The sequence below is a fragment of the Krasilnikovia cinnamomea genome, assembly GCF_004217545.1.
GTDB classification, from domain to species: Bacteria; Actinomycetota; Actinomycetes; order Mycobacteriales; family Micromonosporaceae; genus Actinoplanes; species Actinoplanes cinnamomeus.
This window is the reverse complement of the sequence record NZ_SHKY01000001.1, coordinates 3,502,875-3,733,560: the sequence shown is the minus strand read 5'-3', so window position 1 is coordinate 3,733,560 and position 230,686 is coordinate 3,502,875. Positions and strand designations below refer to the sequence as shown.

202 protein-coding genes and 2 pseudogenes (2 of these 204 only partly in view) are annotated in these 230,686 nt (G+C 71.1%); 84 read left to right on the top strand and 120 right to left on the bottom strand.

Annotation, left to right across the window (positions count from 1 at the left end; genetic code table 11):
* Positions 1–815 carry the final stretch of a DEAD/DEAH box helicase gene (locus tag EV385_RS33955; RefSeq protein WP_242625303.1) on the top strand. 1,729 nt of this gene lie to the left of the window's left edge, so only the last 815 of its 2,544 coding nucleotides appear in the window; the start codon falls outside the window, past its left edge; its stop codon occupies positions 813–815.
* A gap of 83 nt (positions 816–898) precedes the next feature.
* On the opposite strand, the pseudogene EV385_RS35705 reads toward EV385_RS33955, so the two are convergent.
* The 7 genes and pseudogenes from EV385_RS35705 to ssd form a co-directional block, all read right to left on the bottom strand.
* Positions 899–1,318 (bottom strand): annotated as a pseudogene (locus EV385_RS35705) (Rv3654c family TadE-like protein); the annotation flags it as partial.
* Positions 1,315–1,683: a TadE family type IV pilus minor pilin gene (locus EV385_RS16865; protein ID WP_130510327.1), complete on the bottom strand. Its 369-nt coding sequence runs from the start codon at positions 1,681–1,683 to the stop codon at positions 1,315–1,317. The gene EV385_RS16865 and the pseudogene EV385_RS35705, both read right to left, overlap by 4 nt.
* Complete coding sequence (locus tag EV385_RS16860) at positions 1,680–1,847, bottom strand: DUF4244 domain-containing protein (protein WP_130510326.1); 168 nt, start codon at positions 1,845–1,847, stop codon at positions 1,680–1,682. Before EV385_RS16860 ends, EV385_RS16865 begins: the two co-directional genes overlap by 4 nt.
* Before the next feature lie 33 nt (positions 1,848–1,880).
* Entirely contained in the window at positions 1,881–2,588 is a 708-nt protein-coding gene (locus EV385_RS16855; RefSeq protein WP_242624919.1) for a type II secretion system F family protein, read from the bottom strand.
* Between the two features lie 31 nt (positions 2,589–2,619).
* Positions 2,620–3,567, bottom strand: coding sequence for a hypothetical protein (locus EV385_RS16850; protein ID WP_130510325.1), 948 nt, complete (start codon positions 3,565–3,567; stop codon positions 2,620–2,622).
* Complete coding sequence (locus EV385_RS16845; RefSeq protein ID WP_130510324.1) at positions 3,564–4,799, bottom strand: TadA family conjugal transfer-associated ATPase; 1,236 nt, start codon at positions 4,797–4,799, stop codon at positions 3,564–3,566. The genes EV385_RS16850 and EV385_RS16845 overlap by 4 nt, the downstream gene beginning before the upstream one ends.
* On the bottom strand, positions 4,796–5,842 hold the full coding sequence (ssd, locus tag EV385_RS16840) for a septum site-determining protein Ssd (protein WP_207230106.1): 1,047 nt from the start codon (positions 5,840–5,842) through the stop codon (positions 4,796–4,798). Before ssd ends, EV385_RS16845 begins: the two co-directional genes overlap by 4 nt.
* A gap of 499 nt (positions 5,843–6,341) precedes the next feature.
* Here ssd and EV385_RS16835 point away from each other — a divergent pair, with 499 nt between their 5' ends.
* The gene (locus EV385_RS16835) at positions 6,342–6,962 is read left to right on the top strand and encodes a response regulator transcription factor (RefSeq protein ID WP_130510322.1); all 621 of its coding nucleotides are present in this window, start codon (positions 6,342–6,344) and stop codon (positions 6,960–6,962) included.
* Between the two features lie 160 nt (positions 6,963–7,122).
* Here the strand turns inward: EV385_RS16835 and EV385_RS16830 are convergent, their stop codons facing one another.
* Positions 7,123–8,382, bottom strand: a complete 1,260-nt coding sequence (locus EV385_RS16830) for a COG1470 family protein (RefSeq protein WP_130510321.1) — start codon at positions 8,380–8,382, stop codon at positions 7,123–7,125.
* A 176-nt stretch (positions 8,383–8,558) separates the two neighbouring features.
* Between EV385_RS16830 and EV385_RS16825 the strand changes: the two genes are divergently transcribed.
* The 3 genes from EV385_RS16825 to EV385_RS16815 are packed head-to-tail and all read left to right on the top strand — an operon-like array spanning position 8,559 to position 12,055.
* The gene (locus tag EV385_RS16825; RefSeq protein WP_130510320.1) at positions 8,559–11,339 is read left to right on the top strand and encodes a choice-of-anchor D domain-containing protein; all 2,781 of its coding nucleotides are present in this window, start codon (positions 8,559–8,561) and stop codon (positions 11,337–11,339) included.
* 24 nt (positions 11,340–11,363) lie between these two features.
* The gene (locus EV385_RS16820; RefSeq protein WP_130510319.1) at positions 11,364–11,576 is read left to right on the top strand and encodes a hypothetical protein; all 213 of its coding nucleotides are present in this window, start codon (positions 11,364–11,366) and stop codon (positions 11,574–11,576) included.
* Positions 11,573–12,055, top strand: a complete 483-nt coding sequence (locus tag EV385_RS16815; RefSeq protein ID WP_130510318.1) for a hypothetical protein — start codon at positions 11,573–11,575, stop codon at positions 12,053–12,055. Before EV385_RS16820 ends, EV385_RS16815 begins: the two co-directional genes overlap by 4 nt.
* 68 nt (positions 12,056–12,123) lie before the next feature.
* Here EV385_RS16815 and EV385_RS35700 read toward each other — a convergent pair whose 3' ends face one another.
* From EV385_RS35700 to EV385_RS16750, 13 genes are all read right to left on the bottom strand, one after another.
* The gene (locus EV385_RS35700) at positions 12,124–13,905 is read right to left on the bottom strand and encodes a zinc ribbon domain-containing protein (RefSeq protein WP_165449515.1); all 1,782 of its coding nucleotides are present in this window, start codon (positions 13,903–13,905) and stop codon (positions 12,124–12,126) included.
* On the bottom strand, positions 13,902–14,456 hold the full coding sequence (locus tag EV385_RS16800; protein WP_130510316.1) for a phage tail protein: 555 nt from the start codon (positions 14,454–14,456) through the stop codon (positions 13,902–13,904). The genes EV385_RS35700 and EV385_RS16800 overlap by 4 nt, the downstream gene beginning before the upstream one ends.
* Positions 14,453–16,405 carry a putative baseplate assembly protein gene (locus tag EV385_RS16795; RefSeq protein WP_130510315.1) on the bottom strand — a complete coding sequence of 651 codons (1,953 nt, stop codon included), beginning with the start codon at positions 16,403–16,405 and terminating at the stop codon, positions 14,453–14,455. The genes EV385_RS16800 and EV385_RS16795 overlap by 4 nt, the downstream gene beginning before the upstream one ends.
* Positions 16,405–16,815, bottom strand: coding sequence for a GPW/gp25 family protein (locus EV385_RS16790; RefSeq protein ID WP_130510314.1), 411 nt, complete (start codon positions 16,813–16,815; stop codon positions 16,405–16,407). Before EV385_RS16790 ends, EV385_RS16795 begins: the two co-directional genes overlap by 1 nt.
* A 64-nt stretch (positions 16,816–16,879) precedes the next feature.
* Positions 16,880–18,778, bottom strand: coding sequence for a phage baseplate assembly protein V (locus tag EV385_RS16785; RefSeq protein ID WP_130510313.1), 1,899 nt, complete (start codon positions 18,776–18,778; stop codon positions 16,880–16,882).
* Positions 18,775–19,467 carry a LysM peptidoglycan-binding domain-containing protein gene (locus tag EV385_RS16780; protein ID WP_130510312.1) on the bottom strand — a complete coding sequence of 231 codons (693 nt, stop codon included), beginning with the start codon at positions 19,465–19,467 and terminating at the stop codon, positions 18,775–18,777. The genes EV385_RS16785 and EV385_RS16780 overlap by 4 nt, the downstream gene beginning before the upstream one ends.
* Positions 19,467–19,952 carry a phage tail protein gene (locus tag EV385_RS16775; protein WP_130510311.1) on the bottom strand — a complete coding sequence of 162 codons (486 nt, stop codon included), beginning with the start codon at positions 19,950–19,952 and terminating at the stop codon, positions 19,467–19,469. Before EV385_RS16775 ends, EV385_RS16780 begins: the two co-directional genes overlap by 1 nt.
* Positions 19,952–20,404, bottom strand: coding sequence for a phage tail protein (locus tag EV385_RS16770; protein ID WP_130510310.1), 453 nt, complete (start codon positions 20,402–20,404; stop codon positions 19,952–19,954). Before EV385_RS16770 ends, EV385_RS16775 begins: the two co-directional genes overlap by 1 nt.
* 11 nt (positions 20,405–20,415) lie before the next feature.
* Positions 20,416–22,938, bottom strand: a complete 2,523-nt coding sequence (locus EV385_RS16765) for an eCIS core domain-containing protein (protein WP_130510309.1) — start codon at positions 22,936–22,938, stop codon at positions 20,416–20,418.
* Positions 22,939–22,942: 4 nt separating this feature from the next.
* Complete coding sequence (locus EV385_RS36125) at positions 22,943–23,104, bottom strand: DUF6760 family protein (protein ID WP_423203120.1); 162 nt, start codon at positions 23,102–23,104, stop codon at positions 22,943–22,945.
* The gene (locus EV385_RS16760; protein ID WP_130510308.1) at positions 23,101–23,490 is read right to left on the bottom strand and encodes a phage tail assembly protein; all 390 of its coding nucleotides are present in this window, start codon (positions 23,488–23,490) and stop codon (positions 23,101–23,103) included. The genes EV385_RS36125 and EV385_RS16760 overlap by 4 nt, the downstream gene beginning before the upstream one ends.
* Positions 23,487–23,948: a phage tail protein gene (locus EV385_RS16755; protein WP_130510307.1), complete on the bottom strand. Its 462-nt coding sequence runs from the start codon at positions 23,946–23,948 to the stop codon at positions 23,487–23,489. The genes EV385_RS16760 and EV385_RS16755 overlap by 4 nt, the downstream gene beginning before the upstream one ends.
* Positions 23,949–23,964: 16 nt before the next feature.
* The gene (locus EV385_RS16750; RefSeq protein ID WP_130510306.1) at positions 23,965–25,497 is read right to left on the bottom strand and encodes a phage tail sheath family protein; all 1,533 of its coding nucleotides are present in this window, start codon (positions 25,495–25,497) and stop codon (positions 23,965–23,967) included.
* A gap of 199 nt (positions 25,498–25,696) precedes the next feature.
* Between EV385_RS16750 and EV385_RS16745 the strand changes: the two genes are divergently transcribed.
* The 3 genes from EV385_RS16745 to EV385_RS16735 all read left to right on the top strand — a co-directional run bounded on the left by EV385_RS16745 (position 25,697) and on the right by EV385_RS16735 (position 27,149).
* Positions 25,697–26,323, top strand: a complete 627-nt coding sequence (locus EV385_RS16745) for a Pvc16 family protein (protein ID WP_165449514.1) — start codon at positions 25,697–25,699, stop codon at positions 26,321–26,323.
* Between the two features lie 40 nt (positions 26,324–26,363).
* Positions 26,364–26,573, top strand: coding sequence for a hypothetical protein (locus EV385_RS16740; protein ID WP_130510304.1), 210 nt, complete (start codon positions 26,364–26,366; stop codon positions 26,571–26,573).
* Between the two features lie 273 nt (positions 26,574–26,846).
* Positions 26,847–27,149, top strand: a complete 303-nt coding sequence (locus tag EV385_RS16735; protein WP_130510303.1) for a hypothetical protein — start codon at positions 26,847–26,849, stop codon at positions 27,147–27,149.
* 44 nt (positions 27,150–27,193) lie between these two features.
* On the opposite strand, the gene EV385_RS34325 is transcribed toward EV385_RS16735, so the two are convergent.
* On the bottom strand, positions 27,194–27,397 hold the full coding sequence (locus EV385_RS34325) for a hypothetical protein (RefSeq protein ID WP_207229851.1): 204 nt from the start codon (positions 27,395–27,397) through the stop codon (positions 27,194–27,196).
* 323 nt (positions 27,398–27,720) lie between these two features.
* Between EV385_RS34325 and EV385_RS16725 the strand changes: the two genes are divergently transcribed.
* From EV385_RS16725 to EV385_RS16715, 3 genes are read left to right on the top strand one after another with little or no spacing between them, the layout of a single operon-like run.
* Positions 27,721–28,926, top strand: a complete 1,206-nt coding sequence (locus EV385_RS16725; protein ID WP_130510302.1) for a hypothetical protein — start codon at positions 27,721–27,723, stop codon at positions 28,924–28,926.
* Between the two features lie 19 nt (positions 28,927–28,945).
* Entirely contained in the window at positions 28,946–29,884 is a 939-nt protein-coding gene (locus EV385_RS16720; RefSeq protein ID WP_130510301.1) for an inositol monophosphatase family protein, read from the top strand.
* Positions 29,885–29,896: 12 nt separating this feature from the next.
* Positions 29,897–30,457 (top strand): HD domain-containing protein, encoded by a 561-nt coding sequence (locus tag EV385_RS16715; protein WP_130510300.1) that lies wholly within the window; start codon positions 29,897–29,899, stop codon positions 30,455–30,457.
* Here EV385_RS16715 and EV385_RS16710 read toward each other — a convergent pair.
* Complete coding sequence (locus EV385_RS16710) at positions 30,437–31,171, bottom strand: VOC family protein (protein WP_130510299.1); 735 nt, start codon at positions 31,169–31,171, stop codon at positions 30,437–30,439. The two genes, EV385_RS16715 and EV385_RS16710, sit on opposite strands and share 21 nt — an antisense overlap.
* 267 nt (positions 31,172–31,438) lie before the next feature.
* On the opposite strand from EV385_RS16710, the gene EV385_RS16705 reads away from it, so the two are divergent.
* Both EV385_RS16705 and EV385_RS16700 read left to right on the top strand, forming a co-directional pair.
* Positions 31,439–32,503 (top strand): helix-turn-helix domain-containing protein, encoded by a 1,065-nt coding sequence (locus EV385_RS16705; RefSeq protein WP_130510298.1) that lies wholly within the window; start codon positions 31,439–31,441, stop codon positions 32,501–32,503.
* A 24-nt stretch (positions 32,504–32,527) separates the two neighbouring features.
* A complete protein-coding gene (locus EV385_RS16700; protein ID WP_130510297.1) occupies positions 32,528–33,388 on the top strand; it encodes a hypothetical protein in 861 nt (286 codons plus the stop codon).
* Positions 33,389–33,431: 43 nt separating this feature from the next.
* Here EV385_RS16700 and EV385_RS16695 read toward each other — a convergent pair whose 3' ends face one another.
* Positions 33,432–36,437 (bottom strand): AfsR/SARP family transcriptional regulator, encoded by a 3,006-nt coding sequence (locus EV385_RS16695; protein WP_207229850.1) that lies wholly within the window; start codon positions 36,435–36,437, stop codon positions 33,432–33,434.
* A 388-nt stretch (positions 36,438–36,825) separates the two neighbouring features.
* Between EV385_RS16695 and EV385_RS16690 the strand changes: the two genes are divergently transcribed.
* Complete coding sequence (locus tag EV385_RS16690) at positions 36,826–38,463, top strand: methyl-accepting chemotaxis protein (protein WP_165449513.1); 1,638 nt, start codon at positions 36,826–36,828, stop codon at positions 38,461–38,463.
* Positions 38,464–38,500: 37 nt separating this feature from the next.
* Here the strand turns inward: EV385_RS16690 and EV385_RS16685 are convergent, their stop codons facing one another.
* On the bottom strand, positions 38,501–39,100 hold the full coding sequence (locus EV385_RS16685; RefSeq protein WP_130510294.1) for a GNAT family N-acetyltransferase: 600 nt from the start codon (positions 39,098–39,100) through the stop codon (positions 38,501–38,503).
* A gap of 192 nt (positions 39,101–39,292) precedes the next feature.
* Here EV385_RS16685 and EV385_RS16680 point away from each other — a divergent pair, with 192 nt between their 5' ends.
* The 3 genes from EV385_RS16680 (at position 39,293) to EV385_RS16670 (ending at position 42,128) form a co-directional block, all read left to right on the top strand.
* The gene (locus EV385_RS16680) at positions 39,293–39,802 is read left to right on the top strand and encodes a SigE family RNA polymerase sigma factor (RefSeq protein WP_130510293.1); all 510 of its coding nucleotides are present in this window, start codon (positions 39,293–39,295) and stop codon (positions 39,800–39,802) included.
* Positions 39,799–40,344: a hypothetical protein gene (locus tag EV385_RS16675; protein ID WP_130510292.1), complete on the top strand. Its 546-nt coding sequence runs from the start codon at positions 39,799–39,801 to the stop codon at positions 40,342–40,344. The genes EV385_RS16680 and EV385_RS16675 overlap by 4 nt, the downstream gene beginning before the upstream one ends.
* Positions 40,345–40,550: 206 nt before the next feature.
* The gene (locus tag EV385_RS16670) at positions 40,551–42,128 is read left to right on the top strand and encodes a DEAD/DEAH box helicase (protein WP_130510291.1); all 1,578 of its coding nucleotides are present in this window, start codon (positions 40,551–40,553) and stop codon (positions 42,126–42,128) included.
* Between the two features lie 117 nt (positions 42,129–42,245).
* On the opposite strand, the gene EV385_RS33945 is transcribed toward EV385_RS16670, so the two are convergent.
* A complete protein-coding gene (locus EV385_RS33945) occupies positions 42,246–43,220 on the bottom strand; it encodes a hypothetical protein (protein ID WP_165449512.1) in 975 nt (324 codons plus the stop codon).
* A gap of 497 nt (positions 43,221–43,717) precedes the next feature.
* On the opposite strand from EV385_RS33945, the gene EV385_RS16660 reads away from it, so the two are divergent.
* From EV385_RS16660 to EV385_RS16650, 3 genes are all read left to right on the top strand, one after another.
* Complete coding sequence (locus EV385_RS16660) at positions 43,718–44,584, top strand: hypothetical protein (protein WP_165449511.1); 867 nt, start codon at positions 43,718–43,720, stop codon at positions 44,582–44,584.
* A gap of 542 nt (positions 44,585–45,126) precedes the next feature.
* Positions 45,127–46,488 carry a hypothetical protein gene (locus EV385_RS16655; RefSeq protein ID WP_130510289.1) on the top strand — a complete coding sequence of 454 codons (1,362 nt, stop codon included), beginning with the start codon at positions 45,127–45,129 and terminating at the stop codon, positions 46,486–46,488.
* 431 nt (positions 46,489–46,919) lie between these two features.
* Positions 46,920–47,831, top strand: coding sequence for a phosphotransferase enzyme family protein (locus EV385_RS16650; protein ID WP_207229849.1), 912 nt, complete (start codon positions 46,920–46,922; stop codon positions 47,829–47,831).
* On the opposite strand, the gene EV385_RS16645 is transcribed toward EV385_RS16650, so the two are convergent.
* The gene (locus EV385_RS16645) at positions 47,828–49,171 is read right to left on the bottom strand and encodes a helix-turn-helix domain-containing protein (protein WP_130510288.1); all 1,344 of its coding nucleotides are present in this window, start codon (positions 49,169–49,171) and stop codon (positions 47,828–47,830) included. The two genes, EV385_RS16650 and EV385_RS16645, sit on opposite strands and share 4 nt — an antisense overlap.
* Positions 49,172–49,481: 310 nt before the next feature.
* Between EV385_RS16645 and EV385_RS16640 the strand changes: the two genes are divergently transcribed.
* The 7 genes from EV385_RS16640 (at position 49,482) to EV385_RS16610 (ending at position 56,776) form a co-directional block, all read left to right on the top strand.
* Positions 49,482–49,853, top strand: coding sequence for a hypothetical protein (locus EV385_RS16640; RefSeq protein ID WP_165449510.1), 372 nt, complete (start codon positions 49,482–49,484; stop codon positions 49,851–49,853).
* Positions 49,817–50,203, top strand: coding sequence for a hypothetical protein (locus EV385_RS16635; RefSeq protein ID WP_130510286.1), 387 nt, complete (start codon positions 49,817–49,819; stop codon positions 50,201–50,203). The genes EV385_RS16640 and EV385_RS16635 overlap by 37 nt, the downstream gene beginning before the upstream one ends.
* A 710-nt stretch (positions 50,204–50,913) precedes the next feature.
* Entirely contained in the window at positions 50,914–52,221 is a 1,308-nt protein-coding gene (locus EV385_RS16630) for an AAA family ATPase (RefSeq protein ID WP_242624918.1), read from the top strand.
* Positions 52,218–52,631: a hypothetical protein gene (locus EV385_RS16625; protein ID WP_130510285.1), complete on the top strand. Its 414-nt coding sequence runs from the start codon at positions 52,218–52,220 to the stop codon at positions 52,629–52,631. Before EV385_RS16630 ends, EV385_RS16625 begins: the two co-directional genes overlap by 4 nt.
* A 147-nt stretch (positions 52,632–52,778) precedes the next feature.
* A complete protein-coding gene (locus EV385_RS16620; protein ID WP_278044990.1) occupies positions 52,779–53,144 on the top strand; it encodes a helix-turn-helix domain-containing protein in 366 nt (121 codons plus the stop codon).
* Between the two features lie 1,319 nt (positions 53,145–54,463).
* Positions 54,464–55,624, top strand: a complete 1,161-nt coding sequence (locus EV385_RS16615) for a site-specific integrase (protein ID WP_130510283.1) — start codon at positions 54,464–54,466, stop codon at positions 55,622–55,624.
* A 348-nt stretch (positions 55,625–55,972) separates the two neighbouring features.
* Positions 55,973–56,776: an HAD family hydrolase gene (locus tag EV385_RS16610; protein ID WP_130510282.1), complete on the top strand. Its 804-nt coding sequence runs from the start codon at positions 55,973–55,975 to the stop codon at positions 56,774–56,776.
* Between the two features lie 372 nt (positions 56,777–57,148).
* Here the strand turns inward: EV385_RS16610 and EV385_RS16605 are convergent, their stop codons facing one another.
* The gene (locus tag EV385_RS16605) at positions 57,149–57,907 is read right to left on the bottom strand and encodes a Fic family protein (protein WP_130510281.1); all 759 of its coding nucleotides are present in this window, start codon (positions 57,905–57,907) and stop codon (positions 57,149–57,151) included.
* Positions 57,908–58,146: 239 nt separating this feature from the next.
* Here EV385_RS16605 and acs point away from each other — a divergent pair, with 239 nt between their 5' ends.
* From acs to EV385_RS16585, 4 genes are all read left to right on the top strand, one after another.
* On the top strand, positions 58,147–60,132 hold the full coding sequence (acs, locus tag EV385_RS16600) for an acetate--CoA ligase (RefSeq protein WP_130510280.1): 1,986 nt from the start codon (positions 58,147–58,149) through the stop codon (positions 60,130–60,132).
* A 272-nt stretch (positions 60,133–60,404) separates the two neighbouring features.
* The gene (locus EV385_RS16595) at positions 60,405–62,780 is read left to right on the top strand and encodes an immune inhibitor A domain-containing protein (RefSeq protein ID WP_130510279.1); all 2,376 of its coding nucleotides are present in this window, start codon (positions 60,405–60,407) and stop codon (positions 62,778–62,780) included.
* Positions 62,781–63,032: 252 nt separating this feature from the next.
* The gene (locus tag EV385_RS16590) at positions 63,033–65,408 is read left to right on the top strand and encodes an immune inhibitor A domain-containing protein (RefSeq protein WP_130510278.1); all 2,376 of its coding nucleotides are present in this window, start codon (positions 63,033–63,035) and stop codon (positions 65,406–65,408) included.
* A 229-nt stretch (positions 65,409–65,637) separates the two neighbouring features.
* Complete coding sequence (locus EV385_RS16585; RefSeq protein WP_130510277.1) at positions 65,638–66,561, top strand: alpha/beta fold hydrolase; 924 nt, start codon at positions 65,638–65,640, stop codon at positions 66,559–66,561.
* Positions 66,562–66,672: 111 nt separating this feature from the next.
* On the opposite strand, the gene EV385_RS16580 is transcribed toward EV385_RS16585, so the two are convergent.
* The 4 genes from EV385_RS16580 to EV385_RS16560 all read right to left on the bottom strand — a co-directional run bounded on the left by EV385_RS16580 (position 66,673) and on the right by EV385_RS16560 (position 71,045).
* Entirely contained in the window at positions 66,673–67,041 is a 369-nt protein-coding gene (locus EV385_RS16580) for a hypothetical protein (RefSeq protein WP_130510276.1), read from the bottom strand.
* Positions 67,038–70,127 carry an SseB family protein gene (locus EV385_RS35120; protein WP_423203119.1) on the bottom strand — a complete coding sequence of 1,030 codons (3,090 nt, stop codon included), beginning with the start codon at positions 70,125–70,127 and terminating at the stop codon, positions 67,038–67,040. Before EV385_RS35120 ends, EV385_RS16580 begins: the two co-directional genes overlap by 4 nt.
* Before the next feature lie 285 nt (positions 70,128–70,412).
* Entirely contained in the window at positions 70,413–70,706 is a 294-nt protein-coding gene (locus EV385_RS16565) for a WXG100 family type VII secretion target (RefSeq protein ID WP_130510275.1), read from the bottom strand.
* Between the two features lie 21 nt (positions 70,707–70,727).
* Complete coding sequence (locus tag EV385_RS16560) at positions 70,728–71,045, bottom strand: WXG100 family type VII secretion target (protein WP_130513360.1); 318 nt, start codon at positions 71,043–71,045, stop codon at positions 70,728–70,730.
* Between the two features lie 332 nt (positions 71,046–71,377).
* Between EV385_RS16560 and eccE the strand changes: the two genes are divergently transcribed.
* The 3 genes from eccE to rarD all read left to right on the top strand — a co-directional run bounded on the left by eccE (position 71,378) and on the right by rarD (position 75,144).
* The gene (gene eccE, locus EV385_RS16555; RefSeq protein WP_423203053.1) at positions 71,378–73,234 is read left to right on the top strand and encodes a type VII secretion protein EccE; all 1,857 of its coding nucleotides are present in this window, start codon (positions 71,378–71,380) and stop codon (positions 73,232–73,234) included.
* A 199-nt stretch (positions 73,235–73,433) separates the two neighbouring features.
* A complete protein-coding gene (locus EV385_RS16550; protein ID WP_130510273.1) occupies positions 73,434–73,814 on the top strand; it encodes a phage holin family protein in 381 nt (126 codons plus the stop codon).
* Positions 73,815–74,172: 358 nt separating this feature from the next.
* Positions 74,173–75,144, top strand: coding sequence for an EamA family transporter RarD (gene rarD / locus EV385_RS16545; protein ID WP_130510272.1), 972 nt, complete (start codon positions 74,173–74,175; stop codon positions 75,142–75,144).
* A 42-nt stretch (positions 75,145–75,186) separates the two neighbouring features.
* Here the strand turns inward: rarD and EV385_RS16540 are convergent, their stop codons facing one another.
* The 22 genes from EV385_RS16540 to mqnC form a co-directional block, all read right to left on the bottom strand.
* A complete protein-coding gene (locus EV385_RS16540; protein ID WP_130510271.1) occupies positions 75,187–75,894 on the bottom strand; it encodes an anti-sigma factor family protein in 708 nt (235 codons plus the stop codon).
* Positions 75,891–76,385: a sigma-70 family RNA polymerase sigma factor gene (locus EV385_RS16535; RefSeq protein WP_423203118.1), complete on the bottom strand. Its 495-nt coding sequence runs from the start codon at positions 76,383–76,385 to the stop codon at positions 75,891–75,893. The genes EV385_RS16540 and EV385_RS16535 overlap by 4 nt, the downstream gene beginning before the upstream one ends.
* Positions 76,386–76,504: 119 nt before the next feature.
* Positions 76,505–77,299 (bottom strand): IclR family transcriptional regulator, encoded by a 795-nt coding sequence (locus EV385_RS16530; protein ID WP_130510269.1) that lies wholly within the window; start codon positions 77,297–77,299, stop codon positions 76,505–76,507.
* A 223-nt stretch (positions 77,300–77,522) separates the two neighbouring features.
* Positions 77,523–78,518, bottom strand: a complete 996-nt coding sequence (locus tag EV385_RS16525; protein WP_242625301.1) for a polyprenyl synthetase family protein — start codon at positions 78,516–78,518, stop codon at positions 77,523–77,525.
* A 130-nt stretch (positions 78,519–78,648) separates the two neighbouring features.
* Positions 78,649–80,181 (bottom strand): NADH-quinone oxidoreductase subunit NuoN, encoded by a 1,533-nt coding sequence (gene nuoN / locus EV385_RS16520; RefSeq protein ID WP_130510268.1) that lies wholly within the window; start codon positions 80,179–80,181, stop codon positions 78,649–78,651.
* Between the two features lie 2 nt (positions 80,182–80,183).
* Positions 80,184–81,728, bottom strand: a complete 1,545-nt coding sequence (locus EV385_RS16515) for an NADH-quinone oxidoreductase subunit M (RefSeq protein ID WP_130510267.1) — start codon at positions 81,726–81,728, stop codon at positions 80,184–80,186.
* Positions 81,725–83,644, bottom strand: coding sequence for an NADH-quinone oxidoreductase subunit L (gene nuoL, locus EV385_RS16510; RefSeq protein ID WP_130510266.1), 1,920 nt, complete (start codon positions 83,642–83,644; stop codon positions 81,725–81,727). Before nuoL ends, EV385_RS16515 begins: the two co-directional genes overlap by 4 nt.
* An 11-nt stretch (positions 83,645–83,655) precedes the next feature.
* Positions 83,656–83,955 carry an NADH-quinone oxidoreductase subunit NuoK gene (gene nuoK, locus EV385_RS16505; protein WP_130510265.1) on the bottom strand — a complete coding sequence of 100 codons (300 nt, stop codon included), beginning with the start codon at positions 83,953–83,955 and terminating at the stop codon, positions 83,656–83,658.
* Positions 83,952–84,716 (bottom strand): NADH-quinone oxidoreductase subunit J, encoded by a 765-nt coding sequence (locus EV385_RS16500; RefSeq protein ID WP_130510264.1) that lies wholly within the window; start codon positions 84,714–84,716, stop codon positions 83,952–83,954. Before EV385_RS16500 ends, nuoK begins: the two co-directional genes overlap by 4 nt.
* Positions 84,716–85,285: an NADH-quinone oxidoreductase subunit NuoI gene (nuoI, locus tag EV385_RS16495; RefSeq protein WP_130510263.1), complete on the bottom strand. Its 570-nt coding sequence runs from the start codon at positions 85,283–85,285 to the stop codon at positions 84,716–84,718. The genes EV385_RS16500 and nuoI overlap by 1 nt, the downstream gene beginning before the upstream one ends.
* A 1-nt stretch (position 85,286) precedes the next feature.
* Complete coding sequence (gene nuoH, locus EV385_RS16490; protein WP_130513358.1) at positions 85,287–86,669, bottom strand: NADH-quinone oxidoreductase subunit NuoH; 1,383 nt, start codon at positions 86,667–86,669, stop codon at positions 85,287–85,289.
* Positions 86,669–89,209, bottom strand: a complete 2,541-nt coding sequence (locus tag EV385_RS16485; RefSeq protein ID WP_130510262.1) for an NADH-quinone oxidoreductase subunit G — start codon at positions 89,207–89,209, stop codon at positions 86,669–86,671. Before EV385_RS16485 ends, nuoH begins: the two co-directional genes overlap by 1 nt.
* Entirely contained in the window at positions 89,209–90,525 is a 1,317-nt protein-coding gene (gene nuoF / locus EV385_RS16480) for an NADH-quinone oxidoreductase subunit NuoF (protein WP_130510261.1), read from the bottom strand. The genes EV385_RS16485 and nuoF overlap by 1 nt, the downstream gene beginning before the upstream one ends.
* A complete protein-coding gene (gene nuoE, locus EV385_RS16475) occupies positions 90,522–91,574 on the bottom strand; it encodes an NADH-quinone oxidoreductase subunit NuoE (protein WP_130510260.1) in 1,053 nt (350 codons plus the stop codon). The genes nuoF and nuoE overlap by 4 nt, the downstream gene beginning before the upstream one ends.
* Positions 91,575–92,915, bottom strand: a complete 1,341-nt coding sequence (locus EV385_RS16470) for an NADH-quinone oxidoreductase subunit D (RefSeq protein WP_130510259.1) — start codon at positions 92,913–92,915, stop codon at positions 91,575–91,577.
* Positions 92,912–93,643, bottom strand: coding sequence for an NADH-quinone oxidoreductase subunit C (locus EV385_RS16465; RefSeq protein ID WP_130513357.1), 732 nt, complete (start codon positions 93,641–93,643; stop codon positions 92,912–92,914). The genes EV385_RS16470 and EV385_RS16465 overlap by 4 nt, the downstream gene beginning before the upstream one ends.
* Before the next feature lie 32 nt (positions 93,644–93,675).
* Positions 93,676–94,350 carry a NuoB/complex I 20 kDa subunit family protein gene (locus EV385_RS16460; RefSeq protein WP_130510258.1) on the bottom strand — a complete coding sequence of 225 codons (675 nt, stop codon included), beginning with the start codon at positions 94,348–94,350 and terminating at the stop codon, positions 93,676–93,678.
* 6 nt (positions 94,351–94,356) lie between these two features.
* Positions 94,357–94,722, bottom strand: a complete 366-nt coding sequence (locus tag EV385_RS16455) for an NADH-quinone oxidoreductase subunit A (RefSeq protein WP_130510257.1) — start codon at positions 94,720–94,722, stop codon at positions 94,357–94,359.
* Between the two features lie 84 nt (positions 94,723–94,806).
* Complete coding sequence (locus EV385_RS16450) at positions 94,807–96,105, bottom strand: geranylgeranyl reductase family protein (RefSeq protein ID WP_242624916.1); 1,299 nt, start codon at positions 96,103–96,105, stop codon at positions 94,807–94,809.
* Positions 96,106–96,205: 100 nt separating this feature from the next.
* Complete coding sequence (locus EV385_RS35115) at positions 96,206–96,661, bottom strand: hypothetical protein (RefSeq protein WP_242624915.1); 456 nt, start codon at positions 96,659–96,661, stop codon at positions 96,206–96,208.
* 104 nt (positions 96,662–96,765) lie between these two features.
* Entirely contained in the window at positions 96,766–97,461 is a 696-nt protein-coding gene (locus tag EV385_RS16440; protein WP_278044988.1) for a demethylmenaquinone methyltransferase, read from the bottom strand.
* Between the two features lie 293 nt (positions 97,462–97,754).
* Positions 97,755–98,993, bottom strand: a complete 1,239-nt coding sequence (gene mqnC, locus EV385_RS16435) for a cyclic dehypoxanthinyl futalosine synthase (RefSeq protein WP_130510255.1) — start codon at positions 98,991–98,993, stop codon at positions 97,755–97,757.
* A gap of 139 nt (positions 98,994–99,132) precedes the next feature.
* Here mqnC and EV385_RS16430 point away from each other — a divergent pair, with 139 nt between their 5' ends.
* Positions 99,133–102,207 carry a DEAD/DEAH box helicase gene (locus EV385_RS16430; protein WP_130510254.1) on the top strand — a complete coding sequence of 1,025 codons (3,075 nt, stop codon included), beginning with the start codon at positions 99,133–99,135 and terminating at the stop codon, positions 102,205–102,207.
* Between the two features lies 1 nt (position 102,208).
* Positions 102,209–103,129, top strand: coding sequence for an SWIM zinc finger family protein (locus EV385_RS35695; RefSeq protein ID WP_130510253.1), 921 nt, complete (start codon positions 102,209–102,211; stop codon positions 103,127–103,129).
* A 28-nt stretch (positions 103,130–103,157) separates the two neighbouring features.
* On the opposite strand, the gene EV385_RS16420 is transcribed toward EV385_RS35695, so the two are convergent.
* Entirely contained in the window at positions 103,158–104,378 is a 1,221-nt protein-coding gene (locus tag EV385_RS16420; RefSeq protein ID WP_207229848.1) for a beta-1,3-glucanase family protein, read from the bottom strand.
* Positions 104,379–104,538: 160 nt separating this feature from the next.
* Here EV385_RS16420 and EV385_RS16415 point away from each other — a divergent pair, with 160 nt between their 5' ends.
* From EV385_RS16415 to EV385_RS16405, 3 genes are all read left to right on the top strand, one after another.
* Positions 104,539–105,492, top strand: coding sequence for an aldo/keto reductase (locus EV385_RS16415; protein ID WP_242624914.1), 954 nt, complete (start codon positions 104,539–104,541; stop codon positions 105,490–105,492).
* Between the two features lie 348 nt (positions 105,493–105,840).
* Complete coding sequence (locus tag EV385_RS16410; protein ID WP_130510252.1) at positions 105,841–107,331, top strand: phospholipid carrier-dependent glycosyltransferase; 1,491 nt, start codon at positions 105,841–105,843, stop codon at positions 107,329–107,331.
* 1 nt (position 107,332) lies between these two features.
* Entirely contained in the window at positions 107,333–108,571 is a 1,239-nt protein-coding gene (locus tag EV385_RS16405; RefSeq protein WP_207229847.1) for a glycosyltransferase family 2 protein, read from the top strand.
* Between the two features lie 71 nt (positions 108,572–108,642).
* On the opposite strand, the gene EV385_RS16400 is transcribed toward EV385_RS16405, so the two are convergent.
* The 3 genes from EV385_RS16400 to EV385_RS16390 form a co-directional block, all read right to left on the bottom strand.
* Complete coding sequence (locus EV385_RS16400; RefSeq protein ID WP_130510251.1) at positions 108,643–109,488, bottom strand: menaquinone biosynthetic enzyme MqnA/MqnD family protein; 846 nt, start codon at positions 109,486–109,488, stop codon at positions 108,643–108,645.
* Between the two features lie 88 nt (positions 109,489–109,576).
* Positions 109,577–109,993, bottom strand: a complete 417-nt coding sequence (locus EV385_RS16395) for a type II toxin-antitoxin system VapC family toxin (RefSeq protein WP_130510250.1) — start codon at positions 109,991–109,993, stop codon at positions 109,577–109,579.
* Position 109,994: 1 nt separating this feature from the next.
* Complete coding sequence (locus EV385_RS16390) at positions 109,995–110,246, bottom strand: type II toxin-antitoxin system Phd/YefM family antitoxin (protein ID WP_130510249.1); 252 nt, start codon at positions 110,244–110,246, stop codon at positions 109,995–109,997.
* 343 nt (positions 110,247–110,589) lie between these two features.
* On the opposite strand from EV385_RS16390, the gene EV385_RS16385 reads away from it, so the two are divergent.
* Positions 110,590–112,608, top strand: a complete 2,019-nt coding sequence (locus EV385_RS16385) for a HelD family protein (protein ID WP_130510248.1) — start codon at positions 110,590–110,592, stop codon at positions 112,606–112,608.
* 332 nt (positions 112,609–112,940) lie between these two features.
* Positions 112,941–113,705, top strand: coding sequence for a VOC family protein (locus EV385_RS16380; RefSeq protein ID WP_130510247.1), 765 nt, complete (start codon positions 112,941–112,943; stop codon positions 113,703–113,705).
* Positions 113,706–113,774: 69 nt separating this feature from the next.
* Here EV385_RS16380 and EV385_RS16375 read toward each other — a convergent pair whose 3' ends face one another.
* From EV385_RS16375 to mqnE, 8 genes and pseudogenes are all read right to left on the bottom strand, one after another.
* Complete coding sequence (locus EV385_RS16375) at positions 113,775–114,185, bottom strand: hypothetical protein (RefSeq protein ID WP_130510246.1); 411 nt, start codon at positions 114,183–114,185, stop codon at positions 113,775–113,777.
* Positions 114,182–117,847: an ALF repeat-containing protein gene (locus EV385_RS16370; RefSeq protein WP_130510245.1), complete on the bottom strand. Its 3,666-nt coding sequence runs from the start codon at positions 117,845–117,847 to the stop codon at positions 114,182–114,184. The genes EV385_RS16375 and EV385_RS16370 overlap by 4 nt, the downstream gene beginning before the upstream one ends.
* A gap of 134 nt (positions 117,848–117,981) precedes the next feature.
* Positions 117,982–119,592, bottom strand: coding sequence for an RICIN domain-containing protein (locus tag EV385_RS16365; RefSeq protein ID WP_165449508.1), 1,611 nt, complete (start codon positions 119,590–119,592; stop codon positions 117,982–117,984).
* A gap of 106 nt (positions 119,593–119,698) precedes the next feature.
* Positions 119,699–120,043, bottom strand: a complete 345-nt coding sequence (locus EV385_RS16360; RefSeq protein ID WP_130510243.1) for a hypothetical protein — start codon at positions 120,041–120,043, stop codon at positions 119,699–119,701.
* A 388-nt stretch (positions 120,044–120,431) separates the two neighbouring features.
* A pseudogene (locus tag EV385_RS16355) lies at positions 120,432–121,745 on the bottom strand (M14 family metallopeptidase); the annotation flags it as partial.
* A gap of 153 nt (positions 121,746–121,898) precedes the next feature.
* Entirely contained in the window at positions 121,899–122,315 is a 417-nt protein-coding gene (locus EV385_RS16350; protein ID WP_130510241.1) for a DUF4229 domain-containing protein, read from the bottom strand.
* Positions 122,316–122,327: 12 nt separating this feature from the next.
* Positions 122,328–122,759, bottom strand: coding sequence for a hypothetical protein (locus tag EV385_RS16345; protein WP_165449507.1), 432 nt, complete (start codon positions 122,757–122,759; stop codon positions 122,328–122,330).
* Between the two features lie 24 nt (positions 122,760–122,783).
* Positions 122,784–123,953 (bottom strand): aminofutalosine synthase MqnE, encoded by a 1,170-nt coding sequence (gene mqnE, locus EV385_RS16340; RefSeq protein WP_130510240.1) that lies wholly within the window; start codon positions 123,951–123,953, stop codon positions 122,784–122,786.
* A 292-nt stretch (positions 123,954–124,245) separates the two neighbouring features.
* Here mqnE and EV385_RS35690 point away from each other — a divergent pair, with 292 nt between their 5' ends.
* From EV385_RS35690 to EV385_RS16320, 4 genes are all read left to right on the top strand, one after another.
* Positions 124,246–125,784, top strand: coding sequence for a C40 family peptidase (locus EV385_RS35690; RefSeq protein ID WP_278044987.1), 1,539 nt, complete (start codon positions 124,246–124,248; stop codon positions 125,782–125,784).
* Between the two features lie 130 nt (positions 125,785–125,914).
* Positions 125,915–127,123: a hypothetical protein gene (locus tag EV385_RS16330; protein WP_130510238.1), complete on the top strand. Its 1,209-nt coding sequence runs from the start codon at positions 125,915–125,917 to the stop codon at positions 127,121–127,123.
* Between the two features lie 241 nt (positions 127,124–127,364).
* Positions 127,365–129,329 (top strand): DEAD/DEAH box helicase, encoded by a 1,965-nt coding sequence (locus tag EV385_RS16325; protein WP_130510237.1) that lies wholly within the window; start codon positions 127,365–127,367, stop codon positions 129,327–129,329.
* A 131-nt stretch (positions 129,330–129,460) separates the two neighbouring features.
* The gene (locus tag EV385_RS16320) at positions 129,461–130,084 is read left to right on the top strand and encodes a putative glycolipid-binding domain-containing protein (protein WP_130510236.1); all 624 of its coding nucleotides are present in this window, start codon (positions 129,461–129,463) and stop codon (positions 130,082–130,084) included.
* A 64-nt stretch (positions 130,085–130,148) separates the two neighbouring features.
* On the opposite strand, the gene cds1 is transcribed toward EV385_RS16320, so the two are convergent.
* On the bottom strand, positions 130,149–131,240 hold the full coding sequence (cds1, locus tag EV385_RS16315; RefSeq protein ID WP_130510235.1) for an L-cysteine desulfhydrase Cds1: 1,092 nt from the start codon (positions 131,238–131,240) through the stop codon (positions 130,149–130,151).
* A 10-nt stretch (positions 131,241–131,250) separates the two neighbouring features.
* On the bottom strand, positions 131,251–131,700 hold the full coding sequence (locus EV385_RS16310) for an Lrp/AsnC family transcriptional regulator (RefSeq protein WP_130510234.1): 450 nt from the start codon (positions 131,698–131,700) through the stop codon (positions 131,251–131,253).
* A 280-nt stretch (positions 131,701–131,980) separates the two neighbouring features.
* Here EV385_RS16310 and EV385_RS16305 point away from each other — a divergent pair, with 280 nt between their 5' ends.
* Positions 131,981–132,253 carry a BldC family transcriptional regulator gene (locus EV385_RS16305; protein ID WP_130510233.1) on the top strand — a complete coding sequence of 91 codons (273 nt, stop codon included), beginning with the start codon at positions 131,981–131,983 and terminating at the stop codon, positions 132,251–132,253.
* 50 nt (positions 132,254–132,303) lie between these two features.
* Here EV385_RS16305 and EV385_RS16300 read toward each other — a convergent pair whose 3' ends face one another.
* From EV385_RS16300 to EV385_RS16290, 3 genes are all read right to left on the bottom strand, one after another.
* Positions 132,304–132,927, bottom strand: a complete 624-nt coding sequence (locus EV385_RS16300) for a UbiX family flavin prenyltransferase (protein ID WP_130510232.1) — start codon at positions 132,925–132,927, stop codon at positions 132,304–132,306.
* 147 nt (positions 132,928–133,074) lie between these two features.
* On the bottom strand, positions 133,075–134,046 hold the full coding sequence (gene mqnP / locus EV385_RS16295; RefSeq protein WP_130510231.1) for a menaquinone biosynthesis prenyltransferase MqnP: 972 nt from the start codon (positions 134,044–134,046) through the stop codon (positions 133,075–133,077).
* Complete coding sequence (locus EV385_RS16290) at positions 134,043–135,503, bottom strand: menaquinone biosynthesis decarboxylase (protein WP_130510230.1); 1,461 nt, start codon at positions 135,501–135,503, stop codon at positions 134,043–134,045. The genes mqnP and EV385_RS16290 overlap by 4 nt, the downstream gene beginning before the upstream one ends.
* Before the next feature lie 160 nt (positions 135,504–135,663).
* Here EV385_RS16290 and EV385_RS16285 point away from each other — a divergent pair, with 160 nt between their 5' ends.
* Positions 135,664–137,274, top strand: coding sequence for a methyl-accepting chemotaxis protein (locus EV385_RS16285; protein WP_130510229.1), 1,611 nt, complete (start codon positions 135,664–135,666; stop codon positions 137,272–137,274).
* Between the two features lie 6 nt (positions 137,275–137,280).
* On the opposite strand, the gene ccsB is transcribed toward EV385_RS16285, so the two are convergent.
* Genes ccsB through hemL form a run of 6 tightly spaced genes read right to left on the bottom strand, consistent with a single transcriptional unit; the run spans position 137,281 to position 143,406 of the window.
* Positions 137,281–138,252 (bottom strand): c-type cytochrome biogenesis protein CcsB, encoded by a 972-nt coding sequence (ccsB, locus tag EV385_RS16280; protein WP_130510228.1) that lies wholly within the window; start codon positions 138,250–138,252, stop codon positions 137,281–137,283.
* Positions 138,252–139,877, bottom strand: coding sequence for a cytochrome c biogenesis protein ResB (resB, locus tag EV385_RS16275; RefSeq protein ID WP_130510227.1), 1,626 nt, complete (start codon positions 139,875–139,877; stop codon positions 138,252–138,254). The genes ccsB and resB overlap by 1 nt, the downstream gene beginning before the upstream one ends.
* Positions 139,874–140,812 carry a cytochrome c biogenesis CcdA family protein gene (locus EV385_RS16270; protein WP_130510226.1) on the bottom strand — a complete coding sequence of 313 codons (939 nt, stop codon included), beginning with the start codon at positions 140,810–140,812 and terminating at the stop codon, positions 139,874–139,876. The genes resB and EV385_RS16270 overlap by 4 nt, the downstream gene beginning before the upstream one ends.
* Positions 140,812–141,369, bottom strand: coding sequence for a TlpA family protein disulfide reductase (locus tag EV385_RS16265; protein ID WP_130510225.1), 558 nt, complete (start codon positions 141,367–141,369; stop codon positions 140,812–140,814). Before EV385_RS16265 ends, EV385_RS16270 begins: the two co-directional genes overlap by 1 nt.
* A 1-nt stretch (position 141,370) precedes the next feature.
* Positions 141,371–142,042, bottom strand: coding sequence for a histidine phosphatase family protein (locus tag EV385_RS16260; protein ID WP_130513352.1), 672 nt, complete (start codon positions 142,040–142,042; stop codon positions 141,371–141,373).
* A gap of 26 nt (positions 142,043–142,068) precedes the next feature.
* Positions 142,069–143,406: a glutamate-1-semialdehyde 2,1-aminomutase gene (gene hemL / locus EV385_RS16255; protein ID WP_130510224.1), complete on the bottom strand. Its 1,338-nt coding sequence runs from the start codon at positions 143,404–143,406 to the stop codon at positions 142,069–142,071.
* 126 nt (positions 143,407–143,532) lie between these two features.
* On the opposite strand from hemL, the gene EV385_RS16250 reads away from it, so the two are divergent.
* Genes EV385_RS16250 through EV385_RS16240 form a run of 3 tightly spaced genes read left to right on the top strand, consistent with a single transcriptional unit; the run spans position 143,533 to position 144,628 of the window.
* Entirely contained in the window at positions 143,533–143,871 is a 339-nt protein-coding gene (locus tag EV385_RS16250) for an STAS domain-containing protein (protein WP_130510223.1), read from the top strand.
* Between the two features lie 47 nt (positions 143,872–143,918).
* Positions 143,919–144,299 (top strand): MerR family transcriptional regulator, encoded by a 381-nt coding sequence (locus EV385_RS16245; RefSeq protein ID WP_130510222.1) that lies wholly within the window; start codon positions 143,919–143,921, stop codon positions 144,297–144,299.
* Positions 144,281–144,628, top strand: a complete 348-nt coding sequence (locus EV385_RS16240; RefSeq protein ID WP_130510221.1) for a thioredoxin family protein — start codon at positions 144,281–144,283, stop codon at positions 144,626–144,628. Before EV385_RS16245 ends, EV385_RS16240 begins: the two co-directional genes overlap by 19 nt.
* 312 nt (positions 144,629–144,940) lie before the next feature.
* Here EV385_RS16240 and EV385_RS16230 read toward each other — a convergent pair whose 3' ends face one another.
* The 3 genes from EV385_RS16230 to EV385_RS16220 form a co-directional block, all read right to left on the bottom strand.
* The gene (locus EV385_RS16230; protein WP_130510220.1) at positions 144,941–146,251 is read right to left on the bottom strand and encodes a TolB family protein; all 1,311 of its coding nucleotides are present in this window, start codon (positions 146,249–146,251) and stop codon (positions 144,941–144,943) included.
* Between the two features lie 130 nt (positions 146,252–146,381).
* Positions 146,382–146,930 (bottom strand): response regulator, encoded by a 549-nt coding sequence (locus EV385_RS16225; RefSeq protein ID WP_130510219.1) that lies wholly within the window; start codon positions 146,928–146,930, stop codon positions 146,382–146,384.
* Complete coding sequence (locus EV385_RS16220; RefSeq protein WP_130510218.1) at positions 146,923–151,320, bottom strand: HAMP domain-containing protein; 4,398 nt, start codon at positions 151,318–151,320, stop codon at positions 146,923–146,925. Before EV385_RS16220 ends, EV385_RS16225 begins: the two co-directional genes overlap by 8 nt.
* Positions 151,321–151,434: 114 nt before the next feature.
* Between EV385_RS16220 and EV385_RS16215 the strand changes: the two genes are divergently transcribed.
* Positions 151,435–153,459 carry a SpoIIE family protein phosphatase gene (locus tag EV385_RS16215; RefSeq protein ID WP_242624913.1) on the top strand — a complete coding sequence of 675 codons (2,025 nt, stop codon included), beginning with the start codon at positions 151,435–151,437 and terminating at the stop codon, positions 153,457–153,459.
* Positions 153,460–153,500: 41 nt separating this feature from the next.
* Here EV385_RS16215 and EV385_RS16210 read toward each other — a convergent pair whose 3' ends face one another.
* Together EV385_RS16210 and EV385_RS16205 are read right to left on the bottom strand one after the other, a co-directional pair.
* On the bottom strand, positions 153,501–153,860 hold the full coding sequence (locus tag EV385_RS16210) for a SpoIIAA family protein (RefSeq protein WP_165449505.1): 360 nt from the start codon (positions 153,858–153,860) through the stop codon (positions 153,501–153,503).
* 91 nt (positions 153,861–153,951) lie between these two features.
* Positions 153,952–155,106, bottom strand: coding sequence for an FAD-binding oxidoreductase (locus EV385_RS16205; RefSeq protein ID WP_130510215.1), 1,155 nt, complete (start codon positions 155,104–155,106; stop codon positions 153,952–153,954).
* 231 nt (positions 155,107–155,337) lie between these two features.
* Between EV385_RS16205 and EV385_RS16200 the strand changes: the two genes are divergently transcribed.
* The 4 genes from EV385_RS16200 (at position 155,338) to EV385_RS16185 (ending at position 164,562) form a co-directional block, all read left to right on the top strand.
* Complete coding sequence (locus EV385_RS16200; RefSeq protein ID WP_130510214.1) at positions 155,338–157,425, top strand: S9 family peptidase; 2,088 nt, start codon at positions 155,338–155,340, stop codon at positions 157,423–157,425.
* A gap of 174 nt (positions 157,426–157,599) precedes the next feature.
* Entirely contained in the window at positions 157,600–159,810 is a 2,211-nt protein-coding gene (locus EV385_RS16195) for an ATP-binding protein (RefSeq protein WP_130510213.1), read from the top strand.
* 151 nt (positions 159,811–159,961) lie between these two features.
* Entirely contained in the window at positions 159,962–162,217 is a 2,256-nt protein-coding gene (locus EV385_RS16190) for an ATP-binding protein (RefSeq protein WP_130510212.1), read from the top strand.
* A 140-nt stretch (positions 162,218–162,357) separates the two neighbouring features.
* The gene (locus EV385_RS16185) at positions 162,358–164,562 is read left to right on the top strand and encodes a PAS domain-containing sensor histidine kinase (protein WP_130510211.1); all 2,205 of its coding nucleotides are present in this window, start codon (positions 162,358–162,360) and stop codon (positions 164,560–164,562) included.
* On the opposite strand, the gene EV385_RS16180 is transcribed toward EV385_RS16185, so the two are convergent.
* From EV385_RS16180 to EV385_RS16170, 3 genes are read right to left on the bottom strand one after another with little or no spacing between them, the layout of a single operon-like run.
* A complete protein-coding gene (locus EV385_RS16180) occupies positions 164,559–166,040 on the bottom strand; it encodes an FtsX-like permease family protein (protein WP_130510210.1) in 1,482 nt (493 codons plus the stop codon). The genes EV385_RS16185 and EV385_RS16180 overlap by 4 nt on opposite strands.
* Positions 166,037–166,726 carry an ABC transporter ATP-binding protein gene (locus tag EV385_RS16175; RefSeq protein ID WP_130510209.1) on the bottom strand — a complete coding sequence of 230 codons (690 nt, stop codon included), beginning with the start codon at positions 166,724–166,726 and terminating at the stop codon, positions 166,037–166,039. The genes EV385_RS16180 and EV385_RS16175 overlap by 4 nt, the downstream gene beginning before the upstream one ends.
* Entirely contained in the window at positions 166,723–167,256 is a 534-nt protein-coding gene (locus tag EV385_RS16170; RefSeq protein ID WP_130510208.1) for a helix-turn-helix transcriptional regulator, read from the bottom strand. Before EV385_RS16170 ends, EV385_RS16175 begins: the two co-directional genes overlap by 4 nt.
* Positions 167,257–167,387: 131 nt before the next feature.
* On the opposite strand from EV385_RS16170, the gene EV385_RS16165 reads away from it, so the two are divergent.
* The 3 genes from EV385_RS16165 to EV385_RS16155 all read left to right on the top strand — a co-directional run bounded on the left by EV385_RS16165 (position 167,388) and on the right by EV385_RS16155 (position 168,613).
* A complete protein-coding gene (locus EV385_RS16165) occupies positions 167,388–167,741 on the top strand; it encodes an STAS domain-containing protein (protein ID WP_130510207.1) in 354 nt (117 codons plus the stop codon).
* 115 nt (positions 167,742–167,856) lie between these two features.
* Positions 167,857–168,294, top strand: coding sequence for a large conductance mechanosensitive channel protein MscL (gene mscL / locus EV385_RS16160; RefSeq protein WP_130513351.1), 438 nt, complete (start codon positions 167,857–167,859; stop codon positions 168,292–168,294).
* Between the two features lie 94 nt (positions 168,295–168,388).
* Positions 168,389–168,613, top strand: a complete 225-nt coding sequence (locus EV385_RS16155) for a hypothetical protein (protein ID WP_130510206.1) — start codon at positions 168,389–168,391, stop codon at positions 168,611–168,613.
* 7 nt (positions 168,614–168,620) lie between these two features.
* Here EV385_RS16155 and EV385_RS16150 read toward each other — a convergent pair whose 3' ends face one another.
* Positions 168,621–169,388 (bottom strand): zf-HC2 domain-containing protein, encoded by a 768-nt coding sequence (locus EV385_RS16150; protein WP_130510205.1) that lies wholly within the window; start codon positions 169,386–169,388, stop codon positions 168,621–168,623.
* Positions 169,389–169,441: 53 nt separating this feature from the next.
* Entirely contained in the window at positions 169,442–170,062 is a 621-nt protein-coding gene (locus EV385_RS16145) for a CGNR zinc finger domain-containing protein (protein WP_130510204.1), read from the bottom strand.
* A 164-nt stretch (positions 170,063–170,226) separates the two neighbouring features.
* Here EV385_RS16145 and EV385_RS16140 point away from each other — a divergent pair, with 164 nt between their 5' ends.
* On the top strand, positions 170,227–171,024 hold the full coding sequence (locus tag EV385_RS16140) for a L,D-transpeptidase family protein (protein WP_130510203.1): 798 nt from the start codon (positions 170,227–170,229) through the stop codon (positions 171,022–171,024).
* Positions 171,025–171,126: 102 nt separating this feature from the next.
* Positions 171,127–171,741: a hypothetical protein gene (locus EV385_RS16135; RefSeq protein WP_130510202.1), complete on the top strand. Its 615-nt coding sequence runs from the start codon at positions 171,127–171,129 to the stop codon at positions 171,739–171,741.
* 12 nt (positions 171,742–171,753) lie between these two features.
* On the opposite strand, the gene EV385_RS16130 is transcribed toward EV385_RS16135, so the two are convergent.
* The 6 genes from EV385_RS16130 to EV385_RS16105 form a co-directional block, all read right to left on the bottom strand.
* Positions 171,754–172,365, bottom strand: a complete 612-nt coding sequence (locus EV385_RS16130) for a hypothetical protein (protein ID WP_130510201.1) — start codon at positions 172,363–172,365, stop codon at positions 171,754–171,756.
* Complete coding sequence (locus tag EV385_RS16125) at positions 172,362–173,036, bottom strand: hypothetical protein (protein ID WP_130510200.1); 675 nt, start codon at positions 173,034–173,036, stop codon at positions 172,362–172,364. The genes EV385_RS16130 and EV385_RS16125 overlap by 4 nt, the downstream gene beginning before the upstream one ends.
* A gap of 53 nt (positions 173,037–173,089) precedes the next feature.
* Positions 173,090–174,337, bottom strand: coding sequence for an EAL domain-containing protein (locus tag EV385_RS16120; protein ID WP_130510199.1), 1,248 nt, complete (start codon positions 174,335–174,337; stop codon positions 173,090–173,092).
* Between the two features lie 679 nt (positions 174,338–175,016).
* Positions 175,017–175,691 carry a 2'-5' RNA ligase family protein gene (locus tag EV385_RS16115; protein WP_130510198.1) on the bottom strand — a complete coding sequence of 225 codons (675 nt, stop codon included), beginning with the start codon at positions 175,689–175,691 and terminating at the stop codon, positions 175,017–175,019.
* Between the two features lie 27 nt (positions 175,692–175,718).
* On the bottom strand, positions 175,719–176,105 hold the full coding sequence (locus tag EV385_RS16110; protein ID WP_130510197.1) for a hypothetical protein: 387 nt from the start codon (positions 176,103–176,105) through the stop codon (positions 175,719–175,721).
* A 74-nt stretch (positions 176,106–176,179) separates the two neighbouring features.
* A complete protein-coding gene (locus EV385_RS16105; protein ID WP_130510196.1) occupies positions 176,180–176,881 on the bottom strand; it encodes a hypothetical protein in 702 nt (233 codons plus the stop codon).
* A gap of 125 nt (positions 176,882–177,006) precedes the next feature.
* Here EV385_RS16105 and bluB point away from each other — a divergent pair, with 125 nt between their 5' ends.
* Positions 177,007–177,633, top strand: coding sequence for a 5,6-dimethylbenzimidazole synthase (bluB, locus tag EV385_RS16100; protein ID WP_130510195.1), 627 nt, complete (start codon positions 177,007–177,009; stop codon positions 177,631–177,633).
* Positions 177,634–177,900: 267 nt separating this feature from the next.
* Here the strand turns inward: bluB and EV385_RS16095 are convergent, their stop codons facing one another.
* Positions 177,901–178,251: a histone-like nucleoid-structuring protein Lsr2 gene (locus EV385_RS16095; protein ID WP_130510194.1), complete on the bottom strand. Its 351-nt coding sequence runs from the start codon at positions 178,249–178,251 to the stop codon at positions 177,901–177,903.
* Between the two features lie 412 nt (positions 178,252–178,663).
* On the opposite strand from EV385_RS16095, the gene EV385_RS16090 reads away from it, so the two are divergent.
* The 3 genes from EV385_RS16090 (at position 178,664) to EV385_RS16080 (ending at position 182,479) form a co-directional block, all read left to right on the top strand.
* Entirely contained in the window at positions 178,664–179,845 is a 1,182-nt protein-coding gene (locus tag EV385_RS16090; protein WP_130510193.1) for a cytochrome P450 family protein, read from the top strand.
* Between the two features lie 260 nt (positions 179,846–180,105).
* The gene (locus EV385_RS16085) at positions 180,106–181,887 is read left to right on the top strand and encodes a substrate-binding domain-containing protein (RefSeq protein WP_130510192.1); all 1,782 of its coding nucleotides are present in this window, start codon (positions 180,106–180,108) and stop codon (positions 181,885–181,887) included.
* 40 nt (positions 181,888–181,927) lie between these two features.
* Positions 181,928–182,479 (top strand): nucleoside/nucleotide kinase family protein, encoded by a 552-nt coding sequence (locus EV385_RS16080; protein WP_130510191.1) that lies wholly within the window; start codon positions 181,928–181,930, stop codon positions 182,477–182,479.
* Here the strand turns inward: EV385_RS16080 and EV385_RS16075 are convergent.
* Together EV385_RS16075 and EV385_RS16070 are read right to left on the bottom strand one after the other, a co-directional pair.
* Positions 182,469–183,674 (bottom strand): globin domain-containing protein, encoded by a 1,206-nt coding sequence (locus EV385_RS16075; RefSeq protein ID WP_130510190.1) that lies wholly within the window; start codon positions 183,672–183,674, stop codon positions 182,469–182,471. The two genes, EV385_RS16080 and EV385_RS16075, sit on opposite strands and share 11 nt — an antisense overlap.
* A gap of 102 nt (positions 183,675–183,776) precedes the next feature.
* On the bottom strand, positions 183,777–184,217 hold the full coding sequence (locus EV385_RS16070; protein WP_130510189.1) for an Imm1 family immunity protein: 441 nt from the start codon (positions 184,215–184,217) through the stop codon (positions 183,777–183,779).
* Between the two features lie 303 nt (positions 184,218–184,520).
* Between EV385_RS16070 and EV385_RS16065 the strand changes: the two genes are divergently transcribed.
* The 4 genes from EV385_RS16065 to EV385_RS16050 all read left to right on the top strand — a co-directional run bounded on the left by EV385_RS16065 (position 184,521) and on the right by EV385_RS16050 (position 188,159).
* Positions 184,521–185,882, top strand: coding sequence for an NsdA family TPR-like regulatory protein (locus EV385_RS16065; protein ID WP_130510188.1), 1,362 nt, complete (start codon positions 184,521–184,523; stop codon positions 185,880–185,882).
* 7 nt (positions 185,883–185,889) lie between these two features.
* Complete coding sequence (locus EV385_RS16060) at positions 185,890–186,777, top strand: phosphotransferase (protein ID WP_130510187.1); 888 nt, start codon at positions 185,890–185,892, stop codon at positions 186,775–186,777.
* Positions 186,778–187,081: 304 nt separating this feature from the next.
* Positions 187,082–187,345 (top strand): hypothetical protein, encoded by a 264-nt coding sequence (locus tag EV385_RS16055; protein ID WP_130510186.1) that lies wholly within the window; start codon positions 187,082–187,084, stop codon positions 187,343–187,345.
* Positions 187,346–187,490: 145 nt separating this feature from the next.
* A complete protein-coding gene (locus EV385_RS16050; protein ID WP_130510185.1) occupies positions 187,491–188,159 on the top strand; it encodes a peptidoglycan-binding domain-containing protein in 669 nt (222 codons plus the stop codon).
* A 56-nt stretch (positions 188,160–188,215) separates the two neighbouring features.
* Here the strand turns inward: EV385_RS16050 and EV385_RS16045 are convergent, their stop codons facing one another.
* Together EV385_RS16045 and glpK (EV385_RS16040) are read right to left on the bottom strand one after the other, a co-directional pair.
* A complete protein-coding gene (locus tag EV385_RS16045; RefSeq protein ID WP_130510184.1) occupies positions 188,216–189,928 on the bottom strand; it encodes a glycerol-3-phosphate dehydrogenase/oxidase in 1,713 nt (570 codons plus the stop codon).
* 78 nt (positions 189,929–190,006) lie between these two features.
* The gene (gene glpK, locus EV385_RS16040) at positions 190,007–191,524 is read right to left on the bottom strand and encodes a glycerol kinase GlpK (RefSeq protein WP_130510183.1); all 1,518 of its coding nucleotides are present in this window, start codon (positions 191,522–191,524) and stop codon (positions 190,007–190,009) included.
* 134 nt (positions 191,525–191,658) lie between these two features.
* On the opposite strand from glpK (EV385_RS16040), the gene EV385_RS16035 reads away from it, so the two are divergent.
* Positions 191,659–192,426, top strand: a complete 768-nt coding sequence (locus EV385_RS16035; protein WP_130510182.1) for an IclR family transcriptional regulator — start codon at positions 191,659–191,661, stop codon at positions 192,424–192,426.
* Between the two features lie 19 nt (positions 192,427–192,445).
* Positions 192,446–193,966 (top strand): glycerol kinase GlpK, encoded by a 1,521-nt coding sequence (gene glpK, locus EV385_RS16030; protein ID WP_130510181.1) that lies wholly within the window; start codon positions 192,446–192,448, stop codon positions 193,964–193,966.
* 58 nt (positions 193,967–194,024) lie between these two features.
* On the opposite strand, the gene EV385_RS16025 is transcribed toward glpK (EV385_RS16030), so the two are convergent.
* Together EV385_RS16025 and EV385_RS16020 are read right to left on the bottom strand one after the other, a co-directional pair.
* Complete coding sequence (locus tag EV385_RS16025) at positions 194,025–195,605, bottom strand: RICIN domain-containing protein (RefSeq protein WP_165449504.1); 1,581 nt, start codon at positions 195,603–195,605, stop codon at positions 194,025–194,027.
* 221 nt (positions 195,606–195,826) lie between these two features.
* Positions 195,827–196,186, bottom strand: coding sequence for a helix-turn-helix domain-containing protein (locus EV385_RS16020; RefSeq protein ID WP_130510179.1), 360 nt, complete (start codon positions 196,184–196,186; stop codon positions 195,827–195,829).
* A 173-nt stretch (positions 196,187–196,359) separates the two neighbouring features.
* On the opposite strand from EV385_RS16020, the gene EV385_RS34320 reads away from it, so the two are divergent.
* Together EV385_RS34320 and EV385_RS16010 are read left to right on the top strand one after the other, a co-directional pair.
* Positions 196,360–196,989: a hypothetical protein gene (locus EV385_RS34320; protein WP_207229846.1), complete on the top strand. Its 630-nt coding sequence runs from the start codon at positions 196,360–196,362 to the stop codon at positions 196,987–196,989.
* A 302-nt stretch (positions 196,990–197,291) separates the two neighbouring features.
* Complete coding sequence (locus tag EV385_RS16010; RefSeq protein WP_130510178.1) at positions 197,292–199,253, top strand: S8 family serine peptidase; 1,962 nt, start codon at positions 197,292–197,294, stop codon at positions 199,251–199,253.
* A 76-nt stretch (positions 199,254–199,329) separates the two neighbouring features.
* Here the strand turns inward: EV385_RS16010 and EV385_RS16005 are convergent, their stop codons facing one another.
* On the bottom strand, positions 199,330–199,896 hold the full coding sequence (locus EV385_RS16005; protein WP_130510177.1) for a 3'-5' exonuclease family protein: 567 nt from the start codon (positions 199,894–199,896) through the stop codon (positions 199,330–199,332).
* Positions 199,897–200,031: 135 nt separating this feature from the next.
* Here EV385_RS16005 and EV385_RS16000 point away from each other — a divergent pair, with 135 nt between their 5' ends.
* The 3 genes from EV385_RS16000 to EV385_RS15990 all read left to right on the top strand — a co-directional run bounded on the left by EV385_RS16000 (position 200,032) and on the right by EV385_RS15990 (position 203,589).
* Positions 200,032–200,748, top strand: a complete 717-nt coding sequence (locus EV385_RS16000) for an HAD family hydrolase (RefSeq protein ID WP_130510176.1) — start codon at positions 200,032–200,034, stop codon at positions 200,746–200,748.
* A gap of 227 nt (positions 200,749–200,975) precedes the next feature.
* A complete protein-coding gene (locus tag EV385_RS15995; protein ID WP_130510175.1) occupies positions 200,976–202,172 on the top strand; it encodes a hypothetical protein in 1,197 nt (398 codons plus the stop codon).
* Positions 202,173–202,230: 58 nt separating this feature from the next.
* The gene (locus EV385_RS15990; RefSeq protein ID WP_130510174.1) at positions 202,231–203,589 is read left to right on the top strand and encodes an MFS transporter; all 1,359 of its coding nucleotides are present in this window, start codon (positions 202,231–202,233) and stop codon (positions 203,587–203,589) included.
* A gap of 43 nt (positions 203,590–203,632) precedes the next feature.
* Here EV385_RS15990 and EV385_RS15985 read toward each other — a convergent pair whose 3' ends face one another.
* Positions 203,633–204,730: an ROK family transcriptional regulator gene (locus tag EV385_RS15985; RefSeq protein ID WP_130510173.1), complete on the bottom strand. Its 1,098-nt coding sequence runs from the start codon at positions 204,728–204,730 to the stop codon at positions 203,633–203,635.
* Positions 204,731–204,786: 56 nt separating this feature from the next.
* On the opposite strand from EV385_RS15985, the gene EV385_RS15980 reads away from it, so the two are divergent.
* On the top strand, positions 204,787–205,860 hold the full coding sequence (locus EV385_RS15980) for a Gfo/Idh/MocA family oxidoreductase (protein WP_130510172.1): 1,074 nt from the start codon (positions 204,787–204,789) through the stop codon (positions 205,858–205,860).
* Between the two features lie 88 nt (positions 205,861–205,948).
* On the top strand, positions 205,949–206,269 hold the full coding sequence (locus tag EV385_RS15975; protein WP_130510171.1) for a hypothetical protein: 321 nt from the start codon (positions 205,949–205,951) through the stop codon (positions 206,267–206,269).
* A 24-nt stretch (positions 206,270–206,293) separates the two neighbouring features.
* On the opposite strand, the gene EV385_RS15970 is transcribed toward EV385_RS15975, so the two are convergent.
* Both EV385_RS15970 and EV385_RS15965 read right to left on the bottom strand, forming a co-directional pair.
* Positions 206,294–206,932 (bottom strand): flagellar brake protein, encoded by a 639-nt coding sequence (locus EV385_RS15970; RefSeq protein WP_165449503.1) that lies wholly within the window; start codon positions 206,930–206,932, stop codon positions 206,294–206,296.
* Positions 206,933–207,112: 180 nt separating this feature from the next.
* The gene (locus EV385_RS15965) at positions 207,113–208,747 is read right to left on the bottom strand and encodes an esterase-like activity of phytase family protein (protein WP_130510169.1); all 1,635 of its coding nucleotides are present in this window, start codon (positions 208,745–208,747) and stop codon (positions 207,113–207,115) included.
* 129 nt (positions 208,748–208,876) lie between these two features.
* Between EV385_RS15965 and EV385_RS15960 the strand changes: the two genes are divergently transcribed.
* The 6 genes from EV385_RS15960 (at position 208,877) to EV385_RS15935 (ending at position 213,430) form a co-directional block, all read left to right on the top strand.
* Positions 208,877–209,635 (top strand): SDR family NAD(P)-dependent oxidoreductase, encoded by a 759-nt coding sequence (locus tag EV385_RS15960; protein WP_130510168.1) that lies wholly within the window; start codon positions 208,877–208,879, stop codon positions 209,633–209,635.
* Positions 209,636–209,864: 229 nt separating this feature from the next.
* Entirely contained in the window at positions 209,865–210,203 is a 339-nt protein-coding gene (locus EV385_RS15955; RefSeq protein ID WP_165449502.1) for an STAS domain-containing protein, read from the top strand.
* Between the two features lie 40 nt (positions 210,204–210,243).
* Positions 210,244–210,564, top strand: coding sequence for an STAS domain-containing protein (locus EV385_RS15950; RefSeq protein ID WP_130510166.1), 321 nt, complete (start codon positions 210,244–210,246; stop codon positions 210,562–210,564).
* A 6-nt stretch (positions 210,565–210,570) separates the two neighbouring features.
* The gene (locus EV385_RS15945; RefSeq protein ID WP_130510165.1) at positions 210,571–211,002 is read left to right on the top strand and encodes an ATP-binding protein; all 432 of its coding nucleotides are present in this window, start codon (positions 210,571–210,573) and stop codon (positions 211,000–211,002) included.
* A 5-nt stretch (positions 211,003–211,007) separates the two neighbouring features.
* Positions 211,008–212,189, top strand: coding sequence for a PP2C family protein-serine/threonine phosphatase (locus tag EV385_RS15940; protein WP_130510164.1), 1,182 nt, complete (start codon positions 211,008–211,010; stop codon positions 212,187–212,189).
* The gene (locus EV385_RS15935) at positions 212,186–213,430 is read left to right on the top strand and encodes a glycosyltransferase family 4 protein (RefSeq protein ID WP_130510163.1); all 1,245 of its coding nucleotides are present in this window, start codon (positions 212,186–212,188) and stop codon (positions 213,428–213,430) included. Before EV385_RS15940 ends, EV385_RS15935 begins: the two co-directional genes overlap by 4 nt.
* Before the next feature lie 86 nt (positions 213,431–213,516).
* Here EV385_RS15935 and EV385_RS15930 read toward each other — a convergent pair whose 3' ends face one another.
* The 7 genes from EV385_RS15930 to EV385_RS15900 all read right to left on the bottom strand — a co-directional run bounded on the left by EV385_RS15930 (position 213,517) and on the right by EV385_RS15900 (position 221,464).
* A complete protein-coding gene (locus EV385_RS15930; RefSeq protein WP_130510162.1) occupies positions 213,517–213,819 on the bottom strand; it encodes an STAS domain-containing protein in 303 nt (100 codons plus the stop codon).
* Positions 213,820–213,895: 76 nt separating this feature from the next.
* On the bottom strand, positions 213,896–216,034 hold the full coding sequence (gene glgX / locus EV385_RS15925) for a glycogen debranching protein GlgX (protein ID WP_130510161.1): 2,139 nt from the start codon (positions 216,032–216,034) through the stop codon (positions 213,896–213,898).
* Positions 216,031–216,411 carry an STAS domain-containing protein gene (locus EV385_RS15920; protein WP_165449501.1) on the bottom strand — a complete coding sequence of 127 codons (381 nt, stop codon included), beginning with the start codon at positions 216,409–216,411 and terminating at the stop codon, positions 216,031–216,033. The genes glgX and EV385_RS15920 overlap by 4 nt, the downstream gene beginning before the upstream one ends.
* 97 nt (positions 216,412–216,508) lie before the next feature.
* The gene (locus EV385_RS15915; RefSeq protein ID WP_130510159.1) at positions 216,509–218,323 is read right to left on the bottom strand and encodes an AGE family epimerase/isomerase; all 1,815 of its coding nucleotides are present in this window, start codon (positions 218,321–218,323) and stop codon (positions 216,509–216,511) included.
* 471 nt (positions 218,324–218,794) lie between these two features.
* Positions 218,795–220,177, bottom strand: a complete 1,383-nt coding sequence (locus tag EV385_RS15910) for a peroxidase family protein (RefSeq protein ID WP_130510158.1) — start codon at positions 220,175–220,177, stop codon at positions 218,795–218,797.
* Positions 220,174–220,494, bottom strand: a complete 321-nt coding sequence (locus EV385_RS15905) for a UBP-type zinc finger domain-containing protein (protein WP_130510157.1) — start codon at positions 220,492–220,494, stop codon at positions 220,174–220,176. Before EV385_RS15905 ends, EV385_RS15910 begins: the two co-directional genes overlap by 4 nt.
* A gap of 25 nt (positions 220,495–220,519) precedes the next feature.
* On the bottom strand, positions 220,520–221,464 hold the full coding sequence (locus EV385_RS15900) for an NAD(P)/FAD-dependent oxidoreductase (RefSeq protein WP_165449500.1): 945 nt from the start codon (positions 221,462–221,464) through the stop codon (positions 220,520–220,522).
* An 810-nt stretch (positions 221,465–222,274) separates the two neighbouring features.
* On the opposite strand from EV385_RS15900, the gene EV385_RS15895 reads away from it, so the two are divergent.
* Positions 222,275–223,519, top strand: a complete 1,245-nt coding sequence (locus EV385_RS15895) for an IS701 family transposase (protein ID WP_165449499.1) — start codon at positions 222,275–222,277, stop codon at positions 223,517–223,519.
* Between the two features lie 367 nt (positions 223,520–223,886).
* On the opposite strand, the gene EV385_RS15890 is transcribed toward EV385_RS15895, so the two are convergent.
* From EV385_RS15890 to EV385_RS15850, 9 genes are all read right to left on the bottom strand, one after another.
* Positions 223,887–224,867, bottom strand: coding sequence for an aldo/keto reductase (locus EV385_RS15890; protein ID WP_242625298.1), 981 nt, complete (start codon positions 224,865–224,867; stop codon positions 223,887–223,889).
* Positions 224,868–224,976: 109 nt separating this feature from the next.
* Entirely contained in the window at positions 224,977–225,492 is a 516-nt protein-coding gene (locus EV385_RS15885) for a VOC family protein (protein WP_130510153.1), read from the bottom strand.
* Positions 225,489–226,094, bottom strand: coding sequence for a DJ-1/PfpI family protein (locus EV385_RS15880; protein WP_130510152.1), 606 nt, complete (start codon positions 226,092–226,094; stop codon positions 225,489–225,491). Before EV385_RS15880 ends, EV385_RS15885 begins: the two co-directional genes overlap by 4 nt.
* The gene (locus EV385_RS15875) at positions 226,087–227,637 is read right to left on the bottom strand and encodes a GMC family oxidoreductase (RefSeq protein WP_130510151.1); all 1,551 of its coding nucleotides are present in this window, start codon (positions 227,635–227,637) and stop codon (positions 226,087–226,089) included. The genes EV385_RS15880 and EV385_RS15875 overlap by 8 nt, the downstream gene beginning before the upstream one ends.
* Positions 227,634–228,017, bottom strand: coding sequence for a nuclear transport factor 2 family protein (locus tag EV385_RS15870; RefSeq protein WP_130510150.1), 384 nt, complete (start codon positions 228,015–228,017; stop codon positions 227,634–227,636). Before EV385_RS15870 ends, EV385_RS15875 begins: the two co-directional genes overlap by 4 nt.
* 32 nt (positions 228,018–228,049) lie before the next feature.
* The gene (locus tag EV385_RS15865) at positions 228,050–228,502 is read right to left on the bottom strand and encodes a nuclear transport factor 2 family protein (RefSeq protein ID WP_207229845.1); all 453 of its coding nucleotides are present in this window, start codon (positions 228,500–228,502) and stop codon (positions 228,050–228,052) included.
* On the bottom strand, positions 228,502–228,930 hold the full coding sequence (locus tag EV385_RS15860) for a nuclear transport factor 2 family protein (protein ID WP_130510149.1): 429 nt from the start codon (positions 228,928–228,930) through the stop codon (positions 228,502–228,504). The genes EV385_RS15865 and EV385_RS15860 overlap by 1 nt, the downstream gene beginning before the upstream one ends.
* 46 nt (positions 228,931–228,976) lie before the next feature.
* Positions 228,977–229,408 carry a nuclear transport factor 2 family protein gene (locus EV385_RS15855; protein ID WP_130510148.1) on the bottom strand — a complete coding sequence of 144 codons (432 nt, stop codon included), beginning with the start codon at positions 229,406–229,408 and terminating at the stop codon, positions 228,977–228,979.
* Between the two features lie 12 nt (positions 229,409–229,420).
* Positions 229,421–230,686: the 3' portion of a thiamine pyrophosphate-binding protein gene (locus EV385_RS15850; protein ID WP_207229844.1), read on the bottom strand. It continues 354 nt past the right edge of the window; the window shows 1,266 of its 1,620 coding nt (coding positions 355–1,620); its start codon lies beyond the right edge, outside the window; the stop codon is at positions 229,421–229,423.

Below are 230,686 nucleotides of genomic sequence, written 5' to 3'. Positions count from 1 at the left end.
CCGGACGCCTGCTCGGCACGGTGGACCCGGGCTCGGCGCATGTGCAGTTGCACACCGGGGCGGTGTACCTGCACCAGGGCGTGTCGTACCTGGTGGACCGGTTGGACCTGGATGACGCCGTGGCGCTGGTGCACGCCGCGGAACCGGACTTCTCCACGCATGCCCGCGATGTCACCAACCTGTCGGTGGCCGAGGTTCGGGAGTACGTCGACGCGGGGCCGGTCGGCTTGTTTCTCGGCGAGGTGGACGTGACCAGCCAGGTGGTGTCGTACCAGCGGCGGCGCCTCGGCACCGGCGAGGTGATCGACACCAGGCCACTGGACCTGCCCGTACGCGAGCTGCGGACCGTGGCCGTCTGGTTCACGATCTCGCCGCAGGCGCTGGACGCGGCGGGAGTGTCGGCGGCCGACGTACCGGGGGCGCTGCATGCGGCCGAGCATGCGGCGATCGGCCTGCTGCCCCTGATGGCGACGTGTGACCGCTGGGACATCGGCGGCCTGTCGACCGCCAACCACGCCGACACCGAGGCGCCGACGGTGTTCGTCTACGACGGACATCCGGGCGGGGCGGGCTTCGCCGAGCGGGCGTACGCCACGGCTGCCGCCTGGTTGCGCGCCACCCGCGCGGCGATCGCGTCGTGCGGGTGCGAGAGCGGGTGCCCGTCCTGCGTGCAGTCGCCGAAGTGCGGCAACGGCAACAGTCCGCTGGCCAAGGGAGCCGCGGTCGCCGTGCTGGACGCGGTCCTGGACGCCCTGCCCGATTCACCCGTGGAGAGCCTCACCCGGCGCCCGGCTTCCGCGCCGGCCAGCGCCTGACCGGCCGGTGGCGGTGCCCACACCGGCCCGGCCCGGGCCGCCGCCCAGGCTCGCCGGGTCAGCCCGGGCAAGGGGGTCACGCTCACCTCGGCGCGTACGACGATCTCCCATCCTTCGACGACGCACGAACTGAGCCGCGCCCCGTTCGCGGTCACGAAGCGCGCTGCCTCGGCACAGGCCACCGCCGGGCCTTCGGCGGTCCGCGCGGCCCCGGCGAGCGCGCCGAGGTCGGCGGCGGTCCGCGCCTGGTGGCGTCCGACCCGCGCCGCCCCGACCGCCGCCCCGGCGACCCCGGCGGCGACCAGCGTCAGCCCGATCGCCAGCACCAGCAGCGACGCCGCACCTCGGTCCCCGTGGTGCGGGACACGTCTTCGCCGACCCCTTCGCCGCAGGCATCGCCAAGTGGGTGGCGCGTGCCGCGACGCCGGACGCCGAAACTCCGGTACCGCGTCGGCGGCACCGCGGTGGACGGCGCTGGCCGGGGCGGTGCCTGATCGTGTCACGGGATCTCCGCCGGACCGCCGGGTTCACGCGCGGCGACCGCGCTTGCCCGCACCGTGAGGCCCGGCAGGCCGCCGCCCAGTAGGCGAACCCGCGCGACCACCGTCACGGTGACGGTGTCCTGGTCCAGGCGGGCGTCCACGATGGACCCGCCAGGTGCGACGCGAGCCGCGGCCTCCTCGCCGGGCTCGCCACGGGCGGCGGCGATGGCGCCCTCACGGACCGCGTCCACGCACTGGGCCCGGGTCGTCACCGCGTCGACCGCGGTGAGTCCCGCGAGTAGAAGCAGCATGAGCGCCGGCAGCCCGGCCGCGAGTTCGGCGGTGAAGGAGCCCCGGTCGCGGCCGGGCCACCGGCGCGCGGTCACTTCAGCGCCCGGTCGATCACCGCGGTCAGTGCCGCGTGTACGTTGCCGCTCGTCAGCACCTTGAGCAGGATGCCGGCGAACGCGACCGCGGCCAACGTCCCGACCGCGTACTCCGCCGTGTTCATCCCCGCGTCACCGCGGAGCCGGGCGATCAGTTTGCGCATGGTATCTCCTCCTTTCTTGGGTGTTCCCCTGTTTCACAGCACGTCGCCGAGGACGGCGACGACCACCGGCACGAGGCCGGCGAGCACGAAGGCCGGCAGGAAGCACAGCCCGAGCGGAAGGACGATGAGTACGCCCGCTCGCCGGGCCGCTGATTCGGCCGCGATCGCGCGGTCGGCGCGCAGGTCGTCGGCGAGCCGCACGAGCGCACCGGCGAGCGCGCCACCGCTGGCGCTGGAACGGATCGCCGCGGCGACCAGGCGCTGCGCGCCGTCCACGTCGGACAGGTGCGCCCAGGCCTCGGGTGGGTCGGCGCCGAGCCGCAGGGATCGTGCCGTACACGCCAGCCGCTGGCCGAGCGGGCCGTCGAGCGCATCCGCCACCGCACCGGCGGCCCGGTCGACGGGCGCACCGGCGCGCAACGCCGCCGCCAGCAGATCCGCGCACAGCGGCAAATCCGCCGTGGCACGCAGCCGGGCGGCGCGCACCGCCGCGGGCTGCCTGCGGCGCAGGAACCGATCCACCGCGATCCCAACGACACCGCCGATGGGCACACCCCACCACTGGCCGATCACGCCGGCGACCGCCAGCGCGGACGCTGCGGCGAGCAGGAGCCGCGGGTCGCGGGCGCGCCGGGGCGCGGCGGTATGGCGTAGCCGGGCCAGGCGGTGTCCGCTGACCCGGCGCCGACGCAGCATCGACACCGCGACTACCGCCCCAGCGGCGACCAGCAGGACCGTCACCCGGCCGCCCTCCTCGGCCCGCCGGAACGGGTCATCGCGTGGACCCTGCCGTCAGGCGGTCGGCCCAGAGCAGGCCGGCACATTGCAGCGCCGCGGCGCCGAGCGCACAGCCCATCCCGAGCGGGGTGTGTAGCAGCACGCGCAGGGGGTCGGTGCCGATCGCGTAGCCGAGTGCGATGCCGCCCAGGGGTAGGGCCGCCAGCAGCAGGGCGGTGGCCTGGGCGCCCGCGGACTGCGCGGCTGCCGAGGCGCGGGCCCGGACCCCGGCGCGGGCGTCGGCTTCGAGTCGTTCGACGAGGTCGGCGGCGGGGGCTCCGGTGCGCTCCGCGAGGCGCCACACCGCGTCGGTCAGCTCGGCGATGCGTCGCAGCCCTGGATCGGCGGGCAACGGCACACGTCGCTGCTCCGGATCGGCGGGTAACAGGGCACGTCGCTGCTCGGGATCGGCGGGTAACAGGGCAGCCGGACCACGGCCGCGCGGCTCGGCGGATGCGATAGCCGGTGATCCACCGGATGCCGGCAGGGGTGGCGGCATTCCGGCCCGCAGATCGGCGGCCAGCGCGCAGAGGTCGTCCAGTGCGCGGGCGTGGGCGGCGGCCGATCGCCGCCGGGCCACTCCGCGAGTCAGCGCCCGGCACCCGAGGCCCGCGTAGACCGCTGCGATCAGCCCGGCGACCAGCCCGGCCAGCAACCAGGCCGCGAGGGCCACCGCCCCGGCCGAGACGGCGACAGCACGGACCGGACGAACGGCAAGGGCTGTCACCCACGCCTGAGCGGCGGAACTCAGGGTCACCAGGAAGGGAACGGAACGGTGCCCGCCGTCGGCCGTCTCACGACGATTTCGGGTCCAGCGCGCTGGGTGGCCGGTCGCCCCCATGGACGGGTTGAGCCGGTGTCGGGTCGCACGCATGCTGGGCCACACCACGACCAGCGCACCGGCGACGAGGCAGGTGGCCAGCAGCAACCGGTTGAGGGTCATACCCGGCCCCGGCCGGACGGTGGTGCTCCGACGCCTGAACGCACCGGCGCCGGATCTGCCAGTACCGACGGGGCGGGCGTACCTCGCTCGGCCAGCAGCCGGGCGAGCACCGCTGCTCCCGACCCGGTGCCGTGCACGCGCCGCCACGCCGGTACGACGGTCGCCAGGTGGCGCTCGCCCGCCGGTCGCAGGACGCTGACCGATTCCAGCACGCGGCCGGAACCGGTGCGCCGGACGTGCAGGATCACCTGGAGCGCGGCCAGCACCTGGGCGTGCAGGGCGGCCCGGGACAGGCCGCCGAGCATGCCGAGGGCTTCGAGGCGCGCGGGCACATCGGCGGGGGTGTTGGCGTGCAGCGTGCCCGCCCCGCCGTCGTGCCCGGTGTTGAGTGCGCCGAGCAGATCCACCACCTCGGCACCCCGGCACTCGCCGACCACGAGGCGGTCGGGTCGCATGCGCAGCGCCTGGCGGACCAGATCGGTCAGGTCGACCGCTCCGGCACCCTCGACGTTGGAGGTGCGCGCCTGCAATCCGACGACGTGCGGGTGGACCGGGCGCAGTTCGGCCGCGTCCTCGACGAGCACGATGCGCTCGGTGGGCGGGACCAGCCCCAACAGGGTGCCGAGCAGGGTCGTCTTGCCGCTGCCCGTGCCGCCCACCACCAGATACGCGAGCCGGGCGGCCACCACGGCGCCCAGCAACGGCGCCACCACGGCCGGTACGGTGCCGTGCTCCACCAGTTCGGCAAGGGTGTACGGGCGGTGCCGGAAGGTACGTAGCGACAGGTACGGCCCGCCCGTGGCGACCGGCGGCAGGACGGCGTGCAGCCGTGTCCCGTCGGGCAGGCGGGCGTCGGCGTACGGCTGGCCGTCGTCGAGCCGCCGCCCGCAGGCGGCCGCGAGCCGCTGGGCGAGGCGGCGCACGTCATCCGGCCCGCCGACGTCCACGCGCACCCGGCGCAGACCCTGTCCGCGGTCCACCCACACCTCCCGGCCGTTGACGAGGACGTCGGTGACCTGGTCGTCGGCGAGCAGCGGGGCGAGCGGTCCGGCGCCGACCAGGTGGTCGCGTACCTGGTCGGCGAGGCGCAGAAGGGTCGTGTCGCCGAGGACCGCCGCCACGGGTTCGCCGCGTACCGCGGTGACGACCGCGGCGGGCGTCGCTTCGACTCCGGCGGCGGCGAACCTCCGGCGGACCTGTGCGGTGAGGGCGGGCCCGAGCGGCGCGCTCATGCCGCGGCCGTGGTGTGGGTGCCCGCCACGAGGTCGTCGATCAGCCGCCGGCACAGGTCGGCCAGGGGGCCGCGCCCGTCGGCGGCCGGTGCCTCGCCGCGTTCGAGGGCCTGGCAGAGGCGGGGCTCCGGGCGCAGCGTCCCGGCCAGGGGCAGACCCAGTGCGCTCGCCACCTCCCGGGCCTTGAGCCGCCCCGGCGCGGGGCCGCGGACCACCACCTCGAGGTGGTCGCAGTGCACGGCGGCCGCGGCGGCGACGCGGGCCGCGGCGGCGGTGGCCCGCAGCTCGGCGGGGACCACGATGAGGGCCCGGTCCGCGGCCTGCAGGGCCAGGGCCGCCGCGTCGTCCAGGTGCCGGGGCAGATCCGCCACGATCGCGTCCCGTCCCCGGCGGGCGGCGTCCAGAGTCGCCGCCATGGCCTCGCCGGGTACGGCGGGCGGTTCGTCGCGGGCGAACGAGAGCAGTACCAGGTCGCCGCGGTGCGGCAGGGCACGCAGAAGGGCGGGCGGGTCGACGCGGCCGCCCGTACCGGTCAGGGCGGGCCAGCGCAGGCCGTCGACCTGTTCCCAGCCCAGGACCAGGTCGATCCCGCCGCCGAGCGGGTCGGCGTCGACCAGCAGCGTGCGCAGGCCGGCGCTGACCGCGGTGACCGCGAGACCCCCGGCGAGGACGCTGGCACCGGCGCCGCCCCGGCCGCCGATGACGGCCAGCACCCGCCCGGGACTCGTGTCGTGGCGCTCGGCGAAGCGGTCGACGAGCCATGGTTCGGCCGTTGGCAGCACCGCCACGTGTTCGGCACCGAGTAGTTCGGCGACCTCCCACACGGGCTCGGCGACCTGGACGCGGCCGACGATGACGACCCGGGGGCGGCGGGGCAGGCGAGCGCGCAGACAGGACGCGGCCTGGTCGGCGCCGATGACCACGAGAGGTGCGGCGTTGTAGCGGGGGCGGGCGGCGGGCGGGTCGGCTGCCACCTCGACCTCGGTGCCTCCGGCCGCGGCCAGCCGTAACAGGTCGTCGAGGAGGTCCGGGTCGCCGGTGATCACGAGGGGCAGGCGGGATCCGGAGCGGACGGAGGTAGGGGCACGCATCACGGCCTCCAACGGCGGCGGGTGGTGGGTGCCCACACGCTCCCGGTCCGGCGGGGTGCGGCTCAACCGGTGGATGGCGGTCCTGTGGACGACGTCCGACTCTGTGGAGAACCCCTGCGTGCCCGTACGGATCTGCTATGGGGGCGGGGCCGGTCCGCCGAGGGCGGGCCACCCACCAGGACAGCTTCCGCATCGGCCGAACGGTTGATTTCCGCATCCCGGTAGCGCCCGTCGTCGATGTGACAGAGAGTGCGGCGGGCTTGTCCCCAAGCCCAACGGATGCGCAGGTCAGATGGCTTCACGACGTGAAGGAAGCGGGCCGGATCGCATCACGGAAAGCCATGGGACAACCGCGGAAAAGCCCCCGTTGAGTCCTCGTTGATCGGGCGGTGAGTGGGTCGCGGCACTCTTTGCGCGCCTTGCCGTGGGGGCGGGCATGGAAGGACTAGCCATGGAACGCATCACGACTTATATCCACGCTGACGACCCGATATCGCGGGCGGGGGTCGCCAGCCAGCTGAGGCCGCGTCCCGAGGTCCGGGTGCTCGACTCGGGCGACGTCGAGGACGCGACGGTGTCGCTCGTCGTCGCGGACCGGGTCGGCGAACCGGCGCTGCGGGCCATCCGTACCCTGCGGCAGCGCGGGACCAGCGTGGTCCTCGTCGTGGTTGAGCTGGACGACGCGGCGCTCGTCTCCGCGATCGAGGCCGGCGTGGCGGCGCTGGTGCGCCGCGCCGAGGCCACCCCCGACCGGCTGGTGTCAGTCATCCGGTCCGCAGCGGCCGGGGAGGCGGCCGTGCCGCCGGATCTGCTGAGCCGCCTGCTCAACCAGGTCGGGCAGCTCCAGCGGCAGGTGCTGGCGCCGCGCGGGTTGTCGTTCGCGGTGCTGGCGGACCGCGAGGTGGAGGTGCTGCGCCTGGTCGCGGACGGCCTCGACACCGCCGAGATCGCCCACCGGCTGTCGTACTCGCAGCGCACGATCAAGACCGTGCTGCACGACGTCACCACCCGGCTCCAGCTGCGCAACCGCTCGCATGCCGTGGCCTACGCGCTGCGCGAGGGCCTGATCTGACGCAACGCCGCAGGGCCTGACCTCAAGCAACGTCGCAGGGCCGGTCTGAAGCAACCTCGCAGGGCCCGGTCTGAAGCGACGTCGCAGGGGCCCGGTCTGCCGGATCTACAACAACAACGCGTCGCCCGGGGGTGTCCGGCACCCCCGGGCGACGCGTCACTCAGGCCGTCCTGCCGACCACGGTCACCGCGGCCGTGCAGGGCCGCTTCTCGGGTGCCGGGTTGGAGCACTTGATCGCCACGGTGACCTGCTGCCCCTTGGCATACCGCACCGGCGTCACGTACGCCTGCGGTAGGTCACGGAAGTTGTCCAGGCCGGAGGCGTAGATGATGTCGTCGCCCCGCCGGATCTCCAGGAACCCACTGTCCGAGGCCGGGTTCTGCAGCTGCAGGTCCGTAACGTCCAGCGGCTTGTTCTTCGGCTGGTCCGGGGAGACGAACGGCGAGAACTTGTTGCTCGGCTTCGCGTTGGTCTGAATCCGGAACGAGATGGGTGCCAGCAGCGGGTTGCCGGGTGACCCCGGCTCCGCCTTCTTCGGCGGCTTGGCCAGGGTCGAGGCCGACGGCGACGGCGTCACGTCCGAGGCCGTCCCGGACGAGGAACCGTTGCCGGTGTCCGAGGCCGAGACAGCGGCGGCCTTCGACGCCTCGGTGGCCGCAGCCTCGGTGGCCGCCGACTTCACCGCTGGCTTGACCAGGACGAACCACAGCCCGGCCAGCACCACGGCCAGCGCCAGCGCGGCGATCGCGGTCGCCGCCGCCCAGCGCGGCACGATGGGGTCCTGCTCGAACGTGCCCTCGACGGTGCTGGCCGGTCCCCGCTCGGGCTGCACCACCACCTGGAACGGCTTGACCTGCTGCTGGCCGGTCCAGAACTTGCTGCGCGGCACGGCGGTGAGCTTGGCCTGGGTCACCACCCCGGGCGAGGCCACCACGGCCGGGCGGGGCACGTCGAACGTCAGGGCGTCGTCCGGGTCCACGGCGCCGATCTGGGTACCGACCGCGACGTTGCCCAGGTTCGACACGTCGACCTTGTGCTTGCCCTTGCGGCTGCCCCGGGAGATCTGCGGTACGAGCCGGACCCGCAGCTCCGTGAACGGCGCGATCTCGACGACCCCCTCGGCGGTCGCCGACCCTCGCGGGTCCTCCAGCGACGTGGCCCGTACGCCGTAGCGCACCGGGCCCGCGCCGGGTTGGGAGGCGCGTGGCGGACGCAGATACACCCGCACCTCACCGACGTCACCGGGGTAGAGGTTGACCGTGGGCGGCTCGACCACCGACCACGCCGCCGCCGGTCCCACCACGTCCACGGTGACCTGGTCGATGACGGTGCCGGTGTTGCGCACGGTCACCGCGCACACCGCTTCCTCGCCCGGAACCACCTCGAGCGACTCGGCGCTCAATGACACTGACACTCCCATGGCGCTGAAGTGTGCGGCGGCCGCGGAGTCCACGGGACGCTCGCGGGGGTACCCGGCCGGGCGCACCGGGCGGCCCCAAAGGGCAGCCCGCGCTGCCCCGCTGGACGCCCCGCAGCACTGCGGTGCCCACATCGGATCTCCGTAGCGTCGAGTCACCCAGACTGCGAGGAGACGCCGTGCCCAGGCAGCGCACTCAGGTTCACCGGATGATGCTGGCCGGCGGGCTGGCGGCCGCCCTCGGCACGACAGCGGTGGTGGTGGGCCTGACGTTCGCGAACGACTCGGCCGCGGCCGAGACCGGTTCGGGTACGCAGCGCGTCTCGGTGGGCACATCGGGCGTGCAGGCCGCATTCGACAGCAGCGAGCCCGCGATCTCGGCGGACGGCCGGTACGTGGCGTTCACGACCGACGAGCCGTTCGACCCGGTGGACAAGCTCAGCACCTCGCAGAACAGCTCGGGCACCGTCCCGGAGCCGGGCCCGGACGCCGACGTGTACGTCCGCGACTCCCAGGTCGGCACGACCACGCTGATCTCCCACGGCCTGCGGCACGACAGCGACGACGAGCTCGGCGACAGCGTCGTGCCCGCCGACGGGAACAGCTACCAGCCGTCCATCTCGGACGACGGCCGCTTCGTGGCGTTCCGCACGAACGCGCGGAACATCGCTCCCGACGCCGGGCGGACGCACGCGATCGTCGTGTGCGACCGTGACCCGGACGGCGACGGCAAGTTCAGCTCGGCCTGCCGGTTCACCGTGGTCAGCGGCGACGACTTCGATCCGAGCAACCCGCACCTGTCCGGCGACGGCCGGCGGATCTCGTACGATGTGCCGCCGCATTCGCCGCCCGTGCCGGACACCCCGGTCCTGCTCCTGAAGGCCCACTCGACGCCGCTCACGGCCGCCAAGGCGCCCGCCGCGAAAGCAGCGGCCAAGAAGGCCAAAGCAGCGGCCAGAAAGGCCCGGAAGGCACCGGCCCCCGAAACACCGGACCCGCGGAGCGGCTGGGTCGAGGTGGTGGAGCTGCGCCGCGGTGACGACGGCCGGCTGCTCACCCCGCAGGACGACGACCGCGCGTACGTCACGTCCCCGGACCGTCTGGACGGCGACGACTCGTGGCGGCGGCTGCGGTGGCAGGGCGAGTCCACGATGAGCGCCCTCGGTACGCACGTCGCGTTCGTTGCCAGGTACTCGGACTTCGAGTCGCCCTCCGTGTACGTCGTGCAGAACTACGACGTCAACACCATGAAGCTGACCCGCCTCGACCTGGACGCCGACGGCAAGCCGATCGCCAAGGGCGGGCGCCGGTTCCGCTCGCCCGCACTGTCCGGCGACGGACGCCGCTACGCGTTCACCGACCGGCAGGACCTCGGACCCACCACTGTGCGGCTGTATGACCGGGACCCGGACGGCGACGGCACGTTCGGCCCGCCGTCGGTGGAGATCGCCTCCCGGAAAGCGGACGGCAGCGAGGCTGAGGGCACGCAGCCGGCGTTCTCGGCGGACGGTCGCTACCTGGCCTTCACCACCCCGACGCCGGGCATGCACAACGGCACGGACGCCGGGGGCCGCGACGGCGCCTGCCTCGGCAGCGGCGTGAACCTGTCGTTCTGCGACATCGTGGTCCGCGACCTGGTCCTCGACGCGGCCCGCGCGAAGGCCGGCGAGCCCCGGCTGCCCGCCGAGCTCGCCTCACCGTCGACCGGCTGCGCCACCAAACCCCAACCCTGCGAGGGTACGGGCGACAGCGGCCTGCTGACCCCCACGGGCGACGGGTCGCAGCGGCTCGACGGTGAGGAGTGGGTGGCCCTGTTCGGCGAGGACGGCTCGCCCGTGCTCAACGCCGACGGCTCCGTGGTGGCGTACGGTTCGGAGGCCGCCGACCTGGTCGGCGACGACAAGAACAAGCACCTCGACGTGTTCCGCCGCCGGTTCGCGCCCGCGCTGGCCGCCGACCCGCAGGACTTCGGGCAGGTGCCGCTCGGCTCGCAGGTGCTGCGCGACGTCCCGCTGACCCACGTGGGCGCTGGCCCGCTGCGGGTGCGTGAGGTCGCCGTGGACGGCGCCGACTTCGACGTCTTCCCGGGCGAGACCTGCACTGCGCAGGTGCTGCACGCGTCCGAGAAATGTGTCGTGTCGATCCGGTTCCGGCCCGGTGCGGCCGGGCCGCGCAGCGCGGTGCTGCGGGTCGGTTTCGACGGCAGCGACACCCCGCTGACCGTGTCGCTGACCGGCGCCGGGCTGGCGCCGTCCACGCCGCCGGACCCGGACCCGGACCCGGAACCGGAACCGGAACCGGAACCCGGTGTGTTCGCGGCGGCACCGGACCGCCTGGACTTCGGGGACCGCCCGGTGCTGCGCACCAGCCCGGCCAAGTCGGTGACCGTACGCAACACCGGCGCGGGCCCGCTGCGGCTGGGCGCGGTGGGGCTGAGCGCCTCGCTGCACGGGGTCGACTACCGCGTCACCGCGGACACCTGCGCGAACCGCAGCATCCCGGCCGCCGGCAGCTGCCGGGTGGACGTGACGCACCGGCCCACCGCGGTCGGGTCTCGCCCCGCCGTGCTGACGATCGCCTACGAGGGAGCCACCGGCACCACCCTCACCTTCCCGGTCAGCCTGACCGGCGCGGGCCTGGCGCCCACGCTGACGTCCAGCCCGACGGTCACCCCGGCGGGCCGGGTCATCCAGGTCCGCGGCACCGGCTTCCCGCCCAACAGCGTCTCGAAGCTCCACCTCACCGGCATGCCCGGCAGCACGACCGCCAAGGCACGCGGTGACGGAACGTTCTCCGTGCCGTTCGTCGTGTTCCCGAACACCTGGACCGGCAAGCACCCGCTGACCGCCGATGTGCTCCCGGCCTCCGCGCCGGGGCTCACTGCCCCGCTGAAGGCAACGCTCGAGTTCGTCATCGTGCCCGGCAGCCCCCTACCCCCGGACTTCGACATCCGGAGATGAAAGGACACGACGGAGAGGACGGCAATGACGCAGCACATCAGCGAAGACGGGGTGCCGCTGCGAGGTGACGGCACACCGTTCCCCAGCGACCCCAGCCAGTGGACGCCGGAGGAACGCGAATACCTCGAAACCTACTACTTCACCGCGGAGCCGCAGACCGGCATCGAGGAGGAGCAGGTCGCGATGGTCGACGTACCCGAGATGGACGGCAACTCCGACGGGAGCGCATACGCATGACCGACGTGGCCAACGTAGCCAGCGCCGCCTGGCACGTCATCGAGTCCGGCAAGCCATCGGCGAGCCTGGCCAGCAACACCTGCAACGCGGTGCCGGCCGGGGTCGCCGACCCGATCAGCTCGCTCACCGGCGCCCAGGGGCCGAACCGGCTCACCTGGCGCCTGCAGATGGAGAACGCGTTCGGGGTCGAGGTCGTCGACATCGCGTTCGATCTGCGCTGGGAGTACGGCGCCCGCCACCACGGCGGCGGCGCCTTCATCCCGAACTGCTATCTGTACGTGCCGCGCTGCAGCGTGCTGTGGGGCTTCGACGTCGACGTCCAGATCCACGTGCACAACCCCAGCAACGCGGGCACCGAGACGGCACCCATCGCCCGGCTGCCGCTGACCGTCAGCGGCTCGGTGAGCAGCCTCGTCAACTCGCACAGCCTCCAGTGGGACTTCCAGCTCTTCGGTGACGGCAACTATCACACCAGCTGAGCCACGGACCCAACGACTCGGCCCCCGTCCTTTGCAGGGCGGGGGCCGAGTCGTGTCCGGCGGGGCGCTCACTCCTCGGTGAACAGCTCCACCTCGCTGATGGTGACCTGCTTGCTCTCGGCGTTCGTGTACGTGTCCTGCACGTAGATCTCCACCGAGCTCACCTTGCCGTGGCTGTCCAGCTCGAACTCCTGCGGGTCGGTGTGGTCGACCATCTTCAGGTCCTGGCCCTTCCCGCTGGGATACACCAGGTGCAGGGTCCGGGGCCGCTGGCTGGCCCGGATGTCCCCGACGATGCCGCCCCGGATCAGTGCCTTGTGCAGTTCCACCGGCTGCTGGAAGGTCAGGGTCAGCCGCCGGGCCCCGGAGACCGGCGTGGACCAGTACGTGTTCCAGTGTCCGTCGACCGCGGCGTCCGCCGGATGCTTCTTGTTCACCGGCGTCGACGTGGCCTTCACCGCCCGCACGGGCACGGGCGCGCCGAGGATGAGCTTCTCGGCCCGCTGGCGCAGCGCCAGCACCTCGGCGTTGGTGCGCTCCCGCAGGGCGGGCACGAAAGCGTACGCGATGCCGAACAGCAGCAACACAACCGCGATGGTCTGGCGGATCGCCGGGAAGACGGACCTCTTGTGCTGGCGGCGTTCGCCGGTCTGGGCGACTCCGGTCTCCGGCTCGACGGTGCGGGCCTCGCGCGGCTTGCGCTTCGGCAGGATGCGCTTCCACCACGGGGCGCGGACGACCTCGGCGTCGTTCAGGTCGTTGCCGCACCGGCTGCAGAACCGGCGGGTCGGGAGGTTGGCCTCGCCGCACTCGCCGCACACCAGGTCGCCCGGCTGCAGTTGGCGGCTCGGTGCGCTGCGCGGCACGGACCGGCGGGCGCGGCCGCGTTCCTGGGGCGCCACCACATCCGGATCGGTCCCATGGGTACGGACCGGCATCGTGCTGACGCCGGGGCCGGGCAGCGGGTCCGGCGTGCTGGCCGGCACGTCGCCACCGCTGGGCAGGGGTGCGACGAGGGCACCCGCGCCGGGCGGAGGCGGCAGCGTGGGCCTCCCGCCGGGGGGCGGCGGGGGCGGCACGGCGCGCCCACCGGGCGGAGGTGGCAGCGTGGCCCCACCGCGCGGCGGTGGCGCACCGGCCCCACCGGGTGGAGGCGGAGCACCGGCCCCACCAGGCGGCGGGGGCACGGCGGCTCCACCGGGCGGAGGCGGCAAAGTCGGCTTCGGCGCGCCGCCGGGTGGCGGCGGGAGGCCGGGCTTTCCCGCGCCGGGCGGCGGCGGGAGGCCCGGCGTCGCCGCGCCCGGCGGCGGCGGAGGCGTGGGCCGCCCGCCCGGCGGCGGCGGAGGCGTGGGCCGCCCGCCCGGTGGCGGTGGAGGCGGCACCGGCCGGCCACCCGGCGGAGGCGGCAGACCGGGCTTCCCGCCCGGCGGGGGCGGTGGCGGCACCGCGGGCTTCCCACCGGGTGGCGGCGGGGGCGGCACCGGCCGGCCGCCCGGCGGGGGCGGTACGGCCGGCTTGGCGCCCGGCGGCTTCAGCCCCGGCCCGCTGCCCGGCGGCTTCAGCCCCGGCCCGCCGCCCAGCGAACCACCGGGTCCCCCGGCCGCACCCGGCATTCCGGGCCGGGTGGGTCGGGCGATCGGGTCGCGGTTCCCGACGTCGGCGTACAGCATGGACTGCACCCGGGACAGCAGGCCCCGCTTGGCGGGCTCCGGCTCGGCCTCGGGCTCGGGTCTGGGTGCGGGCTTCGGCGGCTCGACCCGCTCCCCGGTCCACTCCAGGAACGCGCCGCAGGAGCCGCAGAACGAGTCGGACCCGGCGTTGCGGTACCCGCAGTTCTTGCAGACGATCATCGGATGGTCACCTCCACGACGTGCTGAACGTGTGCGGGCTTGGCGGCCACGACGGCCGCCTCGACGGCCGCGTGCAGGGCGTCCGGCGACCAGCCCAGCTCGGCCGGGACGCGGACGTGGACCCGTACCCATGGGTGTGGGTCGCCGGGTGCGGCCGTGCCGGGGGTGTCCGACCAGGTGACGCCGCCGCTGTCGGTGATCTCGACGTCCCCGCCGGTCAGCAGTTCCAGGGCGGCGCGCAGCCCGGCGACCGTGCCGCGCAGCCGGTGCAGTTCGGCGGCCCGCGCGACCGTGGCCCGGTGCAGGGGCAGCGGCGCGTTGTCGTTGACCGTCACCCCGACCCAGCCGGCCAGCCAGGCGAGGAAGTCCTCCGGGGCCAGCAGCGGATCGACGTAGGCGTCGAGGTTGTCGAGCGTGGAGATCACCGGCGCGAGCACGTCGTCGAGCCCGCCGGTGAACCGGACGACGAACGGGTCCTCCTCCTGGTAGACCGCCGGCAGCAGGGTGTGCAGCGGGTACGGGGTGCCCAGCCCCGGCACGGTCCCCCTCACCGCGCCGTCACCCGGACCTGGTGCTCGTACGAGAAGACCAGGCTGTTGGCGGGCAGCTCGACCTTGCCCGCGGGCTGGCCGCGCTCCCCGGTGACCGGGTTGGCGCTGAACAGCCGCACGTCGTCGACCAGTTCGACCCCGTCGACGCGTTGCAGCACCCCGAACACCTCGCCCGCGTGGACGGCCCGGCCGAACGGCCATCCGGTGCCGTCCGGTCCGCCGGTCAGCGGGTTGAGGAACCGGTACAGCGCCTCGGCGGCCGCGGCCTGCACCTTCTCCGCCCGGGCGCGGGGTTTCGAGACCAGCTGCGCCACGACCGTGATGCCCCGGTACATCGGGGGTTCCACGACGACGCGGGTGCCGATGAGGCGTACCGCGTCGAGGCGCTCGGCGACCCGGCGCAGCGTGTCGTCGGAGGGCACCAGGTCGCCGAGGCGCAGGCGGCCGTTGTCGTCGGCGACGGTCGGCACGACCAGCACCTTCACCGAGCCCGGCTCCACGCCGTCGGCGCCCGCGGCCAGGCAGCGTACCCGCGCCACCTCGGGCGCGGCCTCGCAGCTGATGGTCTCGAAGTCCTCCACGGTCACGGCCCGGCTGCGTGAGCGCAGCAGAATGGGCCCGCGCGCCTTGGCCTGCTCGATGCTCTCCCCGTCGGCGCCGTGCTGAGCGCGGCGCAGGTTCTCCACCCCGGCGACGAACGGGATGGACGACTTGAGGGTGCGGATGGCGCCGGGGCCGACGTTGCCGCGGGCGCCGCCGCCGACGCAGTACCGGCGCATCCGGATCGCCGCCCCGGCCTCCGGGATCGCGCCGTACTGGCGGATGCCTCCGTCCTCGGTGCGCAGCGCCGGCCCGAACGCGACCGTGCCGGTCGCGCCGTCGAGCAGGAAGTGCCGGTCGTCCGGGCCGCTGTCGGCGAAGGTGTCCACCCGGGTCCAGGCCTGCCAGCCGTCGTCCGAGCTGACCTCCAGCTCCGCGTCCACCCCGGCCCGCAACACCGGGGTACGGGACACCGTGAAGCGCTGCCCGGCCACGCCTTCGGCCGTACCCAGACTCTCGTGCTGGATAAGGTCGGCGTGCAGGGCGGTCATGGTGCCGCCGATGGTGGCGGCGGTGAGGCCGTCCACGACCGGGGTCATCGTGTACGCGGGCTGGTCGGCCTCGCACTCGGTGACGCGGGCCCGCAGCCAGCCGCCGCGCAGACCGCCCACGACGGTCGGCTGGTGGTCGACGGGCAGGTGCAGGGTGATCGCGCCGGAGCGGTTGAGCCCGCCGGTCGCGTCGTCGCCGACCTGGCACGGCACCCATTCCCGCCCGTCGTACGCCTCCCAGGCCAGCGGCGGTTGCAGCGGGTCGACGCCCACGCCGTCGAGGTGGCCGCGGAAGTCGAGGCGGATCGCGCAGCGCGGCGCCGCGTCGGACAGCCCGAGGTACACGGCGTCGCCGGGCGCCGGGCGCTCGCCGAAGACGCCGAACGGCTGGCTCTGGGTCAGCGCCTCGGTGCAGTCGATGAACGCCTCCGCGCCCGCCCCGAGGGTCAGCACGTGAGTCAGCGCGACCGGGACGATGGGCAGGTCCTCGACCGTCGCGAAGGTGATGGACTCGCTGGTCTCGGTGCGCGGCGTGCCCGCCTGGGTGCCCGCGGCGATGGTCAGCGGGGCGGTGGCCGGGGCGGACAGCCAGAACGTCACCGGCGCCTCGGCGGGCACGGGCGGCACGAGTTGCAGCCCGATGAGGTCGAGGAACTTCAGGTACAGCCGGTCGGGCACCCGGTTGAGCCGGAACAGCAGCTGATCGGTCATGAACGCGAACGTCTCGATCAGCGTGACGCCCGGGTCGGAGACGTTGTGGTCCGTCCACTCCGGACAGCGCTGCATCACCATGCGTTTGGCGTCGTTGACCAGGTCCTGGAACCGGCGGTCGTCGAGGTCTGGGGTGGGCAGCGCCATCAGTAGTCGCTCTCGGGGTCGTCGGGGATCGTGTAGAACGGGAAGACCAGGTTCCGGTGGTCGTTGGTGTCCTTCGGTCGGTACGTGATCTCGATGTACAGCACGGACGGGTCGTCCTCGGAGGGCTTGACCTCCACGTTCACCACGTCGACCCGCGGCTCCCAGCGCAGCAGCGCCCGGCGCACCTCGGCGGTCAGCTCCGCGACGGTGTCGAGGGTGCCGGCGCGGAACACGAAGTCGCGCAGGCGGCAGCCGAAGTCGGGCCGCATCGGCCGCTCCCCCGGGTACGTGGACAGGATGAGCCGCATCGCCTGCACCAGCTCGGTGTCGCCGCGTACCAGCGCGATCCCGCCGGTCGCCGCGACCCCGGTGGGGAACGCCCACCCGGTCCCGATGAAGTCCGTGTTCATGCTGCGCCCTCCTTTGGCATGCCCTCCCGGCCCTCGCCGCGCTCGGTGCAGTCGGTCATGCCGGTCACCCGCCCAACTTGATCTGCTGGGCACTGACCTCGACCTGGGCGCCCGAGATCTTGACCGACTGCTGCGCCTTGAGTTCCAGCGCGTTGCCGCCGTCGATGGTGATCGACCCGCCCGCACCGGCCTTGATCGAGATGGTCCCCTGCGGGCCGCAGGTGATCTCCATGGCGCCGGTGGGCGAGGTCGGCTCGCACGTGATCTTCAGGGTGCCGGCCTTCTGGTCGACCGCGATGCCCATCTTGCGGTCCCCGGTCTCCAGCGCGAACTCGGACGCGATCGCCGGCCCGGCCGCGGGCGGCGGGGGCAGTTCGTCGTGGAAGACGAGCCGGTTGCCCGCACCGCTGACGAAGCCCCGGCGGACCACCTGCCCGGCCATCCCACTGACCTTCACCGCGTCGCCGCCGAGGTCGTACTCCGTGTTCGCGTTGCGCAGTCCACCCAGGACGTACGGGCGGCGCGGGTCGCCGAACTCGAAGCCGATCAGGACCTCGTCGCCCACCTCCGGGGGGAACAGCGCCCCGGTCTTCTTGCCCGCCCCGAACTGCGCCACCCGAGCCCAGTCCGACTCGTACGAGGGGGACAGCCACGGCAACGCCACCTTGACCCGGCCGCGGGTATCCGGGTCGTTGTTGTTCGTGACGATCCCGCACACCAGTCCCGGGATGCGGGTGGTCTCCCCCTGCGTGGCGCCCAGCGAGGCGAGCCCCAGCAGGGAACGCTCGTGACGGCCGCTGACGAAGAACCGGGTACGGTAACCGCCCTCGGACTCGTCGAACACGTGCCGGGCGTTGGTGATCGTCCAGGTGCCCGCGAACGCCTCCGGCACCCCCTCGATCTCCACCCGCGCGCCCGCCTGCAGCTCGGGATTGCCGACCGCGTACCCCTCGGCCTCGGCGAACGAGCTGCCCACGTGCTCGGCCAGGCCGTTGGCGAGTTCCTCGGCGGCCCGGTCCACGTTCGAGCCGGTCGCCACGGGACGGTCGACCACCGCGAACGCGGACGCGCTGGGTGCCACCCCGAGGCTCGGCAGGCCGGGAATCGCGGGAATCGGCACGCCCAGCGGATTGGCCAGGCCGAACGATCCGGCGAGCTGGTCCGGGGACTGGGACAGACTCGCCGTACTGGAGCGGACCTGCGTGGTCTTGGACACTGCCTCGGCCTGGTCCGGGTCCCAGAAGCGCACCTCGACGTCGGTGGTCAGGTTGGCCGCGGTGACCCGGGGCAGGAAGGTCAGCAGGTCGGTCTTGAAGGCGAGCCGTGGCCCGCCCAGCCCGACCATGCTGGCGGCCGCGTCGAGCAGGGAACCGGCCGACGGCATGCCGGGGGGACGGCGGAAGAAGAACTTCCCGTCCACCACCCCGGTCTCGAAGCCGACCTCGCGGGCCCGCTGCTTGATGAAGTCCCAGTCGGTCTGCGCCACCTGGGCGAGGTGGGTGTGGGTGGTGGCGGTGGAGTCGATCGTGCCGATCGAGACGCGCGCGTCCTGGACGACCCGGCGCACCGCCTCGGAGTCGGTCGAGTTCAAGAACGTCCGGGTACGCCGCGCGCGCTGCAGCCGGTGCGCCTGCTCGTATCCGCGCACCACGGTGTGGATGTGCATGTCGGCGCACACCGCCTCGATCGCGGTGACCTCGCCCGCGATGAGCTTGGTGGTGGACGTGCTGGTGGCCGCGCCGCCGGACACCTCGACCTTGGTGCCGATCGCGAGTCCGGCCAGCTCCAGCAGGTCACCGGCCTCGTCGAGGAAGGTCAGCTCGAACATGTCCGGCAGGTGCAGGTGGGTGTCCACCACGACGCGGAGCAGCTGACGCTCCGCGGCCGGGGACAACGGCATCCCGAGCGTGCCCACCTTCACGCCGGCCCGGACCACCGCCGCGCCGTCGGCGAGCGGGTTCACGTCAGCTCCTGCGGGTTGGGCAGGTACACGCGGTCACCGGGCCGGACCCGCAGCGGGTCGTCGATGCCGTTCGCCTCGGCGAGCTGCCGCCAGCGGCCGGGGCTGCCGTACTGGTCCGTGGCGATGCGGGCCAGGGAGTCCCCGGCGGTGACGGTGTGCGCCTTGCGGCCCGGCAGACCGGCCGAGGTGGGGTTCGTCGCGAGCAGGCTGAGCAGGCTGGGCTGCTGCTGCAGGCGGATGTCCACCTCGGCGCGCACGGGCGTGCCGTCCGGCCCGAACCGGGTGTACCGGGCGGTGACTCCGCTGATGTTGGCTTCGATCAGGAACGCGGGACCCCACTGGAAGATCACCTTGGGCGGCCGGGTGACCAGGTTGACGCCGGTGGCGGCGGACAGGGCCGCTCCGACCAGGGCGCCGAGCATGCCGCCGCCCGGGCTCATCCAGTTCATCAGCTGGTCGCAGCGGTCCTTGGTGTCCGGCCCGAAGAAGTGCACCTTGTTGAGTACGAGCTGCGGCGGGCTGGACTTCTTGAAAATGCTCGGAGACGAGCCCGCCGGGGTGCCGCTGTTGGAACTGCCCGTGCCGTACGACCCCATCGACGAGTGCCGGATCATGACGATCTGCTCCGGATTGAGGTCGAACGAGACCGAACCCGGAGGCATCTCACAGATGATCGTCGCCTTCGCCATCACAGGAACCCTTCGTGCACCAGCTCAAGCGTCTCGACGGCGACCCGGCTGCCGGTGGCGTCCAGGTCCGGGCCCACCCATCGGGCCGGGTACACGTTGCGCAGGGTCCACGACGCCACCACGAGCGGTCCGGGTCCGCTCTTCGGCGGGCCACCCGCGTCGAACAGCTCGATCTTCGCCGAACGGTGCCCGAAGTCGCGCGGGGAAGCGGCGTTGTACCAGCCGTTCACCACCCCGGTGAGCCACTGCTGCACCATCGCGGACTCCTGCAGCGACATGGCGCGGCGCAGCGTGATCGTCCGGTACTCCACGCGCTCCGGCAGGATCACGCTGTACTCGTAGTTGCCGCCCTCGGCCACCGCCTTGTTCTTGAAGTCGACGGAAAGGCCGGCGCAGCTGGCCCAGCTGCCCAGGTTGATGCCGTCGACGCTGACCCGGAAGCGCATCGACATGCCCAGGCGGGCATTGTCCGACAGCTGTTGCATCAGAACGTCTTCTCGTCCTTGAGGAAGCCCATGTGGTGCAGCTCCAGGGTCTCGGTGGCCACCCGGCTCGCGCCCGCTTCGAAGCCGCTGATGGACCAGCGCAGCGGCATGACGTGCTTGAGGTCCCAGGACGTGATCTCCGCACCGGTGGAGTCGCGCAGGGTGACCACGCCGGTCTGCGGCTCCCACGTGAACGACGTGGAGTCGAGCCAGTTGCGGACCTGCTGGCTCTCCGCGGACGCGGCCCGGGTCAGCTTCACCACGGAGTAGTGCGTGTTGGCGGGGAAGTACCACCGCTGGTTGCCGGCGTCCCCGGCCCGGTACTCGGCCAGGTCCCACTTGACGTCCAGGCCGTCCACCTGCGACCAGCTGCCGAGGTCGTACCCCCCGTTGTCGATCTTCACCGTGAACCGGTTGGCCATGCCGAGCATGGTGGTGTCGCTGAGCGCCATGCCGTTCCCCCTTATCGGAAGTCGCTGAGCAGGCCGGCCCGCTCACGGTCGAGCAGCAACTCCATCCGGAGCTTGCTGCGGATGCGGTCGTAGAGCCGGGTGGAGAGTTCGTCGAGGTCGAGGCGGTCGGTGTCGATCCTGGCCTCGTCGTCGCCCTGCTCCCCCGCGTGGCCGGCGGCCCCAGTCGTGGATCCCGCCGCCGCGGTTCCGGTGCCGGTGGCCGTACCCGGAGCGGACTCACCGCCGGGTGACGCTGCCGAGTCCTGCGACTGGCCCGCGCGGATAAGCTCCGCGCCGTCGATGCCGAACGTCGAGCCGACGATGTCCGCCATGTCGCCGCGCAGCGCGGTGCCGAAATCGTCCCAGCTGCGGATCGGCGGGGGTGGGCTGTGGTACCCGTAGCCCCCGGCACCGCCGCCCGCGTCCACCTGGGCCCAGATGCGAGCTTCCTCGTCCGGCGGCAGGGTGGCCAACGGGCTCTCACCGGCGGCGATGCGCTGCTCGTTCATCCGTTCCAGGGTGGACCCGGCCAGCTGGTTGAACCGCTCCTCGCGGCTGGCGCCGCCGGCCATGCCATGGCCCGCCACGCCACCTCCGGTCGCACCCAGGCCGGTCGCACCCAGGCCGGCCGCGCCGCTCCCGGCCGCACCGATGCCGGTAGCACCGATGCCGGCCGCGCCGAACCCACCTCCGCCGAACCCGCCGGTCCGCTGGCCGGGCTCGTGGCCGCGCTCCAGGCTCCACGAGGACAGCACCATGTCGCCGACGTCGTTGGCGAGAGCGTCGCCGAACGACGACCACGACGGGCGACCGGCTGACGCCGAGGAGGACGTGCTGGACGCGGATGCGGAAGGCGCTGACGGCGAGGCGGATCCGGAGGACGAGGGCGGGGGTGTCGCGGGCGGGGCGTCCGAAGCCGGCGCGGAGGTCGCGGAGGTCGCGGCAGGCTGGGCAACCGCCGCCCCGGCGCTGGGTGCCACCACGGGCCGGGCATGCGAGAGCGCCGTCTGCCGGCGCTGTACGCGGCCCGTGACCCGCTCCCGGGCGGGCGTGGAACCCGCGGCCGGGCCGAGGACGCCGATCGGCCGCCCCACGGTGCCCGACGGGCCGTCGGCCTGCCCCGGCACCGGCCCGGCGACGTTGGGCGCCGGTACAGGAGACACCCGGCTCGCCGAATCCATCGTGGACGGCCCGATCCCGGCGGCCCGGACGGCGTTCGGGCGTACCGGTTCCGAGGCTCGCGGTGGCTCCGTCACCGTTGGCCGTGGGTGCCGCAGGACGGGCAGCGGCCGGCCCGCCCGGACCGCCTCCTCGACCGCGACCGCCTCGGCCTCCAGTTCCGCACCGGCGGGGCTGCCCTCGTCGGGCAGGGACGAGCCGAGGCGGCGCTGTTGCGCCACGTGCACCAGCTCATGCGCGACGAGCGCCCGTGCCTCGGCAGCCGAGTCGGGACCCGCGGTCGAGGGCAGGTGTACGGCGTCGTCCACCGCGAACGCGGCGGCCCCAGCGTCGGCGGCGCGCCGGTCCACGTCGGGGCCACGGTGCACGAGCACGCCGTCCAGCTCCACCCCGGTCACGCCCGCCACGTCGCGGGCCAGGTCGGCTGGCACGGCGGCCACGGCCGCATCCCGCACCGGGCCGGTGACCGTCACCGGGCCGGTGGACGACACCGGTAGTGCCGGGATCCCGGCCGGCGCTACCGGCGCGCCCGGCGGCTCTGCCGGCACGACTGGTGCGCCGGTCAGTTCCGCGGGAACGGCTGCGGGGCCGGCCGGGACCCGCGGCAAGATGGCCGGCCGCCCGGTGGGGGCGGGCGGCGCGGCCGGCTCGGGGTCCGCGTCTGCGGAGTCGGCCTCCAGGGGAGCGCCCAGGCCGATCCGGCCCCGCGGGCGCAGCGGCCGCCGCGGCGCGGTCCCGGTACGCGGCGCCGCGACCGGCCGCGACGACGGTGCGGGGCGGGGTGCCGGGGCGGGCCGGGGCGCGGGGAGGGCCGGCACGATCCCGCCGAGCAGCGGGTCCATGACCGGTGCGGACGACAGCGCACGCAACCACGCCGGCGCGCGGTGGGGCTGGGCGGGTTCGCGCGCCTCGCCGACGTACGTGGAGGTTGCGGCCGTCAGCGGTGGCCGGTCGGACGGCCGGGCCACGGCACGCACCGGGCGCGGCGCGGGCGCGGGCGCCTCGGGCCGGGAGACATCCAGCGCGGGCAGGACGTCGGCCAGCCCGTCGACCCGGCCGACGGGACGGGTGGCGGGCGGTGGCGCCGGTGGCCGGTGCAGCATCGGCCGGGTTCCGCTCACCGGCGGGGTGCCCATGGTCAGGCTAGGCGCACCCACCACCGGTGCGAGCGGCGGGAGCGTCTGCCAGGCCCGCCGCCGGGCGCCGGCGCCGTGCGGGCGTTCCGGCCGCGCTGACGCCGCCGCGTCCGGGACGGGCGAGGCGGCCGGGACGGACTCGGCGGCCGGGTTCGCCTGGGCTGCCGGGTCCGGCTGGGCGGCCGACTTGGCGGCCCGGCGGCGAAAAGGCCATCGCATAGTCTCACCAGCCCTTCTCGTCCCGCTGCGTGTGGATCTTGCCGATCTCGGCGACGACCCGGTCCCGTACGGGGTGTTCCAGGTCGAGGATCTGGTCGAACGACCAGTGCAGGTAGTAGGCGACGTACGCGACCTGTTCCCAGAGGTGGTCGGTCGCGTACGTCAGGATCCCCCCGGTGCATCACCGGCCAGGTCGACGGCGAAGTCGTGCCCGCAGTTCGGGCAGGTGACCGCCGCCTCGGTGCGGCCTTCGGAGTTGATCCGCCGGTACAGGTCCTGCAGGAACGCGAGGTCCGAGGCGAACAGGTTCTCCACCACGAACGTGTCCACGGACGGCAGCGAGCCCAGCGAGGTGACCGTACGTTCCAGCAGCAGAATCGAGAGGTACGCGCTGTTCTGCCGTACCCGTGGATCGGTCTGCGGCATGATCTCGTCGCGGCCGGTGGCGAGGCGCATGACGCCCTCGCGGTGCACCCGCCCGTCCTCGTCCACGTAGCCGCGCGGCAGCACGAACGGGTACTCCGTGCGCAGCACCTCGGTGGGAGCGGTCATCCGGACACCCGCTGGATGTGCTCACACACGATCGTGACGGTCTCCATCAGCACCTCGCTGGCGCCCGCCTTCAGCGCGCTGATCTCCAGCTTGGACGGCCACGCGTTCTCCAGGTGATAGCGGGCCACCGGCGCACCGTCGTAGTTGTACATGATCAGCGAGCAGCTCTTGCGGGCCGCGACGATGTTGCCCTGCAGCACCGCCTCGTGCCACGCCCACAGCTCCATCGACTGGTTCTTGCCGCGGGACAGCTTGAGGGTGGGCGGCGACATCTTGCCGGGCAGCTTCTTGAAGATGACCTCCTTGTCGGTGGACTCGAGGAAGTCCACCGGCTGCACCTCCGTGGTGATGCCCTGCAGCTCGGAGAACGAGGCGATCTCGTACCCGTCGATGGTGATGGAGAAGCGCGCCGCGGTGAGCGCGTCGTTGGGCTGCGATGAACCAAGTCCACCTGGCATCTGAAGCTCCCCCTACCTACTCTTCGAGCCCGGCGCCGTCGGCGAACTGGGACAGACGGAAGATGACGAATTCGGCCGGCTTGACCGGCGCGACGCCGATCTCGACGGTCAACATGCCGGCGTCGCGGTTCTCCGGCGGGTTGTTCTCGGCGTCGCACTTGACGAAGAACGCCTGCGCCGGGGTCGAGCCGAACAGCGCACCGTCGCGCCACACCCGGCGCAGGAACATGGTGATGGTGCGCTTCACCGAGTCCCACAGCTTCGGGTCGTTGGGCTCGAAGACCACCCAGTTGGTGCCGTTCAGGATCGACTTCTCGATGTAGTTGAACAGCCGCCGCACGTTCAGGTAGCGCCACTCGGGGTCGCTGGAGAGCGTACGGGCGCCCCACACCCGGATGCCCTGCCCCGGGAACGACCGGATGCAGTTGATCCCGTCCGGGTTCAGCTGGTCGTGCTCCCCCTTGGTGAGGTTCAGCTCCAGCGCGATGGCGCCGCGCACGACCTCGTTGGCAGGAGCCTTGTGTACGCCACGGGTCGCGTCGTTGCGCGCCCAGATGCCCGCCATGTGCCCGCTCGGCGGCATGAACGCCGGTGCCCCGCTCAGCGGGTCCATCACCTTGATCCACGGCCAGTACAGGGCGGCGTACTTGGAGTCGTAGTTGGCCTCGGCCCGCCACGCCTTGACCTGCTGGGCGTTGAGGCTGGGCGGGGTGTCCAGGATCGCCACGCGGTCGCGCATCAGCTCGCAGTGGGTGATCATCGCGTCCTGCACGGCCCGGACGCCCTCGTCGTCGAGCAGCCCCCGGTCGCGGGCCGCCATCAGGTCGGGCACGGACAGCATGGTGATCTCGTCGATCGCCTCCAGGCCCGCGAAACCGGTGCGGTCGGCCGAGTTGCCGACGTACACGTTGGGCTCGACCCGGGCGGCGGGCTCGATCGCGTTGCCCGCCAGCGGCACCTCGACGCCCTGCCGGGGCAGCGTGGCCACCCGGGCGCCGCGGGTCTCCTCGACCTCGATCAGCTTCGACTGCTGCTTGACGGCGGTCACCACGTTGGACGGCCCCCGCCGTACGGTGAGCCCCTCCATGGCCTCGACCACCGCGCCGCCGCGCTTGACCAGCAGCGTGAAGGACTCGTCGGCCGGGTCCTGCCCGCCCACCACCTCGACCGTCAACGGTGCCCCGCCGGCGGCCGCGGGCAGCGCCCGCACCGCGAACGCGATCCGGTTGTCCTCGCCCGCCGCGGGCAGCTCGCCGCGCAGCACCGGCGGCTCGGCCACGCTCTCCGAGCCGACCCGCACGATGTACGCGCTGCCGCCGCCGTTGGCGAAGTACCCGTACACGGAATGCGCGAGGTACGAGCCGGGGACGAACCCGCCGAAGTTCTGCGTGAACTGGGTCCAGTTGGTGACCAGCGTCGGCTGGTTCAACGGGCCCTTCTCGGCGAACCCGACGAAGGCGGCGACCGCGGTGCCGGCGGCCTCGATCGGCCGGGAGCCGGAGGACACCTCCTCCATGTAGACGCCAGGCGACAGGTAGCTGCTGGCCATCGGACCTCCCTGTGGCGGAACGGGACGCCTGTCAGGGTGGTCTTCTGCCGGCCCGCCGGGCAGCGGCTGGCGGGCGACGACGGGTGCACCGGTGGCCGCCCCTTCGGGCAGCGGCGGGTGCACGGGTGGCCGCCCGGCGACGCTGGCCGCCCCCGGGGCCGGGCGGCGAGCATCGGAGCATGGCTGGCGGGAGGTTCGGGTGATCGCCGACGTGAACCAGGCCCTGCGCGGCTTGCTCACGCCGCTGCTGCCGGACGCCTGCGAGGTCCGGTTCGGTGTCCCCGCCCCGCCCGGCGTGGAGACCGGACCGGACCGGCCCGCCCTGGTGTGGTTCCTGGCCGGGGTCCGCGAGGACGAGAAGGCCGCGGAAACCGACTGGGAGGATCTCCGCGACGCCGAGGGCCGGGTTGTTGCCCGACGCCCACCGGTGCGCCGCTTCGACCTGCACTACCTGGTTACCGCCGAGGCCGCCGACCCTGCGGTCGAGGCGGCGCTGTTTGATGCGGTCCTGATAGCGATCGACCCGGGGCGTCGGGTGGCGCCGGAACTGCTGGGCGAGGCTATGGCCGGGCGGCCGGTCACGTTGCGACTGGGCGAGCATTCGTACCCAGCGCAGCCGGTACGCACCACGTTGAGCGTGGTCGCCAGCGCGCCGCTGGTGCTGCCGCCGGTCACCGACATCGCCGGGCCCGCCGACAACATCCGCCTCGGCGTCGCGCCGCCGGGCCGCCCGGCGCCCGCGCCGGAACGGGGACGCCGGTCGGGCCGGTGGAGCAGCGCAATCATCGACGAAGAACCGCCCGATCCTGGACGCGCCGACGCATGATCCTTCACCTGTCAGGATGCTCGTAGAGGGGAGGGCAAGCGTGACGACAAGAACAGATGGGGACGTTGTTCCAGAGGTTCACGAGCTCAGCGCCGAGCAAGGGCGCATCTTGTTCGACAAGACCGCCCGCAAACTCCTGAGCATCTCGGGCGACGAGTTTCTAGCCCGCTGGGATCGCGGCGACTACGAGGACGAGCAGGAGAACATGGCCGTTACAAAGGTCGCCATGCTCATTCCATTTGCCCGGTAGGTCACTTCCGAGGCTGTCGGCAACTTTCTTTCCCCGATCCAGCGGGCGCTGTCCTGCGTCACCCGCACACCTCTTGTCATCAGCCCCGGCGGACGTCACGTGTTGGGGCGGGTGCACACGCTGGCCTGGGCCGAGGCCGAGGCTGTTCGAGTCCGCGGGCCGGAAGACGACATCCTCACGCTGGATCTGAGCATTCATTACGAGATTCTGCACACACCTGACGATTAGGATCGCGGACCTTACAAGGTCTCCACGCGCGGCTACATGCATGCCTTGCAGACCATCGATGGCGCCGAGGTCATAGCGTTCCACTGGCACCCAGGAGGGAAGGGTGACGGCGACACAGTCCGAACGCCGCACACCCACATCGGCTCCACACAGTTGAATCCCGCCGGAGTGATCAGCAAGAAGCACCACATCCCCGGTCGACGGATGTCGGTGGATGAGGTGCTCCGCTACTGCATCTCGGAGATCGGCGTGGAGCCGCTGCGCGCCGATTGGAGGCCAGTGTTGGCCGACAGCGAAGATCTGTTCCGCATGTGGGCCACGTGGGGCGCTGACAGAAACGCCCCATGATACGGGGCGGTGCGGCAGAGAAGCCGCGCAAGGCGCAAGGTTGTTCAGCTGCCTTCGACGCGGAACTCGTTGCCGTCCGGGTCGGCCAACAAAACAGCACCGCTCTCCTTACTAGGGCCACCGGGGGCGATCGTCGGCTGAGGGATCCAGCCCAGGAATCGCGCGTAGAGGTCCGGCACGGGGCCACGGTCGGGTTGGCTGAAGTCATCAATCGCGTCCGCCAGGTGGAAGGCGAGATAGATCAGCAACGAGGCCCGTTCGCCCTGATACTCCCCACTCAGGGCCACCCTCGTGGAGTCGCACGGCCACGGCTGCCCGCACTCCTCACAGCTCCAGTCTGGACGCGCAGGCAGGTGCATACGTGCTTCTCCCTTCTGCTTCCACCACCGCCCCTACCCGTTCGCTGGGATGGGGGGCGGAGGCGTCACCGCGCCCGATCCGTTGGCCGAGCTGAGAAGACGGTCGCATTGCCGGGGGAGCCCGCACACCTGCGAAGCGGTCCGTTCCTGCCCGGATCTCTGTGTACGGCTGACCTGCTGTTTCGCCGCGCACGCAAGCCTTGCCCATTCCGATGGGCAACAGTAATGTTGCCGCCACGGTCGGCTACACAACGCAGCAGTACATGGACGACGGAAAGGTCGACATGGGCCTGGCTGGGCGACAGAGCCAGTCTCCGCAGGCGCGCGGACGAGAGCTTGCGAGATTGGGACGAGCCCTGTTCCATTCGCACGGATCCGTCAAGGCCGCAGCTCACGACTTGATGAGCCGCCATCAGGACCTGCCCAGTATCCAGGCGTTCCGCTACGCGGCAGGACTCTCGCAGGACCAGGCAGCCGCTCGATACAACGAGGTGTCGGGCAATCAGACCACCCTCGGCGGGACAACCATCAATGCCTGGGAGAGCTGGGCGCGAGCGCGCGGCGCCGCCGGTGCTGGATCTCCTCCCTCATTTGCGAGCCTTCTCATCCTGGCTGCCGCGTACGGACGAGGGCCACACGGAACGGCTGACGAGGTCATCTCCCCCGGAGATCTGGTTCAGGAGGCGTACGAGAAGCTCGCCCCGGAAGACCAGTTGGCGCTGAAGACCGCCGCCGACCGCTCGTCGATCTCCGCAACGAGCGATGCGCTCCGAGCGCGAAATGCGGTGGTCGGCGGCTCACCCGACGTCGACAACATCATCGGGCCCGACGCCAACCTCGTCGTGCCCACGATCGACAACGGAAACTCGGCGATCTGCACCTTCTCACTGCCCAATCCCAACCCTGGGCAGCTGATCGACCTGACCTGGAACACGTTCGGATTCGGCATCCAGCGATTGATGAGGCAGATCAAGAGCCTCGGCCGGAGACTTGATGCGAACATCTGCTTCGGAGTGAATGAAGCCGGCTTGGTCATGGCGACCTTCCTGGCGTCCGCCCAGTTCAATCGCTGCGCGATCGGGTACCTCAGGTGCAACCGTGTCAGGAACGAGATCACCTTCGCGGCAGAGTCCCACTACCCCGACTCAGTCGCGGCCCCGGTCATCGTGATCTGCGATTTCGAGGTGAAGCACGCAGATGTCGTTGGGAGGGTCGCCCGCGAACTGCGTAAGCGATACCCGGGGGCGGAGCTCTACTTTGCCGTGTTCGGCGCGATGACCAAGGGCAGATCGCTCGAGGTCGAGAGCTTCGAAGACCTGACTGGCGCGAAGATCATGCAGGCGGCGAACTTCGAGGCGGTGTTCATCGCTGCGACGATGTGTCCTCCGGGCATCGAGCCACCGTTGGAACTGCGCTGAGCAGACGGGAGACGTACCGATGGAGCATGCCGACGACATCCCCCCGCTCGCCGCGAGGATCGCGGAGACGGTACGCGGAGTGATGCTGGATCTGCGCCCGCGCCTCATCGAGGCGGCTCTCAGTGGCATACGCGGCGAAAGTGCGAACCTGCGGCACGTCGACAACTTCCTGTCCGAACACGACCTGTGGATGCACCGCCGCTACCGGGAACTTCTCACCCCGATCCTCGGTTCATTCGTCTACGCCTCCGAGGAGGCCGAGCCCGAGGTAATCGGCGACAACCCCGATCCGGACCTCTGCGTCCTCGTCGACCCCTTGGACACCAGCGAACTGGCCGTACGTGGGCTGCTCGGCTACACGCACGTCATGGTCTACTCCCGTGCCGCCGCTCGACCCATCATCGCGGTGGTCGGTGACATCTTCCACCACCTGCAGCTCTACGTGGGCGCGCGCGACGAGCACGGCATGGACCGCGCCTTCGCCATCACGGCCGACTCGGAATCCTTCGCGCTCGAACAGGGCACGAGGAAGCCACTCTCCGAGTCGCTCGTCACCAACTTCCTCATGCGACCCGGCGAGCGGTTCATCCCGCTCGCACAGAAGACCCGGTTACTTGGTGAGCTCGCCCAGCCGGGAAACGACGGCAGGAGTCGGGGGCGGATCGGCGTGGACTTCGGCTCCGTCAGCCTCTGCCACGTCGCCGCCGGAATGACGGAAGCCGTGATCGAGTTCGCCAAGGGCTTCGCGGTGTGGGATCTCGCCCCGGGGCACTACATACTTCACGCCTCCGGCGGCACGGTACTCGACCTTGACGGGCAGCCCGTATCCCTCGACTACCACTTCGGTTCGTTCGCAGAGGTGGTCAAGGCCATGGACCGACGGCAGCGATTCGTCGCAGCGGGGAGCCCCGACCTGGCTCAAGAGCTCGTGGAAAGCCTGCGGACCACCGATCAATAGAGAGGCGCCACCGTGCCAGAGGACGCAAAAGCGCTCGCCGGATTCGGGTTCGAGCTCGGGTTGTTGAAACGCATCCGGCGCTCCGGCTGGTGGCACGCGGGCGTACGCGATCCCGAGTCGGTCGCCGAGCACAGCATGCGTGCCGCCCAGTTGGCGGCGCTCATCGCCGCCGAAGAGGGCGCCGATCCCGCCCGTGCCGCGTTCCTGGCGCTGTGGCACGACAGCCAGGAGACCCGCACCGGCGACCTGCCCCACACCGCTGCCGCGTACCTGACCAAGCCTGATCCGCGCCAGATCACCGCCGATCAGACCGACCAGCTTCCGAAACGGTCCCGGGACATGGTCCGCAGTGCCGTGGACGAGTACGAGTCACACGGGACGCTCGAAGCCCGGTGCGCCAAGGACGCCGACAAACTGGAGATGCTTCTCCAGGCCGTCGAATACCGCGACATCGGCGTTCAGCGAACGGAGGGCTGGATCGACTCGGCGCGCAAGGGTCTCCACACCGAGACCGGCCGGCGAATCGCCAAAGCAGCTGTCAGGCTGTCGCCCTTATCGTGGCGTGATCGCTGAGGCACCCTTCCACCTGCCTTCGACGCGAAACTCGTTGCCGTCCGGGTCGGCCAACACAACAGCACCGCTCGGCTCGACTTCCAGCCGAGTGGCCCCGAGCGAGACCAGCCGGTCGACCTCCGCCTGCTGATCCCCACCGGCGGGGGTGAGGCTGAAGCGTTGCCGGTTCCGCACAGCTTTCGGGGTCACGGGCGGTCCTCCCCACGCGACCTTTGTGCCGCCGTGCGGCGACTGGATCGCGGTCTCCTCGTTCTGGTCCCAGACCAGCGGCCAGCCCAGCGCCGCACTCCAGAAGAGACCCACCTCCCGGGTGCCGTCGCAGGCCAGCTCCCCGAGGAAGCCGCACCCAGCGAGGAAGGAGTTGCCAGCTTCGATCACGCAGAATTCGTTGCCCTCGGGGTCGGCGAGAACGACGTGCTCCTCCTCGGGGAGCTGCCCGACGTCGAGGTGGCGAGCGCCGAGCCGCAGCGCCGTCGCGACCGTGTCCTGCTGATCGGCGGCGCTGGCGCTGGTCAGGTGAATATGCATGCGGTTCGGCCCCGCCTTCCCCGCGCGGCTCGGGACGAACCGGAGGCTCAGCTGAGCATCCTCGCCGCGCAGGAACGCACCACCGGCGTCCTCGATGACCTCCCGGCCGAGAACGCCGGACCAGAACCGGGCCAGGCCGGCCGCGTCGTGCGCGTCGAAGGTCACCGTCAGTGGTCGTGAGCTCATGACCGCACAGTAGACATTCGTCAGCAACTGTCAAACTGCACAGGAGCCCGGCGTAGAGATCACCTGGAGTCGCTGATCTAGCCAAGCCGATCAACGACCACGCGCTGGCTCTCGCCGGCCGGAGGGAGGCTGCCTCGGGGGCCCGGAACTTTCCTCAGGGCGCGACTTTCCTGGCTCAGTGAAGTAGGCTATTCAGCGAAGTTGCCACCCAAAGCCAAACTTTCCTAATCGAGGAAAGTTGGCTTGCCAGGAAAGTTGGCTGCTGAGATGTCTGAGCCAAACCTACTTGACCAGGCAAAGGCCCACCTTCAGGAGTTGCTGCCCGACTACATCCAGGTAGATGAGCCACCTGGCCGAGAATCTCGTGATCGAGATGCGCTGTGGGCCCTGTCAGCGCAGACAGGTCGCGGCGACGTCATCGTCGAAGCGAGGTCGAAGCTCAGCCCACGCGATGTGCTTGGCCTTTTCCACGGGCCGGCGAACCGGAGGGCGGTGCAGAACGGAGCCACACTGCTGGTCGTGGCGCCGTGGCTGAGCCAGACAACACGAGAGGCACTGCAGGACCGAGGCATCTCGTTCCTCGACCTCACCGGCAACGTCCTGGTCCGAGCCGAGCGCCCGGCGGTCTACGTGCGGCTACAGGGGGCGCAACGTGATCCGGCACCACGGCCGCAATCAGCGGCGACATTGCAGGGCGCCAAGGCTCGGCGTCTGGTGCGGACCCTGGTGGATCATCGGCCACCGTATCGGCTGACGCAACTGGCAGCAGTGACCGGGCTGAGCCAGTCTTACGTGTCCAAGCTGTTGGACACCTTGCACGACCAAGCGCTGGTGGACCGACCTCGCCGCGGCGAGGTGAAGGACGTTGCCTGGTTCCGGTTGCTGGACGTGGCGGGGAGGTCATACACGCCGTTCCGAAATTCGCAGGCAACCCCGTTCGTGGCGCCGGCAGGCGCGGCAGCCTTCTACAAACAGCTGGCGAGCGATCCCGACGCACCGACAGTCGCCGTGACCGGGGCCTTTGCCGCGCGGGAGGTGGCTCCCGTCGCCGGCGCGGCGCAGCTGGCGGTGTACTCCACCGAGCTGGAAGAACTCCGAAGGTTCGGCCGGCTGGTGCCTACCGACGAGGGCGCGGATGTGGTGGTACTGCATCCGGACGATGCATGGGTGATGCGGGGAACCCGGACGGTCGGCGGGCTCCCGCATGTCGCGTTGAGCCAGCTCGTGCTCGACTGCGTGAACGGCCCCGGGCGGCTGCCCGAGCAGGGCGAGGCGGTCCTTCGATGGATGGTCGATCACGAACAGCAGTGGCGGGCACGTTCTCTGTCCTAAAGGGATGGTCGGTAGCCTGGCGACATGGATCCTGCCTACGTTGCGGCACGCCAGGCATTGCTCACCGCGCTGATCGCGTTGGACAGAAGCCCAAGCCCGGTAGTACTGATCGGCGCTCAGGCGGTGTACCTGCGCACGGGGCAGGCGTCGTTCGACGTGTCGGTGGATCCGTACACCACCGATGCCGATCTCGCGCTGAACCCGGACGTGCTGGGCGGGGAGCCACAACTGGAACAGGTGATGCGGGCGGCGGGCTTCGATCGGCTGAGCCAGCCCGGCGCCTGGTTCACCCACGTTCGGATGCCTGACGGCACGACTCGTTCGGTGGAGGTGGACCTCATGGTGCCGGAGGCAGTCGCTGGGCCGGGCCGCCGGGCCGCCCGACTGCCGGAACAGGCGGCTGGCGTGGCCCGGCGAGGGCCCGGGCTGGAAGCAGCGATCATCGACTACAGCCGGATGACGGTGCCGAGCCTCGACAAATCCGACCGGCGGACTGCCGAGGTGAATGTGGCGGGTACGGCCGCGCTGCTGATTGCAAAGGCGCACAAGCTGTTCGAGCGTATCGGGGATGAGCGGAAGCGCGGGCAGCCGTCGGATCGGGTGAAGCCCAAGGACGCCGGCGACATTTATCGACTGGCATCATTGGCGGAGCCTGCCGAGGACATCGGTCGGCGGCTGCGCGCGCTCGCCGAGCATGAGATGGCAGGTGGCACCGTGCGCAGCGGCGTCGACTACCTCAGCGAGTTATTCAGTCGGCGAGGCCAGCGTGGCGTTGAACTGGCGAAGGTGGCCCTGAGTGCTCCGGGCGGCGTGCCGCCGACGCGCATCGAGGCGGTTCTCTCGAATTACATGCGGGAACTGCGCGAGGCATATGACGACCGGTGACCCGAGCCGGTCGGAGCGGCCACGCCTCGGGCAGAACGGATCCTCAGCCGTCACGGGGTGCGCGGCGGCGCGGCGGTGGCGGGACCATCGCCGCGTTCCCCCCGTGCAGCTGCTGCTGCGTCGGCTCCGGCACCCCCAGCCGCGCCAACATGTCCGCATACCGCCGCCGCGCCTCCAGCGCCTTCGCCGGTGTGGCGCTGCGGGCATACGCACGCAGCAGCACCTGCCACGCCTCATCATCGTGCGGGTCCAACGAGATGCACTGCTCGGCGGCCCGGATCGCGTCGGCGACGTTGCCCTGGGTCAGCTCGGCCGTGGCCAGCTCCCGCGCCACCCGCGTGGCTAGATGCCGGTACTGCTCCCGCGCCTCAACAGCCCATTCGGCGGGCCCCTCCTCGGGCAGCAGTTCCCCACCGTACGCGGCCAGCGCCGCGCGCATCGCGTCCACTTCGGACGCGAAGCTGCCGGATCGGCGCTGCTGCTGCCACCGCTGCACCGCCTCGGTGAACGCCGCCGTATCGGCGTAACTGCCTGTCGGCAGCACGATCCCGTACGCGTCGCCGGAGCGCAGCAGCATCTGCGCCTTCCCGCGTCCGCTGTCGGGTTCGAGCAGTCCGCGCAGTGCCGAGATGGTCACCTGCAGGTTGCGGGTCGCGGCGGCCGGGGCCAGGTCGGACCAGAGCGCCTCGATGAGCACTTCGCGGTGCACGAACCGGCCCGCGTGCATGGCCAGCAGGCGCAGCGCGCTGCGGGCGCGCGGGCGGACCTGCGCCAGGTCGACCGGGCGGCCGCTGATCGCCATCGCGAAGCCACCGAAGCAGCGGATCTGTACGGCGGGCGCGGGGTTGGCGGTGGCGCCCGCCGCGTACGTGGCGACCCAGAACTTGAACGTCGTACGGGGCAGTTCCGCCTCGGCCGCCCGGTCCGCGGCGGCCCGCAGCAACACCGCCCGGCGCAGCGGGTCGGCCACCGCGACGGCCAGCATGCCCGCCACCGCGGCGCCGGGCACCCGGGCGGCCTCGGCCCGGTCGATGGCGGCCTGCGCCTCGCGGGCCGCTGCGGGATCGGCGCGGCGGGCCCGGGCCAGCGCCCAGAAGGCGTCCGCCCAGGCGGCGATGGATTCGGCGCCCATCTCGGTGGCCTCGGCGGAGAGCGCGGCCAGCCGCTCCTCGTCGAGCCGTCCGTCGCGCACCTCGCAGATCACGCCCACGGAGGTGACCAGCATGTGCCCCCACCGGTCACCGGCCCGCCGGCAGGCGGCCGCGACCGCGTACGCGTCCACCGCCGTGTACGGGCTGCGCCCGAGCGCCCGCGCCCCCAGCGCCAGCCGGGCGACCCAGCCGAGGCCCAGCATCTCGGCCTCGTCGGCGATCCGTTCCAGGGCGGCGGGCGACGCCTTGCCCCGGGCGACGGCCAGGCAGGTACGCACGAGCCGCAGCCCGAGCAGGGCGACCGCCGAGTCGCTGGCGTCGATGCCGACGGTGTGCGTCTCGCGGGTGATCTCGTCCGGCACTCCGCCGCCGTAGACCGCGCCGACCAGCCGGATGAGTTCCGCCTCGGCGGGGGTCAGCTCGGTGACCCGGCGGGTGTTCTGGACCGCGTTGGGGCCGACGGCCACCCGCAGCCAGGCGGTCCAGTGCAGACCTCTGGGGGGCAGCGACTCGGCCAGCAGCGATTCGACCTCGCCGAGCTGGCTCCGGACCGCCAGCAGGCCGACCTCGCCGCTCACGTCGGCGCGGGAGGCGAACATCGCCTCGGCGGCACGGAAGCGGTCGCGGGCCTCGGGCAGCTGCGCGTTGTTGAGGTGGTGTTCCGCTTCGGCGTAGACCAGCCACGGTTCGTCGTCGCGTTGCGCGGCGGGGACCAGTTCGAGCAGGTCGACGGCAGGTGGGCGGACCACGATCGGGCCGTTCTCGGCCAGCAGCAGTTGCAGGGCGGGCCAGTCGCCCGCGCGGGCCAGGGAGCGGGCCGCCTCGGCGGGCGCGTCCTCGTCGAGCAGGACTTCGGCGCTGCGCCGGTGCCATTCGCGCAGGCCCACCGGCCCGAGCTGCTCACCCAGCAGTTGCGCGAGGTGCGCGCGGAACGGCGGCTCGTACCGGTAGCGGTCGCCGTGCGCGGTCATCGGCAGCGCGTACGTGCCGATCAGGCCGTCCAGCGTCGCGGCGGCGACCGGCGCGCCGGTGAGCCGGGCGCACCGGTCGGGGGTCAGCACGTCCAGCACGCAGGTGCGTACGAGCAGGTCGAGGATGTCGGCGGGCAGCCCGGCCAGCACGGACTCGTCGAAGAACTGGCGGAACGCGGGCCAGCGTTCCAGCGGCGCGCCGGCGGCCCGGCAGCGGTCGGCCATGGGCCGGCCACGGATGGCGCGGTGGAACAGCGCGAGCCCGGCGGGCCAGCCACCGGTACGGCGGGCCAGCAGCGCGGCCTCCTCGGGTGGCAGCGGCTCGCCGTACACCTCGTCGAGCAGGCGCTCCACCTCCCAGCGGCGGAACCGCAGGTCGTCGAGGCCGATCAGGCCGCCGTCCCCGGCGAGTTCGTGGCGCAGCAGCGGCAGGCCGGGCGGCCGCCGGGCGGCCAGCACGATCTGTACGCCACGGGGCCGGCGCGCCAGCACCCGGGCGACGACCTGCTCTCCGGGCGTACCGATGAGGTGGTGGATGTCGTCGAGGGTGAGCAGCAGTCCGCCCGGGTCCAGCGCGGCGTCCGCCATCGCCTCCAGCACCGCGGTGGACTCGTCGCGGGCCTCGGCGACGAGGCGTCGGGCGTCGCTCCAGGTACGCGCGGCCTCGGCGGCGGGCAGGTCCGGCGGCCCGGCCGGGGCGGGTCCGGGCTCCAGGCGGGTGCGGCGGGCGGCGAGGACGGCCTCGACGAGCCGCGCCGCGGTGTCGCCGTGGGCCACCTCCATGGCGTCCGCCTGGTAGGCGGCGGCCGGGCCGGGATGGCGGCGCGCGTACTGCGCCAGCAGGGTGGACTTGCCGAAGCCGGCCGGTGCGAGCACCAGGACGGGCGCCGCCGCGGTGGCCGCGTCGAGCTGGTCGAACAGCCGCACTCGCGCGAGCCCCAGATGTCCCCGTGCTCGGTGATCCACCTGCCGCCGATCCCTTCCGGTCGAGCCCACGCCGCCGTCGACGACCGGCGTCGTGACGGTGCCTTATCATGCCGGACTTCAGCCACATCCATGAAGTCCGATGATCCGAGAATCCCATGGGAAACGGCGCGAGATCTCATTAAGGCAGGCAGGCGACAGCATCGACATCAGATCGTCGCAGAATGCATTATCCATCGAGAGCTTCGCCGCGCTCTGGGGAAGGTCTGACCTATCGCCTTCAGGTCAAGAAGGACTCAAGCGTGAGATCGCTACGCCGATAAGGGGCCCCGCACGGCTGGCGCGGCCAGCGGTCGATCACTGGGGATCACCTGCCAGAAGGGCAACAGCTATGCGGCACCGGCTCGACAATTCCTCGCGCCCCACGGAGCACCGGCGCGGCCCGCTGGGCCGGTTGGCCGACCTGCCACTGGCAGCCAAGTTCTTCATCGCGCTGACGCTGCTGGCCGCGACCGCGCTGGGCACCGCCTGGAGTGGCCTGGTCGCCCAGCAGCGGGCCAACGCGGCCGCCCGGGACACCTACCAGCACGCCCTGCTCCCGTCGAACGCGCTGGAGTCGCTGCGGGCCTCGGCGTTGCGCAGCTTCCTGCACCTCACGACCCTGGCGTCGGCGCGGGACCAGCAGGCGGTCACCGGGAAGATCCAGCAGATCCGCGCCGAGGACGCGGTCCAGGACAAGGCGTTCGCGACGTACCAGCAGCTGGGGAAGCTCGGCAAGGACCCGCGCGTCGCCCAGGTCAAGGGCACGCTCACGTCCTTCCGCGCCGAGCGGGACGCGACGCTGCTGCCCGCCGCCGAGGCCGGACAGACCCAGGCCTACCTGGCGCGCTTCACCGAGCTGTGGCCGGGCCTGACCCAGACCGGTGCGGTCATCACCACCCTGATCAATGAGGAGACCGCGCTGGCCGCCAAGCAGGCCAAGGCGGCCGAGGCCTCGTACCAGACGAACCGGCTGTTCGTCATCGGCATCCTCTGCGTCGGTCTGCTGCTCGCGTTCGGGGCGGCGTGGGCGGTGATCCGCCAGAGCGTCCGGTCCATCAAGCGGATGGCGGCCGTGCTGAACCGCGTCAGCGCGGGCGACCTCACGCAGCAGGTCGAGGTCACCTCCGGTGACGAGATCGGCCGCATGGGGCACGCGCTCAACCACGCCACCAACAGCATGCGTACGACCCTGAGCGAGCTGGACAGGTCGGCCGCCGACCTGGCCACGTCGGCCCGTCACCTGACCGAGGTCTCCGCCACCATCGCGGGCGGCGTCGACGAGGTCGGCAGCGAGGCCGACGCGGTGGCCATGGCCGCGGGCAACGTCTCGGACAACGTTTCCGCGCTGGCCACGGCGAGCGAGCAGATGGGCGCCTCCATCCGGGAGATCTCCCTCAACGCGGGGCAGGCCGCCGAGGTGGCCACCCAAGCCGTCACGGTCGCCGAGTCGACCACCGCCGTGGTCGCCCAGCTCGGTGAGTCGTCCGCACAGATCAGCGACGTGGTCAAGGCCATCACCGCGATCGCCGCGCAGACCAATCTGCTGGCCCTCAACGCCACCATCGAGGCCGCCCGCGCCGGGGAGTCCGGCAAGGGCTTCGCCGTGGTCGCCACGGAGGTCAAGGACCTGGCCCAGGAGACCGCCCGGTCCACCGAGGACATCGCGAACCGGGTCGAAGCCATCCAGCGGGACACCAACAAGGCGGTCGAGGCGATCGCCAGCATCACCACCATCATCGGGCAGATCAGCGAATACCAGACCACGATCGCCTCGGCGGTGGAGGAGCAGACCGCCACCAGCCAGGAGATCAACCGCAGCGTCAGCGACGCCGCGGGGGCCTCGGCGGGCATCGCCAGCAACGTGTCGGCGGTCGCCAGCGCCAGTCAGGTGGCCAGCAGCGGCGTCATCCAGACCCACGTCGCCGCCGAGCAGGTCGCGCAGATGTCCAACGACCTCAAGCAACTGGTCTCCCGCTTCACCATCTGATCAGGCGGGGTCGGCGCCGTCCGGGCGCCGACCCCCGTCAGCTTCGGCGCGCCTGCCACATCGGGCGGGTCATCTCGTACTCGACCTCGCCCGCGTCCGCTCCCGGCAGTGGCTCGTCCCAGGACGGGAAGAAGGTCCGGACGTACCGCATCCCGACGGCCGCCATGACGCGGCGGGATCCGCTGTTCACGGCCATGGTCTGGGCGATCACGCGCCGTTGCCCGACCGTGTCGAACGCGTGCCGCAGCATGGCCCGCGACGCCTCGCTGGCCAGCCCCTTGCCCCAGTGCCGACGCGGGAGGCGGTAACCCAGGTCGCTGACGGGCTGGTCCGCGCCGTGCGCCGGGGGCAGCATCAGGAGCGCGACGAACTCGCCGTCCGGTTCGTGCTCGGGCGCGACCGAGCCGCGGCGGCCCCCGTCCGACGCGAACGCCATCCAGTAGCCCAGCCCGTCCGCCGTGGCCGCCGAGGCCATCCGCCGCGTGTGGGCGGCGGCCACCTCGTCCCGGGAGTGCGCGCGTCCGCTGATGAAGCGCAGCACCTCCGGATCGGAGTCCAACCCGACCTCCAGCTCGAAGTGCCGGTCGGCCAGCGGCACCAGCAGCAGGCGATCGGTACGCAGAATCGGTTGCGGCATGCCGCAACGATCACACGTCTGCTTTCGGCTGTGCGCGCTCGCCCCCGCCGGCCCGGTCCCGCCCACATAAATGATCTTGCGTGCCCGCGAGGCCTAGCCTCAGGGCCTCAGTCGGAGAAAACCTCGGCGGCAGTGGATAGATCCGCCCGCCCCGGGCGTCTGTATCTGCGGTCAAGGAACTGGGGCGGGTGAGTGGACGAAAACGAGCGGACGCAACTGACCGAGTTCGTGACGAGCCGTACTCCGGCGCTGATGCGGGTGGCCTACCTGCTCACCGGGGACCGGCACGCCGCGGAGGACCTCCTGCAGTCGGCGCTGGCCAGGACCATCGCGAAATGGCCCAGCCTGCGCAACGCCGACCCGGAGGGCTACATCCGTACGGTCATGCACCGCGAGCAGCTGAGCTGGTGGCGGCGGCTACGCCGCTACCGGGAGATCCTTCTCAACCCCGTCAATGAGGTCGCTGATCCAGATTCGAGCACCGACACCGACATCCGGCTCGCGATGCGTACGGCGCTGCGGCGGCTCCCGCCGACCCAACGCACCGTGGTGGTCCTCCGCTACTACGAGGACCTCACCGAGACCCAGGTCGCCGAGGTGCTGGGGTGCTCGGTCGGAACCGTACGGAGCCGGACGCACCGGGCGATCGCCCGCCTGCGGAAACTGCTGCCGGACATCGATCGCCTGGAGGTGCTGCGATGAGCACCGCGTTTGAGGACCTCATCCGCTCCGCTCTGTCCCAACTAGCCGAGGAGGCACCGACTGTGACAGGCCAGCTCGAACGAGCGGAGCAACGGATGCGGACCCGCCGCCGCGTGGTCCTGGGGATGGCGGTGGCGGGCGCGGTGGGCGCCATGGTCATCGCCGCGCCCCTGGCGTTCGCCGACGGCGGCGCCCCGCACAAGCCACCGGCCGCCCCGGGGGCCCCGCACAGCACGGCCCCGGCGCCGCTGCCCTCCACGCCGGCCCCGGAGCCGTCCTGGCCGACGCCGCTGCCGTCCGGCTCGGCGCCCCTGCCCTCCGGGCCGACAGCGGAGCCGTCCTGGCCAACGCCGGTGCCGTCCACCCCATCGGCGCCACCGGAGACCAGCGCGCCGGGCCCCGACCCCACCCCGACGATGCCGTCGAGCGGCTACCCCACGCCGGCGCCGACCACCCCGCACGCCTCGCGTCCCGCGCCCGGCCCGTCCACCTTCGCGACCCCCTACCCGACCACCCCGACCACCCCGGCCCCGATCCGGTAGCGCCGCGGCGGGCCCCGGCTCCCACCAGGTGGTGAGCCGGGGCACCAGCCCCGCCTGCACCGGCGGGCACCCCGCGGCCTCGGGTACACTTCGTTTCGCGGCTCGCAGTGCTACTGCCTCGAGCCGCCTTTCGATGTCGACCATCATGCGCCGGGACCCGACTGGTCTGTGTCGCGCAGGACGACCCTTCCAGGTTCGGAGATTTCATGGCGGCCCGCCGCCCGTACAACACACCTTCGTCTTCAGACGTCACATTCGCCGAGCTCGGCCTGCCCGCCGCGCTCATCGATGCGCTCGCCGCCAACGGCGTGACCAGGCCCTTCCCCATCCAGGCCGCGACCCTGCCCGACGCGCTGAGCGGCCGCGACGTACTCGGCCGCGGCCGCACCGGTTCAGGCAAGACGTACGCGTTCGTGCTGCCCCTGCTGGCCCGGCTGGCCGCCAGCCGGTCGCCGCGCAAGCCCGGACGCCCGCGCGCCCTGATCCTCGCGCCCACCCGCGAGCTCGCCACCCAGATCGCGGCGTCGATGGCGCCGCTGGCCGAGGCGCTGTCCCTGCGTACCCTGACCGTTTTCGGCGGGGTCGGCCCCAACCCGCAGATCGCCGGCCTGCGCAAGGGCGTGGATGTCCTCGTGGCCTGCCCGGGACGTCTCGCCGACCACGTGCAGGCCGGACACGCGCGCCTCGACGCCGTCGAAGTCACCGTGCTCGACGAGGCCGACCACATGGCCGACCTCGGCTTCCTGCCGGTCGTCCGACGGCTGCTGGAGCAGACACCACGCTCCGGGCAGCGGCTGCTGTTCTCGGCCACCCTCGACGCCGGCGTCGACGTCCTGGTCCGCCAGTTCCTCACCAAGCCGGTGACCCACAGCGTCGACTCGGCGCTCTCCCCGGTCGCGGCGATGTCGCATCACGTCCTGCACGTCCGCGACGACGAGCGGTTCGGGGTGCTGGTCGACCTGGCCGCCGCGCCCGGCCGCACGGTGGTCTTCACCCGCACCAAGCGGGGCGCGAAGACCCTCACGCGGCGCCTCGCCGCTGCCGGGGTGCCGGCCGTCGAGCTGCACGGCAACCTCGCTCAGAACGCCCGCAACCGCAACCTGACGGCGTTCTCCGACGGCTCCGCGACCACGCTGGTGGCGACGGACATCGCCGCCCGCGGCATCCACGTCGACGACGTCAACCTCGTCATCCACGCCGATCCGCCGGTCGAGCACAAGGCGTACCTGCACCGTTCCGGTCGCACGGCGCGGGCCGGCGCCGAGGGCACGGTGATCACGCTGATGACCGACAGCCAGGTCTCCGAGGTACGCGACCTGATCCGCAAGGCGGGCATCGCGGCCGCGACCACGCGGGTGCGGCCCGACAGCCCGAAGCTCGCCGAACTCGCCCCGGGCGAGCGTACGTTCGTCGCGCCGCCGGTGGCCGAACCGGCCGCCGCCGAGGCGCCGCGGCACGCCCGCTCGGCCCGCACCGGCGCCCGGCGTCCCGCCCAGGCGCGCACCGCTCAGCCACGCACCGCCCAGACCCGGACGGGCCAGTCACACACCGCCCAGCCGCGCACCGCCCAGTCACACGCCGCCCAGTCGCACACCGCCCAGGCTCGGACGGCCCAGAGCCGGACCGCCTCGGGTCGCGGCAGGTCGGGTGCGCCGGCCCCGGCGCCCCGGTCGGGGTCCGGGCGCGGCGACGCGGCCACGGCGGTGGCACCGGCCGCGCGCCACTCCGGCGCCTCGGCGTTCTCGGCCCGGACCCGGGTCGGCGGCCGCCGCGGCGGCCGTTGACCGGCGCCGTCACGGCGCTCTCCCGGCGCGGCTGCGCGGGCAGCGGGAAGTAACTGCACCAGTCACAACGAAGCGGCCCGGCTCATGACGAGCCGGGCCGCTTCGCACGCTCTGACGTCAGAGAGCGGTGGTGGTACGCCGGCGACGCACCAGCACGAGGCTGGCGATACCCACGCCGATCAGGGCCACACCCGAGAGCAGGAACAGCGTAAGGCTGGGACCGGTGAGCGGCAGGCCGCCGTCCTTGTCCTCGTCCCCGCCGGCGGAACCCGCGACCGGCTTGGTGTCCGAAGTGGTCGTCTGGTCACCCCCGGCCGGCTTGACCTGGATGCCGGTGTCGGCGCCCGTACCCGTGCCCGTGCCCGGCTTGGTAACCGTGCCCGGCTTGGTAACCGTGCCCGGCTTGGTAACCGTGCCCGGCTTAGTGACCGTGCCCGGCTTGGTGACCGTGCCCGGCTTGGTGCCGCCCGGCTTGGTTACCGTGCCGAGGTCGACACCGCCCGGGTTGGTGACCGTGCCCGGGTTCGTGGTCGCGGTCACGCAGACGCCGGTGACCGTCAGGTCGACGGGCTTGGTGGCCTGCTCGATCGTCTCACCCTCGGCGAGCTTGCGGTTGTCGAGCGTCGCGCCCGCCGCGGTGAGCTTCCACCCGCTCGGAAGGGTCAGCGCGACGGCCTCACGGTCGGCACCGAAGGCGACCGTCATGGCGCCGTCCAGCCCCAGTTCCTTGGGCAGGCTGCCCAGCTCGCCCGTGAAGATGATCTTCCCGGGGTTCGTGGGGTCGATGCCCCAGCCCCCAGCCGCAACCTTCAGGTCGTCCGTAGCGCTCACGAACGAGGCGTTGAAGGTGCTGAACTTTCCGTTCACCTTGGTGTCGAACTTCCACGTCTCGAATCCGGCCTTGGGCTTCGAGACACCCGTGCAATCGGCGCGGACATCCGCGGCCGTCAACGGCTTCTGCGTCAGGAGCACCGCGATGACGGGCACCTCCACGCCGGGTGCCGCAGCGGCCGCGGGCGCGGCGAGAGTCATCCCCCCGCCGATGGCCATACCCGCGGTCAAAGCGAGCGCGCCGAAGCGGTTGATACCCATGAATCCTCCCCGTTTATCGATGATCGCGAGTAAACCTCGCAGAGATACGGAGGGTGTGCAAGGGGCCACTGGGGCAGGCGTGACTTACAAAAATGGATCAAGTTCGGGCAAGATCCATCTCTCGCCCAGTGATCCACAACACATTGATGAACCACCACTGGACGGGCTGTTAAGTGAACGCGCTTCCACCGGCCGACAGCAGGCCACAGGCCCGAGAACGCAGACGAAGGGCGGGGGCCATCACGCAGGGGTGCGCTGGCCGAATAGAAATGTCGCGGCGGGATACCTGGTTGGGTGACGACCCCCGCCGTCGTGACTCCAGCTGTGCCCGCACGTACTGCGCGACGAACCGACACAGCCGGTCGGAGCGGCACAACGCCGTGGTGTGGGCAACCGGGCGGCAACCGGACAAGGGCCTCGGCCGCAACCGGCTGGCGTCAGCATGAGTGCACTGCGGATCGGCGGGCATGAATCGCCTTGCCGGCTGCACTCGAGGAATGGGAAGCCCCCAGATGCGCCTACTGAAGACGACAGCAACGTCGCTGCTGGCGGTAGCGGCCGCGATGGCGTTCGCTGTTCCGGCCCAGGCCGGCCCCCGCGACTCCGACCACGACGGCATGCCGAACCGGTGGGAGAAGAAGCACGGACTCAACCCCCACAGCAGGGCAGACGCGAAGAAGGACCCCGACCACGACGGCTTGAGCAACCGGCGTGAGTACAAGCTGCGCGGCAACCCCCACGACGAGGACACCGACAACGACGGGCAGGACGACGGCGACGAACGCCGGACCCGCACGAAGGTCAACAAGGCCGACAGCGACCGGGACGGGATCCTCGACGGCGACGAGGACGCCGACCGTGACGGCGTCGCGAACGAGGACGAGGACGACGCGTACGAGCGCTGCGCCGCCGACGACGACGACCGGGACCGCGACTTCGTCGCCGACGAGGACGAGAACGAACTGCACCTACGCGTCGGTGACGCCGACAGCGACGACGACGGCGTACGCGACGGTGCCGAGGACCGCGACGGCGACGGGGCGAGCAACGAGGACGAGGACGACAAGAACGGCGACGCCTGCAACGGCGACCGCGACCGCGACGGCAAGTCCGACGAGGACGAGGGTGACCGGTTCGGCACCATCACCTCATTCGACGCCGGCACCGGCACTCTTGTGGTGACCACCGTGGCGAGCCGTCGGGTCAGCGTTGAGGTGACGGACGACACCGAGATCGAACTCGGCGACGAATCCGGCCACGACGAAGGCGATGGCAGCACCACCGACCTGGTAGCCGGGGCCGGCGTCGCCGAGTTGGAGATCGACCGTGAGACCCGCGATCTGGAGAAGATCAAACTGCTCTGACGCACGATCCGGGAGCCGCCGTCGCGGGAAGGCTTGCCCCTTGCCCGCGACGGCCTCTGACCGAGCCTCTACCTGCATAGGTGCGGCATGACCGGGGTATGGAGGTTGGGTGACGACCCCCGCCGGGGGCGACGGCGACAACCCTGGTCGGGGAGAGCGAGGTCTGTCGGCCGTTAGCGTCTAGCCCTCGCTACACCTCGACAGCTGCCACCCTTTGGCGGCGGCTGTCGGACCTTCGGCTGACTTTCTGCTGACCTCGGCGCCGCGACTGGGAGCAGTTGTTCCCCGCCGTGTTACTGATCCGACGATGAGGCTCGCCCGGGTGGCTGCAGCCGCCCGGGCGCCAAGCCCGGACGCGCCGTGGGCTGCGTGTCACACCCCGCAGCTATCGTTGATCCATGGTGAGCCGGAGGGACGCCCGTGCCCGGCGTCGAGTCGTACGCGTGATGTCGCGTCGGTACTTGTTGGCGCCCCCTGCGCAGGGGCGTTCTGGCGCCGCCGACCTCCACTCGCGCTACGCCAAGGCCTACCCCACCGACGTCATGACCAAGGTCGCCGCCGACCTCGCCGCCCCGCTCACCATGAGCATCCGGGCCGCCGCGATGGGCGCCTTCCCCACCGAGGCCATGACTAGCGCGCTCGACAACCTCCACTCGCGCTACGCCAAGGCCTACCCCACCGACGTCATGACCAAGGTCGCCGCCGACCTCGCCGCCCCGCTCCGGACCGCCGCCATGCGGCCCTCCCCCGTCGAGGTCATGACCAACGCGGTCGACGACCTCCACTCGCGCTTCGCCAAGGCCTACCCCACCGACGTCATGACCAAGGTCGCCGCCGACCTCGCCGCCCCGCTCACCATGAGCATCCGGGCCGCCGCGATGGGCGCCTTCCCCACCGAGGCCATGACCAGCGCGGTCGACGACCTCCACTCGCGCTACGCCAAGGCCTACCCCACCGACGTCATGACCAAGGTCGCCGCCGACCTCGCCGCCCCGCTCACCATGAGCATCCGGGCCGCCGCGATGGGCGCCTTCCCCACCGAGGCCATGACCAGCGCGGTCGACGACCTCCACTCGCGCTACGCCAAGGCCTTCCCCACCGACGTCATGACCAAGGTCGCCGCCGACCTCGCCGCCCCGCTCCGGACCGCCGCCATGCGGCCCTCCCCCGTCGAGGTCATGACCAACGCGGTCGACGACCTCCACTCGCGCTACGCCAAGGCCTTCCCCACCGACGTCATGACCAAGGTCGCCGCCGACCTCGCCGCCCCGCTCACCATGAGCATCCGGGCCGCCGCGATGGGCGCCTTCCCCACCGAGGCCATGACCAGCGCGCTCGACGACCTCCACTCGCGCTACGCCAAGGCCTTCCCCACCGACGTCATGACCAAGGTCGCCGCCGACCTCGCCGCCCCGCTCACCATGAGCATCCGGGCCGCCGCGATGGGCGCCTTCCCCACCGAGGCCATGACCAGCGCGCTCGACAACCTCCACTCGCGCTACGCCAAGGCCTACCCCGCCGAGGCCATGACCAACGCGCTCGACGACCTCCACTCGCGCTTCGCCAAGGCCTTCCCCACCGAGGCCATGACCAGGGGCGCCGCCGACCTCGCCGCCTCCCTCGCCAAGGGCATCGTCGAAATCGACGTCGAGCGCCACGCTGCAGAGTCCCCCGGTCATGGAACTCCTGAAGGCCGCGGTGTTCGCCGTCCCTTGACGGATACGGAGCGGGTCTGGATACGGGTCGCGCTTGTGTACGTCGCGATCGCCGTGGTTCAGCACTTGGCGAGCTTCGCGACCGCGACCAGCCCCCGCTTCGATCCAGAAAAGTTCGTGAATCACCATATTCAGGCCCTCAGTATCGCGCTTAGCGTCTACGCGATCTTGATTGCCAATAAGAAGTAGTCGCGGTTCGCAGGCGTCCCTGCGTCAGCCGTGGTGCCGCTCACCGGCAGTCGCCCGCCGCCCCCGGCCGTGGCCTGCCCTTTCAGATCACGCGCCACCGCCCTCCGTCACCGAGTCGTCGTGCGACGCCATGACTGGTCGGCGGGGATGCGGGCTGGCTGCTGCCTCGACTTCACAGCGATCGGAGAGAATGGCGTGGTGACGACGACAGCGCCCGACCCACAGGCTGAGTGGTGGACGACAAAGGACGTAGCGGCGTACCTCGGGCTGCGCATCGGCACGGTCAGCTCCTACCGACAGCGCGGGCAGATGCCGGACCCTGATCAGACGGTCGGCCGACTGCACATGTGGCGGCCCGCCACAATCATCGAGTGGCACGCCTCGCGCCCACGGCCAGGCGTCGGAGGGCGGCCAGTTCCCGGATCGTCCACGTGACGCGGCCCGAGGCGGCCTGCGCGCCGCTCGACCCGGACAACGCACGAACGGCCCTGACTGAGGCCTGCGCAGAGGTCGGTCTCGACGATTCTGGCGCGGAGCTGATCAGACTCGGATCGAATGCGATCTTCCGGCTCCGCTCAGCACCTGTGATCGTGCGAGTCATGCGCAGCGTCGAACAATTCGCTGACGCTGGGCGTGAAGTCGAGGTGGCACGCTGGCTCGGCAAATCAGGAATTCCCGCCATCCGTGTCACCGATGATCCTCAGCCTCTGAAAGCGGCCCGCCGAACGGTGACCCTATGGGTCTCGGTTAGCGATGGCGTGGAGTACGGCACTACGTCGGAGCTTGGCGCTGCACTGCGCGCACTACACAAGCTTCCGGCACCCCGCGAGTTAGAGCTTCCGGGCCTGACGCCGTTCGACCGGGCTAGTAGCCGGATAACCGACGCCGCCACGCTATCGCCGAGCGAGCGCGATTTCCTGACCGAACGCGGTATAGCACTTCGCAGCGCCCATGCGGGCCTCAAGTATGCACTTCCAAGCGGCCCTATTCACGGCGACGCTAACGTCGGGAACTTGCTCCGGGATCGTAACGGAAAAGCGGTACTTTCGGACCTGGATGACTTTGCCACCGGCCCGCGAGAATGGGACCTCATCCAAACCGCCATGTATTTCGAACGGTATGGCTGGCACACGGAAGAGGAGTACACCGCATTCTGCGCCTCGTACGGATTCGACGTAATGCAATGGCAGGGATACGGCACGCTGGCAGATGTAAAGGAATACATGATGGTGACCTGGCTGGCGCAGAATGCGAGACCCGGCACCAAAACTGCTAGCGAGCTGTCTCGGAGGGTGCGCACTCTTCGGACAGGTCGCGGTCACCGCGAATGGAAGCCCTTCTAAGCCGCCGACGCAATCCACAGATGATGGCCGCCATGCTCAGCTTCCAACTCGCGAACAACGGCGAGATGTTCAAAAGGCACTAACGCTGCGCGGAACTGCTTCACATACTCCGCGCAGCGTGCGGACTTGACCTGCCGCGCCAGCACCAGGGCGCCGGCCAGCGTGGCGCACGCCGCCTCAACGTCCTTGCCGTGCAACTCACCGGCCGCCCTGACCATCGTTACGAAGAAGTCGCTTCGCGCGGACGCCCCGGCGTTAGCCAAAGCATGTTCCGCGTAGGTCATCGCATCGCCTCCACGGCCGAGGTCGCGAAAGCAATGGCCGAATTCGGCGCTCAGTTCTGCGTCGTCAAAGTAGCTGATCCAGTCTGGATCAACACCGGGCTTACGCCGCTCAAAGACACGAACGGCTTCACTGAGCGCCCGCTGCGCGCCCACCGAATCGCCGCCGATCGCAAGCGCCCGCGCCTCCATAGCGTGGAAGTGCGCGGTGAGTGTCGCAGTCGCATGCCCGCGAGTTCCTGTTCGCGCTGCCCGCGCGAGGTTGGCGGCTTCTTTGGTGCGACCGAGGAATGTTGCCTGATGGCTCATCGCGTCGAGAATGCTACCGGCGAGAAGAATGTCATCGGCGGCTTGCGCAAGGCGGAGCGCTTGAATGAAGTAGCGCTGAGCAAGACCATGGATTCCTGAATCGTAGGACATCCACGCGGCAAGAAGTAGCGCTTCTGCGGTTGCAGAGAAGAGGGCTTTCCCCGTGTCGGATTCATAGCGCCCGGCGAGCATAGGCTTTACGTCCGTGCTCAGGTATTGAATCAGTGATCGACGAGCGTGACCCCCGCCAAATCGGTTGTCCATTTCCGCGAACATTTCCGCGGTTGCGCGAACAGCCTCGATGTCACTTCGACCGATTCGGCTTCCCTTGTTTCGGCGCGGGATAGATTCCGACTCCGGCCGTACTAGCCAGCCAAGTGAGGCTTCAGACCACGCTCCGCCATTCGGTGGAACGGTCATCAATTGCGGAATTTCATCAATGTCGGCTTGCCAGATGCGGGATACGGTTCCAATCGTCTCATCCGCCGTCTCCGCGTACGCAATACCAGTCTCGGCCGGAAACGGCTCAGACGCGGAAAGTCCGATCTCCTGCAACGAGACCGTGCGGCCAACGCGTGTGCTCAGCGCATCGGCGATCCGGCGTGCGGTAGCCAAGCGCGGGCGAGTCCCACCGAGCCAACGACCCACATTCGTGTGGTCGGTGCCTACCAGACGCGCGAGGGCCTTGCGGGAGACACCGGCCGACCGCATGAACGCGGCCAGGCGCTCGTTGGGTTGCACCTGGGGCATCGCTCGCCTCCCTCCAGGAGGGGCGCACATCGCCGCGTCCGGGTGCACATTTGCGCCCCCGAATGCGCCCTGCTCAATACGGCCGCGAGGCGCCAGGCTTGAGCCCAGCAACGGACCACAGCAGACAACAAAGAACGATACCGGTTGACGGAGTACTTAACAGCTAAGTACTCTGCTTCCAAGAAAGGCCCCGGCGGGGTGGCACCCCCGCCGAGGCCCGGCACATCCCCTGTCCCATGCGGAATGGAGTACGAAGATGCAGGTCAAGACTACCCGGGCTGTGCTGCCGATGGTATCGGCGGATGGGTTCGTGGACGACCGGGACCACCTTCACGGCCAGGCCCCGGAGGCAGTGCTCATGGCTACGGTGCCGTTGACGGCGCTGGAGCTGGTCGCGGCGTTGTACTGCCGGTCGCTGGGCGTGGAGTACGACTACCTGGCCGAGATGAGCGACGCCGAGGTTCGCCGCTGGGTTGCCCACATCATCACGTTCGACGGCATCAACACGGTGCACCGGGACGCGCAGACCGACTTGCTCGATCCGCCGGCCGATCCGGAACAGCGGGCGTTCCTGGCGCTGTGCGAGCGGCGAGTGGCGACGGCGTTCGATATCACGGTCCGGCCGACGTTCCCCGCCTCGATCCCGTGGGTGCGCAGCATCCCGGCCCGGCGGGCCGCGTGATGGCCCGCCTCGACGTGACGCAGCTGCGCGACCGGATGTTCGGGCTGACCTACGGCGAGGTGGCGGCGGCCGTGTTCGCGTCCCCGCTGGCCGAGGACCAGGCCGCCGACCCGGCCGACGTGGTCCGGGCTGGACTCGGCGCGGTCAGTGGTGACGACCGGGCTGCGTGGCGGGCCCGGTGGCAAGAGCTGGTCGCCGCGCAGCGGTTCGGCCAGTCACGGCAGGTCCGGCGCGCGGCGGCGGCCGAGTACCACCGCCTGTGGGGTGGCCGGTTCAACCGGGTGCACCGCACCGCTGAACGGTTCTGGCGCCAGCACGGCACGTGGCTCGACGCCACACAGGCAGCCTGACAGCCACTCCCGGTGGCCCGCGCGGGCCACCTCCTGACGACATCGGACCCCGTTCGGGTCGCACTACCTCTTGGCGTGGGCGTTCGCGCTTGGCGCTGGCTCATTGAGAACTCCACAGGGCACTACCGGCACGGCCGACCGGCCGTGCTGGACGACACGAGCAAGGGCAAGGAGGACCGGCAGAGCCGGGCTGCTGGCTGGCGCCGCTGCGCGGCGCGTGGCCAGCCCGAACCGCCGGTCACTGCCGTTGCGCCGCTGACGCCAGCCACCGCGACCCCAGCCGGTCCGGTGGCGTGTCACGGCGCCGTCACCAACCGGGCCGCACGCAGCACAAACCCGCCCCGCACGACAACCGTCTTGACGACAAGGGAGTACCGCATCGTGAACCCGCACCCGCCACCTGTTGACGACACCACGACCTCACCGACCGCCCACCGGAACCCGGGTCCGCGACACCCGCGACCAGCCACACCACCCCGGGGACCAGCCCACCCGCGACCCGCTACTAGGCCCGCACCGCGCCCGGCCCGCAGACAGTGTTTCAGCCCGAACCGGGGTGAGATGCCCCCCGCCGCCGCCCGACCAACTCGACCCCTGCGGCGCCGGGGCGGGGGCATCTCACCACCCCGGCACCTGCCCCAGCCGTACCCACGCCGGGAACCGGCTGAAACACCCGCGCACGCGTGCCGGGCCGAACGGGTGATGCGGCCATGACCGACACCACCCACGACCTAGCGCCGCCCGACCTGCCACCGGACGCGGGCGACGGCAGCTCCCGGCGGCTGTTGCTCACCCCGGCATCGGAGATCCGGATGCGGCCGGTCCGGTGGACGTGGACCGACCGGGTACCCGCCGGGGCGCTCACCGTCATCCCCGGCCGGGAAGGCATCGGGAAGTCGCTGACGCTGGCGTGGCTGACCGCGCAGATCACGCGCGGGACGTTGCCCGGTATCTGGCACGGCACCCCGCGTGCGGTCATCTACGCGGCCACCGAGGATTCGTGGTCGCACACGATCGGGCCGCGCCTGTACGCGGCCGGTGCGGACCTGACGATGGTGTACCGCGTCGACGTCCAGCACGACGGCGGATTCGACGCGCTGACGTTGCCCCGCGACTGCCGCGCCCTCGCGGTCGAGATCGAACGGTTGGGTGTGGCGTTGCTGGCCGCTGATCCGTTGCTGTCGCTGATCCACGCCAGCATCGACACCCACCGCGACCGGGATCTCCGCACCGCCCTGGAGCCTCTGGTGAACATGGCCGACCGCACCGGCTGCGCCGTGGTCGGGTTGGCGCACTTCAACAAGAGCGCGTCTGCCGACGCGCTGAACCTGATCACCGGATCGCGGGCGTTCTCCGCAGTCGCCCGCGCGGTGATCGCCATCGCCCGCGACGACGAGGCAGGCGACGGCTCGTGCGTGATGTCGCAGGCCAAGAACAACCTCGGCCGCCTCGACCTGCCGTCCCTGCGGTACCTGGTCGAGTCGGTGGAGATCCCCACCGAGGAAGGCCCCGCCTACGTCGGCAAGCTCACCATCACCGGGGAATCCGACCGCAGCGTGGCCGACATCCTCGGGGACAACGCGAGCGACGGCGACGGCGGCAGCAGCCGGGCCGACCGGGAAGCCGTCGCGGACTGGCTACGCGACTACCTCACCGACCACGGCGGGGAAGCCCCGTGGGACGACATCCGCAAGGCCGCCCGCGCCGCCGGGCTCGCCGAACGCACCGTGCAACGCGCACGGACCCGCGCGAAGGTCACCGTCCGTAGCATCGGGTTCCCCCGCCGGTCGGTATGGACGCTCACCGTTGGTAACGACGACGGCGCCACTGACGCCAATGGCGCCCAGTCGCGCCAGTCGCGCCAGGACTCGGAAGCTGGCGCGACTGGCGCCACTGAGGCGCGACTGGCGCCACTGCCCGACCTCGATGACACACCGTCACCACCCACATCGGACGCTGCGCGTCACAACCAGTCACCCCTAACCTTGATCCGCGCCGACGGAGGTACCGCCGCATGAGCACCCACCCGACCGCGCTCGCTGACCAGCTCCACGCCGCGAGCGCCGACGCCCACCGCCGCGTGCTGCGGGCCGCCGAACACCCGTGGGCCAGGCTAACCGCCAGCCCCGATACCCCGCCCTGGCTCGCCAGCCTGTTTCAGCGTCACGCCCTGGCCCTGCTCGCCGGACGCGGCCGAATCTGTCCCCACACAGGGGCCAGCCCGCGCGTGGTGCACGCGTTCGCATGGGCACCCGGGCTGATCGTCTGCCCCGCCTGCCGCCACCTCGCCACCCCCGACCCGATCGAGGACAGCACCTGCGACCAGTGCCGCCGACGCGCTGACCGTGTGTGGGCCGGGATCGCTCAAGTCGGGCCGATCCTGTTCGGCTACGGCCTCTGCGACACCTGCCACCACCCGGACCGATAGCCCACAGCTCCGATCGGCTGCATCGGATGACACCAGAAGGTCCCGGATCTTGGCTCAGCGTGGCTCTCAGCGGCCCGGCCGAGGCCACGCCAGCCGCCGAACCGCCGCACCACCCCACCCCGCACCACCCACATTGGAGGCACGTCCGTGCGTACCGCTCACGCCACCGTTCACCCGCTCACTCCCCGCACCAGGCCCCCTGAGGCGCCGCAGCGTCCCCGGCCCGCACCGGTCGGGTTGCTGACTTACACCGTCAAGGAAGTCGCGGAAATGCTGTCGCTCAACCTCGGCGGCACCTACCGCATGATCCGCTCCGGCGACATTCCCGCCCGCAAACTCGGCGGCCGGTGGGTCGTCCCCCGCCGGGCGTTCCACGACTGGCTTGACTCCTGCGTCGAGACCACCCCTGCCGAGGCCGAGGCCAACCGCAGGGCCTCGGTCGGGGAGCTGACCGACGCCGAGAAGGACCTGATCTGGGCCCACCGCAACGACCCGAAGCGGCACGGCGCGTAACCGCCCAGCAGCCGGATCAGCCGCTAGCGCTAGCACCCCGGCCCGCTAGCGCTAGCGGCACCGCTAGCGGCCCAACCGGGCCACGACCAGCCCGCTAGCAACTAGCAGCCGAACCCGCCGGCACCCCGGAACCGGCCCGCCAGACCGGATACCGACCCCCACAACGGCCGCTAGCACCACCGGCCCCAACCCGCCACCGTCCACTACCGAGAGTCATAGTCGCGGTGTCGCATCGTCGCGTGTCGCCTCGCGCGTACGCGCGCGCGTTGGAGGCCCTTCCCGTCGTCGCACGCGACAGTGCGACACCGCGACAATCCGCCACCCTGCGTCACCATGACAACCGCCGCCGGGCCCCGCGATGCATCGCGGGTAGGACCGCGATGCATCGCGGGTCCGCTACCCCCCGCCCTCGCGGCCCTGACCAGCGATCTAGCGGCCTCGCGGCCCAACACCAGCCACACCCCCGGAAACCCGCCCACAGGCCAGACCGGGACACCCCGCACAGCCGCTAGCACCAACCCCGGCAACACCCGCGACCGTCACGCCCCGTAGACATCCGAACGGTTCGCCAGCCGCAAGGAACGCCGCAAGGCATTGCGGCCTAACCCGCGAGGCATTGCGGGTCCGCAATGTCTCACCCTCGCGGCCCTGGCCAGCGATCTAGCGGCCTCGCGGCCCAACCCACCCACACCCCCGAAACCGCCCACAGGGCCGTACGCGGACACCCCCGGCACGGCCGCGAGGACGGCCCGACAGGTAACACCCGCGTCACCCCCGCCGTCACCGCCTGCCACCACGCCGTACCCGCGAAGGTGGCGGTAACACACCACCCCACCGCAGCGCCGAACACCGCCGAACCGGCACCCCGACGCTCGACACTCCCGGCGTCACCCGCCCCGGCCCGGTCGCGGGCCGCCCGCGACCGGTCGCGCCCACGCGACCCCAGCCGCGACCGCACCAACCAGCACGATCAACCGCCGGTCGCGGGTTGCGCCCACCCAGCCCGGCACCGCGACCACCCGAGAACCGCACCCGACAGAGCACGGCGGCCGCGACCGCGACCCGCGCCGGGCCGCCCCCACGCATCGACGCTCCGTCACCGCCCCGCCTCCCGACACGGAGGTAGCGGCAAAGGTAGCGGCCCGCTACCGGGTAGCGGCAGCGCTACCTCACCCGCTACCGCCCTGGCCAGCCCGCATATCCCCGGGTAGCGGGTAGCGGCACTTAGCACTGCCCACCGAAAACCCCGGAAATCAGCGGTTCGACACCCCCACGGGTGCCGCTACCGCTACCCCACCACACGAAGGAGATCCATCACCGTGGGTCACGTAACCCCAACCCCAGCAGGCAACTACCGCGCCAACTGGCGCGACCCGTCCGGCAAGCAGAAGGCCAAGACGTTCAAGACGAAGCGGGAGGCGAAGGCGTACATCGCAGAGATGGAGGGCAGCAAGAACCGAGGCGTCTACGTCGATCCCGACGCCGGGAAGATCCGGTTCGAGGACTTCGCCGCCCGATGGCTGCTCGGCCGGGAGGTCGAAGCCAGGACGGCAGAACGGACGTTGTCACTGCTGCGCACGCATCTGGTGCCGCGCTGGGGCCGCTCACAGCTCAACCAGATCGACTTCATGTCCATTCAGGAGTGGGTGGTGGACCTCGGTAGGGTCATCGCCCCGCCAACCGTCTCCAAGTGCTACGGCCTCCTGCTCGCCATCCTGGAGACGGCCGTTCGGGCTCGCGTCCTGCCGTACAACCCGGCCGAGGGCGTCCGCGTACGCACGGAGGCGCGCGACCGTCCGCCTCGGGCTGCGGCCCTGACTCGTGGCCAGTTCTTCCGCAGGCTCCTGCCCGCCGTCCCGGCCCGGCACCGGGCGATGGTCGCCACGGCAGCCGGGGCCGGTCTTCGGTGGGGCGAGTGCGCGGGCCTCGTGTGGGGCGCGGTGGACTTGGACACTGCGACGCTGCGAGTCGTTCAGGTGGCCGTGGAGACGCCGCAGGGGGTCACCATGCGGCCGTACCCGAAGACGAAGGCTGGCGTCCGCACGGTGCCCCTGCCGGGCTTCCTGATGGCCGCGCTAACGGCGCACCGGGGTCGGCTCACCGATGAGCCGGAACCGGGCGACCTGGTGTTCCCCAACCGGTTCGGCCTGCCAATGCTGCGGTCGAACTTCCGGCGGGAGGTGTGGACCCTGGCCCTAGCACGAGCTGGCCTCCCGGCCAGCCTGCGGTTCCACGATCTTCGGCACTCATACGCGACCTGGCTCGTCACCGACGGGGTGCCCGTCAACGCGATCCAGCGGGTCATGGGGCACGCCAACGCCTCCACGACGCTCAACCGGTACACCCACGCGCCGACCGACTACGCGGACCGCGTACGGGACGCGTTCGCGGCCCATGCTGACGATTCGCTGACTTTCTCGGCCTCGGACCACCCGAACGAGGGCGACGGCGGTGTAACACCAGTGCCTCTACCTGCATAGGTTCAGGATGCCGGGGGTACGTAGGTGGGATGACGACCCCCGCCGGGGGCGACGGGGGTCGTCAAAGATTCGGCTCCGGGGGGGTCGAGCCGAATCCGCTCGGTGATCGCGGGGGGCGCAGTCACCGAGGGTCTGGAAGCAAAAAGAAGGATCACACGGGAAACGTGAATCCCAGTCGCACCACAAGCATGCCTCAGCGGAGGGCCCCCGTCGAGTACCGAATGTGACGCAGTGCGACGTTACTGGCGCGTTGCCCTCACCACCAGGGGCCTTGGGGGCCGAGTCGAAACGGATACCGGCGAGTCGAGGGACTGGACGGGCGGCCCGATGCGGCTACACTTTCGGCCCGTGGGCCGCAGCGCCGCGTTTTTCGACCTCGACAAGACCGTCATCGCCAAGTCCAGTGCACTGGCCTTCGGACGGCCGTTCTATCGCGATGGCCTGATCACCCGGCGTGACGTGGTCAAGTCCGCGTATGCGCAGCTCATGTTCCGCCTGGGCGGCGCCGACGAGCAGACCATGGCCCGGGTACGCGACTACCTGGCCGCCCTGTGTAAGGGCTGGTCCGTGGAGCAGGTCCGGCAGATCGTCGCCGAGACCCTGGACGAACTGATCAACCCGTACGTGTACGCCGAGGCGGCCGTTCTGATCGGCGAGCACCAGGCGGCCGGCCGGGATGTGGTGCTGGTGTCCGCGTCCGGCGACGAGATGGTCCGGCCGATCGGCGAGCTGCTCGGGGTCACCGACGTGATCGCGACCCGGATGAGCATCGTGGACGGCCGCTACAGCGGCGAGGTCGAGTTCTACGCGGCGGGACCGAGCAAGGTCCAGGAGATCCGGAAGCTGGCCGCCGTCCGCGGCTACGACCTGGCGCAGTGCCACGCGTACTCGGATTCGCACAGCGATCTGCCGCTGCTGGAGGCGGTCGGCCACCCGACAGCGGTGAATCCGGACCGGGCGTTGCGCCGGGTCGCGATGGAGCGGGCCTGGCCCATTCTGGAGTTCCGGCATCCCGTACCGCTGGGTCGGCGCCTGCGGGAGCGCCCCGCGGTGCCGATGGCCGCGGCCGCGCTCGGTGTGGGGGTCGGCGTCGCGATCGGCCTGGCCCTGTACGGGCGGCACCGCCGCACCCGGGCCGCCGCCGCAGCCTGACCTCGCTAACGTCTGACTGATTGCGGTACGCGCAATTTGCGCAGCTGAACCCATGGCGATCTAGCGAGCACCGGCGTAGAAAGAAGGAGCGGGATTGAGACCGGATCCCGTGCACCGCCACCGGGAACCCACGCGCGATCAGCCACGGCAGGCACGTTGCGGCGGCACCTCATCGGACCGTCGACAACGACCCAGGTGCACGCTTGATAACCCGGCAGCCGGTGCAGCGGCGGCGCCTCTTCCTCGAGGCGCCGTCCTTGCGTTCAGGGTCCGCCGCCCAGCACCCAGCCAAACGATGGGGAGTTCGGGTCCGGAGCTAACCAGAACTCTCCAAGATCGCAGCCGCCGCCACCGCAAGCGGCGGGGCGGCGGTTAGCGGGGTGACGGGGTGGCCAGTACCGCGTCGGCGACGGCGACCATTTCTTCCGCGCCGGCCTCGACGGCCGCCGCGTAGTGGCGCAGCCAGGAACGCACACCGTCCGGGGTGCCGGTGGCGTAGGCGCCGGACGCGCCTACGTACTCCGGCTCCCGCGCGAGGTGCCCCGACTCCACCGCGACCAGGCCGCGAGCGTCGAGGCCGCGCCCGATCAGCGTGAGCCGGGCCGCGGCGCGGGCCACCACCCCGGCGGGCCCGGGGAAGGGGCGCAGGGTGAGCAGCTCGGCGTGGACCACCGCGGCCAGCAGCAGCGGCGGGGTCTGTTCGTTGCCCGCGACGAGCCCGGCCAGGCCGTCCAGCCGCTGGGCGAGGCCGGGGCTCTCGACGAGGCGGCCCAGCTCGGCATCGGGTACGGCGCCCCGCGCGGCCAGGACGTGCAGCTTGGCGAGCACCTGACGAGGGGCGCGGGGCCACAGGTCCACGAGTCCGCCCAGAGCCTCGGCCACCCGCAGCGCACCCTGCACGACCGGGTCGGTGACCGTGCCGGCGCGCACCGCCTCCACGTCGTACCGGTTGCCTTCGAGGGCGGCGCTGGCGACGGCCGCGCGCAGGCTGATCTCGGCGGCGACCGGGCCGCCCTGACGGCGCAGGGCGCGGTGCCGCAGGGCCTGATCGACGCGTTCGCGGGCGGCGGTGAGCGCGGGCGCGACGTCGGCGAGGTCGAGCAGGGCGGCGAGCGGATCCGTGGCGGGCACGGTTAGACGGTAGCGGGAGAAGGGCTGCCGGAGAAAACACGCTCGAAACGGGGGGTGCGCGAAGTGGCTCGCAAGTGACAAGATTCGCGCAGGACCGCGCACGACTTGTCCGGTCGGCGCGCGCACGGTACCGCTCCGCGCGCCACGGCCCGCAACGGTCGCCGGGCAACCGCGCCGGAACTAGTGTTTTGCCAGAAGAGACCTAGGCCACCCCCCGCACGGCAGAGGAGCCGCCCGCAATGAGCGAGACGCTGGAGAACCTGTCCTCCGAGACGCGGAAGTTCCCGCCGCCCGCACCGCTCGCCGCAGCCGCCAACGTGACCGCGCCCGCGTACGACCAGGCCGCCGCCGACCGGCTCGGGTTCTGGGCAGAGCAGGCGCAGCGCCTGTCCTGGGCCGAGCCCTGGACGCAGGTTCTCGACTGGTCCAATCCGCCCTTCGCGAAGTGGTTCACCGGCGGCAAGCTGAACGTGGCGTACAACTGCGTGGACCGGCACGTCGAGGCGGGGCACGGCGACAAGGTCGCCATCCACTGGGAGGGTGAGCCCGGCGACACCCGCACGATCACGTACTCCGACCTGCTCACCAGCGTCAGCCAGGCGGCGAACACCCTCACCGAGCTGGGCGTCTCGGCCGGTGACCGGGTGGCGATCTACCTGCCGATGATCCCGGAGGCCGCGGTAGCGATGCTGGCCTGCGCCCGGATCGGCGCGATGCACAGCGTCGTCTTCGGCGGGTTCTCGGTGGACGCCCTGTCCACCCGGATCACGGACGCTTCCGCGAAGGTGGTCATCACCGCCGACGGCGGGTACCGGCGCGGCAAGCCGTCCGCGCTCAAGCCGACCGTGGACGAGGCCGTGGCCCGCTGCCCCGGGGTCGAGCACGTGCTGGTGGTACGCCGCACCGGCCAGGAGGTCGCGTGGGGCGAGAAGGACCTGTGGTGGCACGAGACGGTCGAGCGGGCCGCCACCACGCACAAGCCGGAGGCGTTCGACGCCGAGCAGCCGCTGTACATCCTCTACACGTCGGGGACCACGGGTAAGCCGAAGGGCATCCTGCACACCACGGGCGGGTACCTGACCCAGGCCTCGTACACGTTCCACGCGGTCTTCGACCACAAGCCCGAGTCGGACGTCTTCTGGTGCACGGCCGACGTCGGCTGGGTCACCGGCCACTCGTACATCGTCTACGGCCCGCTCTCCAACGGCGCCACGCAGGTCATGTACGAGGGCACCCCGGACACCCCCCACAAGGGACGGTTCTGGGAGATCGTCGACAAGTACCGGGTGACGGTCCTCTACACGGCGCCGACGCTGATCCGCACGATGATGAAGTGGGGCGACGACATCCCCGCCAAGTACGACCTGTCGTCGCTGCGGCTGCTCGGCAGCGTCGGCGAGCCGATCAACCCCGAGGCGTGGATGTGGTACCGGGCGAACGTCGGCCGGGACCGCTGCCCGATCGTGGACACCTGGTGGCAGACGGAGACCGGCGGCATCATGATCTCGCCACTGCCCGGGGTGACCGAGACGAAGCCCGGTTCGGCGATGACCCCGCTGCCGGGCATCTCCGCCGACGTGGTCGACGACACCGCTACCTCCGTACCCAATGGTGGTGGGGGTTTCCTGGTGTTGCGCGAGCCGTGGCCGTCGATGCTGCGCACGATCTGGGGTGATGACCAGCGGTTCATCGACACCTACTGGTCGCGGTTCGGCGCGGGTGCGGGGCACGGCGACGAGTGGGTGTACTTCGCGGGTGACGGGGCGAAGCGCGATGAGGACGGCGCGCTGTGGCTGCTCGGCCGCGTCGACGACGTCATGCTCGTCTCGGGCCACAACATCTCCACCACCGAGGTGGAGTCGGCGCTGGTGTCGCACCCGTCGGTGGCCGAGGCCGCCGTGGTCGGCGCGACCGACCCGACCACGGGCCAGGCGATCGTCGCGTTCACCATTCCGCGCGGCAACGTCGACACCGAGGGCGAGGCGGGCGAGCGGCTGATCCAGGACCTGCGCAACCACGTCGCCAGGACGCTGGGGCCGATCGCCAAGCCCCGGCAGATCATGCTGGTGCCCGAACTGCCGAAGACGCGGTCCGGCAAGATCATGCGGCGGTTGCTGCGGGACGTGGCGGAGCGCCGTTCGCTGGGCGACGTCACGACGCTGCAGGACTCCGCGGTGATGGACCTGATCTCCTCCGGGATGAAGTCGGGCAAGTCCGAGGACTGAAGATTCGAGTACGGCCGACTGACGGCGCCCGGGGCCTGGAGCCCCGGGCGCCGTCGCGGTTCGCCCCTTTTCATCGATTGACGGCCCTGATGATCTACATTCTTCGGCCACGACTTGTTAACAGCGGATAACTTTTCGCTCCCCAACCACCCTCGGGATCTTCCGTCGAGTGATCTATTTGCATACGTTCTCCGTCAACCCCGGACCCGGGGCCGATGACGCCGCCGCTGCTGCTGGTCAGCACGCCGGCACGGTCGACGGAGGTATACGTAGTGCGCAAGGTGGTCGTTGGACTGCTGGGCGCCGCGATGGTCACCAGCGTCGGGGTCACGTTCCCCGGCGCGGCCACGGCGGCGCCGCCCGCGGATCCCAGCCGGATCGGTGCCGGACACCGGGTGACCATGGAGGACCTGCCCAACCCCCTGGAGCAGAAGCGGCGCGAGCTGCGCGAGGAGGCGGTGAACGACCTCCTCAAGGGCACCCTCAAGACGGAACGCCGCGGCAAGAGCCTCGTCGCGAAGGTCGGCCGGACCAACGGCGCGTTCGGCAGCCAGCGGGTCGCCGCGGCCGGCGTCGACCAGTACGTCGAGCTCAGCCGGGAGCGCACCGACAAGATCTTCGTCGTCCTCGCCGAGTTCGGTAACCAGCGGCACCCGGACTACCCCGACCGCGACACCGACCCCAACACCCCGGGCCCGACGACGTTCAACGGCCCGCTGCACAACCGGATCCCCCAGCCCGACCGGCGGGTCGACAACTCGACGGTCTGGCAGGCCGACTACAACCGCGAGCACTACCGCAAGCTGTACTTCGGCGAGGGCGCCGGCGTCGAGTCGCTGAAGACGTACTACGAGGCGCAGTCGTCCGGGCGCTACAGCGTCGAGGGCGAGGTCTCCGACTGGGTCAAGGTCCAGTACAACGAGGCCCGGTACGGCCGCAACTGCAACGACCCGAACGCCTGCGACACGGAGAACGCCTGGGCCCTGGTCCGCGACGCGGCGAACCAGTGGTACGCCAACCAGAAGGCCGCGGGCCGCACCGACGCCCAGCTCAAGGCGGAGCTGCAGAGCTTCGACCGGTACGACCGCTACGACTTCGACCACGACGGCAACTTCGACGAGCCCGACGGCTACCTGGACCACTTCCAGATCGTCCACGCCGGCGGCGACGAGTCCGACGGCGACCGCCAGCAGGGCGAGGACGCCATCTGGGCGCACCGCTGGTACGCCTGGCAGAGCGAGAACGTGGCCGGTCCGGCGGGCAACCTGCTCGGCGGCACCCAGATCGGCACCTCCGGCATCTGGATCGGCGACTACACCATGCAGCCGGAGAACGGCGGCCTGAGCGTCTTCGCCCACGAGTACGCCCACGACCTGGGCCTGCCGGACGACTACGACACCAGCGAGAACCACACCGAGGACAACAACGAGTACTGGACGCTGATGGCGCAGAGCCGGCTCAGCGGCCCCGGCGAGGCCAACGGCACCCGTCCCGGCGACCTCGGCGCGTGGAACAAGCTGCAGCTCGGCTGGCTGGACGTCGCGAAGGTCACCGCCGGCACCAGCAAGACGATCGAGCTGGGACCGCAGGAGTACAACACCACCAAGCCGCAGGCCGCGGTGGTGGTGCTGCCGAACAAGGTGGTCACCCGCCAGCACGGCACCCCGTACGCGGGCCAGAAGCAGTTCTTCTCGGGCAACACCCAGAAGCTGAACAGCACGCTGACCCGTACGGTCGACCTCAGCGGTGCCACCTCGGCGTCGCTGCGCCTCAAGGGCCGCTACGACATCGAGCAGAACTACGACTTCCTGTACGTCGAGGCGTCCACTGACGCGGGCAGGACCTGGACGGCGCTCGACGGCACCGTGGGCGGCGCCCCGTTCGCCAGGGACGGCTCGAAGACCACCCCGGCGATCACCGGCGCCAGCGCCAACTGGACGGACGTCGTGGTGCCGCTCAACGCGTACGCGGGGAAGAAGCCGCAGGTCCGGCTGCACTACAAGACGGACGCCGCGGTCGCCAAGGGTGGCTTCCTCGCCGACAACCTGACCGTCGTGGTGAACGGCGTCGCGGGCACCCCGGACGGCGCCGAGGACACCGGGGCCTGGACGCCCGCCGGTTTCAAGGTCGTCGGCGCCACGAGCCAGGAGAGCTTCGACAACTTCTACATCGCCGGGCACCGCAGCTACGTGTCGTATGACAAGTACCTGAAGACCGGCCCGTACCACTACGGCTACCCGTCGAGGCCCGCCTACGCCGAGCGCTTCGCGTTGCAGCCCGGACTGCTGATCTCGTACAACGACGCCTCGCAGGAGGACAACAACGTCAACGAGCACCCCGGCGCGGGCCGCAACCTGATCATCGACTCGCGTCCCGCGGTGATGTACAACGTGGACGGCGCTCCGTGGCCGTCCCGCATCCAGAACTACGACGCCCCGTTCGGGCTGACCCAGGCGGATTCGTTCACGCTGCACGTCGGTGGCCGGCCCTCGCCGATCCGGGGCCGGGCCGCGCAGCCGCTGTTCGACGACACGAGGTCGTACTTCGACGCGAACACCCCGCAGACGGGCGTCAAGTTGCCCGCCGTGGGCGTGAAGATCCAGGTGCTGTCCCAGAACGGCACCACCATGAAGATCAAGATTTCCTAGTACGTCCCGCAGCAGCGCCCAGGAGGGCGGCCCGTTCTCGGGCCGCCCTCTTTCCTGTAGGCGAAACATCCCGATGGCAGCTTCTTGCGCGATGTGCCTGCCAAATGTGCAAGATCCATCGATACAGACCGATCTCCAAACCTTCCATTGATGGATGTCTTTGCATACGTTCTGCGTCAGCCCCGTTACCCGGGGTGGACAATCGCCGACCGTGCTCAACCCGCACCTCGGCTCATGTCGACGGAGGTACGTATGCGCAAGGTGGTCGTTGGACTGCTCGGCGCCGTGATGGTCACCAGCGTCGGGGGCTTGCTTCCCGCCGCGGCCGTGGCGGCGCCGCCCGCGGACCCCGGACCGGCCCAGGTCGGATCCGGAGCGCCCGCGGACGACCGGCCCAACCCGTTGGAACAGAAGCGCCGCGAACTGCGCCAGCAGGCCGTGAACGGAATCCTGAAGGGAACCCTCAAGGCGGAACGGCGCGGCGGCAGCCTGGTCGCCAAGGTCGGCCGGACGCAAGGCGCCGGCACGAGCGGCAAGCGCCCCGGCCGGGCCGGCGCGAGCCAGTACGTCGAGCTCAGCCGCGAACGTACCGACCAGATATTCGTGATCCTCGCCGAGTTCGGCAACGAGCGGCACCCGGACTACCCCGACGTCGACACCGACCCCACCAAGCCCGGCCCGACCACGTTCGACGGCCCGCTGCACAACCACATCACCGAGCCCGACCGCACCCGCGACAACACGACCGTGTGGCAGCCGGACTACAACCGCGACCACTACCGGCAGCTCTACTTCGGCCAGGGCAAGGGCGTCGAATCCCTGAAGACCTACTACGAGGTTCAGTCCTCCGGGCGCTACAGCGTCGAGGGCGAGGTCTCCGACTGGGTCAAGGTCCAGTACAACGAGGCCCGGTACGGCCGCAACTGCAACGACCCGAACGCCTGCGACACCCACAACGCGTGGGCGCTGGTCCGCGACGCCGCCAACCAGTGGTACGCCGACCAGAAGGCCGCGGGCCGCACCGACGCCCAGATCAAGACGGAGCTGCAGAGCTTCGACCGGTACGACCGCTACGACTACGACCACGACGGCAACTTCAACGAGCCCGACGGCTACCTCGACCACTTCCAGATCGTCCACGCCGGTGGCGACGAGTCCGACGGCGACCCGCAGCAGGGCGAGGACGCCATCTGGGCGCATCGCTGGTACGCGTACTCCAGCTCCGGGGTGACCGGCCCGGCCGGCAACCTGGCCGGTGGCACGCAGATCGGCGACACCGGACTCTGGATCGGTGACTACACCATGCAGCCGGAGAACGGCGGCCTGAGCGTCTTCGCCCACGAGTACGGCCACGACCTCGGCCTGCCCGACGACTACGACACCAGCGGCGCCTCGAACAACAACAACGAGTTCTGGACCCTGATGGCGCAGAGCCGCCTCAACGCGGCCGGTGAGCCGCTCGGCACCCGCCCCGGCGACCTCGGCGCGTGGAACAAGCTGCAGCTCGGCTGGCTCGACTACGAGACCGTCAAGGCCGGCAAGACCAAGACCCTCGAACTCGGGCCGCAGGAGTACAACACCGCGAACGCGCAGGCGGCCGTCGTGGTGCTGCCGGACAAGACGGTCACCCGGGACCTGGGCGCGCCGTACGCGGGCGACAACCAGTTCTTCTCCGGCAACGACGACAACCTCGACACGTTGCTCAGCCGTACGGTCGATCTCAGCACCGCCGCCTCGGCCACGCTGAGCCTCAAGGCCCGCTACAACATCGAGAAGAACTTCGACTACCTGTACGCCGAGGCCTCCACGGACGGCGGCAAGACGTGGACCGTGCTCGACGGCACCATCGGCGGCGCCCCGTTCGCCCGCGACGGCAACAACCTGCCGGCACTCACCGGCGCCCAACCGGCCTGGACCGACATGGTCGTGCCGCTGACCGCGTACGCGGGTAAGAAGCCCCTGGTCCGGCTGCACTACCGGACGGACGGCGGCGTTTCCTCGGGCGGTTTCTTCGCCGACGACCTCACGGTGACCGTCGACGGCGTTCCCGGCGTCACGGACGGCGCCGAGGGCCTCCCGGCGTGGAACCAGGCCGGGTTCAGCGTGCAAAGCAGCACGGCCGAGCACACCTACGACAACTTCTACATCGCCGGGTACCGCAACTACGTCTCGTACGACAAGTACCTGAAGACCGGTCCGTACAACTTCGGTTGGGTTTCCACCAAGCCGGACTGGGTGGAGCACTTCTCGTACCAGCCGGGCCTGCTCATTTCGTACAACGACACGTCCTTCAAGGACAACAACGTCAACAAGCACCCGGGCCAGGGCCGCAACCTGATCATCGACGCCCATCCCGAGGCCATGTACAACCTGGAAGGCAACCCCTGGCGCTCGCGCATCCAGCTGTATGACGCCACGTTCGGGCTGACCAAGGCGGATTCGTTCACGCTGCACATCAACGGCAAGGCCTCGTACATCCGGGGTCAGGCCGGGCAGCCGCTGTTCGACGACACCCGGTCGTACTTCGACGCGGACATCCCGTGGTCGGGCGTCAAGCTGCCCGCCGTCGGGGTCAAGATCCAGGTGCTGTCCCAGCGCGGCAACACCATGACCATCAAGATTTCCTGAGTACGCCGACCCGCGGCGCCCGGGGGCTCCTGCCCCCGGGCGCCACCCCGGCATGTGCGACCCGATGGTTCCGATGCCGTCCGTGTTCGGGTCCGGTGCCGTCCGTGTTCCGACGCCGTCCGTGTTCGGGTCAGATGCTCGCCGGGTGTTGCCGGCAGGCTTGCCGGGTTTGGGCAGGTTTCCGACCGGGGCGCTGCCCGGAGGGCACGCAACGCCTAGGCTGTCCGGCATGAGCGCCCAGGTGGACGAGTCGTGCGTCCTGGTGGAGGGTCCGTGGACCCACCGCTTCGTCGGGGCCAACGGCAGCCGGTTCCACGTCGTCGAGGCGGGCACCGGGCCGCTGGTGCTGTTCCTGCACGGCTTTCCGGAGTTCTGGTGGGCGTGGCACGACATCATGACCGAGGTCGCCGACGCGGGCTTCCGCGCCGTCGCGATCGACCTGCGCGGCTACGGCGCCAGCGACAAACCACCCCGCGGGTACGACGGGTACACCATGGCCGCCGACGTCACCGGCCTGATCCGCGCCCTGGGCGAGCGCTCCGCCATGATCGTCGGCGCCGGTGCGGGCGGCATGATCGGGTGGACCGCCGCCGCCTTCCACCCCAAAATGGTCAGCCGCCTGGTGGTGCTGGGCGCCGCCCACCCGCTGCGGTTGCGCGCGGCGCTGTTCGCCGACCCGCGCGGCCAGTTCGCCGCGACCTCACCCGTGCTGCGCTTCCAGGTACCGCGCTACGAGCATGTGCTCACCCGCGACAACGCCGCCCTGATCGGCGAACTGATGCACCGGTGGAGCGGCCCCACGTGGGCCCAGACCGACGAGTACGCCGACTACGAGGCCCGCTGCCGGGAGGCGATACGGATCCCGCAGGCCGCGTTCTGCGCGCTCGAGGCGTACCGGTGGGTGTTCCGCTCGGCGCTGCGCCTGCAGGGCTACCGGTTCGTGAAGCTCATGCAGCGCCCCCTCATCACGCCCACGTTGCAGCTGCACGGGGCGCTGGACACCGCGACGCTGCCCCGCACCGCGCAGGGCTCGGGCCGGTACGTCATCGCGCCGTACGAGTGGCGCCTCATCGAGGACGCCGGCCACTTCCTGCACCGCGAGGCGACCGAGACGGTCACCGGCGAGATCCTGCGCTGGCTCAAGGCCCACTGAGGCACCCGGCAGGCCAAGCGGTGCGCTCGAGCCAAGCGGTGCGCGAGCCAAGCGGGGCGCGAGTCAAGCGGTGCGCGAGCCAAGCGGTGCGCGAGTCAGGCGGTGCGCGAGTCAGGCGCGGTGCTCGACGATGTCGGTGACCTCGTGGGCGGGCGCCCAGCCCTGGTAGACGCCGAAGTCGAACTCCTCCAGCCCGAGCGCGCGCGCCATCGGCGCCCGGCCACCCGTGTACTCCAGGCGCAGCCAGCCGTCCGCCTCCGCCAGCACGATGAACGGCTCACCGCGCCACGTGCACGTGGTGCGCACGTAGGCCAGGTCGTCGCACTCGTCCGGGCCCAGCAACCGCACGTGGCGGCCCAGCCGGACCTCCGTGAAACCCACCGCGCCCGGCTCGGTGATGTAGATGCGCACGTTGTCGCCGTCGGGCGCCGCCTCGTACTCGCGGCCCTGCCACGTCGCCAGGTAGCCGTCGCGCATCACCGCTCACCGACCTGACGCCAGACCGGTCCGTCGCAGTCGAGCACGGCCACCATGGCGCTGGTGCCGTCCGCGTCGATCCGCCACAGCTGGGCGCCGTGCGGCAGTCGCACACTGTCCACCTTGAACTCCGCGATCACGTCACGCCCCTCACCGGGCGCGAAGCCGTTGCCCCGGAACGGCGCACGCTCGATCACCCAGCCGTCCATGGCGCGCAGGGCCTGCTCGTTCTGCCCGCCGTACGGGATCCGGTAGAGGCTCGGCCGGTAGGCGGGCCAGCGCAGCACGTACGCCTCCTTGGCGTCCGCCTGGTACGGGGAGCCGTCGTAGAGCAGGCCCAGCGCCGCGAACAACTCGGCGGGGGTGTTCAGGTGCGCCACCTCGCTGGCCCGGTGCACGAATCCGGCCGCCCGGTCGTACCCGCGCTCCAGGAGGTAGTCGACCTGATCCGGCGGCACGGTCTTCTGCATGACCGTCGCGTGCTGGGCCGGATCACCGGCCCGCTGCGTCGCGGGCGCCGACGCCGGTTCGGCCAGCACCAGCTCGTCGGACGGATCCAGGCCCAGCCCCGACTCGACCGCCCAGTTGGCGAGCGCGATGACCTGCGGACCAGGATAGGTGGCACCTACCGGACTGCCGGGGTTGACCGCGAACGACCAGGCCGCATCGGGCCAGGTGCGGATGAGGTCGACGAACCGCACCGCCACCGTCCTGGTCGGCTCGGCGTGGTACTCGGCCAACCGGTCCCGGCTGGTGAACACCACCAGGTACGGCTCGCCGTTGAGGTCCTCCGTACGGAATGCGAACCCGGACTCGCCCGGCGTGCTGCCCGGCCGCGAATGGTGAGCCACCGGTACGAGGACCGTGGCCAGCAGCAGGGTGGAGAGGAACGCATCCGTGCTGCGGCTGCCGGCGGCGAGGTAAAGGTCCTGTTCGACCGCGTTCGCCGGGATGAAGTCGTCCTCGCCGGACGGCCACCCGGCCAGCTCCTCGGGCCCCTGTTCCTGGTCGGCCTGGCTCTGGGCGGCGGCCTGCTGCTGGGCGGCCTGCTGCTGGGCAGCCTGCTGTTGGGCGGCCTGGCCCACGGCGGCGCCCTGGGACTCCTGACCCTCGGAGTCCTGGCCCGGGGTGGCGTCCCGAGAAGCCTGACCCTGGAAGTCCCGACCCGGGGTGGTTTCGCGGTCGGCGGCCTCATCCCCGCTGGTCGCGCCGCCGGACAGCCGATCCTCGGCGACTCGGCCGTCGCCAGCCGACTCTGCCGAACTCGGCTCGGCCGCCTCATCGCCGGGGCGCGACTTGTTTCCGTCGCCGAGGCCCGGTACGGACCGGCCGGTCCGACTCGCTGCCGCCTCGTCCACCACATCCTGATCGGTACCAAGCGCATCCGAGCCGTCCGGGCCGGATGGGGTGCGCTCGACAGACGACTTTCCCGACGCAGGCACCTCTGACGGTCGGCCCGATGCGGGCGCTACCGGCGCACCACCCGACGTGGGCGCGACCGGCGCACCACCCGACGTAGGCGCTACCGGCGCCCCACCCGACGTAGGCGTAACCGGCGCACCACCCGACGTGGGCGCGACCGGCGCCCTGAAAGAGGTTGGGTCCGCCGGGGATACCGGCTTCGTTGCGGGCGGTGAACTTGCCGAAGGCGAGCTGCTCCTGTCCGGCGAGCGGGTCGTGAGCGCCGAAGCCGAAGACGAGTCCCGGGCATCCGGCCAGTTGTCATCGGATGACCGGCCGGCGGAAGCCCCGCCCGGAACGACGGGCGGCGCAACCCCGGGTCGCGGCGCCGCCTGAGCGCCCGCCGATCCCACACCGCGCACCGATGACCCGGACGGCGCCACAGCCCCGCCCGGCCGCACACCGGCCTCAGTCGCCCGGCCAACAGCCTCACCTGCCCGGCCGCCGGGCTCACCGGGTCGCTGGCCACTTTCCCCCGACCGCACGCCGGCCTCACCGGGCAACGGCGCGGGAGCCGTCCGGGTCCCGGCGAGGGTGGGGGTCGAGGTGGCCACCGGAGCGCTTGGATCCACGGGTGGCATGGGCTGCCGACGCGGCAGCGGGTCGACGGAACCCGGCGCGACCGGGCCGAAGTCCGGCGTGCCGGGGATCGCCGACCGGGCGTCAGGCGGGAAGTCACCGGCGGGCGGGCCGTCAGTCAGGTGGGACGGCACCGGAGGCGTCTGGGCCATGGGCGTGCGGGTCGGCAGCGGCGCTCGTGGATCCTGCAGCGGGGGCAGCTCCGGGCGGCCGTCACCGGTCGAAGTCGGCGGGACAGACGGGGGCCGGTACGCGGCGGGTGCGCTCGGCGCCGCGCCGGATGCGCTGGGCTGCGACGACCCGCCCGGCGTCCGGGCCGGTGCGGCGCCCGGCGAGACCGTGCCCGGGGTCCGGACAGGCAGGCTGCCGGGACCGCTGAGACCAGGACCGCTGAGGCCGGGACCGCCGGGACCGGTGCCGCCACCGGAGCCGGGACCGCCGCTGGAGCCGGGACCGCCACTGGAGCCGGGACCGCCAGCGCTGCCGCGGTCCAGCGGGTAACCGGCCGGACCGCGTGCCGTGTCGGTCTCCGGGCGGTATGGCGCGGCCGAGCCGGCCAGCCCGGTGGCACCACCCGATTCGGCGGCACCGATCGGCCCGCCCGGGAAGGACGACTCGGCGGTCAGCGCCCCCGCGTGCACATCCTGCGTGTTCTGGCCGGGGCGGGTTCCGTCGCGCGCCGGGCCGCGGGTCGGCAGCCGCAGGTCGCCACGGGCGAGCTGCGCGACGAACCACGCCGGCAGATAGCCCTCGATCGGCAGGCCCGGGTTGACGGCCAGCCACCACTCGAGGTTCGGCCAGGTGTTGGCCAGCTCCAGGTACGGCACCCGGCGGGCGGAGCCGGTGTAGTCGGCGAGGCAGGCCTGCATGGCCGAGGAGGAGGTGAAGGCGAGAACATGGGTACGCCCGCCGGTGCTCCAGGTCCCCCAGCCCAGCGGGGCCAGACCGGCCAGCGCGTCGGCCGACACCGGCAGCAGCAGGTCGACACCGGCGAGGATACGGAAGTAGGACTCCTGGTCATCGGTGCGCAGCGCGTCGCGCATCGCCATCTCGGCGTCCGTCGCCGGTTGCCACTCGGACACGTCCACCTCTCCCTTCACGGCGAACGCGGGCTATCTCAACGCGTACAACCTACAAGGTCAGGGCGGGATCACAACGGGCGGCCGTACGTAGACAACCAACTCGGGTGTAACCCGGCACGAACGTTGATCCCGGCACGAAAGTGAATCGCGGATTCACGTCGCACAGGGGAGCGACGCGGCAACCGTGAGTGAGATGGGAATAAGCGTAGAAGGCCGGGCCTGCCATGTCGACAGCCCCGGCCTCGCCCACCTCTACTGGAAGCGGTGCTGCGCCTTACGTTCGGTGTCCTGGTAGTCGGCAGCCGACTCCTGCACCGCGAACTGGATGTCACGCAGGATGTTCTGCAGATCGTTCGAAGCACCCTGCCACTTGTGCTGCCGGGTCGCGTAGGCGTCCTGGGCGGCGCCGCTCCAGGAGGCGACCAGCGGCTTCGCGTCCTGCTCGAGCTGGGTGAGCTGCGACTGCAGCTCGTTGAGTGCCTTCTGAATGTCGGCACTCGCCTGCTGCAGAGCGCCGAAGTTGACCAGAAGCAAGCCGTTGTCCATCAGATTCCTCCCCGTGTGATCTCAGAGGGGCAGCGTGTAGCTGCCGCTTGACTTGGCCACGCGGGCGGCGGCCTGGCTGTCGGAGGCGTCGTAGCTGACGCCGGACGTGCGGATCGCCTCCGCCGTCTCCTGCAGCGCCTGGTTGAGGTTCTTGAGGTCCTGGGCGTACTGCCCCTTGACCTCTTCGAACTTCTGAGCGCCCATGCCCTTCCAAGCGCCGCTCAGAACAGACAGATCGGACATCAGCTTGTTCAACATGGACTGCAACCCGCTGTTGACCGTCTCGAACTTCGCGGCGGTCGTCGCCATCACCGCGGATTCTGCTTGCGTCTGGGCCACCCCGGACGTCACCCCGCTCCCTCGTCTAGGTCTGCCGCGCACCGGCTCCCGAATGGACCGGTCGTTGGTACGACCGCCCGGTGCTCGCTGGGCACCCAGGCTAGCCCCTTCCGGCCGAGCCGTGGGGGCAGCCAGGGCGGCCACCTCATGGTTTGCGTCGCCGACAGTAGCCGGGCGGGCCAGGCCTCGGTAGTCCCGACGACCGGGGCTGTGGACCACCCCTGTCGTCCATCGGCCCTTGTCCACAGGCCCCCTGCGAACCGGCCGGAGGCCCTACGATGGGCCGCGCAGCGAAGGTGAATACACCGCGACGATCGGGGAGGCGACGCAGAGTGACAGCCTTGGCGGACAGCCGTCGCCTGTCCGAGGGCGGCGTGACGGGCCCGCCGCCCCACCGCGGTTCCCGGGTGCGCCCGGGGCGCCTCTTCGGGATCCGCGCGGGACAGCTCATCGGCAGCCAGCTCGCCGCGGTCGCGGTCCTCATCGGGGCGGCGCACGGCCCGATCACGCTGGCGGCGGGTGCGGCGTTGGCCGTGGTCCTGCTGGCCGTGATCTGGTTGCGGCTGCGCGGCCGGTGGGCGTTCGAGTGGCTGTCCATCGCACTGCGATACGGCGGCCGGCGCCACGTCGTGGCGGTCGACGCCTCATCCACCGCGCTGCTGGAGTTCACCGCGCCCGGGACGCGGGTCGAGCACGCCGACCTCGCCGGCGATCCGGCGGCGCTGTTCGTCGACGCGCATGGGCTGACCGCGGTGCTGGAACTGGGCGACCCGGCCGGCCTGCTGGCCGAGGAGCTTCCCGCGCTGCCGTCGCCCGGCAGCCTGCTTCCGCCGGCCGGCGCGGATCACCCGCCATGCCGGATCCAGCTGGTGCTCACGGGTGTTCCGGCGCCGACGCTCCGCGCGGGCGGGGGCACCCCGGCGAATTCGTACCGTCAGCTCACCGAGGGGCGCCTGCTCGGGCACAGCCGCGCGCTGCTGGCCGTCCGGGTGCTGCATGCCGAGGGCTGGTCCCCGGCCGACCTGCGGCAGGCCCTGTCCGGGCTGGTACGGAAGCTGCCGAAACGGCTCGGGCCGATACCGGTCCGGCCGCTCGGTGAGGCCGCGGCCGCCCGCGTCATCGCGGAGCTGGCCCATGACGACGGCGTCGGATCGGCCCAGGAGAGCTGGTCCGGCCTGCAGATCGGCGGCCTGAGCCAGGCCACCTTCCGGCTGCACCGGTGGCCGGATCTGCGGCAGGAAACCGCGCGGCGGCTCGTGTCCCGCATGCTGTCACTGCCCGCGGCGGCCACCACCGTGGCGGTGAGCGCCGGGCCGCGCGGCCCGCTGGACGCCGCGGCCACCACCGACCTGACTCTGCGCCTGGCCGCGCCGGACCCGTCCGCGCTGGGCGTCGTCACCCAGGCGCTGCGGAAAGTGCTTTCCACCGAGCGGGCGCAGGCCAGCCGGCTCGACGGCGAGCATCTCGACGGGTTCACGGCCACCCTGCCACTGGGCGCCGGCCACGCCGACACGCTGAGCACCGGTCGACCCGCGCCCGGTACGCATCCGGCCGAGCTGGCCGACGACCTGGAGCTGCCCGTTCCGGTCGCCGGCCTGATGCTGGGCACCAACCGGTACGGCGACCCCGTGGTGACCCGCCTGTTCCGCCCGGAGCAGACCCGCGTCCTGCTGGTCGGCGGGGTGCGCTGCGCCCAGTTGGTCGCCCTGCGCGCCATGGCGGTCGGCGCCCGGGTCATCGTGCAGACCGCCCGCCCGTACGCGTGGGAGCCGTTCGTCCGTGGGGCGGCGGTGCCCGGCGAGTCGATCGCGGTGATCCCGCCGGGCCGCGCGGTCGAGATTCCTCCCGGGTCGGCGCTGCATCCGCTGTTGGTGATCGTCGACGTGGGCCCGGTGGGCGCGGACAACCGGCCCGGCGCCGGATTCCAGGCGACCCTGGTCGTGCGCGACGAGTTCGGCCCGGCCGACGTCGACGTTGCCTCCCGCGCCGACCTGCTCGTCGTGCAGCCGCTGCATCCGGACGAGGCGTCCATGCTGGGGCCAGCGCTCGGGCTGGGTGACGCCGCGCAATGGCTGACCCGGATCCGCGCGGACATGGTGGGTGTCATCAACCGGCGCGCGGTACGGTGGGCGGCCCTGGCGCAGACCCCGATCGAGGCTCAACTGATCGGCCCGCTCGACCGGGTCTGATCGGCAAGGGCAGCTCGACGTCGGCGCGGCGGTCGGCCTGCTCGACCGGGTCTGACCGGCGACGTCGGCGCGGCGGTCGGCCCGCACCCACGGCCGGTACAGCACCTACCCCGTGGACCCCTGCGCTTTGGCAACGATCTGCGCAAGATCGCGGGCCGTCCTGCCTGGCAGTGGCATGGCCATGGCACCATCCCCTGCCATGGGCATCATCCTCCGGCTGGTGATCACCGCGGTTTCGCTGTGGATAGCCACCATCTTCATCGAAGGGATCCGGCTCACCACGGATTCCGTACCGGCCAAGGTCGGCACTCTGCTGGCCGTGGCGGCGATCTTCGGCCTCATCAACGCGATCCTGCGCCCGGTCATCAAGCTGCTCGGCTGCGGCCTGTACGTGCTGACCCTCGGCCTCATCGCGTTCGTCGTCAACGGCGCGCTGTTCCTGCTGACGAGCTGGATCGCCGGTCAGCTCGACCTGCCGTTCCACGTCGACAACTTCTGGCCCGCCGCGGTCCTCGGCGCGATCGTGGTCGGCGTCGTGAGCTGGGTGCTCAACATGCTGGTCCCCGACGGCGACGACTGACCGTCCCGCAGACCAACCCATACGCGGAAGCGTCCTGTCCCCCCGGGCGGCAGGACGCTTCCGCGCGCCGTCGGTCCGCCACGTCGACCGGCGGGCCGAAACGCAACAGCGAGGGCCACGGCGCCCCAGACCAGCGGGCCAGAACACAGCAGCCAGGGCTACGGCGCCCCCAGACCAGCGGGCCAGAACACAGCAGCCAGGGCCACGGCGCCCCCAGACCAGCGGGCCAGAACACAGCAGCCAAGGTCGGGGGTCCCAGAACGGCGGCGTGCGGAACCTCCCGTGATCACCCCCTACAGGGCCGTGAGCTGCGACATATGCAAGGAGCGGATCTCGTTTCGCAACTTACTGTTGGCGAATGAACGACGAACGCCGCGGCTACGTGTACGGGCTTACCGCGTACGTGATGTGGGGTTTCTTCCCGATCTACTTCAAGCTGCTGCGCCCCGCCGCACCGCTGGAGATCCTCGCGCACCGGGTGATCTGGTCCGTGCTCTTCGTCAGCCTGGTACTGGCCGCCATGCGCAACTGGCGCTTCCTGAGCGGGCTCCTGCGCGACCGGCGGCGCCTCGGCGGGGCGGCGCTGGCGGCGGTGTTCATCGGGCTGAACTGGGCCACCTACATCTACGGCGTCAACTCGTCGCGGGTGGTCGAGACGGCCCTCGGGTACTTCATCACGCCCCTGGTCGTCGTGCTGCTGGGCGTGAGCGTGCAGCGGGAACGGCTGCGCGCGTGGCAGTGGGTCGCGGTCGGCGTCGGCACGCTGGCGGTGGCCGTCCTGACGGTCGACTACGGCCGGCTGCCGTACATCGCGCTGATACTGGCGGCGACGTTCGGTACGTACAGTTTGATCAAGAAGCGGTTGTCGCTGCCGCCCGCGGAGGGGTTGTTCGTCGAGTCCGCGGTCCTGGCGCTGCCCGCACTGATCTACCTCGGCTGGCTCGGCAACACGGGCGACGCCGTGTTCGGGCAGGTGTCGGCCGGGCATACCGTACTCATGATGTTGGCCGGGGTGGCCACGGCGGTCCCGCTGCTGCTCTTCGCGGCCTCGGCCAACCGGGTCTCGCTGGTGGGCATGGGAATGATGCAGTACGTGGCGCCCATCCTGCAGCTGGCCTGCGGGGTGCTGCTCTATCGCGAGCCGATGCCGGCCCCGCGGCTGGCGGGCTTCGCGCTGGTCTGGGTCGCGCTGATCATCTTCACCGTCGACGGCATCCGCCGGGCCCGCGCCGCCGGCCGGAACGCGGCGGCCGACACGGAGTCCAGGAGGGTGGCGGCCGGGCCGGTGGCCGCCACCACCGAACCGGCCGCCGCCCTGCCGCCTCGCTGACGGACCGCTCACCCACGCCGGTGGCGCCGGGCAGCGGATCCGTCAGGGGACGTCGTAGGCCAGCAGCGCCTTGCCGTCATTGCGCACCAGCTCCAGCCGGGACAGCGCGCCGTCGGCGAAGTGCGTCACGGCCGACATGCTGAACTCCTTGCCGGGCGAGGCGACCCAGGAGCCGACCTGCTCCCGCTCGTCGTCGGGCCCGTACGCCATGAGCCGGACCGTGTACGGCTTCAGGTCGGGGCTCTTGCGGTTGTAGAAGCACACCAGGTTGATCTTCGTGCCGCCGGCCGTGCCGGACACGTTGATCTGCGCCGAGACCGGTATCTCGGCGCCCATCGGGGTCATGGCGATGACCGGCCCGGTGGGCGCTCCATCCGGGCGGCCGGTCTCCCCCATCCAGAGCACCGTTCCCGCGCCGACGACGAGCGCCAGGCAGGCGGCGGCCGCCAGCGTGCTCAGTACCCGGACCCGGAGCCGCTTGCGCTCCTTGCGCCGCGTCGTCTGGGCGGCGTGCACCAGCTCGGGGGTCCGGTTGCGGGAGATCCGGGCGGGCGGTAGATCCGGTTCGAGCAGTCGTTCCAGGTCGGCCGGGTCGAGGCGGCCCAGCAGTCCGGGCAGCACGGCGATGTCCGCGACGGCCTCCCGGCAGAACGAGCAGGTGGCCAGGTGCCGCTCGTACGCGGCCCGCTCGGCCGGGGAAAGGGCGCCCAGGACGTACGCGCCGTCGTCGTGCTCGTGGTGGCACCTCATCCCGTCACCCCCATCTCGTCCAGCACCATTCGCAATGAGCGCAGCGCGTAATGCGTGCGCGACTTCACCGTGCCCGGCGGGACACCCAGCCGGGCGGCCGCCTCCGCGACGGACCGGCCCCGGTAGAAGCACTCCACCAGGACGTCGCGGTGCTGCGCCGACAGCCGGCCCAGCGCCTCCGCGACCGTCCACGCCTCAACCGCCCGGTCGGCCTCGTCGGCACTGGGCGGTGGCTCGGGAATCATGTCGGTGACCACCTCGCCCACCCGTACCGACCGGCGCCGCCAGGCGTCAATCGCCAGGTTGCGCGCGGTGGTGAACAACCATGACCGCACCGCGCCCCGCTCGGGGTCCAGCGCCTCGGGGTGGCGCCAGGCCCGCAGCAGGGTTTCCTGTACGAGGTCCTCCGCCCGTTGCCGGTCCCCGCCGGCCAGCCGGACGGCATGCGCGAACAGCGCATCCCCGTGCTCGTCCTGCAGGACGCGGAGCAGCTCGGCATCCGTGTCTTCCATGCCTGCCGCCCTCCCCTCGCGTCCCAACCCTTCTTACGGGCGCGGGGGCGGTGCCGGTTCAACGCCGTGCAGGTTCAAAGAAGTCTTAGGCCCGCACGTCAGGCCGTGGCCGCGTCGCCCGCCGAGAGGGCGTCGGCGACGCTGCGGGCGGCGGTGGTCAGCTTGGCGCGGATGACCCGCGCGGAGGTGAGCATCTCGGCCGCGGGCAAGGCGCAGGCCAGCACGAGCCGGCGTTCCATGTCGCGGTCCGCGATGACGACCACCGCCCCGCACGCGACGCCCTGGCGGAACTGGCCCATCTCCAGTTGCATGCCGCGCCGCTCGCCCGCGGCGAGATCCGCCTCCAGCGCCTCGGGTGTGGTGAGGGTGGCCGGCGTGAACGGCCGCATGCCGTAGTCGCGCAGGTACCGGGCGCGCTGGTCGGCGGTGAGGGTGGCCAGCAGCGCCTTGCCGAGCGCGGTGGCGTGTCCGGCCTCGTCGAACCCGGGGGCCACGTCGTCGAGGAACGGCGAGCGGGGGCCGTCGGCGGACGCGGTGATCGCGATCCGGCCGCCGACGAACCGGCCGAGGTAGTGGCTGTATCCGGTGTCGACGGCCGCCCGGCGCAGCGCCTCGCCGACCGCGGGCGGCCCACGGAACGCGGAGACCAGCTCCCGGTACCGGTCGGCGATCTCCAGGCCCACGATGTACGTACCGTCCTCGCGACGGATCACATATCCCTCGTACGCCAAGGTGCGCACCAGGTGGTACGTGGTCGCGACGGTGAGTTCGCACCGTCGCGCGATCTGCTTCACGGTGAGTCCGCGCGGGGCCCGACCGACCGATTCCAGCACGCGCAGCGCACGTGACACGCTCCGGATGAGGTCCGAGGGCTCCGCCAGGGGGTCGCGCACAGCCACCTCCGACGCCGGGGACTTACACCATATGAAGAATCGTGCGCCGACGGAATGCCTCAGAGCAGTCGAGAAGTGCCGATCTGCCCACCAGGGTTAGTCATCGACGTCCATCTCTGGGTGATTGTCCCTGATCAGGGCACGGTGCACGGCGTCGTCGGCGCCGCAGAGATTTTTCCGGCACCGACGGCGATCCACCACTGTGGACAGCGCGCGCGAGACCTCAGCTCGTGCGGTCCGCGATGAAGTCACAGAGCGACTCCATCGCGCGGCGCGCGGGCCCGTCCGGCAGCGGCGCCAGCTGAGCGCGGGCCTCCTCCGCGTACGTGCGGACGGTCTCCCGGGCGCGCTTCATCGCCACGGACTCGCGCAGCAGGCCGAGCGCCTCGGCGTGCAGGGCGTCATCCGTGATCGGGCCGGTGGCCAGCAGGTCGCGCAGGCGCACGGCCGAGGCGTCGGTGTCGTCGCTGGCCAGGGCGTACAGCACCGGGAGGGTGGGCACGCCCTCGCGCAGGTCGGTGCCGGGGGTCTTGCCGGACTGCACCGACTCGGAGGCGATGTCGAGCAGGTCGTCGGAGAGCTGGAAGGCGATGCCGATGGTCTCGCCGTAGCCCGCGAGGGCCTCCACGTGCTCCGGAGAGGCCGCAGAGAAGAGCCCGCCGAAGCGGGCCGAGGTGGCGATCAGCGAGGCCGTCTTCTCCGCGATGACGTGCAGATGATGGGCGATCGGATCGGTGCCACGCGGGCCCACGGTCTCGGCGATCTGGCCGTGCACCAGCCGCGCGAACGTGCGGGCCTGCAGGTGCACCGCCTCCGGCCCGAGCGAGGCCGCGATGTCGGCGGCGCGCGCGAACAGGTAGTCGCCCACCAGGATCGCGACGGAGTTGCCCCAGCGGGCGTTGGCGCTCGGCGCACCCCGGCGCACCTCGGCCTCGTCCATCACGTCGTCGTGGTACAGCGTCGCCAGATGGGTCAGCTCCACCACCAGGGCCGCGGGCACCAGGTCGGGCGACGAGATGTCGCCGAACTGGGCGCCCAGCGCCACGATCAGCGGCCGGAACCGCTTGCCGCCCGCGTCCATGAGATGCCGGGCGGCCTCGGCCACCAGGGGGTCGGCGCTGACCACGTTCTTCCGCAGCGCGTCCTCGACATTGCCCAGCATCGCGGACACCGACACGTCGATCGCCGGGTCGATGTCGAGACCGAGCGAGTTCAGCACACTGTCACCGGTGCTCACCACACTTTCACGATGCCATATGCCCCCGACGCTTCCGGCCCAGGGGTACACCACACAAGATCATTTCAGAGTACGGGCGGGTTTGCCCCGTTTCCAGGTCCGCCCACCGCCGTCAGCGGACGAAATCGGCGGCCTTGTCGCTCAGGTCCAGCAGCGGCGCGGGGAGCACACCCAGCGCCAGCGTCGCGATCACGCCGATGGTCAGGGCCGCCGAGGTGAGGAAGCCGGGAATCGACACCGCCGGGGTGCTGTCGCCCGGCTCGGAGAGCCACATCATCACCACGACCCGCAGGTACGGGAACGCGATCAGCATGCTGGTGATCACACCGAAGATCACGAGCCAGGTCTGGCCGCCCTCGACCGCCGCCCCGAACACCGCGAACTTGCTGGTGAAACCGCTGGTCAACGGAATACCGGCGAAGGCCAGCAGGATGAACGTGAAGACCCCCGCGAACAGCGGCGACCGGCGGCCCAGCCCGGCCCACCGGGACAGGTGGGTCGCCTCGCCGTCCGCGTCGCGCACCAGCGTGACGATGGCGAACGCGGCCAGCACCGAGAAGCCGTACGCGACCAGGTAGAACAACGTGCTGGACACACCGGCCTCGTTGAGCGCCAGCACACCGACGAGCAGGTACCCGGCGTTCGCGATCGACGAGTACGCCAGCAGCCGCTTGATGTCCGTCTGGGTGACCGCCAGCACCGCACCCACCAGCATGGTCAGCACCGCGATGGTGCCCAGGATCGGCTGGAAGTCCCAGCGGACCCCCTCGAAGCCGACGTACAGCACGCGCAGCAGCGCACCGAACGCCGCCACCTTCGTGCAGGCGGCCATGAGCGCGGTGACCGGGGTCGGCGCCCCCTGGTAGACGTCGGGCGTCCACACGTGGAACGGCGCCAGGGCGGCCTTGAACAGCAGCCCGATCGCCAGCAACGCGAGCCCGCCGTACAGCAGCACCTGGCTGCGGGCCGGGTTGGCGATCGCGGCGTGGATCTGGTTGAAGTGCACGCCGTTCGCGTACCCGTAGAGCAGCGCCACGCCGAACAGGAAGAAGGCGGAGGCGTACGAGCCGAGCAGGAAGTACTTGAGGGCCGCCTCCTGGCTCAGCAGGCGGCGCCGCCGCGCCAGCGCGCACAGCAGGTACAGCGGCAGCGAGAAGACCTCCAGCGCGACGAACATCGTCAGCAGGTCGTTCGCGGATACGAACATCAGCATGCCGCCGAGGGCGAACAGCACCAGCGGGTAGACCTCCGTGCCGCCCGCCGCCCCGGTGGTCTGCCGCAGGTCCTTCTGCGAGCCCACGGTCAGCGCGGCCTCCGCCACGAACGCGCCGCCGGGCTCGACCGTGCGCTCGCCGATCAGCAGCAGCGACACCACGCCCAGCACGAGGATCGCGCCCTGCAGGAACAGGGTGGGTCCGTCGACCGCGACCGCGGTGCCGATGGTGATGGTCCGGGTGCCCCGCTCGCGGATCACCATGATGAACGCGGCCACGCAGGCCAGCAGGGCGAGCGAGAGCTGCACCGTATGCCGGGCACGCCGGGGCAGCAGCGCCTCGAGAAGCACCCCCACGCAGGCCACCCCGAACAGGATCAACATCGGCGCGAGCGCCCGATAGTCGATCGGGGGCAGTTGCAGTTTCTCCATGGCTACGGCGCCACCTTTCCGTTCGCGACCGCCGTGGGGGCCGGATCGGTCGTGCCGACGTCCTGCATGGTCGCCTGGACCGCCGGGTTGATCACATCGGTGACCGGCTTCGGATAGAAGCCGAGCAGGAGCAGGAGCAGCACCAGCGGCGCGACGACCACCTTCTCGCGCAGCGTGATGTCGCGACGCATCTCGGGCAGTTCGGCCAACGCCGGGTTCAGATCACCCTGGGTGGTGCGCTGGATCATCCACAGCACGTACGCGGCGGCCAGGATGATGCCGGCCGTGGCGATCACGGCGTACGCCGGGTGGACGGTGAACGTGCCGATCAGCACCAGGAACTCGCTGACGAACGGCGCGGTGCCGGGCAGCGCCAGCGACGCCAGACCGGCGAAGAACATGATCCCGGCCAGCACCGGCAGCAGCTTTCCGGCGCCGCCGAAGTCGCTGACCTGCGCCGACCCGCGCCGGGCGATGAACATCCCGACCACGAGGAAGAGCAGGCCGGTGGCGAGGCCGTGGTTGACCATGTACAGCACCGAGCCGGTGCCCGCCTGGGTGGTGAAGGCGAAGATGCCCATGCCGATGAAGCCGAAGTGCGCGATCGAGGTGTACGACACCAGCCGCTTGAGGTCGTTCTGGCCGACCGCCAGCAGGGCCGCGTAGATGATGCCGATGACCGCCAGCACCAGGGCGGCGGGGGCGAACCAGCGCGACGCCTCCGGGAACAGCGGCAGGCAGTAGCGCAGGATGCCGAACGTGCCGACCTTGTCCATCACGCCGACCAGCAGGGCGGCCGCGCCGACCGGGGCGGCGCCACCCGCGTCGGGCAGCCAGGTGTGGAACGGGAAGAACGGTGCCTTGATCGCGAAGGCGATGAAGAACCCGAGGAACAGCCACCGGGCGGTGTTGGTGTCGATGTCCGCCGCCGCCCTGGTCAGCTCCGCGAAGTCGAACGTCTTCCCGCCCAGCACCCACAGCCCGATCACCGCGGCCAGCATGAACAGGCCGCCGACCAGCGAGTACAGGAAGAACTTCACCGCGGCGTACTGGCGGCGGGCACCGCCGAACGAGCCGATGATGAAGTACATCGGGATCAGCATGACCTCGAAGAACACGTAGAACAGGAACACGTCCGCGGCCGCGAACACGCCGATCATCGTGAACTCGAACGCCAGCAGCAGCGCGAAGTAGGTCGACGCGGAACGCTGCGTCTCGTCCACGTCGTGCCAGGACGCCAGGATGACCACCGGCACGAGCACCGCGATCAGCAGCAGCATGACCAGCGCGATGCCGTCCGCCGCGAGGGTGAACCGGGCGTCCCAGGTCGGGATCCACGGGTACGACTCGCGGAACTGGAAGCGGGCGCCGCCGACCTGGAACGCCACCCACATCGCGATGCTGAGCCCGAGCACGGCCAGCGACCAGACCAGCGCCACGATCTTGGCGAGCTTGGGTTTGCTCCGCGGGATGCAGGCCACCACGACCGCGCCCACCAGCGGGGCCAGCGTCAGGACGGACAGGAACGGGAATCCGGAGTCCGTCACGAGAACCACCCCAGCTGGATGACGAGGAACGCACCGACGACCACGACGGCCCCGGTGAGCATGGACAGGGCGTACGAACGCACGAAGCCGGTCTGCAGCCGGCGCAACCGGCCGGAGCTCCCGCCGACACTCGCCGCGATGCCGTTGACCACCCCGTCGATGCCCTTGTTGTCGAAGAAGACCAGGGCCCGGGTGAGGAAGATGCCCGGCTTCTCGAAGACCGCCTCGTTGAAGGCGTCGGTGTACAGGTTGCGTCGGGCGGCGGTGACCACCACGCCCGCGGGCTGCTCCTGCTTCGCGGTGCCGTTACGGAACAGCAGGTACGCGATGCCCGTACCGATGACGACCAGCCCCAGCGACAGCGTGGTGATCGCCCAGTGCGGGAGGACCGGCTCGCCCGCGTGCGGCTCGGGGCCGAACACCGGCTCCAGCCACTCCGGGACGGACGTGGCCAGCAGCCCGCCCGCCCCGATCGAGCCGAGCGCCAGCAGCATCAGCGGCACGGTCATGATGTACGGCGACTCGTGCGGCTCCTTGATGTCATCCGTCCACCGCTTCGGGCCGTGGAACGTGAGGATGAACAGCCGGGTCATGTAGAACGCGGTGAGCCCCGCGCCGATCAGCGCGGCCATGCCGTACAGCCAGGCGGTCCAGCCTTCGCGCTCGAAGGCGGCCACGATGATCGGCTCCTTGGAGAAGAACCCGGAGAACGGGAACATGCCGATGATCGCCAGCCAGCCCATCATGAAGGTGATCCAGGTCCAGCGCATGTACTTGTACAGCCCGCCGAAGCGTCTGATGTCGACCTGGTCGTGCATGCCGTGCATCACGGAACCGGCGCCGAGGAACATGTTGGCCTTGAAGAAGCCGTGCGCCAGCAGGTGGACGATCGCCAGCGCGTACGCGCCGCCACCCAGGCCGACGCCGAGGAACATGTAGCCGATCTGGCTGACCGTGGACCAGGCGAGGACCCGCTTGATGTCGTCCTTGGCCGCGCCGATGATGCAGCCGATCAGCAGCGTCAGGGCACCGACGGTGACCACGACGGTCTGCAGGGTGTGGTTCGCGGAGAAGATCGGGTTCGACCGGGCGATCAGGTAGACCCCGGCGGTGACCATGGTCGCCGCGTGGATCAGGGCGGACACCGGGGTCGGGCCCTCCATCGCGTCCGGCAACCACGCCTGCAGCGGGAACTGGCCGGACTTGCCGCACGCGCCGAGCAGCAGGAGCAGGCCCATGACCAAGACCGTGGTCGAGCTGAGCGCGCTGACCCCGTTGAACACGTCGGAGTACTGGGTGGAGCCCAGGGTGGCGAACATCAGGAAGATGCCGATCACCAGGCCGGCGTCGCCGACCCGGTTCATCAGGAACGCCTTCTTGCCCGCGGTGGCCGCCGACGGCCGGGTGTACCAGAACGAGATCAGCAGGTACGACGCCAGGCCGACGCCCTCCCAGCCGAAGTAGAGCATCACGTAGTTGTTGCCGAGGACCAGCAGCAGCATCGCGGCGGTAAAGAGGTTGAAGTAGCCGAAGAACTTCCGGCGGCCCTCGTCGTGCGCCATGTACCCGACCGCGTACAGGTGGATCAGGGAGCCGACGCCCGTGATCAGCAGCACGAAAACCCCGGACAGCGGGTCGAAGAGCAACCCGAAGTCCACCTTCAACCCGCCGACCACGATGAAGTCGAACAGGCTCTGCTCGACCGACTTGTTGGTCAGGAAGGCGAGCTGGATGAAGAAGGTCAGGCCGAGCACGAAGCTGACGGCGACCGACAGCACCCCGAGCCAGTGCCCCCACTTGTCGGCCTTGCGCCCCAGCAGCAGCAGGATGGCCGCGCTGGCCAGCGGGATGGCTACCAGCAGCCAGAGCAGGCGCAGCGGGCCCACCGCTTGGGCGTACTCCACTGTCTGTTCCACGTGCAGGCCCTTCAGTACTTGAGGAGGTTGGCGTCGTCGACGCTCGCCGACCGCCGGGTCCGGAAGATCGACATGATGATGGCCAGGCCGACCACGACCTCGGCCGCCGCGACGACCATGACGAAGAACGCCATGATCTGCCCGTCCAGGCCACCGTTGATCCGGCTGAAGGTGATCAGGGCCAGGTTGGCGGCGTTCAGCATCAGCTCGATGCACATGAACAGCACGATCGCGTTGCGGCGGATCAGCACCCCGGTGGCCCCGATGGTGAACAGGATCGCCGCGAGGACGAGGTAGTAGTCGGGAGTCACTCTTCTGTTCCCTTCGGGGCCGCCTCGCGCGCCGTGAGCTCACGTACGGGCAGGATCGGCGAGATGCTGCGCTCGGACAGGTTGCCGTCGGGCAGGCGGGCCGGCGCGGCCACGGACATCGTGTTGGCGTACACGCCGGGGCCGGGCTTGGGACCCGGGTGGTTGCCCGGGTGGAACCGCTGCTTCATGCGGGTCACCTGGTCGTGGATCTCGTCCTTGGCCCGCTCGACGTGGGCCAGGATCATGGCGCCGACCGCCGCCGTGATCAGCAGCGCGGAGGTGACCTCGAACGCGAAGACGTAGTTGGTGAACAGCAGCCGGGCGATGCCCTGGACGTTGCCGCCCGCGTTCGCGGCCTCCAGGCCGACGACCGTGCTGGTGCCCAGCGAGCGGGCCAGGCCGGTGGCGACCAGGATGGCGAAGCCGATGCCCAGCAGGATCGCCGCGACCCGCTGGCCGCGCAGCGTCTCGATCAGCGAGTCGGAGGCGTCGCGGCCCACCAGCATCAGCACGAACAGGAACAGCATCATGATGGCGCCGGTGTAGACGATGATCTGCACCATGCCGAGGAACGGCGCGGCGTTGACCACGTACAGGAAGCCCAGGCAGAGCATCGTCACGACCAGCCACAGGGCGGAGTGGACCGCGTTGCGGGCCAGCACCATGCCCAGGGCGCCGATGACGGCCAGGCTGCCCATGATCCAGAAGCCCCAGGCCTCGGCGGCGGAGACCTGCCCGGCCGCGGCGGCGATCGTACCCATCAGGCCCCGCCCTTCGTTCCGGTCTCCGACGTCGGGGCGCGCTCGGCGCCCGCCGAGGTGCCCGGGTTGGTCAGCGCGCCGACGTAGTAGTCCACGTCGGTGTCGCCGAGCCGCATCGGGTGCGGCGGCTGCTCCATGCCCGGCAGCAGCGGCGCCAGCAGCTGCTCCTTCGTGAAGATCAGGTCCTGCCGGGAGTCGCGGGCCAGCTCGTACTCGTTGCTCATGGTCAGCGAGCGGGTCGGGCACGCCTCGATGCACAGGCCGCAGAAGATGCACCGGGTGTAGTTGATCTGGTAGACCGACGCGTACCGCTCACCCGGGGAGAAGCGCATCTCCTCGGTGTTGTCGCCACCCTGGACGTAGATCGCGTCGGCGGGGCAGGCCCACGCGCACAGCTCGCAGCCGATGCACTTCTCCAGGCCGTCCGGGTGCCGGTTCAGGATGTGCCGGCCGTGGTAGCGCGGCGCCGGGGTGGGCGGCGAGAACGGATAGTCGGTCGTGATGACCTTGCGGAACATGTGCGCGAAGGTCACCCCGAAGCCCTTGAACGAGCCCGTGAACGTCCCCACGTCACACCTCCTCGTCTGGTGTGTCGTCGGGTGTCTCGGTGGTGCCGCCGCCCACAGTGGCGGGCTCGCGCTCGGCCACCGCGCGGCGGGCGCGCGGGCTGGGTGGCACCTGCAGGTCCAGCGGAGGTACGGGGAAACTGCCCGGTGGCCGCGCGGCCAGCTGCTCCTCCAGCGACTTCACCGGCTCCTTGCGCCCGGACGGCCAGAACACCGCCACCAGCACCACCGCGATGACGACACCGCCGATGATCAGCCACTTGTTCCGGTCCGAGGTCTCGTTGTTGAGCACCCGCACCCCGGCGAGGAACAGGATCCAGACCAGGTTGACCGGGATGAGGATCTTCCAGCCGAAGCGCATGAACTGGTCGTAGCGCAGCCGGGGCAGGGTGGCCCGCAGCCAGATGAAGCCGAACAGCAGGATCAGGACCTTGAGCAGCCACCAGATCAGCGCGAACCAGCCGGAGTTGGCGTCGGACCAGAACGCGGTGATCGGCCACGGGGCCCGCCAGCCGCCCAGGAACAGCGTCGTGCACAGCGCCGAGACGGTGATCATGTTGATGTACTCGGCGAGGAAGAACAGCGCGAACTTGAACGACGAGTACTCCGTGTGGAAGCCGCCGACCAGCTCGGACTCGGCCTCGGGCAGGTCGAACGGGGCCCGGTTGGTCTCACCGACCGCGGAGATCGCGTAGATGATGAAGCTCGGCAGCAGCAGCACCGCGTACCAGCTCGGCGGGGTCGGGTGCCAGCCGAGGATGTCGATCGAGGACTGCTCGTTGCCCGCCTGCGCCTTGACGATCTGCGAGGTGGACATCGTGCCCGCGGTCATGAACACCGCCACGATGGACAACCCCATCGCGACCTCGTACGAGATCATCTGGGCGCTGGAGCGCAGCCCGCCCAGCAGCGGGTACGTCGAGCCCGACGCCCAGCCGGCCAGCACCACGCCGTACACGGCCATCGAGGAGCAGGCGAGCAGCACCAGCACGGAGACCGGCACGTCGGTGAGCTGCAGCGCGGTCTGGTGCCCGAAGATCGACACCACCGGGCCGAAGGGGATCACCGCGAACGCGGTGAACGCGGTCGTCGCCGAGATCACCGGGGCGATGAAGTACACCACCTTGTCCGCGGTGATCGGGATGATCTCCTCCTTGAACGGCAACTTGATGCCGTCCGAGAGGCTCTGCAACCAGCCCTTGGGGCCGACCTGGTTGGGGCCCGGCCGGACCGCCATCCGGGCCACGACCTTGCGCTCGTAGTTGATCGTGAAAAGCGTCAGCAGCAGCAGGATGACGAAGACCCCGAGCAGCTTGATGAGCACGATCCACCAGACGTCGTTCTCGAACGTCTGCAGGGTGGGATCCTGCGCCTCGGCGAGGATCATCACGGCGTTACCCCCTTCTTGCTGACCTCGGGGGAGGCGAGCAGGTTGCTCTCGGCGGCCGAGGCGTGCGGGGCCTCGGCCAGCAGCGGGCCAGCCACCCCGGCACTCAGCCGGACCACGGCACCCGAGCTCGCGCCCAGGCTGCGGCGGACCGTGCTGCCCGGCGAGTTCGCGGGCAGCCACACCACGCCTTCGGGCATCTCGGTGATCGCCGTCTGCAGGCTGATCGCGCCGGAGACCGTACTGACCGTCAGCGGGTCGCCGTCGGCGACGCCGAGCGCCTCGGCCGTACCCTTCGCGATCCGCGCCACCGGCGGACGCGCGGTCCCGGCCAGGACCTCGTCGCCGTCGAGCAGGCGGCCCAGGTCGATGAGCTGATGCCAGGTGGCCAGCACGGCCTGCCCGGCGCCCGGCTCCAGCGGTGCGCCCGGTTCCACGGTGGGCGCGGCCTGCGGCGCCGAGGTGTTGGCCCGCATCCCGCCCAGTTCGCGGCGGATCGCGTTCACGTCACCGGTGCCCAGCGTGACCTCCAGCAGGGCGGCGATCGCCTCCAGCGCCCGCCCGTCGGTCATGGCGCCGGTCTTCAGCACCGCCTGGAAGGTGCGCAGCCGCCCCTCCCAGTCCATGTAGGTGCCGGGCTTCTCGACCGGCGGGGCCACCGGCAGCACCACGTCGGCGCGGCGGGTCACCGCACTGTGCCGCAGCTCCAGGCTCACCAGGAACGGCACCGCGTCGAGGGCCTGCTCGGCCAGGCGCGGATCGGCCAGGTCGGCCGGGTCCACCCCGGCGACCAGCAGGCCGCCCAACTCCCCGGCCGCGGCGGCGGCCACGATCGCGGAAGTGTCGCGGCCCACCGCGGCGGGCAGTGTCTCGACCGGCACGTCCCAGGCGGCCGCCAGGTCGGCGCGCCCCCCGGCGTCGGTGACCGGACGTCCGCCGGGCAGGAGGTTCGGCAGGCAGCCCGTGTCGACCGCACCCCGGTCGCCCGCGCGCCGCGGCACCCAGGCCAGCCGGGCACCGGTACGGGCGGCCAGCGCGGCGGCGGCCGAGAGGCCACCGGGCACCTCCGCGAGCCGCTCGCCCACGATCAGCAGCGCCCCCTCGGCGGCCAGGGCCGCGGCGATCGCCGGGTCGCCGGCCAGCAGCCGCGCCTCGGCGCCGGGCACCGCCTCGACCAGCGTGGCGCCGAGCTTCTCGAAGCCGCGCGTCAGGAACGGCGCCACCGCCACCACGGCGAGCTTCTTGTGCGTGTACGTCTTGCGCAGCCGCAGGAAGAGGATCGGGCACTCCTCCTCCGGCTCCAGCCCGACGATCACCACCGACGGGGCCTTCTCCACGTCGGCGTAGCTGACGTCGCTGACCCCGGCCACGCTCGCGGCCAGGAAGTCGGCCTCCTCGCCGTTCGCGCCGACCGGGCGGGCCCGGAAGTCGATGTCGTTGGTGCCCAGGGCCACCCGCGCGAACTTCGCGTACGCGTACGCGTCCTCGACGGTCAGGCGGCCACCCGTGAGCACGCCGACGCCGCGGGCGCGGGCGGCCCGCAGACCCTCGGCCGCCGCGTACAGCGCCTCACTCCACGAGGCCTCGCGCAGCTCGCCGGTGGCGGCGTCGCGCACGTACGGGGTGGTGATCCGGTCGGCCGCCGTGTCGTACCGGAAGCCCCACCGGCCCTTGTCGCAGTTCCACTCCTCGTTCACCGCCGGGTCGTCACCGGCAAGGCGGCGCAGCACCTTGCCGCGCCGGTGGTCGGCGCGCATCGCGCAGCCCGCCGAGCAGTGCTCGCACACCGTCGGTGTGGACACCAGGTCGAACGGCCGGGCCCGGAACCGGTACTGCTGGCCGGTCAGCGCGCCCACCGGGCAGATCTGCACGGTGTTACCGGAGAAGTACGAGTTGAACGGCACGTCCCCGGAGTCCTCGCCCGCGTCGCCACTGCCGTCGGCGTCCGCGCCGAAGAAGTCGTCCCGGTACACGTTGATCTGCTGGCCGGAGGAGCGGTCCATCAGGTCGATGAACTTGTCCCCCGCGATCTCCTCGGAGAACCGGGTGCACCGCTGGCACAGCACGCACCGTTCCCGGTCCAGCAGCACCTGGCTGGAGATGTGGATCGGCTTCTCGAACGTGCGCTTCTCCTCGGCGAAGCGCGAGTCGGACCGGCCGGTGGACAGCGCCTGGTTCTGCAGGGGGCACTCGCCCCCCTTGTCGCAGGTCGGGCAGTCCAGCGGGTGGTTGATGAGCAGCAGCTCCATCACCCCGGCCTGGGCCTTCTTCGCGACCGGCGAGGTGAGCTGGGTCTTGACCACCATGCCCTCGGCGACCGTCTGGGTGCACGAGGCGACCGGCTTGCGCTGACCCTCCACCTCGACCAGGCACTGGCGGCACGCCCCGGCGGGGGCCAGCAGCGGGTGGTCGCAGAACCGGGGGATCTCGATGCCCATCCGCTCCGCGACCCGGATGACCAGCTCGCCCTTGGCGGCCGTCACCTCGACCCCGTCGACGGTCAGCGTGACGGTGTCGGTCGGCTTGGCAACGTCCGTCATCAGTGCGCTCCTACCAGGGTCTTCTCGGACAGCCGGGGGGCCGTCCGACCCTCGATGTAGTCGAGGTAGTCCTGCTTGAAGTACTGCAGTGAGGAGGTCACCGAGCTGGTCGCGCCGTCGCCCAGGCCGCAGAACGAGCGGCCGAGGATGTTGTCGCAGGTGTCCAGCAGCGTGTCCAGGTCCTCGTGGGTGCCCTGACCGGCCAGGATCCGCCGGTAGGTCCGGACCATCCAGTAGTTGCCCTCGCGGCACGGGGTGCACTTGCCGCACGACTCGTGGTGGTAGAACTCCAGCCACCGGTACGTGGCGTACACCGGGCAGTCCTGATCGGAGAAGATCTGGACGGCCGTGGTGCCCAGGATGGACCCGGCCGCCGCGACGCTCTCGAAGTCCATCGGCACGTCGATGTGCTCCGCGGTGAGCAGCGGGGTGGAGGAGCCGCCCGGGGTCCAGAACTTGAGCTGGTGCCCCTCCTTCATGCCGCCCGCCAGCTCGATCAGCTCGCGCAGGGTGATGCCCAGGCCGCACTCGTACTGGCCGGGGTTGGTGATCCGGCCGGACAGGGAGTAGATCATCGGGCCGGACGACTTCTCCGTGCCCATGCTCTTCCACCACTCCGCGCCACCGAGCACGATGTAGGGCACGCTGGAGATCGTGCCCACGTTGTTCACCACGGTGGGGCTGGCGTACAGGCCGGCGACCGCGGGGAACGGGGGCCGCAGCCGGGGCTGGCCCCGGAAGCCCTCCAGCGAGTCGAGCAGCGCGGTCTCCTCGCCGCAGATGTACGCCCCGGCGCCCGAGTGCACCACCAGTTCCAGGTCGAACCCGGTGCCGAGGATGTTCTTGCCGAGGTAGCCCTTGACGTACGCCTCGCGCACGGCGTTACGCAGCCGCCGGGCCGCGTGCACCGCCTCACCGCGGATGTAGATGTAGGCCCGGTTGGCCCGGATCGCGTACGAGGCGATGATGCAGCCCTCGACCAGCGAGTGCGGGTCGTATGTCATCAGCGGCAGATCCTTGCAGGTGCCCGGCTCGCCCTCGTCGGCGTTCACCACCAGGTAGTGCGGCTTGCCGTCGCCCTGCGGGATGAAGCCCCACTTGAGGCCGGTGGGGAAGCCCGCACCGCCCCGGCCGCGCAGCCCGGAGTCCTTCATGAGCTGGATCAGATCGTCGGGGTGCACCGCGAGGGCCTTGCGCAGGGCCGCGTAGCCGTCGAGCCGCTCGTAGACGTCGATCTTCCAGGCGTCCGGCGACAGCCAGCGCTTGGTGAGGACCGGGGTGAGCTTCTCCAGGACTTCGCGGGAAGGCTCGGTCACTGCTCTGCCTCCTCAGCGGCGGTGTTGGTGCCCTCGGCGGCCTTGCGCAGATTGCTCCGCTGCGGTTCGGGGTTGTCCCCGGCGGGCTTGGCGTCGCTGGCCGGGGCGTTGGCGTCGGGAGCCGCCGCGTCGGTGGCCTGCGGGTCGGAGGCCTGCGGGTCCGGGGCCTTGGCGCGGGTTCGCGTGGTGGACGCGCGCCGGGCGGCCGGCTTGTCGCCGGTCGCTGCCTTGTCGGCCGGGGCTGCCTTGCCGGCCGGCGCTGCCTTCTCAGCAGCCGCGGCCTTCGCTGCGGGGGCCGGCTTGGCGGGTGCCGTCGGCTGACCGGGGGCGGGCTTGGTGGTCGGGATCGGCGTGTCGGGGTCGAAGTTGCGGACCGCGATGCCGTTCTTCTGCGCCAGCGTGACCCCGCGCAGCGTCGGCGCCCCGGCCGGGCCGTCGGCGACCGCGCCGTCGCGCGGATCGGCGAACCCGGCGAGTTGGATCGCCATCTCCTTGAGGGAGCACAGCCGGGCCCCTCGGGTGGGCGCCGGACGCTCCCCCGCACGCAGCCCGTCGACGAGGTCGATCGCGCCCTGCGGAGTGACGTTGTCGTAGAAGTCGTAGTTGACCGTCACCACCGGGGCGTAGTCGCAGGCGGCGAGGCACTCCGCGTGCTCCAGCGTGACCCGGCCGTCCGCAGTGGTCTCGTCGTGGCCGACGCCGAGATGCTCGGCGAGTTCGTCGTACACCTCCTGGCCGCCCATGACGTTGCACAGCGTGTTGGTGCAGACGCTGACCAGGTACTCGCCGGTGGGCCGGCGCTTGTACATGGTGTAGAAGGTCGCGACCGCGCCGACCTGGGCCTTGTTGATGCCCAGCACCTCGGCGCAGAACGCCACCCCGGCCGGGCTGACGTAACCCTCCTGCGACTGCACGAGGTGCAGCAGCGGCAGCAGCGCGGACCGTTCCCGGCCCGCCGGGTAGCGGGCCAGGATCTCGCGCGCCCGGGCCAGGAGCTGCTCCGCGAGCGGCGCGGCGGCCGGGGAGAACTCCACCGTGCGATCAGACATTTAGCGGTCACACCCACCCATCACCGGGTCGAGGGAGGCGCCGCCGGCGATCACGTCGGCCAGCAGGGCGCCCTCGGCCATCGCGGGGATGGCCTGGAGATTCACGAAGCTCGGGTCGCGGTAGTGCACCCGGTACGGGCGGCTGCTGCCGTCGGAGACCGCATGCACGCCGAGCTCGCCGCGCGGGTGCTCGATGCCGACGTACACCTGGCCGGGCGGGACCCGGAAGCCCTCGGTCACGAGCTTGAAGTGGTGGATCAGCGACTCCATCGACTGACCCATGATCTTGGCGACGTGTTCGAGCGAGTTGCCGAGGCCGTCGACGCCGAGCGCGAGCTGCGCGGGCCAGGCGATCTTGCGGTCCTCGACCATGATCCGGCCGGGCTTCAACCGGTCCAGGGTCTGCTCGATGATCTTCAGCGACTCCCGGATCTCCGCCATCCGCACCAGGTAGCGGCCCCACACGTCGCCCGTGGTCGCCGTCGGCACGTCGAACTCGTAGTTCTCGTACCCGCAGTACGGCATCGTCTTGCGCAGGTCCCAGGCGAGGCCCGCCGAGCGCAGCACCGGACCGGTGATGCCCAGGGAGAGACAGCCGGTCACGTCGAGCACCGCGACGCCCTGCGTGCGCTTGTGCCAGACGTACTGGCCGGAGAGCAGCTTCTCGTACTCCTTGAGCTTCTTCGGCAGGTACTTGAGGAAGTCGCGGATCTTGGTGATCGCCGCTTCCGGTACGTCCTGCGAGAGGCCCCCGGGCCGGATGTACGCGTTGTTCATCCGCAGGCCGGAGGCCTCCTCGAAGATGTCGAGGATGTACTCGCGCTCGCGGAAGCCGTACAGCATCATCGAGATCGCGCCGAGCTCCATGCCCGTGGTGGCGATCCACACCAGGTGCGAGGCGATCCGCTGGAGTTCCATGAACATCACGCGGATGGTGTTCGCCCGCTCCGGGATCTCGTCCGTGATGCCCAGCAGCTTCTCGACCGCGAGGCAGTACCCGGCCTCGTTGAACATGTTGGACAGGTAGTCCATGCGGGTCACGAACGTGACCCCCTGGGTCCAGTTGCGGTACTCCAGGTTCTTCTCGATGCCGGTGTGCAGGTACCCGATGACCGGGCGGCACTCGGTGACCGTCTCGCCCTCGAGCTCCAGCACCAGCCGCAGCACCCCGTGGGTGGAGGGGTGCTGCGGGCCCATGTTGACGACGATCTTCTCGTTGCTGAGCGGATCGATGCCCTCGGTGATGGTGTCCCAGTCGCCGCCGGTGACCGTGAAGACGCGGCCTTCGGTGGTCTCCCGCTCGGCCGCGTACGCCTGCTCACCCGTTGTAGGAGTGCTCATTGGTAGACCCTCCGCTGGTCTGGAGGAGGAATTTCGGCGCCCTTGTACTCGACGGGCACGCCGCCGAGCGGGTAGTCCTTGCGCTGCGGGTGGCCCTCCCAGTCGTCCGGCATGAGGATCCGGGTGAGGCCGGGATGACCGGCGAAGACGACACCGAACATGTCGTACGTCTCCCGCTCCTGCCAGTCGGCGGTGGGGTACACACCGGTGACGGACGGGACCGACACCCCCTCGGCCACGGCCACCTCCAGGCGTACCCGCCGCCGGTAGGTCATCGAGGTGAGCTGGTAGGCGATGTGGAACCGCCGCTCGTCGCTGCCCAGGTAGTCCACGCCGTCCACTGACGAGCACAGCTCGAAGCGCAGCGCCTCGTCGTCGCGCATCACCTGGCACACCTCGGCGATGTTCTCCGCCTTGATGTGCAGGGTCAGCTCGCCCCGGTCGACGATCACCTTCTCGATCGCGTCCGCGAAGCCCGGGTACGCCTCCTCCAGCGCGTCGTGCACCTCGTCGAAGTACCCGCCGAACGGCCGGGGGGTGTCCTCGAGGCTGGGCGTACGCCGGACCAGGCCGCCGAAGCCGGAGGTGTCACCCGAGCCGCGCACCCCGAACATGCCGCGCTTGACCGCCCGGGGGTAGTCGGCGGGTGCACCGGCGGCCGCGCCGACCGGCGGGGCGGCCACGGGCACCCCGGCGCCGGGCTGCTCGGTGGGCCGGTTCCGCTCGATCGCCGGTTCCTGGCCCTTGGTGCTGTCGGACGTCACTTGCGGCCCTCCCCTCGCATGTGCGGCTGCAGCTTCATCCAGTTCTCGATGCGCAGCTGCTCCTCGCGGCCCTCCTTGACCGCCTGGATCCACTCGTCGCGCCGCTTGGGATCGGCCCGGTACGAGGACGGCATGGCGCCGGGGGCGACCACCGGCAGCTTGCCCTCGGCCCGGCGGGCCTCCAGCATCTTGCGGCCGTTGGGGCCGAGCGGGGCGGCCATGACCTTCTCGCGCATCTTCAGGATCGCGTCGATCAGCATCTCCGGCCGGGGCGGACAGCCCGGCAGGTAGATGTCGACCGGGATGATGTGGTCGACGCCCTGCACGATCGCGTAGTTGTTGAACATGCCGCCGGACGAGGCGCAGACCCCCATCGAGATCACCGAACGGGGCTCGGGCATCTGGTCGTAGATCTGGCGCACGACCGGGGCCATCTTCTGGCTCACCCGGCCCGCGACGATCATCAGGTCGGCCTGGCGGGGCGAGGCGCGGAACACCTCCATGCCCCAGCGGCCCAGGTCGTAGTGCGGGCCACCGGAGGCCATCATCTCGATGGCGCAGCAGGCCAGGCCGAAGGTGGCGCCCCAGAACGACGACTTGCGGGCCCAGTTGGAGAGCTTCTCCACCGAGGTGAGCAGGATGCCGCTCGGCAGCTTCTCTTCGATTCCCATTGGTTATCAGTCCCAGTTCAGGCCGCCACGCCGCCACACGTACGTGTAGGCGATGAAGACGGCGACGATGAACAGGACCATCTCGACGAACCCGAACAGTCCCAGCGCCTCGAAGGACACTGCCCAGGGGTAGAGGAAGATGGTCTCGATGTCGAAGATGATGAACAGCATCGCGGTCAGATAGAACTTGATCGGGAAGCGGCCGCCGCCGATCGGCTGGGGCGCGGGCTCGATGCCGCATTCGTACGCTTCCAGCTTGGCGCGGTTGTATCTCTTCGGGCCCACGATGGGCGCCACCGAGACCGAGAACAGGGCGAAGAGCGCGCCGAGGATCAGCAGCCCGACGATCGGTACGTAGGGGTTGAGCGTCATACCGTCTCCTGCTCGACTGTTAGCCGCTTCACACTATTAATCCCGTTCTGCCCGCCTGCGACCGGGGTACCCGAAATGGCCATGTCAAACCGTCGGGGCGACTTTGGTGAGGCCGTTGATGATGCGGTCCATGGCGTCGCCGCCGCGCGGGTCGGTCAGGTTCGCCAGCAGCTTGAGGACGAAGCGCATCAGCGTGGGATGCGGCATCCCGTGCTTCGTGGCGATCCGCATGATCTGCGGATTACCGATCAGCTTCACGAACATCCCGCCGAGCCGGTAATACCCACCGAAGCGCAGCTTGAGCTCCGTCGGGTACGCCTGCAGCGCCCGCTCCCGGTCGGCACCCGCCGAGCGGGCCTGCGCCTGCACCGCCACCTCGGCGGCCAGCTCGCCGGACTCCATCGCGTACGCGATGCCCTCGCCGTTCATGGGGTTCACCATGCCGCCCGAGTCGCCGACGAGCATGACGCCACGCGTGTAGTGCGGCACCCGGTTGAAACCCATGGGCAACGCGGCGCCCAGCACCGGCCCTTCGGCGTGCTCCTCGCCGCGCATGCCCCACTCCGGCGGGGTGGTGCCCAGCCAGTCGGTCAGCATGGCCCGGTAGTTGGTCTTGCCGAACGCGCTGGAGGAGTTCAGGATGCCGAGGCCGACGTTGACCCGGCCGTCGCCGAGCCCGAAGATCCAGCCGTACCCCGGCAGCAGGACGTCGGAGTTCTGCGCGCTGCGAAGCTCCAGCCAGGACTCCAGATAGTCATCATCCGCCCGAACGGGTGACCGGTAGTAGCGCCGTACCGCCACACCGAGTGGGCGGTCGTCGCGTTTGGCCAGTCCCATGGCGAGCGGCAGCTTGCCGGACACGCCGTCCGCCGCGATGATCAGCGGCGCCCGATACTGGACGGGTTCCCTGCCGGGGCCGGCCTTGGCGGTGACCCCGATCGCGTGGCCGTCGTCGTCGAGCACCGGCCCGGTGACGTTGACGCTGGTCCGCAGCAGGGCGCCGGCCTCGACCGCGCGCCTGGCCAGCATGTCGTCGAAGTCCAGTCGCGTGCGGACCAGCCCGTAGCTGGGGAAGCTGGCCAGCTCCGGCCAGTCCAGTTCGAGGCGTACGCCGCCGCCGATCACCCGCAGGCCCTTGTTCTGCAGCCAGCCGGCCTTTTCGGAGGTGTCGATGCCCATCCGGATCAACTGCCGGGTGGCGCGCGGGGTGAGCCCGTCGCCGCAGACCTTCTCCCGGGGGAACTCGGTCTTCTCCAGCAGCAGGACGCGCAGGCCGTGCCGCGCCATGTGGTACGCCGCCGCGGACCCACCGGGCCCGGCACCGACCACGATCACGTCCGCCTCGTCGGCGATGGTTCCTGCCGCGGCCACGTGCTCGTTCACGGCTCACCCTCCGTTCTCGCGCGGGCTAGTGAAACAGTTCACAAGCCAGCCCAGGTCGGAGTCTAGGACTGCCATCGAAGCGGATAGGGGTTAGGGGTACCTAACCGTTCCGGGGCGACGACATCGTCGGTGCGGCACCGCTCCCGCCGTGCCTCAGCGTGCTCGTCGGGGTGTCCATCTTGCTCTTCGTGTCGCCGGGCGGTTCGCCGTCCGTCGTGGCCTCCTCCGCTCGGCGCGGTTCACCGCCCGTCGCGGTTTCCGCCTCGCCACGGGGTGCGCCGTCCGTTGTGGCGCCCGGTGCGGCCGCAGCGAGGGCGCGGTCGGCCGCGTGCCGGGCGGCGCCGTCCAGGTGCTCCCGAAACGTACCGCCCATCGCGCGGTCGAGGGCCACAATCAGCTGATCCACCAGATCCTGGGCCAGCTCGGGATCGGTCGCGGCCACCGTGCGGATCCGGGTGGCCAGTTCGTGTGCCCGGCGCTCCCCCTCGTCCTGCTCGTCGATGGCGAGGTCGATCTCGGTGTCGACGCCGAAGGAGTCGACCGGATGACTGGACATGGTCATACCATCGAGCTAATCACCCAAACCGCCCATAAGAGGCGTGATTGGCAAAATCCCGCCAGCCGTGGCGTGGAACCTCGGCGCCGCTCGATCTTACGAGGCTAGATCTTGGTGGCGCGGTGCAGCGCCACGATGCCGCCGGTCAGATTCCGCCAGCCGACCCGCGACCACGGACCGGCCTCCAGCATCCGCGCGGCCAGGCCCTGCTGGTCCGGCCAGGCGCGGATCGACTCGGCCAGATAGACGTACGCGTCGGGATTGCTCGACACGGCGCGCGCCACCGCCGGCAGGCTGCGCATCAGATACGACAGGTACGCGGTACGGAACGCCGCGTTGGTCGGGTGGCTGAACTCGCACACCACCAGCCGGCCCCCCGGCCGGACCACCCGGGCCAGCTCGCGCAGCGCCGCGCCGGTGTCCACCACGTTGCGCAGGGCGAAGGAGATCGTCACCGCGTCGAAGGCGTCGTCGGGGAAGGGCAGCGCCAGCGCGTCGCCGGCCACCAGCGGAACCCGCGGGCGGCTCCGGCGCCCCGCCGCCAGCATCCCCACCGAGAGGTCCGCGCCGACGGCCCACGCCCCCGAGCGCGCCATCTCCTCGGTGGACACGCCGGTACCCGCGCCGACGTCCAGCACCCGCTCGCCCGGCCGCAGGCCCAGCGCCGCCCGGGTCGCCCGGCGCCACCCCCGGTCCTGGCCGAACGACAGGATCGTGTTGGTCAGGTCGTACCGCTCGGCCACGCCGTCGAACATCTCGGCGACCTCGTGCGGCTGCTTGTCCAGATCTGCGCGCGTCACGGTTGCCCACTCTGCCACCGCCACGCACAGCGCGGGCGGGATGGTGACCCATCCCGCCCGCGCCTGGTGCGTTATATATACGACCGCCATCGGTCGGGTCCGACCCCGCCGCCGGCGGTCAGATGCCGTGGCGACGTTCAGTGTTGCGGTGTTACGCAGGCACCGTAACCAGGGGGTACGCAAGGGAACAGACGGACGACGCGTCTGTTACCGAGGAGCAATCCGCTCCTGTGCGGACCGCCGACCGGCACCTGACCGAACGGCCGGGCGACTCCGACGGACAGGGGATACCGTCAGCTCGCCTCGACCAGCGGCAGGGTCCGCCGGGCCCCGCCACCGGGCAGGGCGATCGAGGAGAAGTGCGACACGACCCGCTCGTCGGTGGGGTCCTCGGCCGCGGTGTGGTGCACGGCCAGGTGCCGGTACAGGGTGTCGCGCTGGGCCGGGACCCGGTCGGCCGTACGGATCATCGAGATCAGTTCGTGCAGGTTGGACCGGTGCCGGGCGCCCGCCGAGGAGATGACGTTCTCCTCCAGCATGATCGACCCCAGGTCGTCCACACCCATGTGCAGGCAGAGCTGGCCGACGTCCTTGCCCGTGGTCAGCCAGGACGCCTGCAGGTGCGCCACGTTGTCGAAGAAGAGCCGGGACACCGCGACGAACCGCAGGTACTCCAGTGTGGTGGCCTGCGTCCGGCCCTTGAGGTGGTTGTTCTCCGGCTGGTAGGTCCACGGGATGAAGGCCCGGAACCCGCCGACCTCGTGGGACTGCTCGACCGGCGCGTCGACATAGCCGTTCGCCACGGCGAGGTCCTGCACCTCGCGGATCATCCGAATGTGCTCGATGCGCTCGGCGTTGGTCTCCCCCGTACCCATCATCATGGTGGCCGTGGAACTCAGGCCGTGCCGGTGCGCGACCGCCATGACCTCCAGCCAGCGCGCCCCGGACTCCTTGAGCGGCGCGATCGCCTTGCGCGGCCGGTCCGGCAGCATCTCCGCGCCCGCGCCCGCGATGGAGTCCAGGCCCGCGGCCTTGATCCGGACGACCGCCTCGGAGATGGAGACGCCGGAGACCTTGGCCATGTGCAGGATCTCGCTGGGCCCGATCGAGTGGATCGCCAGCCGCGGGTACGCCCGCTTGACCGAGGAGAACAGCTCCTCGTAGTACTCGACGCCGTAGTCGGGGTGGTGGCCGCCCTGCAGCATCACCTGGGTGGCGCCCAGCTCGACCGCCTCGCCGCACCGGCGCAGGATCTCCTCCATCGGGTGCGACCAGCCCTCGGCGTGCTTCGGCGCCCGGTAGAAGGCACAGAACTTGCAGGCCGTGACGCACACGTTGGTGTAGTTGATGTTGCGATCGATCAGGTACGTGACGATGCCGTCCGGGAAGCGCCGGCGCCGGACCGCGTCCGCCGCCTCGCCCAGCGCGTGCAAGGGCGCCTCGGTGTAGAGCAGCAGCGCTTCCTCGGGGGTGATCCGCCCGCCGTCCGCGCCGCGCTGCAGGATGCTGTCGATCTCCGGGTTCGCCGTCACGCCTCGAAGCGTACGTGCCCCGGTGGAAAGCGTCAGCGGCACCGGTCACCGCCGGGAGCCCGCGACCGGGGGTCACGCCCGGCTTCGTGTCGGATCGGGTCGTTAGTCTCGGTGGATCCCCATCAGGAACGGAGGCGGCGTGCTGCTCGTCCATGGCACCTGGGTCACCGGAGCGGCCGGCGGGCTCGCCGTGTGGGGCGAGAGCCTGGAGCTCGGATCACCACCGCGCTCGCGGTCCCGCCATCGGGCCCACCCGTTCGCCGTGCCCCCGGAGGCGCTGCGCGCCACCTTGCTCAACGCCGACCCGCAGGACGCCGAGCCGCAGGACGGCGACCCATCCGAGAGCACCGACAGCGCCCTTCGGGACGTCCTGGCCAAGGCGGCCGACGCGGAACTGGCCCTGCTGCTGCCCGGGACGACACGCGCGCCGCTGCCCTCCCCCGAGACCGGTGCCGAACCGTCCCGGCGCGGCGTCCGGCTCGGGTCGTGGGCGACGCCCGGGGTGCTGCTGCCGCCGGACGCCGCGCTGGCCGCACTCGCCGCGCTCACCGACCCCGACCCGGACGGGCCGTGGGCCCCGGCCGCCTCGCTGCGCTATCTCAGCCTGCTGGCGGGCCACGCGTGCGACCTGGCGCAACGCGGCCGGATGCTCCCCCAACTGGTCACCGAGGCGGGTGTACCGGCGGCGCGCTGGCGGCCCGTGCAGACGGGCGCGGACGCGGCGGCGTACCGCGATTTCGGGGCCGCGATGCCGCCGGTGTGCCGGGCCGCCGAGCCGGACGCCGGGGTGGGCCCGACGCTGGCGGCCGCGCTGGACGCGCTGGTCGACGCGGCGGCGCGGGCCCTGCTGCCGGAACGCCTGCTGCAGGGCCACCGGCCGGGCGCCCGCGCGCCGCTGGCCGACCGGTGGGCGGTGGCGCTCACCGCGGCCGACCCGAGCCTGCCCGGCGCGCCGCCCGCCGAGGTGAGCGCGCTGGAGCGGGCGCTGACCGCGTGGCTGCGCGCGGCGCACGACGCCAACGGTCCCATCCGGGTCAGCTTCCGCCTGGTCGAGCCGCTGCCCGGCCACGACGAGTGGCGGCTGGAGTTCGCGCTGCAGTCCGCCGAGGACCCGAGCCTGTACCTGCCCGCCGAGGAGCTGTGGGCCGGTGGACAGTTGCCGGGGCTGCCGCCGCGCCCGGACGAGACGCTGCTGGCCGGGCTCGGGCGGGGCGTCCGGCTCTACCCGGCGTTGCACGAGGCCCTGCAGGTGCCGCGCCCCGACGCGATGACACTGGACACGGCGGGCGCCCACGACTTCCTGCGCCAGGCGGCGCCGTTGCTGCAGGCGGCCGGGTTCGGGGTGCAGCTGCCCGCCTGGGCGGGACGCAAGGCGGTCGGCCTGAAACTCACCACCCGCAGCCGCAAGGGCACCGCCCAGAAGGCGGTGGCCGACTCCGGCTTCGGCCTCGACCAGCTCGTCGACTTCCGGCTCGACCTGGTCGTGGGCGACGCGACGGTCGACGCCGCCGAGCTGGCCGAGCTCGCCCGCCTCAAGGTGCCGCTGGTCCGGGTCCGCGGGCAGTGGGTGGAGCTGGACGAACGCCAGCTGCGCGCGGCGCTGAAGGCGGTCGGCGGGCGCCGGGAGGGCGAGCTCACCGCCGGGGAGGTGCTCCGGCAGGTCGTCGACGGCGGCGACGAGGACCTGCCCCTGGTCGAGGTGGACGCCGACGGGATGCTGGGCGACCTGCTCTCCGGGCGGGCCGCGGAGCGGCTGTCGCCGGTGCCGACACCGCCCGGCTTCCAGGGGCGGCTGCGGCCGTACCAGGAGCGCGGGTTGTCGTGGCTGCACTTCCTGGCCCGGCTGGGGCTGGGCGGGATCCTCGCGGACGACATGGGCCTGGGCAAGACCGCGCAGACGCTGTCGCTGCTGCTGGCGGAGCGCGACACCGGTGCGGTCGCGCCGACGCTGCTGATCTGCCCGATGTCGCTGGTCAGCAACTGGCAGAAGGAGGCGGCACGGTTCGCCCCCGGCCTGCGGGTGTACGTCCACCACGGCGGGGGCCGGGCGCGCGGCGACGACCTGCCCGCCCGGATCGCCGACGCGGACCTGGTCGTCACGACATACGGGACGGCGCTGCGGGATCTGGGCGCATTGCGCGACACGGCGTGGGGCCGGGTGGTCTGCGACGAGGCGCAGGCCATCAAGAACAGCGGGACCCGGCAGGCGCAGGCGGTCCGGGCGATCCCGGCCGCCACCCGGCTCGCCCTGACCGGCACCCCGGTGGAGAACCATCTCGCCGAACTCTGGTCGATCATGGAGTTCTGCAACCCCGGCCTGCTCGGCACGGCGAAACGGTTCCGGCGGCGTTTCCAGGAGCCGATCGAGGTACGCCAGGACGCCGACGCCACGGCCGCGCTCAAGCGGGCCACCGGCCCGTTCGTGCTGCGCCGCCTGAAGACCGACAAGTCGATCATCTCCGACCTGCCGGAGAAGAACGAGATGAAGGTCTGGTGCACCCTCACCCCGGAACAGGCGACGCTGTACCAGGCGGTGGTCGAGGACATGATGGCCGTCATCGCCGACTCCGAGGGCATCCAGCGGCGCGGCAACGTGCTGGCCGCGATGATGAAACTCAAGCAGGTCTGCAACCATCCCGCCCACCTGCTCAAGGACGGCTCCCGGCTGCCCGGCCGCTCCGGGAAGCTGGCCCTGCTGGAGGAGCTGGCGTCCGAGCTCGTCGCCGACGGCGACAAGGCACTGGTCTTCACGCAGTTCGCCGAGTTCGGGGCGCTGCTGCAGCCGTACCTGGCGGCGCATCTCGACCGGCCGGTGCTCTGGCTGCACGGCGGCTTGTCCAAGGCCCGGCGCGACGAGCTGGTGGACCGCTTCCAGTCCGACCCGGAGCCGATGCTGTTCCTGCTGTCGCTCAAGGCGGCCGGCACCGGCCTCAACCTCACCGCGGCCAACCACGTCATCCACGTCGACCGCTGGTGGAACCCGGCGGTGGAGGACCAGGCGACGGACCGGGCGTTCCGGATCGGACAGTCGCGCAACGTCCAGGTGCGCAAGTTCATCTGCACCGGCACCCTGGAGGAGAAGATCGACGCGATGATCGAGCGGAAGAAGACCCTCGCCGCGGCGGTCGTGGGCACGGGCGAGGACTGGATCACCGATTTGAGTACGGAACAGCTGCGCGAGCTGTTCGCGCTGGACCCGGCGGCGGTGGGCTGACGTGCCGGTCGATCCGCAGGGCCGCTTCTACGAGGCCGCCAAACCCATCGAGGTCGACGGCGGCATCGCCGTACGCGCCAAGCGGGGCGCGATCGGGGAGCGGTGGTGGTCGCGGCGCTTCGTCGACATCCTGGAGCAGATCTGCCAGCCGGGTCGGCTCGCGCGCGGCCGCTCGTACGCGCGCAAGGGTCAGGTCATGGACTTCACCCTCGCCGCCGGGCAGGTGACCGCCCGGGTGCAGGGCTCGCGCCCCGAGCCGTACGCGGTGACGATCACGATCGGCGCGTACGACGACGCCGAGTGGGGCCGCGTCGAGGACGAGCTGCGCTCCCGCGCGCTGTACCGCGCGGCGTTGCTGGCGGGCGAGATGCCGCACGAGATCATCGACGTCTTCGCCGAGCTCGGCCTGCCGCTGTTCCCGGCGGCGCTGGACCTGCGCTGCTCCTGCCCGGACTGGGCGGTCCCGTGCAAGCACGCCTCCGCGGTGCTGTACGTGCTGGCCGAGGCGTTCGACGACGACCCGTTCGGAGTGCTGGCGTGGCGTGGCCGCAGCCGCGACGCGCTGCTCGACGCGCTGCGCGGAATGCCGGAGCCGCCGCCACCGCCGGACCAGCTGGCGGTGGTGGAGGAGCCGCTGGCGGACCGGCTCACGAACTTCTACTCCCCCGGCATCTCGCTGAGCCGCCTGCGTGAGCGGCCGGCCCGGGTGGCCGCGCCACCTGAACTGCTGTTGCGGGCGCTGGACCCGCCGCCGATCCGGGTGCGGCACATCCCGTTGCTCGACCTGCTCCGTCCGGCCTACCGGGGCCTGGGGGGCACGCCCGAGACACGGGACCAGCCAGCGGCCGGGGCACCGGACCAGCAGGGGGCGGCGCCGACGACCCGGCCGGGTCGCGGGCGCCGCCCGTCGCCGAAGCGGTAGCGGCTCAGCCCTGGTGCCCGTTGCCGTTTCAGTTGCTGATCAGGCTGGCGCCGCCCGCGCCGAACGGCGTGAGGATGATCGCCGCCGAGCGCGGGTCCCCGTCATGCACCAGGGACTCGAAGTTGCCGACGTCGTCGAACGGGAACGCGTACGCCTTGCCGTCGGCCATGTTCGCGTGGATGATCCGCGCGTACTGGTTGGTGGGGTTGCTCCGGTAGAAGTCGGCGGCGTTGAGGCTGGGCTGGATGTCGATGGTGCCGAGGGTGCCCCGGTTCAACGCCGCGCAGAGGGTCCGCGAGATCGGCCCGACGACCAGGTCGTTCGGGGCCGGCAGGTCACCGGCGCAGCCCCACACGCTCGCGCTGCTCGGCCGGTTGAACGACGCCACCCGCTGGCCCGCGGTGTTGGTGAAGTTCATGACGGTGCCGGAGGTGCGGCCGTAGTACTTCGTGTTCGGCTGGTCCGCGAACGGCACCACGGTCAGCGTCCTGCCCGTGTACGCGTTCCACGCCGAGGCGATGTAGGAGTCCAGGTAGTTCGCGCTGAGCAGCCCGGCACCGGCGGCCTTGCCCGGGGCGAGGACCCGCAGCACGGTGCCGTCGGAGCGGGTGTACACCGAGCCCGCCCAGCCGGACTGCGCCCTGATCGAGTTGATCACGGTGTTGCGGCCGTTGTCGACCAGCGCCCCGGTGCGCCGGGTGACGCTGTTGGCGCCGGTCACCGAGACCGCGTGTGGCACCGCGAACATGTCGACCTGTGAGCTGTTGAGCCACAGACCGGCGTCGTTGTAGGTGAACTCGCTCCAGTCGAACAGGATGTTCTGGTTCGGGTCGCCGGCCGCCCACGGCGCGGGCTGCACGAGGCCGTCCGGGGTGAGGAAGAACTTCAGCTTCTCGCCGAGGGAGAAGTAGACCCGGCCGGAGAACCCGCGCGGGAACTGGACCGTGGTGCTGCCGCCGTTGCCGGGGCCGCCGATCGCGACGTCCGGGGCCGGTGACGGGGGGATCTGACCGGCGGGCCACGGGGTGAACGCGCCGCTGCGGTTCACGTACCCGAGCCGGTTGGTGCTCAGGTTGATGCCGAGGACGTACAGGTAGACCGCGTCACCGCGGCCCGTGTTGTTGGTGACCGTGACCGGCAGCAGGGCCGGGCCGACGGCCGAGGCCGGTGCCGGGGTGATCGCGGCGGTGACCGGGACGGTCACCGCGAGCGCGGCCAGGGCGTGCAGGAGCCGTTTACGGGTGTGCACGGGGACTCCTCGGGGCGTGGGGATGAGGGGGAACCTGCGCTGGGGGAGAGCGCTCTCCTAGGATCTGAATTGTTAACAGGACATGTCAATAGAGAACGGCAGATGTCTTGCCGGCGTGCGTCCCGGAAGGGCGGAGCGGGCCACGGCATAGGCTCACGGCATGAGCGACATGACCTACCGGCGGCTCGGCGACTCCGGGCTCGTGGTGTCCGTTGTGGGCATCGGCTGCAACAACTTCGGCCGCAAGCTGGACGCCGACGGCACCCGCGCGGTGGTCGACGCGGCGATCGACGCCGGGATCACGCTGTTCGACACGGCCGACATCTACGGCACGCCGCACGGCAGCTCGGAGGAGTGCCTCGGCGCCGCGCTCAAGGGCCGCCGCGACGACGTGGTGGTCGCCACCAAGTTCGGCATGGACATGGAGGGCATGAACGGCGCGGACCGGGGTGTGCGCGGGTCACGCGCGTACATCGTCCGCGCGGTGGAGGCGTCGCTGCGGCGGCTCGACACCGACTACATCGACCTCTACCAGTTCCACACCCCGGACGAGGGCACCCCCATCGATGAGACGCTGTCCGCACTGGACGATCTGGTCAAGTCGGGCAAAGTACGCTACATCGGCAACTCGAACTTCCACGGCTGGCAGATCGCGGACGCCGACTGGACCGCGCGTACCGGCGGTCTGGCCCGCTTCGTCAGCGCGCAGAACCAGTACAGCCTGCTGCACCGCGACGTGGAGGTCGAGGTCGTGGCCGCCTGCGAGCAGTTCGGGCTGGGCCTGCTGCCGTTCTTCCCGCTCGACAGCGGCCTGCTCAGCGGCAAGTACCGGCGCGGCGAACAGCCCGCCGAGGGCACCCGGCTCTCCCTGGAGCGGTACCGGAGCTGGCTCGACGGCGCGCCGTGGGACCTCATCGAGACCCTGGAGGCGTTCGGGCACGTACGCGGGCACAGCCTGCTCGACGTCGCCATCGCCGGCCTGGCCGCCCGTCCGGCGGTGGCCAGCGTGATCGCGGGCGCGACGACACCCGACCAGGTACGCGCCAACGCGGCCGCCGGCTCCTGGCAACTCAGCGTCGAGGATGTCGCGGCACTCGACGACATCCTGTCCTGACCGATCCGGCCACCACCTGCGCCGAATGCGGGCGCGCCGGCGACGACCGACCATCACAGAACGTCATGGCCGTCCGGACGGCGATCGGGCCGAGGTGGCCGAGTCCCGGAGGATGAACAGGGGGCACACAGAGGGACGCCGAACTGGCACACTGGCGGGTAATCGTCACGCCATGATCTATTTGGATGCCCTTTGCCTGCCGTCGCCGCCGCCCGCCAAGCCGGGAACGGTTCGCCACAAGGGACGGTCACTTCGCCAGTAATTGCCCGAATTGCGAGATCGGGGCGTTTCCTTCGGCGACACCTCGGCTTGTGGATCGTCCTCGGCGGGGCGCTCACGCTGCGTGCGATGTTCCTGGCCGCGTACCCGCATGCGTTCTTCTTCCCCGACAGCCGGCCGTACGTGGCCGCGGCGGCCGACGGCATTCCCTACACCGTGCGCCCGTACGGATACTCCCTGCTGCTGAAGCCGTTCATCCACCCCTTCGCCGAGCTGGCGTCGGTGGCCCTCACGCAGCACCTGGCCGCCGTCGCGCTGATCGTCGCGGGATACGCCTTCCTGGCGCGCCGGGGCGTCCGGCCGTGGCTGGCCGCGCTCGCGGTCGTCCCGCTCGCCCTCGATGCCCGCCAGGTGACGCTGGAGCACTACATCCTCGCGGAGACCACGTTCGTGGTGCTCACGGTCGCCGGGCTGATGGCGCTCGCCTGGCGCGAGCGGATCGGCGCGGTCGGCGCCGCACTCGGCGGTGTACTGCTGGCGTCGGCCGCGGTCACCCGCACCGTCGGCCTGCCCGTCCTCGCGCTCGCGGTGCTTTACCTGCTCGTGCGCCGCTGCGGCTGGGCGCGGCTGGGTGCCTTCCTGCTCCCGGTCGGGCTGATCCTCGGCGGCTACCTGGTCTGGTATCACCAGACCTGGCAGGTCTACGCGTTCGGCCAGTACCAGGGCCGCTTCCTCTACGCCCGGGTCATGCCCATCGCCGACTGCGACCGGCTCCAGCTCACCCCGCAGCAGCGCACCCTGTGCATGCCCGACGCACCGGCGTTCTGGACGCACCGGCCGGACATGTACATCTGGAGTTCCATCAGCCCCGCGCGCAGCCACTACCCGCTCGAGGCTGACGATCCGTTCCTGGGCGAGTTCGCGAAAACCGTGATCAGCCAGGAGCCGGGCGCCTACCTGCGGATGATCGGCACGGAGATCGGATGGCACCTGGCGCCCGGGGCGCCCCTCGACGGGTCCGCGCGGTGCCTCGCCGACCTGTGGCTGCCGCCCGGCAAACCGGGAGTGTCCTGCAGCGCCGGGTACTACCTCCCCGCCGCGCCGCCACTGTGGATCCCGCCCACGACGGTCCCCGCGCCCAACCCCCTGGGCGAGAAGCTCCAGCGGTACGGCGACTACGCCACCACACCCGGCCCGTTCTATGCCGTCGGGGTCGTGCTCGCGCTGGTCGCCGCCCTGTGGCGCCCGCGCCGCGCGGGCTGGCGTACCGCCGCCGACGCGCTGCTGCTGGTCGGCGCGGGCTTCGGCACGCTGGTGCTCTCGGTCGCCACCAGCATGTTCGACTACCGGTACGCGGTACCGGCGGTCACCCTGATCCCCCTCGGCGCGGCGCTCGCCGTCACCCGGATCGCGGCCGTCGCCCGCTCCCGCCGACCGGAACCAGCCACCCCGGCACCACCACTTGCCCTGCCGTCGGTCCCGGCCCTGCAGCCTGCTCCCGCCCTGCAGCCTGCTCCCGCCCTGCCGTCAGCGCCCGCCCTGCCGTCAGCGCCCGCATCGCTGTCGCGTCAGCCCACCGCCGCGTCGAAAATCGCCATTTCCCCTGAAAGCAGTCACTGAAGTGCATTCCGAGCTTGAAGTCACCGTGCTGTTGCCGTGCCTGAACGAGGCCGAGACCCTGGAGGTCTGCGTCCGCAAGGCGCTGACCTCCCTCGCCGACCTAGGGGTACGCGGCGAGGTGCTGGTCAGCGACAACGGCTCCACCGACGGATCGCAGGACATCGCCCGCGCGGCCGGCGCCCGGGTCGTGCACGCGCCCCGGCGCGGCTACGGCGCCGCCCTGATCAACGGCATCGCCGAGGCCCGCGGCCGGTACGTGATCATGGCGGACGCGGACGACTCGTACGACCTGTCGAATCTCGGCCCGTTCATCGAGCAGCTGCGCGCGGGCCACGACGTCGTGATGGGCAACCGGTTCCGCGGCGGCATCGCCCCCGGCGCCATGCCGCCGCTGCACCGCTACCTGGGCAACCCGGTGCTCTCCTGGCTCGGCCGGGTGCTGTTCGGGCTGAAGAACGTCCGCGACTTCCACTGCGGCATCCGCGGCTTCGACCGCGACCGCATCCGCGCCCTGGACCTGCGCATGCCCGGCATGGAGTTCGCCTCCGAGCTGGTCGTCCGCGCCCAGCTCAGCGGATACGACCTGGTGGAGGTGCCGACCACGCTGCGGCCCGACGGCCGCAGCCGCCCGCCGCACCTGCGTACCTGGCGCGACGGCTGGCGGCACCTGCGGTTCCTGCTGGTGTTCGCGCCGCGCCGCACGCTGGTCTGGCCGGGTTTCGTGTTGGCCCTGCTCGGCCTGCTCGGCACGAGCGCGCTCGCCCTGGCCCCCCGCCAACTCGCCGGGGTCGAGTTCGACATCAACGCGCTCGTGTACGCCTGCGTCGCCATCCTGGTCGGCGCCCAGTTGCTGCTCTTCGGCGGCTTCGCCGAACTGTACGGCCACTTCGAGGGCATCGTGCCCCGGCGGCCCGACCGGTGGGTGCGCTGGCTCAGCTTCGAACGGTGCATCCTGATCGGGCTGTCCCTGGTGTTTCTCGGCGTGCTCGGCACGAGCGTCGCACTGACCAGCTGGGGCCAGACCGGCTTCGGCCATCTCGACCCGCGCGGCACGATCCGGCTGGTGCTGCCGTCCGCCACCGCGATCGCCCTCGGCGTCATCGGCGTGTTCTCCGGGCTGTTCGCGAGCCTTCTCACGCTGCGCGGCGTGTCCCCCGCGGCTGGCCGGGCGGCCGCGTCCATCCCGCGTCAGATCCGCGGCGATTCCGACATCCCCGCCCCCACGGGCGCGCGGCGCTGAGAGGCGACCCGATTAGTTGTGGACTTCCGGTCAGCTTCGAACCCGAACTCATCATGATCCGCGGGCCGGCTTCAGAGCTGGAGGAACTCCGGGCCGCCGGCCGGTAGCGGCGGGGTCTCGCCCCGCGCCGACGCTCGGCGGGCGAACTCCCGCACCCCCTCGATCTGCCGCTCGCCGAGCGAGAAGTCCAGCGCCCGGAAGTACGTGGCCAGCGTCGCCGCGTCGAACGGCTCCCACCGGGCGGCCGCATTCGCGACCTCGTCCAGCTCGCCGAGGCACAGGTCGCGGGAGCGCTGGAACGCCTCGTGCACGTCCTTCACCACGCCCGGGTGGGCGGCCGCGAAGTCCCGGCGGACCGCCCAGACCGCGAACACCATCGGCAGGCCGGTCCACTCGTGCCACGCCTGGCCCAGGTCGACGACCTGCAGGCCGTTTTGCGGCGCCTCGTACATCGCGCGCAGCGCCGGGTCGCCGATCAGCACCCCGGCGTCCGCCTCCAGCAGCATCTGCGGCAGGTCGGGCGGGCAGCGGAAGTACTCCGGCTCGGCGCCGTACCGCTCCGCCAGCAGCATCTGGGCCAGCAGCACCCCGGTACGGGAGGTGGAGCCGAGGGCGACCGGCCGGGCGTCCAGCTCCGCGAGCGGCCGGGTGGAGATCAGGTTGACCGACAGCACCGGGCCGTCGCTGCCGACGGCGAGGTTCGGCAGCAGCAGCAGGTCCTCGGCGTGCCGCAGGTACTCCACCAGCGAGATCGGGCCGATGTCCAGGTCACCGGCGACCAGGGCGGCGTTGAGCCGGTCCGGGTTGTCCTTGCGCAGGTCCACGTCCAGCAGCGCGCCGGAGCGCATCAGGCCCCAGTAGAGGGGGAGGCAGTTGAGGAACTGGATGTGCCCGACGCGCGGCCGCTGAACGCTCATGCGGGCGACGCTATCCCCGCCCCGCACCGCGCCGCCCGGCGGTGCCGCCGATTCAGTCGAAGAACACCTGGTCCGCGTGGTCGCTCCGCTACCCCGCGTCGAAGGGATTCAGCAGGTCGACCCCGGTGGAGGCGACATCGGCGACGTTACGGGTGACCAGGGTCAGGCGATGAACGAGCGCGGTGGCCACCAACAGTCCGTCTACGACGGGCGGCTGGCGCGGTGGGACGTTCAGCCGACCCCACCGCTGGGCGACCTCCACCGAGACCGGCAGGATCCGGTCGCCGTAGCCGGTGATCAACGTTTTCAGCCAGCGGTCGAGCGCTGTGGCGCGCTCGGCGTCCCGTGGCCGCAGGCGCTCGATGCCCGCTCGAATCTCGCCCACCGTCAACACGCTCAGGTAGACCGAGGCGTGCCGGTGCGCCTGGTGCCATCGCAGCACCATGGGATCGGGCTGAGCCTTGCGCAACTCAGAGACGACGTTGGTGTCGAGCAGGTAGGACACCTCAGCCGGCAAGATCGACCTCCCGTGGCAGCTCACGCGCGCGCTCGATGACCAGGTCGTCCTCGACGAAGGGCTCGGACCGCAGGTGGGTCATCAGGTCGGCATGCGCGCCGCTCAGGCGCCGATATTCGCCGATGTCGATCACCACTGCCACCTCGTGGCCATGCCTAGTGACCACCTGAGGTTCGCCCGCCTCCGCGGCGCGCACGACCTCACTGAATCGCTGCTTCGCCTCCTGCACCTGCCAGTGCATGGCCCCCCACCGCCGTTCCCTCCAGTCCTGATGCCTACCGGCGCCAATCCTGATGCGTTTCGGCCCCAATCCTGATGCCTATCGGCATAGCCGAGCACAAGTCTAGACAGACTAGATAGATTTTAGGCCGCTATCGCGTCGGGGCACCACCCCGGCGCGATATTCGGTGGAGGCTGGGGGCGGGCGCGCCGTACGCTGATGGGCCGCTTGACGGCCGTGGTGAGCAAGCACCGCAGCGGACGTCCCCCCCCCCCCCCCCCCCCCCCCCCCCCCCCCCGCGCCGAGGCCGGCGATCCGGCCCTTCGGACACGCGAGCGAATCCGGACCCGCCGGAGGACGACCTGTGACAACACCTGACCTCGACACCGAACTCGCCGCCGAACGACACCACCTCACCGAATCCCGTGCCGCGCTGGGCCGCATGCGCGACCGGGCCCAGGCCCTGTTCGCCACAGGCGAGAACGTGGCCGGGGACGCCTACACCGCCGAGCAGCTCGGCCGGACCCTGTCGAAACGGGTCGCGGAGCTCGCCGACAATCCCGACACCCCGCTGTTCTTCGGCCGCCTCGACCTGGACGCGGGCGCCTACCACGTCGGGCGGCGGCACGTCACCGACGACGCCGGTGAGCCGATGGTGCTGGACTGGCGGGCGCCGCTGTCGCGCGCCTTCTACCGGGCCAGCGTCCGCGACCCGCAGGGTGTCGCCACCCGGCGCCGGTTCGGCTTCGTCAAGGGCGAACTGACCAGCTTCGAGGACGAGCACCTCGACCGCGGCGAGGAACTCGGCACCAACAGCCGCATCCTGACCGCCGAGATCGAACGCCCGCGCGTCGGCCCGATGCGCGACATCGTCGCGACCATCCAGCCCGAGCAGGACGAGCTGGTACGGGCGGAGCTGACCGACTCGATCTGCGTGCAGGGCGCACCCGGCACCGGTAAGACCGCGGTGGGGCTGCACCGCGCCGCGTACCTGCTGTACCTGCACCGGGAGCGGCTGCGCCGGTCCGGCGTGCTGATCGTGGGACCGAACTCGGCGTTCCTGTCGTACATCTCGGCGGTGCTGCCCGCGCTGGGCGAGGTCGAGGTGGCCCAGGCAACCGTCGACGACCTGATCGCCCGGGTGCCGGTGCGCGGCACCGACACCGCCGCCGCGGCGCTGCTCAAACACGACCCGCGGATGGCCGAGGTGCTGCGCCGGGCGCTGTGGGGGCGGATCGGCAAGCCCACCGAGGCGATCATGGTGTCGGACGGCTCGTACCGCTGGCGCATCGATCCGGAGCCGCTGCGCCGGGTCGTCGACGAGGCACGGCGCGAGGGGCTGCCCTACCTGGTCGGGCGGGAACGGGTGCAGGCCCGGGTGGTGGGGCTGCTGCAACGGCAGTCCGAGTACCGCACCGGGAACTCGCCCGGTGAGGGGTGGCTGCGCCGGATGGCCAAGGTCGCGCCGGTCCGGGACTTCCTCGAAACGGCCTGGCCCGCGGTCACCCCGGAGGGGCTGGTGGTGGCGTTGCTCTCCGACGCCGAACTGCTGGCGCGCAGCGCCGAGGGGATCCTCACCGCCGACGAACAGCAGGAACTGCTGTGGGCCAGGCCGCCGCGTTCGGTCAAGACCGCGAAGTTCAGCGCCGCCGACACCGTCCTCGTCGACGAGGCCACCGGGCTGCTGGAACGCCAGCAGAGCTTCGGTCACGTGGTCGTCGACGAGGCGCAGGACCTCTCCCCCATGCAGGCCCGGGCGATCGCGCGGCGCAGCGAGCACGGCTCGATCACCCTGCTCGGCGACCTGGCCCAGGGCACCGCGCCGTGGGCCGCCGCGGACTGGCGCGACACCCTCGCCCACCTGGGCAAGCCGGACGCGGCCGTGGTGCCGCTGACGACCGGTTTCCGCGTACCCGCGGTCGTGGTCGCCCTGGCCAACCGCCTGCTGCCGGCGCTCGGCGTGGACGTGCCCGAGGCGGTGTCGCTGCGCCGCGACGGTGACCTCGCCATCGTCGCCGTCGCCGAGCCCGCCGACCTGGACGCCGCGGTCCTGGTCGAGGTCACCGCCGCGCTGGACCACGAGGGTTCGGTCGCGGTCATCGCGGCCGACGCCGCGGTCGACCGGCTGCGCGCCCACCTCAAGACCGCCGGCATCCCGGCCGCGACGCCCGACGACGTCGAGTCCGGGGCGCGGGTCACGGTCGTGCCCGCCACGATCGTCAAGGGCCTGGAGTACGACCATGTCATCGTCGCCGAGCCCGCCGACATCGTCGCCGCCGAGCCGCGCGGCCTGCACCGGCTGTACGTGGTGCTGACCCGGGCGGTGTCGCGCCTGTCCGTGGTGCACGCGCAGCCGTTGCCGCAGCCCCTGGCCACCACCTGACCCGGCCGGCGGAATACCGGGGCTTGATCCAGCGGACCATTCCGGCTGCCGCCGGTAACCGGACGCCGCCCAGATGCGGTGGGCGTCGGTGTTGTCGTCCTGCATCATCGCGTCGGCCCGGGAGCCGCCGATCGACCGACGTGGCGGGTCCACACCGGCCCGTTCCGGGATCGTCCGGTCGCGGTGGACCTATCGACATGGGCGGATCACCGGTTCAGCCAGAACTTCGACACTTAAGCCCATCGAAAGGCTGCCGGTGCGACGATTCACCGCGTGAACGAGTGCACCGACCGCAGCGAGGGCCGCGAGCGCCTGCCGAAGGAGGCACCTCCGTGACCGCACCGACCGTCGGCGTACCGACCTGGGTGGACCTGGGGACCGCCGATCTCGACGACGCCGTGCGCTTCTACACGTCGCTGTTCGGCTGGACCGCGCACGTGTCACCCGACCCGGAAGCCGGCGGCTACACGATCTTCAACCTGGACGGGCTGCCCGCGGCGGGCGCCGGGCCGCTGTTCGGCGAGGGGCAGCCCACCGCCTGGAGCACCTACATCGGTACGGAGGACTCCGACGCGGTGGCCGCCCGGGTCCAGGAGGCGGGCGGGCAGGTGCTGGTCCCCCCGTTCGACGTGCTCGACCAGGGCCGGATGGCGGCGTTCCTCGACCAGGCCGGGGCGCCGTTCAGCGTGTGGGAGCCCGCGATGATGCGCGGTGCCGAGGTGTTCGACCGGCCCGGCGCCCTGACCTGGAACGAGCTGACCACTCGCGACGTCGAGGGGTCGGTGCGGTTCTACGGCGCGGTGTTCGGCTGGTCGGCGCGCGACACCTCGGCGGGCGGCCCGCCGTACGTCGTCTGGGAACGTGAGGGCCGCACGATCGCGGGCCTGCAGCCGATGCTGGGCGCGCAGTGGCCCGCCGACCTGCCGCCACACTGGATGGTGTACTTCGCCGTCGCCGACTGTGACGAGTCGGCCGCCCGGGCGTTCGCGCTGGGCGGGCGGGTGGTGCACCCGCCGACCAGCTTCCCGATGGGCCGGTACGCCGTGCTCGAAGACCCGCAGGGCGGCACGTTCGCGATCCTGGCCGGGATCGCCTAGCCAGCCCGGATGCGTGGTGCCCCGCCGCGAACGACTCGCGACGGGGCACCGTGCTGTAAGCGGCCGGACTCAGTTTTCGCGTATCTCTACGGTCACCCCGTACGTCGTGAGGTAGTCGGCCGCCAGTTGCGGACCGGCGTACCGGGGTGGGTGGCTTTCCCACCACGGGTAGTCCAGTAGGCGCGGGATGGGTTCGTCCCGAAGGCATGCGCGGAACCGGTCGTCGATCTCGGCCAGTTTTTCGCGCACCCAGGTCAGCTCGGGATACTGCTGCAGTTCGGGGTCGCGGAGAACCGCGTCCAGTGATCCCCGGACGCCCAGGTCGAAGAAGTACTCGTCGAGGCAGTCGTCGTAGCCCTCCACGACGAAATCCACCACCTGCTCCCAGCGGCTGAGCATTTCGCCCGGCAGGTAGGCACGTCTGCCGGTCGCGGCGGCGGAGGCCTGACGGAACCGCTCCACGAAATCGGGTGTGGTCATCCCCGGGCCACCTCGTCTCGGAAGAACTGCTCCGGCGTCTTTCCCTTGAGGTCCGGCCGGTGGAACGTGCGGATCACCCCGTCCGGAGAGCGGGTACCGAAGTATCCGGTCTCGCGGTCGTACCGGACCAGGGAACCACCGGAGCGGGTGCCCTCCCACGCTCCGGCGGGCTTGGTGTTGCCCATGAACTCGCGGGCCGCCTTGCGGTACTGGGCGTACGAGGTGAATTCCGGCATGTCGGCTCCGCCAGTCTTGAGGGTGCTCTTGCCGTTCTTCAGTACTACGCCCTTGACGTGCTTGGCGTAGTGGAAAAACGCGGCCCCCTCGTTGAGGAAGTCCTTGACCGCGGCGCCCCGCGTCAACTGCAGCACGCTGGGTGTCTTGGCCACGAGGCCGAGATAGCGCGCCAGCGGGCGGAACGCCCCGCCGCCGATGCCGCTCTCGGTGTAGCGCAGCGCCAGCGGGGTGGGGAACTTCGCCTTGAGCCGGTTCTTCAGCTCGTTTCCGCAGGTGTTGGGGCTGTCCCACGGGAACGAGACACCGTGCCGGGTGTTGAAGCAGTAGTCCAGCAGGAGCAGCTCGGCGGCATCCGGATTGCCCTCCAGCCGGTCCCACGAGATGTTGCCGGCCCAGTCGGCGACCCAGTCGTCGAAGTCCCCGGCGAGCTCGGCGCAGGAGCCGACGCCGAGCTTGGCCGGCAACTCGATGCCGTTGAGATAGCAGACGCCGTTGAACTCGATGAGGGTGGTGGAGTTCTCGAACTCCTGCAGGCCCGAGACCGGGCCGTCCGGCCCCTCGGGGTCCGTTCCGCCTCCCGCGCTGCCTTCCTTCAGGAGCGAGACGATCGCGATCTGCAGTGCGTCGTTCGCCGCGCGCATGGCGGCATCGGCATCCTTGCCGGCGGCCCGCGCGGAGGCGCGGGCGTCAGCGGCGGCGGCATAGGCGTCGTCCGCATAGCTCCGGGCCAGGGCCGCGGACGCCGTGGCCTGGCTCGCCGAGCGGGTCGCGGCCCGCGCCGCGGCCCGGGCCTGCGTCGCGGCCGTGCGGGCGGTCTTCGCCGAGGCCGCCGCCTTGTCCGCGGACTCCCGGGCCTGGGCTGCCGACTTCGCGGCGTCGTCGGCGTGCTTCGCGGCGTCGGTGGCCAGGTTCTTGGCCCTGGTCGCGTGTCCGCGCGCGATGTCGGCCTTGCCCTCGGCGTAGGCGGCGGTCTCCGCCGCGAGGGCCGCGTCGGCGTTCGCCAGCACCGCGTACTGGGTCGCCTCGGCCACATAGCCGCGCACGGTGGCGACGTGCGTGGCCGTGTCGAGGTCACGCTGTTGTGCCTTGTACTGGCCGGCGGCGATGAAGTCCCGGGCCATCTGGCGGGTGCCGTCGAGTGCGATCTGGGCGGCGGCGACCACCTCCGGTCCACCCTTCGCCATGATGTCCGCGATCGCGACCCGGTCGTCTCGAGCCGCCGCCTCGTACCGCCCGGTACGCAGGAACGCGTGGACATCGGCCGGGGTGCCGTTCAAGGCCGCCTGCGCCGCCGCCTGGGTCGCCGCGCCGCCGGCCGCCATCACCTCGGCGGCCGCGGCCCGCTCCGCGCGTACGCTGCCCGGGTACGTCGGCAGGTGGAGGAAGTCCACGACCTGCTGATGGGTGCTCTCCTTGAGCAGACCGCGAGCGGCCTCCTGCAGCGCCGGCTCGGCGCTGGTGCCGGCCAGGTTCTCCAGCCGCGCACGGTCGTCCTGTTCGGCCGCGACCTCCCGACCCCGCGTGAGGAAGTCACGCGCCTCGGTCTCGCCACCGGCGAGCGTGAGGGCCGCGGCGGCCCTCGTCCACGGTCCGCCCGTCTCCATCAGCCGCAGTGCCGCCCGGCGCGTGTCGCCGACCACGGTGGTCGCCGGTGCATCCGGGGCCGCCGCCGCGGCAAGCAGCCGCGCGGCCTCGGCGTCGACGCGTTCCAGCTCCGGCACGTCCCAGGCCGGCGGGAGCTGTGCTTGATCCTCGGCCGTACGCAACTCCCGGGCCTGCGCGCGGTCCTGTTCGGTCTGCAGCGCCAGCCGCTGAGCGTCGGCGTCACGGGCCAGGCGGTCCGTCTCGGCGGCCTTGTCCGCCGCCGCCGTCGCGGTGGCGGCCGCCTCCTGCGCGGCCGCCGCGTGGGCCTTCGCATCCCGTGCCGCGTTTTCCGCCTGTCCGGCTGCTGCCGCCGCCCGGTCTGCGGCAGCGGCCGCCTTCTCGGCGTGGTCAGCCGCCTTCACCGCGAGGTCGAATGCCTGCTGCGCCGCGGTCGCCGCCTGCCCGGCCAGCCGCTCGGCCGCGGCGGCCGAACGCTCCGCCCGCGCGGCGAGCGCCCGGGCACGTGCGGCCTCCCGCCGCGCTCGGGCCGCCTCGTTCGCGGCCACGTTCGCGTATCCGCCGGCCTGGTCAGCGGCGTTGGCGGCCTTGTCGGCGTTGCCGATGGCACTGCGCGCCGCCGCGGCGGCGTCACGGGCGGCGTTCGCGGCCTCCACGGCGACCTTGATGAGATCGAAAATGCCGCGCACCGAGGCGGCGGCCTTGCGCGCGTCCTCCGCGGCCCCGCGAGCGGCGGACGCCTTGGAGGCGTCGGTCCGCGCGGCGGCGGCGGCCCGGTTGGCCCGCGCCGCGGCGTTGCCGGCCATGGTGGCGGCGGTGGCCGCCCGGTTCGCCGCGTTGGCGGCCTGCCTGGCCGCCCGGTTGGCCGCGTTCGCGGCACCGACAGCGTCCTGCGCGGCGGCGGCCGCCCGGCTCGCCGCGTCCGCGGCTCGGCCTGCGGCCGCAGCCGCCTTGACCGACGAGTCCCGGGCCGCCGCGGTCTCGGCCGCGGCGGTCCGTGCCGCCGCCTCCGCCTCCGCGGCGGCGGCGGTGGCCCGCGCGGCGGCCCGCTTGGCGGCCGCGGTTTCCGCACTGGCGGTCTGCTGCGCCTGCTTCGCCAGGTTCACCAGCTCGGTCAGGCTGAGCAACTCCTGATCACGGGCGCGCGCCACGTCCTGACCACGCTCGAGGAAGTCGCGCACGTCCTGGGGAGTGCCGCTGAGCGCCTGCTGACCCATCCGGTTGACCTCGGGGCCGCCGACCGCCATGATCGCCGCGACCTCGGCCCGGTCGTCGCGCTGGGCGGCGTCGGTGAGCCCCAGCACCAGGAACTGCGCGACCCCCGCCTCGCCACCCGCGAGGGCCTTCTGCGCAGCTGCCTCGGTGGCCGGTCCGCCGACCGCCATGATGTCCGCGACCCGGGACCGCAGATCGCGCTGGTAGGGCGCTTTGTAGCCCGAGTCGAGGAAGGCGCGGACGTCCGCGGGTGTGCCCCTCAGCGCCGCCTGCGCCGCCTGCGTGACCGCGGGGCCGCTGGCGGCCATCAGTTCGGCCAGCCGGGTCCGGTCGTCGACGACCTGGGACCGGGCCAGCTCGGTGTCGAAGAAGTGCTGGACGTCGGTGTCCGATCCCAGCAGCGCCGCCTCGGCCGCCCGCGACACGGCGAGACCGCCGGTGCGCAGCAGGTCCACCGCGGCGGCCCGGTCGCTGCCGGCGGGGCTTTCGGCAGCGGCGGCGGCAGCCGGGCGGGCCAGGGTTCCCGCGATCAGCAAGGGCGCCAGCGCGGCGGCCAGCAGGGCTCGCCGTCGTGACGGTGTTCCGGCTTTTCGGTGTGAAGTTCGCATATTCCCTCGTTCGGATGGTCACCGGGACGCCCGGCGTCCGCGAAACCGTGGATACGGACTGCCCCGCTGACCGATTCAGTGGTCAGCGGGGCAGTCCGCGGTCGTTCAGGCAGGCAATGGCGGTGTTCGTACGACTACAGGCGCCAGAACTGGTCGGTGTTGGCGTTGCAGTCCCACTGCAGGAGGTGGGCACCGGCCTGCTTGCCGTCGGCCTCGATCGCCAGGCAGTAGCCGCCGTGCTGGTTGCGCAGCTTGGTCAGGCCGTTGGCGTCGACGTCGACGAGCCAGTTCTGGTGCGCGACACCGTCGTCACACGGTTGCTGAACCACGTGCGTCCCCCGGTTCGGCGACGCACCGGCCAGCGAAAGGCACTTGCCGCTGCGGTCGTTGCGCAGCTCCGCGTAGCTGCCGCGACGAGCCCGCAGATGCCATTCGGAGTCGTTGGCGTTGTCGCAGGCGGCGAGCACCGCGTGGGTGTCGTTCCCGGTGGCGCCGCCGGTGCCGATGCACAGACTGCTGGACTCGCTGCGGATCAGACGACCCTCCACCCGCGACTTGATCATCCAGTTCTGATCCAGATTCGCGTTGCAGTGCCACAGCAGCACGTGGCCGCCGTTCTCCTTGGAGTCGTTCTCGATCGCGAGGCACAGCCCGGTGTACGTGTTGCGCAGCTCGGTGTAACCCCGGTCGTCCTTGGTCAACTGCCAGTTCTGATCGGCATTGCCGTCGCGGCAGTGCCACTGCACCACGTGCGTCCGCGGTTCCTTCTTGCCGTCGTCGGTGGCCAGGCACAGGTCGCTACGGTCGTTGCGGACCTCGAACAGGCCGCCGGCGCGGGGACGCAGTTGCCAGTCCTGGTCGGCGGCGCCGCTGCACTTCCACTGGATCGCGTGCGCCCGGGGCTCCATGGAGCTTCCGGTCATGGCCAGGCACATATTGGCGCTCTCGCCGACCATCACGTTGAGGACCGGCTCGTTGAGGTGCTGGCCGAACCAGGCGCCCAGGTCGTCCACCCGGGTCTGGGTGCCGCCCCGCGGATCGTCGGCCCTGCTGCCCAGGCAGCCACCCTGCCCCTTGGCGGTGTGGGTGATCGCGGCCAGCTCCACGGTGCCGTTGACCTCGCGCAGGCCGGGTCCGCCCGCGTCGCCCTTGCACGGACCGACCTGCTGGGCGTCCGATCCGGCGATGTCGAGGACCGCGCCGTCGCCACCGGTGACCTTGAAGGTCGCGGTGCGCAACTGGTCCGGCACCCACTCGGTGGCCGTACGTCCGTAGCCGGCCACCCGCAGCACGCTGTCGGTGGCCGGTGCGGCGGTCGCCAGCCTGACCGGCGCCACGTCGGTGACGGGCACGGCCAGCTTGGCCAGCACGACGTCACGGTCGGGGTGCGGGGCCAGCTCCACCACGGACACCGCGTACCCGGTGTCGGTGCGGGTCAGGTCCGGCCGGGCAATGGTGACCCTGGTCGGGCGGGCCGGGCGGCCTGCGGCGACCGGCTGGCCGTTCTCGCTGAAGCAGTTCTTCGCGGTCACCACCCACCGGGGCGCGACCAGCGCTCCGGTGCAGCTGCGTCCGCCGCTGTCGGCCTTGCCGACGTCGACCTTGGTGACGAACCGGTACTGGTCGGTCGTGGCCGGATCGCCGCCGACCGCAGAGGCCGTGCCGGTCCAGAGCACGGCGGTGGGCAGGGAAAGGGCAAGCAGGCCCGCGAACCAGCTTCGCCGGTTACGGAGAACTTCGCGCAACGTGGACATCCTCTAGCGTGAGATCGGGGGTGTGTCGGCTGCGGACGGTGCGGCGCCGACGGGCGCGGGGGACTCGACGTCACCACCGCGGCGATGCCTGCGGCTATCAGTTCGGCGTGGCGCGCAGTTCGACGACTACGCCCTTCCTCGCCGGGTCGGCCGCCCGGATGGGCTTCGAGGTGTCGGCCGGCACGTCGATCGGCGCGGGCATCCCCTCGACCTTCACGGCGACGTTCTGATCACCGGCACCGACGAGGAAGACGTCCTCGAGTCGCAGGCTCAGCCACCCGGTGTCGCCCTTGACGGCGAAGCAGAAGTCCCGGCTGAGGTTCTCGACCGTGATCAGGTTCGGGTTGTCCTTGTCGCAGTCGGCCAGCGTGATCCGCCCATCGCCCGCGATAAGAGTGATGTCCTTGATGTCCTCGGCGCCGGGATAGGTGTAATCCTCCACGAGCGATCCCGATCCCGCGGCGGCGGCCGGAGCACCGACAGCGGCCGTGATCGTCGGCGCGGTCACACCCACCACACCGCCGATGGCGGTGGCGACAGCCAGAAGACGCAGACTCTTGTGCAAGGAATGAGGCCTTTCTACTCCCCGTGAGCGGGGGCGCCGGTTGGAGTCCCCCCAGCCGTGCCGGGCACGGTGTGGGTGGCTGCTCTCCTGGCTCCGTGGCAACGCGTACGACGCGATTCCCCCTCTGACCACGGGTCGTGAACCCTACCGATGCCCTCTCGGAAAGATCAATTCCGTTCGAACTTTCGTCGGGTAGGCCACATCCAGCGCGGCGTCGTTCCACCGGCGGGCGCCGGTGGAACGACGGGTGACGACGCGGCGGTCAGCAGTACTGGGACTGCTTGCCGATCACCTTGTACGGGCAGTCCGCCACCTCGGCCAGTTGCAGCACCGCCTCGCGGTTGCGGGTGGTCTCCCGGGTGATGACGCTGCCGGGCGGGTAGAAGCCGCCCTGCGCCGAACTGGTCGGGTACATCTCGAACGTGTACGCAAAGATCTTGTGCGTGGCCCACAGCCAGTCCAGCGAGCTGCCATCGGTGATGTACAGGTCGCTCGCCTGCTGCGGCGTGTAGTTGTTCGTGGCGGCCATCTGCCGGCCCAGCGTGGCGAACGTGTTGTTGTCGTCCGCGGTCATGCCCGGGCCGGTGTCGGCGTTCGTGTAGCCGTACGGCCACAGCACCAGTTCGGAGTACGAGTGGAAGTCCAGCGTCGTCTTGATCTGCTGCTTTCCGCCGACGACCCGGCTGTTGACGAAGTCGCGGATGACCCTTGTCTCCGGCGCCGACCACGCGGACGGGCCCCGGTACGTATCCGACGACGGGCTGCCCGAGGAGCCGCCGCAGCAGCCCCAGTTGTAGCCGTAGTTGCGGTTCAGGTCGGTGCCGATGTAGCGGGAGCCGCTGTTGGGCTCCCGGTTCTTGCGCCACGACCGGTAAGAGCCGGTGGCGATGTCATACTCGGCGCCGTCCGGGTTGACCGACGGGATGATCCACAGCTCCCGGGTGTCCACGATGTTCTTGACCCGGGTGTCGGTCGCGTAGTTGTCCGCGTACAGGTGCAGCAGGTAGACGGCCATCTCCACGGTGAGGTGCTCGCGCGCGTGGTGGTTGGCGTCGTACAGCACCTCGGGCTCGGTCTCGTCGGTGGCGACGTTGTCGGAGATCTTCACGGCGACGATCTCCCGGCCCTCGTAGGACGTGCCGAGCACGTACTTCTTGGCGATCGACGGGTAGCGGGCGACGATCCCGTCCACCTCGGCGACCATCTCTGCGTAGTTGTGGTAGGCCGCGTCGCGGGACGGGAAGTCCAGCGGCTGCACACCGGCGTCCGGACGGCCGTCGGCGACGGGCTTGACCGTATACCCGAGTGCGCGCAGCGCCTGCACCTCGGCGCGGGTGGCGGTCACGGTGACGACGGCGTGCTCGACGTCGTCGATGGCGGCACCCGTGCGCGCGATCGCGTTGAGCTGGGCGCGCCTACGGACGTCGTACACCTCGTACTGGGCGGATGAGTCGGCGGATGGGCCGGCGCCTGGTTCCGCGGTGACGGGGCGGGCGGCGGCGGACTGGGCCGGGGCGGCGGACGCGGTGAGGGCGAGCCCGATCGCGGCGGCGGCGAGTGTGGCGACACGTCGTCTCATGAACGACCTCCGGAGATAGGGAGGGGTCCCTTCTCGTCACTGCATCACCGGGGATAGATCGTTGGCAATGGATCTGCCGTGCTGCCGGTCATGCCAAACTGCCCCCTACCCCGGCGTGATGGATGCCGTTGGCGCTGGTCGGGCAGGCGTCGCTCAGTGTGCCTTGCCGTTGGACGCGGCCGCGTCGGCACCGTCGTCGCCCCCGGACGGCTCGGCGGCCCGGCCGCTCGCGGCGGCCGTGTCGTCGCCCGCCAGCGCGGCCCGGTCGCTCGCTGGGGCCGTGTCGTCGCCCGTCGGTGTCGCCCGGTCGCCCGCGGCGGCGGCGGACTCGTCGCCGGCCAGCGCGGCCCGCAGCCGGTTCTTCTCCGCCCGGCGGCGGTCGGCGGCTCCGGCGAGCTGCTCGGCCATCTCATTGCGCCAGCGTGCCAGCAGGAAGTACGAGAAACCGGCCGACGCGACCAGCGCGATCATCGCCTTGACGAGCAGGTTCAGCGGCACCGGCAGGAGCAGCACGAAGACCACCACGAACAGGCCGAGGCGGCCCAGCGTGTATTTGATGGACGCACTCATGACGCTTCCCTCTCAGCCGGCCCGGTGGCTCAGCCACCGGAGGCCGTAGAACCAGACCAGGCAGTACACGACCGTACCGGCGGCCGCGCCGACCGCCCCACTGACCAGTGCGGGGAACGTGGCGGCGGCGAGCCCCGCCATGGTCATCCCGATTGCCAGGCCGAATCCCGCACCGAGGCCGGTGACGATGATCCGGTTCGCGCCGTACCCGGCGGCGCGGAACTCCTCGACGAACAACCAGCCGGGCAGGACCACGGCCAGCCAGCCGCTGGCGTCGCCGAACACCGACAGCCGCAGCAACGCCATGATCCCCTCGAAGATCAGCAGGATCACCAGGCCGCAGAGCAGCCCGGCCAGCGCGACGCCGAGCAGGTCACCCGCGGTAGCCAGGCGCCCGTCGGCCGTGCGGCGGGGGCGACGGCGCTCGCTTGCGGTCTCGGTCATGACATCCCGAGGGTACGCCGGGGGCTACGCCCAGACCTGCTGGGGCTCACTGCGCCGGTCGGCCAGCGACACGGGCTTCGGATACTCGCGGACCACCTCGTAGCGGGTGTTGCGCTCGACCGGCTGGAAGCCGGCGTCCCAGATGAGGTTGAGCAGGTCCTCGCGGTGCATCGTGTTCGGCGTGCCGTACGAGTCGGCGTCGTGCGTGATCTTGTACTCCACAACGGAACCGTCCAGGTCGTCGACGCCGAAGTTGAGCGAGAGCTGGGCGACCGACAGCCCGTGCATGACCCAGAAGCACTTCACGTGCGGCACGTTGTCGAGCATCAGCCGGGACACCGCGAACGTCTTGAGCGACTCGGCGGGCGCGGCCATGGTCGTCCGCGCCTGCAGCTTGTTACGGATCTTGCCGTCCGCGGAGTCGACGAAGTCGTGCTGGTACCGCAGCGGGATGAAGACCGCGAAGCCGCCCGTCTCGTCCTGCAGCTCGCGCAGGCGCAGCACGTGGTCGACCCGGTGACGCGGCTCCTCGATGTGGCCGTACAGCATGGTGGCGGGGGTCTTCATGCCCTTGGAGTGGGCCAGCCGGTGGATGCGCGACCAGTCCTCCCAGTGGCAGTTGTGGTCGACGATGTGCTGGCGGACCTCCCAGTCGAAGATCTCGGCGCCGCCGCCGGTGAGCGACTCCAGCCCGGCGTCCATCAGCTCGTCGAGGATCTCCGTGGCGGGCAGGCCGCTGATCTTCTCGAACCACTGCACCTCGGTGGCCGTGAAGCACTTGAGGTTGACGTTCGGCAGCGCCGCCTTCAGCTCGCGCAGCACCTTGGGGTAATACCGCCAGGGCAGCGTCGGGTGCAGACCGTTGACGATGTGCAGCTCGGTGAGCTGCTCGTCCTCCATCTCCTTGGCCTTGCGCACGGCCTCGTCGATGCGCATCGTGTACGCGTCCTTCTCGCCCGGCTTGCGCTGGAAGGAGCAGTACGCGCAGCTGGCGGAGCAGACGTTCGTCAGGTTGAGGTGCCGGTTGACGTTGAACATCACCCGGTCGCCGTTGAGCTCGGTACGCCGGTGGTGCGCCAGGCGACCGAGCCAGGCGAGATCGTCGCTGGCGTACAGCGCCTCGCCGTCCTCGCGCGTCAGCCGCTCGCCCGCGTAGACCTTGGCCTCCAGGTCCCGCTTCAGTCCGGCATCCATCTGGGCCCCTCTCCCGTTCGCTCGCCGTCGAGCCTACGTCCACCCCCCGACAGCCGGTCCGGGAGATCAACCATGGCGGCGGGGTCCGCCGGTCGTCCTGTGACAAATCAGCAGCCTTTAGGCCCAGACCGATCGACAGAGATGCGCGGCGCGGTGTATGAACCTTTGGGGGGACGGTAGCGGCGGGCTGACGACCGACGCGGACGGGGAGCAGATGACAGCGGACACGCAATACGCAGCGGGCCAGCCGCGTCGTGCGCGTCACCGTCCGCGCACACTCGCGTACTCTGCGGTGACCGCCGCGGCGATCGCCGCGCTCTTCCAGCCGCTGCCCGCCTTCGCCGCGCCCGGCACGCCCGCCCCCAGCGTCCCCGCGGCGCCCGCCTTCCCGGGCGGGCCCGCCGCCGTGCCGGACGCCGGATCCCGCCCGATCCCGCTCGGCACGCTCGCGCTGCCCGGCCAGGTCACGCCGACGACGGCCGCCACGACCTCACCGACCCCCGGCGTGCCCGTCAACCCGCTGCTAGCCAAGATCGAAAAGCGCCGCGCCGACATCGCCACCCTCGGCGACCAGCTGATCAAGCTGGGCGAGGAGCGGGACATCGCGCGCCAGCAGGCCGCGGCCGCCGACCAGAAGGTCACCCGGACCCAGGCCACCCTGGTCGTCGCCCAGCAGGACGCCGCCACTGCCGCCGAGAACGCCATCCGCGACGCCGCCGCCCTGCCGCCCGGCGCGCTCGGCTCCGGCCTGCAGGATCTGGACTCGCTCGCCCAGATCGAGCGCGGGGACTCCCCCGGCGAGCAGATCGCGGCCCGGCAGCTCGTCATCGCGCAGGAGGCCCAGCAGATCGCCCTCGACGAGCAGCAGGTCGCTACGACCCGCGCCACCGAGGTCACCGGCCGCTACGACCGGCTCAACGCCGACATCGCCAAGAAGCAGGCGGCGCTGCAGAAGCTGGAGCAGCAGAACGCCGACGCGCTGAACCAGGCCGAGGCCCTGGAGAGCGCCGCGGACGCCCGCCTGGGCGCCGGCTACCTGTCCGGCGCGGACTCCGGCCGCGGCGCCGACCCGCGCGCGGTCGCCGCGGTGCGCTTCGCCCTGGCCCAGCGCGGCGATCCGTACGTGTGGTCCGAGGAGGGCCCCGACGAGTACGACTGCTCCGGCCTGATGTACGCCGCCTACCGCAGCTCGGCGGCTGGGCAGTTCCCGCTGGCCCGGGTGTCCCGCGACCAGTACTGGCAGACCCGCAACAAGGTCGTCGACCGGTATTCGCTGCTCCCCGGCGACCTGCTGTTCTTCAGCAACACGTCGAGCTGGACGGGCATCCACCACGTCGCCATGTACGCGGGCGACGGCATGATGGTCGAAGCACCGCGCACCGGCCTCACGGTGCGCCTCGTGCCGGTCCGCTGGACCCGGCTCTTCCAGGCCACCCGGGTGTACGGCTCGGTCGACGGCCCCACCGAGGGTCCGGACCTCTCCTCGCCCGCCCCCAAGCCGAAGCCGGCCAAGACCCAGCCGCCGCGGCCGACGTCCAAGCCCACGACGACCAAGCCGACCACGAAGCCCACGACCACGAAGCCGAGCACCCCGGCCACACCCGATCCCGACCCCACGAGCAGCACGCCCTCCACCGAACCGTCCACCCCGACCGACACTCCGCCGTCCTCCTCCGCCGCGGCGGAGGGCGCACCGCCCAACGGCACGAGCGGCTCGGCCAACTCGTCCGGCGGTACGGGGTCGATCGGCTCATCGGCGGAGAACACGTCCGGCTCCCGCAGCGGCGCCGCGTCCAGCTCGGCCTCTTCAGACGCGAGCGACGGCGAGTAGCGCTCGCGTCTCCGCTTCACCTGGCGAGTCGACGCCGGGTGTGCTGACGGGCGCGGATGTGGCACGGTAAGGGTCAGCGCGCGGGGCAACGATCAGCGTCGGCGCAAGACGGCGGCGGTCGGGAGGGCACATGGACGAGCAACACGCGGCACCGGACAGCCCCGGCGGCAAGCCGGGCGCTGCGCCGACGCCCGTGGTCCGGCCCGTGTCCGCGGTCCCCGGCGCCACCGCCGCACGGGCGGCCGTACCGGGCGCGCTGCGCCTCGGCCCTGGTGACGTCGGGCTTGGCACCCGCCGGACGGCGCAGGCCACGGTCTACGGGACCAGGACCGCCGAACCCGAGCCGGGCGCCCCGGAGCCGAAGTCCCCGGAGCCGGAGCAGCCCGACATCGAACCCTCGCGTCCCGCCGAACCCGCGCAGCCCGGGCTGCCCGAGCCCTCGACGCCCGACACCCCGTCCCCGGCCGAACCGGGCCGACCCGGCGGCCCGATCGAGCCCGGCAAGCCGGCCAAACCCGCCAGGCCGGTGGAGCCGCCCGCGCCGATCGAGCCGCCGCCGAGCCCGTTCCCGGCCCCGAAGCCGCCGCAGCCGTTCCCGACCCCGGAGCCCAGGCCGGGTCCCCCGCCGACGCCGCCGGGGCCACCCCCGGCGCCGGATCCCACCCCACCGGCCCCCGTGCCGCCCGGCCCGGGCCCGTCTCCGGTCCCGCCCGGCCCCGGCCCGTCACCCGTGCCACCCGGTCCCGACCCGTGGCCCGGGCCGCCCAGCCCCGATCCCGCGCCCGGCCCGGTGCCGCCCGGCCCCAGCCCCGTGCCGGGCCCGCCGCAGCCACCGTTCCCGGCGCCGCCGGTGCTGCCCGCCGCCCCGGGACGGCCGTCGTACCCGGCGTCACCCCTGAGCGGTGGCCCGGTCTACGGCACACCCACCACGTTCGGCGTAGCCGGTACGGGCACGACCCCCGCACCGTTCGGCGCCACGGCGGCGCCGGCCAGTGCGCCGCCGGCCCCCGCGATCGGCCGTCCCGCCGCGCACCCGGAGCCGGTCGGCGTGCCCCAGCAGCGCGTGCAGGGCACGGTCTACGGCGGCCTCGGTGCGGCCGCCCCGGTCGACATGACCATGCCGGTGTCGATGAGCGCGGTGGAGAATTCCGGCTCGCTGACCGGGCACATCCTGGCCCAGGGCTGGGAGGAGTCGCCGGACAACGGCCGCCGCAGCAACCTGAAGGTCATCATCTCGATGCTCGTGGTGCTCGGCGTGCTGGTCGGGGCGAGCCTGCTCTTCCTCTTCACGGTGGGCAACGACCTCGCCGACACGATCCGCGGGGTGTTCGCCGAATAGACCACCGCCGGTTGCCATCGGCCGCCGCCCCACCTAGGCTGGCGCGGTTGGGCCGGGGTGAGTCTGCCCACTCCCGGAGCGGAATCCGCGCGGCGTCACACGCGTTGACCCGTACACTGATGGCAGTAATTGACCTGGCGCGCCCTAGGCGCGCCTCGGGCGTTCTTGCGGGCATTTCAGCGGCCGGGGATCCGGACGCGGCGGGCCAGTCGCGAGCGTGCGCCCCCGTAGAGAGGTTCTCTTGACCACTTTCGCTGATCCCAGCACGTTCCCGTCCGTCCTCGAAACCCCCACGGACACCGAAACCCCCGCGGAATCCTCCGACGAGACCCCTGCGGCCCCGGTGACCGCCACCTTCGCCGAGCTCGGCCTGCCCGCCGAGATCGTTCGCGTGCTGACCCGCGAGGGCATCACCGCGCCGTTCGAGATCCAGGCCGCGACCATTCCGGACGCGCTCGCGGGCCGTGACGTGCTCGGCCGGGGCCAGACCGGCTCCGGCAAGACCCTGGCGTTCGGCCTGCCCGTGCTGGCCCGCGTCGCGGCGGGCGGGCGCGCCAAGCCGCACCGCCCGAAGGCCCTGATCCTGGTGCCGACCCGCGAGCTGGCCATGCAGGTGGCCGATTCGCTGCTGCCGGTCGGCCGGTCCGTCGGCGTCTTCCTGAAGACCGCGGTCGGCGGCGTGCCGTACGACCGGCAGATGGACGCGCTGCGGCGCGGCGTCGAGGTGATCGTGGCCACGCCCGGCCGCCTCGGGGACCTCATCGAGCGGGGCGCCTGCCAGCTCGACGACGTCGAGATCACGGTGCTGGACGAGGCCGACCAGATGGCCGACATGGGCTTCCTGCCCGACGTCACGGAACTGCTGGCCAAGACCCCCGCCGACGCGCAGCGGCTGCTGTTCTCCGCCACTCTGGACGGTGACGTGGACACGCTGGTCCAGCGGTTCATGACCGACCCGGTCACCCACTCGACCGCCCCGGCGGAGGCCAGCGTCTCCACGATGGACCACCACTTGCTGCTGATCCCGCCGCGCGACAAGTTCTCGATCACGGCGTCGATCGCCAGCCGGGAGGGCAAGACGATCGTCTTCGCCCGTACCCAGATGGGGGTGGACCGGCTGGTCGAGCAGCTCGCGGCGGTCGGCGTCCGCGCCGGCGCGCTGCACGGCGGCAAGACCCAGCGGGTACGCACGCGCACGCTGGCCGAGTTCAAGGAAGGCCGCACGAACGTCCTGGTGGCCACTGACGTCGCCGCCCGCGGCATCCACGTCGACGGCATCTCCCTGGTGATGCACGTGGACCCGCCGAAGGACCCGAAGGACTACCTGCACCGGGCCGGGCGTACGGCCCGCGCGGGTGAGTCCGGCGCGGTCGTCACGCTGGTGCTGCCGAAGCAGCGCCGCACCACCCAGGCGATGATGACGAAGGCCGGCGTGGAGCCGGGTGAGGTTCGGGTGCGCCTGGGCGACGAGAAGCTGGCCGAGATCACCGGTGCCCGCGAGCCAAGCGGCGTGCCGGTGGTGGAGGAACCGGAGCCCCGCCGCGAGCGCGGCGACCGGCCGCGTCGCTTCGGCGACCGGGACCGCGGCGACCGCCCGCGCGGCTTCGACCGCGACCGCCCCCGCAGCTACGGGGACCGGAGTTACGGCGACCGCCCGCGCGGCTTCGGCGACCGCGACCGTAGCCACGGCGATCGGCCGCGCAGCTTCGGCGACCGCGACCGCACCCAGGGCGACCGGCCCCGCAGCTTCGGCGACCGCGACCGCACCCAGGGCGACCGGCCCCGCAGCTTCGGCGACCGCGACCGCACCCAGGGCGACCGGCCCCGCAGCTTCGGCGACCGCGACCGCACCCAGGGCGACCGGCCCCGCAGCTTCGGCGACCGCGACCGTAGCCACGGCGACCGGCCCCGCAGCTTCGGCGACGGCGAGCGCGGGCACGGCGACCGGCCCCGGGGCGAGCGCACCGGTGAGCGTGGCTTCGGCGACCGGGCGCGGTTCGGCGAGCGTCCCCGCGGCGAGCGCCCCACCGGTGACCGGGACCGTTCCTTCCCGGACCGCCCGCGGGCGGAGCGCGGGCACGGCGCCGGGCGTAACGGGGAGCGCACGGGCGGCGGGTTCCGTCGCGACGCTCCGCGCAACGACCGGCGCGAGGGTGGGCCGGGCGGCGAGCGCCGCTTCGGACCGTCCCGCACCGCCCGTCACTGACGGAGTCATCGGACGAGAACGCCGGCCGGGTGGATGCCACCCGGCCGGCGTTTCCGTGTCCACGGAGCCCGGCAAGGCGAACGCCCGGTGATCGTCGGGCGGGCGGACTGGCGGGCGGCTAACGTCCACTCATGCCGCCACTTGCTGCCTCGCTGTTCTGGGAGCGCCGCGACACCTCCGGCGTCGAGCACGCGCTCGTGGACACCCGCCTGGGCCTGTACGCGCGCGGCACCGCCGCCGCGGTCGACCCGGTCCCGTACACCTGCCGCTACGAGCTGCACACCGATCCGGGCTGGGCCAGCGCCTGGATCGACGTGGGCACCGAGGGCGCCGGCTGGGCCCGTACGCTCAAGCTCGAACTGGCCGCCGGGCGCTGGCGGGTGACCACCGCCGAGCAGGGTGACCTCGACGGCGCCCTGACCGCCGCCGGCCATGCCGGGGCCGGTCAGCCCGGCACCGAGGAGCCCGACCTGTTGTACGGCGCGTTCGACGTCGATCTGGCGGGTTCGCCACTGACCAACACCCTGCCGATCCGACGCCTGGGTCTGACGAAGGCCGAGCCCGGGGTGGCGCACCGGCTGAGCGTCGCGTGGGTGCTGGTGCCCAGCCTGGAGGTGGTGCAGGCGGACCAGATCTACACGCCGGTGGGCGGGGGGACGGTCCGGTTCGCCACGGAGACCTTCAGCGCGGATCTGACCGTGGACGACGACGGCTTCGTGACGGACTTCCCCGGGCTGGCCCACCTCATCCGCTGACTTCCCGGCCGGGACCGCGCTGACTTACCGGCCGGGACCGCGCTGACTTCCCGGCCGGGACCGCTCAGGCCGGCCAGGTGCCGTCGCGCAGGAAGCGGTCGATGACGGCGCGGGGCTCCGCCAGGTCGAGGCCCTGGGCCTGAACCCACGCGTCGGAGTAGTACGTGTCGGCGTACCGTTCGCCGCCGTCGCAGATCAGGGTGACCACGGAGCCGGTGCACCCGGCCGCGCGCATCTCGGCGATGAGCGCGAACGCCCCCCACAGGTTGGTGCCGGTGGACCCGCCGACCCGGCGGCCGAGGACGTCCGAGCCCGCGCGCATGGCGGCCAGCGACGCCGCGTCCGGCACGGGGACCATCCGGTCGACGACGGCGGGCTGGAACGACGGTTCGACGCGGGGGCGGCCGATGCCCTCGATGCGGGAGCCGCGGCCGGTGGCGACGCTCCAGTCGCCGGACAGGTACGCGGGCCAGAACGCCGATCCCTCCGGGTCCACCACGCACAGCTTGGTGGGGTACCGGCGGTACCGGGCGTAGCGGCCGATGGTGGCGCTGGTGCCGCCGGTGCCCGCGCCCACCACGACCCAGGTCGGTACGGGGTGCCGTTCGAGCTGTAGCTGGGCGAAGATCGACTCGGCGATGTTGTTGTTGCCGCGCCAGTCGGTCGCCCGCTCGGCGTACGTGAACTGGTCCATGAAGTGCCCGCCGAGGTCACCGGCGAGGCGGCGCGCCTCGGCGACCACCGTGGTCGGGTCGGTGACCAGGTGGCACTTGCCGCCCTGGAACTCGATCAGGGAGATCTTCTCGGGCGAGGTGGAGGCGGGCATCACCGCGATGAACGGCAGCCCGAGCATCCGGGCGAAGTACGCCTCGCTGACCGCGGTGGAGCCCGAGGACGCTTCGACGATCGTGGTGTGCGCGCCGATCCAGCCGTTGCACAGGGCGTACAGGAACAGGGAGCGGGCGAGGCGGTGCTTCAGCGAGCCGGTGGGGTGTGACGACTCGTCCTTGAGGTACAGGTCGATGCCCCACGCCGGGGGCAGCGGGAACGGCAGGAGGTGGGTGTCGGCGGAGCGGTTGGCGTCGGCCTCGACGCTTCCGATGGCGTCGCGGGCCCACTGGCGTGCGGCGTCATCACACCGGTCCATCTGTTGCATACCGCAGACGCTAACCCAGGCTGGGCTGTGGGCGGTTCTCCCACTTGGTGGACAGGGCGATCGCCGTCCGGGTCGAAGCCACCCCGGGCGTCCGGTTGATGCGTACGATCAGCCGCTCCAGCTCGGCGATCGAGGACACCCGGACGATGAGCTGGTACGACTCGACGCCCGCCATGAAGTAGCAGGACTCGACCTCGGGCATCTCGCGGACCGCGTTCAGCACGTCGTCGGTGTCGGCGCCGGAGTCCTCGATGATGCCGATGAGCGCCGTGACCCCCAGCCCGAGAGCATCATTGTCCACTTCGGCCCGGTACGCCCGGATCGTCCCGGCCGCCTCCAGCTTGCCGACCCGCTCGTGTACGGCCGGGGCGGAGAGGCCGACCTTGCGCGCCAGCTCCGCGTACGAGGAGCGGGCGTTGTCCCGCAGTAGGCCGATGAGGCGCAGGTCGATGGCGTCCATGGGGTCAGACCATAAACCGAGCGCCGCCCGAGTCGGCGGCGGCACCACCGTACGGGTCGGCTCAGGCCCGGCTCGCCCGGCTCCTCACCTCACGCCCGGTAGTTGCCCGGGACCGCAGAAGGGAGCCAGGATAATGATCACTGTCGCAATCGGGGCTTTTTCCGCATTTCACGGACTTGCTGATGGGGCGATGCTCTAATGGCTGTACGTCCTGATCGAGCTCGCCGACACTCACCGTGACCAACCGGCCGCTCCAGACAACGACGCCGAGGAGGGGGTTGTGGACACTGGAGATCGTCTGCTGACACCGGGCGAGGTGGCCGCTCTGTTCCGCGTCGACCCCAAGACGGTGACGCGTTGGGCCGCGGCCGGACGTATCGGCAGCATCCGTACTCCTGGTGGACACCGCCGGTTCCGCGAGTCCGAGGTGCGCGCGCTGCTGGAAGGCGACGGCGTGATCGAGGAAATGCGCGAGGACGACGCCGCCAACAAGCCCCGCAACGCCGGACCCACCAACCCCGGCGCCTACGGCCCACCCAACGGCCTGCGCTAGCGCCCCTGGGCGCCCCACTGCGGCCAGGCCGGCCGTCACCCGCTCCGCGCTCAGCGGCCGCCCAGCTCGCCGCTCCAGCGCCGGAACAGGGTGTGCGGCACCCCGGCCGCGTCCAGCACCTTGCCGGCCACGAAGTCGATCAGCTGGGCCGCGCTGGCCCGCGCCCCCGCCCCGTAGAACCCGGGGCTGGCCGGCAGCACCACCGCGCCCGCGTCGTGCAGGGCGATCAGGTGCTCCAGGTGGCTGCGGGTCACCGGGGTCTCCCGGGGCACCACGACGGTCGTGCGGCGCTCCTTGAGGTTCACTTCCGCCGCGCGCTGCAGCAGGTCCTTGGAGAGCCCGATCGAGATGCCGGCGCACGCCGCCGTGCTGGCCGGGACGACGATCATCCCGCGCGCCGGATACGAGCCGCTGCTCGGCCCGGCGGCGAGGTCGACCGCCGGCCAGTAGACGATGTCGGCCCCGGCCAGGTCGCGGCCGAGCCACGTGGCGACGTCGTCCTTCCAGTGCGCGTCGCGGACCGTCGCGCCGGTCTCGTCCAGCAGCGTCAGCCGGGCCGCCCGGGAGATGACCAGGTCGACCGCCGCACCGGCGTCCAGCAGCCCGCCGAGCACCGCCCGGGCATACGGGGTGCCCGAGGCCCCGGAGACGCCGACGATCCATGGAATCCGCACGGTCCAAGCATGCCCGCCGCCGGTTCCGATCGGGCCCGCAGGCGGCCGGGGTCACAGCGCTCAGCGCGATCGGCCGGTCGGCGCCACTTCGGGGCGCCGCTGTTTCGGGGCGCCACTGTTTCGGGGCGCCGCTGTTTCGGGGCGGCGCTATTTCGGGGCGGCTGCGACCAGGGTGGTCAGCCGGTCGGAGAGGACTAGGTCGAGCAGGGCGAACAGGAACAGGGCGATGCCGACGAACCCGTTCGCGGTGAAGAACGCCCGGTTGACCTTGGACAGGTCGGTCGGGGTGACCACGACGTGCTGGTAGACGAACGCCACGGCGGTCAGGGCCAGCCCGATCCACCAGAGCCGGCCCAGCCCGACCAGCTGGCCGAACCAGAGGAACAGCGCGAACGTCACGACGTGGGTGAGCGTGGACAGGAGCAGCGCGGCGCGCACGCCGTACCGGGCCGGGGTCGAGTGCACCCCGATCTGCCGGTCGATCTCCGCGTCCTGGCAGGCGTAGATGAGGTCGAAGCCGCCGATCCACAGGCCGACCGCGGCACCCAGCACCCAGGCCGGACCCGACCCGGCGAAGGTGCCCGTGATCGCCAGCCAGGCCCCGACCGGCGCCACGGCCTGCGCCAGCGCAAGCACGTAGTGCGGGAAGTTCGTGAACCGCTTCGCGTACGGGTAGACGATCAGCGGGAGGACCGCCAGCGGCGACAGCAGCAGGCAGAGCGGGTTGAGCAGGGCCGCCGAGGCGAACAGCAGGGCCAGGGAGATCCCGGCCCCGGTCCAGGCGGTGCGCAGGCTCACCGCGCCGGTGACGAGCTCACGGTTCTGCGTACGCGGGTTCAGGGCGTCGATCTTGCGGTCGAGGATCCGGTTGGCCGCCATGGCGAAGGTGCGCCCCGACACCATCGCCACCGTGATCAGTACGAGGTCGCGCCAGTAGATCCCGGAGCTGCGCACCGAACCGGGTGGCATGACGGCGATCAGACCCGCCGGGGCCGCCATCGCCACGAGGGCGGACAGGTATGCGAACGGCAGTGCGAACACGGAGTGCTCGATGGCCACCAACCGCAGGAAGGACCTGATCCGGCCCGGCTTCTCCGGGGTGGGGGCGACCGCCGTCATACGCCGTACTCCTTCCAGCGCTTGTCGACCAGCGCGACCACCTCGGGAGACATGGTCATCTCGTCCGGCCAGCCTCGGGTGTATCCCTCGGTCGGCAGCTTACGGGTGGCGTCGATGCCCGCCTTGCCGCCCCAGAACTGCTGGTAGGAGGCGTGGTCGAGATGGTCGACCGGGCCCTGGGTGAGCACCAGGTCACGGTCGTAGTCGACGTTGCCGAACGCGCGGAACGCCACCTCGTGGTAGTCGTGCACGTCGCAGTCGTCGTCCACCACCACGATCAGCTTGGTCAGCGACATCAGGTGCGCGCCCCAGATCGCGTTCATCACCTTCTGCGCGTGCTTCGGGTAGCGCTTGCGGATCGAGACGATCACGCAGTTGTGGAAGACCCCGGCGGCGGGCATGTCGTAGTCCACGATGTCGGGGATCATCATCCGCAGCAACGGCAGGAAGATCCGCTCGGTGGCCTTGCCCAGGCCGTGGTCCTCCTGCGGCGGCTTGGACGTGATGATGGAGTGGTAGATCGGGTCGCGCCGCATCGTCATCGCCTCGATGTGCAGCACCGGGAACGGTTCCACCGGCGTGTAGAAGCCGGTGTGGTCGCCGAACGGCCCCTCCGGCAGCCGCTCCCCCGGCTCCAGGTAGCCCTCCAGCACGATCTGCGCGTGCGCGGGCACCTGCAACGGGACCGTCAGGCAGTCGACCATCTCGACCCGCTCGCCGCGCAGGAACCCGGCGAACAGGTACTCGTCGATGTCGCTCGGCAGCGGGGCGCTGGCCGCGTAGCTCACCACCGGGTCGCAGCCGATCGCCACCGCGACCGGCAGGCGCTGCCCGAGCCGCTCGGCGACCGCGTGGTGCGCGGTCGAATCCTTGTGGATCTGCCAGTGCATGCCCAGCGTGTTGTGGGAGTGCTGCTGGAGCCGGTAAAGCCCGAGGTTGCGCTTGCCGGTCTCGGGATGCTTGGTGTGGGTCAGCCCGAAGTTGTGGAAGATGCCGCCGTCGCCGGGCCACACCTGCAGCCCGGGCAGCCGGTTCAGATCCACCTCGTCGCCCTTGAGCACCACCTCCTGGCAGGGGGCGGACTTCACCTTCTTCGGTGGGACGGACTTGAGCTGCAGCACCTTGCCCAGGCCCTCCCGGATGCCGGACCAGCCGACCGGCAGTTCGGGCTTGACCAGCGCGCCGATCCGGTCGCCGACCTCGTCCAGGGTGTCCACTCCCAGCGCCATCGCGGTGCGGCGCTCCGTGGCGAACAGGTTGATCGCGACCGGCATTTCGCCGCGGGTGGGCCGCTCGAACAGCAGCGCCGGACCGCCGGCGCGCACCGTCCGGGTCACCACCTCGCTGATCTCCAGCGTCGGATCGACCGGCACCCCGACTCGCCGCAGCTCACCCGCGCCCTCCAGGGCCGCGAGGAAACTCTGCAGATCCGGGTACGGGAAGCCACGCGCAACCATGGTCACCAGTCTCGCCTACCCGTACGACAGGACTCGCCCGGGGCACCCTGCCTGCCGGTTTCGCCGCCCCCGGCCCCTGATCCACCTGATGGAACGTGCCTCAGGTGCGGGCTGCGTGAGCCGATTCACAGCACAAGGTGCTGGTATCGGGGGATTTGCCATGGGCTTGGTCAGGAACTTGCGGGTGGGCGTCCGGCTGGGGGCGGCCTTCGGCTTGGTGGGGCTGCTGCTGGCGGTGACCGTCGGGCTGGGACTGTGGGGACAGGCGCGGATGGAGGAGGCGACCAACCGGGTCACCGAGGCCGCCGGGATCCGCTCGCACGCGCAGACCGCGAAGTTCCGCACCGCCGACTTCGCGGGCTGGCAGACCGGGTACGCGTTCGACGTCGTGCGTGGAGTGCCGAACGCGGCCGACGACACGGTGGGCCAGCGCAAGGAGTTCCTGGCGTCGACCGCGGCGTTCCGCACCGACCTGGCCGCCCTGCGCTCCGACCAGCTCACCGCCCAGGAACGCGAGACGGTAGCGAACCTGCAGAAATCGTTCGAGGCGTTCGTCCAGGTCGACCAGAAGATCATCGCCGGATACCGGGCCGGCACGCCCGCGTCGATCGCCGCGTCCAACGACCTGGCCTCGGGCGAGTCACTGGAATGGATGGCCAAGATCGTGCAGGGTGCCGACACCCTGGTGGACCAGTCCGCCAAGGCGGCCGACCAGGCCCGCGCGGACTTCACCGCGACCAGCCGCGACACCCGCCTTCTGGTGGTCGGCACGGGCGTGGTCTGCGTGCTGCTGGCCGGGGCGCTGGCGTTCCTGGTCACCCGCACGATCGTCCGGCCGCTGGGCCGCATGGTCGCCGCGATGCGCCAGGTCGCGGACAAGGACCTCACGGTCCGGGTCGGGCTGACGGGCCGCGATGAACTGGCCGAGCTCGGCCGCGCGGTCGACACCACGCTGGACGCGCTGAGCGCCTCGTTCGCGGTGATCAGCGCCGACACCACCACCGTCGCCGACGCGGCCGGTCAGCTCGCCCAGGTGTCGGCGCATCTGGGCGGCGCGGCCACCGAGACCTCCGCGCAGTCCGATCAGGTCGCCTCCGCCTCCGAGGAGGTGTCCCGCAACGTGCAGACCGTGGCCACGGGCACCGAGGAGATGACCGCCGCGATCGCCGAGATCTCGGGCAGTGCGACCGAGGCGGCCCGGGTCGCCGCGTCGGGGGTCGACGGTGCCCGCGAGGCGTCCCGGGTGATCGCCAAACTCGGTGCGAGCAGCGCCGAGATCGGCACGGTCATCAAGCTGATCACCGAGATCGCGGAGCAGACGAACCTCCTGGCACTCAACGCCACGATCGAAGCCGCTCGCGCCGGCGAGTCCGGCAAGGGGTTCGCCGTGGTGGCCGGCGAGGTCAAGGACCTCGCGCAGGCGACGGCGAAGGCCACCGACGACATCTCGCTGCTGGTGCAGACCATCCAGCAGGACACCGCCGCCGCGGGCACGGCGATCGCCCGGGTCGACGACATCATCAACCGGATCAACGACTACTCGGTCACCATCGCCGGGGCGGTGGAGGAGCAGACGGCCACCACTCAGGAGATGAGCCGCGGGGTGGGCGAGGCGGCGTCCGGATCGGCGCAGATCGCGGAGAACATCTCCGGGGTGGCGCTCGCCGCGCAAACCACCTCGGCCGGGTCCGAGCAGGCGCACCAGACCGCGGAGGAACTCACCCGGGTGGCCGACCGGCTGCGCGGCGAGGTCAGCCAGTTCCGCACCTGAGGCGGGTCAGCCGGCGTCGGCGTACGAGTGCAGGCCCGCGAAGAACAGGTTCACCCCGAACAGGTTCATCAGCATGGTCGCGAAGCCCAGCAGCGCGATCCAGGTGGCCGTGGTGCGCTTCACGCTCGGCGTCGCGCGGGCATGCAGGTAGCAGGCGTACACGACCCAGGAGATGAACGCCCACACCTCCTTGGGGTCCCAGCCCCAGTACCGGCCCCAGGACGCCTCGGCCCACAGCGGACCCGCGATCAACGCGCCGAAGGTGAACAGCGGGAACGCGAACGCGTGCAGCCGGAACGTCAGCCGCTCCAAGGTGGCCGCGGCGGGCACCCGCCGGCCCAACGAGTACGGGAATGAGCGCTTGCCCCCGTCGTGACCCGTCTTGATGAGGAACATCGCCGCCGGCACCGCGCCGAACAGGAAGATGCCCGAGGCCAGGATGATCGTCGCCACGTGAATGATGAACCAGTACGAGTTCAGCGCGGGCACAAGCGGCCCCACCGGCGTGTACGCGATCAGCCCGGCCGCGCCCAGCAGCACCACGAGGGCCAGCGTGACGAAGAGGCCGAGATGGCGGATGGCGGGCTTGCGGCTGAGCACGCCCAGCCACACGACCGCCCCGACGAACGTGACCGACAGGATGAACTCGTACATGTTGCCCCACGGCATCCGGTCTGCCGCGACCCCGCGCGTGACCAGGGTGCCCAGGTGGGCGGCGAGCGCCAGCGCCGTGATCGCCACCGCGATCCGGCCGAACAGCACCCCACGGTCCCGGCGCGCACCGGGCTCGGCCCCCTCGGCCCCGGCTCCCGCTTCCGCCACGGGCGCACCCGCCCCGACCAGCTGCCGGGCGGGTCGGCTGGCGGCTCGGCCGATGTGGCTGCGGTTGCCGAACGAGTACTCGGCGGCGTGGCACACCATCGCCGCCAGGTACGCCAGCACCGCGACCACCATGAGCTGATTCGACAACTCGGCCATCACGCCGTCCCTCCGCTCTGGACCGGCCGCCCGGCCGCCTGGGTGAGCTGCTCGAACTCGGCACCGAAGCCGGGATAGTCCGTACGCGGCAGGCCACCGGCCTCCACCACGCTACCGTCGGCCGGGCCCGCGCCACCGGGCAGGGGCGAAACCCGGAACCAGACCCGGCGCCGGTGCCCGGCCAGCGACAACATCAGCCCGAGCAGGCCCAGCACCGCTCCCACCAGCACCAGCGACTGGGTGGGGTCGTAGCGCACCGACAGCGTGATGAACTGCCGGGTGCCGAGAAACTCCAGCTTCGTGCCGTCGTCCAGGGTCCAGCTCTCGCCGGGCTTGAGCCGCTGCGGGCGCTCCCCGCCGACCCGCTTCAGCTTGCCCGTGTCGATCTGCGCGCGGTCCAGCGCGTACACCGAGCCGGGGATGCCCGCGTCCACCCCGAGATTTCCCCGGTACGCGGTGAGGAACAGCGCCGGGTCGCGCTCCGCCGGGAACGCGGAGGCGGCGCCGCCGTTCGCGTCGACCGTGGGCAGGTACACGCCCTCGAAGCCGACCTGCAGGTTCTCGGCGCGCTTGTTCGTGCGCGGGTCGACGTTGGCGTCCGGGAACGTGGCGACGCCCTCGCTGGTCAGCATGCCGTCACGGGGCAGGAACGGGAACACGTTCGTCTGCTGCTGGCCGTACCGGTCGGTGTAGCGCAGCACCGGGGCGTAGCCGTGGCCGAGCAGGTACACGTTGGCGTGGCGCAGCCGCAGCGGGTCGTTGACCGCGAACGAGCGGGCCGAGGTGTGGCCGTCCTGCTCCACGGCGACCGTGGCCCGGAACGACTTCGGCTGGCCGTTCGGCTGGTAGTCGGCGGCGAAGGCGGTGAGCTGGAGGCAGAAGTCCGGCAGGTCGGCCGCGTCGACCCGGGGCCCCAGCGCCGAGTCGTCGAACTGGGTCACGGAGTTGCAGAACCCCGTGTCGGCGCCCTCCACGAGCAGGCGGTTGCCGTACCAGCCGTACCAGGATCCGAAGCCCACGCCGACCAGCACGGCCAGCAGGGCGAGGTGGAACAGCAGGTTGCCGGTCTCCTTGAGGTAGCCCTTCTCGGCGGAGACCGTCACCACGCCGTCGGGATGCTCGCGGACCACCGTACGGAACCGGCGGCGGCGCAGCGTCGCCGCGATCGCGGCGGCCGTCGCGGCCGGGTCGGCCGCCTCCTCGGCGGGCGTGGCGTGCTGCGGCAGCCGGTCCAGGCGGCGGGGCGCGTCCGGCGGCACGGTACGCAGCGCGCGCAGGTGCTCCACGAGGCGGGGCACCACGCAGCCGACCAGGGAGGTGAACAGCAGCAGGTAGATGGCGGCGAACCAGGGCGCTGCGTACACGTCGAAGCCGCCGAGGCGGTCCAGAACCGGGGCGAGCTGGGGATGCGCGGCGAAGAACGCCGCGACCTGCCCCCGGTCCACCGGGCGCTGGGGCAGCACCGAGCCGGGTACCGCGGCCACGGCCAGCAGGAAGAGCAGCATCAGCGCCGTACGCATGCTGGTGAGCTGCCGCCACGAGTTGCGCAGCAGAACCCACACCGGGTTGGGCCGGCGTGGCGGTGGCGCGGCCGAAGGCGCGGGCCGTTGTTCGACGGCGGTCACAGCAGCGTCCCCGCGTCGAAGTTGAACGTGGTCTGCAGCCAGATGAGGAAGTCGTTCCACCCGCCGGTGACCAGCACCAGGCCGACCACGATGAGCAGGGCACCGCCGATCCGGGTCACCCACTGGCTGTGGCGGCGCACCGCGGCGAACACCCCAAGCAGCCGCCGGAAGAACAGCCCGAACAGCACGAACGGCAGCCCCAGCCCGAGGCTGTACGCCAGGGCGAGCACCACCGCGCGGTCCGTCTGCCCGCTCCTGGTCGCCAGCCCGAGCACCGCGCCCAGGGTGGGACCGGTGCACGGCATCCAGGACAGCCCGAAGAGCGCGCCGAGCACCGGGGCCCCGATCAGCCCGGCCGCGGGCAGCCGGTGGATGCGCACCTCCCGCTGCAGGCCCGGGACCAGCCCGAGGAACGCCAGGCCCAGCACGATGACCAGTACCCCGAGCACGATGTCCAAGGTGCGCTTGTGCGCCAGCATGGTCAGGCCGATGTTGGCGACCAGCGTCGCCAGCAGGGTGAAGACCGCCGCGAAGCCGAGCACGAACAACACCGTGCCGATCAGTACGCGACCCCGGCCGGTCAGCCGCGCGGGCCGGTCCGGCGCCGCGACGGCGACGCCGCCTCGCTCGACCGCGACCGCGCCTGCCTGGGAAACTCCGGCCCCGCCCGACGGGGAGACTCTGGCCGCGCCTGGCTGGGAGACTCCGGCCCCGCCTGGCTGGGAGACTCCGGCCGCGTCGGTGGGCGGCTTCGCGGCGACGCCGAGGGCCGCGTCCAGGTCGGCGCCGGCCAGGCCGGTCACGTAGGACAGGTAGCCCGGCATCAGCGGGAGCACGCACGGCGACAGGAAGCTGACCAGGCCCGCGAGCGCGGCCGCGCCGATCGCCAGCAACATCGGACCGCTGGCGGCCGCGTCGGCGAAGGCGTCGCCCATCAGCCCGTCCCCTCCGCCGCGACGCGCTCGACCAGCGGGCGCAGCTCGGCGACCGTGGTGGCCCGCCGCAGCGCCACCGCGATCCGGCCCTGGCGGTCCAGGATCAGGGTCGACGGGGTGCTGACCTGGGTGACGTCGAAGTTCAGCGCGACCTTGCCGTCGGGATCGTAGACGCTGGGGTAGCTCACCCGGCCGCGCTCGAAGGCCAGCGCCGCGTCGCGGCCGTCCCGCGAGTTCACCCCGATGAAGCTGACGCCCTTGTCCTTCGTCGCCGTGTACGTCTGCTCCAGGTCGTCGGCCTCGGCCCGGCACGGGCTGCACCACGATCCCCAGAAGTTGACCACCACGACCTTGCCCCGGTCCTGGGAGACGTCGTATTTGCCGCCGTCGAGCAGCTCGCCGGTCACCTCGCGGGCGGCGGGCCGCTGCTCGGCGGTGCACTCGATGACGCCCTGCGGGCTGGTCGTGCACTTCTTTTCCCAGCTCTGCTCGCCACAGCCGGTCAGCGCCACCGCGGCGAGGGCGGCGACGGCCAGGAGGCCCGCGAACTGGCGCACGTCAGGCGCCCTTGGCGTTCCGGGCGCCCGGGGACATCGCGACCAGGTGGGCGGCGGGCTCGCGGTAGTCGATGCCGACCACCTTGGCGCCCTCGAACCGGAACGACGTGATGCTGGCCAGCCCGCACTGGCGGCGGCGCGGGTCGTGCCAGAGGCGCTTGTCCTCCACGTACCGGCGCAGGGTCCAGATCGGCAGCTGGTGCGAGACGCAGACGGCCTCGTGGCCCTCGGCCGCGACCCGGGCGGCCTGCAACGCCGCGAACATGCGCTGGGCGATGACGATGTACGCCTCACCCCAGGACGGGGTGACCGGGTTGCGCAGGACCCACCAGTTGCGCGGGTCGCGCAGCGCGCCGTCGCCCACGGAGACCTGCTTGCCCTCGAAGAAGTTGCTGCTCTCGATGAGCCGGGTGTCCTTGGCGATCTCCAGGCCGTACTGGGCCGCGATCGGCTCGGCGGTCTCCTGGGCGCGCTCCAGCGGGCTCGCCACGACGTGCGTGACGTCGCGGTCGGCCAGCGCCTCGGCGTCGGCCTTGGCCATCTGGCGGCCGAGTTCCGAGAGGTGGAAGTCGGGCAGGCGGCCGTACAGGATCTTGGCGGGGTTGTACACCTCGCCGTGCCGCACGACGTGCACGGTCGTCCGGGTCTCGGTCAAGCTGTGCTCGCCCGGCATGGACTCGTGGCCCCCGCTTCGCTCGCTCATGCCCCGCCTCCCGCTGCCGCGGCCGCCTGGGCCGCGGGCGGCAGCGCCGTGGCGATCTGCTCCAGCGCCTCGTCGTCCAGCGCGGTGGAGACGAACCACGACTCGAACGCGCTCGGCGGCAGGTAGACCCCGCGGGCCAGCAGCGCGTGGAAGAACGCCCGGAACGCGACGGCGTCCTGGGTCTTCGCCGTCTCGTAGTCGGTGACCTCGGCGGGAGTGAAGAAGACCGAGAACATGTTGCCCGCGTACGACAGGCGGTGGGGCACGCCCGCGGCGGTCAGCGCCTCAGCGGCGAGGCGGCCCACGGTGTCGGCCAGCGCGTCGAGGCGCCGGTAGGTGGCATCGTCCGCCAGCCGCAGGGAGGCCAGCCCGGCCGCGCAGGCCAGCGGGTTACCCGACAGGGTGCCGGCCTGGTAGACGGGACCGGCCGGGGCGAGCCGGGACATGATCTCGGCCCGGCCACCGAACGCGGCCGCCGGCAGGCCGCCGCCCATCACCTTCCCGTACGTGAAAAGGTCGGCGTCGACCGGGTCGAGGGCGGCCCAGCCGCCCCGGGAGACCCGGAAGCCGGTCATCACCTCGTCGACGACGAGCAGCGCGCCGTGGGCGTGGGCCAGCTCGGCGAGGCGCTGGTTGAAGCCCTTGCGCGGAGCGACGACGCCCATGTTCCCGGGCGCCGCCTCGGTGATCACCGCCGCGATCTCGGCGCCGCCCGCCGCGAAGGCCGCCTCGACCGCGGCCTCGTCGTTGTACGGCAGCACGATCGTCTCGCCCGCCGCCGCGCCGGTGACCCCGGGCGAATCGGGCAGCCCGAGCGTCGCCACCCCGGAACCGGCGGCGGCCAGCAGCGCGTCCACGTGGCCGTGGTAGCAGCCCGCGAACTTGATGATCTTGGACTTCCCGGTGTACCCCCGGGCCAGCCGGATCGCGGTCATGGTGGCCTCGGTGCCCGAGTTGACCAGGCGGACCTGCTCCACCGGGGTACGCCGGACGATCTCCTCGGCCAGCGCCACCTCGCCGGCCGTCGGCGTGCCGAAGCTGGTGCCGTGGGCCGCCGCGGCCTGCACCGCCCCCACGATCTCGGGGTGCGCGTGGCCGTGGATCAGCGGGCCCCAGGAGCAGACCAGGTCCACATACCGGCGGCCGTCCGCGTCGAACAGCCAGGGACCCTGCCCGCGCTCCATGAAGCGGGGCATGCCGCCGACCGCCCGGAACGCGCGCACGGGCGAATTCACCCCGCCCGGCACGATGGCGCGGGCGCGGTCGAACAGGGCCTGGGAGGCCGGGGCGTCATCCGGGTACGGACGCGCGTCGGCTCGGTATGAGGTGGTCACAGCGGAACCATTCTGTCAGCGCCCTCCGACATCCGTCCGCCCAGCCCCGGGGCGAGGTTGTGCACATCACCAGAGCGCCGTCGCGCCGACGGGCCGCCGTACAGCCCAGACGATAGGCTGGCCCGCGTGGAGCGGCCGGAGCTTTCCATCGCGGTCCAGCGCGCCCCCGACGAGGTCGTCTTCCACCTCGCCGGGGAGATCGACGTGCTCACCGTGACCCGCCTGTCGACCATGGTGAACGACGAGCTGGCCGACCCGCCCGCCCGGATCGTCCTCGACCTGGCCGGGGTGACGTTCTGCGACTCGCAGGGTCTGGGCACCCTGGTCGTGCTCAGCCGCAAGGCCCAGCACGCCCGCGCCGTACTGTCCCTGGCCAACGTCGGCGACTTCCTGCTGCGCGTCCTCGACATCACCGGCCTGCGCAGCGCCCTCATGATCAGCAGCGCCCAGCAGCCCTTGCCTTGACGCCGGTGTGAGGGCCTAGCGTCGCCGGTGACGAAGGGGCTTTCGCGATGCTGATCGGTGAGTTGGCCGAGCGGGCCGGTACGAGCGCCCGCACGCTGCGGTACTACGAGGAGCAGGGCCTGGTCCGCGCGGACCGGGACCCCCACGGCTACCGACGGTACGAGGAGTCGGAGCTGCGCGTGGTGCGCGAGATCCGCACCCTGCTCGACGCCGGTTTCGCGCTCGACGAGATCCGCCCGTTCGTCGCCTGCCTGCGCGCCGGGAACGCCTCGGGGCACGTCTGCCCGGACTCCGTGGCGGTGCTCCGGCGCAAGATCGCCGAGGTGGACGCCTACCTCGGCCGGCTCACGCAGGTACGCGGGCGGCTGCGCCAGCAGCTCGCCGAGGCCATCGCGCAACGGGAGGAACAGTGTCCGAGGCTTCGCTGACCACGGTCACCGACGCGACGTTCGCCGAGCTGGTGCTGGCCGAGACCCGGCCGGTCGTGGTGGACTTCTGGGCGACGTGGTGCCCGCCGTGCCGCCCGATGGCGCGCACCCTGGCCGAGCTGGCCACCGAGTTCGGCGATCGGATCGTCATCGCCACCATCGACGCCGACGCGAGCCCGGAGGCGGTCCGCACGTACCGGGTGCTGTCCATGCCGACGCTGCTGTTCTTCCGGCACGGCGTGGTCACCGGGTCGATCGTCGGCGCCCGCCCGAAGTCGTACCTGCGCAACGCCCTGCAGGACCGCACCGCACCGTACGCGAACCGCTGATCGGAGTGCGCATTCTGGCGACGTAGAAGGCCGCCGCGTTCGCCGAGCCGACACTGCGCAGCCGCGACGCCATCCACCTCGCCACGGCCCAGGTTCTCGCCAGCGAATCCGGGACGGCGCTCATCGCCTTCGTCACGTACGCCCGCGACTGCTCGAAAGCGCCAAGACGGCCGGCCTGCCGGTGGCAAGTCCGGGCCAGAACTGACCGGGATCCCCATGCCTACCCCGCCCGGAGCGCGGGGGCGGCCACCGCGTGGTCGAGACACGCGATAACCACCCCCGACTACCGGCCAGCCGCCCCGGTCCCGGCTGCTACTGCAGGCCCGAGCGGACGAACACCCAAGGGGTGAACCAGTTGTTCTGCGACATCCCGAACGCCCGGTAGGTGACGACCGCGACGCTCCGGCCGTCCGCACTCATCGACGCACCGGGGCACTCGGCCGGGCCGGTGCCGTCATCCTCGTCACAGACCAGGGTGGCCTCGCCGCTGGCCAGCTTGAGGCGCACCGCCGTCCGGAAGCCCTCCTTCGTGTTGCCGGCCGGGCGGGTCAGGAACGTCAGGATCTGGCCGTTCGCGCTCAGCGACGGCCCGACGCTGCGTTCGGGGTACGCCGCCGTGGCGTTCACGGTCGTGCCCGCGGCGAGGTCGCGCACGAAAACGTCGGCGGCCCCGTCCGTGTCGCCCGGTACGAGCTCCGCCGAGTCGGAGGAGAAGGCGACGTGCCGGCCGTGCGCGCTCAGCGCCACGTCGAGGTAGATGCCCATCGGATCAATGAACGCGCCCGCCACCTGCTTGCCGTCCGGGCCGACGCTGGCCCGCACGGTGGTGCCGCTGTCGAGGTCGCGGACGAACAGGTCGACCTGACGATTGGTGTCGCCGGGCACCAGGTTGTCGGCGTTCGAGTAGAACGCGACGTGCCGCCCGTCGGCGCTGATCGTCGGGACCTGGCTCCACCAGTTCGCCCGGCCGCCGTCGGCGGCGACGCTGATCTTCTGAGTGGTGCCGGCGACCAGGTCGCGCACGAAGATGTCGTACTCCTTGGTGTCGCCGGGCACCAGGTTGCCCGCCAACGACTGGAAGGCGACGTAGCGACCGTTGGCGCTGATCGAGGGATTACCGCTCATGCTGTCCGCCTGGGCGCCGTCAGCGCCGACGCTGACCCGCTGGGTGGTGCCCTCGACCAGGTCGCGGACGAACACGTCGGGCTCCCCGTTCGTGTCGCCGGGAACCAGGTTGGTGGACCTCGACTCGAACGCGACGTAACGCCCGTCGCCGCTGATCGTGGCCAGCTGCGAATAGTCGTGGCCGTTCGCCTCGGCACCGCTGTCGGCCAGGTTCGCCCGCACCGTCTTGCCGGTGGTCAGGTTCCGGACGAAAACGTCCGGGCGGCCGTTGGTGTCGTCGGGCACCAGGTTGGACGCGTACGACTCGAAGAGAACCGCACGGCCGTCGCCGCTGCTCACCACGTTCCAGCTGCGGTCCCAGGCCAGCACTCCCGTGTCCGAAACGCTCACCGGCGCGAAGGGCGTTTCCGCCGCCGCCATGGCGGGGTTCGCTCCCAGCACCAGTGCCGCCAATGCCGCCCCGCCCGACGCGGCCACCCGCCAACGCCGGACGTTCATGTTCGTAGTCAACGCTGTGCCTTTCCTTTTCACTCTCCGGGATCAGCCCGGCCCAGCGCGACTGTACATAGACCGTCATAACTGACGATCGTGGAGGGATTTCCCCTGGTCACTGTGGACCCGGCGGCCGCTACTGGCCCCAGCGGGCCTTTTCCAGGAGGTCCAGGGCGTCGGCGGCGGCATCCGGCCCACCCGAGCGCAGCACGCGCGCCGCCTCGTCGACCAGCTCGGTCAGCCGGGTCCACTGCGCGTCCCGCTCCCGGGTCGCCTCGGCCTGCGCCTTCAGCAGCTGATTCTTGGTCCACAGCTCGACGAAGATAGAGACCTTGGCGCGCAGCACCCACGGGTCGAACGGCTTGGTCAGGTAGTCCACCGCGCCGACCGCGTACCCGCGCAGGGCCAGCTGCGCGTCGCGGTCGGCGGCCGTGAGGAACAGGATCGGTACGTGCCGGGTCCGCTCCCGCCGCTTGATGTGGCTGGCCGTCTCGAAGCCGTCCATGTTGGGCATCTGGGCGTCCAGCAGGATGACCGCGAAGTCGTCCACGAGCAGTTGCTTGAGGGCCGCCTCCCCGCTCTCCACCGCCACGGCCTGCACGGGCAGGCCCTGCAAGATGGCCTCCAACGCCATCAGGTTGTCGCGACGGTCGTCGACCAGCAGTGCCTTGGCGCGCTCAGCCACGCTCACTCTCCGTCTCGGCGGCGGTCACCCACCGCGCCATCAGTTCGATGAGCTCGTCCAGGTCCACCGGCTTGGTGATGTAGTCGGTGGCGCCCGCGGCGAGGGCCGACTCCCGGTCGCCCGGCATCGCCTTCGCCGTCAGGAAGATTACCGGCAGGTCCGCGAAGCGCTGGTTGCGCCGGATGCCGCGGGTGGTCTCGTACCCGTCCTGGTCCGGCATCATCGCGTCCATCAGGACGATGTCGACCTCCGGGTGCTCGGCCAGCTGCCGTACGCCGTCCACCCCGTTGTCGGAGTACAACACGTGCAGGCCGTGCAGCTCCAACGCGCTGGTCAGGGCGAACACGTTGCGCACGTCGTCGTCGACGATGAGCACCGTGGCGCCGTCGAGCTGGCGGCTGGCCGGTGACACCGGATGCGGATCGGTCTCCGCCAGTACGGGCATCTCCAGCAACGGGATGTCCAGCGGCGGGGGCACCGGCCGGGCGACCGTCGGCGCGGCGGTCAGGGCCGGCAGCGACGCCGGTGCCGGGATGCTGGCCGAGACGATCGCGTCGGGGATGTAGAGCGTGAACGTGGAGCCCTCCCCGGGCACCGAGGAGACCACGATCGTGCCGCCGAGCAGGGCCGCGAACTCCCGGCTGATGGACAGGCCCAGGCCGGTGCCGCCGTACTTGCGGGTGGTGGTGCCGTCGGCCTGCTGGAACGGCTCGAAGATGAGCGCCAGCTTCTCGTCGGAGATGCCGATGCCGGTGTCGGCGACCGAGAACGCCACCACCTGCCGGGCCGCCATCAGCGAGGCCATGTCGAAGTCCGTGTCGTCCGGGGCGGGGGCGATGGTCAGCGTCACCGCACCGGAGTCGGTGAACTTCACCGCGTTGGACAGCAGGTTGCGCAGGATCTGCTGCAGCCGCTGCGGATCGGTGATCAGCGACGGCGGCAGCTCCGGCGAGACGTCGACGAAGAAGTCCAGGCCCTTCTCGTCCGCCTGCGGCCGGAACGCCTGGTCCACATAGCCGCTGATGTACTCGAAGTCGACCACGTCCGGCTCGACGTTCATCCGGCCCGCCTCGATCTTCGACAGGTCGAGGATGTCGTCGATCAGCGACAGCAGGTCCGAGCCGGCGCTGTAGATGGTCCGGGCGAACTCGATCTGCTTCTCGGACAGGTTCTGTTCCGGGTTGTCCGCCAGCAGCCGGGCCAGCAGCAGCAGCGAGTTCAGCGGCGTACGCAGCTCGTGGCTCATGTTCGCCAGGAACTCCGACTTGTACGCCGAGGCCCGCGACAGCTGCTGCGCCTTCTCCTCCAGACCCCGCCGGGCCAGTTCGATCTCCCGGTTCTTCGTCTCGATGTTGCCCTTCTGCTCGCTGAGCAGTTGCGCCTTGTCCTCCAGCTCAGCGTTCGTACGCTGCAGCTCCGCCGATTGTTCCTGCAGCTCCCGGGCCAGCCGCTGGGACTGGGCCAGCAGTTCCTCGGTGCGGCGGTTCGCCTGGATGGTGTTGAGCGCGATGCCGATCGTGGCGACCAGCCGCTCCAGGAACGTCAGGTGCAGCCCGGAGAACGCGGCCACCGACGCGAACTCGATGACCCCGAGCATCTCCCCCTCGAACAGCACCGGCAGCACCACGAGGTCGTTGGGCGGCATGGCCAGCAGCCCGGAACGCATGGTGAGGGCGCCGTCGAAGGTGGCCCGCACGCGCACCGCGCGCCGCGACACCGCGGCCTGGCCGACCAGCCCCTCGCCGGGACCGAACGTCACCTCGTGATCGCGGGCCACATATCCGTACGCGGCGGCCAGCCGCAGCCGCATCACCGCCTCCTCCTCGTCGACGAGGAAGAACGCGCCGAGTTGCGCGTCCACCAGCGGGGTCACCTCGGTCATGATCATGCGGCAGACCTCGCCGGGGTCGCGCTGGCCCTGCAGCAGGCCGCCGATGCGGGCCAGGTTGGAGTCGAGCCAGCCCTGCTCCGCGTTCGCCTTGGTGGTCTCGCGCAGCGTGACGATCATCTGGTTGATGTTGTCCTTGAGCTCCGCCACCTCGCCCTGCGCCTCGACCGCGATGCTCTGGGTCAGGTCGCCGCGGGTCACGGACGTGGACACCTCGGCGATGGCGCGCAGCTGGGTGGTCAGCGTCGAGGCGAGCTGGTTGACGTTGTCCGTCAAGTCCCGCCACGTACCCGAAACGCCCTTGACCTGGGCCTGGCCGCCCAGCTTGCCCTCGATGCCGACCTCGCGGGCCACCCGGGTGACCTCGCCCGCGAACGAGGAGAGCTGGTCGACCATCGTGTTGACCGTGGACTTGAGCTCGAGGATCTCGCCGCGCGCGTCGACCGTGATCTTCTGCGACAGGTCACCCTTGGCCACGGCCGTGGTCACCGACGCGATGTTGCGGACCTGGGCGGTCAGGTTCGACGCCATGTAGTTGACGTTGTCGGTCAGGTCGCGCCACGTACCGGCGACGCCGGACACCTGGGCCTGGCCGCCCAGCTTGCCCTCGGAGCCGACCTCGCGGGCCACCCGGGTCACCTCGTCGGCGAACGACGACAGCTGGTCCACCATCGTGTTGACGGTCGACTTGAGCTCCAGGATCTCGCCCTGGGCATCGACGGTGATCTTCTGCGACAGGTCACCCTTCGCCACCGCCGTGGTCACCGACGCGATGTTGCGGACCTGGGCGGTCAGGTTCGAGGCCATCGAGTTGACGTTGTCGGTGAGGTCGCGCCACGTACCCGCGACGCCGCGCACCTGGGCCTGGCCGCCCAGCTTGCCTTCCGTGCCCACCTCGCGGGCCACCCGGGTCACCTCGTCGGCGAACGACGACAGCTGGTCCACCATGGTGTTCACGGTCGACTTCAGGGCGAGGATCTCGCCACGGGCATCAACCGTGATCTTCTGGGACAGGTCGCCCTTGGCCACCGCCGTGGAGACCTGGGCGATGTTGCGGACCTGGTCGGTGAGGTTGGACGCCATCGAGTTGACGTTGTCGGTCAGGTCGCGCCACGTACCCGCGACGCCGCGCACCTGGGCCTGGCCGCCCAGCTTGCCCTCCGTGCCCACCTCGCGGGCCACCCGGGTCACCTCGTCGGCGAAGCTCGACAGCTGATCGACCATCGTGTTGACCGTGTTCTTCAGCTCCGCGATCTCGCCACGGGCGTCCACAGTGATCTTCTGGGACAGGTCGCCACGGGCCACGGCCGTGGAGACCTGGGAGATGTTGCGGACCTGGTCGGTGAGGTTCGCGGCGAGCTGGTTGACGTTCTCGGTGAGGTCGCGCCACGTGCCGGAGACGCCGCGCACCTGGGCCTGGCCACCGAGACGGCCCTCCGTGCCCACCTCGCGGGCCACCCGGGTCACCTCGTCGGCGAACGACGACAGCTGATCCACCATCGTGTTGACCGTGTCCTTGAGCTCCAGGATCTCGCCCTGGGCCGCCACGGTGATCTTCTGCGACAGATCGCCCTTGGCCACCGCCGTGGAGACCTGGGCGATGTTGCGGACCTGGGCGGTCAGGTTCGACGCCATCGAGTTCACCGAGTCGGTGAGGTCCTTCCACGTACCCGCCACGTTCGGCACCTCGGCCTGGCCGCCGAGCTTGCCCTCCGTGCCCACCTCGCGGGCCACCCGGGTGACCTGCTCGGCGAACAGGCGCAGGGTGTCGGTCAGCGCGTTCATCGTGTCGGAGAGCTCGGCCACCTCGCCGCGGGCCGACACCGTGATCCGCTGCGACAGGTCGCCACGGGCCATCGCGGTCGCCACCTGCGAGATCGACCGGACCTGGTGGGTCAGGTTCGACGCCATCGTGTTGACGGAGTCGGTCAGGTCCTTCCACGTGCCCGCCACGCCGCGCACGTCCGCCTGGCCGCCCAGCTCACCCTCGGTGCCCACCTCGCGGGCCACCCGGGTCACCTCGTCGGCGAACGACGACAGCTGGTCCACCATCGTGTTCACCGTGCGGCCGATGCGCAGGAACTCACCCCGCAGGGGTCGGCCGTCCATCTCGAGTGCCATGTGCTGCGAGAGGTCGCCGTCGGCCACGGCGACGATGACGCGGGAGATCTCGGTGGTGGGGCGGGCCAGGTCGTCGATCAGCGAGTTCACCGAACGCACCGTGTCCGCCCAGGCGCCGTCGAGCCCCTCCTCGTCGAGGCGTTCGGTCAGCCGGCCGTCGCGGCCGACGATGCGGCCGATCCGGCGTACGTCCATGTTCTGCCGCTCCTGCAGCGACACGACCTCGTTGAACGCGTCCGCGACCTCGCCCGCCGTGCCGGAACGGCGGGGCAGGCGCACCTTCAGATCGCCGCGCCGGACCCGGCGTAGGGCCTCGGCCAACTCGCCGAGCAGGGCGGTCTCGTCGGGCGTGCCGGCGGTGAGCTGCTTGGCCACTGTCATGCTGTCCTCACTGACGGTGTCCTCCGGGGTGGGCTCCCTATCTTCCCTCGCCCGGCCCGGGCTATGCGAGGGACGCCTTTGTGCACACGCCGGTGCGCAGGAGAGGATGCATGCGTGTCAGTGGAGGCCGACCGCGTCGCGACCCCGGTCGAGGGTCCGTTCACCCGCCGCGTCCGGCTCCCCAACGATCGGCGCACCCCCGCCGCGGCCCGCGCGCTGGTCCGTGCGGTGCTGACGGACGCCGGCCTCGACGCCCTGCTCAACGAGGCGCTGCTGCTGACCACGGAGCTGTCGACCAACGCGGTGGTGCACGCCAACACCGACCTCGACATCGAGGTGGCCGCCGACCCCGACGGGCTCACCGTGACGGTCACGGACTTCGCGCCCGGGCCGGTCGAACAACTGGCCGTCGGGCCGCGCAACGAACGCACCGACATCGGCGAGGTCGCCGAACGCGGCCGGGGCCTGCTGCTGGTCGACCACTTCGCCAGCCGGTGGGGCACCGTGCACCAGCCCAGCGGCAAGGGGGTCTGGTTCCGGCTGGAGCGCCGCGACGCGGCGACGCCGGCACCAGCACCGGTGCCCGACGACGCGGCTCCCGGGATCGGCGCGCTCACCGCGCTGCTGCAGACCGACCCCGAGCGGCACACCGACGACGGACTCGCCGACTTCGGTACGGACCTGCTGGCCCGGCTGGCCCAGCTCACCGGCGCCTCCGGTGCGGTCCTGCGGCTCGACCGCGGCGACGGGCGCGGCCGCCACATCATCGCCCGGTACGGCCGGGCGCCACGCGAGGACGCGGCCACGATCCGGCTGCCGCTGGCCGTGCCCCGCCCGTACCTGGGCGAGCTGGAGCTGGACGCCTCCCCGGTGGGGTACGCGCAGCCGCTGGCCCGCATCGTCGCCGAACGCTTCTCGCTGCACCTGGAGAACGACCGGCTGCGCCGCGCCGACCTGCGCCGCCAGACCTGGCTGACGTTCCTCGCCGAGGCCAGTGAGCTGCTGGCCCAGTCCCTCGACGTCAACCTCACGATGGCGCTGATCCCGCAGCTCGTGGTGCCCCGGCTGGGGATGTGGTGCGCGGTGCACACCACGGACGCGTGGGGGCGGCTGCAGCTCGCGGCGGCCACCCACGCCGACGAGTCGGCGCTGCCCGCGCTGCACGCCACCCTCGCCGAGGAGGGCCCCGACGGGGTGCTGGCCCGGCTGGAGGAGGCGTCGAAGCTCGGCACCCAGGTCATGTTCGGCACCCCGACCGAGGGTTTCGTGGTGCCACTGGTGGCGCGCGGGCAGCGGCTCGGCACCCTCGCGGTGGGGCGGCATCCCCGGCACCGGCACGACGCCGACGAGGTGGCGGTGCTGGAGGACGTGGCCCGCCGGGCGGCCCTGGCGATCGACAACGCGCGGATCCACGACGAGCGGCGTACGGTCGCCCGTACCCTGCAGGCCTCGCTGCTGCCGCCGGTGCTGCCGGAGGTGGCCGGGGTGGGCTTCGCCGCCGAGTACGTGCCCGCCGGCTCCGAGGTCGGCGGCGACTTCTACGACGTGGTGCCCACCGGGGCGGACAGCTGGGTCGTGGTGGTGGGTGACGTCTCCGGCAAGGGGGTGCAGGCCGCCACGGTCACCGGGCTGGTCCGCGACGTCATCCGGATCCTGGTCGACGACGGCAAACCGATGGCCGAGATCCTGGCCCGGGTCAACCGCACCCTCGTGCAGCGCGGCGGCGGCCGGTACTGCACCCTCGCGCTGGCCTCGGTCGACCGGGAGCACGGCGGCACGCTGCGGGTGAGCCTGCACCTGGCCGGGCACGACCGGGCGGTGCTGGTCCGCGCGGACGGCCGGACCGCGTTCGTCGGGGCGGGCGGCACGGCGCTCGGGCTGCTGGAGACGATCTCCACCCCGGCCGCGGCGGTGCGCCTGCGCAGCGGCGACTCGCTCATCTTCTACACCGACGGGGTGACCGAACGCCGTCGCGGGCGGGAGCTGTTCGGCACGTCGCGGCTGCGCGAGGCGGCGCGGCCGCTGGCCGGGTACCCGGCGAAGGTCATGGCGGCGCGGCTGCGCTCCACCACCATCAACTTCTCGGTGGAGGAGCCACGCGACGACATCGCCATCCTGGTGCTGCGCAACGACGACTGAATCGTCGTACCCGGGTGGTGACGCTGGGCTGAACTCCGCGCTCAGCCCGCGGCCCAGGTGACGGCCTGGGCTCGCTCCGCCAGCGGGAAGTGCCGCATGTCGCCCGGGGTCATCCAGCCGAACAGGGACACCAAGTGGATCATCCAGTCGACGTCGGTCACCAGCGCGATGCGCTTCCACCGGGTCAGGTGGTCCAGGCCGAGTTTGAGGTCCTGCCAGGCCGCACCGCCCGACACGCCGTCGAACTTCTCGAAGACCAGCACGATCCGGACGTCCCCACCTTCCGCGACGACCTGGTCGATCGCGGGGCCGAGCACGTCGCGGTAGTCGGAGGTGTGTAGCTCCCCGACGGCCCGGAAGCCGATGACACCGGCCGGCAGATCGTCCAGCGGCTCAAGCATGTCGATCCCCATCCTCTCGTCGCGTCCGTCTCACCCTGGCACGCCCGGCGGCGCCGCGCAGCGCGGTGCCGCCCGACCGACCAGAAGAGGTTCAGAACAGGTCGTGGTAGTCGGCCACGTCGATCACCCGGGCGGTCGGCGGGGGCGCGGAGATCACCACCGCGCGGCCGCCACGGGCCAGCAGGACGCCGCGTACCGCGTCGAGGATCGCCTCCACCCGCTCGGGCGGGGTGCCGCCGGGCAGCACCGCGTGCACCGTGCCGAGGCCCGCCGAGCCCCGGATCGGCACCACCGCCCCGGCGGCGTCCCGCAGGGCGTAGACGGCGGCGTGCAGGTCGGCGATCGGCACCGCGATCCGCAGCGCCACGTCGTCGTGGCCGAACGGGTACCGGCCCCACCAGCGCGGCGCGATCTCCGAGATCGTCGCGTGGTCGCCGATCGCCACAGCGAGCCGGGCAGCGCGGTCCGCGACGCTGGTCGGTGCACCCTCCAGCAGGACCGCGAGGGAGCCCGGCGGCTGCTCCGTGGTGCGCGGGACCGAACGCGGCAGGTCGACCTCGATGGCGCTGGGGTCGACCCGCTGGGCGAGGGTCTCCTCCACGAGGTTGTGCACCTGCAGCGGCGTGGACACCGCCACGAACACCCAGCGCCGGGCGGCGGGCAACGGCTCCAGGCGCAGGTTGGCGGAGACGATCACCCCGTCGACCGCCGTGCCGCCGGGGCGGGCGCCGGCGGTGCCGAGCTCACCGGCCCGGTCGACGTAGCTGAGGTGGCGAACCTGGTCGGCCGCCGTGCCGTACCGGTGGCGCAGCGGGCCGGACTCGTTGACCGCGAGCATCCCGCCGATGGTCGCGCCCGCCGAGGGCGGGTCGACCGCGAGGCGCTGGCCGCGCAACGCGAGCCTGGCCTGCACCGCGCGCACCGGGGTGCCCGCGCCCACCTCGGCGGTGCCCGCGGCAGGGTCGTGGTGCCACACTCCGGCCAGGCGCCCGGTGTCGAGCAGCACGTCGACGCCGGGCGGCGGCGTGCCCCAGTCGAGCTTGGTGCCCGCGCCACGAGCCCGTACGGCGAGGCCCCGGGTGGCGGCCAGGCGCAGGGTGTCGGCGACGGCGGTGGCGGTGGCGGGGCCCGCGACGAAGCGCGCCACGCGGCCCGCCACCGTGTCGGCCGGGCCGGCCAGGCGGGCGAAGGCCGGGCCACAGATGTCGATTAGGGCCCGCAGTACGGGCGGCAGGGCGGAGGTCATGCGCGGCCTGGCGGCGCGGCGGCGAAGAACATCGGAACTCCCGGGGTGATTCGGAGATCGGATGCGGACGGAGCGCGGAGACGGGTATCAATATGTTGAAGATCGTCCACTCTGGCATATCGTACACATGTTCTAATCGGCGCGGGGCAGGACCACCGGTCCGCGACACCGGCACCGGGCCCCACAACGGACAGCGACCGCACCGCCACGACCGACCGGTAGCCTGGGCCGGTGACCACCGAACTGCCCAGCACCCCGCCCGCCGTACGCCGGATACCGAGTGTGCGCACCCAGCACGGCGACACCGTCACGGACGAGTACGCCTGGCTGGCCGACCGGGACAACCCCGAGACGATCGCCCACCTCGAGGCGGAGAACGCCTGGACGGACCACGCCACCGCGCACCTCGTCCCGCTGCAGAACACGATCTTCGAGGAGATCAAGCGGCGCACCCAGGAGACCGACCTGTCGGTGCCGAGCCGCAAGGGCGGGTTCTGGTACTACACCCGGACGGTCGAGGGCAGCCAGTACGCGATCCACTGCCGGGTGCCGGTCCGGGCGGGCGAGACCGATCCCCCGGTCACGGACGACGGCGCGCCGCTGACCGGCGAGCAGGTGCTGCTGGACGGCAACGCGCTCGCCGAGGGCAAGGACTTCTTCGCGCTGGGCACCTTCGACGTCAGCCCGGACGGCCGGTTCCTGGCGTACTCGGTGGACTTCGCGGGTGACGAGCGGTTCACCCTCAAGGTCAAGGACCTGGAGACCGGCGAGGTGCTGCCGGACGAGGTCCCGGACACCTCGTACGGCACGGCGTGGTCGGCGGACGCGGGAACGCTGTTCTACCTGACCGTGGACGACGCGTGGCGCCCGCACCGGGTGTGGCGGCACACCGTGGGCGAGCCCGCCGCCCAGGACGTGATCGTGTATGAGGAGCCGGACGAGCGCTTCTGGGTCAGCGTGCACCTGAGCCGCAGCGAGAAGTTCATCATCATCGACGTGCACAGCAAGATGACCAGCGAGGTACGGGTCGTCGACGCCCAGGCCCCGACCGCCGAGCCCGCCGTGATCGCGGAGCGCCGGCAGGGCGTGGAGTACTCCGTGGAGCACCACGGCCACCGCTTCCTGATCCTGCACAACGACGGCGCCGAGGACTTCGCGCTGGCGTACACGTCGGTGGACAACCCGGGCGACTGGGTGGAGCTGATCGGTCACGAGCCCGGCACCCGGCTGGAGGGGGTGGACGCGTTCAGCCGGCACATCGTGGTCTCGCTGCGCCGCGACGGGCTGACCGGTCTGCGCGTCATCGCCGACGGCAGCACGGACAGCTACGACATGAAGTTCCCGGAGCCGCTGTACAGCGTCGGCCTGGCCGCCAATCCGGAGTACGACGTGAAGACCGTACGGATCTCGTACACCTCGATGGTCACCCCGGATTCGGTGTACGACGTGGATCTGGTGACCCAGGCGATGACGCTGCGCAAGCGCCGCCCGGTGCTGGGCGGCTACGACCCGCTGGAGTACGAGCAGTTCCGCGAGTGGGCGGTGGCTGACGACGGCACCCGGGTGCCGATCTCGATCGTGGCCCGCAAGGGCACCCCCCGCAACGGCACCGCCCCGCTGTTGCTGTACGGCTACGGCTCGTACGAGTCCAGCATCGACCCGTACTTCTCCATCGCCCGGCTGTCGCTGCTGGACCGCGGCGTGGTGTTCGCGATCGCGCACATCCGCGGCGGCGGCGAGCTGGGCCGCCGGTGGTACGAGGACGGCCGGTTGCTGGCCAAGAAGAACACGTTCACGGACTTCGTGGCGTGCGCGCGGGTGCTGGTGCGCAACTCGTGGACGGCGGCGGACCGGCTGGTGGCGCGCGGCGCCTCGGCGGGCGGTCTGCTGGTGGGCGCGGTGGCCAACCTGGCGCCGGAGGCGTTCGCGGGAATCGTGGCGCAGGTGCCGTTCGTGGATCCGCTGAACACCATTCTGGACCCGTCGCTGCCGCTGACGGTCACGGAGTGGGAGGAGTGGGGTAATCCGCTGGAGTCGGCGGACGTGTACGCGTACATGAAGTCGTACAGCCCGTACGAGAACGTGGCGGCGCTGCGCTACCCGGCGATCCTCGCCGTGAGCAGCCTCAATGACACCCGGGTGCTGTACCACGAGCCGACGAAGTGGATCGCCCGGCTGCGGGAGGTCGCACCGGGCGGGTCGTATCTGCTGAAGACCGAGATGGGCGCGGGGCACGGCGGCCCGAGCGGCCGGTACGACGCCTGGAAGGAGGAGGCGTTCGTGACGGCGTGGACCCTGGACGTCATGGGTCTGTCCTAGGCGTCACGAATGATGCATTACGGGACGAGAGGACCCACGTCGTCTTCAAGCTCCGTGACGACGTGTGATATGCCGTATTGACGGCGATTTGGCCGCTACCGTGAAGAGACGGGACTGGCCCGCTACGCGTGGCCCTGGCCGCATGCCTGACACGTCCCGGGGGAAGACCGAGACATGCACCCGTGGCGTCGGATCCGGGGCAGCGCGCGGCTCGGCAGTGCCTTCGGGATCGTGGCACTGCTGTTGATCATTTTGATCGGCGTCGCCTTGGACAACATCCTCGCGCAGCGCAGGGCGGACCGGCAGGTGGCCGAGTCCGCCGCGCTGCAGCGTGACGCGTCCACGGCCAAGTTCCGCGCCGCGGACTTCAACGGCTGGCAGACCGGGTACGCGTTCGACACCATCCGGGGCGTGCCGGGCGCCGCCGCCGACGACGGGGTCCAGCGCAGCCTGTTCCTCGCCTCGACGGCGGCGTTCCGGCAGGACCTGGCCCGGATCGCCGCCCATCCGCTCACCCCGGCGCAAGAACAGCAGCTCAGCATCGCCCAGGACGCCTTCGACCACTTCATGGACCTCGACGCCCAGATCGTGGCCGGATACCGCTCCGGCGATCCCGCCCAGATCGCCGCCGCCAACGACCTGGTCGCCGGCGAAGAGCTGCAATGGTTCGCCACGGCCGCCAGCGCGGTGAATCAGCTCGCCGAGCTGGCCCGGGCCGACGCCGACGCGGACACCGCCATTGCCCTGCGCACGAGCTCCCGCGCACTGACCATCATGATCGTCGTCGGCGTCGCGTGCGTCCTGCTCGCCGCCCTGCTCGCCGTGCTGGCAATCCGTACCGTCGCCAAGACCGCACGGTACAAGGCGATGCTGGCCGCCATCGTCGAACAGTCCGCCGACGCCACGATCGCCCTCACGCTTGACGGCACCATCACGGCCTGGAACACCGCCGCCGAGCGCCTCTTCGGTTTCACCGCCGAGGAGGCCATCGGCCGCACTCCGGCGATCTTCATGTTGCCGAGCCGGGCGCACCTGATCCACGTCACGCTCGGCCAGGTGGCCGCGGGGCGCCAGGTACACCTCGAGGGAGCGCCCCGCATCCGCAAGGACGGCACGCAGATCAGAGTGTCGACCATCGTCGTACCGATCCGGGACGAGAACGGCGTGGTCGTGGCCGCCGCGGCCACCGAGCGCGACGTCACCGCCCGCATGCAGCGGGAAGCGGAGGAGCAACTCGCGAACGACCGGGCGGCCCGGACGGCCCGGCTGGAAAGCCTGGGCCAGCTCGCCGGTGGCGTCGCGCACGACTTCAACAACCTGCTGGCCATCATCCTCAACTGCGCCGAGTTCATCGCCGACGAACCCGGCGAGCAGGCAGCCGAGGACCTGGCCCGGATCCGCGACGCCGCCCGCCGCGGCCAGGACCTGACCAGCCAGCTCCTGCTGTTCGCCAAGCACGAACCGGCCCAGGTCCCGGCCGACAGCGTCGACCTGAACTCGGCCGTCGCGGGCGCCAACGACCTGCTCGGCCGAACTCTGGGCGGCAACATCACCCTGCGCTGCACGACGTACGGTGGTCCCCTGCCCGTGCGCACCGACCGGGGGCGGCTCGACCAGATCCTGCTCAACCTCGTGATCAACGCCCGCGACGCGATGCCCGACGGCGGCGTCATCGACGTCGCCACCGACCTCGTCGAACTGGCCACCGGAAGCGCGATCATGCCGCTGCCCGCCGGGCACTACGCCGAGCTGACCGTCACCGACAACGGCGTGGGCATGAGCGCGGAGGTCAGGGACCGGCTCTTCGAGCCGTTCTTCACCACCAAGGCACCCCAGAAGGGCACCGGCCTCGGCCTCGCCACGGTGTACGGCATCGTCCTGGCCGCCGAGGGCACGATCACCGTGGACTCCACACCCGGCGTCGGCACCACCTTCCGGGTCCTGTTGCCCGTTGTCGCTCCGCCGGTAGCGGACGGTGGGCGGCCCACACCGGCTCCCGGGCACGGGCACGGTGAACGGGTCCTGGTCGTCGAGGACGACGACACCGTACGCGACGTCGTGGTCCGCATCCTGAACCGCAACGGCTACCGCACCACCGCGGTCCACGACGCGGACGCCGCGCTGCGCATGGACCTCGACGACGTGGACCTGCTGATCACCGACATGCTCCTGCCCGACCGTTCCGGCATGGCCGTCGCCGACCAGGTGCATGCTCAACACCCCGATCTGCCGGTGCTGTTCATGACCGGCCAGGGCGACCCCGTGGTGGTGTCGGACGGCAGCGCGGCCGACGCGACCCGGATCGTGTTCAAGCCATTCACCGCCGTCGAGCTGCTCACCAACGTCGACGAGGCACTCGAGGCCGCCGCGCCGCGTTCTTCCTAGGCGGCGGGGGGCTCCGGCACTCCAGTGCGACTTGTGATTATGCCGGATTAGCGGCGAGACGCCCGCTACGGTGAAGGGCACGGGACCGACCCCGCGCCGCGTCGCGTGGCCCTGGCCGCATGGCTCACCTGTCCCGTGGAAAGACCGAGGCATGCACACGTGGCGTCGGATCTATGGCGGCGTGCGGCTTGGCGGCGCCTTCGGGCTCGTAGCGCTGCTGCTGATCACCCTGATCGGCGTCGCCGTGGAGAACATCCTCGCGCAGCGCAGGGCGGACCGGCAGGTCGTCGAGTCCGCTGCGCTGCAACGTGACGCGCTCACGGCCAAGTTCCGCACCGCCGACTTCAACGGCTGGCAGACCGGGTACGCGTTCGACACGATCCGGGGCGTGCCGGGCGCCTCCAACGACGGCGGCGGGGTCCAGCGCGCCAAATTCCTCGCCTCGACGGCGGCGTTCCGGCAGGACCTGGCCCGGGTCGGAAGCCATCCGCTCACCCCAGCGCAACGGCAGCAACTGAACATCGCCGAAGATGCCTTCAACCACTTCATGGAGCTCGACGCGCGGATCGTGGCCGGATACCGCTCCGGCGATCCCGCCAAGATCGCCGCCGCCAACGACCTGGTCGCCGGTGAGGAACTGCAATGGTTCGACCGAGCCGCCGGCGCGGTGAACCACCTCGCCGAACTCGCGCAGGCCGGCGCCGACGCGGACGCCGCCGAGGCCCGGCGCGTCGGTTCCCGGGCGCTGACGATCATGATCGTCGTCGGTGTCGCCTTTCTCGTCTTCGCCGCCGGGCTGGTGGTGCGGGCGAGCCGTACCGCCGCCGACACGGCACGGCAGAAGGCGATGCTGGCCGCGATCGTCGAACAGTCCGCCCACGCCACCATGGCCCTTGCTCTCGACGGCACCATCACGGCCTGGAACACCGCCGCCGAGCGCATCTACGGCTTCACGGCCGACGAGGCCATCGGCCAATCCCCGGCGATCTTCATGTTGCCGCACCGGAGGCACCTGATCCGCATCACGCTCAGTGAAGTGGCCGCGGGTCGGCAACTTCACATCGAGGGAGCACCCCGGCAGCGCAAGGACGGCAGCCGGATCAGAGTCTCGACCATCATCGTGCCGATCCGAGACGAGAACGGGGTGGTCGTCGGCGCCGCGGTCACCGAGAACGACGTCACCGCCCGCATGCAGCGGGAAGCGGAGGAGCAACTCGCGAACGACCGGGCGGCCCGGACGGCCCGGCTGGAGAGCCTGGGCCAGCTCGCCGGTGGCGTCGCGCACGACTTCAACAACCTGCTGGCCATCATCCTCAACTGCGCCGAGTTCGTCGCCGAAGAGGCCAGCGGCCAGGCTGCGGAGGACCTGGCCCGGATCCGCGATGCCGCCCAGCGGGGCCGGGCCCTGACCAGTCAGCTGCTGCTGTTCGCCAAGCGGGAACCAGCCCACGGCGAGGACGTCGACCTGAACTCGGCCGTCAGGGGTGCCAAGGACCTGCTCGGCCGGACGATCGGCGCCAGCATCACCCTGCGCTGCACGACGTCCGGAGATGCCCTGCCGGTGCGCACCGACCGGGGACGGCTCGACCAGATTCTGCTCAATCTCGTGATCAACGCCCGCGACGCAATGCCCGACGGCGGTCTCGTGGAGGTCGAGACCGATCTCGTCGACCTGGCCGAAGGCGTGGCCATGCCCCTGCCTGCCGGTCGCTACGCCCAGCTGACCGTCAGGGACAACGGTGTGGGCATGAGCACCGAGGTCAGGGACCGGCTCTTCGAGCCGTTCTTCACCACCAAGGCACCTCAGAAGGGCACCGGCCTCGGCCTCGCCACGGTGTACGGAATCGTTCTGGACGCTGAGGGCACCATCACCGTGGACTCCACACCGGGTGTCGGCACCACCTTCCGGATCCTGCTGCCGCTGGCCACGCCGCCGGCCGAGGCGCCCACGGGCGGGCAGCTCACGCCGGCCCCCGCGCAGGGGCGCGGAAACGGCGAACGGGTCCTGGTCATCGAGGACGAGGACACGGTGCGCGATGTCGTGGTACGCATCCTGACCCGCAGCGGCTACCGCACCACCGCGGTCCGCGACGCGGACTCCGCGCTGCGCATGAATCTCACCGACGTCGACCTGCTGATCACCGACATGATGCTGCCCGATCGCCCCGGCGCGGCCGTCGCCGACCAGATGCATGCCCGGCGCCCGGAATTGCCGGTGGTGTTCATGACCGGCCAGGGTGACCCGCTGGTGCTGTCGGGGAGCGGCCTGACCGAGGCGACACGGATCGTGTACAAGCCCTTCACCGCCGTCGAACTGCTCAGCAACGTCGGCAAGGCGCTCGAAACCACCGCGCCGCGTCCGGCCCACGCGGCGAGCAGGTCCGACGTCGCGGGCCAGGACCTGTAGCATCTGCGGCCTTCCGAGGCGGCTTGTGATTATGCCGGTTCAGCGGCGGGACGGCCGCTACGGTGAAGGCTTCGGGACTGGTCGCGTCGCGTCGCGTGGCCCTGGCTGTACGCCTGACACATCCCCTGGGAAGACCGAGAATGCACTCGTCGCGTCGGGTCCACGTCGGCGCGCGGCTCGGCGGCGTCTTCGGGCTCGTGGCGCTGCTGCTGATCATCTCGATCGGCGTCGCCGTGGACAACATCCTCACGCTGCGCAGGGCGGACCGGCAGGTGGCCGAGTCCGCCGCGCTGCAGCGTGACGCGTCCACGGCCAAGTTCCGCGCCGCGGACTTCAACGGCTGGCAGACCGGGTACGCGTTCGACACCATCCGGGGCGTGCCGGGCGCCGCCGCCGACGACGGGGTCCAGCGCAGCCTGTTCCTCGCCTCGACGGCGGCGTTCCGGCAGGACCTGGCCCGGATCGCCGCCCATCCGCTCACCCCGGCGCAAGAACAGCAGCTCAGCATCGCCCAGGACGCCTTCGACCACTTCATGGACCTCGACGCCCAGATCGTGGCCGGATACCGCTCCGGCGATCCCGCCCAGATCGCCGCCGCCAACGACCTGGTCGCCGGCGAGGAACTGCAATGGTTCGCCACGGCCGCCGACGCGGTGAACCACCTTGCCGAACTCGCGCGGGCCGACGCCGACGCGGACACCGCCACGGCGCTGCGCACGAGCTCCCGCGCACTGACCATCATGATCGTCGTCGGCGTCGCGTGTGTCCTGCTCGCCATCGTGCTGACCTGGGTCGCAACCCGTACCGCCGCCAACACCGCACGGCACAAGGCGACGCTGGCCGCCATCGTCGAACAGTCCGCCGACGCGACGGTGGCCCTCACCCTCGACGGCATCGTCACGGTGTGGAACAGCGGCGCCGAGCGCATATACGGCTACACCGCCGAGGAGGCCATCGGCAGTTCGGCGGCGAGATTCCTGTTGCCGAGCCGGGCGCACATGGTGCGGGTGGGGCTCAGCGAGGTGATCGCGGGTCGCCAATTCCAAGTCGAAGGCGGGCTGCGCATCCGCAAGGACGGCACCCAGATCAAGGTATCGAGCGTCACCATGCCGATCCGCGACGAGAACGGCGTGGTCGTCGCCGCCGCGGTCCTCGAACGCGACATCACGGCCCGCATGCGGCGCGAGGCCGACGAGAAGCTCGCCACCGACCGGGCGGCCCGGACAGCCCGGCTGGAAAGCCTGGGCCAGCTCGCCGGTGGCGTCGCGCACGACTTCAACAACCTGCTGGCCATCATCCTCAACTGCGCCGAGTTCATCGCCGACGAACCCGGCGAGCAGGCAGCCGAGGACCTGGCCCGGATCCGCGACGCCGCCCAACGGGGCCAGGCTCTGACCAGCCAGCTCCTGCTGTTCGCCAAGCGCGAACCGACCCAGGATGAGAGCGTCGACCTCAACTCGGCCGTCGCGGGCGCCAGGGACCTGCTCGGCCGGACCCTCGGCGCCAGCATCACCCTGCGCTGCCAGACCTACGACGGCGCCCTGCCGGTGCGCACCGACCGGGGGCGGCTCGACCAGATCCTGCTCAACCTCGTGATCAACGCCCGCGACGCGATGCCCGACGGCGGCGTCATCCAGATCGACACCGACCGTGTCGACCTGGCCGAAGACGGGACGCTGCCGCTGCCGCCCGGGCACTACGCCCAGCTGACCGTCAGCGACAACGGCATCGGCATGAGCGCCGAGGTCAGGGACCGGCTCTTCGAGCCCTTCTTCACCACCAAGGCGCAGAAGGGCACCGGCCTCGGCCTCGCCACGGTCTACGGCATCGTCCTGGCCGCCGAAGGCACCATCAGAGTGGACTCCACCCCCGGCGTCGGCACCACCTTCCGGATCGTGCTGCCGATCGTCACCGCGCCGGCCGAGGCCGGCAGAGAACTCACGCCGATGCCCGGACGGAGGCAGGGCAACGGCGAACGGGTTCTGGTCGTCGAGGACGAGGACGCGCTCCGCGACGTCGTGGTGCGAATCCTGAACCGCAACGGCTACCGCACCATCGCGGTCCGCGACGCGGACGCCGCGCTCCAGATGGACCTCGACGCCGTGGACCTGCTGATCACCGACATGATGCTGCCCGACCGTTCCGGCCCGGCAGTCGCCGACGAGATGCATTCCCGGCGCCCCGGCCTGCCGGTGGTGTTCATGACCGGCCAGGGCGACCCCGTGGTCGTGTCGCAGAGCGGGGCATTCGAGGCGACCCGCGTCGTCTTCAAGCCCTTCAGCGCCGCCGAACTGCTCGACACGATCGGGAAAGCGCTCGAAGTCACCGCACCGCATCCGGCCTAGGCGGCGCGCAGCTCCCCTGGATCGGTGCTCATCCGGAGCAGGACGAAACCGATCACGGCCACCAGCGCCATGATCGCCAGCGTTCCGGCGCCGAGCACGGCCAGGTCCACGAGTGGCAGAGGCACCTGCCGGGTCACGGCCACGACCGTTTCCGGGCACGACGAGTCGGCGCAACCCCGCGAGGTGATGCTGCTGCTGACGGTCGTGCCGGGCGCGCGGACCAGGGACACCCCGACGATCAGCGCGACGAGCGTGGCCGGGATCAGCGGGGCGAGGGTCTGCCAGGCGATCGCCCCGCCGAGGGTGCGGCGCGGCACCCCGGTCGCCACCAGGATCGCGTACGCCCGGCGGCGGGACACGACGCCCTCGGCGAGCGCGATCAGGATGCCCGCCGCGGCGATGGCCACGGCGATCGCCACGGTGAGGTCGACGAGGTCGATGGCGCCGAAGTAGAAGGCGGTGTCGTAGCCGGACTCGCTGCCCGTTCGCCGGGCCAGCTCGTCCTCGACGGCGAACTGGGTGGCCAGCTCGGCCCGGTAACCGGACACACCTGCGCCGACGATGACCGCGGCCAGCAGCGCGGCGAACGTGCGGCTGCCGCTCCACGGGTCGGCCATCAGCTGCCGCCCGGCCAGCAGCGCGGCGGGTCGGCGTGCGTAGCGCCGCAGCAGCCGCCCGGTGGTGTACGCGATCCACCCCGTGCCGAGGATCACCCCCAGCACCGCCGCGAGGACGAGCAGCATCAGCGCCAGCAACACGACCGTCGCGCTCACCCCGGCCGTGGCCCGCCGCAGCCAGCCGCCCAGCGGGCTGAGCACGAACGGGGCGAACACCCCGGCGATGATGAGCGCGCCAGGCAGCACCGAGGGGCGGCGGTCCCGGGTACGCCGGACCACGCCGAGCGGCGTGACGATGACCTTGCGCAGCAGGAACGCGCCCGCCAGCCCGCCGACCAGCGGCACCAGCAGCACGATCCCGGCGAGGACGGGCAGGCTCGGCAGCACGTCGGTGGGCAGCGACCGCTGTCCCGCGAAGTCCGGCCGGTCGAGCGCCCAGCGCCCCACCAGGTAGATCAGGCATCCGCTCAGCGATCCGAGCAGCGCGGCGCCCGCGGTCTCCCCGGCCGCGACGAGCACGGCCTGTCCGGGCGTGGCCCCGGACAGGCGCAGGGCGGCCAGCCGCCGGTCGCGGGCCGGCGAGCCGAACCGGATGCACTGCCCGGCCAGCGCCAGCACGGGCACGGCCAGCAGCAGCAGGGTCGCCACGATGCCGGGGCGCAGCCCGTCCTCGGCCAGCAGGGTCGGCCGGTACCGGGTCACCACGCCGTAGTCCCCGCCCGCCTCGGGCACGGCGGCCACGGCCGCGGCGGCCAGCAGGATCAGCGCGGCGAGGGCGCCGCTGGCGCCGGTGAAGACGATGCGCAGGGTGTCGGTGCGGCTTCCGGTCAGGGCCAGGCGGGCCAGGGTCGCGGGCCTCACGAGCCGATCCCGAGGCCGAGGCCGGTGGGGTCGACGGCGCCGTCGCGCAGCGCGACCTCGCGGTCCGCGTACGCGGCGATCCGCGCGTCGTGGGTGACCAGCACGATGGCCGTGCCCTGCAGCCGCGCGACCTGCATCAGCTCGGTCAGCACCTGCTCGCCGGTGAGCACGTCGAGCGCACCGGTGGGTTCGTCGGCGAACAGCACCCGGGGCTCGCTGACCAGCGACCGGGCCACCGCGCAGCGCTGCTGCTGGCCGCCGGACATCGCGCCCGGCCGGACATCGGCCAGCTCCTCGACGCCGAAGCGGCCCAGCCACAGCAGCGCCACCCGGCGCGCCTCGCGCCTGGTCCAACCCCCCAGCAGCAGCGGCAGGGCGACGTTCTCGGCCGCGGTCAGCTCGGGCACGAGCTGACCGAACTGGAACAGCACCCCGAATTCGGTACGCCGCAGCTTGGCGCGGGCGGCCTCGGACTCCGTGCCGATCTCCCGGTCGCGGTAGCGCACCGAACCGGCGTCGGCCCGCAGGATCCCGGCCAGGCAGTGCAGCAGCGTGGACTTGCCGCAGCCGCTCGGTCCGGTGACGGCGACGAGTTCACCCTCGCCGATCTCGATGTCGACGCCGCGCAGCGCCGGGGTCTGGCCGTAGCTCTTGACGAGCCCGTGTGCCTGCAACAGGGGGGTCACTGGTGCACCTCTCGGAGGTCGGTGACGCGCAGCAGCGTGGTCTGCAGCCAGCGCAGGTCCGCGTCGAGGTGGGCGATGGCGTAGTCGGCGGCCAGGACCTCGCCGACGGGCGTCTGTGGCCGGGTCTTGATCGCGGTGAGTTCGCGCAGGCGGGCGGTGTGCGCGGCGCGCTGGGCGACCAGGTAGTCGCGGGCCACGTCGGCCCCGGCGGCCAGCAGCCCGACCACGACCTTGCTGAACAGCGTCGCGGTCACATACGGTGCCGGCGGCTCGACCGCCGAGAGCCACTCGGTGAGGCGGGCCCGGCCGGCGTCGGTGAGGGTGTACGAGGTGCGCTCCGGCCCGCCGTCGCGGTCGGAGCCGGAGGGCTCGACGAGCCCGTCGCGCTCCAGCCGGCCGAGGGTGGCGTAGACCTGCCCGTACGCGAGGGGCTTGCTGCTGGGCATCCGCTCGTCGTGCGCGCGCTTGAGGTCGTAGCCGTGCCGCGGTCCGGCGGCCAGCAGACCGAGAAGCACGTGCGGGGTAGACATGGCGGTCACTATTCACTGAGTGAATAGCCGGCGTCAAGCGCCCGACACGGGTCGTTTACCGTTCGGACCGCTCCACTCGCACCCCAGCCCGACCCCGTGGAGTAGCGTCTCCACAAAATGCGGAGGTTGCGATGTCCCTGACGGTACGAACGGAAGAGCGGGGCGAGATGGTCGTCCTGTCGGTCGGTGGCGAGCTGGACATGGCCACCGCCCCGCAGCTACAGGACCAGATCACCGACCTCCTGGAGCGGGGCCACACCCGCCTGGTCTTCGATCTCGCCGAGGTGTCGTTCTGCGACTCCACCGGCCTGTCCGTCTTCGTCCGGGCCAAGAACAGCACCGACGACGCGGGCGGCACCGTACGGCTGGCCGCGCCGCAGCGCGGCGTGCTGCGCATCCTGGAGGTCAGCGGCCTGGTCGAGGTGCTGGGCACGTATCCGAGCGTGGACGAGGCCATCGCCGCCGAGGAACACGCGCTGGACTGAGCCCTAGCCCCTTCGCACGTCGACCCGATCGGCGTAGTTTGTCGCCGACCGGTCGCGGGCATCTGCTGGCATCGGTCGATCCCCCCGTCTCGATGCAGGAGTGCTCGTGAACAAGATGCTTCAGGGCTTCAAAGACTTCATCATGCGCGGCAACGTGGTCGACCTGGCGGTCGGCATCGTGATCGGCGCCGCCTTCACCGCCGTCGTGACCTCGTTCACCAACGGCTTCCTCAAGCCCCTGATCCAGCTCGCCAGTGGGGGCACCGGCGTCGACGCCGGGGTCGCGAAGGTTCGCGGTGTCGAGTTTGACTACGCCAGCTTCCTCAACGCGGTCATCACCTTCCTGCTCACCGCGGCGACGCTGTACTTCCTCGTCGTCTACCCGCTCAACCGGCTGGCCGAGCGGCGCAAGCGCGGCGAGGAGCCGCCGCCGTCGGCCCCCAGCGAAGAGGTCAGGCTGCTCACCGAGATCCGCGACGCCCTCGTGCAGGGCCGGGCGACTCAGGACGTAGCGCAGGACACGCCGCGCTGGGATCATCCCCCGAGGCGCTGACCGACCGGTCGCGGCGGGGCGAGCCGGCCCGGCCGGCAAGAAGATCACCCCAACCTCACCCCGTTCGAACGCATGTTCGATAGGGTGTGCCCTCATGGAGCAGCGGAAGCACTGGTGGAACGGCAAGTGGGGGCGCATCGCGCGCAAGGACGTCTACCTGCGTACGAGTGGCGACCAGTGGTATGTCGAGCAGCGTGCGGGCGGGGCGGACGGGGTGTCGCACTTCTTCGAGTACGACAGTGAGGAAGCCGCGTTGAACACGGTCCGCGCGCTGCTGGTCGGCACGGACGAATGGCGTGAACTGTCCGTCCGCCCGTGAACAGAGGTCAGGCCGCCGGGCGCTTCTGCGTGGCGGTGAGCGGACCGGGCGGGCGGGGCACCAGCCGCAGTCCCGGCCGGGCGGGCGGCGCCGCGGCGTCGTCGTCGGGCTCGAAGCGGGCCCGCCAGCCCGAGACGCCGCCACCGGCCCGCGCGCCGGGCGGGCCCACCGGCGCGGGGATCCGCGACAACCCCACGACCAGCAGATACCCGAGGATGACGAAGCCGTGGCTGACCAGCCGGGTGCCGTCGACGCGGCCGCCGCTCAGGTCGTTGACCGAGAGCAGCAGCAGCATCCCGACGAACGCGGTGAGCATCGGCACCAGCCCGGTCGGGCGCGACCGGCGCAGCGCGATGAACAGATATCCGGCGCCCACGGCCGCGTTCCAGGCGGCCGACTCGTGCCACAGGTGCCCCGGCGTCGCGTCGACCCCGGGGTGGACGTGGCCCACGCTGATGCCCCCGCCGATCTGCGCGAGGCCGAGGATGAGCTGCACCGCCCCGACCGCCGCCAGCGCGACGTACAGGACGGCGGCCCGGCTGAGCCGGGGAGCCCGCGCGGGCGGCGGCACGGCCGCCAGGATCGCTGCGCTCAGGTCGGGCACATCGACCGCCGCACCCGTACGGGTGAGCCGGTTGACCGCCGCCGCGTCGTCCAGCCAGCGGCGGCAGCCGGCGCAGCCGGCCAGATGTGCGTCGACCCGCGCGCGTTCGGCCGGATCGTCCTCGCCGTCCAGCTGTGCGGAGAGCATCTCGCGCCACCGTTCACACGCCATGCCCTGATAGTCGCCGCAGACGGCGGTCTGGTTCCCGGCGGCTCGCGATCGCGCTACCGCTCGGGGTGGGGGAGCTGGCTGCCACTCTCGCCGAGCAGCCGCTTGCGTTCCCGGAAGGCCCGCAGGTTGGCGGTGTTGCCGCAGGTGCTGACGTCGTGCCAGACGCCGCTGTTGTTGCGGGAGGTGTCGAAGAAGGCGACCCGGCAGTCGACGTTGTGGCACAGCTTGAGCCGGGGCCAGAGCCCGGCCTGCTGGGCCAGCAACGCCTCGGCCCACAGCGCGGAGGCCAGCCACCGGGTGCCCCGGCCGGCGGGCACCATGCGTACCCAGCCGTCCGCGTCGGGCACCAGGCTGACCGGCACGTCGGCGGGGGGCAGCGCGCCGTCGGGCTCGACCGTGCGGCGCCCCGCCAGCACGACTCCTTCGAACGTGCTGCGCAGGCGGCGCAACGAGCGCAGATCCGTGGACGAGAGCAGCAGGACGGGGGCGGGCAGGCTGGCGACCCGCGACCAGGTGGCGACGGCCTCGGTGAGCCAGCGCTGGGCGTCGTCCGCCGAGGCCAGCAGGTCCGGGCCGCAGGACATGGTGGCCCGGGTGTTCAGCAGGTCCTGCAGCAGGGCGAGACCGGCGGGAGCCTCACGCACGCCGTGCCGGGCGCTGGCCTTCCATGACATAACCGAAGCGTACTTGATTCTTTTGCCCGCCTTCGAAGTGCGGGATCCAGGACGGCCCAATTGTCGATTACGACGGAATTCGATGTGGGAGCGCGATCGGCGCTGATGTCAGACCATTCCCTCGATCAACTCCGCGCGTGGCGCAGGCCGGGTAGCCTCGGATCATGGTGTGGAGGATTCTCACGTCCACGGCGGCCGCCGCCGTGACGCTCACATTCGCGACCGCCTGCGACAACGGCGGTGGCACCGCGGCGGCTCCGGCCCCCGTACCGTCTGCGTCGGTGGCCGCGCCCACGACGTCGACCCCGCCCTCCACGCCCAGCCCGGCCGCGTCCGTGTCGGTGTCCACGCCGCCCAAGCCGGTCGGCAAGCTGCGCCGCGGCGACAAGGGCCCCGAAGTGGTGGCGCTGCAGCGGCGGCTCACCGAGCTCGGCTACTGGAACGGCAAGAAGGCGGACGGCACGTTCGGCGCCACCACCCAGCAGGGGGTGTTCGCCCTGCAGAAGGCCGCGGGCCTGGGCCGCGACGGCGTCGTCGGCCCCAAGACCGCCAAGGCGCTGGAGCGCGGCGTCCGGCCGACCGCCCGCAGCAAGACCGGCCACGTCATCGAGATCGACAAGAAGAAGCAGCTCCTGCTGGTCGTCCAGAACGGCGCGGTCACCGGGATCCTCAACACCTCGACCGGCTCGAACCAGAACTACGAGTACAAGGACAACACGTATCTGGCGCACACCCCGAGCGGGAAGTTCAAGGTGTACCGGCAGATCGACGGCTGGCGGCACGGCCCGCTCGGCCCGCTGTACCGGCCGAAGTACTTCAACGGCGGCATCGCGGTGCACGGGGCGTACAGCATCCCGCCGTACCCGGCGTCGCACGGGTGCGCCCGGGTCAGCATCCCGGCGATGGACTGGCTCTGGTCGAAAGACCACCTGGCGCCGAAGACCAAGATCTGGGTGTACTAGCTTCTGAATACTGCCCCTTTGGGCACGATTCTCACCGGGGGTCCTGGTTGACTCGATCCGACGCTGTCGGGTCCAGCGCCCGACCGGCCCCGGGGAGGATCGATGACCGCGCCCACCGATGACCAGCAGGCCGCCGAGCAGTACAACTACGGGTCCGCCTCCTGGCAGGGCGGCTTCGCGCAGGAGTCGCCGAGCTGGTGTTTCGCCGCCATCGAGAAGTCGGTCAAGAACTCGATGGGCGGCGCGGTCAAGGAACAGGCGGAGCGGGCGTACGAGGTGGCCGCGGCTCTGATCGCCATCGGGCTGCGCGACGATGACGCCCTTCCGCCGGGACTGCTCGACCAGATCCACTACATCGCGGCGGTCGAGGACGCCGACGGGCACAAGTCGGAGACCGAGCTGCGCCCGTACCTTGAGGTCAGCGCCGACCACGACCTGGCCGGGCTGCTGCAGCAGGTGTGGGGCGCGCCGAACTTCGACGACGTGGCACACGTCGCCGGTGGAGCGCTGACGGTGGACGACATGCGCGCCACGATCGACGCGAACGGCCTGATCGCGTACGGCGACCACCAGCACTGGCGGATCGTCTACGGCTACACCGTGAACGCCGACAGCAGCGTGCAGGCCTGGGTCTTCGACCCGTGGGGCGGCGGGTCGTACACGACGGAGGACTACGACGACGTCCGCGCCGCCACGCAGCTGAGCTACCGCTTCTGAGCTACCGCTTCCTCAGAAGTCGCTCAGGCCGTCCAGCCGTTCCACCGCGCAGGCCAGCAGCAGGCGGGGGTCGATCTCGGCGACGGCCTCCGCCACGTCGACGTCGTACGTTCCGGGGGCGGCGGGGCGGCGGCTGATCCGGCCGATCACGCGGCCGTCGTGCTCGAACTCGTACCGGACCGGGCCGGCGCGCAGCCACCGCATCAGGGCCGTCTCCCGCCGCTCGACCATGGTGGCGATCCGGCGCCCGGCCGCGTCGAACAACTGGGTGCGCTTGGGCGACACGACGCCGCCCCCGACGCGCAGGCGGCCGACCCGCGTACGCAGCCGGTGGTCGTGCACGTCGTAGGTCACGCTGACGAGCCGCGGCAACGACTGCCGCGGCCGGGACGTCCCCCAGGTGAGGACGAGCGCCGCCGCACGGTGTGACATCAGGCAGACCTTGATGCCGGCGTCCGGCACGTCCGGCGGCAGGTGCGGCAGCTGACGCCGGCTGCCCTTGTACACGCCGTAGACGACCTCCTCGCCGTCGGCCACGAGCAGCTCCTGCCCGCCCGGGGCCTCACGGGTCATGAAGGTGTACCGGCCCGCCAGCACGCCCGCCGGCCAGTGGGCGGGGTTCACTGGTGGCCCACCGAGTTCATCAGCTGGGTCGCGCAGGCCAGCACGAGCCGCGGGTCGATCCGGCCGCCGAGGCGGGCCACGTCCACCGCCAGGCCGACCGCCCCGTACACCCGGGCCACCCGCTGCCCGCCCGCCACCACGTGGTACTTGGGGTCGATGAACGGGACGGGACCGCCCAGCCAGGAGACCGCGGTCTCGGCCAGGTGCCCGACCCGGCGGTGCCCCGGGTCGTAGATGACCGTACGGGCCGGGTGCAGGAACCCGCCCCAACGCTCCAGGAAGCCGACGGGCGTGTTGTCCCGGGGATCGAAGACCTGGTAGCTGGCGGGCGTGAAGCGGTCGCCGCGCCGGGACTGCTCCGAGCGCTGCAGCTGGATCGTCAACAGGGGCCGCACCGGGTCGACGGCGCAGATGCTGAAGCCGACGGGCAGGTTCTGCCACCGCTCCCGCCGCTGCAGGACAGCGAGCCGGAACTGCCCCTTGACGTGAATCTCCAGGTATCTCGTCGGCTCGGTCGGTTCGATCTCGATCAGCTCGGCGGTGATCACCTCGAGGATGCCGTAGAAGACCTTCGCCGCCGTCGACGATCCGCCCACCTCGCGCACGCGCAGGGCGTACCGGCCGGTGAGCAGCTCTTCAGGCCAGTCCCGCCGCAGCGTATCGATGATCACGCGAGCGAGGGTAGCGACCGGGCTCCATGCGGAGCGTGCCCGAAAGGGCACACCTACGGGTGGGCGGGGACCGGCGACCGCTGCTCGCCGCGCCGGTAGTAGTCGCTCAGCTCGTTCACCGTGGTCGCCGCGCCGAAGTGCCAGCCCTGCCCGAGATCGACGCCGAGCCCTTCCAGCGCCGTCGCGTCCGCCTCGGTCTCGATGCCCTCGGCGACCAGCCGCGCCCCGGTGACCCCGGCGAGCTCCGCGAGCGCGTGCGTGACCACGCTGAGCACCGTGTCGTCGGCGATCCCGGCCACGATGCTGCGGTCCAGCTTGATGACATCCGGCGCCGTGATCACGATGTGCCGCAGGGACGAGAAGCCCGCACCGACATCGTCGATGGCGAGCTGCATGCCACGAGCCCGCAGCGGGGCCAGGGCCGCCTTGAGCGCGTCGTAGTCCTCCACCGGGTCGTGCTCGGAGAGTTCCAGCACCACCCGGTTTAGCGGCAGCCGGTCGAGGAACTCCCCGCACTCGCGGGTCAACACCGTCGACGGGGAGACGTTCATCGACACGTACCCGGAGACGTGCGGCAGATGGTCGGCCGCCCGCCGCAAGGCCAGCAGTTCGAGGCGGTGCCGCTCGCCGATCGAGTTCGCCTCGGCGAAGCACGCGTCCGGCGGCATCCGCCACTCCTGCGGGAAGCGGCTCAGCGCCTCCGCGCCCGTCCGCCGCCGGGTGGCCAGGTCGACGATGGGCTGCAACAGTACGGTCGGACCGCCGCCCGCGATCACGGGCACGATCCGGCGCTCGATCGCCGAGAGGCGCTCCTGCTCCCGCAGACCCGGCTCGATGATCACCGAAGCGGCCTGCGCCAGCACCTCCATCAGGGCCAGGTCACGGGGGCTGAGGCGGTCGTCCGGCGCGAGGCCGGCGGCGCAGAACGTGCCGTACACAGAGCCGTCGCTGAGCACCACTGGTACCGACACGAAGCTGCGGATGTGCGCCAGGCGGGCGCCCGGCAGCTCCATCGCCTCCGGGAACACCCGCATGTCCGGGATCACCGGTGGCAGACGGCCGTCCATGACCGCCTGGCAGAACGTCATCTCCACGGGATTGGTCATGCTGTGCTGCCCGGTCAGCGGCAGCGCCGAGTCCAGGATCTCGATGTGCTGATGGGTGCCGTCCATCCGGCTCAGGAAGGCGACGCTGAGCCCGAGCGCCTGCCGGGCCGTACGCAGCAGCTCCCCGACCTGGCGGTTCTCCGCGCTCCGCTCCCGCAGCGCCGTGAACTCCCCGGGTCCCGGATGCGTCAGCATCGGGGCCTCGAAGCCGGCTGCGCCGGAACACGGGCAAGGGGGGTGGGCATGCGTGGTACCTCCGAGGTGGTCGCGCTCTGTATCGGCAGTCCACGCGCAGAGTTGAGGGCTGGCTCACAATCCGCGTCCGCCAACGGCTCACCCAAGGGACCGGCAAGACCAAAATGGGACTTATGGCTCGAACATCGCAGCCCTCGCCGACGCAGGTGAAGAGAAATCTCCCCGAATCCCTCCCCACAAATGGACCTCCCCCGCACCACCAGACATCCGTGATCCTGGGCTCGTCGTAACGATGTGATGACGGCCTACTCCCCAGTCGGGGAGGACGGCAGGATGACGAAGGCGGTGGGAGGGTTGGCGGGAACCATCATCATCCTGATGACCACTGTCGTGGCGGTAATCGCAGGTAGCGCCTGTGGCTGGGCGCTGCGATCGGTCACTCAGTGGTGCCCATCGTGCGGGACGACCCTGGTGTGCGCAAACTGCGGCAAGCGCACCAGTCAAGTCTCGGCGCGACACCACCGCGACCGGACGAGCCGGGACGATCAATGGTGAGCGGCGGACACCCCGACTGGTGCGATCCGTCGGCTTGCACGATCGCCGCGCCACCCGCGCCGTGTGCGTTACTTCGATGCGCCTCCTCCGACGAGAAGCGCCGTGACCGCCGCCGAGGCGGCGGTCACGCACCGCCGGTCAGGGGAATCTGAGTGATCGCGTTCCAGGAGTAGGCACGCTGCCGCCGCTCGACCAGGACAACCGCGACATGTTTGACCGTGACAGCCACGGCTCCGACTGTGCTCAAACGTTCGACCGCAGCAATGGCGTGAGCCGCGCGCACATCAGAGTTGCAGTACGCCAGCGCAACATGCGGGCGGAAGTCCGAGTTCTTGACCTGAGCGGAAGGCGACACCGACAGTGTCGCTGCGCGAAGGGCGTCACGAAGACGCTGGACGGGTCCACGCGGAAATACGCTCAGACCAATCGCTCCCGGCGTACCCCCGAGTCCACCAATGTTGATGTCGAGGGGCGGAACTCCGCGACATGCCATGGTGGCGGCCGACGCGACCGCCCTCAGCACGTCGGGCGGGATCTCGCCTTCGAACGCTATCCGGTCGAGCGTCATGTGTAGTTCAGACGGTGGTGTGAAGTCGTAGTAGCGAAGAGCGGTTCGGTCTCGGCAGCGCTTTGCCAGGGCCCGCAGTTCGGTGCAGCCCTCGAACGTCAGGTACCAGCAATATGCCCGCCGACCACCGCCGCCAGCCCAGTGATCCCGTAGCTGTCGGATCTCCCGGAAACATCGGAGTTCCTCCGCCGCGACGGCTTCAGCCGTCAAGGTGCGGTCGGCGTCCTTCACCAGCCCGATCCCTTGCTGGCCAATGCGTCACTGACCGCCCGGATCTGATGCGTGTTGCCCCATCGCCACGTAGCCTGCCGAACGAGTTCCGCCATGCGTTGGCGCACCGCCACGATCGGCCGCCCGGCCGAGATGTCGATCGCGTCGATCGGCCAGGCGGCTGGCCCGGTCCAGGTCACCGGTGGCTGCGGATACCGCAGCGGCGGCTTGGTCGATCAGAACCAGGGAACGGGTCCACACTGATCCCGACCGCGTCACCTCGGGCATCGCCAGATTGACGTACCGATCGACGTCCTCAGCCATCCCCAACGACACATAGGCGGTGGCGGCATTGCTGGCCGTCTGCGCCGGGTTGTAGCAGCCGAAGGACACGCTGGACGGGAACCCGTCCGGGGCCTCGTTGCGGGCCAGCAAGTCGTACGCAGTGTCGACCGCGCGTCGGACGCCGTCGGTGTCACCAAGTTTGCCTCTCGCTCGCGCCACACCGTTCACCCCCAGTCGCACGCTCTGCGGACCGGAATTCGCGTACGCGAGCCCGTCCTGGGCGAAACACAGCGCAGCGTGATAGTCCTGGGCGTAGTACTCGCAGAGGCTCTGTAGGCCACGCACCCATGCTTGCCGGTCAGTCGCCCGAGCAAGATCACCGAGCTTGAAGGTTCCGCGCAGTACGCCCGCGCCAGGTGGAACGCGCCACGACCAAGGGCGAGATAGCCGAGCAGGCCGGAGGTACCCGCCGCGACGTCGAACAGCTGTTGACGCTGCCCAGGGTGGTTGCCTTGGTCAAGGAGTTCGATGATCAACATTCTTTGCGCCTCAAGTGCGGGACAGATCTCGGCATGATCGAACTGCTCGTACCGGGCCGTGACGTCGATGACCCGCTCACGGAGCTGATGGATGAGGTACGGATCGACCTCCCGATTGAGCCGATCGACGCGCCGCAACACCTCGACGAGGCGATCGTCCCGGCTGGCAACCGACGTGGTCGGCGTCTCATCCGCGACCAGTCCGGACACCTGGCACGGCCTAGCGTCGTCGGGGGTGGACCGAGGATTGAAGAAGCCGAGATCGAGCGCGTCGGCCAGTTCCCTGCGCGACATACATCTGCCTGGACGTACCGGCGATGGCAGTCTCCGCCGTGCGGCGGTGAGCAGCCCGTTGGGATGAACCGGCGCCTCGGCACGCTGCGACATGAGCGCTCTTTCCCGCCCACAAGAGCATGCCAGCCGGGACGGTCCGCTTCCAGCAGACAGGCGCGGTAGATCCGGTATGCATAGCTGGACCTGAATCCGCCGAGGAAGACTCTGGGAGTGTGCCGATGACCGGCCAGCTGTACGACGCCATCCACCAGCGCCGCGACGTACGGGGCGAGTTCACCGGCGCCCCGATCCCGGCCGGGGTCCTGGATCGGGTGCTGGCCGCCGCCCATGCCGCTCCCAGCGTCGGCCTGTCGCAACCCTGGGACTTCGTCCTGGTCCGCGACCGCGCACTACGGGAGGCGTTTCACGCTCACGTGCGGCAGGAGCGCGACGTCTTCGCGGCCGGACTGGCCGGGGAGCAGGCGGACCGGTTCTCCCGGATCAAGATCGACGGGGTGCTGGAGTCCACAATGTCGATCGTGGTCACCTACGACCCGGATCGCGGCAGCCCGGCCGTACTCGGCCGGCACGCCATCGCCGACGCGGGCCTGTACTCGGTGTGCCTGGCGATTCAGAACCTGTGGCTGGCGGCCACCGCCGAGCGGCTCGGCGTGGGATGGGTGTCGTTCTACCGCGAGGCGTACGTCCAGAAGCTGCTGGACATCCCGGCCGACATCCGACCCGTGGCCTGGCTGTGCCTCGGCCCGGTCACCCACCTCGAACGGGTGCCCGACCTGGAACGCCACGGCTGGCGGCAGCGCCGCCCCTGGCAGGACGCGATACATCACGACCGGTGGCAGCACTGAGGTATCCGCGCGGCCGTTTCACCCGTTCGAGGGCAGTCGGAGCGTCTTCCACTTCCGCATCTCGAAACCGGCCCTGAACCGACGCTTACCTGCGCGAATTGTGGACCGACGCAAGGATCTCGTCCCCGGCTATACGTTAGAGCAGTGTCAATGGCGTGTCATAACACGGAAAAGCCACGCACACGGCAAAGGCGGGAGCCCGGGCCGATCCTGGCCGAGGTCCCGCCTTTGCCGGGTACGGCACCCGCACATCGGCGGGCGCGCGGTTCACCGCTGGCTGTTGAACGCGTCCACCACCGAGGTCGGGATACGGCCGCGGTCGGACACGTCGTAACCGTTCTTGGAAGCCCACTCCCGGATCGCCTGGTTCTGCTCGCGGCTGGACCGGCTGGCCGGCACCAGGGCGCCACGCCGGCCACGGCCACGGTTGTCGATCTGGCTGCGGCCGACCCGCGTGCCCGCGGTGATATACGGCTCCAGCGCCTTACGAAGCTTCCCCGTGTTCCGGTCCGACAAATCGATGGTGTAGTTCACGCCGTCCAGCGCGAACTCCACCGTACGGTCCGCCTCGCCGCCATCAAGGTCATCGGTCAAAACGGTAACAATCTGCTTAGCCATGCTCTTATCACTCCACCGGACGGGCGTTACATGCTCAGGAAGAAACCTATTGCAGGCACCTTAGCGGTAACCGTCCCACACCGGCTCACAGGCCCCGGCGAACGTCCGATTTCTATTTCGTACGCATTGCGGTCAGGAGTCAATCCCGATGAGTTCCCGCCGCACCAGGCCGGAAATCGCGTGGCCAAATCCCCGATCGGCCGCGCGCTGCGGAGGGTCCCCGCCGGACCGCCGCCGCCCGGCCGTCCACGAGGGTCCGGCCGGAATCAGCCGGGGGCCCGGGTAGCGGGATCGGCACCGGGTGTGATTCCATATGCGGGAGGCCGGGCATCTTCCCCCGTGGATGCCCGGCCTTTCATGTCACTGCGCCGACTCATGTCACTGCGCCGACATGTGGGGGTGTGTGGGCGAGATGACGGCGGCACTGCCGGTCGACGCGGACTTCCTCCGCGATCCGTACCCGACGTATGAGCAGCTCAGAGTGCAGGCCCCGGTCTGTCGCGTGCGGCTGCCCGACGGCTCCCCCGTGTGGCTCGTGACCCGGTACTCCGACGTCCGCGCCGCACTCGCCGACCAACGGCTGTCGCTGGACAAGCGCAACGGCGACGGCAGCTGGCAGGGTTTCTCCCTGCCATCGGCATTGGACGCCAACCTGGGCAACATGGACCCGCCCGACCACACCCGGGTGCGGCGGCTGGTGTCCCAGGCGTTCACCCCGCGCCGGGTGGAGAGCCTGCGGCCCCGCATCCAGGAGACCGCCGACGCGCTCCTCGACGCGGCGGCGGCGCGGGGCTCCGCCGACCTCGTCCGCGACTACGCCGGCCCGCTGCCGGTGGCCGTCATCTGTGAGCTGCTGGGGGTTCCCGCGGCCGACCGCGACGAGTTCCGGTCCTGGACCGACACGATGATGACGCCGCCCGCACACGACCGTGCCGCCGCGGCGCGCGCGGTCGGCGCGATCCACGCGTACCTGGAGAAGCTGCTGGCGGCCAAGCGCGCCGAACCGGGCGACGACCTGCTGTCCGCGCTGATCGCCGTGCGCGACGACGGCGACCGGCTCAGCGAGCACGAGCTGACCTCCCTGGCGTTCCTGCTGCTGCTGGCCGGTTACGAGAACACGGTGCACGCCATCGGCACCGGCCTGTTGACCCTGCTGCGCCACCCGGAGGTGCTGGCCCAGGTCCGCGCCGACCCGGCACGGCTCACCGCGACGATCGAGGAACTGCTGCGGCTGGAGCCGCCCTCGCCCGTGGTGCTGCGGCGCTTCCCCGTCGAGGACCTCACGATCGGCGGGGTGCCGATCCCGCGCGGCGAGACGGTGCTGCTCGTGGTGGCCGCCGCCAACCGTGACCCCGCCGAGTTCCCCGCCCCGGAGGCGGTGGATCCGCAGCGCTCCGGTAGCCACCTGACCTTCGGGCACGGCATCCACTTCTGCCTGGCCGCGTCGCTGGCCCGCACGGAGTTGGACGTGGCCATCGGCACCGTGGTGCGCCGCTTTCCGGCGCTGCGGCTCGCCGTACCCGACGCGGAGCTTGGGTGGCGGCCGTCGTTCCGTACCCGAGGTCTGGCCTCGCTTCCGGTCCTGCTCACCTGATCGGGGGCCGCCGCACCCGTAGGCAGCGGCTGGCGGCGATTCTGCGCGCGCGCGGATTCGGACCCGCGTCGAGAGTGAGCTGATTCACCGATCCACAGTGGATCGTGTGACGAACAACGAGCGCCGACACACAGCGTCCAGGTCATTGATGGCGGTCTGCTATCTTCCGGCTGCGCCACGGTCCATTTCGCAGGTACGCAATCGACAGGATCCATCGGGACCGTTCGCGCCCGAGATCTGGACGAAGGCGGAATCAACAGATGGCGACCGTGATCGCGGCCTGGCCGGACGGTGACAGCGAATTGTTCGTCGCCGCACTGTGGTTCTCCGTCGGCGGCGCCGTACCGATCCTGCTGCTGCTGGGGGCGCTGGTGCTGCGCTCGATCCGCCGCCGGCGCCTCGGCCGGACGCGGCCCAGACTGCCCCGCGTCATCGTGCGCCGCCGGATCTTCGCCGCGTCCGTCGTCGTGCTCCTCGCGGCGGCGACCGGCGGCGCGGTCAGCTTGCTGCGGCACGACGGCGCACCCGGCGACGCGGTCGTCCCGGCCGCGCTGGCCTGCCCGGAGGCCGGTCTGCGGGTGGCCGCCGCGCCCGAGATCGCTCCGGTGATCCAGGCGGCGGCGCGCAAGGTCAACCCCGGTGGCGCGGACTGCGGCCCGATCACGGTCTGGGCGCAGACCCCGGCGGCGACACAGGCCGCGACGCCGAAACCGGACGTGTGGATCCCGTCGAGCAGCGCCTGGCTGCGCATCGCGGCGGCGGACGGCGCGCGGTACACCGCCGAGGGCACGCCGCTGGCGTTCTCCCCGATCGTCCTGGCCGCCTCCGCCGCCACGGCCGAGCAGTTCACCGTACGGGGTGAGGCCTCCTGGGCCGCCCTGGTCGACGGGGTCGCCAAGCACCGCATCGCCCGGGTGTCCATGGCGGACCCGCTGCGCGACACCACCGGCATCCTCGCCGTGTACGCGGTGCACCAGGCGATGGCCCGCACCACGAAGGACCCGGGAATCGCCCAACTGCGGGCGCTGACCCTGCGCAGCCGCCTGCAGAATCCGACCGCCGACCCGGCCGCGCTGCTGCACCAGGCGGCGACCGGCGCCGTCCAGGACATCGGGGTGGTGCCGACCACCGAGCAGCAGTTGTCCGCGTACCGGCGGGGCACGCACGCGGTGGAGCTCACCGGAATGGTTCCGGCCGACGGCCCGGCCGAGGCCGACTACCCGTACGCGATCTCGGCGACCGCCACCCACCGCGACCTGGCCGAGCGCCTGCGCGCGGCGATCGAGCCGGAGGCGCTCACCGCCGCCGGGTTCCGGGTGGCCGCGACGCCGCACGCCCTGCCCTTGCCGGGGCGGGTGGACGGCCTGCTCGGTCCCGCGTTGCAGTGGGCGCAGTACAGGACGCTGAAGTCCCAGGTGCTCGTGATGATCGACGGTTCGGGGTCGATGAACCAGAAGATCACCGACAAGGCCGGACAGAGCACCACGAAGGCCGCGCTGCTGCGCGAGACCGGCCTCAGCGTCAGCCAGCTCTTCGGCGACGACACCACGATCGGCCTGTGGCAGTTCGGCACGCCGACGGCGGCCAGCCCCGCCCACCAGGAGGTCATCCCGCTCGGCCCGATCACCGCGAAGGTCGGCGGCAAGACCCGCCGCGAGATCCTCAGCGGGGGCATCGCCGGTTACCGTCCCCTGCCGAACTCCGGAACTCCGCTGTTCCGGTCCGTGCTGGACGGCCAGGCGATGATGCGGGAACGCGCCGCGCCCGGCACGGTCACTCTCGTCGTGGTGCTCACCGACGGCAAGGACGAGCAGTCGCGGTTCGCGATGGATTCCGCCACGTTCGGCGAACAGCTGAAGGCGGCCAACGATCCGCGCCGCCCCGTACCGATCATCGCGGTGGGCTACGGCGCGAACGCGGACATGAACGCGCTGACCGCGATGGCCCGCACCACCGGCGGCACGGCCGTGGCGGCCACCGACCCGGCCGACGTGGCCGCGGCGATGGCCCAGGCGTTCCTCGCCGCGCACGCACCCAGCTGAGCCGCGCACGCCCCGCCGGGGGCTGTGGGACAGTGGGGCCGTGCTGGTGTTTCTGGTGACCGGGGCAACCGGCGCCGGCAAGTCCACCGTCGTGCGCGGGCTCCGCGACCGGGGCCACCGGGCGATCAGCCTCGACGCGGACCCACGGCTGTGCGCCTGGACCGACGCCGCCGGGCGGCGCGCCGTTCGGCCCGCCGCACCGGACGCAGCCTGGCTCGCCGCGCACCGGTGGAGCTGGGATCCGGCGCGCCTGGACGAGATCGTCGCCGCCGAGGTCGCGGGTGACGCGGGCCCGGCGGCATGGTTGTGCGGGTACGCGGCCAACGCGGCCGAGCTGGCCGACCGCTTCGACACCGTGTTCCTGCTCGACATCGACCTGGAGACGATGCGGCACCGGTTGCGCGACCGCGTCGGCAACGACTTCGGCCGTGCCGGTGCGACGGCGGAAGCCGCAGACACCTACTACCGGGAGTTCACGCACGCATGGCGCGGACGCGGCGCGGTGACCATCGACGCGAGCCGCGACGCTGGTGCGGTCATCGCACAGTTGCTGACCGCCTCCGGTGTGCCGCCGCGCTCGCTCAGGCGGTGAGCAGCTCCGGCCCGAACACCTCGTACGCGATCCGGTCGCCCGGCACCCCACGGCGCAGCAGCCCGGCACGGACGTGATTCATGAACGGCAACGGCCCGCAGAGGTGCACGTCGGCGCCCTCGGGCAGCGGGATGCGTTCGGGGTCGACCCGCCCGGAGTTCACCCGGGCGCCGGTGGCGATGTCGGCGTCGCCGTGCTCGTACCAGAGATCCAGCCGCAACCGGGGCATGGCCCGGCTGAGGGCGGGCAGGTGCCTGCGCAGCGGGTGCGCGGTGCCGGTGCGGTCGGCATGCACCAGCACCACGTCGCGGCCCGGGTCGCGGCGCGCGAGATCCTGCAACGCCGACATCGCCGGGGTGACCCCGATGCCCGCGCTGACCAGCAGTAGCGGACCGTCTCCGCCGACGCTGCTGACGTCACCGAACGGCGGGCTCAACCGCAGCCGGTCACCCACGCCGACCCGCTCGTGCAGGTACGTGGAGACGACGCCGTCCGGGCCGCCCGCGCGTGCGCGTACCCGCTTGACCGTGATCTGCCAGGTGGGCAGGCCGGGCGCTCCGGACAGGCTGTACTGGCGGATCTGCCGTCCCGCCCCGCCGCCGAGATCCACCGCGACGGAGACGTACTGTCCCGGCACGAACGTGCCCGCCGCCGACCCGTCCGACGGCGCGAGGGTCAGCGAGACGACGTCGTCTGCTTCGGCGGTCCGCTCGGCGACCTGCCAGTCGCGCCAGGCCTGAGCGGGGTCGTCCACCCCGGCGGCGTGGTAGAGCCGTGCCTCGCGGGCGACGAGTTCGCAGGCGAACAGCCAGTAGACCTCGTCCCAGGCGCGGGCGACCTCCGGGGTGACCGCGGCCCCGAGCACCTCGCCGACCGCGGCCATCAGGTGCCGGCCGACGATCGGGTACTGCGCGGGCGTGATGCCGAGCGACGCGTGCTTGTGCGCGATGCGGGTGGCGATCGGCTCCCACGGCACCGGGTCGTCGCCGAGGAGGTGTCGGGCGTAGCCGACGACGGCCGCCGCCAGCGCCTGCCGTTGCCGGCCGGTGGCCTGGTTCCCCCGGTTGAACAGGTTCAGCAGCTCGGGGTGTGCGGCGAACATCCGCGCGTAGAAGGCACCGGTGATCTCCTCGGCGTGGTCGCGGACGGCGGGCAGGGTCGCGCGGACGACGGCCGCTGATGTGGGGTTGAGCACAACACTCCTTGCGATCGGTGTACGCACGACGCTATGGACGCACAACTCATCGATCGAGGGACCAAAGTCCTGAGTCGACACGACGGCGGGAGATGTCCCTGATCAGGTTGCTGGGGACGGAACGGTTTGCCAGGCAAGGCACGTCGGTCGCTCGTTGGTGCGGATGAACTCGCGCGCAGCTTCTCGCGCCTTCATTCGACTGACTCGCAACGTTTCCGGCGTCTCCTCGGTAGGGAGATGCCCGTAGTCGAACTCGATCGCGTCGCCGTTCCACGGCTCCAGCTCAGGCTCAAAGCCGACGTTGTCGCCCGGACCCATCCAGAAAACTCGGTTACGTACGGGATGCCCAACGGTCATATGCAGGCCGCGCGCAACCCCATTCGCGTTCCTGCCATTCGTGATATCGACCACGAACACCCGGCCTTTCGGACCACGCTCGTTCTCGATCTGATCAAGCGCAGTATCGAGCTGCTCAATGTCCTCGACGAGGACGGACTTCTTTCCGTTGTCCCATCGGACCGTAAACGTTGTCAACAGGCTCAACCACCTTTCCGTTCCCCGGGTAGCTCTTCAAAAACATGTGCGCGTAGAACCCTCCGGTGATCACCGCTCGCGCACGCGGGCAGGATCGTCCGGAAGACGGCCGCTGACGTGGACGTGAGCACAACACCCCTTGTGAACGGTGTACGCCCGACGCCATGGGCGCACAGCTCCCCGATCGAGGGACCAAAGACAACCGGTGATGTCGCTGATCACTTTGCTTGACAGCTCCCGGTTCTCCCGACGCCCAACGTTGCCTACAGTGGAATCGCTGCCGAGTCCGAGGAACCAACCGGGAGGGTTGCCGTGCCGGCTGAGGTTGATCCTGCCTGGTGGCTGTCAGGTAGTTGGGAAGGGCAGCCACTTGCCAGCTTCCTGGAACTTCGAAATGTGCAGGTGATCTTTAGATTCCTGCACCGGAGGGGATTCTCGTACGGCGGAATCGGATCGCTCGTCGGCATCTCTGCCAGCCGGGCACTGGAGATCGAAAAGGGCTCACGTACGGTACGGGACTACGACGTCCTTGTCCGGATCGCTGATGGACTGCGGATTCCCAGGACCATGATGGGCCTGGGCAGCGCGCCCAGCAGTCCGGGCGGCATGGTTGCGCGGGATGACACCATGGCCGACCGTGGCGCCGCCACCTCGGGTCGCCACGATCATGGCGAGGTCACCCGAGGCACTCTCTCCGGCCTGCGAGAAGACCTGGACCAGGCGTTGACGTTGTCCACGACGTCGCCACGGCAACTCGATCTCATAGAGCAGGCGACCGCCGAGTACCTGCAGGAGTATCCGTCGAAGCCTGCCGCCGAGATGCTGATGCCGCTCGCAACAGAATGTCGCCAGATAGCGTCGCTGTCGCGGCGCCGACAACCGGCATCTGTGCAGGTGCGTCTGTCGAGCTCGGCCGCGTTGCTGGCGACAATGCTGGCCGACGCACTGATGCGTCTAGGCGATGCCACGGAGGCTCGAATGTGGTATCGGTCCGCCATTCTGGCGGCCGACGACAGTGGGCGATTGCCACTGCAGGTTCTCGTTCGCGCCCAGGCGGCGATGCTGCCGTACTACTTCGGCAACCCTGGTCAGACCGTGACCATGGCCGAGGCAGCCTTGGCCATTGCGACCCCGCCATCGCCATCGACCGTGCTGGCTGCGGCAGGCCGTGCTCGGGCGCTGGCGCGGCTCGGCCGACGGGACGAAGCCTGGGATGCCATCTGCCAATGCCAGCGGCTGTTCGATGAAGCCGGTGAGGATGACACCGACTCGGCATTCCACTTCCCGGCGAAGCGCCTGCTGTTCTATCTGTCCGGCACATACACCTGGCTGGCCGATACCGGAAACGCGTATCGCATTCAGGAGGAGGCTCTGCGGCTCTACGGTCCCGAGCCCGCCGTACCGCTTGATCCGGCCTTCATCAGGCTCGATGGGTCGATCTGCCAGGCACGTGAAGGGCACCCTGCCGAGGCCGCCACGACCGCACGGGCAGCCATCGCGGGCCTCCCTGCCGCGCAACGTACGGAGATCGTCCTCACTCGGGCGGAGCAGGTGATCGCCTCCCCTTCCAGACGCAACCGGCCCGCGGAGGTGGAGACGCTTTTGGACTATGTGCACGCCTGTCGTGAGCAGGCTCGTAGGCTTGTGAGCAACCGTGCCGCGCTCGAACCCTAGGAGCTCCATGTTTGTCGAGGAGCGAAGCCGCCCGGTGCTGTTCGAGGTGTGCCGCCTCCTGGGGTTACGCGCCTCCGACGCGGTTCTTCTCCGCCATCACAGCAACGCCGTATACGGGATCGATGACGTCGTCGTGAAGATCGCCCCGGGCGAGGTCGCCATGGGCCAGGTGCGTTCCGTAGTCGCGCTCGTCCGATGGCTGACCCGGTTGGGGTTCCCCACGGTGCCGCTCAGCCCTGCGTTGGCCCAACCCATCCGCGTCGCGGGACATGCCGTTACCGTCTGGGAGCGGCTGGACCCGGCTCACGACCGTCCCGTAACGACAGCGGAGCTGGGATCACTGCTTCATCGCCTTCATTCGCTGCCCCTCCCGGAAATTGACCTTCCCGACCTGCGGCCCCTCGAAAGCATTCATCGCTCACTGACCCTCTCCGAGATTCTCGACGAGGACGCCCGCGCGTTTCTCTTCGGTCGACTTGAGTCGTTGGGCAAGTCCTGGTCGGAGATGACATTTCCGCGGGGCAACAGCCTCATCCAGACCGATCCGCAGACCAGAAATGCGCTACGCAGGCTCGATGGGACCCCGGTGCTGGCGGACTGGGACGGGGCTGGTGTGGGACCACGCGAATGGGATATCGCCACCATCGCCGTCCATTGCCGTCGCTTCGGATTGCCCGGGGCGGCATCGTTCGCTGACTTCACCGACACATACGGGTGGTGGGACGTCGAATCATGGGAAAGCTTCGAATCCTTGTGCCGCCTTCGTGAACTTCAGATGATCGCAACCAACGCCCGCAAATGCCGACCCGGCACGTCGGCAGCGGCCGAGGTCCTTCGTCGTGTCGAGGGCCTGCAAGCGGACGCCTACGACATGACGGGCTGGCGGATCCTCTGACGAGTGAGCAGGCAAAGCGGCCTGATCCCAGGTGAGGTCCATCGTGGGTTCCCACGATGGGTCTGTTCTTGTGACCGATGGAGGGCAATCCTGTTGAGCGCCAACAGCTCGCATTCCATACACGGAACGGACTCATCGGGATGGCGTTCGTACTTCTGGCTTGCCTGCCCCTCGTTGCCCTGGCGTCATTCTGGCTGGGCAGGGGCGCGAGTGAGCACTGCCAACTCTGCGGACTTCTGCTCGCCACCCAGGTCGGCCAGCTGAAAGCGCCCACCGCCGACGCCGCATCGGCCAGGGAGAATGAATGACGCCGATCGCCGGACCGAACCACGAGGATGTCGACTTCATCCCACGTTCGTTTGCGCTGGTCCTCTCCGCACGGTCGCGGCCTGCCACCCCGCTCGTCGTGGCATGGGGAATGACGCTGCCAGACGGTTCCGTTATCACGGTCGGCTGGAGCGAAGGCTCCACCAACACACTGTCGATTTGCGGCAGCCCGGCACGAGCCGCTTGGCTGTACGGCGCCACGCTGGCTTGGGTGGATGAGCGCGGCGGGCAGCGGCGATAGCGCGAGGGGAGCCGGACCGTGTGGGCGGTCCCGTGCCGCCTTCTGCGAGGGAGGACGGCCGTGCCCTCGTGGCCGCCCTTTCGTGCGGGAGCGACCCCGCCCGCGCGTAGCACCCTGAGCGCACCCCACAACCGAGGAGGCGCACATGTCCGGCGAGGTCTACCTGAGGCGGGGTGACTCAGGGGATTACGTGGAGCAGGTTCAGCAACGGCTGACGGAGCTGGGATTCTCGACCGGCGGCGTGGACCGCGACTACGGCCGCAAGACGGTCGAGGCCGTGCAGGCGTTCCAGGCGACGTACCAGTTGGAGATCACCGGCCAGGTGGACGAGTCCACCTGGGGAATGCTCTTCTCCAGCCACGAGGGGCAGAACATCGCCGCAGACGACCCGACCGACGTCGCGACCGCCGACCGGTTCGTGGAGCTCTGCCTGCACCAGGTCAACGACCGGTACGTCCTCGGCACGAACGCGGACGAGAACAACCCGGACGAGGACGAGTTCGACTGCGCGGAACTGATCTCCTGGGCCTGTGCCCGGCTCGGGGTCGAGTTCCCCAGCTACTCGGTGTCGCAGATCGACGCGTCGCACCACGCCGGGCTCGGCCTGTCCGTCTCGGAGGCCGCCTCGGTCCGTGGCGCGCTGCTGTTCCGCCGCGCCGGCCACAACGGTTCGCAGTACAACCACGTCGCGGTGTCGCTGGGCACCGGCGACGAGACCATCGAGGCGATGGGCCGCGCGCACGGCGTAGCGGTGGGCGAGATCGGCAACCGCTTCACCGACGGCGGCTACATCCCCGGCATCCAGTACCACTGAATGCGGTCAGCGCGCGGCGGGTGCGGGCGAACCCGCACGCACCGCGCGCCGCCGGATCAGCCCGTGACGAGCAGTTCGGGGGCGCCCAGCCGTGCCAGCTCGGCGGTTGCGTCGTCGGGCTGCTCCTGCGCGGCGCGTTCCGCCTCGACCCGCTGCAGGTAGTGCGCGACCTCCCGGTCGAGCTGCTCCGGGCTCCAGCCGAGCACCTCGGCCATGATGGCCCCGGCCGCCCGCGCCGCCGTGGTGCCCCGGTCGAACGTCTCGATGGAGATCCGGGTACGCCGGGTCAGCACGTCCTCCAGGTGCCGGGCGTCCTCGTGCAGCGCCGCGTACGCGACCTCCGCGCGCAGGTAGGAGTCCGCGCCCTCCAGCGGCTGCCCCAGGCTCGGGTCCTCCCGCACGAGGGTGAGCACCTCGTCGGTGAGGGTGCCGTACCGGCGCAGCAGATGCTCCACCTGGGACACGTGCAACCCCAGCTCGGCGGCGAGCGCGTTGCGCTGGTTGCGCATCGCCACGAACCCGTCCGCGCCGACCAGCGGCACCTGGTCGGTGCAGCAGCGCGGCACGGTCCGGTTCAGTCCGCGTACGGCGGCGTCCACGGCGTCGGCCGCCATCACCCGGTACGTGGTGAACTTGCCGCCCGCCACGACGACGAGCCCCGGCGCCGGGCTGGCGACGGTGTGTTCGCGCGACAGCTTGGCGGTCAGCTCGGATTCGCCGGACAGCAGCGGGCGCAGCCCGGCGTAGACACCCTGCACGTCGTCGCGGGTCAGCGGCGTGACGAGGACCTTGTTCACCTCTTCCAGGAGGTAGTCGACGTCGCGGCTGGACGCGGCGGGGTGGTCCTTGTCGAGGTCCCAGTCGGTGTCCGTGGTGCCGATGATCCAGTGCTGGTCCCACGGGATGACGAACAGCACGCTGGTCGCGGTGCGCAGGATCAACCCCGTCGAGGACTGTACGCGGTCGCGCGGCACGACGAGGTGGATGCCCTTGGAGGCGCGCACGTTGAACGGCTTGCGCTCGCTGACGAGGTCCTGCACGTCGTCGGTCCACACCCCGGTGGCGTTGATGACCTGCTTGGCGCGGATCTCGACGATCCGGTCGTGCTCCAGGTCCTGCACCCGCACGCCGGTGACCCGGGCACCGTCGCGCAGGAAGCCGACGACCCGGGCCCGGGACGCGGCGTGCGCCCCGTACGCGACCGCGGTGCGCACCAGGAACATCGTGAAGCGGGCGTCGTCCATCTGCGCGTCGTAGTACTGGATGCCGCCGATCAGCGACTCGGGGCGCAGCGACGGGCATTCCCGCAATGCGGCGCGACGGGACAGGTGCCGGTGCCGGGGAAGGCCGCGGGCGTGGCCGCTGGAGATGCCCATGGTGTCGTAGAGCATCACCCCGGCGCCCGCGTACAGGCGCTCCCAGCCACGGTGTTCGAGGGGGTAGAGGAACGACACCGGGCGCACCAGGTGCGGGGCGAGCTTCTGCACCAGCAGGCCGCGTTCCCGCAGCGCCTCCCGGACCAACCCGAAGTCGAGCATCTCCAGGTAGCGCAGTCCACCGTGGATGAGCTTGCTGGAACGGCTGGAGGTGCCGCTGGCCCAGTCGCGGGCCTCCAGCACACCGACGGAGAGCCCGCGGGTCGCGGCGTCCAGGGCGGCACCGGCCCCGACGACCCCGCCGCCGACGACGAGCACGTCGAGTTCCTCACCGCTGGTCATCGCGGCCATCGCCGCGTCGCGGCGCTGCGGTGACAAAGTTCCGGTACGCATGGGTGTTTCCTTTCGTGGTCTTCGGACGCGACGGTCCGCGAGGGGGCTCGTGCCTGGTGGGCGGCCGGGCGGGTGCGGTCAGTCGACGTCGACCCAGTCGAGCGTGCGGCGGACGGCCTTGTGCCAACCGGCGTAGCCCTTCTCCCGTTGCTCTTCGGTCCACTCGGGCTGCCAGCACTTGTCTTCGTTCCAGTTCTGGGCGAGTTCGTCGGTGTCGCGCCAGAAGCCGACCGCGAGGCCCGCCGCGTACGCGGCGCCCAGTGCGGTGGTTTCGGCGACGACCGGCCGGGAGACGGTGACGCCGAGGATGTCGGCCTGTAGCTGCATGCAGAGCTCGTTGGCGGTGATGCCCCCGTCGACGCGCAGCACGTCGAGGGTGACTCCGGAGTCGCGGGCCATCGCCTCGATGACGTCGCGGGTCTGGTAGCAGATCGATTCCAACGTCGCCCGCGCCAGGTGCGCGTTGGTGTTGTAGCGGGAGAGCCCGACGATCGCGCCGCGCGCGTCCGATCGCCAGTACGGCGCGAACAGCCCGGAGAACGCCGGGACGAAGTACACGCCGCCGCTGTCGGCGACCTGCCGGGCCAGTGCCTCGCTCTCCGACGCGCCGCTGATGATGCCGAGCTGGTCGCGCAGCCACTGCACGGCGGAGCCGGTGACCGCGATGGAGCCTTCCAGCGCGTACACGGGTTTGTCGGCGCCGAACTGGTAGCACACCGTGGTGAGCAGCCCGCTGCGCGAGCGGACCACCTCGGTGCCGGTGTTGAGGAGCATGAAGTTGCCCGTACCGTAGGTGTTCTTCACCTGGCCGACCCCGAAGCAGACCTGGCCGACCGTGGCGGCCTGCTGGTCGCCGAGGTCTCCGGTGAGCGCGACCTCCCCGCCGAACGGCCCGCCGGACAGGGTGTGGCCGTAGCCCTTGGGGTCGGAGGAGGGGCGGATCTCGGGGAGCATGGCCCGGGGAATGTCGAAGAAGGACAGCAGTTCGTCGTCCCAGTCGAGGGTTTCCAGGTCCATCAGCATGGTGCGGCTGGCGTTGGTGACGTCCGTGATGTGCACGCCGGAGTCGACGCCGCCGGTGAGGTTCCACAGCAGCCAGCTGTCGGTGTTGCCGAACACTGCCTCCCCGGCCTCGGCGGCCGCGCGGACCCCGTCGACGTTCTCCAGGATCCACTGGATCTTCCCGGCCGAGAAGTAGGTCGCGGGTGGCAGACCCGCCTTGCGCCGGATCACCTCGCCGCGCCCGTCGCGCTCCAGCGCTGTCGCGATGCGATCGGTACGGGTGTCCTGCCAGACGATGGCGTTGTAGTAGGGCATTCCGGTGCGGCGGTTCCACACCACGGTGGTCTCGCGCTGGTTGGTGACGCCGAGCGCGGCCAGATCGGTGGCCCGCAGTCCCCGGGCGTGCATCGCGGTGCGGATGACCGAGCAGGTGCGTTCCCAGATCTCCAGCGGGTTGTGCTCGACCCATCCGGCCTGCGGCAGGATCTGCTCGTGTTCGAGCTGGTGACGGCCCACTTCCCGACCCCCGTGATCGAAGATCATGAAGCGGGTGCTCGTCGTGCCCTGGTCCACGGCACCGACGAAGTCAGCCATGCGGGTCTCTCCTCGCGGGTTGTCCGGGTGTCTTCCGGCTTCCGACGCTAGGAAGGGCGAAAACGGCGGTCAATGAAGGCGGTTCGACAATGTCGAACGTTGTCCGGCGATCGCGGCGTGGCTACCATCGCGGGATGCCCGGAAATGTCCAGTCCATCGAGCGCGCGGCGGCGATCCTGCGCCTGCTGGCAGGCGGGCAGGGACGGCTCGGTGTGGTGGAGATCGCACGCTCGCTCGGTCTGCCCAAGGGCACCGCCCACGGCATCCTGCGGACCCTGCAACACGTCCGCTTCGTCGAGCAGGACAAGGCCTCGGGCAAGTACCACCTCGGCGCGGCGCTGCGGCACCTGGACACCAGCTACCTCGACGCCAACGAGCTGCGCTCGCGCGCCATCAACTGGGCCGACCCCCTCGCGGCGCGCAGCGGCGAGGCGGTCCGGGTCGGGGCGCTGCTCGACGGCGAGGTCCTGGTCGTCCACCACGTCTTCCGCCCGGACGACACCCTGCAGACCCTCGACATGGGTACGGTGCTGCCGCCGCACGCGTGCGCGCTCGGCAAGGTGCTACTGGCCTTCGACGCGGCCGCCGAGGCCCAGCTGCTGCGCGGCGAGCTGCAGCCGTACACGCATCGCACCATCGTCGACCGGCGGGCGCTGGCCCGCGCCCTGGCCGAGCTGCGCGAGGCCGGGTGGGGCGTGGACGTGGAGGAGATGACCGTCGGGCAGGCCGGTGTCGCCGCACCCATCCGCGGCCACGGCGGCCTCGTCGTCGGTGCGATCGGGATCACAGGGACGGTCGAGCGCATCTGCGATAGCAAGGGACGGCCAAAACCGAAACTGGTGACGTACGTGGGTGACGCCGCGCGCGCGGTCTCCCGGGACCTCGGCGGCGCACGCTGGTGAGCATCGGACAGGAGCGGCCGTGAGTGAACGCTACGTGCTCTCGATCGACCAGGGCACCACGTCCACCCGGTGCATCGTCTTCGACCAGCGCGGCCATCTGGTCTCGGTGGTGCAGCGCGAGCACCGCCAGTTCTTTCCCAAGCCCGGCTGGGTCGAGCACGACGCCATGGAGATCTGGCAGCACGTCCAGCGCCTCGTGCCCGGCGCGCTGCGCCAGGCCGGGATCACCGCCGAGCAGGTCGCGGCGATGGGCATCACGAACCAGCGCGAGACCATCGTGCTCTGGGACCGCCACACCGGCGTCCCGATCGGCCGGGCGATCGTCTGGCAGGACACGCGGACGGCCGGTCTCGTCGAGGAACTCGGCACCGCACCGGGCGCGGAGCTGGTCCGGCAGCGCTGCGGACTGCCGTTCGCCCCTTACTTCTCCGGGCCGCGGGTGCACTGGCTGCTCGAGCACACGCCCGGCCTGCGTAACCGCGCCGAGCGTGGCGAGGTGCTGCTCGGCACGATGGAGAGCTGGCTGATCTGGAACCTCACCGGCGGGACGGACGGCGGCATCCACGTCACCGACGTCACCAACGCCAGCCGCACGATGCTGATGGACATCCGGTCGCTTCAGTGGGACCCCGGCGCGCTGTCGTTCTTCGGCATCCCCGCCTCGATGCTGCCGGAGATCCGCTCATCGGTGCGGGTGTTCGCGCCGGCGCGGGCGGTGCTGCCCGGCGTACCCATCGCGGCGGCCCTGGGTGACCAGCAGGCCGCGCTGTTCGGCCAGACCTGCTTCGCGCCCGGTGACGCGAAGTGCACCTACGGCACGGGCGGCTTCCTGCTCCTCAACACCGGCACCCACCTGGTGGAATCGACCCACGGTCTACTCAGTACGGTCGCCTACCAGATCGGCGAGCAACCGGCCGTGTACGCGCTGGAGGGCCCGATCGCGGTGACCGGTTCGCTGGTGCAGTGGGTCCGCGACGGGCTCGGGCTGATCGGCAGCGCCCCGGAGATCGAGACCCTCGCCCGGAGCGTGCAGGACAACGGCGGCTGCTACATCGTGCCCGCGTTCTCCGGGCTGTTCGCCCCGCACTGGCGCAGTGAGGCGCGCGGCGTGATCGTGGGGCTGACCTCCTACATCACCAAGGGCCATCTGGCCCGCGCGGTGCTGGAGGCGACCGGCTGGCAGACCCGCGAGGTGGTCGACGCGATGAACGCCGACTCCGGCCTCGCCCTGCGCAGCCTCAAGGTGGACGGCGGCATGACCTCGGACAACCTGCTCATGCAGTTCATCGCGGACGTGCTCGACGTGCCGGTCGACCGGCCCATGGTGGCCGAGACGGTCTCGCTGGGCGCGGCGTACGCGGCCGGGCTCGCGGTCGGCTACTGGCCGGATCTCGACGCGCTGAGCGACCACTGGCACCGGGCGGCGCAGTGGCTGCCCCGGATGGACCCGGCTCATCGCGCCGAGGAGTACGACAACTGGCAGCGGGCGGTGCGGCGCACGTTCGACTGGCAGAAGCCCCGCCCGGCGCCGTCGCCGTGACTGGTCGGTGGTGGCCCACTGGGCCACCACCGAACGATCGCCGCCGGCTGGCTCGGTGTTACAGGCGCCAGGACTGGTCGGTGGCGCTGGCGTCGCAGGAGAACTGGGCCAGGTGGGCGCCGGGTTCCTTGGACGCGCCCACGATGGCCAGGCACTTGTCGCTGGTGCGGTTGCGCAACAAGGTCAGGCCCCGCGCGTCGAGGTCCACGTACCACTGCTGTTCGCCGTGGTTTTCCTGGCACCGCCACTGCAACGCGTGCGCGCCGTCGTCCTTCGAGCCGCCGCCGATGGCCAGGCACTGCCCGCTGCGGTCGTTGCGGATCTCCACGTAACCGCCCGTCGTGGCGCGCAGCTGCCACTCCGCGTCGTTCGCGTCGTCGCAAGCCTGCTGCACCGCGTGTGCGCCGTTCGCGGTCACCGCGCCGGTGCCCGCGCAGAGGCTGCTGAACGCGTTCTTCACGCCCTTGCCACGGTTACGCCACTTGACCGTCCACTTCTGTTCCTTGCCCTCGGTGCAGGGCCATTGCAACGCGTGCGCTCCGTCCTCGACCGCGCTGTTGCCGATCGCCAGGCACTGGCCACTGTTGGCGTTGCGCAGCCGGGTTTCACCCCGGGCGTTCCGGTCCAGCAGCCACTGCTGCTCGGCGTGCCCGCTCTGGCAGGTCCACTGGAGCGCGTGGGCGCCCTTCTCCTTCGATCCGCCGCCGATCGCCAGGCACAGCCCACTGTGATCGTTGCGGATCTCGTACCGGCCGTCACCCACGGCGTTGAGCCGCCAGTCCTGATCCGCCCCGCCCGTGCAGCTCCACTGGACGGAGTGAGTGCCGTTGCTGGTGGAACTGCCCGGGATCGCCAGGCACTTCTGACTGTTGTCGTTGAGCACGATCGCCACCTTGGCCGCGGCCGCCTGCTCATCGATCCATCCGGCCAGGTCGTCGACCCGCGTCTGCGTGGCGCCCGTCGCGCCGCCGGTGTCGCCCAGGCAGCCGCCCTGACCCGCCGCCGTCGTGATCGCGACCAGCTCGGCCAAGTCACCGGAGACGCGCAGGCCCGGACCGCCCGCATCCCCCTTGCAGGGACCCGGCTGAGCGTCATCCTTGGCCGCGACCTCGACCTGCGGCCCGCTCACCGCGGTCACGGTGAACTGGCCCGTGTGCGCCGCGTCGGGCACCCACTGATCGCGGGTACGCCCGTAGCCGGCGATGTGCAGCACGTCGCCGCTCGCCGGGGCGGCCGTGGCCACCCTGACCGGCGGGGTGTCCACCGCGGCGGCCAGCTTGACCAGCACCACGTCCCGCTGCGGGTGAGGCACCACCTGCGTCACGGACACCACCACGCCCGGACCGGTACGGGCGATGTTCGCGCCGCCGAGCGTCACCTTCGTGGCCCGCGCCGGCGCCCCGGCGTTCACGGCCTGCCCACCGGCACCGAAGCACTGCTTGGCGGTCAGCACCCACCACGGGTCCACCAGCGAACCCGTGCAGGCGACCCCGCCGCCGCTGGGGTCACCGACATGCACCTTCGCCACGAACCCGCGCGCGCCGTCACCGGCACCCGGCTCCGCCGCGACCGCCGCGGACCCGGGCACGACGGACGCGCCCAGCAAACCCACCATCAACAGACCGGACCACAACCGCACCGGCAGAACCTCCCCGTTTGAAACACCGCGACACCGTTCCGGGTCGCTCGGCATTCGGAAGGTGGTGGCAGCACGGTCGCCCGGCCGCTCGCCCCTGAGACCCCGATCGGGCTCCTTCCGAAGGCATCAGCACATGCACATACACGCCAGGCGTCGATGCCGGGACCACGGTATGGATCATGACGCGACCGCGCCACCTCCGGTGACCTGCACCACCGCCGTCAGTTCGACCGGTCGACGCTGAGCATGGACTGGACCAGGGCCAGCACGTGGCGGCGGTCGGTCGCGTCGAGCCGGGTCAGCGCCGCGACGAGCAGTTTGAGCTCGGGGTCGGCGGCGGACTCCTGCCAGGTGGCGAGCCCGGCCGCGGACGCCGCGGCCGCATGCACCACACCCACCGGTACGGTCAGGCCCTCGGCGAGCCCTTCCAGGGTCGCGCGGTGCGGGGGCCGGCGCAGGTTCTTAGCCGTGGCGAGATGGTGGACCGTCGAGCGGGGAATCCCGCCCCGGCGCGCCACGTCGGCGTACGACCAGCCCCGCTCCGCCATCCGGTCGCGGATGAGCTGTTGTAGAGGGTTCATCGGACACCCCGTAGTCGTGATCACCGCTGAAGGGTTTCACATTTTACCCACGCAAATATCAAATGTATCGAAAGCCGTCTAAGCCTTGTTCCTCCTTACCACCACGCGTAGCGTCCGATATCGATGGACGTTCTGTCCAGGAAGATCGGACGTTGGGAGGAACGATGTCAGCGATGACGTACGCACCTACCATGCCAACAGCCAACCCGGGCCAGATGCCCGGCGGCTGGGGCGACAACGGCAGCGCGTACGGCCCACAACAGGGTGGCCCCCGGTTCGGCCCGGAGCAGATGCAGCACGCACAGCAGCAGCTGGCGCACCGCATCGCCCAGCAGCTGATCCGCCAGCAGGTTCTGCAGGTGCTGGCGCAGCAGCCCGGCCTCACCCAGCAACTGGAGCAGATGACCCTCATCCAGCAGCAGGCGCAGTCCCACCCGCTGGTGCAGGTGCTCGCCCAGCAGCCCCAGCTGCAGCAGGTAGCACAGCAGGTCATCCAACAGCTCACCTACTCCGGGGTGCTCCAGCTCGCCCAGCAGGTCGCCCAGCAACTGGTGCAGCAGCAGCTCATCCAGCAGCAGGCCACGCAACAGCAGCAGTTCGGCCAGCAACAGCAGTTCACTCAGCAGTACGGCACCGGGCAGCAGGGCTGGGGCCAGCAGTACGGCATCGGACAGCAGCAGGGCTTCGGACCGCAGCAGGGCTTCGGACCGCAGGGCCTGGGCCAGCAGGGCTTCGGCCAGCCCGGCTTCGGTCAGCAGCAGCAGTCCCCGTACGCCTTCTCCGGCGGCCAGTTCGGCCGGTAGCGGGTCTCGTCCCGCCGGACACCGCGATCGCCGTCGGGCCCGCGTCCCATCAGGACCGCCCGGCACGCGCGTACACCTCAGGTGATCGACCCCCGATCGGTGGATGACGCCCGCGCGCGCACCGACGCCCACTCCCGATCGCGGTGACCGGCGAACGACACCTCAGCAGAGCTGGGCCGCCGCCCCGCGGCCCAGCTCCCCGCCGGCCGAGCCGGCGAGCGGACCCTCGCGCTGAGCCGGTAGGGCCGGGGCACAGCCGCACGGCCCGGGCCCAGCGCCACAGAAGCGGAAGGAGTATCGCCATGGCCGAACACGGCCAGGCTCCCGGTACCGGCCAGCCGAAGGGGCGGCCCGACAAGGCCGCGGACCGGCGGGCCGAAGCAGCCTCAGCGGCGCCGCCACCCGGCGGCCGATCCGGCACCGGCGGGGACCCGTCGCGGCGGACGGAGCCGAGCAGGCCACGCGATCACGCCACCGGCAGCCGCGGCCCCACCGCGGCCGAAGGCGGCGAGCACCCCGAAACCCTCCGGCCCCGCCCCGAGCGGTATCTGGTCGCTCCGACCGGCTGGGCCTCCCTCACCACCGTAGGACGCGCCGGACCCACCGACCCGGCCGCGGACGCACAGCACCTCATCGAGGCGCTGCAGCGCAACCCCGACCTGAAGGTGCTACGCGTCATCCGCAGCACCGAACAGCCACCCACCGGCGGCACCCCGCCGATCTACCGGCCCGGCAGCCGGTTCCCGGCCGTCGCCGTGGTTGAGGCGACCCCGGAGCAGGCGGCGATCCTGGCCGCGCGGCCCGAGTTCCACGTCGACATCGACCACCCGCTGACCCAGGACGAACCGCTGCCGCCGTGGACGCGAATCCCCGGCACGGGCACCCTCGACGATGCGGTGCCGATCCGGTTCCAGGTGCGCGACGACCGCGGCGAGGCGCTGCCCGACGCGATGGTCTACGTACACGGCGGCCGCTACCCGGTCGTCGCCAGAACCGGCGCCGACGGCACCGCGGAGCTGACCGTCCCGGTCGGCTCGCTCGACGCCGTACGCGGCGTGTACGTGCGCCCCCACGCCGACTGCTGGAGCACGGTCGTCGACCGGCCCCACCTGTCCGGCACCGAGGTCAACACCGTGGCGTGCCGGCGGCTCGACACCACCGCGAGTGAGCGCCACGGCGACGGCTGGGCGCGCCGCGCGATGGGCTTCGACCGGCTGCCACCGACATACCGGGGGCACGGCGTACGGATAGCGGTCATCGGATCCGGAGTGGACGCCGGGCGTCTCGACGCCGCCGAAGGCATCATGGGCGGCATCGACGTGGTCGGTCAGGACGAGAAGTCCTGGGACCAGGACTCGATCGGACGCGCCACCCACCACGTCGCGCTGATCCTCGGGCACGACGGGGACCAACTGGTCGGCCTGGCCCCCGAGGCCGAGGTGCACGTCTGCCGGGTGCTGCCCGGCGGGCGGCTCAGCGACCTGATCGAGGCGCTCGACTACTGCATCGCCCAGGAGGTCGACGTCATCGACCTCGGCACGTACACGGGCGGCGCGGCCGGGCTCGTGGCGCACAAGCTGGAGGAGGCCCGACAGGCCGGCATCCTCTGCGTGGCCGCGGCCGGCGACACCGGCGGCCCGGTGATGTTCCCCGGCACGGCACCGGCCGCGCTCACCGTGGGCGCCATCGGACAACTGGGCACCTGCCCGCCGGAAAGCCCGCACATCTCCCAGCTGTCCGGGATGCCGACACCCGAAGGGTTCGTGGCCGCCCGGTTCAGCAGCGCCGGACCCGAGGTCGACCTCTGCGCGCCCGGCGTCGGCATCGTCTCGGCGGTGGCGCCCGAGGGCCGCGCGGCCCTCGACGGCACGGGCATCGCGGCCACCCACGTCGCGGCACTGGCCGCACTGGTCCTCGCCCACCACCCGGACTTCCGGTACGGGTTCGGAATGCGCGGCCCGGCCCGGGTGCAGCGGCTGGCACAGCTGCTCAAGGCGAGCTGCCGTCCCCTCAGGGGAATCGACCCGTACCGGTGCGGCGCCGGAATGCCGGACGCGGCCGTCGCGGTCGGACTGGTTCCCTACTGGACAACGGTCGGAGTCCCCGAGGCCACCGCGCCCATGCCGGGCGGCCCCACCGGCGTCCGGTATGACCAGCCCAACCCGGCAGCCGCTCGACACGGGTACCCGCAGATGCCACCGGACGTGGTGACGCTGGCGGCGGTGCGGGCCGCCGGATTCCTGGTCCCCGAGCCGGACGAGTGACCGTACGGAACCCGTGGCTCGCGAGCCGAACGGTGCGGCCGGACGGACCCAGGCGGTCCATCCGGCCGCACCGTGATCACGGTCGCGTTTGCGGATTGGCGGCCAGCATCGCGCAGAACAGCGCGCCTTGCTCGATCGCGTCGTCGAGTGCGACGTGACTGTGCGGGGAGCCGTCGAACCAGGCGCGCGGCATGTTGCGCTTCACCGTCTCCCGGAACGGCATGCCCAGCAGGGCCATCGCGTACGACTTGAGGTCCAGCGCCGAATGCGAGAACGGGCTCGCTCCGGTGAATCGAATCAGGTACCAGTAGACGAACATGAAGTCGAAGGCGGCGGGGTAGCCGACGAACACCGGCCGCCCGGGCAGCCGCTCGAGCCAGTCCCGGTAGGCGACCATGGCGACGGCCGGATCCTGCTGTTCGGTCCGGCATGCCGCCCACGCCTGCGGTTGGGTAGCCCACCACGCCATGGCGCTGTCGTCACCGCCCGCGCCGGGCAGCGTGCACAGGTTCGCGCTGAACGTACCCAGCAGTTTCTTGTCGCTGCCGTACGCCGCCGACGCGAAGCTCAGCATCGAGTGCGGTCCGGGGATCGGGCCGTCCGTCTCGACGTCCGTACTGACGTAGATCTCGGGTCGTGGCACGGCACGCACCGTACGGCAAGCCGGTGCCGCCCGCGACCGGATTCAATCCCCGGAGGACCACGCCCTTGAATGCAGCGGCGAAACGTGGCCCTTTGGAGATCGGTCCAGCCTTGACCAGCGTGGGAGGATCCCGACGTGGAACTTCGTGACCGTGGTCTCGTGGTTTGGGATGTAGACGGAACGCTGATACCGGCTGACCTCCGATGGCTTCGCCGGTCGATCGCCAAGGCTTACGGCCTTGCCAAGGCGGACGTCACCTTTCCCGACAGGAAGGTGCACGGATATACGGATGAGTCGATTGTCATTGACACCGCTGTCGCTTCCGGTGTTTCCCCTGCGGAAGCAGAAGACGGGATCGGCCGGTTCCATGACGCCCTCACCACCGTGATGACCGACGGCCGCGACGAAATGATTCGGGTTCAGGCCCCGTACCCGGGGGCAGCGGAGAGCATCGCCGCACTTCATCGAAGTGGCTACCGACAAACAGTGCTAACCGGCAACCTTCGGAGCGCCGCCGAGTTCAAACTCGGTAGGCTCGGCCTCGATCACCATCTTGATCTCAGAATCGGTGCGTTCGGATCGGATGATCGAGATCGTTTCCGCCTACCGGACGTGATTTCCCATCGCTTCGCACAGGTTTGTGGGACCCCATTGGAGGCGCGCCGAACCGTTGTCATCGGTGACGCCCCGAACGACATCGCGTGCGCACGGCGCGCGGGATTCTCGGTTGCCGTGGTCACGCACCGAGCCACCCGAGAGGAGCTGGCCGAATACAAGCCTGACGCAATTCTCAGTCGCCTGCAAGCGAACGAGGTTGTTTCAGTGATTCGATCCTTGCTCCACGACGGCTGAGCCCGAGCAGGGTCTAGGCCGCGCCCATCCTTCGATCCAGCTCGCCGACTGCAGGCTCCCCGTTCCACTGAGCGAGCCGCTGCCGAGCCCGCCAGATACCCCGAGGCCCGCCCGGTGGGCGGCCCTCGGAGCCCTGTGCGTTCCGCTGCGTTTCCCCCCAAGATCAGCAACGGGTACGGTGCAGCGTCGATCGATGTTCGTGACGTGTGCGGCAAGGAGTGGCCCCGGTGATCACAGATCAGGTGGAGTCGGCCGGTACGGCTGCGATTCCGGCGCCGCGAACGCTCGAACTGCTCCGCGCGCAGCGGCCCTGGTTGCGCGGCCTGCTGGTGGCGGTGGCGCTGTACCTGGCACTGCGCGTCGGCACGCTGCTGGTGCTCGACACGTACGCGGAGGCCGACCCGGACCATCCCACGCTGCGCAGCCTGCTCACCGGCTGGGACGCCGTCTGGTACGGCGGGATCGCCGAGCACGGCTACGACGAGGCGATCCCCCTCGGCAAGGACGGCGAGCCCGAGCTCACCAACCTCGCGTTCTTCCCGCTGTACCCCGCGCTGGTGGCCGCCGCGAAGTTCCTGCTGCCGATCCACCTCACCACCGCCCTGCTGCTGGTGGCCTGGGCGTGCGGGCTCACCGCGGCCGCCGCCCTGTACGCCGTCGGTGCGCACCTGCGCGACCCCCGCACCGGGGTCCTGCTCGCCGCGCTGTGGGCCGTCCTGCCGCACGGCGTGATCGAGTCCATGGGCTACAGCGAACCGCTGTTCACCACTCTCGCGGCCGGCGCGCTGCTGGCCGTGCTGCGCCGCAACTGGCTGACCGCGGGGGCGCTGTGCCTACTGGCCGGGTTGACCCGGCCCACCGCAGCGGCGCTCGTACTCGCCGTCGGACTCGCCGCGCTGGTGCAGGTGTGCCGGGAACCGGCCCGGTGGCGCGCGTGGTGCGCGATGCTGCTCGCCCCGGTCGGCCTGCTCGGCTACCTCGCCTGGGTGGGTCTGCGCCTGGGCCGCGCCGACGGCTACTTCTACGTGCAGAGCGTCGTCTGGAACATGAGCTTCGACGGTGGCGGCTACACCCGCCAGAGCGCCAACGCGGCCCTGCTCGGCAAGCAACCGCTGGAGTTCGCCGAGGTCACCCTGGTCCTGCTGATCGCGGTGCTGCTGTTCGTCGTGGCCCTCGGCGAGCGGCTCCCCTGGCCACTGCTGGTGTACGCCGGCGCCTGCCTGGCCATCGTCCTGACCGGTGACGGCTTCTACTGGGCGAAGGCCCGCCACCTGATGCCGGCGTTCCCGCTCCTGCTGCCCGTCGCGTACGCGATGGTCCGCAGCCGCAACCGCACCGTGCCGTACGCGGTGATCGGCGGGATGGCCGTGTTCTGCGCCTTCTGGAGCGTCCACCTCAATCTCACCTGGGACCACTCCTTCTGAGGCGCGCCGTCTGGGAGCGTCACCGGACATCCACGGCGGGAGGCCATACCGTCGGCACATGAGTGTCATCCAGGGCGACCGGCGGACCTTCTACCAGTTGCTGGTGAGCACCCTGCTGGTATCGGTGATCAACTTTACGGTCTGGTTCGCGATCACCTTCTACGTCTACCTGCAGACCCGTTCGGTGTTCGCCACCGGCGTGATCGCCGGGATCTTCCTGGTGCTGACCGCGACCACCGGCATCTGGTTCGGCAGCCTGGTCGACCACCACGCCAAGAAGACGATGATGCAGGTGTCGGCGCTGGCGTCCCTCGCGTTGTACGCCGTCGGTTTCGCGATCTACCAGCTCTCCCCGCCCGCGTCGTTCACCGACCCGACCAGCATGCGGCTGTGGGCGCTGATCATCGCGCTGATGCTCGGCGTCATGGCGGGCAACATCCGCACCATCGCGCTGCCGACGCTGGTGACGGTGCTCATCTCCGAGGACACGCGGGACCGGGCCAACGGCCTGGTCGGCACGACCTCCGGGGTCTCCTTCCTGGTCACGTCCGTGATCAGCGGGGTGCTCGTGGCGGCCGGGGGCATGTTCTGGGTGCTGGTGCTGGCCTTGGCGGTGCTGGCCGTCGCCGTGCTGCACCTGGCCCTGGTCGCGGTGCCGAAGGCGCCCACCGGCGCGCACGCGGACGACACCGGCGGGCACCGGATCGATCTGCGCGGCACCATCGGGGTGGTGCGCGAGGTGCCCGGGCTGATGGCGCTGATCTTCTTCTCCGCGTTCAACAACTTCCTCGGCGGCGTCTTCATGGCGCTGATGGACGCGTACGGGCTGTCGTTGATGTCGGTCCAGGCGTGGGGTCTGCTCTGGGGCATTTTGAGTACGGGCTTCATCGTCGGCGGGCTGCTCGTCGCGCGCACCGGCCTGGGCGCGAATCCGGTGTGGCTGCTGCTGATGGTCAACGTCGTGCTGTGGGGCGTCACCGTGGTGTTCCCGCTGCGCTCGTCCATCGTCCTGCTGGCCGCGGGCATGTACGCGTACATGCTGCTCATGCCGTACGCGGAGGCGGCCGAGCAGACGGTGCTGCAGAAGGTGGTGCCGTTCGAGCGGCAGGGGCGGGTCTTCGGCTTCGCGCAGAGCGTCGAGCAGGCCGCCTCACCGCTGACCGCGTTCCTGATCTCGCCGATCGCCCAGTTCGTGTTCATCCCGTTCATGACGGTGGGGTGGGGGGCGCAGACGATCGGCGGCTGGTTCGGCACGGGCGCCGAGCGCGGGCTGGCGCTGGTGTTCGTGCTGACCGGCGTCGTCGGGCTGGTGGCGACGATCGCGGCGCTGCGCAGCCGTCCGTACCGGAATCTGAGCCGTCGTTATCTGCTGGGTCCGGCGGGTGCCGCCGAGCCCAGCCCCGCGGATCAGGGTTGAGTCGACTCGTCGACCGTCACGGCTCCGCCTGGGTGATGGTGACTCACGGGACGGCGTCGAACAGCGGTGCCAGCATCAGCGCCGCCGCGCCCGTGGCGACCGCGTCGGCGCCCGCGGCGGTCACCGTGACGCCCACCCGCTGCCGGTCGGGCTCGGGCAGGTGAGCGTCGATCGCCCCGGCCACCTCCTGCGAATATCGCCCGGCGGCGGCGAGGGCGACCGGACCGCCCACGACGATGTGCTCGATGTCGAGCAGCCGCACCAGGTTGGCCGAGGCGATCCCGACCAGCCGCGCCGCGCCCGCGACGTCCCCGGCGTCGACCGCCGCCCGGCACAGCGCCTCCAGGCACCCCCGGTTGCCGCACGCGCAGACCGGCCCGTCCAGCTGGATGATCTGGTGGCCGAACTCGCCGGCGAGGGTCCGCCGTCCGCGATGGACCCGGCCGCCGAGGACGAGACCGGCGCCGAGCCCGGGCCCGTGATAGACGTACGCGAAGCTGCCCGGCAGCGCGGCGCCGGAAAGGCATTCGCCCAGGGCGGCGGCGTTGGTGTCCTTGTCCAGGATGACCGGTGCGCCGAGCCGTTGCGCGGCCACGGCCCGCAGCGGGAAGCCGTCCCAGGCGGGCAGCCCGGTCACCCGGTGCAGGACGCCGGTGCCGTGGTCGAGCGGGCCGGGGCAGGCGATGCCCACGCCCAGCATCCGGCCGGTGTCGCCCGCGTCGGCCAGCACGGCCCGGACCGCGTCGACCACGGCATCCAGGGCCTGCTGCGGACCGGCGCTCATCCCGTACGGAACATGCCGCCGGGCGACCGCGCGACCGGACAGGTCGGTGCGGACGACGGTGGCGTCGGCACGGTCGAGGTGCACCCCGACGGCGTGGCGCGCGGCGGGGTCCAGCCGCAGCAACGTACGCGGCTTGCCGCCGGTGTCGCCCGACCGACCGGCCTCGGTGACGAGGCCGTCGTCGCGGAGCCGGTTGACGATCTTGGTGATGGCCTGGGCGGTGAGCCCGGTCCGTCCGGCCAGCTCGACCCGGCTGATGCCGTCGGCCCCGCGCACGAGATCGAGCACGAGGGCGGCGTTGTGGTCCCGGACGACCGGCAGGTTGGCGCCCGCGGCGCCCCGGACTGCGCTGGGCATGGTGACCATTCTGGCCCACGCTTGCCGTAAGTCAACAGTGTTGATTAACTGGCCGCATGAGCACACCGACCCTGCGCGTCGGGCTGATCGGCTACGGCCTGGCCGGCGCGACGTTCCATGCCCCGTTCATCAGCACCACCCCCGGCCTGCGCCTGAGCGCGGTGGTGACGGCGAACCCCGACCGGCGCGGCCAGGTGGCCCACGACCACCCGGACGCCGAGATCCTCGCCGACGCCGACGCGCTCTGGGCGCGGGCCGCCGACCTCGACCTGGTCGTGGTGGCCACGCCCAACCGCAGTCACGTACCGCTGGCCCGGGCCGCCCTGCAGGCGGGGCTCCCGGTCGTGGTCGACAAGCCCCTCGCGGCCACCGCCGCCGACGGGCAGGACCTGATCGACCTCGCCGCCGCCCGCGGCCTGCCGCTGACGGTGTTCCAGAACCGACGCTGGGACAGCGACTACCGCACCGCCCGCCGCCTGGTCGCCGACGGCGCGCTCGGCGAGATCCTGCGGCTGGAGTCCCGGTTCGAGCGGTGGCGCCCCACACCGGGCACCGGCTGGCGCGAGGGCGACGACCCGGCCGACGCCGGTGGCCTGCTCTACGACCTCGGCAGCCACCTCATCGACCAGGCACTGCACCTGCTCGGCCCGGCCACCGAGGTGTACGCCGAGCTGGAGCGCCGCCGACCCGGCGCGCGCGTGGACGACGACGCGTTCGTGGCCCTGCGCCACGCGGGTGGGGCCCGCTCCCACCTGTGGATGAGCGCTGTCGCCGCCGACCTCGGGCCCCGGCTGCGGCTGCTCGGCGACCGCGCCGCCTTCACGATCTACGGCCTGGACGGCCAGGAGAGCGCGCTGCGCGCCGGGCGGCTGCCGGTCGGCCCGGACTGGGGCCGGGAGGATTCCGAGCGGTGGGGACGGCTGACCACGGACGGCGCCAGCCGGACCGTGCCCAGCGAGCCCGGCGCGTACCAGGACTTCTACGCGGGAGTGGTGGCCATGCTGCGGGACGGCGCCCCACCCCCGGTCGACCCTCGCGACGCCGTCGCCGCGCTCACCGTCCTGGAGGCCGCCCGACGCTCCGCCGCCGAGCAACGCGTGATCACCCTGCCGGCTGGCGCGTCACACTGAGCGCTCGCCGTGCGCGCAGAACGCATCAACTTCGGCGCCGGGCGGCCGATATCGAGGGGGTTGAGATGCGCGCCCCCGGGAGGAAGCCATGCCGGCACGCTGGTCCGGTCGTCCGGTGCCGGACAACGCCGCGGCCCAGTGGGTCGCCCGCCTGCCCCGAGTGGGCCTGGGCAGCGTCGTCGGCCGGGAGATGATCGTGCAGTCACCGTCGCACGTCCGCAGCGGTGATCTGATCATCTCGGGTGGGGAGCGGTACCGGGTGGACCGGGCCGACCCGCCGGTCAACAACGTCGTCCAGGTCCACCTGGCCTACACCGAGGGACGGCGCAGCCTCTACCTGCACGCCTCGTCGCCGGTGCGGGTCGTGCGCGCCAAGCGGCGCAAACGCCGCCCGGACGCGGCTGCCTGACCCGTCCGCCGGGCGGTCGGCCGCTCATTCGGCGCCACGGCGGCGCTGTTCGAGAAGCTGGCCGAACACGTACTTCCGGATGTTGTCCGCTTCCCTGATCTTCAGGTCGGTGAACGACAGTCCGAGCTCGGTCGGCCGCTCCGCGTCGCCGCGCAGCACCCGGACGACCATCGCCGGTGCGGCCATCGGCTGGCCGGCATCGAATTCGGCGACCACCTGGTCACCCACCTTCACTCCGGCATCCGACAGGACGTTGCAGCGCAGGCCGCCCTCGCTGATGTCGATGGCGATGACCTCGAGCTGTTTGCCCGAGTGCTTCACCACCACCGGCAGGTTCACGCTGGCCCGTACGAAGGCACGCCGCTGACAGCGCGCCGCCGGTGCGGTCAGGCGGACCGTCCAGGCCGGCGCGGGCTGGCGACTCGTCTGCAGCACCTCGACCGGTGCCTGCCGCAGGCTGCCGCCAGCGCCCCAGACGAGCAGACCACCCTCGCCGCTGTCGGGCAGCACGAAGCGCCCGGTGCGGTCGATCGGGTCGGTGAGCAGCACGGTGTCTCCGGTGACGGCGCCGATCACCGCGGCGAGCGGCTCGGTGCGGGAGTCGAGCGTCACGTCGACCAGATCGTTGACGTCCGGGAGGTCTGCCGGGTCAGGGCTACCCACCTGCTCCTCCCTGTCACTGGGTCGAACAACGGCCCGCACGGACACGCATCTACGGGGAAGGATAGAACGCCTACCCGGCATCTCGTCCCAAAACGGGCAATTGTCTGTGCCCGCCGGAGAGCGGCAGGAGCTCCGCCCGGGTTGAGGGGCGGCCCCGGTGGGCCGCCCCTCGGCGCGGGGTCAGGGCACGGTGATGGTGACGGTGGCCGTGCTGGTGGCCGCGGGCAACCTGGTCATGTCGACCGCGAGGAACTCACCGTCGTCCTGGCGGCCGGTGGCCGGGGACACCTTGGCGCGCAGCGTGAACGGTGTGGTGGTGGACTGCGTAAGGCCGTCGATGCCGAAGTCGCTGTCGTTGCTCAGCACCACGTACCGGCCGCCGCGCAGCGCGGCGACGCCCTCGAGCTTGTCGTGGGAGAAGAACTTCGCGGCCGGGTCGAGCGTGGTGAGCAGGCCGGTGACGTCCAGGAACGGCGTCTTGGCGACCGGGGTGATCCCGGCGGCCGCCAGCGTGGCGGTGGCCGTCGCGGTGTCCTGCTTGCCGACGGTCGCCTCGATGCTGGCCCCGTTGACGAGGAGACCGCCCTTGGCCGCGTCGTAGCCGGGCGCGGCCGGTCCGACGTCGGTCGCGCCGGTCACGTCGATCTTCCACAGCTTCTTGTACGCCCCCGGCGGGAACTTGCCGTCGCGCTCGCCCACCAGGAACGTGGTCGGCGACAGCGCGGTGATCTCACTGACCGCGGTGTTGTTGTCCTTCGGGTTGTCCAGCAGGTAGACGTACTCGTGGGTGGCGCGGGTGCGCAGGTCGACCGTGACGATGCGGACCGTGGTGACGTTGCCCGGCTTCTGGGTCAGGTCCGGCTGCTGCAACGCCGACTGCATCACGCCGACCAGGGTCCGCCCGTCCGGGGTGACGGTGAGGCCTTCCATGCCCTTGTTCGGCACCCGGTTGGCGAGCTCGGCGGGCAGGCTGCCGTCGAACGGCGAGAGCCGTTCGAGCTGGCGGCCACGCGCGTCGAAGTGGGTGAGCAGCGGCCCGTACTCGTCGGAGACCCAGAACGTGCCGTCGCGCAACGCGACCAGGCCCTCGGAGTCGTAGCCGGTCGGGTCCGCCGGCAGCGGGTTGCCGTTCAGGTCGGTGATGGTCTCGCCGGTGTCGGCCTGGCTGTTGAGACGCCCCGTGTACGGGGTGCCGTCCGGCAGCTTCAGCGTGATGGTCTTCACCAGCACCGCGCGGCCGTCGCGGGTGAGCCGGAACCGGCCGATCTGCGGGTGGAAGTCCGGCAGCGGCTCGACCTTCGAGGAGTTCGGCCCGTCCACGTTGGGGCCCCGGTCGGTGAGGCCGTAGAACTCGGTCGGCGAGCCGGGCACGGGGACCAGCGCGGAGCCGTACCCGCCGCCGGTGACGGTGACACCGCCGATGGTGGCCAGCGGCGGCAGGTGCGTCGTGAACAGCCGCACCGCGTCGCTGACCGTGTACGTGAAGGTGTCCGTGCCGTGGAAACCGGCGGCCGGCGCGTACCGGAACGAGCCGTCCGGGTTGAGCGCGAGCGTGCCGTGCGCCGGGTCCGTGTGCGCGACCAGGGTGACCGGTCGCCCGGTGTCGTTGCGCAGCACGCCCCGGCGGGCGTCGACAGTGGTCGCACCGGACAGGCGGTACGTGTCGTCGTGGGCGCGCAGGCCGGGCCGTCCCGGCCATGCCGCCGCGGCGTCGGGAGCGGCCAGGGTGAACGCGAGCAGACCGGCGCCCGCGAGGGCGAGTCCGCGACGCGAAGCGAGCCGCGCGACGGCGCGGCGGAAGGTACGGGAGGTCATGGCCGCAGTCTCGGGCGACGGGGTAGCCGTCGCATGAACGGGGGATGGTCTGCCGACGCCGTCCCGGCCGCTGGTCACATCGAAGGTTGTCACAAGATCCGCACGATACGGCACGTAGGATGACCGCCCATGGCGACCGTTCTGGTGACCGGATCGACGACGGGGCTCGGCGCGGAGGCGGCCCGGCTGCTGGCCGGGCGCGGTCATCGGGTCGTGTGGCATGCGCGCACCGCGCAGCGCGCCGCCGAACTGCCCGGCTCGGCCGAGACGGTCGTCGGTGACCTCGCCTCCCTGGCGCAGACCCGGGACGTCGCCGCGCAGGCCGACAAGTACGGCCCCTTCGACGCGGTCATCCACAACGCCGGGATCAGCGAGCCCGGCGGCCGGGTGCTCACCGAGGACGGACTGGAGCAGACGTTCCAGGTCAACGTGCTGGCCCCGTACGTGCTGACCGCGCTGATCCCGCTGCCGCGCCGGTTGATCTACCTCACCTCGGGGATGGCGGACGGCGGCACCATCGCGCTGGACGACCTGCAACGCGAGCGTCGCCGGTGGAACGCGACCGCCGCCTACTGCGACTCCAAACTGGCCGATCTCGCCCTGGCGTACGCGGTCGCCCGCCGCCTCCCCCGGGTCGTCAGCACCGCGGTCTGCCCGGGCTGGGTGCGTACCCGGATGGGCGGCTCCGGCGCGCCGACCGACGTGCGGACCGGCGCGGAGACGCAGGCGTGGCTGGCCGTCTCGGACGACGAGCGGGCCCTGCGTACGGGCGGCTACTGGCGGCACATGCGCCCGCTGCCGGCCCTGCCCGGCGCCACCGATCAGCGCGTGCAGGACGGTCTCATCGCCGCCTGCGCCGAGCTCAGCGGCGTGCCGTTCCCGCTCTGACGCATTTCTGCGTCTGTTTCGCCGACTTGACGAAGCCCCGCGCCGGACTGCGCCGGGCCCGTTCCGGCCCTGTCCGGCGCGTTGACGCTCTCCGCGACCGGCCGTGAGACTTCTAGATCACGCCGGTTTGTTTCACCCGGCGGGCCAGCGTTTTCGAAACACCGGGAGCACCCATGGGAAGAGCGTCGACATGACGCGCTCGACATTGATTCGGCGCGAAGGAGTGCCCATGCGGGTCGACAAACAGATGGTCGACACCGTCACCGTCGTGAGTCTGACCGGGGACTTGGACGCCCGGTCAGCGCCCGTTGCCCAGCAGGAGCTGTCCGACCTCATCCCGGAATGCACGCCGGTGCTGCTCGACATGAGCGGCGTCGGATACGTGTCCAGCGCAGGTCTGCGGATGATGCTGATGGCGTACCGCCGGGCCCAGCAGTCGGGTACGGCGATCGGCCTGGTGGGTGTTCCCGAAACCCTGCGCACCATTTTGTCCGCCACCGGTTTTCTCCGATTCTTCACGGTGGCGGAAACGATTCCGGAGGCGATTTCCGCCTTGGAGTCCGACTAGGCCCCGGCAGCCGCCGGCGACCGTGAAAAGGGAGATCGAGATGCCACTGACCACCACGTCCACTTCGACCGCCGACTCCGTCGTGATCACCCTCGTTGGCGACCTCGACGCGGCCGGTGCGCCGATTCTCGCCGACGATGTGGAGCGTGCGCTGCAGCGGGACGTGAAGCGCCTGGTGCTGGACCTGAACGAGCTCAACTACCTGTCGTCGGCCGGCCTGCGCCAGCTCGTGTACGCCCAGCAGAAGATGAACGACGACGTGCAGATCGTGCTCGTCGGCGCGAACACCCGGGTCGCCCAGACGATCCGCCTGGTCGGCTTCGACCAGAGCGTCGTCATGACCGACCAGCTCCCGGAGTAAGCACCGGTGCGAACCCTGACGGTGCCCGCCGTCACCGATTCCCTCGCGGCGGTCAATGAGCTGCTGGCGGATCTCATCGGGGCGGCGGGTATGTCGGAGGACACGGCGTACCGGTTGCGGCTGGCGACCGAGGAACTGTTCGTCAACATCGTCCGGCACGGGTACGGGCCGGACGACCGCGGCGGCCGGGTCACCATCGAGGCTGACCTGACCGCCGACGAGGTGTGGGTACGCCTGATCGACACCGCGCCGCCGTTCGATCCGTTCGACGCGCCGGAGCCGACCGGGCTGGACCTTCCGCTGCAGGACCGGGAGCCGGGTTCGCTCGGCCTTTACCTAACCAGACACTCCGTCGACGCGGCATCGCACGAGTACGTCGACGGCGCCAACCGAACCACCGTCGTCATTCGGCGGGAAACGGAAACACAACGGGGATAGGCGACATGGCCGGAACAACAATGATCGTGAACGGATGCAGCTCGTCGGCCCGCGACCTGTGGCGGGTGCTGGCCGACGACGGAGACCCACCGCAGATCCGCACACCGCAGTCTGTTCTGGCCGACTGGTGGCCAACCGACGGCACGCCCGACATGCTGCTGGTCGACGCCGGGGTCGCCGTCGCCACGGTCCGTTCCCTCGTGGAACGGATCGTGGCGACGGTCGGCCACCCGCCGGCCGTCGTGTCGTTCGCCGACGCCGACGACGAGGACCTGGCGGCCCACGTCCGCGACGGCTCCGAGTTCCTGCTGGCGCCGTTCCGGCCGCACCTGGTACAGAGCCGCCTCGCGGTGAGCCGCCACACGCGGGACCTGGGCGTCGCGCTCAGCCACCTGCAGGCCGCCGCGGAACACCGCGACTTCGAACGCGACCTGGCGATCGGCCGGGAGATCCAGCTCGGCTTCCTGCCCCAGGCGCTGCCGGAGATCGAGGGCTGGGACATCGCGGCCTGGTTCCAGCCGGCGCGCGAGGTCAGCGGCGACTTCTACGACGCGTACGACGTGATCAACGGCCGCTTCCTGGCGTTCGCCATCGCCGACGTGTGCGACAAGGGCATCGGCGCGGCGCTGTTCATGGCGCTGATCCGCAGCCTGTTGCGGCAGGCCGCCGCAGCCGAGCAGTCCGATGTCGAGCCCAGCGCCGCCCTGGTGCTGCGCGCGGTCCGGACCACCAACGACTACCTGATGGCGAACCACATGCATCAGGCGTACTTCGCGACCCTGTTCTTCGGGGTGGTCGATCCGCGCACCGGGGACCTGGTCTTCATCAACTGTGGCCACAACCCGCCGGTGATCCGGCGGGCGGACGGGACGCAGCAGCGACTGGAACCGACCGGCCCCGCGCTGGGCATCATGCCGGACGCCCGCTTCGAGCTGGGCCGGGCCAAGCTGCATCCGGGCGACCTGCTGTTCCTCTACACCGACGGGGTGCCGGAGGCGAAGAACTGCGATGGTGAGTTCTTCGGCGACGAACGGACCAGCTCGGTCCTCGTCGAGGGCGGCACCGCCGAGGCGGTGGTCGACCGGTTCGCCACGGCGATCCGTACCCATTCGGGGACGGCCGACCAGTTCGACGACGTCACCATGCTCGGCCTGCGCCGGCAGCCAACCTACGGGGAGCCCATATGAGAGTCCTGTTGCTGTCCTGGGAGTACCCGCCACTCATGGTGGGCGGTCTCGGCCGCCACGTGTACGCGTTGTCGCGGGCGTTGGCGGCGGCCGACCACGAGGTGACGGTGGTGACCCGGGCGCCGGGCGGCACCCCGTCGACCACGGCCGAGCGGGACGGCGGGCTGACCATCGTCCGGGTCCCCGAGGACGCGCTGCTGACGCCGGGCGGTGAGCACGCACCGTTCGCCGCCGCGCTGGCGGTCAACCACGCGCTCACCCGGGCCGCGCTGAAGGTCGCCCGCTCGGCGGCGTTCGACGTGGTGCACGCCCACGACTGGCTGGTCGCGCACAGCGCGGTGACGGTACGCGAACAGGTCGGCATCCCGCTGGTCACCACGGTGCACGCCACCGAGGCGGGCCGGCACCAGGGCTGGCTGCCGGGCGACCTGAGCCGCTCCATCCACTCCGTGGAGTGCTGGCTGGCGAACCAGTCCGATCGGGTGGTGGTCTGCTCCCACTACATGCGCTGGGAGGTCCACCAGGCGCTGCACGCCCCGGCCGAGCGCATCCACGTGATCCCGAACGGCGCCGAGCCGGACCAGTGGGCGGCCGAGGCGGACCGGATCGGCCGCGCCCGCGTGCGCTTCGCGGGCCACGGCCCGCTGCTCGGCTTCGCGGGCCGCCTGGTGTATGAGAAGGGCGTCCAGGACCTGATCGCCGCGCTGCCGACACTGCGCGCGCAGCACCCGGGGCTGCGGCTGGTGATCGCGGGCGACGGCCCGTACGCGGGTGAGCTGAGGCAGCAGACCGACGCGCTGCACCTGCGCGACGCGGTCTCCTTCGCCGGTTTCCTCGATGGTGACCTGGCCGCCACGATGGCGGCCACCGACGCGATGGTGGTGCCTTCGCGGTACGAGCCGTTCGGCATGGTCGCGATCGAGGCGTCCGCCGCGGGCGCCCCGGTCGCGGCGGCGGCCACGGGCGGTCTGAAGGAGATCGTCGAGCCGGGCCGGACCGGCATGACGTTCCGCCCGGGTGAGCCGGAGGGGCTGGGCCGGGCGGTGTCCCGGCTGCTGGCCGACCGGTCGGCGGCGGCGTGGATGGTCCGCACCGCGCAGCGGATGGTCGCCGACCGGTACTCCTGGGCGGCCATCGCGAACCGCACCGTCGAGCAGTACGCCCGGGCCCGGCGCGACCCCCGCCCGGATGGCATGGCCGAGCGGCTCGCGCTGCCCGAGGGCAACCTGCTCTTCACCTGACCGGCTACAGCACAGACCGCCCCCACGCGGAAAGAGCGGGGCACCGGATCTCTCCGGTGCCCCGCTCTTCTTCGTACGTGTCGCCGTCAGCCCGGCAGCTTGTCGCCGAACTCGAGGCTGTAGTGGAAGCCGACCAGGCGGATCGTGCGCTGGATGGCCTCGTTCGCACCGACCAGCGAGATCTTGACCCCGGACGGCCACTTCTGCCGCAGGTACGCGATCAGCCGCAGCCCGCCCGAGGACAGGTAGTTCACGTCCGTCATGTCCAGCACCACGGCGTCGACCCGGTGCTGCGCCGCGAGGTCGACCTCGCGGCGGAAGTCGGGCCCGCTGAGCGTGTCGAGCATCCCGCCCATGGTTATCAACGCGATCGTTCCGGTGTGTCTCACCCTTGCGGTAAAGCCCACAACCTTTCCCCTCCCCCGTGAGCACGATCCCACAAAGATCGATGCAGGCCGATCTATTCTACTGTGGACGCGCCACCAGCACGACGGAGGACCGCGGCCCCACCCAGACCGAGCGCTGGTTGTCCACCGGCTGCTCGAACCCGGGCAGGATGGCCCCGCCACCGGTCAGCGAATCCGCCCAGGTGTCGGCGAACAGGTGCCACCGCAGACCCTCCGGCAGTGCCGGCAGCTCCACGTCGTGACCCTCCCAGTGCGCGTTCGCCACCTGGTAGACGAAGTCCGAGGCGCCGTCCGCACCCGGACCGGTACGCAGCACGCCGAGCAGCCGGCTGTCCTGCGACCAGTCCGCGTTCCACGCCCGCACCCCGTGCCAGCTGACGTCCGGGTACCCGGTGCCGGTCACGTCCTGCCCGGTCGGGTGCAGCGGCGATCGCAGCAGCGGGTGCGCCGCCCGGAACGCGATGCAGTTGCGGACGAAGTCGAGCAGCTCGCTGTTCTTCTCGACCAGCGTCCAGTCGAACCAGCTCAGCGGGCTGTCGTGGCAGTACGCGTTGTTGTTGCCACCCTGGCTGCGGGCCACCTCGTCACCGGAGTAGATCATCGGCACGCCGTGGCTGGTGAGCAGCAACAGGAACGCGTTCTTCATCTGCCGCAACCGCAGCGCGAGCACCTCGGCGTCGTCTGTCGGCCCCTCGATGCCGCAGTTCCAACTTCCGTTGTCGTCGTTGCCGTCCCGGTTGTCCTCGCCGTTGGCCTCGTTGTGCTTGCCGTTGTACGACACCATGTCGTTCAACGTGAACCCGTCGTGGCACGTGATGAAGTTGATCGACGCCATGGTGCCGCGCGTCGCGTACAGGTCGGGCGAGCCGACGATCCGGGTCGCCAGGTCGCCGATCTTGCCCGGCTCGCCGCGCAGGAAGTCGCGGACCGTGTCGCGGTACTTGCCGTTCCACTCCGACCAGCGGCCGTAGTTCGGGAACGCGCCGACCTGGTAGAGGCCGCCCGCGTCCCACGCCTCCGCGATCAGCACGCAGTCGCGCAGCAGCGGGTCGTACGACAGCGCCTCCAGCAGCGGCGGGTTGGCCAGCGGGGCGCCGTCCTCGCCGCGGTCCAGGATGGCCGCGAGGTCGAAACGGAACCCGTCGATGTGGAACTCGCTGGCCCAGTACCGCAGGCAGGACAGCACGTAGTTGCGGACGATCGGGTGGTTGCAGTTGAACGTGTTCCCCGTGCCGCTGAAGTTGAAGTAGTACCCCTCGGGCGTGAGGATGTAGTACGTCCGGTTGTCCAGGCCCCGGAAGTGGATCGTGGGGCCTTCCTCGTTGCCCTCGGCCGTGTGGTTGAACACCACGTCCAGCAGCACCTGGATGCCGGCCGCGTGCAGCTCCTTCACCAGGTTCTTGAACTCGTCGACCTGCATGCCGAACGGGCCGGTGGCGGCGTACCCGGCCTTGGGCGCGAAGAAGCCCACGGTGGAGTAGCCCCAGTAGTTGACCAGCATCTCGCCGGTGGCCGGGTCGATCCGGCTGTTCTCGAACTCGTCGAACTCGAAGACCGGCATCAGCTCGACGCAGTTGACCCCGATCGACTTCAGGTACGGGATCTTCTCCACCAGGCCCGCGTACGTGCCCGGTGCCGACACCCCGGAGGAGGGGTCGCGGGTGAAGCCGCGCACGTGCATCTCGTAGATGACCAGGTCCTCGTTCGGGATGCGCAGCGGCCGGTCGTCGTCCCAGTCGAAGTCGTCGAAGGCCAGCTTGGACCGGTACTGGTACGGGTCGTTCCAGTCCGGCTGCCGCCCCCAGACCTCACGGCCGGACATCGCCCGCGCGTACGGATCGGCCAGGATCTTCTCCGGGTCGAACCGGTCGGCGATGTGTGCGTTCTGCGGCCCGCGCACCCGGTAGCCGTAGTCGAGGTTCTCGTAGTCCAGGCCGAACACGGTGATGGCCCAGACGCCGCCGATGCGGAACTCGTGCGGGATCGGGATCTCGGCCATCGGGGTGTGCTCGCCCGAATGGAACAGCACGAGCGAGACCGCCTCGGCCGCGCTGGAGTAGACGGAGAAGTTCACCCCGCCCGGGACCAGCGTCGCCCCGAACGGCATGTGCCGCCCGAGGCGCACGCCGTACCCGGCGATCTGGTGGGTGGGGTACGAGTCGATCCGGTCGCGGACGACGTGCACGGGGGCGGTCATGAAGCCACCTTCTCTTCGATCTTCTGGTTGCTGTCGTCGGCGGCGTCCTGCAGGACCGCCACTCCGCCTTCCACGTCGTCGGCGACGAGGAAGAAGCGGAGGAAGCCGGTCGCCCGCAGGGCCAGGTGCAGGTCGCCGGAGACCCCGACGACGCAGACCTTGCCGTCCAGCGCCTGTGCCTGGCGGTAGATCGCCAGCATGGTGCGCAGGCCGTCCTGCGAGACGTGCGGAACCCCGGAGAAGTCGAGCAGGACCGGCTGCCGGTCCAGCAGGATCTCCACGATGCCGTCGTGCACTTCTTGCGCGTACCCGCCGTCCAGCGTCCCGACGATGCGGGCCACGGTGACGTCGCTGACGCTGTCCTTGGTGATGTGCATGTCCGTCCTTTCGCGCATTCCAGGCGAACCGGCGACGGCCACCGGACCCGGCCGGGACGGCACGGGTCCGGTGGCGGTCACCGGGGTGCGAGGTGGATTAGGCGGTCGGGGTGAGCCGGACCTTGACGGTGAGCGAGCTCTGCGACTCCGGCAGGTCGACGGTCATCGCGATCGGGTCGAAGGTCTCCCACGGCTTGCCGTCGATCTCGACGTCGGTGAGCCGGACCCGGCCCTCGGGCAGCAGGTCGGGCGCGACCCGCAGCGTACGGTTCGCGTCCGGCCGCGGCTTGAACCACAGGTCCAGCGGCTGCTTGGTGATCAGCAGGTTGGTGTAGACGGCGCTGAGGTAGCACAGCTCCGCCGAGTGGTACATGCTCATCGAGTGGCTGCCCTTGAGCCGCTCCGTGCCCAGCAGGTACGGCATGCCGCTGGCCAGCACGTTGAAGTAGACCGCGCCCTCGTCGTGGTCCAGGAAGAAGGTGTTGTAGAAGCCCTCCGCCTGCCGCGCCTGGGCCTGGTTGGCCTCGCCGCCGATCGAGCCGAACAGGATCAGGTACGCGAGGATGGCCTGCTCCTGCTGCCACCACGCCTTGCGGTCGTGCCAGGCGAACCGGTGCCACTCCTCGCCCGGCTGCAGCACCCGCTCGACCACGTCGTACCAGCCGCCGCGCTGCTGGTCGGACCCCTTGGCCGGCATGATCTCCGCGATCTTCTCGGCCAGCCCGCGGTAGCTGTCCTTGGGCTTGACCGCGTGCATGCGCATGAGGTTCCACGCGATCTTCAGGTTGTGGCCGACCACCGCCCGGTTCTGCTGCCAGGTGTGGCCGAGGTCGTGCGTCCAGTCGTGGAAGAACCGCTCGTTGACGAACGGGCTGACCTCGTAGTCCGGGAAGTGGTCCACGATCGTGTCGAACGTGCGCTCCAGCATCTCCGCATGCCGCTGCTCGCCGGTGGCCAGCAACAGGTTGATCAGGTACGCGGGGGCGTGGTCGCCGACCGAGTTCCAGTTCTTGCGGGACTTGTTGAACTTCAGCGACTCGTGGTGCGGGCTGAGCAGCACCGGGTCGATGTGCGAGTAGTAGCCGCCGCCCGCCGTGTCCCGGTAGTACTTCTCGAACAGCCGCAGCGTTGCGTCCGCGTCGTCGGAGATCCGCGGGTCGCCGGTGACCCGGAACGTCTGGGTCGGCCCGGCCAGCGCGTAGATCTGCTCGTACATCGGGACGGCGTCGTAGTCGTCGTCGAACTCCGAGGTGAACAGCTTGCGCTCGTAGTCACCCTCGAGCTTGATCCCGTGGTACCAGTAGACGACGTCCGCGTCGGTGTCCACGAAGCGCATGTGGTCGCGCAGGTACTCGGTGCCCTTCTCGGCGATCTCGAGGTATTCGTCGTTGCCGGTCAGCATGTACGCCGACGCCATTCCGTACACCATTCGGGAAATGGTGTCGGTCTCCTGCACGTGGCTGTCGGTCTTCTCGCCACCGAGCCGGATGTTGGTCCGGTAGTTCTTGTAGTCGATGGGGCCGTGACCGAACTGCGCCTTGCGGTAGAAGCCGGCCAGGGAGTCGATCTGGTCGACCCACCAGTTCGGCCGCTCGAAGTTGAAGTCCTCGACGCCGCGACCCATGAAGACCAGCCGCTTGGCCACGTAGTTGTACGCGCCGCCCTCGGGGTAGAACACGCCGTAGGCGAACAGCGTCCGACCGGGCGTGAGCATGTCGTCCACGTGCCCGCTGGCGTCCGCGTACGGCTCGTCGAGGTTGCGCAGGAGCTCGGCGGACATCCCGTCGGACAGCCGTACGTCGAAGCGCCGGCCGTCGATGGTCCGCAGCCCGAAGACCCCCTTCCCCCGGTCGTATTCGGTCACGCTTCCCGCAATGGTGTCCATGAATGGAAAGCGCATGTCTTCGGTCATGATCGACCCTCCCTGAGGCAGCAAGCTGACGTGGCGGCCTTGCCGGATTTGGCGAACGGTAGGGATGTATCGTCGCCAGCGGCCTTCGACAGCGTCAACGGAGTTCGCTGTGGACGGTCCTTCGCCGCGTGATCCGCCGACCATTTTCGTCAAGTCCGCCGCGCAGTTCGCGGCCTCCAAGTCCACATTTTCTGCGGGCCACTTCGCGGCCGTCCCGACCGCCGCGGCGGTCGGGAGTGCCGTCGACGACGCAGCGGGTGGCGCGCCGCCGTTCGCGCGAAGCGGGGTATCGCCGGATCTTGAAGAGGTCTGGTCAGCTCCTGACCCGGATTCTTCAAGATTGCGGGCAGGCCCACCGTCGCCGTATGACGGCAAACCCGCGGCGAGACGGCCGGGGGTTTGCCGTCATACGGCGACGGAAGAGCGGGCCGCGGCCCGGAGGCCGCGACCCGCTTCGGGGGAGCCGGTCGATCAGGCGCCGGGTGCGCGGCCGAGCATCAGCAGATCCACCAGGGTGAAGTCCGGTCCGGCGCTGGGCAGCGTCGGACGCCAGTCCGGGTCGACGGTCAGGTAGGCGTCGGCGTCGGCGCGCAGCAGTCCGATGAGGACCTCGGCCACGATCCGGCCGCCGACCGGCCCGAGCCGGTCCCCACGGGCCCGGTGCTGGGCCTCCTTGAGCACGTACAGCCAGAGTGGGGTGGCGCCACCCCACTCTGGCCCGGCCTCCTCGCGGCTCAGCGGCTTCTCGCCGAGCAGCTCGGCGACCGCCTCACCGGCGGGCAGCGCGGTGGCCTGCCCGCGCAGCAGGTCACGGACCGCCAGCGAGCGGTACGCGTCCACCGGCACGTCGCCGGTCACCTCGCGGGGCAGGGCGATCAGGCTGGCCGGCAACCCACCGTCGAGGCGCTTGGCGCGCTGCGCGGGCGGCTCGCCGGGCAGGTCGAACACCTGCGCCCAGTCCAGCCGGTGCTCGGGCGGGATCGGCCCGTGCCCGAACAGGTCGGGGAACAGCGGGTAGAAGGTCCCGTCGGGCTGCATCCGGTAGCGGTGCCGGATCTGGCCGTGGCCGTAGCGGTAGGCCGCGTCGGCGAACTCCAGCGGGATGTACGCCTCCCCCACGCCCGGCGAGAAGTAGCGCGCGCCGTCGTCGAGGATCTCGCGGACCAGCTCGGGCCCGACCAGCCGGGGCAGGAAGTCGTGCACCACGATCCACTGGTAGTGCCACGTCAGGGAGCGCCGCGCCTCGTCGAAGAGATCGTCCTCGCCGACCCCGTCCTCACGCAGCCGGTCCACCAGCCGGTTGTGCGCGTGCAGGAACGCCAGGTGCAGGTGGGCGACGAACGTGTGCACATCGTTGCGCGGGTCGCCGATCAGCGCGGTGCCCTGCCAGTTGCGCGGCAGGTCGAAGCCGTCGGCGCTGGTGAGCAGCTTGGCCGTGTCCTGGGCGTCGTACAGGAACGGCGTGCCGACCGGGCCCTCGGCGTGCACCATCTCCAGGTTCAGCCGGGGTGAGCGGGCGTTGCGCAGCGCGACCACGTCGGCCCGCACCCCGACCGGCGACCGGTCCGCGGTGATGTCGTGCGCGACGAACTGCCCGAAGAACGGCCAGCCGGCCGCCTCGTTGGCGTCGTCGGCGGAGTGTCCGCTGAGCATCCCCCGGGTCGGGAAGTGCGAGGCGTCGCAGATGCCGCCGGGGGTGCCCGCCGCGTACAGGGCGTCCGGGTCGGCGGCCAGCGGGTCTAGACCCGGGAAGAGCCGCCCGTAGCGGGCGCCCGCGGACGGCGCGTCGACCAGGCGTCCCGGGGCGAGGCAGTGGTCGCGGACGGTACGGCGCTCGGACGCGGTTGCCGTCACGCGAGCTCCTCCGGAAGCAGGAACAGCGAGTCGGGGTAGCACCAGCCCCAGTCCTCGCCCGGCTCCATGGAGCGGACCAGCGCGTGCTGGGTCCTGCGCCAGTGCGCGGTGGCGTGCCGGCGCGGCGAGTTGTCGCAGCAGCCGACGTGGCCGCAGTTCAGACATTCGCGCAGATGCACCCAGCGGGTGCCCTCACGCAGGCAGTCCTCGCAGCCGTAGCTGGTGCTGGGCGTGACCTCGCCCAGGCCCTCCAGGTGCGTGCAGGACTTGCCGGTCGGGTTGCCCTCGGCATCCCCGACCACGATCCACGTGCTCATCTCGACGGTCCTTTCGCGGGGCGGGTCAGTCAGCCTTGAGCTCGGGTGGGTACAGGAAGTAGTTGGCGGCCGAGGCCGCCTGGGCGCCCTCGTGCACGGCCGCGGTGACCTGGTGCGAGTGCAGGGCGGTGACGTCGCCCGCGGCGTACACGCCGGGCACCGAGGTCTTCTGTTCCGTGTCGACGTCGATCCAGCCGCTGGGGGCGAGGCGTACGCCGAGCTGCTGGGCGAGTTTCGTCTCCGGGGTCGCGCCCTGGATGCTGAACAGCGAGTCCAGCTCGATGCGCAGGCCGCCGCGAGTGTTGACCGCGGTCATCATCCCGTCGTCGCCCTCGACCTCGTGGATGTGGTCGTCGATCACCGGGATGTTCGCGTTGTCGAGCCGCTTGCGGAACTTGGGGCTGATCTCGTCGGCGTGGCTGTTGGTCAGCAGCTGGACCCGGTCGGTCAGGCTGTGCAGCTGCATCGCCTCACCGGCGGCGGCGTCGGTGTGCCCGACGACCAGGATGCTGCGCCCGCGGTTCTCGTAGCCGTCGCAGGTGATGCACCAGAACATGCTCCGGCCGACGTACGACTCCCAGCCGGGGAAGTGCGGGAAGTGGTCGAGTACGCCGGTGGCCAGCACGACCACCCGAGCGTGCCAGCGGTGGTCACCCTGGCCCTGCGCGGTGAAACCGGACTCGCCGTCGCCGCTGATCCGGCTGATCACGTGGTGCACGATCTTGATCTGCTCGTACGGCGCGAGCTGCTGACGGGCCAGTTCGCGCAGGCCGATCGTGGCGATGCCGTCGGGAAAACCGAGGTAGTTGCGGTTCTTCTGATGATGGGTGGACCGCCCGTGCCCGGTGTCGAACACCAGCACGGTGCGGTTGTAGCGGGCCAGATAGAGCGCGGCCGACAGTCCGGCCGGGCCGCCGCCGACGACGATCGCGTCCGCGCTGGTTCCGGAGGCGGGCTCGTTGGTGGTCACAGGATTTTCCCTCCACAGTCACCGGGACATCCCGGGTCCGGCCGGTCGGGACGGCGGGCCACGACAGGCCACACGGGACGCGCGGGCGCGCGACCGGAGACTACGCATGGTGATAGGCCCCCGACCGATAGCACTCGCCGAGCCTGACACACCCGCGCGCACCGCCACCCGCCCGCCGATACCGCGGTGCCGTACTGCGTCAAGTCGAGCGGCACAGTGCGTCAGGTCGCACGCCCTGTCCGCAACACCGTGATCAGCTTGAATGATCGGATCTCCAGCACTTCGGAAGCGGCTCGGAATCTTTCCGAATACGATGCGGCTACCAGGGATAATTGATGTATCAAAGAAATTTACAAGCCGCTTTCATTAGCAGGGAATAGCCATTTATGGGTCCACCCGACGGGTATATCGGCTGACCACACGGAGTCACGGTAGAGCCGAACGACCGATCCGTCGTTCGGCCGAACAGCCGATTTTAAGGTCTGCCCAAAAGGGCGACAGTGTGGCGTCCATCACCCGAAATCCGTTGCGGCGTAATGCATTCCGCATCGTCAGGGTACCTGCGGGCACCCAGGTGGATCACCGGTCGGCCGCCGAAGCCACCCAATCCGGACTCATGGGCCGAGACCACGCCGACCCTCATTTCCTACCGCCATATACGCCGTATGTGAACGCACTGGGAACCGGTACCAGGCGGTAGTCCAAAAGAAAGGTCGCACTACGTCGAGTAGGCGATATCCCAACCACTTGCTTCAATCCATAATGGAGATCGGTCTACAGAGGAGCGCCGCACAACGGGGGGAGTACCAGGTGACTGAACCCATCACCACAAGATCACAATGGAGCGAGGAGGACTTCCGCAGTTTCTGCGGAGACGTCTTCGCCTCGCTCGGCCGTACGGACCAGCGCAACGCCGCTGAGACGTACCTGTACGGCCTGCTCAACTGCTCGGGCCGCAAGTCCATCCGCCGGCTCGTGGAGACCGCGCCCGGCCGCAGCGAACAGTCCCTGCAACAGTTCATCAACCAGAGCCCGTGGGACCCGGAGCCGATCCGCCGGCGGCTCTTCGAGCGGCTGGTGCAGCACCTCAAGCCCTCCGCGTACGTGATCGAGGAGGTGCACTTCCCGAAGCACGGCCGCTACTCGGCGGCCGTGGAGCGGCAGTACGTGCACACGCTCGGGCGGGTGTCCAACTGCCAGCTCGCCATCACGGTCACCCTCACCGACGAGGACCTGACGGTCCCGATCAACTGGCGGCTGATGGTCCCCGAGGCGTGGGGCCGCGACGCCGAGCGCCGGACCAGGGCGCGGATGCCGAACCACGAACTGCCCCGGCCGTACTGGCAGTACCAGGTCGAGGTGCTGGACGACATGGCGCTCGAGTGGGGCCTGCCGTCCGCGCCGGTGGTCGTCGACACGGCCAACCGCACCAACATCGAACCGTTCCTGGCCGGCCTCGAGCAGCGTCGCCAGCCGTACCTGGTGCACGTCAGCCCCACCCAGCGGGTTTGGTACGAGACCACCGGCAACCGCACCCCCCGGCCGCAGATGGCCAGCCTCGGCGACACGCAGACTCTGCCGTGGCACCTGACCGTCAGCGACCTGATCGCCCGTACCTGGAACCTGCCCCGCGAGACAGTCGAGTGGCGACACGAGGGCGCCACTGGGCTGCGTTCGCAGTTCCTCCAGCTGCCCGTCCGGGCGACCCTGTCCGACGGGGTCGCGGGGCGGGCACACGGTCCCGCACCACAGCGCATGCTGCTGTGCGAGTGGCCGCTCGGCAAGGCCCGGCCGCGCGGCTTCTGGCTCACCAACATGGTCGACCGCCCGCTGTCCGACCTGGTCTCGCTCGCCAAGATCCGGTTGCAGGCGGGCCCGCGGCTGGAGGCGTTCGCCGACCGGTACGGCCTGCGCGACTACGAGGGCCGTACGTTCGCCGGCTGGCACCACCACGTCGCCCTGTGCAGTGCGGCATACACCTACGACGTGATCTCGGAACGGACCGGCACGAAGTGCCCCAGTGACGAGGATCGCCTGGAGTACGTTGCGTCCTGATGGCTGCCGGGGCACGCTGGCAGCCGTTGACCTGACCGCTGGGCATCGGCAGCTCAGCAGCGCCGGGCAGGGGCGGCGCCGCTCAGTGCCGGCCGTGCGGCAGCTCGGTCAGGCGGCAGCTCGGTCAGGGGGCAGCTCGGTCAGGCGGCAGCTGGGTCAGGCGGCAGCTCGGTCACGGGGCAGCTCAGCGAAGCCGGGCGGCAGCGACGACGAGCAGGCGGTGTCGACCGTGACGGCCGGGCGTCAGCGAAGCCGGGCGGCAGCAGAACGCCGACGGCGCCGGATCACTCGGATCCGGCGCCGTGAGCGGCAGCGCTCGCCGTGAACGTCAGCGCCGGCGTCAGTCCACCTGCCGACCACCTCGGTGTCAGGCGCGGTCGGTGAAGTCGACGCGCTCGCCGACCGGGCCGTAGGTGAACCCGCCCATCGAGCTGATGAAGTCGGCGGGGAAGCCCAGCTCGATCGCGCTCGCCTCGTCCAGCCGGCGGATCGCGTCCTCCGGCAGCTCCAGCTCGGCCGCGCCGAGGTTGTCGGTCAGCTGCTCCAGGCGGCGGGCGCCCAGGACCACGTGCAGGTTGGGCCGGCCGGCCCTCAACCAGGCCAGTGCCACCTGCGACGAGCTGGCGCCCAGCTCGTCGGCGACGGCGTCGACCGTCCGCGCGATCGCCAGCTCCCGCTCGTCGATATCCTCGGCCCGGACCCGGGTGTGCTGCGTTGTCGGGGTGGACCGGGTGAACTTGCCGGACAGCACGCCCCGGGCCAGCGGCGACCAGGCGGCCACGGACAGCCCCATCGCCTCCGCCATCGGCAGCAGCTCCCGCTCCGCGTCGCGCTGCACCAGGCTGTACGGCAGCTGCACCCCGGCGAACGGGGTCCAGCCCCGCCAGTCGGCGAGCGTGTTGGCGCGGGAGATCACCCAGGCCGGGGTGTCCGAGATGCCCACGTAGAGGATCTTGCCGGCGCGGACGGCGTCGTCCAGCGCGCGCATCGTCTCCTCGATCGGCGTGGCCGGGTCCCAGATGTGCACCCAGAGCAGGTCGATCCGGTCCGTGGCCAGCCGGGTGAGGCTGGACTCGATCGCCCGGGTCAGGTTCTTGCGGTGGTTGCCGGACGCGTTCGGGTCGGTGCCGTCGGACGAGAGCGTGTACTTGGTCGCCACGACCATCCGGTCGCGGTCCTGCTTGATCAGTTCACCGACGATGCGTTCGCTCTCGCCCTCGGTGTACTTGTCGGCGGTGTCGATGACGTTGCCGCCGGCCTCGACGAATGCCGTGTACAGCTTGCGGCATTCGTCGAGCGGCGCGCCCCAGCCCCAGTCCGTGCCGAAGGTCATCGTGCCGAGGAACATCTCGGACACCCGCAGACCGGTACGGCCTAGTGTGCGGTATCTCAACGTGGGTTCCCCCCGCTCGTCTGATGTGTACCGCGCAGGCTAGCTCGGTGATGTGACATCCGTCTTATGCGCTCGGTCCGGAATGGACGTGCGCGGCCAGCAGGTCGGCCGGGTCGGCGTCGCGGTACCCCTGGCTGACCTCGACAATCACGCCGTCGGGGTCGGTGAGCCAGACGCTGTGCCAGCCCGCGATGAAACTGTCGAATTTCAGCGGCCCCAGCGACACCGGGATGGCGTCACCCACCCGCTCCAGGAACGCGTCCAGATCGTCGGTCTGGAACGCCAGGTGCCGGGCGATCCCGTGGTACGCCGGGCCGTCCGCGCTCACCGCGAACGGGGTGGCATCGGTGGTCGCGAACAGCTCCAGGTAGACGTCGCCCTGACGGAGGAAGATGATCTCCGCGCCCCCGTCCAGCTCGACCACCCTGGCCCGCTCGAAACCAAACCAGCGCGCGTAGAACTCTTCGGTGACTTTCTGGTCGGCGCAGTTGAGCGCGACATGCGACCAGCGCAGCGCGGGCGCGGCCGGTCCCGAAGCAGCCCGTCCCGAAGCAGCCGATCCCGCCGCGAGCGCGGTCACGACCGGCGCCGTTCGATCAGCCGGTCGATGATCTGCCGGGCGAACAGGTGCGCGTGCATGCCGGTGCGCCCGGTCACCAGGTCGTCGCCGTCCTCGACCACGTCAGCGTCGACGTACTCGGCGCCCATGTTGCGGACGTCGCCGACCAGGTTGTTGTGGCAGACGACCTTGCGGCCGCGGATCGTCTCGGGGATCGGCGCCAGCAGCCAGAAGCCGTGGCAGATGATCCCCTTGAGGATGCCCGGCTCGTCGAACGCCCGGCGCACCAGGTCGACCGCCGGGGCCAGCTTGCTCACGTCCTCGGTGTAGCGCAGCCGGTCGGACACCATGCCCGAGGGCACGATGACCGCATCGTACGAGCGCAGCGTCTCGTCGTCGATCCCCTCTACACTCATCGACGCGGTGAACGGCGCCCGCCACTCGTGCCCGCTGAAGGTGATCTGGTCCTGGCCCCAGAGCCGGGTCAGGAAGTGCACCTCCGCGCCCTCCTCGGCGAAGCGGCGCTGGTAGTAGTGGATCTCGGGCTCGAAGAAGTCGCTCTCCACCAGGACGGCGACCTTCGCACCGGACAGCGGGCCTTGACGCAGCGCGACGTCAGCCATGACGGCTCTCCTTGATCAGATCGGCGGCCTTCTCGGCGATGGCGACGATGGCCGTGTGGCAGTTGCCGGACGGCACGGCCGGCATCACGCTGGCGTCCACCACGCGGACGCCCTCCACGCCACGGACCTTCAGCGACGGGTCCACGACCGCGAGGTCGTCGACCCCGATCCGGCAGGACCCGGCCTGGTGGTGGTAGCAGTCCGCGCGGTTGCGCACGAACTCCTCGATCTCCTTGTCGGTCCGCACGTCCGCGCCGGGCAGCAGCTCACCCTTGAGCAGGCCCTTGAACGCGGGCGCGGCGAAGATGTCGCGGGACATCTTGACGGCCTGCACCATGCGCTCCACGTCGGAGTGGTCGCCCAGGTAGTTCGGGTCGATCAGCGGCGCGGCGAACGGGTCCGCCGAGGCCAGCCGCACGCTGCCGCGCGAGTTCGGGCGGACCACGCCGGGCAGGATCGACACCGCGTTCGGGTGGTTCTGCCCGACGATGATGTCGAACGGCACGTGTACGAACGCCAGCTGCAGGTCGGGCGCGGGCAACCCCGGCTGCGACCGGGTGAACAGCGCCGACTCGGAGAGGTTCTGCCGCCCCGGCTGGACCGGGTCGACGGTCTCCGCGATCAGGCCGGTGAGCACGTGGTTGTGGAAGTTCTCCCCCACACCGGGCAGGTCGGCCACCACGTCGATGCCGTGCTGGCCCAGCAGGCCCGCGGCGCCGACACCGGAGAGCTGCAGCAGCTTCGGCGACTCGATGGCGCCGAGGCAGACCAGCACCTCGCGGGCCGCGCGTACCTCGCGGTCGCCCGGCTCGGCCAGCTTGACGCCGGGCAGCGTACGGCCCTCGCCCGAGGCACCGGCCGGCTCCTGCTGGCGGTAGGCCACGCCGGTGCACCGGCCGCCGGAGAACAGCAGCTTCGCTGCCGTCGCGTCGGTGCGCAGCGTCAGGTTCGGGCGGGACAGCGCCGGCTCCAGGAAGTCGGCCAGGGCGCCGTGGCGCTTGCCGTCCTTCACGTCGATGTGGTGCCAGCCCGTACCGATCATTTCCGGGCCGTTGAAGTCGTCGACCTCGGGGTGGCCGAGGTCCTTGCAGGCGTCGATGAACACCCGCGACAGCGGGTTCGCGTCCGGGCCGCCAGCGTTGATCACCGTCTGCCGCTGCTCCAGCTTGCGGAAATACGGCTCCAGATCCGTGTACGACCAGCCGGCCGCGCCCTGGTAGGCCCAGTTGTCGAAGTCCGACCGGTGCCCCCGGATGTGCATCATGATGTACAGGTTGCTGCTGCCGCCGGGGAGCTTGCCGCGCGGCTCGTACACCTGCCGGCCGCCCAGGCCCGGCTGCGGGACCGTGGTGTAGCCCCAGTCCACGCCGCTGCCGAGCAGCGTGTACCACAGCGGCGCGTTGTCCACGTTGGCCGGTACGAAGCTGCCACCGGCCTCCAGCACCAGGACGCTGACGTCCGGGTCCTCGCTCAGCCGGTTCGCCAGCACCGATCCCGCGGTGCCGCCGCCGACGATGACGTAGTCGTACGTTTCCGTGGTCACTTGTCCCCCTCGGGCGTGAGGGCGGCGCGGAAGGGCACCGTGTCGTGGAAGTTGGCCATGTATGTGATGCGCCCGCCGGTCACCCGGAAGTAGTTCGCCACGTTCGCCTCGATGCGGCCGCCTGAACTCGTGACGGCGGAGATGCGCGAGACCACGGCGGCCTCGTCCCCGTCGACGACGATGTGTTGCGGTCGGTTCGCGAAGCTGGCGTACATGTCCGGGAAGCCCTTCATCATGTTGCGAAGGGTTTCCTGGCCTTCGATGTGACCGGCGAGCTGCTCGTCCATGACCTGCTCGGCGGCGAACAGGTCGCACCATGCGTCCCAGTCGCCGGCGTTGGCCAGCCGGTAGTAACTGTCCACAACTTCCCTGGTGTCCATCGGTGCCCTTCCGCGTCTGTGAAGCCGGTCGGTCAGGCGGCGACGCGCGTGGCGTCGGCGGCCAGCTGCGACCAGAATTGGTTGAATTGCGTGGTGCCGTCGCCGTAGATCGCGCCGCGACCCTCGATGACCTTGCCGTCGCGCCAGCGCAGGACGTGCACGACGTCGATCTCCAGCCGGTCGTACGGCGAGGTGCTGCCGTCACGCGCGGCGGTACGGGTACCGACGTTGTGCGAGATGTCCGCCGACCAGCCGTCGGCCAGCAGGATCGCCGAACGCGTCATCACGAAGCTGCCGCCGGAGAGCTTGCCGACCTGCGACATGAAGTCGAAGAAGCCGTCCAGCCCCTCCCACCAGCCGGCCAGCTGGTGGTTGCCCGGCACGAGCCAGCGCATGTCCTCGGCCCAGTACTGCTCGATCTGCTTGCGGTCACCGGTCGCGAGGGCCTGGTAGGCGGCCTCGACCAGCTCAGTCGTGGGTGACATCAGGCCCCCACGAGCAGACGGTCGGCGACGCTCTTGAGCTGGAAGCGCGACCACATGTAGCGGTCGACCCCGTGCTGGTCGGCGGTGTGCACCTGGACCGCGCGGATCCGGCCGTTCTCGATCTCGTATGTGGTGCAGGTGGGGAAGAGGTACTCGACGCCCTCGGAGATGCCGTGCCCGTGGTGCTTCTCCACCACGGTGCCGTTGTCGAGCTCGCCGAAGTGGACGTCGTCGACGTTGATGCCGGCCTGGAAGAGGTCGGCGAAGAACGCGATGACCTCGTCGGCGCCCTTCATCGTGCCGGACAGCGGGTGGTGACCGGGCATGGCCCAGGTGATCTCCGGGTGGAACACCTCGGTCTTGATGGTGTCCATCTCGCCCTTGCCGAAGAGGTCGTACATCCTCAATACGAGATCGGTGTTAGACATTGTGGTTCCTTTCCTTACTGGGGATACCGTCGCGGACGCGACGGGGTCACAGCGACGCCGAGCCCGGCATGGGCTTGAGTGCGTCGACGATGTACGTCTTGATCTGGGGGGTGCCCCCGGGGCCGGGCACGACCTCCCACGTCTGGTACGCGTCGAACCCGAGCCACTCGCTCTTCGCGGCCGGCGGGTTCCAGATCTTGGCTTGCCAGTTCACGACGACCTTGACCGACGCCCGGTCCGCGACCAGCTCGGAGAAGTCGACCGAGGTGACGGTGTGCACCTCGTCGAAGAACCGGTTGGTCACCGCCTTGTACCACTCGGCGAATCCTTCGTGGCCGCGCGAGGTGCCCTCCGGGAACCGCATCTCCAGGCCGTCGTCGACCAGGTAGGTGAGCGCCTCGGCCAGCTCGACGTGCTGATCGAGCGCCCGGTACCAGTCGGCCACCATGGACCGGATCGCCGCTTCGGTGAATGCCATGGAAGTGTCTCCTCAGTCGCGTACGGTGTCGTCGGTGAGTAGGTCGATGAGGAACGGCCGCCGCGCGGTGAGCAGGCGGTCCACCGCCTCGGCCACCTGGTCGGGCTTGTCGACCCGCATCCCCTCGGCGCCGAACGAGTGCGCCAGCCCGACGAAGTCCACCTCGGGATGGGACAGGTCGAAGGAGCTCGGGTACGGGTGGGCCGAGATGTGCCGCTCGTTCCAGTACTGCGCGATGTTCTTGTTGAGCAGCTCGTACCGGTGGTTGTTGCAGACCACGAACGTGGCGGGCACGTCGTGGCGCACCGCGGTCCACAGCGCCTGGTAGGTGTAGAGGCTGCCGCCGTCGCCGCTGAAGCTGACCACGGTCTTGTCCGGGTGCGCGATCTTCATGCCGACCGCGCCCGGGATGCCGACGCCCAGCGAGCCGCCCCGGGTCAGGAAGTAGTGCCCCGGCAGGCCCGGCTGCAGGTGCTTGACCACGTAGTCGGACGCGGTCAGCGCCTCGTCGAAGACCATCAGGTCCTTCGGTGCCCGCCGGGCCAGCTCGGCCAGGAACGCGTCGATCAGCGTGTCCTCGGCGGGCTGCGCCGCGGCCTTCTCCGCGCGCCGGTCCTCGATCCGGGCCGCCGCGGCCGCGTTCTGGTTCGGCGTACGCAGCCGGTCCAGCACGGTCGCGATCGCGTCCAGGGTCGGCTTCGGGTCGGCGACCAGGCCGAGAGTGACCGGGTGGTTCTTGGCGATCTCGTACGAGTCGAGGTCGACGTGCACGATCGCGGCGTCGCGGCGGAACGGCGTCTGAAGGTCCGGGAAGACCTCGGGGAACACGTACGTCCCGACGATCAGCACCGCGTCGGCGTCGGCCACCGCGGCGCGGCTGACCGGGCCGAACATGTGCCCGATCGCGCCCCGGGTCAGCGGGTGCGCGGCGGGCAGGTGGGCCTCGGACGAGTCCACGAACCACACGTCGGCGCCGAGCTTCTCGGCCACCCGGGCCAGCTCCGGCTCCGCACCGGCCACCGAGACGCCGTCGCCGACCAGGATCACCGGCCGCTGCGCCGGAGCCAGCAGCGCCGCGGCGCGGGCCACCAGGTCGGGGGCGGGCAGCGTCCGGGTGTCCGGGATGACCGTGGGCAGGACGGGCTCGTCGTTGAGCGCGTCCAGCACGTCCATCGGTAGCGCCACGAAGACCGGGCCGCGCGGCGGCGTCATGGCGATCTTGATGGCCCGCCGCAGCACCCGCAGCAGCGAGCGGTGGTCGACCACCCGGGTCGCCCA

Excerpts from the sequence above, each read along its gene's own strand:
- EV385_RS16670 (WP_130510291.1), top strand. The coding sequence starts at position 40,551 with ATGGCGGCCCGCCGCCCGTACAACACACCTTCGTCTTCAGACGTCACA.
- EV385_RS16155 (WP_130510206.1), top strand. The coding sequence starts at position 168,389 with ATGGAGCAGCGGAAGCACTGGTGGAACGGCAAGTGGGGGCGCATCGCG.
- EV385_RS16145 (WP_130510204.1), bottom strand. The coding sequence starts at position 170,062 with ATGTCATGGAAGGCCAGCGCCCGGCACGGCGTGCGTGAGGCTCCCGCC.
- EV385_RS15880 (WP_130510152.1), bottom strand. The coding sequence starts at position 226,094 with ATGGCTGACGTCGCGCTGCGTCAAGGCCCGCTGTCCGGTGCGAAGGTC.
- EV385_RS15985 (WP_130510173.1), bottom strand. The coding sequence starts at position 204,730 with ATGCCCAGCGCAGTCCGGGGCGCCGCGGGCGCCAACCTGCCGGTCGTC.
- nuoE (WP_130510260.1), bottom strand. The coding sequence starts at position 91,574 with ATGTCTGATCGCACGGTGGAGTTCTCCCCGGCCGCCGCGCCGCTCGCG.
- EV385_RS16775 (WP_130510311.1), bottom strand. The coding sequence starts at position 19,952 with ATGCAACAGCTGTCGGACAATGCCCGCCTGGGCATGTCGATGCGCTTC.
- EV385_RS16190 (WP_130510212.1), top strand. The coding sequence starts at position 159,962 with ATGCACACGTGGCGTCGGATCTATGGCGGCGTGCGGCTTGGCGGCGCC.
- EV385_RS16780 (WP_130510312.1), bottom strand. The coding sequence starts at position 19,467 with ATGGCGAAGGCGACGATCATCTGTGAGATGCCTCCGGGTTCGGTCTCG.
- EV385_RS16590 (WP_130510278.1), top strand. The coding sequence starts at position 63,033 with ATGCGCAAGGTGGTCGTTGGACTGCTCGGCGCCGTGATGGTCACCAGC.
- EV385_RS16205 (WP_130510215.1), bottom strand. The coding sequence starts at position 155,106 with ATGACCTCCGCCCTGCCGCCCGTACTGCGGGCCCTAATCGACATCTGT.
- EV385_RS16685 (WP_130510294.1), bottom strand. The coding sequence starts at position 39,100 with ATGCCGCAACCGATTCTGCGTACCGATCGCCTGCTGCTGGTGCCGCTG.
- EV385_RS16850 (WP_130510325.1), bottom strand. The coding sequence starts at position 3,567 with ATGACCCTCAACCGGTTGCTGCTGGCCACCTGCCTCGTCGCCGGTGCG.
- EV385_RS15965 (WP_130510169.1), bottom strand. The coding sequence starts at position 208,747 with ATGACCTCCCGTACCTTCCGCCGCGCCGTCGCGCGGCTCGCTTCGCGT.
- EV385_RS16045 (WP_130510184.1), bottom strand. The coding sequence starts at position 189,928 with ATGCGTACCGGAACTTTGTCACCGCAGCGCCGCGACGCGGCGATGGCC.
- EV385_RS16500 (WP_130510264.1), bottom strand. The coding sequence starts at position 84,716 with ATGGGTACGATCGCCGCCGCGGCCGGGCAGGTCTCCGCCGCCGAGGCC.
- EV385_RS16845 (WP_130510324.1), bottom strand. The coding sequence starts at position 4,799 with ATGAGCGCGCCGCTCGGGCCCGCCCTCACCGCACAGGTCCGCCGGAGG.
- EV385_RS15990 (WP_130510174.1), top strand. The coding sequence starts at position 202,231 with ATGAGTGTCATCCAGGGCGACCGGCGGACCTTCTACCAGTTGCTGGTG.
- EV385_RS15920 (WP_165449501.1), bottom strand. The coding sequence starts at position 216,411 with ATGCACATCACCAAGGACAGCGTCAGCGACGTCACCGTGGCCCGCATC.
- EV385_RS15855 (WP_130510148.1), bottom strand. The coding sequence starts at position 229,408 with ATGGCATTCACCGAAGCGGCGATCCGGTCCATGGTGGCCGACTGGTAC.
- EV385_RS16630 (WP_242624918.1), top strand. The coding sequence starts at position 50,914 with ATGACCGACACCACCCACGACCTAGCGCCGCCCGACCTGCCACCGGAC.
- EV385_RS16170 (WP_130510208.1), bottom strand. The coding sequence starts at position 167,256 with ATGTCTACCCCGCACGTGCTTCTCGGTCTGCTGGCCGCCGGACCGCGG.
- EV385_RS16140 (WP_130510203.1), top strand. The coding sequence starts at position 170,227 with ATGGTGTGGAGGATTCTCACGTCCACGGCGGCCGCCGCCGTGACGCTC.
- EV385_RS16760 (WP_130510308.1), bottom strand. The coding sequence starts at position 23,490 with ATGACCGCTCCCACCGAGGTGCTGCGCACGGAGTACCCGTTCGTGCTG.
- EV385_RS16060 (WP_130510187.1), top strand. The coding sequence starts at position 185,890 with ATGTTTGTCGAGGAGCGAAGCCGCCCGGTGCTGTTCGAGGTGTGCCGC.
- EV385_RS16230 (WP_130510220.1), bottom strand. The coding sequence starts at position 146,251 with ATGAACGTCCGGCGTTGGCGGGTGGCCGCGTCGGGCGGGGCGGCATTG.
- glgX (WP_130510161.1), bottom strand. The coding sequence starts at position 216,034 with ATGACCGCCCCCGTGCACGTCGTCCGCGACCGGATCGACTCGTACCCC.
- EV385_RS16165 (WP_130510207.1), top strand. The coding sequence starts at position 167,388 with ATGTCCCTGACGGTACGAACGGAAGAGCGGGGCGAGATGGTCGTCCTG.
- EV385_RS16410 (WP_130510252.1), top strand. The coding sequence starts at position 105,841 with ATGTTCCTGGCCGCGTACCCGCATGCGTTCTTCTTCCCCGACAGCCGG.
- EV385_RS16540 (WP_130510271.1), bottom strand. The coding sequence starts at position 75,894 with ATGAGGTGCCACCACGAGCACGACGACGGCGCGTACGTCCTGGGCGCC.
- EV385_RS16415 (WP_242624914.1), top strand. The coding sequence starts at position 104,539 with ATGAGCGACATGACCTACCGGCGGCTCGGCGACTCCGGGCTCGTGGTG.
- EV385_RS16285 (WP_130510229.1), top strand. The coding sequence starts at position 135,664 with ATGGGCTTGGTCAGGAACTTGCGGGTGGGCGTCCGGCTGGGGGCGGCC.
- EV385_RS15865 (WP_207229845.1), bottom strand. The coding sequence starts at position 228,502 with ATGTCACCCACGACTGAGCTGGTCGAGGCCGCCTACCAGGCCCTCGCG.
- EV385_RS16085 (WP_130510192.1), top strand. The coding sequence starts at position 180,106 with ATGGCGACCGTGATCGCGGCCTGGCCGGACGGTGACAGCGAATTGTTC.
- bluB (WP_130510195.1), top strand. The coding sequence starts at position 177,007 with ATGACCGGCCAGCTGTACGACGCCATCCACCAGCGCCGCGACGTACGG.
- EV385_RS16815 (WP_130510318.1), top strand. The coding sequence starts at position 11,573 with ATGACCGACGTGGCCAACGTAGCCAGCGCCGCCTGGCACGTCATCGAG.
- EV385_RS16485 (WP_130510262.1), bottom strand. The coding sequence starts at position 89,209 with ATGACGGACGTTGCCAAGCCGACCGACACCGTCACGCTGACCGTCGAC.
- EV385_RS16010 (WP_130510178.1), top strand. The coding sequence starts at position 197,292 with ATGGCCGAACACGGCCAGGCTCCCGGTACCGGCCAGCCGAAGGGGCGG.
- EV385_RS16330 (WP_130510238.1), top strand. The coding sequence starts at position 125,915 with ATGGACGAGCAACACGCGGCACCGGACAGCCCCGGCGGCAAGCCGGGC.
- EV385_RS16835 (WP_130510322.1), top strand. The coding sequence starts at position 6,342 with ATGGAACGCATCACGACTTATATCCACGCTGACGACCCGATATCGCGG.
- EV385_RS16390 (WP_130510249.1), bottom strand. The coding sequence starts at position 110,246 with ATGCACTGGCAGGTGCAGGAGGCGAAGCAGCGATTCAGTGAGGTCGTG.
- ccsB (WP_130510228.1), bottom strand. The coding sequence starts at position 138,252 with ATGGCCGAGTTGTCGAATCAGCTCATGGTGGTCGCGGTGCTGGCGTAC.
- EV385_RS16625 (WP_130510285.1), top strand. The coding sequence starts at position 52,218 with ATGAGCACCCACCCGACCGCGCTCGCTGACCAGCTCCACGCCGCGAGC.
- EV385_RS16090 (WP_130510193.1), top strand. The coding sequence starts at position 178,664 with ATGACGGCGGCACTGCCGGTCGACGCGGACTTCCTCCGCGATCCGTAC.
- EV385_RS16020 (WP_130510179.1), bottom strand. The coding sequence starts at position 196,186 with ATGAACCCTCTACAACAGCTCATCCGCGACCGGATGGCGGAGCGGGGC.
- EV385_RS16245 (WP_130510222.1), top strand. The coding sequence starts at position 143,919 with ATGCTGATCGGTGAGTTGGCCGAGCGGGCCGGTACGAGCGCCCGCACG.
- EV385_RS16400 (WP_130510251.1), bottom strand. The coding sequence starts at position 109,488 with ATGAGCGTTCAGCGGCCGCGCGTCGGGCACATCCAGTTCCTCAACTGC.
- EV385_RS15870 (WP_130510150.1), bottom strand. The coding sequence starts at position 228,017 with ATGGACACCAGGGAAGTTGTGGACAGTTACTACCGGCTGGCCAACGCC.
- mqnP (WP_130510231.1), bottom strand. The coding sequence starts at position 134,046 with ATGACGGCGGTCGCCCCCACCCCGGAGAAGCCGGGCCGGATCAGGTCC.
- EV385_RS34320 (WP_207229846.1), top strand. The coding sequence starts at position 196,360 with ATGACGTACGCACCTACCATGCCAACAGCCAACCCGGGCCAGATGCCC.
- EV385_RS16720 (WP_130510301.1), top strand. The coding sequence starts at position 28,946 with ATGGAGCATGCCGACGACATCCCCCCGCTCGCCGCGAGGATCGCGGAG.
- EV385_RS16270 (WP_130510226.1), bottom strand. The coding sequence starts at position 140,812 with ATGGGCGACGCCTTCGCCGACGCGGCCGCCAGCGGTCCGATGTTGCTG.
- mscL (WP_130513351.1), top strand. The coding sequence starts at position 167,857 with ATGCTTCAGGGCTTCAAAGACTTCATCATGCGCGGCAACGTGGTCGAC.
- EV385_RS16135 (WP_130510202.1), top strand. The coding sequence starts at position 171,127 with ATGACCGCGCCCACCGATGACCAGCAGGCCGCCGAGCAGTACAACTAC.
- EV385_RS15915 (WP_130510159.1), bottom strand. The coding sequence starts at position 218,323 with ATGACCGAAGACATGCGCTTTCCATTCATGGACACCATTGCGGGAAGC.
- EV385_RS16645 (WP_130510288.1), bottom strand. The coding sequence starts at position 49,171 with ATGCCCCAGGTGCAACCCAACGAGCGCCTGGCCGCGTTCATGCGGTCG.
- EV385_RS16350 (WP_130510241.1), bottom strand. The coding sequence starts at position 122,315 with ATGAGTGCGTCCATCAAATACACGCTGGGCCGCCTCGGCCTGTTCGTG.
- nuoN (WP_130510268.1), bottom strand. The coding sequence starts at position 80,181 with ATGGAGAAACTGCAACTGCCCCCGATCGACTATCGGGCGCTCGCGCCG.
- EV385_RS16550 (WP_130510273.1), top strand. The coding sequence starts at position 73,434 with ATGGGCATCATCCTCCGGCTGGTGATCACCGCGGTTTCGCTGTGGATA.
- EV385_RS15860 (WP_130510149.1), bottom strand. The coding sequence starts at position 228,930 with ATGTCTAACACCGATCTCGTATTGAGGATGTACGACCTCTTCGGCAAG.
- EV385_RS15960 (WP_130510168.1), top strand. The coding sequence starts at position 208,877 with ATGGCGACCGTTCTGGTGACCGGATCGACGACGGGGCTCGGCGCGGAG.
- EV385_RS16345 (WP_165449507.1), bottom strand. The coding sequence starts at position 122,759 with ATGACCGAGACCGCAAGCGAGCGCCGTCGCCCCCGCCGCACGGCCGAC.
- EV385_RS16320 (WP_130510236.1), top strand. The coding sequence starts at position 129,461 with ATGCCGCCACTTGCTGCCTCGCTGTTCTGGGAGCGCCGCGACACCTCC.
- glpK (WP_130510183.1), bottom strand. The coding sequence starts at position 191,524 with ATGGCTGACTTCGTCGGTGCCGTGGACCAGGGCACGACGAGCACCCGC.
- EV385_RS33945 (WP_165449512.1), bottom strand. The coding sequence starts at position 43,220 with ATGGGTATCAACCGCTTCGGCGCGCTCGCTTTGACCGCGGGTATGGCC.
- EV385_RS16470 (WP_130510259.1), bottom strand. The coding sequence starts at position 92,915 with ATGAGCACTCCTACAACGGGTGAGCAGGCGTACGCGGCCGAGCGGGAG.
- EV385_RS16705 (WP_130510298.1), top strand. The coding sequence starts at position 31,439 with ATGTCTGAGCCAAACCTACTTGACCAGGCAAAGGCCCACCTTCAGGAG.
- mqnE (WP_130510240.1), bottom strand. The coding sequence starts at position 123,953 with ATGGATGCCGGACTGAAGCGGGACCTGGAGGCCAAGGTCTACGCGGGC.
- EV385_RS16105 (WP_130510196.1), bottom strand. The coding sequence starts at position 176,881 with ATGTCGCAGCGTGCCGAGGCGCCGGTTCATCCCAACGGGCTGCTCACC.
- EV385_RS16655 (WP_130510289.1), top strand. The coding sequence starts at position 45,127 with ATGACCAAGGTCGCCGCCGACCTCGCCGCCCCGCTCACCATGAGCATC.
- EV385_RS16770 (WP_130510310.1), bottom strand. The coding sequence starts at position 20,404 with ATGGCGCTCAGCGACACCACCATGCTCGGCATGGCCAACCGGTTCACG.
- EV385_RS15950 (WP_130510166.1), top strand. The coding sequence starts at position 210,244 with ATGCCACTGACCACCACGTCCACTTCGACCGCCGACTCCGTCGTGATC.
- EV385_RS16120 (WP_130510199.1), bottom strand. The coding sequence starts at position 174,337 with ATGCTGACGCATCCGGGACCCGGGGAGTTCACGGCGCTGCGGGAGCGG.
- EV385_RS16690 (WP_165449513.1), top strand. The coding sequence starts at position 36,826 with ATGCGGCACCGGCTCGACAATTCCTCGCGCCCCACGGAGCACCGGCGC.
- EV385_RS16195 (WP_130510213.1), top strand. The coding sequence starts at position 157,600 with ATGCACCCGTGGCGTCGGATCCGGGGCAGCGCGCGGCTCGGCAGTGCC.
- EV385_RS15935 (WP_130510163.1), top strand. The coding sequence starts at position 212,186 with ATGAGAGTCCTGTTGCTGTCCTGGGAGTACCCGCCACTCATGGTGGGC.
- EV385_RS16830 (WP_130510321.1), bottom strand. The coding sequence starts at position 8,382 with ATGGGAGTGTCAGTGTCATTGAGCGCCGAGTCGCTCGAGGTGGTTCCG.
- EV385_RS16375 (WP_130510246.1), bottom strand. The coding sequence starts at position 114,185 with ATGACCACACCCGATTTCGTGGAGCGGTTCCGTCAGGCCTCCGCCGCC.
- EV385_RS16095 (WP_130510194.1), bottom strand. The coding sequence starts at position 178,251 with ATGGCTAAGCAGATTGTTACCGTTTTGACCGATGACCTTGATGGCGGC.
- cds1 (WP_130510235.1), bottom strand. The coding sequence starts at position 131,240 with ATGCAACAGATGGACCGGTGTGATGACGCCGCACGCCAGTGGGCCCGC.
- EV385_RS35700 (WP_165449515.1), bottom strand. The coding sequence starts at position 13,905 with ATGATCGTCTGCAAGAACTGCGGGTACCGCAACGCCGGGTCCGACTCG.
- nuoH (WP_130513358.1), bottom strand. The coding sequence starts at position 86,669 with ATGATCCTCGCCGAGGCGCAGGATCCCACCCTGCAGACGTTCGAGAAC.
- EV385_RS35115 (WP_242624915.1), bottom strand. The coding sequence starts at position 96,661 with ATGTCCAGTCATCCGGTCGACTCCTTCGGCGTCGACACCGAGATCGAC.
- EV385_RS16710 (WP_130510299.1), bottom strand. The coding sequence starts at position 31,171 with ATGAGCTCACGACCACTGACGGTGACCTTCGACGCGCACGACGCGGCC.
- EV385_RS16220 (WP_130510218.1), bottom strand. The coding sequence starts at position 151,320 with ATGACAGTGGCCAAGCAGCTCACCGCCGGCACGCCCGACGAGACCGCC.
- EV385_RS16310 (WP_130510234.1), bottom strand. The coding sequence starts at position 131,700 with ATGGACGCCATCGACCTGCGCCTCATCGGCCTACTGCGGGACAACGCC.
- EV385_RS16700 (WP_130510297.1), top strand. The coding sequence starts at position 32,528 with ATGGATCCTGCCTACGTTGCGGCACGCCAGGCATTGCTCACCGCGCTG.
- acs (WP_130510280.1), top strand. The coding sequence starts at position 58,147 with ATGAGCGAGACGCTGGAGAACCTGTCCTCCGAGACGCGGAAGTTCCCG.
- EV385_RS16455 (WP_130510257.1), bottom strand. The coding sequence starts at position 94,722 with ATGACGCTCAACCCCTACGTACCGATCGTCGGGCTGCTGATCCTCGGC.
- EV385_RS16675 (WP_130510292.1), top strand. The coding sequence starts at position 39,799 with ATGAGCACCGCGTTTGAGGACCTCATCCGCTCCGCTCTGTCCCAACTA.
- EV385_RS16260 (WP_130513352.1), bottom strand. The coding sequence starts at position 142,042 with ATGCCGGGCGAGCACAGCTTGACCGAGACCCGGACGACCGTGCACGTC.
- EV385_RS16370 (WP_130510245.1), bottom strand. The coding sequence starts at position 117,847 with ATGCGAACTTCACACCGAAAAGCCGGAACACCGTCACGACGGCGAGCC.
- EV385_RS16725 (WP_130510302.1), top strand. The coding sequence starts at position 27,721 with ATGGGCAACAGTAATGTTGCCGCCACGGTCGGCTACACAACGCAGCAG.
- EV385_RS16035 (WP_130510182.1), top strand. The coding sequence starts at position 191,659 with ATGCCCGGAAATGTCCAGTCCATCGAGCGCGCGGCGGCGATCCTGCGC.
- EV385_RS16185 (WP_130510211.1), top strand. The coding sequence starts at position 162,358 with ATGCACTCGTCGCGTCGGGTCCACGTCGGCGCGCGGCTCGGCGGCGTC.
- EV385_RS16660 (WP_165449511.1), top strand. The coding sequence starts at position 43,718 with ATGGGAAGCCCCCAGATGCGCCTACTGAAGACGACAGCAACGTCGCTG.
- EV385_RS16755 (WP_130510307.1), bottom strand. The coding sequence starts at position 23,948 with ATGCCAGGTGGACTTGGTTCATCGCAGCCCAACGACGCGCTCACCGCG.
- EV385_RS16290 (WP_130510230.1), bottom strand. The coding sequence starts at position 135,503 with ATGGTTGCGCGTGGCTTCCCGTACCCGGATCTGCAGAGTTTCCTCGCG.
- EV385_RS16150 (WP_130510205.1), bottom strand. The coding sequence starts at position 169,388 with ATGGCGTGTGAACGGTGGCGCGAGATGCTCTCCGCACAGCTGGACGGC.
- EV385_RS15940 (WP_130510164.1), top strand. The coding sequence starts at position 211,008 with ATGGCCGGAACAACAATGATCGTGAACGGATGCAGCTCGTCGGCCCGC.
- EV385_RS16860 (WP_130510326.1), bottom strand. The coding sequence starts at position 1,847 with ATGCGCAAACTGATCGCCCGGCTCCGCGGTGACGCGGGGATGAACACG.
- rarD (WP_130510272.1), top strand. The coding sequence starts at position 74,173 with ATGAACGACGAACGCCGCGGCTACGTGTACGGGCTTACCGCGTACGTG.
- EV385_RS16565 (WP_130510275.1), bottom strand. The coding sequence starts at position 70,706 with ATGGACAACGGCTTGCTTCTGGTCAACTTCGGCGCTCTGCAGCAGGCG.
- EV385_RS15975 (WP_130510171.1), top strand. The coding sequence starts at position 205,949 with ATGCCGGCACGCTGGTCCGGTCGTCCGGTGCCGGACAACGCCGCGGCC.
- EV385_RS16050 (WP_130510185.1), top strand. The coding sequence starts at position 187,491 with ATGTCCGGCGAGGTCTACCTGAGGCGGGGTGACTCAGGGGATTACGTG.
- EV385_RS16585 (WP_130510277.1), top strand. The coding sequence starts at position 65,638 with ATGAGCGCCCAGGTGGACGAGTCGTGCGTCCTGGTGGAGGGTCCGTGG.
- EV385_RS16750 (WP_130510306.1), bottom strand. The coding sequence starts at position 25,497 with ATGGCCAGCAGCTACCTGTCGCCTGGCGTCTACATGGAGGAGGTGTCC.
- EV385_RS16055 (WP_130510186.1), top strand. The coding sequence starts at position 187,082 with ATGACGCCGATCGCCGGACCGAACCACGAGGATGTCGACTTCATCCCA.
- EV385_RS16795 (WP_130510315.1), bottom strand. The coding sequence starts at position 16,405 with ATGGCGCTGCCCACCCCAGACCTCGACGACCGCCGGTTCCAGGACCTG.
- EV385_RS16210 (WP_165449505.1), bottom strand. The coding sequence starts at position 153,860 with ATGCTTGAGCCGCTGGACGATCTGCCGGCCGGTGTCATCGGCTTCCGG.
- EV385_RS16460 (WP_130510258.1), bottom strand. The coding sequence starts at position 94,350 with ATGGGAATCGAAGAGAAGCTGCCGAGCGGCATCCTGCTCACCTCGGTG.
- EV385_RS16765 (WP_130510309.1), bottom strand. The coding sequence starts at position 22,938 with ATGCGATGGCCTTTTCGCCGCCGGGCCGCCAAGTCGGCCGCCCAGCCG.
- EV385_RS15905 (WP_130510157.1), bottom strand. The coding sequence starts at position 220,494 with ATGAGCACGTGGATCGTGGTCGGGGATGCCGAGGGCAACCCGACCGGC.
- EV385_RS16820 (WP_130510319.1), top strand. The coding sequence starts at position 11,364 with ATGACGCAGCACATCAGCGAAGACGGGGTGCCGCTGCGAGGTGACGGC.
- EV385_RS15980 (WP_130510172.1), top strand. The coding sequence starts at position 204,787 with ATGAGCACACCGACCCTGCGCGTCGGGCTGATCGGCTACGGCCTGGCC.
- EV385_RS16790 (WP_130510314.1), bottom strand. The coding sequence starts at position 16,815 with ATGAACACGGACTTCATCGGGACCGGGTGGGCGTTCCCCACCGGGGTC.
- EV385_RS15890 (WP_242625298.1), bottom strand. The coding sequence starts at position 224,867 with ATGTTCCTCGGCACGATGACCTTCGGCACGGACTGGGGCTGGGGCGCG.
- EV385_RS35120 (WP_423203119.1), bottom strand. The coding sequence starts at position 70,127 with ATGGCGATGCGCGACGCGCTGCGCACCGATGACCAGGAGTCCTACTTC.
- EV385_RS15955 (WP_165449502.1), top strand. The coding sequence starts at position 209,865 with ATGCGGGTCGACAAACAGATGGTCGACACCGTCACCGTCGTGAGTCTG.